General features: G+C 50.5%; 233 protein-coding genes, 2 tRNA genes and 2 pseudogenes (1 of these 237 cut by a window edge). 144 read left to right on the top strand and 93 right to left on the bottom strand.

Translation table 11 applies throughout. The features are described from left to right. The 13 genes from serC to C3D30_RS17020 form a co-directional block, all read left to right on the top strand. Positions 1-1,071 carry the 3' portion of a 3-phosphoserine/phosphohydroxythreonine transaminase gene (gene serC / locus C3D30_RS17080; RefSeq protein ID WP_000057144.1) on the top strand. 18 nt of this gene lie to the left of the window's left edge, so only the last 1,071 of its 1,089 coding nucleotides appear in the window; its start codon lies off the left edge, out of view; its stop codon occupies positions 1,069-1,071. Between the two features lie 70 nt (positions 1,072-1,141). Next, positions 1,142-2,425 (top strand): 3-phosphoshikimate 1-carboxyvinyltransferase, encoded by a 1,284-nt coding sequence (aroA, locus tag C3D30_RS17075; protein ID WP_000445175.1) that lies wholly within the window; start codon positions 1,142-1,144, stop codon positions 2,423-2,425. Between the two features lie 168 nt (positions 2,426-2,593). Then, positions 2,594-3,358, top strand: coding sequence for a metallopeptidase YcaL (gene ycaL / locus C3D30_RS17070; protein WP_001295345.1), 765 nt, complete (start codon positions 2,594-2,596; stop codon positions 3,356-3,358). A gap of 172 nt (positions 3,359-3,530) precedes the next feature. Then, on the top strand, positions 3,531-4,214 hold the full coding sequence (gene cmk / locus C3D30_RS17065; RefSeq protein ID WP_000125014.1) for a (d)CMP kinase: 684 nt from the start codon (positions 3,531-3,533) through the stop codon (positions 4,212-4,214). 110 nt (positions 4,215-4,324) lie between these two features. After that, positions 4,325-5,998, top strand: a complete 1,674-nt coding sequence (gene rpsA / locus C3D30_RS17060) for a 30S ribosomal protein S1 (RefSeq protein WP_000140327.1) — start codon at positions 4,325-4,327, stop codon at positions 5,996-5,998. A gap of 159 nt (positions 5,999-6,157) precedes the next feature. After that, positions 6,158-6,442 carry an integration host factor subunit beta gene (ihfB, locus tag C3D30_RS17055; RefSeq protein ID WP_000167336.1) on the top strand — a complete coding sequence of 95 codons (285 nt, stop codon included), beginning with the start codon at positions 6,158-6,160 and terminating at the stop codon, positions 6,440-6,442. Positions 6,443-6,648: 206 nt separating this feature from the next. Then, on the top strand, positions 6,649-8,913 hold the full coding sequence (locus tag C3D30_RS17050; RefSeq protein WP_105287166.1) for a ComEC family protein: 2,265 nt from the start codon (positions 6,649-6,651) through the stop codon (positions 8,911-8,913). Positions 8,914-8,949: 36 nt separating this feature from the next. Beyond that, the gene (msbA, locus tag C3D30_RS17045) at positions 8,950-10,698 is read left to right on the top strand and encodes a lipid A ABC transporter ATP-binding protein/permease MsbA (protein WP_000551252.1); all 1,749 of its coding nucleotides are present in this window, start codon (positions 8,950-8,952) and stop codon (positions 10,696-10,698) included. Beyond that, the gene (gene lpxK, locus C3D30_RS17040) at positions 10,695-11,681 is read left to right on the top strand and encodes a tetraacyldisaccharide 4'-kinase (RefSeq protein ID WP_016157995.1); all 987 of its coding nucleotides are present in this window, start codon (positions 10,695-10,697) and stop codon (positions 11,679-11,681) included. The genes msbA and lpxK overlap by 4 nt, the downstream gene beginning before the upstream one ends. Before the next feature lie 35 nt (positions 11,682-11,716). After that, positions 11,717-12,949: a crosslink repair DNA glycosylase YcaQ gene (gene ycaQ / locus C3D30_RS17035; protein ID WP_105287165.1), complete on the top strand. Its 1,233-nt coding sequence runs from the start codon at positions 11,717-11,719 to the stop codon at positions 12,947-12,949. A 51-nt stretch (positions 12,950-13,000) separates the two neighbouring features. Continuing rightward, positions 13,001-13,183 (top strand): protein YcaR, encoded by a 183-nt coding sequence (ycaR, locus tag C3D30_RS17030; RefSeq protein WP_000350069.1) that lies wholly within the window; start codon positions 13,001-13,003, stop codon positions 13,181-13,183. Beyond that, positions 13,180-13,926 carry a 3-deoxy-manno-octulosonate cytidylyltransferase gene (kdsB, locus tag C3D30_RS17025; protein ID WP_000011586.1) on the top strand — a complete coding sequence of 249 codons (747 nt, stop codon included), beginning with the start codon at positions 13,180-13,182 and terminating at the stop codon, positions 13,924-13,926. Before ycaR ends, kdsB begins: the two co-directional genes overlap by 4 nt. Before the next feature lie 151 nt (positions 13,927-14,077). After that, positions 14,078-14,971 carry a YcbJ family phosphotransferase gene (locus C3D30_RS17020; protein WP_105287164.1) on the top strand — a complete coding sequence of 298 codons (894 nt, stop codon included), beginning with the start codon at positions 14,078-14,080 and terminating at the stop codon, positions 14,969-14,971. Here the strand turns inward: C3D30_RS17020 and elyC are convergent. Beyond that, the gene (gene elyC / locus C3D30_RS17015) at positions 14,948-15,727 is read right to left on the bottom strand and encodes an envelope biogenesis factor ElyC (RefSeq protein ID WP_000899558.1); all 780 of its coding nucleotides are present in this window, start codon (positions 15,725-15,727) and stop codon (positions 14,948-14,950) included. The two genes, C3D30_RS17020 and elyC, sit on opposite strands and share 24 nt — an antisense overlap. A 135-nt stretch (positions 15,728-15,862) precedes the next feature. Here elyC and cmoM point away from each other — a divergent pair, with 135 nt between their 5' ends. From cmoM to gloC, 7 genes are all read left to right on the top strand, one after another. Continuing rightward, entirely contained in the window at positions 15,863-16,648 is a 786-nt protein-coding gene (gene cmoM, locus C3D30_RS17010; RefSeq protein WP_105284939.1) for a tRNA uridine 5-oxyacetic acid(34) methyltransferase CmoM, read from the top strand. Beyond that, positions 16,645-17,967, top strand: coding sequence for a chromosome partition protein MukF (gene mukF / locus C3D30_RS17005; RefSeq protein ID WP_001288859.1), 1,323 nt, complete (start codon positions 16,645-16,647; stop codon positions 17,965-17,967). Before cmoM ends, mukF begins: the two co-directional genes overlap by 4 nt. Further along, complete coding sequence (gene mukE, locus C3D30_RS17000) at positions 17,948-18,652, top strand: chromosome partition protein MukE (RefSeq protein ID WP_010344468.1); 705 nt, start codon at positions 17,948-17,950, stop codon at positions 18,650-18,652. Before mukF ends, mukE begins: the two co-directional genes overlap by 20 nt. Beyond that, positions 18,652-23,112: a chromosome partition protein MukB gene (mukB, locus tag C3D30_RS16995; RefSeq protein WP_105287163.1), complete on the top strand. Its 4,461-nt coding sequence runs from the start codon at positions 18,652-18,654 to the stop codon at positions 23,110-23,112. The genes mukE and mukB overlap by 1 nt, the downstream gene beginning before the upstream one ends. Positions 23,113-23,367: 255 nt before the next feature. Further along, positions 23,368-25,215, top strand: coding sequence for a L,D-transpeptidase (gene ldtD, locus C3D30_RS16990; protein ID WP_000926043.1), 1,848 nt, complete (start codon positions 23,368-23,370; stop codon positions 25,213-25,215). A 180-nt stretch (positions 25,216-25,395) separates the two neighbouring features. Next, a complete protein-coding gene (gene mepK, locus C3D30_RS16980) occupies positions 25,396-25,944 on the top strand; it encodes a peptidoglycan L,D-endopeptidase MepK (RefSeq protein ID WP_001516120.1) in 549 nt (182 codons plus the stop codon). Between the two features lie 26 nt (positions 25,945-25,970). Next, positions 25,971-26,618, top strand: coding sequence for a hydroxyacylglutathione hydrolase GloC (gene gloC, locus C3D30_RS16975; RefSeq protein ID WP_001109465.1), 648 nt, complete (start codon positions 25,971-25,973; stop codon positions 26,616-26,618). A gap of 221 nt (positions 26,619-26,839) precedes the next feature. Here the strand turns inward: gloC and aspC are convergent, their stop codons facing one another. The 4 genes from aspC to pncB all read right to left on the bottom strand — a co-directional run bounded on the left by aspC (position 26,840) and on the right by pncB (position 32,659). Further along, positions 26,840-28,030: an aspartate transaminase gene (aspC, locus tag C3D30_RS16970; RefSeq protein ID WP_000462677.1), complete on the bottom strand. Its 1,191-nt coding sequence runs from the start codon at positions 28,028-28,030 to the stop codon at positions 26,840-26,842. Positions 28,031-28,214: 184 nt separating this feature from the next. Further along, positions 28,215-29,285 (bottom strand): porin OmpF, encoded by a 1,071-nt coding sequence (gene ompF / locus C3D30_RS16960; RefSeq protein WP_000977931.1) that lies wholly within the window; start codon positions 29,283-29,285, stop codon positions 28,215-28,217. A gap of 602 nt (positions 29,286-29,887) precedes the next feature. Further along, the gene (asnS, locus tag C3D30_RS16955) at positions 29,888-31,288 is read right to left on the bottom strand and encodes an asparagine--tRNA ligase (RefSeq protein WP_000117892.1); all 1,401 of its coding nucleotides are present in this window, start codon (positions 31,286-31,288) and stop codon (positions 29,888-29,890) included. 168 nt (positions 31,289-31,456) lie between these two features. Then, complete coding sequence (gene pncB, locus C3D30_RS16950; protein ID WP_105287162.1) at positions 31,457-32,659, bottom strand: nicotinate phosphoribosyltransferase; 1,203 nt, start codon at positions 32,657-32,659, stop codon at positions 31,457-31,459. A 265-nt stretch (positions 32,660-32,924) separates the two neighbouring features. Here pncB and pepN point away from each other — a divergent pair, with 265 nt between their 5' ends. Then, the gene (gene pepN, locus C3D30_RS16945) at positions 32,925-35,537 is read left to right on the top strand and encodes an aminopeptidase N (protein ID WP_105287161.1); all 2,613 of its coding nucleotides are present in this window, start codon (positions 32,925-32,927) and stop codon (positions 35,535-35,537) included. 198 nt (positions 35,538-35,735) lie between these two features. On the opposite strand, the gene ssuB is transcribed toward pepN, so the two are convergent. Genes ssuB through ssuE form a run of 5 tightly spaced genes read right to left on the bottom strand, consistent with a single transcriptional unit; the run spans position 35,736 to position 39,972 of the window. After that, the gene (gene ssuB, locus C3D30_RS16940) at positions 35,736-36,503 is read right to left on the bottom strand and encodes an aliphatic sulfonates ABC transporter ATP-binding protein (protein WP_001090494.1); all 768 of its coding nucleotides are present in this window, start codon (positions 36,501-36,503) and stop codon (positions 35,736-35,738) included. After that, the gene (gene ssuC, locus C3D30_RS16935; RefSeq protein WP_105287160.1) at positions 36,500-37,291 is read right to left on the bottom strand and encodes an aliphatic sulfonate ABC transporter permease SsuC; all 792 of its coding nucleotides are present in this window, start codon (positions 37,289-37,291) and stop codon (positions 36,500-36,502) included. Before ssuC ends, ssuB begins: the two co-directional genes overlap by 4 nt. A gap of 11 nt (positions 37,292-37,302) precedes the next feature. Next, on the bottom strand, positions 37,303-38,448 hold the full coding sequence (ssuD, locus tag C3D30_RS16930; RefSeq protein WP_021550554.1) for an FMNH2-dependent alkanesulfonate monooxygenase: 1,146 nt from the start codon (positions 38,446-38,448) through the stop codon (positions 37,303-37,305). Further along, positions 38,445-39,404 (bottom strand): aliphatic sulfonate ABC transporter substrate-binding protein SsuA, encoded by a 960-nt coding sequence (gene ssuA / locus C3D30_RS16925; protein WP_001244253.1) that lies wholly within the window; start codon positions 39,402-39,404, stop codon positions 38,445-38,447. Before ssuA ends, ssuD begins: the two co-directional genes overlap by 4 nt. Beyond that, positions 39,397-39,972: an NADPH-dependent FMN reductase gene (ssuE, locus tag C3D30_RS16920; RefSeq protein ID WP_105287159.1), complete on the bottom strand. Its 576-nt coding sequence runs from the start codon at positions 39,970-39,972 to the stop codon at positions 39,397-39,399. Before ssuE ends, ssuA begins: the two co-directional genes overlap by 8 nt. Positions 39,973-40,327: 355 nt before the next feature. On the opposite strand from ssuE, the gene C3D30_RS16910 reads away from it, so the two are divergent. The 9 genes from C3D30_RS16910 (at position 40,328) to zapC (ending at position 48,945) form a co-directional block, all read left to right on the top strand. Further along, a complete protein-coding gene (locus C3D30_RS16910) occupies positions 40,328-40,870 on the top strand; it encodes a fimbrial protein (RefSeq protein ID WP_000750302.1) in 543 nt (180 codons plus the stop codon). An 82-nt stretch (positions 40,871-40,952) separates the two neighbouring features. Beyond that, positions 40,953-41,654, top strand: coding sequence for a fimbrial biogenesis chaperone (locus C3D30_RS16905; RefSeq protein WP_016158009.1), 702 nt, complete (start codon positions 40,953-40,955; stop codon positions 41,652-41,654). Between the two features lie 24 nt (positions 41,655-41,678). Next, positions 41,679-44,279 carry a fimbrial biogenesis usher protein gene (locus C3D30_RS16900; protein WP_016231654.1) on the top strand — a complete coding sequence of 867 codons (2,601 nt, stop codon included), beginning with the start codon at positions 41,679-41,681 and terminating at the stop codon, positions 44,277-44,279. After that, positions 44,270-45,328 (top strand): fimbrial protein, encoded by a 1,059-nt coding sequence (locus tag C3D30_RS16895; protein ID WP_001166723.1) that lies wholly within the window; start codon positions 44,270-44,272, stop codon positions 45,326-45,328. The genes C3D30_RS16900 and C3D30_RS16895 overlap by 10 nt, the downstream gene beginning before the upstream one ends. An 11-nt stretch (positions 45,329-45,339) precedes the next feature. After that, a complete protein-coding gene (locus C3D30_RS16890) occupies positions 45,340-45,882 on the top strand; it encodes a fimbrial protein (RefSeq protein ID WP_016231655.1) in 543 nt (180 codons plus the stop codon). A gap of 7 nt (positions 45,883-45,889) precedes the next feature. Then, positions 45,890-46,405 (top strand): fimbrial protein, encoded by a 516-nt coding sequence (locus C3D30_RS16885; RefSeq protein WP_105287158.1) that lies wholly within the window; start codon positions 45,890-45,892, stop codon positions 46,403-46,405. After that, positions 46,398-47,108, top strand: a complete 711-nt coding sequence (locus tag C3D30_RS16880) for a fimbrial chaperone (protein ID WP_105287157.1) — start codon at positions 46,398-46,400, stop codon at positions 47,106-47,108. The genes C3D30_RS16885 and C3D30_RS16880 overlap by 8 nt, the downstream gene beginning before the upstream one ends. Positions 47,109-47,218: 110 nt before the next feature. Further along, on the top strand, positions 47,219-48,229 hold the full coding sequence (pyrD, locus tag C3D30_RS16875) for a quinone-dependent dihydroorotate dehydrogenase (RefSeq protein WP_105287156.1): 1,011 nt from the start codon (positions 47,219-47,221) through the stop codon (positions 48,227-48,229). A gap of 173 nt (positions 48,230-48,402) precedes the next feature. Further along, positions 48,403-48,945: a cell division protein ZapC gene (zapC, locus tag C3D30_RS16870; protein WP_001220664.1), complete on the top strand. Its 543-nt coding sequence runs from the start codon at positions 48,403-48,405 to the stop codon at positions 48,943-48,945. On the opposite strand, the gene C3D30_RS16865 is transcribed toward zapC, so the two are convergent. Beyond that, on the bottom strand, positions 48,942-50,051 hold the full coding sequence (locus C3D30_RS16865) for a YcbX family protein (protein WP_105287155.1): 1,110 nt from the start codon (positions 50,049-50,051) through the stop codon (positions 48,942-48,944). The two genes, zapC and C3D30_RS16865, sit on opposite strands and share 4 nt — an antisense overlap. Before the next feature lie 97 nt (positions 50,052-50,148). Here C3D30_RS16865 and rlmKL point away from each other — a divergent pair, with 97 nt between their 5' ends. The 6 genes from rlmKL to rmf all read left to right on the top strand — a co-directional run bounded on the left by rlmKL (position 50,149) and on the right by rmf (position 58,246). After that, complete coding sequence (gene rlmKL, locus C3D30_RS16860) at positions 50,149-52,257, top strand: bifunctional 23S rRNA (guanine(2069)-N(7))-methyltransferase RlmK/23S rRNA (guanine(2445)-N(2))-methyltransferase RlmL (protein WP_105287154.1); 2,109 nt, start codon at positions 50,149-50,151, stop codon at positions 52,255-52,257. A gap of 11 nt (positions 52,258-52,268) precedes the next feature. Then, on the top strand, positions 52,269-54,176 hold the full coding sequence (locus C3D30_RS16855; RefSeq protein ID WP_000053105.1) for an ABC transporter ATP-binding protein: 1,908 nt from the start codon (positions 52,269-52,271) through the stop codon (positions 54,174-54,176). A gap of 188 nt (positions 54,177-54,364) precedes the next feature. Further along, entirely contained in the window at positions 54,365-55,618 is a 1,254-nt protein-coding gene (gene pqiA / locus C3D30_RS16850; protein WP_000333155.1) for a membrane integrity-associated transporter subunit PqiA, read from the top strand. A 4-nt stretch (positions 55,619-55,622) separates the two neighbouring features. Beyond that, complete coding sequence (gene pqiB, locus C3D30_RS16845; RefSeq protein WP_000445526.1) at positions 55,623-57,263, top strand: intermembrane transport protein PqiB; 1,641 nt, start codon at positions 55,623-55,625, stop codon at positions 57,261-57,263. Next, the gene (pqiC, locus tag C3D30_RS16840; RefSeq protein WP_000759127.1) at positions 57,260-57,823 is read left to right on the top strand and encodes a membrane integrity-associated transporter subunit PqiC; all 564 of its coding nucleotides are present in this window, start codon (positions 57,260-57,262) and stop codon (positions 57,821-57,823) included. The genes pqiB and pqiC overlap by 4 nt, the downstream gene beginning before the upstream one ends. Before the next feature lie 255 nt (positions 57,824-58,078). Further along, complete coding sequence (rmf, locus tag C3D30_RS16835; RefSeq protein WP_000828648.1) at positions 58,079-58,246, top strand: ribosome modulation factor; 168 nt, start codon at positions 58,079-58,081, stop codon at positions 58,244-58,246. Positions 58,247-58,314: 68 nt separating this feature from the next. Here the strand turns inward: rmf and fabA are convergent, their stop codons facing one another. Together fabA and C3D30_RS16825 are read right to left on the bottom strand one after the other, a co-directional pair. Beyond that, a complete protein-coding gene (gene fabA, locus C3D30_RS16830) occupies positions 58,315-58,833 on the bottom strand; it encodes a bifunctional 3-hydroxydecanoyl-ACP dehydratase/trans-2-decenoyl-ACP isomerase (protein ID WP_000227927.1) in 519 nt (172 codons plus the stop codon). 68 nt (positions 58,834-58,901) lie between these two features. Further along, positions 58,902-60,662, bottom strand: coding sequence for an AAA family ATPase (locus C3D30_RS16825; protein ID WP_105287153.1), 1,761 nt, complete (start codon positions 60,660-60,662; stop codon positions 58,902-58,904). Between the two features lie 185 nt (positions 60,663-60,847). On the opposite strand from C3D30_RS16825, the gene matP reads away from it, so the two are divergent. Next, complete coding sequence (gene matP, locus C3D30_RS16820; RefSeq protein WP_000877169.1) at positions 60,848-61,300, top strand: macrodomain Ter protein MatP; 453 nt, start codon at positions 60,848-60,850, stop codon at positions 61,298-61,300. Positions 61,301-61,375: 75 nt separating this feature from the next. Here the strand turns inward: matP and ompA are convergent, their stop codons facing one another. Next, the gene (gene ompA, locus C3D30_RS16815; protein ID WP_016158018.1) at positions 61,376-62,428 is read right to left on the bottom strand and encodes a porin OmpA; all 1,053 of its coding nucleotides are present in this window, start codon (positions 62,426-62,428) and stop codon (positions 61,376-61,378) included. A gap of 355 nt (positions 62,429-62,783) precedes the next feature. Continuing rightward, positions 62,784-63,293 (bottom strand): SOS-induced cell division inhibitor SulA, encoded by a 510-nt coding sequence (gene sulA, locus C3D30_RS16805; protein ID WP_000288696.1) that lies wholly within the window; start codon positions 63,291-63,293, stop codon positions 62,784-62,786. A gap of 217 nt (positions 63,294-63,510) precedes the next feature. On the opposite strand from sulA, the gene sxy reads away from it, so the two are divergent. Continuing rightward, positions 63,511-64,140: a CRP-S regulon transcriptional coactivator Sxy gene (sxy, locus tag C3D30_RS16800; protein ID WP_000839140.1), complete on the top strand. Its 630-nt coding sequence runs from the start codon at positions 63,511-63,513 to the stop codon at positions 64,138-64,140. Here the strand turns inward: sxy and yccS are convergent. Together yccS and C3D30_RS16790 are read right to left on the bottom strand one after the other, a co-directional pair. Continuing rightward, positions 64,103-66,265: a YccS family putative transporter gene (gene yccS, locus C3D30_RS16795; RefSeq protein ID WP_123058532.1), complete on the bottom strand. Its 2,163-nt coding sequence runs from the start codon at positions 66,263-66,265 to the stop codon at positions 64,103-64,105. The genes sxy and yccS overlap by 38 nt on opposite strands. Before the next feature lie 9 nt (positions 66,266-66,274). Continuing rightward, positions 66,275-66,721, bottom strand: a complete 447-nt coding sequence (locus C3D30_RS16790) for a YccF domain-containing protein (RefSeq protein WP_001261238.1) — start codon at positions 66,719-66,721, stop codon at positions 66,275-66,277. A gap of 122 nt (positions 66,722-66,843) precedes the next feature. Between C3D30_RS16790 and helD the strand changes: the two genes are divergently transcribed. Continuing rightward, positions 66,844-68,898 carry a DNA helicase IV gene (gene helD, locus C3D30_RS16785; protein WP_105287152.1) on the top strand — a complete coding sequence of 685 codons (2,055 nt, stop codon included), beginning with the start codon at positions 66,844-66,846 and terminating at the stop codon, positions 68,896-68,898. Positions 68,899-68,929: 31 nt separating this feature from the next. Here the strand turns inward: helD and mgsA are convergent, their stop codons facing one another. Further along, entirely contained in the window at positions 68,930-69,388 is a 459-nt protein-coding gene (gene mgsA, locus C3D30_RS16780) for a methylglyoxal synthase (protein ID WP_000424179.1), read from the bottom strand. A gap of 95 nt (positions 69,389-69,483) precedes the next feature. Continuing rightward, positions 69,484-70,146 (bottom strand): DUF2057 family protein, encoded by a 663-nt coding sequence (locus tag C3D30_RS16775; RefSeq protein ID WP_000847775.1) that lies wholly within the window; start codon positions 70,144-70,146, stop codon positions 69,484-69,486. Positions 70,147-70,318: 172 nt separating this feature from the next. On the opposite strand from C3D30_RS16775, the gene C3D30_RS16770 reads away from it, so the two are divergent. Further along, the gene (locus C3D30_RS16770; RefSeq protein ID WP_010348869.1) at positions 70,319-70,732 is read left to right on the top strand and encodes a CoA-binding protein; all 414 of its coding nucleotides are present in this window, start codon (positions 70,319-70,321) and stop codon (positions 70,730-70,732) included. A 44-nt stretch (positions 70,733-70,776) separates the two neighbouring features. Here the strand turns inward: C3D30_RS16770 and hspQ are convergent, their stop codons facing one another. Continuing rightward, complete coding sequence (gene hspQ, locus C3D30_RS16765; RefSeq protein WP_001295356.1) at positions 70,777-71,094, bottom strand: heat shock protein HspQ; 318 nt, start codon at positions 71,092-71,094, stop codon at positions 70,777-70,779. Between the two features lie 57 nt (positions 71,095-71,151). Further along, complete coding sequence (gene rlmI / locus C3D30_RS16760; RefSeq protein WP_000116312.1) at positions 71,152-72,342, bottom strand: 23S rRNA (cytosine(1962)-C(5))-methyltransferase RlmI; 1,191 nt, start codon at positions 72,340-72,342, stop codon at positions 71,152-71,154. A gap of 93 nt (positions 72,343-72,435) precedes the next feature. Between rlmI and yccX the strand changes: the two genes are divergently transcribed. Next, positions 72,436-72,714, top strand: a complete 279-nt coding sequence (gene yccX, locus C3D30_RS16755) for an acylphosphatase (protein ID WP_000048236.1) — start codon at positions 72,436-72,438, stop codon at positions 72,712-72,714. On the opposite strand, the gene tusE is transcribed toward yccX, so the two are convergent. From tusE to C3D30_RS16740, 3 genes are all read right to left on the bottom strand, one after another. Beyond that, a complete protein-coding gene (tusE, locus tag C3D30_RS16750) occupies positions 72,711-73,040 on the bottom strand; it encodes a sulfurtransferase TusE (RefSeq protein WP_000904443.1) in 330 nt (109 codons plus the stop codon). The two genes, yccX and tusE, sit on opposite strands and share 4 nt — an antisense overlap. A 91-nt stretch (positions 73,041-73,131) precedes the next feature. Then, positions 73,132-73,791, bottom strand: a complete 660-nt coding sequence (gene yccA / locus C3D30_RS16745; RefSeq protein WP_000375136.1) for an FtsH protease modulator YccA — start codon at positions 73,789-73,791, stop codon at positions 73,132-73,134. Positions 73,792-73,997: 206 nt separating this feature from the next. Beyond that, a tRNA-Ser gene (locus C3D30_RS16740) sits at positions 73,998-74,085 on the bottom strand. Positions 74,086-74,490: 405 nt separating this feature from the next. Between C3D30_RS16740 and hyaA the strand changes: the two genes are divergently transcribed. From hyaA to C3D30_RS16685, 10 genes are all read left to right on the top strand, one after another. Continuing rightward, positions 74,491-75,609: a hydrogenase 1 small subunit gene (gene hyaA / locus C3D30_RS16730; protein WP_010344442.1), complete on the top strand. Its 1,119-nt coding sequence runs from the start codon at positions 74,491-74,493 to the stop codon at positions 75,607-75,609. Further along, a complete protein-coding gene (gene hyaB / locus C3D30_RS16725; protein WP_105287151.1) occupies positions 75,606-77,399 on the top strand; it encodes a Ni/Fe-hydrogenase large subunit in 1,794 nt (597 codons plus the stop codon). Before hyaA ends, hyaB begins: the two co-directional genes overlap by 4 nt. An 18-nt stretch (positions 77,400-77,417) precedes the next feature. Beyond that, positions 77,418-78,128, top strand: a complete 711-nt coding sequence (gene hyaC / locus C3D30_RS16720) for a Ni/Fe-hydrogenase b-type cytochrome subunit (RefSeq protein ID WP_105287150.1) — start codon at positions 77,418-77,420, stop codon at positions 78,126-78,128. After that, entirely contained in the window at positions 78,125-78,712 is a 588-nt protein-coding gene (gene hyaD / locus C3D30_RS16715) for a hydrogenase 1 maturation protease (RefSeq protein ID WP_105284922.1), read from the top strand. The genes hyaC and hyaD overlap by 4 nt, the downstream gene beginning before the upstream one ends. Beyond that, complete coding sequence (hyaE, locus tag C3D30_RS16710; protein WP_105287149.1) at positions 78,709-79,107, top strand: hydrogenase-1 operon protein HyaE; 399 nt, start codon at positions 78,709-78,711, stop codon at positions 79,105-79,107. Before hyaD ends, hyaE begins: the two co-directional genes overlap by 4 nt. Beyond that, on the top strand, positions 79,104-79,961 hold the full coding sequence (locus C3D30_RS16705; protein ID WP_105287148.1) for a hydrogenase expression/formation protein: 858 nt from the start codon (positions 79,104-79,106) through the stop codon (positions 79,959-79,961). Before hyaE ends, C3D30_RS16705 begins: the two co-directional genes overlap by 4 nt. 134 nt (positions 79,962-80,095) lie before the next feature. Next, positions 80,096-81,640, top strand: a complete 1,545-nt coding sequence (appC, locus tag C3D30_RS16700) for a cytochrome bd-II oxidase subunit 1 (protein WP_000263591.1) — start codon at positions 80,096-80,098, stop codon at positions 81,638-81,640. Positions 81,641-81,651: 11 nt separating this feature from the next. Then, a complete protein-coding gene (gene appB / locus C3D30_RS16695; protein ID WP_105287147.1) occupies positions 81,652-82,788 on the top strand; it encodes a cytochrome d ubiquinol oxidase subunit II in 1,137 nt (378 codons plus the stop codon). Positions 82,789-82,801: 13 nt separating this feature from the next. Beyond that, complete coding sequence (cbdX, locus tag C3D30_RS16690; protein ID WP_000270308.1) at positions 82,802-82,894, top strand: cytochrome bd-II oxidase subunit CbdX; 93 nt, start codon at positions 82,802-82,804, stop codon at positions 82,892-82,894. An 87-nt stretch (positions 82,895-82,981) separates the two neighbouring features. Beyond that, positions 82,982-84,292: an AppA family phytase/histidine-type acid phosphatase gene (locus C3D30_RS16685; protein ID WP_024191095.1), complete on the top strand. Its 1,311-nt coding sequence runs from the start codon at positions 82,982-82,984 to the stop codon at positions 84,290-84,292. Here C3D30_RS16685 and cspH read toward each other — a convergent pair. Next, positions 84,280-84,492 (bottom strand): cold shock-like protein CspH, encoded by a 213-nt coding sequence (cspH, locus tag C3D30_RS16680; protein ID WP_000087759.1) that lies wholly within the window; start codon positions 84,490-84,492, stop codon positions 84,280-84,282. The genes C3D30_RS16685 and cspH overlap by 13 nt on opposite strands. 285 nt (positions 84,493-84,777) lie before the next feature. On the opposite strand from cspH, the gene cspG reads away from it, so the two are divergent. The 5 genes and pseudogenes from cspG (at position 84,778) to C3D30_RS16665 (ending at position 85,554) form a co-directional block, all read left to right on the top strand. Continuing rightward, positions 84,778-84,990, top strand: coding sequence for a cold shock protein CspG (cspG, locus tag C3D30_RS16675; RefSeq protein ID WP_000066493.1), 213 nt, complete (start codon positions 84,778-84,780; stop codon positions 84,988-84,990). 10 nt (positions 84,991-85,000) lie between these two features. Next, a complete protein-coding gene (gene ymcF, locus C3D30_RS16670; RefSeq protein ID WP_071524879.1) occupies positions 85,001-85,189 on the top strand; it encodes a cold shock small protein YmcF in 189 nt (62 codons plus the stop codon). Beyond that, a pseudogene (locus C3D30_RS20535) lies at positions 85,164-85,362 on the top strand (protein YmcE). The gene ymcF and the pseudogene C3D30_RS20535 overlap by 26 nt, the downstream one beginning before the upstream one ends. After that, a complete protein-coding gene (locus C3D30_RS20780) occupies positions 85,341-85,391 on the top strand; it encodes a hypothetical protein (RefSeq protein WP_135486412.1) in 51 nt (16 codons plus the stop codon). Before C3D30_RS20535 ends, C3D30_RS20780 begins: the two are co-directional and overlap by 22 nt. After that, positions 85,381-85,554: a GnsA/GnsB family addiction module toxin gene (locus C3D30_RS16665; protein ID WP_001019202.1), complete on the top strand. Its 174-nt coding sequence runs from the start codon at positions 85,381-85,383 to the stop codon at positions 85,552-85,554. Before C3D30_RS20780 ends, C3D30_RS16665 begins: the two co-directional genes overlap by 11 nt. Positions 85,555-85,602: 48 nt before the next feature. On the opposite strand, the gene C3D30_RS16660 is transcribed toward C3D30_RS16665, so the two are convergent. Together C3D30_RS16660 and torS are read right to left on the bottom strand one after the other, a co-directional pair. After that, on the bottom strand, positions 85,603-86,676 hold the full coding sequence (locus tag C3D30_RS16660) for a 4Fe-4S binding protein (RefSeq protein WP_105287146.1): 1,074 nt from the start codon (positions 86,674-86,676) through the stop codon (positions 85,603-85,605). Between the two features lie 71 nt (positions 86,677-86,747). Beyond that, positions 86,748-89,492: a TMAO reductase system sensor histidine kinase/response regulator TorS gene (torS, locus tag C3D30_RS16655; protein WP_105287169.1), complete on the bottom strand. Its 2,745-nt coding sequence runs from the start codon at positions 89,490-89,492 to the stop codon at positions 86,748-86,750. A gap of 81 nt (positions 89,493-89,573) precedes the next feature. Between torS and torT the strand changes: the two genes are divergently transcribed. Further along, positions 89,574-90,602 (top strand): TMAO reductase system periplasmic protein TorT, encoded by a 1,029-nt coding sequence (gene torT / locus C3D30_RS16650; RefSeq protein ID WP_001264945.1) that lies wholly within the window; start codon positions 89,574-89,576, stop codon positions 90,600-90,602. On the opposite strand, the gene torR is transcribed toward torT, so the two are convergent. After that, positions 90,575-91,267, bottom strand: coding sequence for a two-component system response regulator TorR (torR, locus tag C3D30_RS16645; protein WP_001120129.1), 693 nt, complete (start codon positions 91,265-91,267; stop codon positions 90,575-90,577). The genes torT and torR overlap by 28 nt on opposite strands. A 129-nt stretch (positions 91,268-91,396) precedes the next feature. On the opposite strand from torR, the gene torC reads away from it, so the two are divergent. The 3 genes from torC to torD are packed head-to-tail and all read left to right on the top strand — an operon-like array spanning position 91,397 to position 95,711. Continuing rightward, positions 91,397-92,569, top strand: a complete 1,173-nt coding sequence (torC, locus tag C3D30_RS16640) for a pentaheme c-type cytochrome TorC (RefSeq protein ID WP_001230246.1) — start codon at positions 91,397-91,399, stop codon at positions 92,567-92,569. After that, positions 92,569-95,115: a trimethylamine-N-oxide reductase TorA gene (gene torA / locus C3D30_RS16635; protein WP_105287145.1), complete on the top strand. Its 2,547-nt coding sequence runs from the start codon at positions 92,569-92,571 to the stop codon at positions 95,113-95,115. Before torC ends, torA begins: the two co-directional genes overlap by 1 nt. Then, positions 95,112-95,711 (top strand): molecular chaperone TorD, encoded by a 600-nt coding sequence (gene torD, locus C3D30_RS16630; RefSeq protein WP_105287144.1) that lies wholly within the window; start codon positions 95,112-95,114, stop codon positions 95,709-95,711. Before torA ends, torD begins: the two co-directional genes overlap by 4 nt. Before the next feature lie 140 nt (positions 95,712-95,851). Here torD and cbpM read toward each other — a convergent pair whose 3' ends face one another. From cbpM to admX, 5 genes are all read right to left on the bottom strand, one after another. Beyond that, entirely contained in the window at positions 95,852-96,157 is a 306-nt protein-coding gene (cbpM, locus tag C3D30_RS16625) for a chaperone modulator CbpM (RefSeq protein WP_105284912.1), read from the bottom strand. Then, positions 96,157-97,077, bottom strand: a complete 921-nt coding sequence (cbpA, locus tag C3D30_RS16620; RefSeq protein ID WP_105287143.1) for a curved DNA-binding protein — start codon at positions 97,075-97,077, stop codon at positions 96,157-96,159. The genes cbpM and cbpA overlap by 1 nt, the downstream gene beginning before the upstream one ends. A gap of 213 nt (positions 97,078-97,290) precedes the next feature. Next, positions 97,291-97,647: a RidA family protein gene (locus C3D30_RS16615; RefSeq protein WP_024192222.1), complete on the bottom strand. Its 357-nt coding sequence runs from the start codon at positions 97,645-97,647 to the stop codon at positions 97,291-97,293. Beyond that, complete coding sequence (locus C3D30_RS16610) at positions 97,644-98,897, bottom strand: D-amino acid dehydrogenase (RefSeq protein ID WP_000746241.1); 1,254 nt, start codon at positions 98,895-98,897, stop codon at positions 97,644-97,646. The genes C3D30_RS16615 and C3D30_RS16610 overlap by 4 nt, the downstream gene beginning before the upstream one ends. A 50-nt stretch (positions 98,898-98,947) precedes the next feature. Then, a complete protein-coding gene (admX, locus tag C3D30_RS16605) occupies positions 98,948-99,862 on the bottom strand; it encodes an HTH-type transcriptional regulator AdmX (protein ID WP_000776563.1) in 915 nt (304 codons plus the stop codon). A 272-nt stretch (positions 99,863-100,134) separates the two neighbouring features. Here admX and C3D30_RS16600 point away from each other — a divergent pair, with 272 nt between their 5' ends. Continuing rightward, on the top strand, positions 100,135-101,568 hold the full coding sequence (locus tag C3D30_RS16600; protein ID WP_105287142.1) for a gluconate:proton symporter: 1,434 nt from the start codon (positions 100,135-100,137) through the stop codon (positions 101,566-101,568). A gap of 157 nt (positions 101,569-101,725) precedes the next feature. Next, positions 101,726-102,967, top strand: coding sequence for a bifunctional glucose-1-phosphatase/inositol phosphatase (gene agp / locus C3D30_RS16595; protein WP_105284908.1), 1,242 nt, complete (start codon positions 101,726-101,728; stop codon positions 102,965-102,967). Between the two features lie 37 nt (positions 102,968-103,004). On the opposite strand, the gene C3D30_RS16590 is transcribed toward agp, so the two are convergent. Both C3D30_RS16590 and wrbA read right to left on the bottom strand, forming a co-directional pair. After that, positions 103,005-103,232, bottom strand: coding sequence for a YccJ family protein (locus C3D30_RS16590; protein WP_001143120.1), 228 nt, complete (start codon positions 103,230-103,232; stop codon positions 103,005-103,007). Between the two features lie 20 nt (positions 103,233-103,252). After that, a complete protein-coding gene (gene wrbA / locus C3D30_RS16585) occupies positions 103,253-103,849 on the bottom strand; it encodes an NAD(P)H:quinone oxidoreductase (protein WP_001151442.1) in 597 nt (198 codons plus the stop codon). Positions 103,850-104,210: 361 nt separating this feature from the next. Here wrbA and C3D30_RS16575 point away from each other — a divergent pair, with 361 nt between their 5' ends. Together C3D30_RS16575 and rutR are read left to right on the top strand one after the other, a co-directional pair. Further along, complete coding sequence (locus tag C3D30_RS16575) at positions 104,211-104,384, top strand: con-10 family general stress protein (protein ID WP_001273661.1); 174 nt, start codon at positions 104,211-104,213, stop codon at positions 104,382-104,384. 222 nt (positions 104,385-104,606) lie between these two features. Further along, on the top strand, positions 104,607-105,245 hold the full coding sequence (gene rutR / locus C3D30_RS16570) for an HTH-type transcriptional regulator RutR (RefSeq protein ID WP_010352087.1): 639 nt from the start codon (positions 104,607-104,609) through the stop codon (positions 105,243-105,245). Positions 105,246-105,285: 40 nt separating this feature from the next. Here rutR and putA read toward each other — a convergent pair whose 3' ends face one another. Beyond that, complete coding sequence (gene putA, locus C3D30_RS16565) at positions 105,286-109,248, bottom strand: trifunctional transcriptional regulator/proline dehydrogenase/L-glutamate gamma-semialdehyde dehydrogenase (protein WP_105287141.1); 3,963 nt, start codon at positions 109,246-109,248, stop codon at positions 105,286-105,288. Positions 109,249-109,669: 421 nt separating this feature from the next. Here putA and putP point away from each other — a divergent pair, with 421 nt between their 5' ends. From putP to phoH, 5 genes are all read left to right on the top strand, one after another. Next, complete coding sequence (gene putP, locus C3D30_RS16555) at positions 109,670-111,178, top strand: sodium/proline symporter PutP (RefSeq protein WP_001018481.1); 1,509 nt, start codon at positions 109,670-109,672, stop codon at positions 111,176-111,178. Between the two features lie 219 nt (positions 111,179-111,397). Next, positions 111,398-112,213 (top strand): iron uptake transporter permease EfeU, encoded by an 816-nt coding sequence (efeU, locus tag C3D30_RS16550; protein WP_105287140.1) that lies wholly within the window; start codon positions 111,398-111,400, stop codon positions 112,211-112,213. 57 nt (positions 112,214-112,270) lie between these two features. Next, complete coding sequence (efeO, locus tag C3D30_RS16545; protein WP_105287139.1) at positions 112,271-113,398, top strand: iron uptake system protein EfeO; 1,128 nt, start codon at positions 112,271-112,273, stop codon at positions 113,396-113,398. A gap of 5 nt (positions 113,399-113,403) precedes the next feature. Then, complete coding sequence (gene efeB / locus C3D30_RS16540) at positions 113,404-114,675, top strand: iron uptake transporter deferrochelatase/peroxidase subunit (RefSeq protein WP_105287138.1); 1,272 nt, start codon at positions 113,404-113,406, stop codon at positions 114,673-114,675. 741 nt (positions 114,676-115,416) lie between these two features. Next, positions 115,417-116,205 (top strand): phosphate starvation-inducible protein PhoH, encoded by a 789-nt coding sequence (phoH, locus tag C3D30_RS16530; RefSeq protein ID WP_000533536.1) that lies wholly within the window; start codon positions 115,417-115,419, stop codon positions 116,203-116,205. Between the two features lie 284 nt (positions 116,206-116,489). Here phoH and C3D30_RS16525 read toward each other — a convergent pair. Continuing rightward, positions 116,490-116,577: transfer RNA gene (locus C3D30_RS16525), tRNA-Ser, on the bottom strand. Between the two features lie 233 nt (positions 116,578-116,810). Between C3D30_RS16525 and ghrA the strand changes: the two genes are divergently transcribed. The 4 genes from ghrA (at position 116,811) to C3D30_RS16505 (ending at position 119,712) form a co-directional block, all read left to right on the top strand. Continuing rightward, the gene (gene ghrA / locus C3D30_RS16520; RefSeq protein ID WP_000351341.1) at positions 116,811-117,749 is read left to right on the top strand and encodes a glyoxylate/hydroxypyruvate reductase GhrA; all 939 of its coding nucleotides are present in this window, start codon (positions 116,811-116,813) and stop codon (positions 117,747-117,749) included. 54 nt (positions 117,750-117,803) lie between these two features. After that, a complete protein-coding gene (locus C3D30_RS16515; RefSeq protein WP_000283652.1) occupies positions 117,804-118,541 on the top strand; it encodes a phosphatase in 738 nt (245 codons plus the stop codon). Positions 118,542-118,564: 23 nt separating this feature from the next. Beyond that, complete coding sequence (gene ycdY / locus C3D30_RS16510) at positions 118,565-119,119, top strand: molecular chaperone YcdY (protein ID WP_001001895.1); 555 nt, start codon at positions 118,565-118,567, stop codon at positions 119,117-119,119. A gap of 101 nt (positions 119,120-119,220) precedes the next feature. Beyond that, a complete protein-coding gene (locus C3D30_RS16505; RefSeq protein ID WP_105287168.1) occupies positions 119,221-119,712 on the top strand; it encodes a DUF1097 domain-containing protein in 492 nt (163 codons plus the stop codon). A 62-nt stretch (positions 119,713-119,774) separates the two neighbouring features. On the opposite strand, the gene csgG is transcribed toward C3D30_RS16505, so the two are convergent. From csgG to csgD, 4 genes are read right to left on the bottom strand one after another with little or no spacing between them, the layout of a single operon-like run. Continuing rightward, the gene (csgG, locus tag C3D30_RS16500; RefSeq protein ID WP_001189336.1) at positions 119,775-120,608 is read right to left on the bottom strand and encodes a curli production assembly/transport protein CsgG; all 834 of its coding nucleotides are present in this window, start codon (positions 120,606-120,608) and stop codon (positions 119,775-119,777) included. A gap of 26 nt (positions 120,609-120,634) precedes the next feature. Continuing rightward, positions 120,635-121,051, bottom strand: coding sequence for a curli production assembly/transport protein CsgF (gene csgF / locus C3D30_RS16495; RefSeq protein WP_001264079.1), 417 nt, complete (start codon positions 121,049-121,051; stop codon positions 120,635-120,637). A gap of 24 nt (positions 121,052-121,075) precedes the next feature. Continuing rightward, positions 121,076-121,465 carry a curli production assembly/transport protein CsgE gene (gene csgE / locus C3D30_RS16490; RefSeq protein ID WP_000833234.1) on the bottom strand — a complete coding sequence of 130 codons (390 nt, stop codon included), beginning with the start codon at positions 121,463-121,465 and terminating at the stop codon, positions 121,076-121,078. A gap of 4 nt (positions 121,466-121,469) precedes the next feature. Next, on the bottom strand, positions 121,470-122,120 hold the full coding sequence (csgD, locus tag C3D30_RS16485) for a biofilm master transcriptional regulator CsgD (RefSeq protein ID WP_000481491.1): 651 nt from the start codon (positions 122,118-122,120) through the stop codon (positions 121,470-121,472). 756 nt (positions 122,121-122,876) lie between these two features. On the opposite strand from csgD, the gene csgB reads away from it, so the two are divergent. The 6 genes from csgB (at position 122,877) to clsC (ending at position 126,695) form a co-directional block, all read left to right on the top strand. Beyond that, the gene (csgB, locus tag C3D30_RS16475; RefSeq protein WP_010345644.1) at positions 122,877-123,332 is read left to right on the top strand and encodes a curli minor subunit CsgB; all 456 of its coding nucleotides are present in this window, start codon (positions 122,877-122,879) and stop codon (positions 123,330-123,332) included. Between the two features lie 40 nt (positions 123,333-123,372). Continuing rightward, positions 123,373-123,831 carry a curli major subunit CsgA gene (csgA, locus tag C3D30_RS16470; RefSeq protein WP_000771421.1) on the top strand — a complete coding sequence of 153 codons (459 nt, stop codon included), beginning with the start codon at positions 123,373-123,375 and terminating at the stop codon, positions 123,829-123,831. Positions 123,832-123,889: 58 nt separating this feature from the next. Then, positions 123,890-124,222 carry a curli assembly chaperone CsgC gene (csgC, locus tag C3D30_RS16465; protein WP_000992819.1) on the top strand — a complete coding sequence of 111 codons (333 nt, stop codon included), beginning with the start codon at positions 123,890-123,892 and terminating at the stop codon, positions 124,220-124,222. Positions 124,223-124,338: 116 nt separating this feature from the next. After that, positions 124,339-124,644, top strand: a complete 306-nt coding sequence (locus C3D30_RS16460; RefSeq protein WP_000489600.1) for a YmdA family protein — start codon at positions 124,339-124,341, stop codon at positions 124,642-124,644. Between the two features lie 94 nt (positions 124,645-124,738). Further along, positions 124,739-125,272: an O-acetyl-ADP-ribose deacetylase gene (gene ymdB / locus C3D30_RS16455; RefSeq protein ID WP_000842234.1), complete on the top strand. Its 534-nt coding sequence runs from the start codon at positions 124,739-124,741 to the stop codon at positions 125,270-125,272. Next, entirely contained in the window at positions 125,214-126,695 is a 1,482-nt protein-coding gene (gene clsC, locus C3D30_RS16450; RefSeq protein ID WP_016231663.1) for a cardiolipin synthase ClsC, read from the top strand. The genes ymdB and clsC overlap by 59 nt, the downstream gene beginning before the upstream one ends. Before the next feature lie 7 nt (positions 126,696-126,702). Here the strand turns inward: clsC and mdoC are convergent, their stop codons facing one another. Next, positions 126,703-127,860, bottom strand: a complete 1,158-nt coding sequence (mdoC, locus tag C3D30_RS16445) for a glucans biosynthesis protein MdoC (RefSeq protein ID WP_001070366.1) — start codon at positions 127,858-127,860, stop codon at positions 126,703-126,705. A 392-nt stretch (positions 127,861-128,252) separates the two neighbouring features. Between mdoC and mdoG the strand changes: the two genes are divergently transcribed. From mdoG to C3D30_RS16425, 3 genes are all read left to right on the top strand, one after another. After that, positions 128,253-129,788, top strand: a complete 1,536-nt coding sequence (mdoG, locus tag C3D30_RS16435) for a glucans biosynthesis protein MdoG (protein ID WP_077629266.1) — start codon at positions 128,253-128,255, stop codon at positions 129,786-129,788. After that, on the top strand, positions 129,781-132,324 hold the full coding sequence (gene mdoH, locus C3D30_RS16430) for a glucans biosynthesis glucosyltransferase MdoH (RefSeq protein WP_010351277.1): 2,544 nt from the start codon (positions 129,781-129,783) through the stop codon (positions 132,322-132,324). Before mdoG ends, mdoH begins: the two co-directional genes overlap by 8 nt. Positions 132,325-132,472: 148 nt before the next feature. Beyond that, positions 132,473-132,700, top strand: a complete 228-nt coding sequence (locus C3D30_RS16425) for a YceK/YidQ family lipoprotein (RefSeq protein ID WP_001237191.1) — start codon at positions 132,473-132,475, stop codon at positions 132,698-132,700. Here the strand turns inward: C3D30_RS16425 and C3D30_RS16420 are convergent, their stop codons facing one another. The 3 genes from C3D30_RS16420 to lpxL all read right to left on the bottom strand — a co-directional run bounded on the left by C3D30_RS16420 (position 132,701) and on the right by lpxL (position 135,472). After that, a complete protein-coding gene (locus tag C3D30_RS16420; protein ID WP_000180062.1) occupies positions 132,701-133,075 on the bottom strand; it encodes a MysB family protein in 375 nt (124 codons plus the stop codon). Between the two features lie 82 nt (positions 133,076-133,157). Then, positions 133,158-134,384, bottom strand: a complete 1,227-nt coding sequence (gene mdtG / locus C3D30_RS16415) for a multidrug efflux MFS transporter MdtG (protein ID WP_000050574.1) — start codon at positions 134,382-134,384, stop codon at positions 133,158-133,160. A gap of 167 nt (positions 134,385-134,551) precedes the next feature. Beyond that, the gene (lpxL, locus tag C3D30_RS16410; RefSeq protein WP_010351771.1) at positions 134,552-135,472 is read right to left on the bottom strand and encodes a kdo(2)-lipid IV(A) lauroyltransferase; all 921 of its coding nucleotides are present in this window, start codon (positions 135,470-135,472) and stop codon (positions 134,552-134,554) included. Positions 135,473-135,696: 224 nt separating this feature from the next. Here lpxL and trhO point away from each other — a divergent pair, with 224 nt between their 5' ends. Further along, the gene (gene trhO, locus C3D30_RS16405) at positions 135,697-136,749 is read left to right on the top strand and encodes an oxygen-dependent tRNA uridine(34) hydroxylase TrhO (RefSeq protein ID WP_105284902.1); all 1,053 of its coding nucleotides are present in this window, start codon (positions 135,697-135,699) and stop codon (positions 136,747-136,749) included. 41 nt (positions 136,750-136,790) lie between these two features. Here the strand turns inward: trhO and C3D30_RS16400 are convergent, their stop codons facing one another. The 9 genes from C3D30_RS16400 to mdtH form a co-directional block, all read right to left on the bottom strand. Continuing rightward, entirely contained in the window at positions 136,791-137,366 is a 576-nt protein-coding gene (locus C3D30_RS16400) for a YceI family protein (RefSeq protein WP_000749186.1), read from the bottom strand. 1 nt (position 137,367) lies between these two features. Then, a complete protein-coding gene (locus C3D30_RS16395) occupies positions 137,368-137,934 on the bottom strand; it encodes a cytochrome b (RefSeq protein ID WP_001131605.1) in 567 nt (188 codons plus the stop codon). 261 nt (positions 137,935-138,195) lie between these two features. Then, positions 138,196-138,309 (bottom strand): YceO family protein, encoded by a 114-nt coding sequence (locus tag C3D30_RS16390; protein ID WP_001253739.1) that lies wholly within the window; start codon positions 138,307-138,309, stop codon positions 138,196-138,198. Between the two features lie 47 nt (positions 138,310-138,356). Further along, positions 138,357-139,475, bottom strand: coding sequence for an N-methyl-L-tryptophan oxidase (solA, locus tag C3D30_RS16385; RefSeq protein WP_000872756.1), 1,119 nt, complete (start codon positions 139,473-139,475; stop codon positions 138,357-138,359). Positions 139,476-139,589: 114 nt separating this feature from the next. Beyond that, the gene (bssS, locus tag C3D30_RS16380) at positions 139,590-139,844 is read right to left on the bottom strand and encodes a biofilm formation regulator BssS (protein ID WP_000414435.1); all 255 of its coding nucleotides are present in this window, start codon (positions 139,842-139,844) and stop codon (positions 139,590-139,592) included. Positions 139,845-140,120: 276 nt separating this feature from the next. After that, positions 140,121-140,366, bottom strand: a complete 246-nt coding sequence (gene dinI, locus C3D30_RS16375) for a DNA damage-inducible protein I (RefSeq protein ID WP_001217754.1) — start codon at positions 140,364-140,366, stop codon at positions 140,121-140,123. A 73-nt stretch (positions 140,367-140,439) separates the two neighbouring features. Continuing rightward, positions 140,440-141,486, bottom strand: coding sequence for a dihydroorotase (gene pyrC / locus C3D30_RS16370; protein WP_000126575.1), 1,047 nt, complete (start codon positions 141,484-141,486; stop codon positions 140,440-140,442). Between the two features lie 105 nt (positions 141,487-141,591). Further along, a complete protein-coding gene (locus tag C3D30_RS16365) occupies positions 141,592-142,152 on the bottom strand; it encodes a lipoprotein (RefSeq protein WP_010351783.1) in 561 nt (186 codons plus the stop codon). A 171-nt stretch (positions 142,153-142,323) separates the two neighbouring features. Then, positions 142,324-143,532: a multidrug efflux MFS transporter MdtH gene (mdtH, locus tag C3D30_RS16360; RefSeq protein WP_105287136.1), complete on the bottom strand. Its 1,209-nt coding sequence runs from the start codon at positions 143,530-143,532 to the stop codon at positions 142,324-142,326. A gap of 235 nt (positions 143,533-143,767) precedes the next feature. Between mdtH and rimJ the strand changes: the two genes are divergently transcribed. The 4 genes from rimJ (at position 143,768) to murJ (ending at position 147,580) form a co-directional block, all read left to right on the top strand. After that, complete coding sequence (rimJ, locus tag C3D30_RS16355) at positions 143,768-144,352, top strand: ribosomal protein S5-alanine N-acetyltransferase (protein ID WP_000468197.1); 585 nt, start codon at positions 143,768-143,770, stop codon at positions 144,350-144,352. A gap of 10 nt (positions 144,353-144,362) precedes the next feature. Further along, complete coding sequence (locus tag C3D30_RS16350; RefSeq protein WP_105287135.1) at positions 144,363-145,010, top strand: YceH family protein; 648 nt, start codon at positions 144,363-144,365, stop codon at positions 145,008-145,010. Position 145,011: 1 nt separating this feature from the next. Next, positions 145,012-145,935 carry a Gfo/Idh/MocA family protein gene (locus tag C3D30_RS16345; RefSeq protein ID WP_105287134.1) on the top strand — a complete coding sequence of 308 codons (924 nt, stop codon included), beginning with the start codon at positions 145,012-145,014 and terminating at the stop codon, positions 145,933-145,935. 109 nt (positions 145,936-146,044) lie between these two features. Continuing rightward, positions 146,045-147,580 carry a murein biosynthesis integral membrane protein MurJ gene (gene murJ / locus C3D30_RS16340; RefSeq protein ID WP_001050689.1) on the top strand — a complete coding sequence of 512 codons (1,536 nt, stop codon included), beginning with the start codon at positions 146,045-146,047 and terminating at the stop codon, positions 147,578-147,580. 39 nt (positions 147,581-147,619) lie between these two features. Here the strand turns inward: murJ and flgN are convergent, their stop codons facing one another. The 3 genes from flgN to flgA all read right to left on the bottom strand — a co-directional run bounded on the left by flgN (position 147,620) and on the right by flgA (position 149,069). Next, positions 147,620-148,036, bottom strand: coding sequence for a flagella biosynthesis chaperone FlgN (flgN, locus tag C3D30_RS16335; RefSeq protein ID WP_105284895.1), 417 nt, complete (start codon positions 148,034-148,036; stop codon positions 147,620-147,622). Between the two features lie 4 nt (positions 148,037-148,040). Continuing rightward, a complete protein-coding gene (gene flgM, locus C3D30_RS16330) occupies positions 148,041-148,334 on the bottom strand; it encodes a flagellar biosynthesis anti-sigma factor FlgM (protein WP_000020871.1) in 294 nt (97 codons plus the stop codon). A gap of 75 nt (positions 148,335-148,409) precedes the next feature. Continuing rightward, positions 148,410-149,069: a flagellar basal body P-ring formation chaperone FlgA gene (flgA, locus tag C3D30_RS16325; protein ID WP_000880636.1), complete on the bottom strand. Its 660-nt coding sequence runs from the start codon at positions 149,067-149,069 to the stop codon at positions 148,410-148,412. A gap of 153 nt (positions 149,070-149,222) precedes the next feature. Here flgA and flgB point away from each other — a divergent pair, with 153 nt between their 5' ends. From flgB to flgL, 11 genes are all read left to right on the top strand, one after another. After that, complete coding sequence (gene flgB, locus C3D30_RS16320; RefSeq protein WP_000884707.1) at positions 149,223-149,639, top strand: flagellar basal body rod protein FlgB; 417 nt, start codon at positions 149,223-149,225, stop codon at positions 149,637-149,639. Between the two features lie 3 nt (positions 149,640-149,642). Then, complete coding sequence (gene flgC / locus C3D30_RS16315) at positions 149,643-150,047, top strand: flagellar basal body rod protein FlgC (protein WP_001196460.1); 405 nt, start codon at positions 149,643-149,645, stop codon at positions 150,045-150,047. Between the two features lie 11 nt (positions 150,048-150,058). After that, positions 150,059-150,754, top strand: a complete 696-nt coding sequence (flgD, locus tag C3D30_RS16310; protein WP_000020457.1) for a flagellar hook assembly protein FlgD — start codon at positions 150,059-150,061, stop codon at positions 150,752-150,754. 24 nt (positions 150,755-150,778) lie between these two features. Continuing rightward, positions 150,779-151,984, top strand: coding sequence for a flagellar hook protein FlgE (flgE, locus tag C3D30_RS16305; protein ID WP_105287133.1), 1,206 nt, complete (start codon positions 150,779-150,781; stop codon positions 151,982-151,984). 19 nt (positions 151,985-152,003) lie between these two features. Beyond that, positions 152,004-152,759, top strand: a complete 756-nt coding sequence (flgF, locus tag C3D30_RS16300) for a flagellar basal-body rod protein FlgF (RefSeq protein ID WP_105287132.1) — start codon at positions 152,004-152,006, stop codon at positions 152,757-152,759. A gap of 137 nt (positions 152,760-152,896) precedes the next feature. After that, the gene (flgG, locus tag C3D30_RS16295) at positions 152,897-153,679 is read left to right on the top strand and encodes a flagellar basal-body rod protein FlgG (RefSeq protein ID WP_000625837.1); all 783 of its coding nucleotides are present in this window, start codon (positions 152,897-152,899) and stop codon (positions 153,677-153,679) included. A 52-nt stretch (positions 153,680-153,731) separates the two neighbouring features. After that, the gene (gene flgH / locus C3D30_RS16290) at positions 153,732-154,430 is read left to right on the top strand and encodes a flagellar basal body L-ring protein FlgH (RefSeq protein WP_010351791.1); all 699 of its coding nucleotides are present in this window, start codon (positions 153,732-153,734) and stop codon (positions 154,428-154,430) included. Positions 154,431-154,441: 11 nt separating this feature from the next. Then, positions 154,442-155,539, top strand: a complete 1,098-nt coding sequence (gene flgI / locus C3D30_RS16285) for a flagellar basal body P-ring protein FlgI (RefSeq protein WP_000589294.1) — start codon at positions 154,442-154,444, stop codon at positions 155,537-155,539. Next, complete coding sequence (gene flgJ / locus C3D30_RS16280) at positions 155,539-156,480, top strand: flagellar assembly peptidoglycan hydrolase FlgJ (RefSeq protein WP_016158060.1); 942 nt, start codon at positions 155,539-155,541, stop codon at positions 156,478-156,480. The genes flgI and flgJ overlap by 1 nt, the downstream gene beginning before the upstream one ends. A 65-nt stretch (positions 156,481-156,545) precedes the next feature. Continuing rightward, a complete protein-coding gene (flgK, locus tag C3D30_RS16275; protein ID WP_000096515.1) occupies positions 156,546-158,189 on the top strand; it encodes a flagellar hook-associated protein FlgK in 1,644 nt (547 codons plus the stop codon). 12 nt (positions 158,190-158,201) lie between these two features. After that, positions 158,202-159,155 (top strand): flagellar hook-associated protein FlgL, encoded by a 954-nt coding sequence (gene flgL, locus C3D30_RS16270; RefSeq protein WP_001212794.1) that lies wholly within the window; start codon positions 158,202-158,204, stop codon positions 159,153-159,155. A gap of 195 nt (positions 159,156-159,350) precedes the next feature. Here flgL and rne read toward each other — a convergent pair whose 3' ends face one another. Then, the gene (gene rne, locus C3D30_RS16265; RefSeq protein WP_105287131.1) at positions 159,351-162,539 is read right to left on the bottom strand and encodes a ribonuclease E; all 3,189 of its coding nucleotides are present in this window, start codon (positions 162,537-162,539) and stop codon (positions 159,351-159,353) included. Between the two features lie 572 nt (positions 162,540-163,111). Between rne and rluC the strand changes: the two genes are divergently transcribed. Continuing rightward, a complete protein-coding gene (gene rluC, locus C3D30_RS16255) occupies positions 163,112-164,071 on the top strand; it encodes a 23S rRNA pseudouridine(955/2504/2580) synthase RluC (protein WP_024191101.1) in 960 nt (319 codons plus the stop codon). Positions 164,072-164,187: 116 nt separating this feature from the next. Here rluC and yceF read toward each other — a convergent pair whose 3' ends face one another. Next, on the bottom strand, positions 164,188-164,772 hold the full coding sequence (yceF, locus tag C3D30_RS16250; protein ID WP_010352275.1) for a 7-methyl-GTP pyrophosphatase: 585 nt from the start codon (positions 164,770-164,772) through the stop codon (positions 164,188-164,190). A 198-nt stretch (positions 164,773-164,970) separates the two neighbouring features. Here yceF and yceD point away from each other — a divergent pair, with 198 nt between their 5' ends. From yceD to ptsG, 14 genes are all read left to right on the top strand, one after another. Beyond that, a complete protein-coding gene (gene yceD / locus C3D30_RS16245; RefSeq protein WP_001174481.1) occupies positions 164,971-165,492 on the top strand; it encodes a 23S rRNA accumulation protein YceD in 522 nt (173 codons plus the stop codon). A gap of 51 nt (positions 165,493-165,543) precedes the next feature. Further along, complete coding sequence (rpmF, locus tag C3D30_RS16240; protein WP_000290727.1) at positions 165,544-165,717, top strand: 50S ribosomal protein L32; 174 nt, start codon at positions 165,544-165,546, stop codon at positions 165,715-165,717. Positions 165,718-165,797: 80 nt separating this feature from the next. Continuing rightward, positions 165,798-166,868 carry a phosphate acyltransferase PlsX gene (gene plsX, locus C3D30_RS16235; protein WP_000197577.1) on the top strand — a complete coding sequence of 357 codons (1,071 nt, stop codon included), beginning with the start codon at positions 165,798-165,800 and terminating at the stop codon, positions 166,866-166,868. Positions 166,869-166,935: 67 nt separating this feature from the next. Then, positions 166,936-167,889 carry a beta-ketoacyl-ACP synthase III gene (gene fabH / locus C3D30_RS16230; RefSeq protein WP_000288127.1) on the top strand — a complete coding sequence of 318 codons (954 nt, stop codon included), beginning with the start codon at positions 166,936-166,938 and terminating at the stop codon, positions 167,887-167,889. A gap of 15 nt (positions 167,890-167,904) precedes the next feature. After that, positions 167,905-168,834: an ACP S-malonyltransferase gene (fabD, locus tag C3D30_RS16225; protein WP_105284893.1), complete on the top strand. Its 930-nt coding sequence runs from the start codon at positions 167,905-167,907 to the stop codon at positions 168,832-168,834. A gap of 12 nt (positions 168,835-168,846) precedes the next feature. After that, positions 168,847-169,581: a 3-oxoacyl-ACP reductase FabG gene (fabG, locus tag C3D30_RS16220; RefSeq protein WP_001008544.1), complete on the top strand. Its 735-nt coding sequence runs from the start codon at positions 168,847-168,849 to the stop codon at positions 169,579-169,581. Between the two features lie 210 nt (positions 169,582-169,791). Continuing rightward, positions 169,792-170,028, top strand: coding sequence for an acyl carrier protein (gene acpP / locus C3D30_RS16215; RefSeq protein ID WP_000103754.1), 237 nt, complete (start codon positions 169,792-169,794; stop codon positions 170,026-170,028). 88 nt (positions 170,029-170,116) lie between these two features. Further along, positions 170,117-171,358: a beta-ketoacyl-ACP synthase II gene (gene fabF, locus C3D30_RS16210; protein ID WP_000044679.1), complete on the top strand. Its 1,242-nt coding sequence runs from the start codon at positions 170,117-170,119 to the stop codon at positions 171,356-171,358. A 119-nt stretch (positions 171,359-171,477) separates the two neighbouring features. Continuing rightward, a complete protein-coding gene (gene pabC / locus C3D30_RS16205) occupies positions 171,478-172,287 on the top strand; it encodes an aminodeoxychorismate lyase (RefSeq protein WP_105287130.1) in 810 nt (269 codons plus the stop codon). A gap of 2 nt (positions 172,288-172,289) precedes the next feature. Next, the gene (gene yceG, locus C3D30_RS16200; protein ID WP_105287129.1) at positions 172,290-173,312 is read left to right on the top strand and encodes a cell division protein YceG; all 1,023 of its coding nucleotides are present in this window, start codon (positions 172,290-172,292) and stop codon (positions 173,310-173,312) included. Beyond that, the gene (gene tmk / locus C3D30_RS16195) at positions 173,302-173,943 is read left to right on the top strand and encodes a dTMP kinase (protein WP_001257009.1); all 642 of its coding nucleotides are present in this window, start codon (positions 173,302-173,304) and stop codon (positions 173,941-173,943) included. Before yceG ends, tmk begins: the two co-directional genes overlap by 11 nt. After that, positions 173,940-174,944, top strand: a complete 1,005-nt coding sequence (gene holB, locus C3D30_RS16190) for a DNA polymerase III subunit delta' (RefSeq protein ID WP_105287128.1) — start codon at positions 173,940-173,942, stop codon at positions 174,942-174,944. Before tmk ends, holB begins: the two co-directional genes overlap by 4 nt. A gap of 10 nt (positions 174,945-174,954) precedes the next feature. Then, entirely contained in the window at positions 174,955-175,752 is a 798-nt protein-coding gene (locus C3D30_RS16185; RefSeq protein ID WP_000480283.1) for a metal-dependent hydrolase, read from the top strand. A gap of 292 nt (positions 175,753-176,044) precedes the next feature. Then, on the top strand, positions 176,045-177,478 hold the full coding sequence (gene ptsG / locus C3D30_RS16180) for a PTS glucose transporter subunit IIBC (RefSeq protein WP_000475698.1): 1,434 nt from the start codon (positions 176,045-176,047) through the stop codon (positions 177,476-177,478). 59 nt (positions 177,479-177,537) lie between these two features. Here ptsG and fhuE read toward each other — a convergent pair whose 3' ends face one another. After that, on the bottom strand, positions 177,538-179,727 hold the full coding sequence (gene fhuE, locus C3D30_RS16175; protein WP_105287127.1) for a ferric-rhodotorulic acid/ferric-coprogen receptor FhuE: 2,190 nt from the start codon (positions 179,725-179,727) through the stop codon (positions 177,538-177,540). Positions 179,728-180,060: 333 nt separating this feature from the next. Here fhuE and hinT point away from each other — a divergent pair, with 333 nt between their 5' ends. The 8 genes from hinT to C3D30_RS16135 all read left to right on the top strand — a co-directional run bounded on the left by hinT (position 180,061) and on the right by C3D30_RS16135 (position 186,333). Further along, a complete protein-coding gene (hinT, locus tag C3D30_RS16170) occupies positions 180,061-180,420 on the top strand; it encodes a purine nucleoside phosphoramidase (RefSeq protein ID WP_000807125.1) in 360 nt (119 codons plus the stop codon). 2 nt (positions 180,421-180,422) lie between these two features. Next, complete coding sequence (locus tag C3D30_RS16165; RefSeq protein ID WP_001225286.1) at positions 180,423-180,800, top strand: YcfL family putative periplasmic lipoprotein; 378 nt, start codon at positions 180,423-180,425, stop codon at positions 180,798-180,800. A gap of 13 nt (positions 180,801-180,813) precedes the next feature. Beyond that, positions 180,814-181,455, top strand: a complete 642-nt coding sequence (gene lpoB / locus C3D30_RS16160; RefSeq protein ID WP_000164442.1) for a penicillin-binding protein activator LpoB — start codon at positions 180,814-180,816, stop codon at positions 181,453-181,455. Then, positions 181,436-182,260 (top strand): thiamine kinase, encoded by an 825-nt coding sequence (gene thiK, locus C3D30_RS16155; RefSeq protein WP_105287126.1) that lies wholly within the window; start codon positions 181,436-181,438, stop codon positions 182,258-182,260. Before lpoB ends, thiK begins: the two co-directional genes overlap by 20 nt. 10 nt (positions 182,261-182,270) lie before the next feature. Next, positions 182,271-183,296 carry a beta-N-acetylhexosaminidase gene (nagZ, locus tag C3D30_RS16150; RefSeq protein WP_000529325.1) on the top strand — a complete coding sequence of 342 codons (1,026 nt, stop codon included), beginning with the start codon at positions 182,271-182,273 and terminating at the stop codon, positions 183,294-183,296. 22 nt (positions 183,297-183,318) lie between these two features. Further along, the gene (gene ycfP, locus C3D30_RS16145; RefSeq protein ID WP_000587922.1) at positions 183,319-183,861 is read left to right on the top strand and encodes an alpha/beta hydrolase YcfP; all 543 of its coding nucleotides are present in this window, start codon (positions 183,319-183,321) and stop codon (positions 183,859-183,861) included. A gap of 401 nt (positions 183,862-184,262) precedes the next feature. Then, positions 184,263-185,567 (top strand): NADH-quinone dehydrogenase, encoded by a 1,305-nt coding sequence (ndh, locus tag C3D30_RS16140; protein WP_010352391.1) that lies wholly within the window; start codon positions 184,263-184,265, stop codon positions 185,565-185,567. Positions 185,568-185,793: 226 nt separating this feature from the next. Then, positions 185,794-186,333, top strand: a complete 540-nt coding sequence (locus tag C3D30_RS16135; protein WP_105287125.1) for a glycine zipper 2TM domain-containing protein — start codon at positions 185,794-185,796, stop codon at positions 186,331-186,333. A gap of 61 nt (positions 186,334-186,394) precedes the next feature. Here the strand turns inward: C3D30_RS16135 and comR are convergent, their stop codons facing one another. After that, positions 186,395-187,027: a TetR family copper-responsive transcriptional repressor ComR gene (gene comR, locus C3D30_RS16130; protein ID WP_105284887.1), complete on the bottom strand. Its 633-nt coding sequence runs from the start codon at positions 187,025-187,027 to the stop codon at positions 186,395-186,397. Positions 187,028-187,267: 240 nt separating this feature from the next. Here comR and bhsA point away from each other — a divergent pair, with 240 nt between their 5' ends. Then, positions 187,268-187,525 (top strand): multiple stress resistance protein BhsA, encoded by a 258-nt coding sequence (bhsA, locus tag C3D30_RS16125; RefSeq protein WP_000800147.1) that lies wholly within the window; start codon positions 187,268-187,270, stop codon positions 187,523-187,525. A gap of 80 nt (positions 187,526-187,605) precedes the next feature. On the opposite strand, the gene ldtC is transcribed toward bhsA, so the two are convergent. From ldtC to C3D30_RS16110, 3 genes are all read right to left on the bottom strand, one after another. Beyond that, positions 187,606-188,568, bottom strand: coding sequence for a L,D-transpeptidase LdtC (gene ldtC, locus C3D30_RS16120; protein ID WP_105287124.1), 963 nt, complete (start codon positions 188,566-188,568; stop codon positions 187,606-187,608). 143 nt (positions 188,569-188,711) lie between these two features. After that, positions 188,712-192,158 carry a transcription-repair coupling factor gene (mfd, locus tag C3D30_RS16115; protein WP_105287123.1) on the bottom strand — a complete coding sequence of 1,149 codons (3,447 nt, stop codon included), beginning with the start codon at positions 192,156-192,158 and terminating at the stop codon, positions 188,712-188,714. A 127-nt stretch (positions 192,159-192,285) separates the two neighbouring features. Then, the gene (locus C3D30_RS16110) at positions 192,286-193,356 is read right to left on the bottom strand and encodes an acyltransferase family protein (protein ID WP_105287122.1); all 1,071 of its coding nucleotides are present in this window, start codon (positions 193,354-193,356) and stop codon (positions 192,286-192,288) included. Between the two features lie 260 nt (positions 193,357-193,616). Here C3D30_RS16110 and lolC point away from each other — a divergent pair, with 260 nt between their 5' ends. From lolC to cobB, 5 genes are read left to right on the top strand one after another with little or no spacing between them, the layout of a single operon-like run. Beyond that, positions 193,617-194,816 (top strand): lipoprotein-releasing ABC transporter permease subunit LolC, encoded by a 1,200-nt coding sequence (gene lolC, locus C3D30_RS16105; protein ID WP_000284717.1) that lies wholly within the window; start codon positions 193,617-193,619, stop codon positions 194,814-194,816. Next, the gene (gene lolD / locus C3D30_RS16100) at positions 194,809-195,510 is read left to right on the top strand and encodes a lipoprotein-releasing ABC transporter ATP-binding protein LolD (protein WP_001033695.1); all 702 of its coding nucleotides are present in this window, start codon (positions 194,809-194,811) and stop codon (positions 195,508-195,510) included. The genes lolC and lolD overlap by 8 nt, the downstream gene beginning before the upstream one ends. After that, positions 195,510-196,754, top strand: coding sequence for a lipoprotein-releasing ABC transporter permease subunit LolE (gene lolE, locus C3D30_RS16095; protein ID WP_001251372.1), 1,245 nt, complete (start codon positions 195,510-195,512; stop codon positions 196,752-196,754). The genes lolD and lolE overlap by 1 nt, the downstream gene beginning before the upstream one ends. A gap of 28 nt (positions 196,755-196,782) precedes the next feature. Further along, positions 196,783-197,694, top strand: a complete 912-nt coding sequence (gene nagK, locus C3D30_RS16090; RefSeq protein ID WP_000291314.1) for an N-acetylglucosamine kinase — start codon at positions 196,783-196,785, stop codon at positions 197,692-197,694. Positions 197,695-197,709: 15 nt separating this feature from the next. Next, on the top strand, positions 197,710-198,531 hold the full coding sequence (gene cobB, locus C3D30_RS16085) for a Sir2 family NAD+-dependent deacetylase (protein WP_000952723.1): 822 nt from the start codon (positions 197,710-197,712) through the stop codon (positions 198,529-198,531). A gap of 138 nt (positions 198,532-198,669) precedes the next feature. Here cobB and C3D30_RS16080 read toward each other — a convergent pair whose 3' ends face one another. Genes C3D30_RS16080 through potA form a run of 6 tightly spaced genes read right to left on the bottom strand, consistent with a single transcriptional unit; the run spans position 198,670 to position 203,782 of the window. Beyond that, positions 198,670-199,455: a TPM domain-containing protein gene (locus tag C3D30_RS16080; protein WP_105287121.1), complete on the bottom strand. Its 786-nt coding sequence runs from the start codon at positions 199,453-199,455 to the stop codon at positions 198,670-198,672. Further along, a complete protein-coding gene (locus tag C3D30_RS16075) occupies positions 199,452-199,913 on the bottom strand; it encodes a DUF3592 domain-containing protein (protein WP_105287120.1) in 462 nt (153 codons plus the stop codon). Before C3D30_RS16075 ends, C3D30_RS16080 begins: the two co-directional genes overlap by 4 nt. 57 nt (positions 199,914-199,970) lie before the next feature. Further along, the gene (gene potD / locus C3D30_RS16070; protein ID WP_000759337.1) at positions 199,971-201,017 is read right to left on the bottom strand and encodes a spermidine/putrescine ABC transporter substrate-binding protein PotD; all 1,047 of its coding nucleotides are present in this window, start codon (positions 201,015-201,017) and stop codon (positions 199,971-199,973) included. After that, a complete protein-coding gene (potC, locus tag C3D30_RS16065; protein ID WP_105287119.1) occupies positions 201,014-201,808 on the bottom strand; it encodes a spermidine/putrescine ABC transporter permease PotC in 795 nt (264 codons plus the stop codon). The genes potD and potC overlap by 4 nt, the downstream gene beginning before the upstream one ends. Further along, positions 201,805-202,662, bottom strand: a complete 858-nt coding sequence (potB, locus tag C3D30_RS16060) for a spermidine/putrescine ABC transporter permease PotB (RefSeq protein WP_000799415.1) — start codon at positions 202,660-202,662, stop codon at positions 201,805-201,807. Before potB ends, potC begins: the two co-directional genes overlap by 4 nt. Continuing rightward, positions 202,646-203,782 carry a spermidine/putrescine ABC transporter ATP-binding protein PotA gene (gene potA / locus C3D30_RS16055; RefSeq protein ID WP_000531593.1) on the bottom strand — a complete coding sequence of 379 codons (1,137 nt, stop codon included), beginning with the start codon at positions 203,780-203,782 and terminating at the stop codon, positions 202,646-202,648. Before potA ends, potB begins: the two co-directional genes overlap by 17 nt. 249 nt (positions 203,783-204,031) lie before the next feature. Here potA and pepT point away from each other — a divergent pair, with 249 nt between their 5' ends. Then, on the top strand, positions 204,032-205,258 hold the full coding sequence (gene pepT / locus C3D30_RS16045; protein ID WP_000359429.1) for a peptidase T: 1,227 nt from the start codon (positions 204,032-204,034) through the stop codon (positions 205,256-205,258). Between the two features lie 48 nt (positions 205,259-205,306). Here the strand turns inward: pepT and roxA are convergent, their stop codons facing one another. From roxA to rluE, 8 genes are all read right to left on the bottom strand, one after another. Beyond that, positions 205,307-206,428 carry a [50S ribosomal protein L16]-arginine 3-hydroxylase gene (gene roxA / locus C3D30_RS16040; protein ID WP_000456504.1) on the bottom strand — a complete coding sequence of 374 codons (1,122 nt, stop codon included), beginning with the start codon at positions 206,426-206,428 and terminating at the stop codon, positions 205,307-205,309. 75 nt (positions 206,429-206,503) lie between these two features. Beyond that, the gene (gene phoQ, locus C3D30_RS16035; RefSeq protein WP_000735426.1) at positions 206,504-207,964 is read right to left on the bottom strand and encodes a two-component system sensor histidine kinase PhoQ; all 1,461 of its coding nucleotides are present in this window, start codon (positions 207,962-207,964) and stop codon (positions 206,504-206,506) included. After that, entirely contained in the window at positions 207,964-208,635 is a 672-nt protein-coding gene (gene phoP / locus C3D30_RS16030; protein ID WP_001265481.1) for a two-component system response regulator PhoP, read from the bottom strand. The genes phoQ and phoP overlap by 1 nt, the downstream gene beginning before the upstream one ends. 157 nt (positions 208,636-208,792) lie before the next feature. Next, complete coding sequence (gene purB, locus C3D30_RS16025) at positions 208,793-210,163, bottom strand: adenylosuccinate lyase (RefSeq protein WP_105284879.1); 1,371 nt, start codon at positions 210,161-210,163, stop codon at positions 208,793-208,795. Positions 210,164-210,166: 3 nt separating this feature from the next. Then, a complete protein-coding gene (hflD, locus tag C3D30_RS16020) occupies positions 210,167-210,808 on the bottom strand; it encodes a high frequency lysogenization protein HflD (RefSeq protein WP_001297479.1) in 642 nt (213 codons plus the stop codon). 35 nt (positions 210,809-210,843) lie between these two features. After that, entirely contained in the window at positions 210,844-211,950 is a 1,107-nt protein-coding gene (gene mnmA, locus C3D30_RS16015; RefSeq protein WP_105287118.1) for a tRNA 2-thiouridine(34) synthase MnmA, read from the bottom strand. 53 nt (positions 211,951-212,003) lie between these two features. Then, a complete protein-coding gene (gene nudJ, locus C3D30_RS16010) occupies positions 212,004-212,465 on the bottom strand; it encodes a phosphatase NudJ (RefSeq protein WP_016158089.1) in 462 nt (153 codons plus the stop codon). A gap of 9 nt (positions 212,466-212,474) precedes the next feature. Next, positions 212,475-213,128 (bottom strand): 23S rRNA pseudouridine(2457) synthase RluE, encoded by a 654-nt coding sequence (gene rluE, locus C3D30_RS16005; RefSeq protein WP_001248701.1) that lies wholly within the window; start codon positions 213,126-213,128, stop codon positions 212,475-212,477. 171 nt (positions 213,129-213,299) lie between these two features. Between rluE and icd the strand changes: the two genes are divergently transcribed. After that, positions 213,300-214,550, top strand: coding sequence for an NADP-dependent isocitrate dehydrogenase (gene icd, locus C3D30_RS16000; protein ID WP_000444487.1), 1,251 nt, complete (start codon positions 213,300-213,302; stop codon positions 214,548-214,550). Between the two features lie 113 nt (positions 214,551-214,663). On the opposite strand, the gene C3D30_RS15995 is transcribed toward icd, so the two are convergent. The 14 genes from C3D30_RS15995 to C3D30_RS15925 all read right to left on the bottom strand — a co-directional run bounded on the left by C3D30_RS15995 (position 214,664) and on the right by C3D30_RS15925 (position 222,348). Further along, the gene (locus C3D30_RS15995) at positions 214,664-215,806 is read right to left on the bottom strand and encodes a site-specific integrase (RefSeq protein WP_000741339.1); all 1,143 of its coding nucleotides are present in this window, start codon (positions 215,804-215,806) and stop codon (positions 214,664-214,666) included. Then, positions 215,796-216,032 carry an excisionase gene (locus tag C3D30_RS15990; RefSeq protein ID WP_000088652.1) on the bottom strand — a complete coding sequence of 79 codons (237 nt, stop codon included), beginning with the start codon at positions 216,030-216,032 and terminating at the stop codon, positions 215,796-215,798. Before C3D30_RS15990 ends, C3D30_RS15995 begins: the two co-directional genes overlap by 11 nt. 139 nt (positions 216,033-216,171) lie before the next feature. Beyond that, positions 216,172-216,411: a DUF4222 domain-containing protein gene (locus tag C3D30_RS15985; RefSeq protein WP_000488406.1), complete on the bottom strand. Its 240-nt coding sequence runs from the start codon at positions 216,409-216,411 to the stop codon at positions 216,172-216,174. 47 nt (positions 216,412-216,458) lie between these two features. Next, positions 216,459-216,677, bottom strand: coding sequence for a TraR/DksA family transcriptional regulator (locus tag C3D30_RS15980; protein ID WP_000763385.1), 219 nt, complete (start codon positions 216,675-216,677; stop codon positions 216,459-216,461). Positions 216,678-216,775: 98 nt separating this feature from the next. Further along, positions 216,776-216,991, bottom strand: coding sequence for a hypothetical protein (locus C3D30_RS15975; RefSeq protein ID WP_000188870.1), 216 nt, complete (start codon positions 216,989-216,991; stop codon positions 216,776-216,778). A 76-nt stretch (positions 216,992-217,067) separates the two neighbouring features. Next, entirely contained in the window at positions 217,068-217,259 is a 192-nt protein-coding gene (locus tag C3D30_RS15970) for a DUF1382 family protein (protein WP_000548537.1), read from the bottom strand. Beyond that, the gene (locus C3D30_RS15965; RefSeq protein WP_105270523.1) at positions 217,232-217,414 is read right to left on the bottom strand and encodes a DUF1317 domain-containing protein; all 183 of its coding nucleotides are present in this window, start codon (positions 217,412-217,414) and stop codon (positions 217,232-217,234) included. Before C3D30_RS15965 ends, C3D30_RS15970 begins: the two co-directional genes overlap by 28 nt. Continuing rightward, complete coding sequence (locus C3D30_RS15960; protein WP_000186848.1) at positions 217,411-218,091, bottom strand: lambda exonuclease family protein; 681 nt, start codon at positions 218,089-218,091, stop codon at positions 217,411-217,413. Before C3D30_RS15960 ends, C3D30_RS15965 begins: the two co-directional genes overlap by 4 nt. Beyond that, a complete protein-coding gene (bet, locus tag C3D30_RS15955) occupies positions 218,088-218,873 on the bottom strand; it encodes a phage recombination protein Bet (RefSeq protein ID WP_000100847.1) in 786 nt (261 codons plus the stop codon). The genes C3D30_RS15960 and bet overlap by 4 nt, the downstream gene beginning before the upstream one ends. A gap of 5 nt (positions 218,874-218,878) precedes the next feature. Then, entirely contained in the window at positions 218,879-219,175 is a 297-nt protein-coding gene (locus C3D30_RS15950; RefSeq protein WP_020241285.1) for a host-nuclease inhibitor Gam family protein, read from the bottom strand. A 75-nt stretch (positions 219,176-219,250) separates the two neighbouring features. Continuing rightward, entirely contained in the window at positions 219,251-219,457 is a 207-nt protein-coding gene (locus C3D30_RS15940) for a phage encoded cell division inhibitor protein (RefSeq protein ID WP_000233576.1), read from the bottom strand. Between the two features lie 500 nt (positions 219,458-219,957). Continuing rightward, positions 219,958-220,764, bottom strand: a complete 807-nt coding sequence (locus C3D30_RS15935) for a DUF3037 domain-containing protein (RefSeq protein WP_000846934.1) — start codon at positions 220,762-220,764, stop codon at positions 219,958-219,960. Then, positions 220,761-221,582 (bottom strand): hypothetical protein, encoded by an 822-nt coding sequence (locus C3D30_RS15930; protein ID WP_238145712.1) that lies wholly within the window; start codon positions 221,580-221,582, stop codon positions 220,761-220,763. Before C3D30_RS15930 ends, C3D30_RS15935 begins: the two co-directional genes overlap by 4 nt. A 73-nt stretch (positions 221,583-221,655) precedes the next feature. Beyond that, positions 221,656-222,348 carry an XRE family transcriptional regulator gene (locus C3D30_RS15925; protein WP_001295669.1) on the bottom strand — a complete coding sequence of 231 codons (693 nt, stop codon included), beginning with the start codon at positions 222,346-222,348 and terminating at the stop codon, positions 221,656-221,658. 110 nt (positions 222,349-222,458) lie between these two features. On the opposite strand from C3D30_RS15925, the gene C3D30_RS15920 reads away from it, so the two are divergent. From C3D30_RS15920 to C3D30_RS15855, 14 genes and pseudogenes are all read left to right on the top strand, one after another. Then, entirely contained in the window at positions 222,459-222,686 is a 228-nt protein-coding gene (locus tag C3D30_RS15920) for a helix-turn-helix domain-containing protein (RefSeq protein ID WP_000184665.1), read from the top strand. Positions 222,687-222,716: 30 nt separating this feature from the next. Then, positions 222,717-223,256, top strand: coding sequence for a toxin YdaT domain-containing protein (locus C3D30_RS15915; protein WP_001182866.1), 540 nt, complete (start codon positions 222,717-222,719; stop codon positions 223,254-223,256). Continuing rightward, entirely contained in the window at positions 223,253-224,272 is a 1,020-nt protein-coding gene (locus C3D30_RS15910; RefSeq protein ID WP_105287117.1) for a replication protein, read from the top strand. The genes C3D30_RS15915 and C3D30_RS15910 overlap by 4 nt, the downstream gene beginning before the upstream one ends. After that, a complete protein-coding gene (locus tag C3D30_RS15905) occupies positions 224,269-224,970 on the top strand; it encodes a replication protein P (protein WP_000788917.1) in 702 nt (233 codons plus the stop codon). The genes C3D30_RS15910 and C3D30_RS15905 overlap by 4 nt, the downstream gene beginning before the upstream one ends. Then, positions 224,967-225,235, top strand: a pseudogene (locus C3D30_RS20880) (protein ren). The gene C3D30_RS15905 and the pseudogene C3D30_RS20880 overlap by 4 nt, the downstream one beginning before the upstream one ends. 51 nt (positions 225,236-225,286) lie before the next feature. Continuing rightward, positions 225,287-225,781: a type VI secretion system-associated protein TagO gene (locus tag C3D30_RS15895; RefSeq protein WP_001224616.1), complete on the top strand. Its 495-nt coding sequence runs from the start codon at positions 225,287-225,289 to the stop codon at positions 225,779-225,781. Positions 225,782-226,418: 637 nt separating this feature from the next. Beyond that, positions 226,419-226,619 carry a hypothetical protein gene (locus C3D30_RS15890; protein WP_000379696.1) on the top strand — a complete coding sequence of 67 codons (201 nt, stop codon included), beginning with the start codon at positions 226,419-226,421 and terminating at the stop codon, positions 226,617-226,619. Between the two features lie 108 nt (positions 226,620-226,727). Then, positions 226,728-226,829, top strand: coding sequence for a hypothetical protein (locus C3D30_RS15885; RefSeq protein WP_074152891.1), 102 nt, complete (start codon positions 226,728-226,730; stop codon positions 226,827-226,829). Further along, entirely contained in the window at positions 226,826-227,281 is a 456-nt protein-coding gene (gene ybcN, locus C3D30_RS15880) for a DNA base-flipping protein YbcN (protein ID WP_105287116.1), read from the top strand. The genes C3D30_RS15885 and ybcN overlap by 4 nt, the downstream gene beginning before the upstream one ends. Then, the gene (locus C3D30_RS15875) at positions 227,281-227,451 is read left to right on the top strand and encodes a protein NinE from lambdoid prophage DLP12 (RefSeq protein ID WP_000224915.1); all 171 of its coding nucleotides are present in this window, start codon (positions 227,281-227,283) and stop codon (positions 227,449-227,451) included. Before ybcN ends, C3D30_RS15875 begins: the two co-directional genes overlap by 1 nt. After that, complete coding sequence (locus C3D30_RS15870) at positions 227,444-227,734, top strand: DUF1364 domain-containing protein (protein WP_001516219.1); 291 nt, start codon at positions 227,444-227,446, stop codon at positions 227,732-227,734. Before C3D30_RS15875 ends, C3D30_RS15870 begins: the two co-directional genes overlap by 8 nt. Beyond that, positions 227,731-228,093 (top strand): crossover junction endodeoxyribonuclease RusA, encoded by a 363-nt coding sequence (gene rusA, locus C3D30_RS15865; protein WP_001099521.1) that lies wholly within the window; start codon positions 227,731-227,733, stop codon positions 228,091-228,093. The genes C3D30_RS15870 and rusA overlap by 4 nt, the downstream gene beginning before the upstream one ends. Continuing rightward, on the top strand, positions 228,090-228,230 hold the full coding sequence (locus tag C3D30_RS15860) for a YlcG family protein (RefSeq protein ID WP_000971070.1): 141 nt from the start codon (positions 228,090-228,092) through the stop codon (positions 228,228-228,230). Before rusA ends, C3D30_RS15860 begins: the two co-directional genes overlap by 4 nt. An 85-nt stretch (positions 228,231-228,315) precedes the next feature. Continuing rightward, on the top strand, positions 228,316-228,693 hold the full coding sequence (locus C3D30_RS15855) for an antiterminator Q family protein (protein ID WP_001204777.1): 378 nt from the start codon (positions 228,316-228,318) through the stop codon (positions 228,691-228,693). Between the two features lie 155 nt (positions 228,694-228,848). Here the strand turns inward: C3D30_RS15855 and C3D30_RS15850 are convergent, their stop codons facing one another. Continuing rightward, entirely contained in the window at positions 228,849-229,373 is a 525-nt protein-coding gene (locus C3D30_RS15850; RefSeq protein WP_000780582.1) for a lipocalin family protein, read from the bottom strand. Positions 229,374-229,565: 192 nt separating this feature from the next. Between C3D30_RS15850 and C3D30_RS15845 the strand changes: the two genes are divergently transcribed. Then, on the top strand, positions 229,566-230,525 hold the full coding sequence (locus C3D30_RS15845; RefSeq protein WP_000592547.1) for a YbgA family protein: 960 nt from the start codon (positions 229,566-229,568) through the stop codon (positions 230,523-230,525). Positions 230,526-230,686 lie beyond the last annotated feature (161 nt).

The raw sequence follows: 230,686 nt of genomic DNA, 5'->3' as shown, positions 1-230,686 counted from the left end.
TTTAGTTCTGGTCCGGCAATGTTACCGGCAGAGGTGCTTAAACAGGCTCAACAGGAACTGCGCGACTGGAACGGTCTTGGCACGTCGGTGATGGAAGTGAGCCACCGTGGCAAAGAGTTCATTCAGGTTGCAGAGGAAGCCGAGAAGGATTTTCGCGATCTTCTTAACGTCCCCTCCAACTACAAAGTATTATTCTGCCACGGCGGCGGTCGCGGTCAGTTTGCTGCTGTACCTCTGAATATTCTTGGTGATAAAACCACAGCAGATTATGTTGATGCAGGCTACTGGGCGGCAAGCGCCATCAAAGAAGCGAAAAAATACTGCACGCCAAATGTGTTTGACGCCAAAGTGACTGTTGATGGCCTGCGCGCGGTTAAGCCAATGCGTGAATGGCAACTCTCTGATAATGCTGCTTATATGCATTACTGCCCGAATGAAACCATCGACGGTATCGCCATCGACGAAACGCCAGACTTCGGTAAAGATGTGGTGGTCGCTGCCGACTTCTCTTCAACGATTCTTTCCCGTCCGATTGATGTCAGCCGTTACGGCGTGATTTACGCTGGTGCGCAGAAAAATATCGGCCCGGCTGGCCTGACGATCGTTATTGTTCGCGAAGACTTGCTGGGTAAAGCAAATATCGCCTGCCCGTCGATTCTGGATTATTCCATCCTCAACGATAACGACTCCATGTTTAACACACCGCCTACGTTTGCCTGGTACTTATCTGGCCTGGTCTTCAAATGGCTAAAAGCGAACGGTGGTGTGGCTGCAATGGATAATATCAATCAGCAAAAAGCAGAACTGCTGTATGGCGTGATTGATAACAGCGATTTCTACCGTAATGATGTGGCGAAAGCTAACCGTTCGCGGATGAACGTGCCGTTCCAGTTGGCGGACAGTGCGCTCGACAAATTGTTCCTTGAAGAGTCTTTTGCGGCTGGCCTTCATGCGCTGAAAGGTCATCGTGTTGTCGGCGGAATGCGCGCGTCTATTTATAACGCGATGCCGCTGGAAGGTGTTAAAGCTCTGACAGACTTCATGGTTGAGTTCGAACGCCGTCACGGCTAATGCCGAAATTTTGCTTAATCCCCACAGCCAGCCTGTGGGGTTTTTATTTCTGTTGTAGAGAGTTGAGTTCATGGAATCCCTGACGTTACACCCCATCGCCCGTGTCGATGGCACTATTAATCTGCCTGGTTCCAAGAGCGTTTCTAACCGCGCTTTATTGCTGGCGGCATTAGCACACGGCAAAACAGTATTAACCAATCTGCTGGATAGCGATGATGTTCGTCATATGCTGAATGCGTTGCAGGCATTGGGGGTGAGCTATACGCTTTCTGCCGATCGTACGCGCTGCGAAATCATCGGTAACGGCGGTCCATTAGACGCAGAAAATGCGCTGGAGTTGTTCCTTGGTAATGCGGGCACTGCGATGCGCCCGCTGGCGGCAGCACTTTGTCTGGGAAGTAATGATATTGTCCTGACTGGTGAGCCTCGTATGAAAGAGCGCCCGATCGGTCATCTGGTGGATGCGCTGCTCCAGGGCGGGGCGAAAATTACTTACCTGGAACAAGAAAACTACCCACCGCTGCGTTTACAGGGTGGTTTTGTGGGGGGCAACGTAGAAGTTGATGGCTCCGTTTCCAGCCAGTTCCTTACCGCACTGTTAATGACCGCGCCGCTTGCGCCGGAAGATACGGTTATTCGTATTAAAGGTGAACTGGTTTCTAAACCTTATATCGACATCACGCTCAACCTGATGAAGACGTTTGGTGTTGAAATTGAAAATCAGCACTATCAAAAATTTGTCGTAAAAGGCGGGCAGTCTTATCAGTCACCGGGGACTTATTTGGTAGAAGGCGATGCCTCCTCTGCGTCTTACTTCCTTGCCGCAGCAGCGATCAAAGGTGGCACTGTAAAAGTGACCGGCATTGGACGCAACAGTATGCAGGGTGATATTCGCTTTGCTGATGTGCTGGAAAAAATGGGGGCGGCCATTAGCTGGGGCGATGATTATATTTCCTGCACTCGTGGTGAACTGAACGCTATCGATATGGATATGAACCATATTCCCGATGCGGCGATGACTATCGCGACGGCGGCGCTGTTTGCGAAAGGCACCACAACGCTGCGTAATATTTATAACTGGCGCGTTAAAGAGACGGATCGTCTTTTTGCGATGGCGACTGAACTGCGAAAAGTGGGGGCTGAAGTGGAAGAGGGGCATGACTTCATTCGCATTACGCCGCCGGAAAAACTGAACTTTGCCGAGATCGCCACTTATAACGATCACCGCATGGCGATGTGTTTCTCGCTGGTGGCCTTGTCAGATACGCCGGTGACGATTCTTGACCCAAAATGTACGGCCAAAACATTTCCGGATTATTTCGAGCAACTGGCGCGGATTAGCCAGGCAGCCTGAATGAAGAACGGGCAATAAATAGCCAAATCTTTCTTTATCAAAACGTCGGCGCATTGTCGGCGTTTTTTTTCGGACATTGTGAACCATTTTTATTGATGGTAGCGTTAACTGTCAATGTAAGTTGTTGATACATAATATTTATATATGATTAATCAACGGATGATTCACATGAAGAATACTAAATTACTGCTGGCGATTGCGACCTCTGCAGCATTACTGACAGGGTGTCAAAATACCCACGGTATTGATACCAATATGGCTATCAGCTCCGGTTTAAATGCATATAAAGCAGCAACGTTAAGCGATGCCGATGCAAAAGCGATTGCCAATCAGGGCTGTGCCGAAATGGACAGCGGCAATCAAGTCGCAAGTAAATCCAGCAAGTACGGTAAACGTCTGGCAAAAATCGCCAAAGCATTGGGTAACAATATTAACGGCACGCCGGTCAACTATAAGGTTTATATGACCAGCGACGTCAACGCATGGGCGATGGCGAACGGCTGTGTTCGTGTCTACAGTGGCCTGATGGACATGATGAACGACAACGAAATTGAAGGGGTTCTGGGTCATGAACTGGGGCACGTTGCGTTGGGTCACTCGCTGGCTGAAATGAAAGCCTCTTATGCGATCGTTGCCGCACGTGATGCTATTTCCGCCACCAGCGGTGTTGCTTCCCAGCTTTCCCGTTCACAATTAGGTGATATCGCAGAAGGCGCTATCAATGCTAAATACTCCCGCGATAAAGAGTCTGAAGCAGATGATTTCTCCTTTGATCTGCTGAAGAAACGTGGCATCAGCACCCAGGGACTGGTCGGTAGCTTTGAAAAACTGGCTAGCCTGGATGGCGGTCGTACCCAGTCCATGTTTGACTCTCACCCACCATCAACAGAGCGTGCGCAACATATCCGTGATCGTATCGCCTCTGGTAAGTAAATCATTGTCATCTTTCGGGCTGGTCTTCTGCCAGCCCGCTATAATTGCGCAATAAATCCCCATCTGAATACAGACAAAACTGGTTTTTGCACACAACGTTAACGATTTGTGGCGCCGACGCGTATAATGCGCGCGGTTATGTTAACGGTACGCCTGTTTTAAGGAGATAAAGATGACGGCAATTGCCCCGGTTATTACCATTGATGGCCCAAGCGGTGCAGGGAAAGGCACCTTGTGTAAGGCTATGGCGGAAGCGTTGCAATGGCATCTGCTGGACTCGGGTGCAATTTATCGCGTACTGGCGCTGGCGGCATTACATCACCATGTTGATGTGGCGTCAGAAGACGCTCTGGTGCCGCTGGCATCCCACCTGGATGTACGTTTTGTGTCGACCAATGGCAATCTGGAAGTGATCCTCGAAGGGGAAGATGTCAGCGGTGAAATTCGTACTCAGGAAGTGGCGAATGCCGCTTCACAAGTCGCCGCATTTCCTCGTGTTCGTGAAGCATTATTGCGTCGCCAACGTGCGTTTCGTGAATTGCCAGGCCTGATTGCCGATGGTCGCGACATGGGAACAGTTGTATTCCCTGATGCGCCAGTGAAAATTTTCCTTGACGCCTCTTCGGAAGAACGTGCGCATCGCCGAATGCTACAGTTGCAGGAGAAGGGCTTTAGTGTTAACTTTGAACGCCTTTTGGCCGAGATCAAAGAACGCGATGACCGCGATCGTAATCGTGCGGTAGCGCCTCTGGTTCCGGCAGCCGATGCTTTAGTGTTGGATTCCACCACCTTAAGCATTGAGCAAGTAATTGAAAAAGCGTTACACTACGCGCGCCAAAAATTGGCTCTCGCATAAGCGACCGAATTTGCAGTACCCCCGTTGCAATGGAATGACAGCGGGTATGTTAAACAACCCCATCCGGCACGGAGCCAGGTGGACGTTAAATATAAACCTGAAGATTAAACATGACTGAATCTTTTGCTCAACTCTTTGAAGAGTCCTTAAAAGAAATCGAAACCCGCCCGGGTTCTATCGTTCGTGGCGTTGTTGTTGCTATCGACAAAGACGTAGTACTGGTTGACGCTGGTCTGAAATCTGAGTCTGCCATCCCGGCTGAGCAGTTCAAAAACGCCCAGGGCGAGCTGGAAATCCAGGTAGGTGACGAAGTTGACGTTGCTCTGGACGCAGTAGAAGACGGCTTCGGTGAAACTCTGCTGTCCCGTGAGAAAGCTAAACGTCACGAAGCCTGGATCACGCTGGAAAAAGCTTACGAAGATGCTGAAACTGTTACCGGTGTTATCAACGGCAAAGTTAAGGGCGGCTTCACTGTTGAGCTGAACGGTATTCGTGCGTTCCTGCCAGGTTCTCTGGTAGACGTTCGTCCGGTGCGTGACACTCTGCACCTGGAAGGCAAAGAGCTTGAATTCAAAGTAATCAAGCTGGATCAGAAGCGCAACAACGTTGTTGTTTCTCGTCGTGCCGTTATCGAATCCGAAAACAGCGCAGAGCGCGATCAGCTGCTGGAAAACCTGCAGGAAGGCATGGAAGTTAAAGGTATCGTTAAGAACCTCACTGACTACGGTGCATTCGTTGATCTGGGCGGCGTTGACGGCCTGCTGCACATCACTGACATGGCCTGGAAACGCGTTAAGCATCCGAGCGAAATCGTCAACGTGGGCGACGAAATCACTGTTAAAGTGCTGAAGTTCGACCGCGAACGTACCCGTGTATCCCTGGGCCTGAAACAGCTGGGCGAAGATCCGTGGGTAGCTATCGCTAAACGTTATCCGGAAGGTACTAAACTGACTGGTCGCGTGACCAACCTGACCGACTACGGCTGCTTCGTTGAAATCGAAGAAGGCGTTGAAGGCCTGGTACACGTTTCCGAAATGGATTGGACCAACAAAAACATCCACCCGTCTAAAGTTGTTAACGTTGGCGATGTAGTGGAAGTTATGGTTCTGGATATCGACGAAGAACGTCGTCGTATCTCCCTGGGTCTGAAACAGTGCAAAGCTAACCCGTGGCAGCAGTTCGCGGAAACCCACAACAAGGGCGACCGTGTTGAAGGTAAAATCAAGTCTATCACTGACTTCGGTATCTTCATCGGCCTGGACGGCGGCATCGACGGCCTGGTTCACCTGTCTGACATCTCCTGGAACGTTGCAGGCGAAGAAGCAGTTCGTGAATACAAAAAAGGCGACGAAATCGCTGCAGTTGTTCTGCAAGTTGACGCAGAACGTGAACGTATCTCCCTGGGCGTTAAACAGCTCGCAGAAGATCCGTTCAACAACTGGGTTGCTCTGAACAAGAAAGGCGCTATCGTAACTGGTAAAGTAACTGCAGTTGACGCTAAAGGCGCAACCGTAGAACTGGCTGACGGCGTTGAAGGTTACCTGCGTGCTTCTGAAGCATCCCGTGACCGCGTTGAAGACGCTACCCTGGTTCTGAGCGTTGGCGACGAAGTTGAAGCTAAATTCACCGGCGTTGATCGTAAAAACCGCGCAATCAGCCTGTCTGTTCGTGCGAAAGACGAAGCTGACGAGAAAGATGCAATCGCAACTGTTAACAAACAGGAAGATGCAAACTTCTCCAACAACGCAATGGCTGAAGCTTTCAAAGCAGCTAAAGGCGAGTAATTCTCTGACTCTTCGGGATTTTTATTCCGAAGTTTGTTGAGTTTACTTGACAGATTGCAGGTTTCGTCCTGTAATCAAGCACTAAGGGCGGCTACGGCCGCCCTTAATCAATGCAGCAACAGCAGCCGCTTAATTTGCCTTTAAGGAACCGGAGGAATCATGACCAAGTCAGAATTGATAGAAAGACTTGCCACCCAGCAATCGCACATTCCCGCTAAGACGGTTGAAGATGCAGTAAAAGAGATGCTGGAGCATATGGCCTCGACTCTTGCGCAGGGCGAGCGTATTGAAATCCGCGGTTTCGGCAGTTTCTCTTTGCACTACCGCGCACCACGTACCGGACGTAATCCGAAGACTGGCGATAAAGTAGAACTGGAAGGAAAATACGTTCCTCACTTTAAACCAGGAAAAGAACTGCGCGATCGCGCCAATATTTACGGTTAAGTTTTCACTCAAACTTGAACGCGAGAAAAGCACCTGTCGGGTGCTTTTTTCATTTCTGTAATCTGGAACTGGAAGCTGCCTCGCAGCGTTTTGTGTAGTTTTCACATTCCCGTTAAATTCTTCTGAACCTGTCTCGGGGAACGCAAAACTCCCGCCAGACAACCGTTCAACAAAGTTGCACACTTTCCGAAAACAGGGAGGGGTGCATGAAAATAACGACAGTTGGCGTATGCATTATTTGCGGAATTTTTCCGCTGCTGATTTTGCCACAATTGCCTGGGACATTAACCCTTGCGAGTCTGACCGTCTTCGCCTGCGTACTGGCATTTATTCCTGTTAAAGCCGTTCGTTATTTCACGCTGACATTGCTGTTTTTCCTTTGGGGCATATTGGCGGCAAAGCAAATTTTGTGGGCAGGAGAAAACTTAACTGGCGCGACGCAGGATGCAATTGTCGAGATTACTGCTACTGACGGCATAACCACTCATTACGCTCAAATTACCCATCTACAAGGTCGACGTCTTTTCCCTGCGCCAGGCATTGTGCTGTATGGCGAGTATCTGCCACAAGTGGTTTGTGCCGGACAACAATGGTCAATGAAACTCAGAGTTCGTGCGGTTCACGGTCAGCTTAATGATGGTGGCTTTGACAGCCAGCGTTATGCTATTGCCCAGCACCAGCCTCTAACCGGGCGTTTTCTTCAGGCAAGAATCATTGAACCGGGGTGTAGTCTGCGGGCGCAATATCTGGCCTCTTTGCAAACGACCCTGCAACCTTATCTGTGGAAAGCGGTGATTCTTGGCTTAGGTATGGGTGAACGGTTATCTGTGCCCAAAGAAATCAAAGATATTATGCGCAATACTGGTACAGCGCATTTAATGGCGATATCGGGATTGCACATCGCTTTTGCGGCGTTGCTGGCAGCCGGGCTCATTCGCGGTGGGCAAATTTTCCTCCCTGGTCATTGGATCCACTGGCAGATGCCATTAATTGGCGGAATTTTCTGTGCCGCTTTTTATGCCTGGTTGACTGGTATGCAACCTCCGGCACTGCGTACCATCGTGGCGCTTGCAACGTGGGGAATGCTCAAGTTAAGTGGGCGACAATGGAGTGGCTGGGATGTCTGGTTATGCTGCCTTGCGGCAATATTGCTAATGGATCCTGTTGCCATCCTTTCACAAAGTTTGTGGCTCTCTGCTGCAGCGGTGGCGGCGCTGATTTTTTGGTATCAGTGGTTTCCCTGTCCGGTCTGGTCGCTGCCGCCAGTATTGCGCGCTATTGTTTCCTTCATCCATCTGCAACTGGGAATAACGCTTCTGCTCATGCCAGTGCAAATAGTCATATTTCATGGCATTAGTCTGACCTCGTTTATAGCAAATTTGTTCGCTATTCCCTTAGTGACATTTATCACGGTTCCGTTGATTCTCGCCGCGATGATAGTGCATTTAAGCGGACCATTAATCGTGGAACAAGGATTATGGTTTCTGGCCGACAGATCTTTGGCTTTACTTTTCTGGTTGTTAAAGAGCTTGCCAGAAGGATGGGTCAACGTTGCTGAACGTTGGCAATGGCTATCATTTTCTCCCTGGTTATTACTGGTAGGATGGCGACTAAACGCATGGCGAACGTTGCCTGCGCTGTGCGTGGCTGGAGGCATTATGATGTGTTGTCCACTGTGGCAAAAAACACGGTCTGACGAGTGGCAGGTGTATATGCTTGATGTCGGGCAAGGGCTGGCAATGGTGATTGCGCGAAACGGCAAAGCGATTCTCTATGATACGGGCCTCGCCTGGCCAGAAGGTGACAGCGGGCAACAACTGATTGTCCCCTGGCTACGCTGGCATAACCTTGAACCGGAAGGCGTCATTCTGAGTCATGAACATCTGGATCATCGGGGAGGGCTGGACTCGATATTACGTGTCTGGCCGACGTTATGGGTCAGAAGCCCTTTAAACTGGGAACATCATCAGCCCTGTGTGCGCGGTGAAGCGTGGCAGTGGCAAGGATTACGTTTTAGCGCACACTGGCCTTTACAAGGTAGCAACGATAAAGGAAATAACCATTCCTGTGTGGTTAAGGTTGATGACGGAACGTATAGCATTCTTTTAACCGGTGATATTGAAGCACTCGCTGAACAAAAAATGCTAAGTCGTTACTGGCAACACGTGCAGGCAACATTACTTCAGGTGCCCCATCATGGCAGTAATACCTCATCATCATTGCCATTAATTCAGCGTGTGAATGGAAAAGTGGCACTGGCATCGGCATCGCGCTATAACGCATGGCGACTACCCTCCAGCAAAGTTAAAATACGCTATGAACTTCAGGGATATCAATGGGTTGATACCTCGCATCAGGGGCAAATAACCGTCGATTTTTCAGCGCAAGGCTGGCAGGTACGCAGCCTAAGGGAGCAAATTTTACCTCGTTGGTATCATCAGTGGTTTGGCGTGCCAGTGGATAACGGGTAGAATATGCGGCTATTTCAACAAATGCTGGTTTTTTGAATGCATAACGACAAAGATCTCTCTACGTGGCAGACATTCCGCCGACTGTGGCCAACCATTGCGCCTTTTAAAGCGGGTCTGATCGTGGCGGGCATAGCGTTAATTCTCAACGCAGCCAGCGATACCTTCATGTTATCGCTCCTTAAGCCACTTCTCGATGATGGCTTTGGTAAAACCGATCGCTCCGTGCTGATGTGGATGCCGCTGGTGGTTATTGGGCTGATGATTTTACGTGGTATCACCAGTTATATTTCCAGTTACTGCATTTCCTGGGTATCAGGAAAAGTGGTAATGACCATGCGTCGCCGTCTGTTCGGCCACATGATGGGAATGCCGGTGTCATTTTTTGACAAACAGTCAACCGGGACACTGCTTTCACGTATTACTTACGATTCTGAACAGGTTGCTTCGTCGTCTTCCGGCGCGCTGATTACGGTGGTGCGTGAAGGTGCTTCCATTATCGGTCTGTTCGCCATGATGTTCTATTACAGCTGGCAGTTGTCGATCATTTTGATTGTGCTGGCGCCGATCGTCTCGATTGCGATTCGTATCGTATCGAAGCGTTTTCGCAGCATCAGCAAAAACATGCAGAACACAATGGGGCAGGTGACCACCAGTGCTGAACAGATGCTGAAAGGCCACAAAGAAGTATTGATTTTTGGCGGCCAGGAAGTAGAAACGAAGCGTTTTGATAAGGTCAGCAACAAGATGCGTTTGCAGGGAATGAAGATGGTATCTGCCTCTTCCATCTCTGACCCGATCATTCAGCTGATTGCCTCTCTGGCGCTGGCATTTGTTCTCTACGCCGCGAGCTTCCCAAGTGTAATGGATAGCCTGACAGCCGGTACGATCACCGTTGTCTTCTCTTCGATGATTGCACTGATGCGTCCGCTGAAATCGCTGACCAACGTTAACGCCCAATTCCAGCGTGGTATGGCGGCCTGTCAGACGCTGTTTACCATTCTGGATAGTGAACAGGAGAAAGACGAAGGTAAACGCGAGATTGAGCGTGCTACTGGCGACGTCGAATTTCGCAATGTCACCTTTACCTACCCGGGGCGCGAAGTCCCTGCGCTGCGTAATATCAACCTGAAGATCCCAGCAGGGAAAACAGTGGCTCTGGTAGGGCGTTCGGGTTCGGGTAAATCAACTATCGCCAGCCTAATCACGCGTTTCTACGATATTGATGAAGGCGAAATCCTGATGGATGGTCACGATCTGCGCGAGTATACCCTGGCGTCGTTACGTAACCAGGTTGCACTGGTATCGCAGAATGTCCATTTGTTTAACGATACGGTTGCCAACAACATTGCTTACGCACGTACAGACCAGTACAGCCGTGAGCAAATTGAAGAAGCGGCGCGTATGGCTTATGCCATGGACTTTATCAATAAGATGGATAACGGTCTTGATACGGTGATTGGTGAAAACGGCGTGTTGCTCTCTGGCGGTCAGCGCCAGCGTATCGCTATCGCTCGAGCTTTGTTGCGTGACAGCCCTATTCTGATCCTTGATGAAGCCACCTCGGCGCTGGATACAGAATCCGAACGTGCGATTCAGGCGGCGCTTGACGAGCTACAGAAAAACCGTACCTCACTGGTGATTGCTCACCGTTTGTCTACCATTGAAAAGGCAGACGAAATTGTGGTCGTTGAGGATGGTGTCATTGTGGAACGCGGCACGCATAACGATTTGCTTGAGCACCGTGGTGTCTACGCGCAACTTCACAAAATGCAATTTGGTCAATGATCGAAAAAATCTGGTCTGGTGAATCCCCTTTGTGGCGGCTGTTGCTGCCACTCTCCTGGTTGTATGGCCTGGTGAGTGGCGCTATCCGTCTTTGCTATAAACTAAAACTGAAGCGCGCATGGCGTGCCCCAGTGCCTGTTGTGGTAGTCGGTAATCTCACCGCAGGTGGTAACGGGAAAACACCGGTCGTTGTCTGGCTGGTAGAACAACTGCAAAAACGCGGTGTTCGTGTTGGTGTTGTATCCCGGGGCTATGGCGGTAAGGCCGAGTCGTATCCGATGTTATTGTCGGCAGAGACCACCACAGCACAGGCGGGTGATGAACCTGTGTTGATTTATCAGCGTACTGGCGCGCCTGTTGCAGTTTCTCCCGTCCGTTCTGATGCGGTAAAAGCCATTCTTGCGCAACATCCTGATGTGCAGCTCATCGTAACCGACGACGGTCTACAACATTATCGTCTGGCACGAGATGTGGAAATTGTCGTCATTGATGGTGTGCGTCGCTTTGGCAATGGCTGGTGGCTGCCTGCGGGGCCAATGCGTGAGCGAGCCGGGCGTTTAAAATCGGTTGATGCGGTAATCGTCAATGGCGGCGTACCGCGTGATGGTGAAATTCCGATGAATTTAATACCGGGTCAGGCAGTGAATTTGCGTACCGGTGCTCGTTGTGACATTGCACAGCTTGAACATGTGGTGGCAATGGCGGGGATTGGTCATCCGCCGCGCTTTTTTGCCACGCTGAATATGTGTGGTGTGCAACCGGAAAAATGTGTGCCGTTGTCCGATCATCAGTCTTTGAATCATGTGGATGTCAGCGCATTGTTAAGTGCCGGGCAAACACTGGTTATGACTGAAAAAGATGCGGTGAAATGCCGGGGCTTTGCAGAAGAAAATTGGTGGTATTTGCCCGTTGACGCACAGTTTTCGGGCGCTGAGCCAGAGAAACTGCTCGCGCAACTTTCCTCGCTGGCTTCTGGCAACTAATTCGCAGCAGCAGCGTTCAATTGATGGAGCCATGAATGACGCTGCCGTATATCTCTCTTGCTGATGCGCGTAATCTTCATCTCGCTGCGCAAGGCCTGTTAAAAAAATCTCGTCGTCGCGCGTTGCCGCAAGATATTCTGGCAGCTATTTCCCGCATGTCCTTGCTGCAAATCGACACTATCAATATCGTTGCCCGCAGCCCTTATTTGGTGCTTTTTAGTCGTCTGGGTAATTATCCTCCGCAGTGGCTGGACGAGTCGCTGGCGCATGGCGAATTAATGGAATACTGGGCGCATGAAGCCTGCTTTATGCCGCGTAGTGATTTTCATCTCATTCGCCACCGGATGCTGGCGCCAGAAAAAATGGGCTGGAAATATCAAGACGCCTGGATGCGGGAACATGCGAAAGAAATTGAACAGTTACTTCAGTACATTCAGGATAACGGACCCGTACGTTCAGCCGATTTTGCTCATCCCCGCAAAGGGGCAAGCGGTTGGTGGGAGTGGAAGCCGCATAAACGCCATCTGGAAGGGCTGTTTACTGCTGGAAAGGTTATGGTGATTGAAAGGCGTAATTTCCAGCGCATTTATGATTTAACCCATCGCGTCATGCCGCACTGGGATGATAAGTGTGGCCTCGTTTCGCAAACAGAAGCAGAAATCACGATGCTGGATAACAGCGCGCGTAGCCTGGGAATATTTCGCGAACAGTGGCTGACAGATTACTATCGCCTTAAACGCCCGGCGCTGGCTGCCTGGCGTGATGTGCGTGCTGAACAGCGGAAAATTATCCCCGTAAATGTGGAGAGGTTAGGACAACTCTGGCTGCATACTGATTTGTTGCCTCTTCTCGAAACAGCTCTCGCGGGAAAACTCACCGCGACGCATAGCACTGTACTGTCACCCTTTGACCCTGTCGTCTGGGATCGTAAACGTGCAGAGCAACTCTTTGATTTTAGCTACCGGCTGGAATGCTACACGCCGGCACCGAAACGTCAGTATGGCTATTTCGTTCTGCCGTTACTGCATCGTGGACAATTAGTCGGGCGAATGGATGCCAAAATGCATCGCCAGACGGGCGTCCTTGAAGTTATCTCCCTTTGGTTACAGGATGGCATCAAACTGACTGCTTCTCTTCAAAAAGGATTGCGCCAGGCGATTACCGATTTTGCTGGCTGGCAGCAGGCAACGCGAGTGACATTAGGGGGCTGCCCACACGGTCTCTTTAGTGATTGCCGCACAGGCTGGGAAATAGCCCCCTGGGCATAAATGATTATGATAAGATTTATGCATTCATAACCCGATCCATCTGGAGGAACTATGGATCATCGTCTGCTCGAAATCGTTGCCTGCCCGGTTTGCAACGGCAAACTTTGGTATAACCAGGAAAAACAAGAACTGATTTGCAAACTGGATAACCTGGCTTTCCCGCTGCGCGATGGCATCCCTGTGCTGTTGGAAACGGAAGCCCGCGTGCTGACTGCTGATGAGAGTAAATCATGAGTTTTGTGGTGATTATTCCTGCACGCTACGCTTCTACGCGTCTGCCAGGTAAACCGTTGGTCGATATTAACGGTAAGCCGATGATCGTTCATGTTCTTGACCGCGCCCGCGAGTCAGGAGCCGATCGCATCATTGTCGCAACCGATCATCAAGATGTTGCCCGCGCTGTTGAAGCTGCTGGGGGGGAAGTGTGCATGACGCGCGCCGATCATCAGTCAGGCACCGAACGCCTGGCGGAAGTTGTCGAAAAATGCGCGTTCAGCGACGACACGGTGATTGTTAATGTGCAGGGCGATGAGCCAATGATCCCTGCGACAATCATTCGTCAGGTTGCTGATAATCTCGCCCAGCGTGAAGTAGGCATGGCAACCCTTGCTGTACCTATCCACAGTGCGGAAGAAGCCTTTAATCCGAATGCGGTTAAAGTGGTGCTTGACGCTGAAGGTTATGCGCTTTACTTCTCACGTGCCACCATTCCGTGGGATCGTGATCGTTTTGCAAAAGGTCTGGAAACCGTTGGTGATAACTTCCTGCGTCATCTTGGTATTTATGGCTACCGTGCAGGCTTTATCCGTCGTTATGTCAACTGGCAGCCAAGTCCGTTAGAACACATCGAAATGTTAGAGCAGCTTCGCGTACTGTGGTATGGCGAAAAAATCCACGTTGCTGTTGCCCAGGAAGTTCCTGGTACAGGAGTGGATACCCCTGAAGATCTCGAGCGCGTTCGCGCTGAAATGCTCTAAGCTAATTTCACGACACTCCACCTGATTTTGGGGGAGTGTCGTACCGTTACGATTTTCCTCATTTTTCTTTTCAACAATTGATCTCATTCAGGTGACATCTTTTACATTGGCGCTCATTATGAAGGCAGTAGCTTTTATGAGGGTAATCTGAATGGAACAGCTGCGTGCCGAATTAAGCCATTTACTGGGCGAAAAACTCAGTCGTATTGAGTGCGTCAATGAAAAAGCAGATACGGCGTTGTGGGCTTTGTATGACAGCCAGGGAAACCCAATGCCGTTAATGGCGAGAAGCTTTAGTACGCCAGGACAAGCCCGCCAGTTGGCATGGAAAACCACCATGCTGGCACGCAGTGGGACTATTCGTATGCCAACCATCTATGGCGTGATGACACACGAAGAACATCCTGGCCCCGATATCCTGTTACTGGAGCGGATGCGTGGTGTTTCTGTGGAAGCACCCGCGCGTACACCGGAACGTTGGGATCATCTGAAAGAGCAAATTGTTGAAGCTCTGCTGGCCTGGCACCGACAGGACAGTCGCGGTTGCGTCGGTGCAGTCGACAATACTCAGGAAAATTTCTGGCCCTCATGGTATCGGCAACATGTTGAAGTGCTATGGACCACGCTCAATCAGTTCCATAACACCGGTCTAACGATGCAGGATAAGCGTATCCTGTTCCGCACCCGCGAATGTCTTCCGGCATTATTTGAAGGATTTAACGACAATTGTGTGCTGATCCATGGCAATTTCTGTTTGCGCAGCATGTTGAAAGATTCTCGTAGCGATCAATTACTGGCGATGGTAGGGCCGGGCCTCATGCTTTGGGCGCCACGTGAGTATGAGTTGTTCCGGTTGATGGATAACACTCTGGCAGAAGATTTACTCTGGAGTTACCTGCAACGCGCGCCAGTGGCGGAGTCGTTCATCTGGCGGCGTTGGCTGTATGTGTTATGGGATGAAGTTGCGCAACTGGTCAATACCGGACGGTTTAGCCGGCGCAACTTCGATCTGGCATCAAAATCACTCCTTCCCTGGCTCGCCTGACGAACCTTTCAGCCACTGCCAGATGCGACCAAGCGTTTCATAGCCGACTCGGTCGCTATGCATCAACCAGACCGGAGAGGGAATTGCCCGTTCCCACGGATTAAGCGGTGAGTCGATTGCCAGCTGATTCGCCGGGGCTGGCAGCGGATTCAGACCTTCCTGTTGGAAAAAGATCATCGCGCGCGGCAAATGAGACGCAGATGTCACCAGCAGGAAAGGGGCGTCACCAATTGCCTGTTTCACTGCGGCTGCTTCTTCTTCGGTATCTTTTGGCAAATCCAGCGTAATAATTTGTTCGCGCGGTACGCCCAGCGATTGCGCTACTCTGGCACCCACTTCGGCTGTACTCACCGTATTGGTTTTTGCCACGCCTCCCGTGAAGATCAGTTTTGATCCCGGATTCTCGCGCCATAAACGAATACCTTCATTCAGGCGCGGCAAACTATTATTGATTAAATTTGAACTTGGTGCCCACTGCGGGTTCCAGGTATAACCACCTCCGAGCACCACGATATAGTCCACTTTTTGTGCATTATTCCATGTCGGATAAGTACTTTCGATGGGACGCAGCAGGCGGTCGGCTACTGGTTGCAAACTTAATAACAAAAGCGCCAGCCATCCGGCGCTAATAAATATCTTTCCGGTTTTTTGAAAACGGCTAAACCACAGTAGCACCAGACCCACACCGATAATCAACAACATTAGCGGAAGTGGCAGTAGCATACCGCCAATCACTTTTTTCAGTGTAAAAAGCATCCTTTCTGGTTCCTTTTTTAACCATATAGCGAGGGATCGGCAGTGATATTACACCAGACGGGTTCATTCTCGCCGTGGCTGTGACAAAATAGCGCCTTTATCAGAAAACGTCTTAGCCAACCGGTGGAGAAAGCAATGCAGGATCGCAATTTTGATGACATTGCGGAAAAGTTTTCCCGTAACATTTACGGCACCACCAAAGGACAGCTTCGGCAGGCTATTCTGTGGCAGGATCTCGATCGTGTGCTGGTGGATATGGAGCCGCACAAACTGTGCGTACTGGATGCCGGTGGTGGTGAAGGACAGACCGCGATCAAAATGGCCGAACGTGGGCATCAGGTCATTTTATGCGATCTCTCCGCCCAGATGATCGACCGCGCAAAGCAGGCGGCAGAAGCTAAAGGTGTGAGCGACAACATGCAATTTATACATTGCGCCGCTCAGGACGTTGCTTCGCATTTGGAAACGCCCGTTGATCTGATATTGTTCCATGCGGTGCTGGAATGGGTGGCTGACCCCCGCAGCGTATTGCAAACATTGTGGTCAGTGTTGCGCCCAGGCGGCATGTTGTCATTAATGTTCTACAATGCGCACGGCTTGCTGATGCATAACATGGTCGCAGGGAATTTTGATTACGTGCAGGCGGGAATGCCGAAAAAGAAAAAACGGACGCTTTCGCCAGACTATCCACGCGACCCGGCGCAGGTATATCAGTGGCTGGAAGAAGCTGGCTGGCAAATTATGGGTAAAACCGGCGTTCGCGTGTTTCATGATTATCTGCGTGAAAAGCACCAGCAGCGCGACTGCTACGAAGCATTACTTGAATTAGAAACGCGTTATTGCCGCCAGGAACCGTATATCAGCCTGGGGCGTTATATTCATGTCACCGCGCGCAAACCGCAGAGCAAGGATAAAGTATGAGTGAATTTTCCCAGACAGTCCCCGAACTGGTTGCCTGGGCCAGAAAAAATGACTTCTCCATCTCGCTGCCGGTAGACCGACTCTCTTTTCTGCTGGCGGTTGCCACGCTGAATGGCGAGCGTCTGGATGGTGAGATGAGTGAAGGCGAGCTGGTGGATGCATTCCGCCATGTGAGTGATGCGTTTGAGCAAACCAGCGAAACCATCGGCGTGCGCGCCAACAACGCGATCAACGACATGGTGCGTCAACGTCTGCTGAACCGCTTTACCAGTGAGCAGGCGGAAGGGAACGCTATATATCGTCTGACGCCGCTCGGCATCGGCATTACTGACTACTATATCCGTCAGCGCGAGTTTTCTACGCTGCGTCTTTCTATGCAGTTGTCGATCGTTGCAGGCGAACTGAAGCGTGCGGCGGATGCGGCAGAAGAGGGCGGTGATGAGTTTCACTGGCACCGCAATGTCTATGCGCCGCTGAAATATTCTGTAGCAGAAATTTTCGACAGCATCGATCTGACGCAACGTCTGATGGATGAGCAGCAGCAGCAGGTGAAAGATGACATCGCTCAGTTGCTGAATAAAGACTGGCGGGCGGCGATCTCCAGCTGCGAATTGTTGCTTTCAGAAACCTCCGGTACGCTGCGTGAATTGCAGGATACGCTGGAAGCGGCAGGTGACAAATTGCAGGCTAACCTGTTGCGCATTCAGGATGCGACCATGACGCATGACGATCTGCATTTTGTCGATAGTCTGGTGTTCGATCTGCAAAGTAAGCTCGATCGTATTATCAGCTGGGGACAGCAATCTATCGACTTGTGGATTGGCTACGATCGCCACGTACACAAATTTATCCGTACTGCTATCGATATGGATAAAAACCGCGTCTTTGCCCAGCGTTTACGTCAGTCGGTACAAACCTATTTTGATGAGCCGTGGGCGCTGACTTACGCGAATGCCGATCGTCTGCTGGATATGCGTGACGAAGAGATGGCACTGCGCGACGAAGAAGTGACCGGGGAGCTTCCGCCAGATTTAGAGTACGAAGAGTTCAACGAGATCCGCGAACAACTGGCGGCGATCATCGAAGAACAGCTCGCCGTGTACAAAACCAGACAAGTACCGCTGGATCTTGGTCTGGTGGTACGCGAATATCTGGCGCAGTATCCACGTGCGCGTCACTTTGACGTTGCGCGTATTGTTATTGATCAGGCGGTACGCCTCGGCGTAGCGCAAGCAGATTTCACCGGACTGCCTGCGAAATGGCAGCCGATTAATGATTACGGAGCCAAGGTACAGGCGCATGTCATCGACAAATATTGAACAAGTGATGCCGGTTAAGCTGGCGCAGGCGCTGGCGAATCCGTTATTTCCGGCGCTGGATAGCGCCTTACGTTCAGGCCGTCATATTGGCCTCGACGAACTGGATAATCATGCATTCCTGATGGATTTTCAGGAATATCTGGAAGAGTTTTACGCACGTTATAACGTGGAGCTTATTCGCGCGCCGGAAGGTTTTTTCTATTTGCGCCCACGTTCTACCACTATTATCCCGCGCTCCGTATTGTCGGAACTGGACATGATGGTTGGGAAAATCCTCTGTTATCTCTATCTCAGCCCGGAACGGCTGGCGAACGAGGGGATTTTTACTCAGCAGGAATTGTATGATGAACTGCTCACCCTGGCCGATGAAGCGAAACTGCTGAAACTGGTAAACAATCGTTCTACCGGTTCGGACGTGGATCGCCAGAAGTTGCAGGAAAAAGTACGTTCTTCGCTCAACCGTCTGCGCCGCTTAGGCATGGTGTGGTTTATGGGGCACGACAGCAGCAAGTTCCGCATTACTGAATCGGTGTTCCGTTTCGGTGCGGATGTCCGTGCGGGCGACGATCCGCGCGAAGCCCAGCGTCGCCTGATTCGCGATGGTGAAGCTATGTCGCTGGAAAACCACCTGCAACTCAACGACGAAACTGAAGAGAATCAGCCAGATAGCGGAGAGGAAGAATAATGATTGAACGCGGTAAATTTCGCTCACTGACGCTGATTAACTGGAACGGCTTTTTTGCCCGTACCTTTGACCTTGATGAGCTGGTCACGACGCTTTCCGGCGGTAACGGTGCGGGTAAATCCACCACTATGGCGGCGTTCGTTACGGCGCTTATCCCCGACCTGACCTTGTTGCATTTCCGTAACACCACGGAAGCCGGTGCTACCAGCGGTTCGCGAGATAAAGGCCTGCACGGTAAGCTAAAAGCGGGGGTCTGTTATTCGATGCTTGACACCATCAACTCGCGCCACCAGCGCGTGGTGGTTGGTGTGCGTCTACAACAGGTTGCCGGGCGCGATCGTAAAGTTGATATCAAACCGTTTGCCATTCAGGGCTTGCCGATGTCGGTGCAGCCGACGCAACTGGTGACCGAAACCCTGAACGAACGTCAGGCGCGCGTGCTGCCGCTTAACGAGCTGAAAGACAAGCTCGAGGCGATGGAAGGCGTGCAGTTTAAGCAGTTCAACTCCATCACCGATTACCATTCGCTGATGTTCGATCTGGGCATCATCGCGCGCCGTCTGCGTTCTGCTTCTGATCGTAGTAAATTCTATCGTCTGATCGAAGCCTCGCTGTACGGCGGTATTTCCAGCGCCATTACCCGTTCCCTGCGCGACTACCTGCTGCCAGAAAACAGCGGTGTGCGTAAAGCGTTCCAGGACATGGAAGCGGCGCTGCGTGAAAACCGCATGACGCTGGAAGCGATTCGTGTCACCCAGTCTGACCGTGACTTGTTCAAGCATCTGATTAGCGAAGCTACCAACTATGTGGCGGCGGACTACATGCGTCACGCCAACGAGCGCCGTGTCCATCTCGACAAAGCTCTGGAGTTTCGTCGTGAGCTACATACTTCGCGTCAGCAACTGGCGGCGGAGCAGTACAAACACGTCGATATGGCGCGTGAGCTGGCAGAGCACAACGGTGCCGAAGGCGATCTGGAAGCGGATTATCAGGCGGCCAGCGATCACCTGAACCTGGTGCAGACTGCACTGCGTCAGCAGGAAAAGATCGAACGTTACGAAGCGGATCTCGATGAGCTGCAGATCCGTCTGGAAGAGCAAAACGAAGTGGTGGCAGAAGCCATCGAGCGCCAGGAAGAGAACGAAGCGCGTGCGGAAGCCGCCGAACTGGAAGTGGATGAGCTGAAAAGCCAGCTTGCTGACTACCAGCAGGCGCTGGACGTCCAGCAAACGCGCGCGATCCAGTACAACCAGGCGATTGCTGCGCTTAATCGTGCCAAAGAATTGTGTCATCTGCCGGACTTAACCGCCGACAGCGCCGCCGAATGGCTGGAAACCTTCCAGGCGAAAGAGCTGGAAGCGACCGAAACAATGCTCTCTCTTGAGCAGAAAATGAGTATGGCGCAAACTGCGCACAGCCAGTTTGAGCAGGCTTATCAATTGGTAGTAGCAATCAACGGTCCGCTGGCGCGTAACGAAGCGTGGGAGGTCGCCCGCGAATTGCTGCGCGAAGGGGTCGATCAGCGCCACCTGGCAGAACAGGTTCAGCCGCTACGGATGCGCTTAAGCGAACTGGAACAGCGTCTGCGCGAGCAGCAAGAAGCCGAAAGACTGCTGGCAGAATTCTGCAAACGTCAGGGCAAGAATTTCGATATCGACGAACTGGAAGCCCTGCATCAGGAACTGGAAGCGCGCATTGCCTCTCTTTCTGACAGCGTGTCTAACGCCCGTGAAGAGCGCATGGCGCTGCGTCAGGAACAGGAACAACTGCAATCACGCATTCAGAGTCTGATGCAGCGTGCGCCGGTTTGGCTGGCGGCGCAAAACAGCCTCAATCAGTTGAGCGAGCAGTGCGGTGAAGAGTTCACTTCCAGTCAGGACGTCACTGAATACATGCAACAGTTGCTGGAGCGTGAGCGCGAAGCGATTGTTGAACGTGACGAAGTGGGCGCGCGTAAAAACGCCGTTGACGAAGAGATTGAGCGTTTAAGTCAGCCGGGCGGCTCTGAAGATCAGCGCCTGAATGCGCTGGCAGAACGTTTTGGTGGCGTGCTGCTGTCAGAAATTTATGACGACGTTAGCCTTGAAGATGCGCCGTACTTCTCTGCGCTATATGGCCCGTCTCGCCACGCGATCGTTGTGCCGGATCTGTCGCAGATTGCCGAACAACTGGAAGGTTTAACCGATTGCCCGGAAGATCTCTATCTGATCGAAGGTGATCCGCAGTCATTCGATGATAGCGTGTTCAGCGTTGATGAGCTGGAAAAAGCGGTGGTGGTGAAAGTTGCCGACCGTCAGTGGCGTTACTCACGCTTCCCGGAAGTTCCGCTGTTTGGTCGTGCGGCGCGCGAAAGCCGTATTGAAAGTCTTCATGCCGAGCGTGAAGTGCTCTCTGAACGTTTTGCTACGCTCTCCTTTGATGTACAAAAAACCCAGCGCCTGCATCAGGCATTTAGCCGTTTTATCGGCAGCCATCTGGCGGTGGCGTTTGAGTCCGATCCGGAAGCCGAAATCCGCCAACTCAACAGCCGTCGCGTCGAGCTGGAGCGTGCGTTGAGTAATCATGAAAATGATAACCAGCAGCAGCGTATTCAGTTTGAGCAGGCGAAAGAGGGCGTTACGGCGCTAAATCGCATTCTGCCGCGTCTCAACCTGTTGGCTGATGACAGCCTGGCGGATCGCGTCGATGAAATCCGCGAACGTCTGGATGAAGCACAGGAAGCCGCGCGTTTTGTTCAGCAGTTCGGTAATCAACTTGCAAAACTGGAGCCGATGGTTTCGGTGTTGCAGAGCGACCCGGAACAGTTCGAACAGTTAAAAGAAGATTACGCGTACTCCCAGCAAATGCAGCGAGATGCCCGTCAGCAGGCATTTGCCCTGACTGAAGTGGTGCAGCGTCGTGCGCACTTTAGCTACTCCGACTCGGCAGAAATGCTCAGCGGTAACAGCGATCTCAACGAAAAACTGCGTGAGCGTCTGGAGCAGGCGGAAGCGGAACGTACCCGCGCTCGTGAAGCGTTGCGTGGTCACGCAGCGCAGTTGAGCCAGTACAACCAGGTACTGGCCTCGCTGAAAAGTTCTTACGACACCAAAAAAGAGCTGCTTAACGATCTGCAACGCGAATTGCAGGATATCGGGGTGCGTGCCGATAGCGGGGCAGAAGAACGGGCGCGTATTCGCCGTGACGAATTACATGCGCAACTGAGCAATAACCGTTCACGTCGCAACCAACTGGAAAAAGCACTTACCTTCTGCGAAGCGGAGATGGACAACCTGACCCGCAAACTGCGCAAGCTGGAACGTGATTACTTTGAGATGCGCGAGCAGGTGGTGACCGCCAAAGCGGGCTGGTGTGCAGTCATGCGCATGGTGAAAGATAATGGCGTTGAGCGCCGCTTACACCGTCGCGAGCTGGCTTATCTCTCCGCTGATGATTTGCGTTCCATGTCGGATAAGGCGTTAGGTGCGCTGCGTCTGGCGGTAGCGGATAACGAACATCTACGCGACGTGCTGCGTATGTCGGAAGATCCAAAACGTCCGGAACGTAAAATTCAGTTCTTCGTGGCGGTTTACCAGCATCTGCGCGAACGTATTCGTCAGGATATTATTCGTACCGATGATCCGGTGGAAGCTATCGAGCAGATGGAAATCGAACTTAGCCGTCTGACTGAAGAGTTAACTTCCCGCGAACAGAAACTGGCGATCAGTTCCCGCAGCGTGGCGAACATTATTCGCAAAACCATTCAGCGCGAACAGAACCGTATCCGTATGCTCAACCAGGGATTGCAGAACGTGTCGTTCGGTCAGGTGAACAGCGTGCGTCTGAACGTGAACGTGCGTGAAACTCACGCCATGCTGCTGGATGTCCTTTCTGAACAGCATGAACAACATCAGGATCTGTTTAACAGCAACCGTCTGACCTTCTCGGAAGCTCTGGCGAAACTGTATCAGCGCCTTAACCCGCAGATTGATATGGGCCAGCGCACACCGCAGACCATTGGTGAAGAACTGCTGGATTACCGCAACTACCTGGAGATGGAAGTTGAGGTTAACCGTGGTTCCGATGGCTGGCTGCGTGCGGAATCGGGCGCACTATCTACCGGTGAAGCAATTGGTACAGGTATGTCGATTCTGGTTATGGTGGTACAGAGCTGGGAAGATGAATCACGCCGCCTGCGCGGTAAAGACATTTCTCCTTGCCGCCTGTTGTTCCTCGATGAAGCAGCGCGACTGGATGCTCGTTCTATCGCCACGCTGTTTGAATTGTGTGAGCGTTTGCAAATGCAGCTCATCATCGCGGCGCCAGAAAATATTAGCCCGGAGAAAGGCACCACCTACAAACTGGTGCGTAAGGTATTCCAGAATACCGAGCACGTACATGTGGTTGGTTTACGTGGCTTTGCGCCGCAGCTTCCTGAGACGCTTCCAGGAGCTGACGAAGCGTCTTCCCAGGCAAGTTAAGATTAAGGCGGCAGCGATGTCGCCTTTTTTCCGAAAACTCCGTTTCTGCACTAAAAAAATGCCGCATTACGGCGCGCTTTTCTTTAAACTTCTTTACATTAGGTTGTGTAAAAACGTATCGGTGTTTATATACTGAAGGTAAGCCTGATAAGTAACAGGCTTGCTCGTCATACTTTCGTGAGTATTGGCGTTGTACAGGCAAGTAGAGAAAAGCAGCCTGGCTATTCAAAGTATGATAAAAACAGGGGGCAAGGGATGTTGCTTAACATGATGTGTGGTCGTCGGCTTTCGGCAATGAGTTTGTGTCTGGCCGTAACATTCGCTCCACTGTTCAGTGTGCAGGCTGATGAGCCTGAAGTAATCCCTGGCGACAGCCCGGTGGCTGTTAGCGAACAGGGAGATGCACTGCCGCAAGCGCAAGCTACGGCAATTATGGCGGGACTTCAGCCGCTACCAGAGGGTGCGGCGGAAAACGCTCGCACACAAATCGAATCTCAATTACCCGCAGGTTATAAGCCGGTTTATCTTAACCAACTTCAACTGCTGTATGCCGCACGTGATATGCAGCCGATGTGGGAAAACCGTGATGCGGTAAAAGCCTTCCAGCAGCAACTAGCAGAAGTGGCGATTGCTGGTTTTCAGCCGCAGTTTAACAAATGGGTAGAGTTACTGACTGATCCTGGCGTTAACGGTCTGGCACGCGACGTAGTGTTGTCGGATGCAATGCTGGGCTATCTCCATTTCGTTGCTAACATTCCGGTCAAAGGTACGCGCTGGTTGTACAGCAGTAAACCTTATGTGCTCTCTACACCACCGCTCTCGGTCATTAACCAATGGCAGGTGGCGCTAAATAATGGTCAGTTGCCAACGTTTATTGCAGGACTGGCTCCGCAGCATCCGCAATATGCCGCGATGCATGAATCTTTATTGACCTTACTCAGCGATACTAAACCGTGGCCACAACTGACCGGTAAAGCAACGCTGCGTCCTGGCCAGTGGAGTAATGATGTACCAGCACTGCGCGAGATTTTGCAGCGAACGGGAATGCTCGAAGGCGGACCGAAAATTGCGCTCCCTGGCGATGAAACACCCGCTGATGCAGTCGTGAGTCCGTCCGCCGTTGCCGTCGAAACAGCGGAAACTAAGCCGATGGACAGGCAAACTACGGCTCGCAGTAAACCGGCACCAGCCGTGCGCGCCGCCTACGATAATGAGCTGGTGGAAGCCGTTAAACGTTTTCAGGCATGGCAAGGATTGGGGGCAGATGGCGCTATCGGCCCGGCAACGCGGGACTGGTTAAATGTAACGCCAGCTCAGCGTGCAGGTGTGCTGGCACTCAACATCCAGCGTTTACGCTTGCTGCCTGCGGAGCTTTCTACTGGCATCATGGTCAATATACCCGCCTATTCTTTGGTCTATTACCAGAACGGTAATCAGGTGCTGGACTCGCGGGTAATTGTCGGTCGTCCTGACCGAAAAACACCGATGATGAGCAGTGCTTTAAACAATGTGGTGGTGAATCCGCCGTGGAACGTACCGCCGACGCTGGCACGCAAAGATATTTTGCCAAAAGTGCGTAACGATCCGGGTTATCTGGAAAGTCATGGCTATACGGTGATGCGCGGCTGGAACAGCAAAGAAGCGATTGATCCGTGGCAGGTTGACTGGTCAACGATTACTGCGTCGAATTTACCGTTCCGCTTCCAGCAAGCTCCTGGCCCACGAAATTCGCTAGGACGGTATAAATTTAATATGCCGAGTTCAGACGCTATCTACTTGCATGACACGCCTAATCACAATCTGTTCAAGCGTGATACACGCGCGTTAAGCTCAGGGTGTGTGCGGGTGAATAAGGCATCGGATCTGGCAAATATGCTGTTGCAGGATGCAGGCTGGAATGACAAGCGTATTTCCGACGCCCTGAAGCAGGGAGATACCCGTTACGTCAATATCCGTCAGTCGATTCCGGTTAATCTCTACTACCTGACCGCGTTTGTCGGTGCAGACGGTCGTACTCAATATCGTACAGATATTTACAATTATGATCTGCCTGCGCGATCCAGCTCGCAAATTGTATCGAAAGCGGAACAATTAATCAGATAAATGAAGTAGTTCGGGTAAATCAGTTGTCGTAATAATTGGCATGATTGGGGGCTATTCTCGGTAGCCCCCATTACTGCTGGGATTGAGTCATCTTGACGTTAGCTTTATGGACGGTTAAGGTGCCTCTTGTGCGCCAGAAGTGCATATAAACGATAACATTGACCTGTAGACTTGATTATCATGGACAAATTCGACGCTAATCGCCGTAAACTGCTGGCGCTTGGTGGCGTTGCACTTGGTGCCGCCATCTTGCCGACCCCTGCGTTTGCGACACTCTCTACCCCACGTCCGCGTATTTTGACACTCAATAATCTCCATACCGGAGAGTCAATTAAAGCGGAGTTTTTCGATGGCAGAGGCTATATTCAGGAAGAATTGGCAAAACTAAACCATTTTTTCCGCGATTTCCGCGCGAACAAAATAAAGTCCATCGACCCAGGATTATTCGACCAGTTGTATCGCCTGCAAGGGCTGTTAGGCACCCGCAAACCGGTGCAACTCATTTCCGGTTATCGCTCTATTGATACCAACAATGAACTACGCGCGCACAGCCGTGGGGTAGCGAAGAAAAGCTATCACACCAAAGGCCAGGCGATGGATTTCCATATTGAAGGTGTCGCGTTAAGCAATATTCGCAAAGCCGCGTTATCTATGCGTGCAGGTGGTGTAGGATATTACCCACGTAGTAACTTTGTGCATATTGATACCGGGCCAGCACGGCACTGGTAACAATCGCTTAACGAAACAGGGGCAGTATGAATTATCGTATTATTCCGGTCACTGCATTCTCCCAGAATTGCTCATTGATCTGGTGTGAACAAACTCGCCTGGCTGCACTGGTTGATCCTGGCGGCGATGCAGAAAAAATCAAACAGGAAGTTGATGCCAGCGGCCTGACGCTAATGCAGATCCTGCTTACGCATGGTCACCTGGATCATGTTGGCGCGGCGGCGGAACTGGCGCGACATTACGGCGTGCCGGTTCTTGGTCCGGAAAAGGAAGATGAGTTCTGGCTGCAAGGCTTGCCTGCGCAAAGCCGTATGTTTGGCCTGGATGAGTGTCAGCCACTAACACCGGATCGTTGGCTGAACGAAGGCGACACTATCAGCATAGGGAATGTGACTTTACAGGTGTTACATTGCCCTGGGCATACGCCGGGTCATGTGGTCTTCTTTGATAATCAGTCAAAACTGCTCATTTCTGGCGACGTTATTTTCAAAGGTGGAGTGGGGCGCAGTGACTTCCCGCGTGGCGATCACAATCAACTGATTTCTTCAATCAAAGATAAATTGCTGCCACTGGGGGATGACGTGACATTTATTCCGGGTCACGGACCATTATCCACTCTTGGTTATGAGCGCCTGCATAATCCCTTCCTGCGAGATGAAATGCCCGTCTGGTAAAGGCGTATAAAAAAGCCCGCTTTCAATGCGGGCCTGGATTTCTGGCAAAGTGCGCTTTGTTTATGCCGGATGCGGCGCGAGCGCCTTATCCGGCCTACAAAATCGTGCAAATTCAAAATATTGCAGGGGACGCGTAGGCCTGATAAGCGTAGCGCATCAGGTAATGCTGCATTTGTCATCAGTCTCAGCCCGCTTTCAGCGGGCTTTATTGGTTTTAACGCTTACAGCACTGCCACAATCGCTTCGCACAGCGGAGCCATGTTGTCTGGCGTCATCCCGGCTACGTTCACACGACCGGAAGCTACTGCATACACGCCAAACTCTTCACGCAGACGCAGTACCTGTTCTTTAGTCAGACCGCTAAAGGAGAACATGCCATTCTGTTTGATGATAAAGCTGAAGTCGCGGTTTGCACCTTTCTCCTGCAGCGTATTAACGAACAACTGACGCATACGCTGAATGCGCTGGCGCATATCGGTCAGCTCTTGTTCCCAAATAGCACGTAACGCATCATTGCTCAGGATAGTGGCAACAACCGAAGCTCCGTGCGCTGGTGGGTTAGAATAGTTCGCACGAATCGCTGCCTTCATCTGGCTGAACGCGCGATCAACGGTTTCACTGTCAGCAGCAACCAGCGTACATGCGCCTACACGCTCGTTGTACAGACCAAAGTTTTTAGAGTAGGAACTGGCGACGATAAGTTCTTTATGCAGACCAGCGAAAACGCGCAGACCTTCAGCATCTTCTTCCAGACCGCGAGCAAAACCCTGGTAAGCGAAGTCAAACAGCGGTAACCAGCCTTTCTCAACGGAAAGCTGCGCCAGCGTTTGCCATTGCTCCAGTGTAGGATCGATACCGGTTGGGTTATGACAGCAGCCGTGGAACAGAACCACATCGCCAGCCTGGGCCTCGTTCAGACTGTTAATCAGGGCGTCGAAGTCCAGAGTATGTTTTTCTGCGTCGTAATAAGCGTATTCACGTACTTCCAGACCAGCAGAGTTGAATACGCTCTTATGATTTGGCCAGCTTGGGTTACTTACCCACACACGCTTAACACTGGTATTTTTCGCCAGGAAATCGGCAGCCACGCGTAACGCACCAGTACCACCTGGGGTCTGAGCTGTGCGGGCGCGTTTGTCGTTGATCAGGGCGCTACCTTTACCAAACAGTAATTCCTGGGTGCAACGACCAAATTCAGGGATACCGTCAATGCCGAGGTAGTTTTTGGTGGTTTCATTTTCGAGCAGATACTGTTCAGCCTTTTTAACGCTGGTCAGTACCGGAGTTTTGCCCGTCTCATCTTTATAGACACCAATCCCGAGGTTAATTTTGCCAGGACGTTCATCGGCACGAAACAGATCGGCCAGACCCAGAATCGGGTCGGCAGGAGCGGCGGTAATGTTCTCAAACATGACGAGGTTCCATTATGGTTACAGAAGGGAAGTCCGCTATCAGGGTAACGGGAGATTTACAAAATTCCAACTATTACTGATGAAAACGCCGGCTGTTTTTGCAAGACGTGAGATTGCTCTGGAAGGCATAAAAAAAACAGGACCAAAGTCCTGTTTTTTCGGCATTTAACAAAGAGGTCTGCTATTAGAACTGGTAAACGATACCCACAGCAACGGTGTCGTCAGAACCTACGCCCAGTTTGTTGTCAGAATCGATCTGGTTGATGATGTAGTCAACATAGGTGGACATGTTTTTGTTGAAGTAGTAGGTTGCGCCCACTTCAACGTAGTTCACCAGATCAACATCACCGATACCTTCTACGTCTTTCGCTTTAGATTTGGTGTAAGCGATGGACGGACGCAGACCGAAATCGAACTGGTATTGCGCAACTAACAGAACGTCTTGCGTTTTGTTGGCAAAGCCGCCAGTGATCGGCGTAGCGTTACGGGTTTCACCGTAGTTTGCTGCCAGGTAGATGTTGTTCGCATCATACTTCAGGCCAGTAGCCCACTGTTCAGCTTTTTTACCCTGGCCGAGAGGCTGAGCTTCCTGCAGGTTGGTACGGTCAGCGGCACCATAAGCACCAACGATACCAAAGCCTTCGAATTCGTAGCTGATGGAGCCGCCAACGCCGTCGCCGTTAGAACGACGTGCGGTGTCACGTTCGTTTTTACCCAGGTACTGAACAGCGAAATTCAGGCCGTCAACCAGACCAAAGAAGTTGGAGTTACGGTAAGTTGCAACGCCGCCAACACGACCAACGAAGAAGTCATCGCTGTATGCAGTGTCACCACCAAATTCTGGCAACATATCGGTGTAACCCAGTGCATCATAAACAACACCATAGTTACGACCGTAATCGATTGAGCCAGCATCAGCAAATTTCAGACCAGCGAACGCCAGACGGGTTTTGTTGCCATTTTGGGCATCAGAACCCTCAGAGTTGTTACCCTGGAAGTTGTATTCCCACTGACCGTAACCGGTCAGATCGGAATTGATTTGAGTTTCCCCTTTAAAACCAAGACGGGCATAGGTCATATCGCCATTGCCACCGTAACTGTTTTCACCGTTACCCTTGGAAAAATAGTGCAGACCGACAGCTTTACCGTACAGATCTACTTTGTTGCCATCTTTGTTATAGATTTCTGCAGCGTTTGCAGTACCTGCTACTAACAGAGCAGGGACGATCACTGCCAGAATGTTGCGCTTCATCATTATTTATTACCCTCATGGTTTTTTTTATGACACCTGCCACTGCCGTCAATAAGTTTCGTCAATAAATATTTACGGAGCTATTGATGAAAGTTTGGTGTCTTTATGTATCTGCAGGCATCTTTCCATTCAAACTAACGTTTCGCTACCGTGAAAGTGCTACAAAGATAAAGATATAGTTACAAAAAGAAAAAATATGTAACCAAAGGTAAATTTTAAGGAACTTTGTGAACGCCGTCATATTTCCATTGGACTTTAATGATATTTGCAGCGAGTTTGATCTATTTATATGATTTCCTTATATTAAATTTAGCTAAACGGAAATTTTCGCTCTGATGATTTCTCTCAGTGGCTTCGCTAAAACACACGTTCAGACATCCAGAAAGCCAATAAGAGTTATGGAAATTGTGCTATTGGCTAAGAAATAACTAATCCGCAATAAGAATGCGGATTATTTTTTGTTCACAAATGTTACGTGGAAATATTCCGTAACAGGAAGGCTGTTGTGACAGGGTTGCAAATAGATTGATTGACTTAACAAACAGATAACTTGACAGAAGGGAATAGAAAAGAGCCAGCGGGCGCTGGCTCTCGGAAAAACTAAATTAGAAGCTGGCGTTACGCGGGGTACGCGGGAACGGAATCACGTCACGCACGTTTTGCACACCAGTCACGTAGGCGATCAGGCGTTCAAAACCAAGACCGAAACCGGAATGCGGAACAGTACCGTAGCGACGCAGATCGCGATACCACCAGTAATCTTCTTTGTTCAGACCCATCTCCAGCATACGTTCGTCCAGCACGTCCAGACGCTCTTCACGCTGGGAACCACCAATGATCTCACCGATGCCCGGTGCCAGTACGTCCATTGCTGCAACGGTTTTACCGTCTTCGTTAAGACGCATATAGAACGCCTTAATATCTTTCGGATAGTTTTTCACCACGACCGGCGCTTTAAAGTGTTCTTCTGCCAGGTAACGTTCATGCTCGGAAGAGAGATCCACGCCCCAGTAAACCGGGTTTTCAAATTTCTTACCGCAATTTTCAAGGATGGTTACCGCGTCGGTGTAATCAACCTGCGCAAAGTCGGCTTCAATGAAGCGTTCCAGACGGCTGACAGCATCTTTATCTACGCGTTCAGCGAAGAATTTCATGTCGTCAGCACGTTCTTCGAGAACCGCTTTGAAGACATATTTCAGCATGGCTTCAGCCAGACCGGCGATATCGTTCAGGTTAGCAAACGCCACTTCCGGCTCCAGCATCCAGAATTCCGCCAGGTGACGGCTGGTGTTGGAGTTTTCTGCACGGAAAGTCGGGCCAAAGGTATAAATTTTGGACAATGCGCAAGCGTAGGTTTCGCCGTTCAACTGACCAGATACGGTCAGGAAAGACTCTTTACCGAAGAAGTCTTTGTCGAAATCGACTTTGCCCTGATCGTTACGCGGCAGGTTTTCCAGATCCAGCGTTGAAACGCGGAACATTTCGCCAGCGCCTTCGGTATCAGATGCGGTAATCAGTGGTGTTGAAACCCAGAAGAATCCCTGCTCGTTAAAGAAGCGATGCAGCGCCTGTGCCAGCGTGTGGCGAACGCGCGCAACGGCACCAATCAGGTTGGTACGTGGACGCAGGTGAGCGACTTCACGCAGATACTCAATGCTGTGGCGTTTTGCTGCCATCGGGTAAGTGTCTGGATCCTCAACCCAGCCGGCAACTTCAACGTTGCTGGCCTGAATTTCAAATTGTTGCCCCTGGCCCGGCGACGCCACGACTTTACCCGTCACAATGACCGAGCAACCGGTGGTCAGACGCAGGACGTCTTCATTGTAATTGGGCAGAGAATTATTGATGACAGCCTGTACAGGATCAAAGCAGGAACCGTCATAAACGGCGAGGAAGGAGATGCCAGCTTTTGAATCTCGGCGGGTACGCACCCATCCGCGCACGGTGACTTCGCTGTCAACGGCTACGCGGCCCTGGAGTACGTCGGCTACAGGCACAACGCTCATAATATTCTCTCTGTTAATAGTCGGAAAAAATAAACACTTGTCCACCCGTCAATGGGGGGATACCTATGTTACCTGGCATCTGCAATCAGACAAGCAGAATTCGCAGATGGGACAAAAGATTTCGGAATAAAAGGCAAAAAAGGGAGCCGTTATGGCTCCCTGATGATATTAACTGGCTTTTTTAATGTGCGGAAGGTCGAACGCTTTACGCAGCGCACGGACAAACGCTTTGTCATGGCAGATAGTTTTGCCAGGACTGTCAGAAAGTTTCGCCACCGGTTTACCGTTACACTCCACCAGCTTAATCACAATATTCAGTGGTTTGACCTGGGGTATATCGCAGGTCAGGCGCGTACCGATACCAAAGCTTAATTGCACACGGGAAGAGAAGTGGCGATAAAGCTCGACCGCTTTGCGTAAATCCAGATTGTCAGAGAAAACCAGCGTTTTGCTCTGCGGATCAATTCCCAGCTTCTCATAATGTGCAATGGCTTTTTCGCCCCATTCAACCGGGTCGCCGGAATCATGGCGAAGCCCCTGGTAACGACTGGCAAACTCCACGCCGAAATCACGCAGAAAGGCATCCATAGTAATGCAGTCGGTTAACGCAATGCCAAGTTGGTCAGGATATTCTTCCAGCCACGCAGCAAGTGCGGCGCGCTGACTATTGGCAAGATCCGGGCTGATTTGTTGATGCGCCTGGAACCATTCATGCGCTTGCGTTCCCATAGGGGTGAGGGAAAGCAGACGCGCCAGATCGTAATTACTGGTGCCAACGAACCAGGGTTCCTGTTGCAAACGTTTAACGATGGTTTCTTGTACTTCGCGGGAAAAACGGCGGCGAGTGCCGAAATCCATCAGATGGAAGCGCGACATCTCGAGATCGGCGGTTAATGCCGAAAAGTCGACTAATTTGCTTTCCAGCGTATCGAGGGCTTGCGCAACGTCGGCCTGCGGTGAGCGATAGCGATGTATCAGTTCACTGATGACCGCCAGCAGAGGAACTTCCCAGAGGATGACTTCACGCCACGGGCCGCTTAAACGAATATCCAGCTTACCGTTATCGTTGGTGACGGTGACCTGTTCCGGGTTAAAGCGGAACTCGCGTAGCCAGTTGAGATAGTCGGCCTTAAAAAAAGGCAGGGCAGAGAGCCATTGATATTCATCATCCTGCAGGCGCAGGTGCTGCATCGCCTGAACCTGTTCACGAATAGCATCGGCATAAATACCCAGCAGATCGTCACCTCGGCAACGAAACTCCGCCGCGACATGCACATCATAATAGTGATGAAACACGGCTTGCTGCATATGCAACTTATAAGCATCTGTATCCAGCAACGAGTGCAGAACAGGAGAAGCGAATTGTGTCATAGGTGCGCAGTAGCGTCCTCGTACGGGAGCGTTTAGTACAATAAACATCTTCAGGAACTGCTGGAGTATACCTTGTTTCGCAATTTATTGAACCCCGATCACACCATATGCCACCTTTATGGTCGATGGTATTGCGCCCTGTATGTTATAAAAATGTAGCAATAAAAGCGTTTGTACCTGAAAAGATGAAGATTCTGCGTAGCGAGATTTATGCAACAGGAATAGACTGAACACCTGACTCTATAAAAGATGCTAAAGGTTATTTATGACTCAACAGCCACAAGCCAAATACCGTCACGACTATCGTGCGCCGGATTACCAGATTACTGATATTGACTTGACCTTTGACCTGAACGCGCAAAAGACGGTGGTTACCGCGATCAGCCAGGCTGTCCGTCATGGTGCATCAGATGCTCCGCTTCGTCTGGACGGCGAAGACCTTAAACTGGTCTCTATTCATATTAATGATGAGCCGTGGACAGCCTGGAAAAAAGAAGAGGGCTCACTGATCATCAATAATTTACCGGAACGTTTTACGCTCAAGATTGTTAATGAAATTAGCCCGGCCTCCAACACCGCGCTGGAAGGGCTTTATCAGTCAGGCGATGCGCTCTGCACCCAGTGTGAGGCTGAAGGTTTCCGCCATATTACGTACTATCTCGATCGCCCGGACGTGCTGGCGCGTTTTACCACCAAAATTGTTGCCGATAAAACTAAATACCCGTTCCTGCTTTCCAACGGTAACCGCGTTGCGCAAGGCGAACTGGAAAACGGACGTCACTGGGTACAGTGGCAGGATCCGTTCCCGAAACCGAGCTATCTGTTTGCGCTGGTAGCTGGTGACTTCGATGTACTTCGCGACACCTTCACTACCCGCTCCGGTCGCGAAGTGGCGCTGGAGCTGTATGTCGATCGCGGCAATCTTGATCGCGCGCCGTGGGCGATGACCTCGCTGAAAAATTCCATGAAGTGGGATGAAGAACGCTTTGGCCTGGAGTATGACCTCGACATCTATATGATCGTTGCAGTGGATTTCTTCAACATGGGCGCAATGGAGAATAAAGGTCTTAACATCTTTAACTCCAAATATGTGCTGGCGCGTACCGACACCGCAACCGATAAAGATTACCTCGATATTGAACGCGTTATCGGCCATGAATATTTCCATAACTGGACCGGTAACCGTGTGACCTGCCGCGACTGGTTCCAGCTCAGTTTGAAAGAAGGCTTGACCGTTTTCCGCGATCAGGAATTCAGCTCTGACCTTGGTTCCCGCGCGGTAAACCGTATCAATAATGTGCGCACCATGCGCGGATTGCAGTTTGCGGAAGACGCCAGCCCGATGGCTCACCCAATCCGTCCGGATATGGTCATTGAAATGAACAACTTCTACACTCTGACCGTTTACGAAAAGGGCGCAGAAGTGATTCGTATGATCCACACCTTGCTGGGCGAAGAAAACTTCCAGAAAGGGATGCAGCTCTATTTCGAGCGTCATGATGGTAGTGCTGCGACCTGCGATGATTTCGTTCAGGCGATGGAAGATGCGTCAAATGTCGATCTTTCCCATTTCCGTCGCTGGTACAGTCAGTCCGGTACGCCGATTGTGACCGTTAAAGACGACTACAATCCGGAAACCGAGCAGTACACTCTGACCATCAGCCAGCGCACACCAGCCACGCCGGATCAGGCAGAAAAACAGCCACTGCATATTCCGTTTGCTATTGAATTGTATGACAACGAAGGCAAAGTGATTCCGTTGCAGAAGGGTGGCCATCCGGTCAATCCGGTATTGAATGTCACCCAGGCGGAACAGACCTTTGTCTTCGATAACGTCTACTTCCAGCCTGTGCCTGCGCTGCTGTGCGAATTTTCTGCGCCGGTGAAACTGGAATATAAGTGGAGCGACCAGCAACTGACTTTCCTGATGCGCCATGCGCGTAATGATTTCTCTCGCTGGGATGCGGCACAAAGCCTGCTTGCAACCTACATCAAACTGAACGTTGCCCGTCATCAGCAAGGGCAGCCGCTATCTCTGCCGGTGCATGTTGCAGATGCTTTCCGTGCGGTATTGCTCGATGAGAAGATTGACCCGGCGCTGGCGGCAGAAATCCTGACGCTGCCTTCCGTCAATGAAATGGCAGAACTGTTCGATATCATCGACCCGATCGCCATTGCTGAAGTGCGTGAAGCTCTCACCCGTACTCTGGCGACTGAACTGGCGGATGAGTTGCTGGCTATTTATAACGCGAATTACCAGAGTGAGTACCGCGTTGAGCATGAAGATATTGCGAAACGCACTCTGCGTAATGCCTGCCTGCGTTTCCTCGCTTTTGGTGAAACGCATCTGGCTGACGTGCTGGTGAGCAAGCAGTTCCACGAGGCCAACAATATGACCGATGCGTTGGCGGCGCTTTCGGCGGCGGTTGCTGCGCAGTTACCATGTCGTGACGCGCTGATGCAGGAGTACGACGACAAGTGGCATCAGGACGGCCTGGTGATGGATAAATGGTTTATCCTGCAAGCCACCAGTCCGGCGGCGAATGTGCTGGAGACGGTGCGTAGCCTGTTGCAGCATCGCTCATTTACCATGAGCAACCCGAACCGTATTCGTTCGTTGATTGGTGCGTTTGCGGGCAGCAACCCGGCTGCGTTCCATGCCGAAGATGGCAGCGGTTATCAGTTCCTGGTGGAAATGCTCACCGACCTGAACAGCCGTAACCCGCAGGTGGCTTCGCGCCTGATTGAGCCGCTAATTCGCCTGAAACGTTACGATGCCAAACGTCAGGCAAAAATGCGTGCGGCGCTGGAACAGTTGAAAGGGCTGGAAAATCTCTCTGGCGATCTGTACGAGAAAATCACCAAAGCTCTGGCTTGATACAAACATGCCTGATGCGACGCTTGCAGCGTCTTATCAGGCCTACAAACCTGTTGAAATTGCTGGTTTTGTAGGCCGGATAAGGCGTTCACGCCGCATCCGGCAACCGTGCCCAACGGCCTGATGCGACGCTTGACGCGTCTTATCAGGCCTACAAGCCCGTTGAAACTGCTGGTTTTATGCGCCGCATCCGGCATATTAACCATGACGCCGAATCGGTTGTTCAGAATGCCCACGCTGCATCACCCGCTGCAACACTTCCGCTTCCAGCTCCGCTAATCGTACCGACCCTAACCGGCGCGGACGGGGTATATCCACCGTCAAATCCAGACCAATTTTTCCTTCTTCAATTAACAGCACCCGGTCAGCCATCGCCACCGCTTCGCTCACATCATGCGTTACCAGCAAGACGGTAAAACCGTGCTCCTGCCAAAGTGACACAATCAAATCCTGCATCTCCAGTCGCGTTAAGGCGTCCAGTGCCCCGAGCGGTTCATCAAGCAACAATAAACCCGGTCGATGAATCAACGCTCTTGCCAGTGCCACACGCTGTTTTTGCCCGCCAGAAAGTGCGGCAGGCCATTCCCCAGCCCGATTCTCCAATCCTACCGCAGCCAACGCCCGACGCGCGGCATCGCGCCACTGGCCTTTAAGGCCTAACCCGACGTTATCAATCACCGATTTCCACGGCAGTAAACGGGCATCCTGAAACATCATGCGTGTATCGTCCTGAATTTCGGCAAGTGGCGTTGTGCCCGCTAACACATCGCCTGCGGTTGGTGTTTCCAGCCCCGCCAACAGGCGCAGCAGAGTACTTTTACCACCGCCGCTGCGACCGACCACAGCCACAAACTGACCAGCCGGAATATGTAGATCAAGTTGATTCAGAACGATATTTTCTGCGTAATGTTTGCTTACCGCATTGAGCAATAGCGGTGTGCCCTGGTTCAATCGTGCAGTATTCATACCGTGGCCTCCTTCAGATGATAAGCCGGGTTCCAGCGTAGCCAGACGCGCTCTAACAATTGGGCGCTGACGTCAGCAAGTTTGCCGAGCAGGGCGTAAAGAATAATGGCGACTACCACCACGTCCGTTTGCAGAAACTCCCGCGCATTCATCGCCAGATAACCAATGCCGGAATTAGCAGAAATGGTTTCGGCAACAATCAGCGTCAGCCACATCAGACCTAACGCAAAGCGCACACCGACCATAATTGAGGGCAGGGCACCGGGCAGGATCACATGGATAAACAGCGGCACGCCGGATAAGCCATAGCTGTGCGCCATCTCTACCAGCCCGCGATCGATATTACGGATCCCGTGCCAGGTGTTGATATAAATGGGGAATAGCGTGCCAAGCGCCACCAGGAAAATCTTTGCGGACTCATCAATGCCAAACCACAAAATCACCAGTGGGATCAGCGCCAGATGCGGCACGTTGCGCAACATCTGAATTGAGGTATCCAGTAGTCGCTCACCCCAGCGCGACAGACCGCTAATCAGCCCCAGAATCAATCCCAGCGATCCGCCAATGGAAAAACCGATTAGCGCCCGCCAGGAGCTGATCGCCAGATGCTGCCATAATTCGCCGTTGGCTGAGAGCGTCCAGAACGCCGTCACCACCCCTTCCGGCGAGGGCAAAATACGCGTCGACAGCCAGCCAACCGAGGAGGCCAGTTGCCACACCGCCACGATGCCCACCGGTAAAAACCAGGGGGCAACGCGCAATAACCACTTTTTCACTGGCGTTGCCATCATCTTGTTCCTTAGCTTTGCGCGACTTTACGTGGGATAAACTCATTTGCTACTGCTTCGCCTTGCAGGTTCAGCGGCTGCGGTTGGGGAATCTGTGGGATGGCGACATCCAGATGTGGGAACAACAACTCGCCAACCCGATACGCTTCTTCCAGATGTGGATAGCCAGAAAGTACAAAACTGTCGATGCCAAGCGCGGCGTATTCGTTGATTCGCGCAGCGACTGTCGGCCCATCGCCCACCAGCGCCGTCCCGGCACCGCCGCGCACTAAGCCAACGCCCGCCCATAAATTGGGGCTGATCTCCAGGTTGTCGCGCTTGCCGTTATGCAGCGCCGCCATTCGTTGTTGACCTACGGAATCCGTCCGGGCAAACGCTTCTTGTGCTTTGGCAATCGTCTCATCGTCAAGATGGGAGATTAACCGTTCGGCGGCCTGCCAGGCTTCGTCGTTGGTTTCGCGGACAATTACATGCAGACGAATACCGAAACGGATTTTGCGCCCATGTGCGGCAGCTTTTGCCCGCACTTGTTCGATCTTCTCTTTTACCCGCTCCGGCGGCTCGCCCCAGGTAAGATAAAGATCAACCTGTTCGGCAGCCAGATCCTGAGCGACGTCGGACGATCCGCCAAAGTAAAGAGGAGGATACGGCTGTTGGATCGGTGGAAAGAGCAGTTTTGCTCCTCGCACATGAATATGTTTGCCGTTGAAATCGACGGTTTCCCCCTGCAATAACCGCCGCCAGACCTGAGTAAATTCCGCCGAGGCTTCGTAACGCTCGCTATGATCAAGAAACACGCCGTCGCCTGCCAGCTCTTGCGGATCGCTGCCTGTAACCAGGTTAAACAACGCGCGTCCATTAGAGAGGCGATCAAGCGTGGCAGCCTGGCGAGCGGCTACGGTAGGCGATGTCACACTTGGGCGTAGGGCGACGAGGAACTTAAGCCGTTGCGTCACCGGGATCATCGATGCCGCCACCAGCCACGCATCTTCGCAGGAACGGCCTGTTGGGATCAGCACGCCGGTATAGCCAAGACGATCCGCCGCTTGCGCAATCTGTTGCAGATACCCATGATCAACCGGGCGAGACCCTTCTTCCGTTCCCAGATAATGACCGTCACCGTGCGTGGGTAAAAACCAGAATATATTCAGACTCATAATTGTTTTCCTTCCAGTTGAGTGGGTTGCCAGATGCGTTGACGGATATCGACTTTTTTCGGCACCAGACGATTTTCATAAAACAGGTCGGCAGTGTGTTGCTGTAAAGCAGCAACCTCGGCGTTCACGGGTTTGATGGTGGTAGGGGGGCGATGATCCAGATACGAGGCAATCACCGGTGCCGGTAAGCCCATCGTTTTTGCCAGTAAAGAGATACTTTGCTCGCGCTGGCTGCGGGTTAACGCATCAGCTTCGCTAAAGGTTGTCAGTACGCCCTGAATAAATGCGCCGTTTTTTTCCGCATAGGGACGGGCTGCCAGATAAAACGATCCTGTTTGATTGAGATCGGTGCCATCTTTCAGCACCCGCACGCCGCCCTGTAATAACGCGGCAGAGTAGTAAGGATCCCAGATAGCCCAGGCGTCGACGTTACCCTGCTGGAATGCAGCGCGCGCATCGGCGGGCGTCAGATAGGTCGGCTGGATATCAGTGAATTTAAGCCCGGCCTGTTGCAGTGCGCGCAGTAAAAGGTTGTGCGAACTTGAACCTTTCTGAAACGCGACTTTGTGGCCCTTTAGTTCAGCCACAGTTTTGATCGGGCTGTTTTCGGGCACCAGAATCACTTCGGCTTTTGGTTTCGGCGGCTCGACACCGACGTAAACCAAATCAGCACCGGCGGCCTGAGCAAAGATTGGAGGAATGTCCCCCGTACTGCCCAGATCGATACTGCCGACGTTTAACGCCTCCAACATTTGCGGACCAGCGGGAAACTCAACCCACGAGATTTTGGTTTGCGGATAGCGAGTTTCCAGTAACTGGTGGCTTTTTGCCAGCACCATGCTGATGCTGCCTTTCTGATAACCTATCCGTAACGCTTCAGGAGAAGACTCCGCAGCAATCGCGAGCGTAGAGACGCTGAATAATCCCACCAGCACCAGTTTAAAAATATTACGCATGGGCGTTACCTCGCAGAGAGAGAAAGTCAGGAACCTGGACATCACGGCGGTGCAACGCCTGCCAGAAGGTATCGAGCGCGGTATCAAGACGGGATTGCAGATTCGGCGTGAATTGCGGCTTATGTTGGAAATCAAGCACCTGTGAGTCATCGGCAAATACGCCGTGTAGGATCTCCTGGGCTTTTAGTGCGCTTAAAACTGGTTTAAGTGCGTAATCAACCGCCAGCAGGTGAGCCACCGTGCCACCTGTCGCCAGCGGCAACACCACTTTTCCTTGCAGTGCGCGTTCTGGTAGCAGATCGAGAAGCGTTTTCAGTGCGCCGGAATAGGCGGTTTTGTAGACGGGCGTGGCGACAATCAGCCCATCAGCCTCTTGCAACTGATCGGTGAAGGTCTTGAGTGCCGGACTATCGAAACGGGCATAGAGCAAATCTTCCGGGGAGAAGTTTTGCAGATTCCAGTGATAAACCTCGACATCCAGGCCATTCAATTTTTCTCGCGCATATTCCAGCAAAGAACTGGAGCGAGAAGGAAAGCGAGGACTTCCTGCCAGGGTGATGACACGCATATTCTCTCCTTATAACCAATTGTTCTTGTTTTGTTAACATTGATAACAATTCGCTCAGTCTGTCGGAGGGAAAAGCAAATGCCAAATATAATTTTTGTGTATGTTTTTCTAAAAATGAACTAAAGGATGTTATTAAAATATCACTTGTATTTATTTATTGGGCTGTCGTTTTATATTGAATCAATATATTGCCAATGAGTACCATGAAATTATATTCACTAAATCTATAAGTTAAGAAAATGTCATTTATTTGGGTGAATAGACCCGGTTTAAATAGCGGACAATTATTGATATTATTAAATGCGATGTCATTTATAGGCATTATCATATTTACGAAGAAATCAGGATGATAACGATGAAAAAAAGTGTATTGACGGCGTTTATAACTGTGGTATGTACAACTTCCAGCGTTATGGCGGCTGATGATAATGCCATCACGGACGGTACAGTAACGTTTAATGGTAAAGTCATCGCACCTGCCTGCACGCTGGTCGCTGCGACGAAAGATTCAATAGTCACATTGCCAAATGTCAGTGCAACGAAGTTGCAAAGTAATGGCGCAGTCTCTGGTGTAAAAACTGATGTACCAATTGCATTAGAAGACTGTGATGTTACTGTAACTAAAAATGCTGCTTTCACCTTTAGCGGTACGGCTGACGCCACACAGACTACAGCATTCGCCAACCAGGCTTCTACCGATGCAGCGACTAATGTCGCTCTACAAATGTATATGCCGGATGGTACTACAACAGTGACTCCCGGTACGGAAACTGAAAATATTCAGTTAGCGGATTCTGCTGAGCAAACAGTGACCTTTAAAGTTGATTATATCGCTACGGGTAAAGCGACTTCAGGTAATGTTAATGCGGTAACTGATTTCCATATTAACTATTATTAATAGAACTCATTAATTGTTTTATTAATTAGTACCCCTCCAGTGTTCTGGAGGGGATATTCATATTTTTTAAGAGTACCTGTTTATGAAAACTTGCATAACAAAGGGAATTGTGACCGTAAGTTTAACGGTAATATTACTAAACTGTATGTCCGTCTGGGCCGCAGGTAAAGGTGGAGTAGGACTTGCCGCCACGCGTCTGGTTTATTCTGAAAGTGAAGAACAAATTTCACTTGGCGTGCGTAACACCAGTCCTGATGTTTCTTATCTTATTCAGTCATGGGTGATGACGCCGGATAATAAAAAATCAGCAGATTTTATTATTACGCCACCGCTATTTGTGCTGAATCCGGCAAATGAGAATCTGTTACGCATTATGTATATTGGTGCACCGTTAGCAAAAGACAGGGAAAGCCTTTTCTATACCAGTGTGCGTGCCGTTCCTGCCACAACAAAGCGGGAAGAGGGCAATACCCTGAAGATTGCCACGCAAAGTGTTATCAAACTGTTCTGGCGACCAAAAGGTTTACCGTATTCCGTTAGTGAGGCTCCGGCAAAACTGCGTTGCACCTCGTCAGCCGACGTGATTACAGTCAGTAATCCAACGCCTTACTTCATTACCCTTACAAACCTGAAAATAGGTGGGAAAACGGTTAAAAATCAAATGATCTCCCCCGTTGATAAATATCAATTCTCTCTGCCTAAGGGAGCCAAAAACAGCAGCGTAACGTACCAAACAATCAATGACTATGGGGCGGAAACGCCGCAACTCAACTGTAAATCGTAAGTCGTCTTCAGTTAAGAGAGCGAGATGCATAGAACTCAACGACAACACAGCCTGTTAAGCTCTGGTGGAGTGCCATCGTTTATTGGTGGGCTGGTGGTGTTTGTGTCGGCGGCGTTCAATGCACAAGCTGAAACCTGGTTCGATCCTGCCTTTTTCAAAGATGATCCCTCAATGGTGGCCGATTTGTCCCGTTTCGAAAAAGGACAAAAAATAACGCCAGGGGTTTATCGTGTCGATATTGTTCTGAATCAGACAATTGTAGATACGCGCAACGTCAATTTTGTTGAGATAACGCCAGAGAAGGGGATTGCTGCCTGTTTAACGACTGAAAGCCTGGATGCAATGGGCGTGAATACTGACGCGTTTCCGGCTTTTAAACAACTGGACAAACAAGCGTGCGCGCCGTTGACGGAAATTATTCCCGATGCCAGCGTGACCTTTGATGTGAATAAACTCCGTCTGGAAATTTCAGTACCGCAAATCGCCATCAAAAGTAACGCTCGTGGCTACGTTCCCCCTGAACGTTGGGATGAAGGGATCAACGCGCTATTACTGGGATATTCATTTAGCGGTGCTAACAGCATTCACAGCAGTACAAGCAGTGATTCTGGTGACAGCTATTTTCTGAATTTAAACAGTGGCGTGAATTTAGGTTCGTGGAGATTGCGCAACAATTCAACATGGAGTCGTAGTAGCGGACAACCCGCAGAATGGAAGAATCTCAGCAGCTACCTGCAGCGGGCAGTTATTCCATTAAAAGGCGAATTGACCGTGGGTGATGATTATACAGTAGGCGATTTTTTCGATAGCGTCAGCTTTCGTGGCGTGCAACTGGCGTCAGATGACAACATGCTGCCAGACAGTTTGAAAGGCTTTGCGCCAGTGGTGCGTGGTATCGCAAAAAGCAATGCTCAGATAACAATTAAACAAAACGGCTATACCATCTACCAAACCTATGTTTCGCCTGGTGCTTTTGAAATTAGTGATCTCTATTCCACGTCGTCTAGTGGTGATTTGCTGGTTGAAATTAAAGAAGCTGACGGCAGCGTCAATAGTTACAGCGTACCTTTTTCCAGCGTGCCATTGCTCCAGCGTCAGGGGCGAATCAAATACGCGGTGACACTGGCGAAATACAGAACCAATAGCAATGACCAACAAGAAAGTAAATTTGCTCAGGCTACGCTGCAATGGGGTGGGCCGTGGGGAATGACCTGGTATGGCGGTGGGCAATATGCTGAATATTACCGTGCTGCGATGTTTGGCATGGGGTTTAACCTCGGCGATTTCGGGGCAATTTCGTTCGATGCAACCCAGGCGAAGAGTACACTGGCAGATCAAAGTGAACATAAAGGTCAGTCGTATCGTTTCCTGTATGCCAAAACGCTTAACCAGTTTGGCACTAATTTTCAGTTGATGGGCTATCGCTATTCTACTTCCGGTTTCTACACACTTTCCGACACCATGTATAAACACATGGATGGTTACGAATTTAATGACGGTGATGACGAAGACACGCCGATGTGGTCGCGTTATTACAATTTGTATTACACCAAACGCGGCAAACTTCAGCTCAATATCTCCCAGCAATTAGGCGAGTACGGTTCGTTTTATTTAAGCGGCAGTCAGCAGACATACTGGCATACGAATCAACAGGATCGGTTATTACAGTTTGGTTATAACACGCAAATTAAAGATGTTTCCCTGGGACTATCGTGGAACTACAGTAAATCACGTGGCCAGCCTGAAGCCGACCAGGTATTTGCGCTGAATTTTTCCTTACCGTTCAGTTTATTGCTTCCAAAGACTAATGATAGCTATACCGCGAAAAAGAATTACGCCTGGGTGACCTCAAATACCAGCGTCGATAACGAGGGACATATAACGCAAAACCTGGGTTTAACGGAGACATTACTCGACGACGGTAATCTGAGTTATAGCGTGCAACAGGGTTATAACAGCGAAGGAAAAACCGCCAACGGCAGCGCCAGCATGGATTACAAGGGTGCGTTTGGTGATGCCAGAGTGGGATATAACTACAGCGATAATGCCCGACAGCAACAGCTTAATTATGCACTTTCAGGCGGTTTAGTTGCCCATTCGCACGGTATTACGTTGGGTCAATCATTGGGCGAAACAAATGTTTTGATTGCTGCTCCGGGCGCAGAAAATACCCGAGTGGCAAACAGCACTGGCCTGAAAACCGACTGGCGCGGCTATACCGTTGTCCCTTATGCCACTTCTTACCGGGAAAATCGCATTGCGCTCGATGCCGCGTCGTTGAGACGTAATGTGGATATTGAAAATGCAGTGGTAAACGTGGTGCCCACCAAAGGGGCGCTGGTATTGGCGCAATTCAGTGCCCATGTTGGGGCCAGAGTATTAATGAAAACATCAAAGCAGGGTATGCCGCTGCGCTTTGGCGCGATGGCAACACTGGATGGCGTACAGACAAATAGCGGCATTATTGATGATGATGGTTCGCTCTATATGTCAGGTTTACCGGCGAAGGGAACGATAACCGTACGCTGGGGCGAAGCTTCCGATCAGGCTTGCCGAATAAGTTATCAACTAACCGAACAGCAAATTAACTCAGCGATTACGCGTATGGAGGCCATATGCAGATAAATTCTATTTCATTATTACGACTGATTTTTGCTGCCGTGTTAATACTTTGGGGCGCTCAAGCCGCTGCTTATACCGGACAGTGCCATGTTACGCAGGGGAACCCTTATATTGGCGTTAATTTTGGCGTTAAAACTCTCGACGAAGAAGAAAATACAGCAGGAGTGGTCAAAGATAAATTTTATCAGTGGAACGAATCGAATGATTATTATGTTTCCTGTGATTGCGATAAAGACAATGTCAGAAGTGGTCTGTGGGCATTCGCTGCTGATTCACCGTTACCCTATTTAGGCGACAGCTGGTACAAAATCAACGACTATCTGGCGGCTAAGGTATTGCTCCAGGTGAAAGGGAATTCTCCAACTGCAGTACCGTTTGAAAATATTGGTACAGGGTCTGACAACCGATGGCATATTTGCGATCCTGGTGGGCAACGATTAGGTGGCCAGGGAGCAAGCGGCAATAGCGGGAGTTTTTCCCTGAAAATATTACAGCCGTTTGTCGGTTCGGTAACCATTCCGCCGATGGCGCTGGCGCGATTATTCGAATGTTACAACATACCCGCAGGTAATTCCTGTACGGCCACAGGTACACCGGTTCTGGTGTATTACCTGTCAGGTACTATCAATTCTTTGGAATCATGCTCTGTTAACGCCGGAGAGACCATCGAAGTGGATTTGGGGGATGTATTTGCCGCTAACTTTCGGGTTGTGGGTCATAAACCACTGGGAGCCAATACCGCAGGTCTATCGATTCCTGTCAGGTGTAATACCGGAAACTCCGGACTGGTTAACGTTAATTTAAGTCTGACGGCAACCAGCGATCCCAATTATCCCCAGGCGATTAAGACTTCACGTCCCGGTGTCGGTGTTGTAGTCACTGACAGCCAGAACAATATTATTTCCCCAGCAGGAGGAACGCTACCGCTCTCAATTCCTGATGATGCGGACAGTATCGCGCGAATGAATGTTTATCCGGTCAGCACGACGGGCGTACCACCGGAAACCGGGCGCTTTGAAGCCACGGCGACGGTAAGAATAAACTTTGACTGACGCGTGAATACATGAAGAAAAATACAATAATTCAGTATGTTGTCTTGTCGTTGACTCTGCTTAATGCACATGTCGGGACGGCTGGACCTGAGCAGGTCAGTATGCATATTTATGGCAATGTGGTTGATCAGGGCTGCGATGTCTCTACTAAAAGCGCATTACAAAATATCCATATTGGTGATTTTAATATCAGCGATTTTCAGACCGCGAATACCGTAAGCACTGCTGCTGATTTGAATATTGATATTACCGGCTGTGCCGCTGGTATTACTGGCGCGGATGTCCTTTTTAGCGGCGAAGCTGATTCCCTTGCACCGACATTACTCAAATTAACCGACACAGGCGGAAGCGGTGGAATGGCAACGGGGATTGCCGTGCAAATTCTCGATGCACAAACCCAGCAAGAAATCCCGCTCAACCAGGTACAGCCGCTCACCCCCTTAAAAGCAGGGGATAACACACTCAAGTATCAACTGCGTTACAAGTCTACAAAGACGGGAGCAACGGGCGGTAATGCGACTGCTGTCCTGTATTTTGATCTGGTTTACCAGTGAAGGAGTGATGTTGAAACGGATAATCTTGATTCTGTGCTTGCTGGGATTAACGGGAGGCGGCACGGTGTTTGCTCATGATGGCACGGTAAACATCAGTGGATCGTTTCGCCGTAACACGTGCGTACTGGCACAGGATAGCAAGCAAATTAATGTACCGTTAGGTGATGTCTCGCTGACGCGTTTTTCTCATGGGAATTATGGTCCGGAGAAATCTTTCATGATTAATTTGCAGGATTGCGGAACAGATGTCAGCACGGTAGACGTCACCTTTTCAGGAATACCCGACGGAATACAGAGCGAAATGCTGTCCATTGAAAGTGGTACGGATGCAGCCAGTGGGCTGGCTATTGCGATTCTGGATGATGCGAAGATATTGATACCGCTTAATCAGGCGAGCAAAGACTACAGCTTACATAGCGGTAATGTGCCATTAACGTTTTATGCGCAACTGCGACCTGTCGGTGGCGGTGTGCAGTCGGGCAATGTGAGTGCCAGCGCGACATTTGTACTTCATTATGACTAATATCTGGAACAGATTTACGCTGTCTATTTTTGTCGTCTTACTCCTGCTGGTAGCGGGAGAGTTACAGGCGGGGGTTGTGGTTGGGGGAACGCGATTTGTCTTTCCTGCTGACAGAGAATCGATTTCGATTTCACTGACCAATACCAGTCAGGAATCCTGGCTTATCAACAGTAAAATTAATCGCCCTGTACGCTGGGCGGGGGGAGATGCACCTGCCACATCAGCACCATTACTGGCAGCTCCGCCGCTTTTTCTGTTGAAGCCGGGAACCACAGGAACGTTGCGCTTGCTGAAAACTGAAAGCAATTTATTACCTACGAATCGTGAAACGCTATTCGAATTAAGCATTGCCAGCGTGCCTTCTGGCAAAGTGGAAAATCAAAGCGTGAAAGTGGCGATGCGTTCAGTATTTAAACTGTTCTGGCGACCCGAAGGTTTGCAAGGCGATCCGTTGGAGGCTTATCAACAATTACGCTGGTCACGGACTTCGCAGGGGGTGCAACTGATTAACCCCACGCTTTACTACATCAACTTGATTCAGGTTAGCGTAAATGGTCAACCGCTAAGCAACGCGGGGGTTGTGGCTCCTAAAAGTCAGCGTCAGACAAGTTGGTGCCAGTCAGTGGCACAGTGCCAGGTCTCCTGGCGGACGATAAATGATTACGGCGGTTTGAGTGAAAAGAAGGAGCAAAATCTGCCCTAAAACAGGTTCAGAAAACGTTTGCGCTTTTTTTGCCACAGGTCAATTCCCTTTTGATCCGAACTCACACATAATACGCACCCGGTTTGCACACCGGGAATCCAGGAGAGTTCATGTACTACCCCTTCGTTCGTAAAGCCCTTTTCCAGCTCGATCCTGAGCGCGCTCATGAGTTTACTTTTCAGCAATTACGTCGCATTACCGGAACGCCGTTTGAAGCACTTGTTCGACAGAACGTTCCAGCGAAACCGGTTAACTGCATGGGACTGACCTTTAAAAATCCGCTTGGTCTGGCTGCCGGTCTTGATAAAGACGGGGAGTGTATTGACGCTTTAGGCGCAATGGGATTTGGATCGATCGAGATCGGCACTGTCACCCCTCGTCCACAACCAGGAAATGACAAGCCACGTCTCTTCCGCCTGGTGGATGCTGAAGGTTTGATCAACCGTATGGGCTTTAATAACCTCGGCGTTGATAACCTCGTTGAGAACGTTAAAAAAGCACATTATGATGGCGTACTGGGAATTAATATCGGTAAAAATAAAGATACACCGGTTGAGCAAGGCAAAGATGACTATCTGATTTGTATGGAGAAAATCTACGCCTATGCAGGATATATCGCCATCAATATTTCATCACCGAATACCCCAGGATTACGTACTCTGCAATATGGCGAAGCACTGGATGATTTATTAACGGCAATTAAAAATAAGCAAAATGATTTGCGAGCGATGCACCATAAATATGTGCCGATCGCAGTGAAGATCGCGCCGGATCTTTCTGAAGAGGAGTTGATCCAGGTGGCCGATAGTTTGGTACGCCATAATATTGATGGCGTTATTGCGACTAATACCACCCTCGATCGTTCTTTAGTTCAGGGAATGAAAAATTGCGAGCAAACCGGTGGCTTAAGTGGTCGTCCGTTACAATTAAAAAGCACAGAAATTATTCGCCGCTTGTCGCAGGAATTAAATGGTCGTTTACCGATCATTGGTGTTGGTGGTATTGACTCGGTTATCGCTGCCCGTGAGAAGATAGCCGCAGGAGCCTCACTGGTGCAAATTTATTCTGGTTTTATTTTTAAAGGGCCGCCGCTGATTAAAGAAATCGTTACTCATATCTAATTATTTCTTTCACTTTCTCTTTATAAGATAATCAGGGCTTTATTTTCAGCCCTGGTTGTTTTATATTCATTCCTGTTACTTATTTAGACATTTTGTACTTTTCTTGTTGAGGTTATTAAGCAAAGCAACAATGGAATGTGTTGCAGTGAATTTATAGGGTAGAGGAGAGGCATATGCGAATTAAACCAGACGATAACTGGCGTTGGTATTACGATGAAGAGCATGATCGAATGATGCTTGATTTAGCCAATGGTATGCTGTTTCGCTCACGTTTTGCACGTAAAATGTTGACGCCGGATGCTTTTTCTCCTGCGGGATTTTGCGTTGATGACGCCGCGCTCTATTTCACGTTTGAAGAAAAATGCCGCGACCTTAACTTATCAAAAGAACAAAAAGCTGAACTGGTGCTTAATGCACTGGTAGCGATTCGTTATCTCAAACCGCAAATGCCGAAAAGCTGGCATTTTGTTTCTCATGGCGAAATGTGGGCACCAGCGTCGGGTGATGCTGCCTGTGTCTGGTTAAGCGACACCAATGAGCAGGTCAATTTACTGGTTATTGAATCTGGCGAAAATGCCGCACTGTGCCTGCTGGCGCAACCTTGCGTCATTATCGCCGGGCGCGCCATGCAACTGGGTGACGCCATCAAAATTATGAATGACAGGCTGAGACCGCATGTAAGTTATGACAGCGTCAGCCTTGAACAAGCCGTTTAACTTTTCAGTTTCAATGCAGTCTTCGGTACGCAACTACAGCAAAGAATTGTTCCATCGTCGCTCATAGCTGATTTTTTCAGCGGGGTGACTTCGCCTTCGAGAAGCTGAACACGACAACTTCCACATATGCCGGCACGGCAAGAATAGGGAATACGAATCCCTTGATTTTCTAATTGTTCCAGCAGTACCTGTTGGTTATTACCGCGAAATGCCCGCCCCTGCCAGTTGATATCAACATTCGCATTCGGTTGTTGGGGCGCAGGGAAAGTATCGTCCGTTGCGGCCGCACCGTAGACTTTTGCCGGTGCTGTCGCCAGGATTTCCACCTCATCGCCAACACGGATAACACCACTGTTACGGGCAATTAAGTTTTGACCGAAATCGACATCGCCGTTATCCTGGGCTGTACGGAAAGATTGCAGCGTTTTTAATGGTTCGCCAGCCGGATGCTTTTGCCCTTTTTCCGGGCTAACGGTGGTGAAAATACAACGGCTACAAGGTTTCACCACATCGAACACCACATCGCCAATACGAATCACTTTCCAGGTGTCTTCTTCCCACGCGGCTACGCCAGAAATAACCAGATTGGGGCGGAATTGTTCCATTTTGACACTTGCCGGACAGCGTTGTTGGAGATCGCGCAATGAAGCTTCATTGACGAGCAGATACGGATAGCCATCAGCGAATGACAGGGGTACAGTGTTGTGGCGTTTTACGCGCCGCGTCATCTGCGGCCCCACCCAGCGCAATTGCACGTCGCGGGAGAAAAATCCGCTTAACCATTTGTTAATCTCATCTGGCGCAATGCGCGCAGTAAAATGGTTACCCCACACTTCCGTTGGTGCGTCCTGTTTGGCGAAATCGGCAAAGCGGACCCACGCGCTGCTACCATCGGGCGCGGTGAGATGTAAGCCGTCATGCACGGGAGAAGGGGTAAACCGTACCATTTGCGGAAACTGACGAGCGGTAATAAACGTACCGTCAGGTTCTGTCAGCATAAAAATGCGATCGAAGGCCAGCCCGCTGATATCTGCAAGAGCGTGTGTCAGACCGATGCCACGCATGGATTTAACAGGATGAATAAAAAGCCGGGTTAATGTCGCCACGGTGCGGTCCCCAAATGAAAATAAGCCCTCAACTTTATGACATGACGGACTTATTAGCTATAATGCGCAACAATTTTCTTAGAGTAAAAGTGACGATATGAATTCTCTGTTTGCCAGTACGGCCCGTGGGCTGGAAGAGCTGTTAAAAACTGAACTGGAAAACCTGGGGGCCGTTGAATGCCAGGTGGTTCAGGGTGGGGTCCATTTCAAGGGCGACACGCGGCTTGTATACCAGAGCCTGATGTGGAGCCGCCTGGCCTCGCGTATTATGTTGCCGCTGGGCGAGTGTAAGGTTTACAGCGATTTAGACCTCTATCTCGGCGTTCAGGCGATCAACTGGACAGAGATGTTTAATCCTGGCGCGACCTTTGCTGTCCACTTTAGCGGTCTGAATGACACTATCCGCAACAGCCAGTACGGCGCGATGAAAGTTAAAGACGCAATTGTTGATGCTTTCACGCGTAAAAATCTGCCGCGACCAAATGTTGATCGCGATGCGCCGGATATCCGCGTTAATGTCTGGCTACATAAAGAAACCGCCAGTATCGCTCTCGACTTAAGTGGTGATGGTTTGCATCTGCGTGGTTATCGTGACCGTGCCGGTATTGCGCCAATCAAAGAAACACTGGCGGCTGCCATTGTGATGCGATCCGGCTGGCAGCCAGGAACACCACTGCTTGACCCGATGTGTGGTTCCGGTACGTTGCTGATTGAAGCAGCGATGCTGGCGACCGACCGCGCGCCGGGCTTGCACCGTGGGCGTTGGGGCTTTAGCGGCTGGGCGCAGCACGACGAAGCTATCTGGCAGGAAGTGAAAGCGGAAGCGCAAACTCGCGCCCGTAAAGGCCTGGCTGAGTATAGTTCTCATTTTTACGGTTCGGACAGCGACGCACGGGTGATTCAACGTGCGCGCACTAACGCCCGTCTTGCGGGGATTGGCGAACTGATCACTTTTGACGTGAAAGATGTCGCGCAACTGACCAATCCGCTGCCAAAAGGACCGTATGGTACAGTACTGAGCAACCCGCCGTACGGCGAGCGTCTGGACAGCGAACCGGCGCTGATTGCGCTGCATAGTCTGTTGGGTCGAATCATGAAAAACCAGTTCGGTGGCTGGAATCTCTCTTTATTCAGCGCCTCACCGGATTTGTTAAGTTGTCTGCAATTGCGCGCAGACAAACAGTACAAGGCGAAAAATGGCCCGCTGGACTGCGTGCAGAAAAATTACCACGTTGCTGAAAGTACTCCGGACAGCAAACCGGCGATGGTGGCGGAAGATTACGCCAACCGTCTGCGTAAGAACCTGAAGAAATTCGAAAAATGGGCGCGTCAGGAAGGGATTGAATGTTATCGTCTGTATGACGCCGATTTGCCGGAATACAACGTCGCTGTTGACCGCTACGCCGACTGGGTGGTCGTGCAGGAGTACGCGCCGCCGAAGACCATCGATGCGCACAAAGCGCGTCAACGTCTGTTCGATATTATCGCTGCGACCATTTCGGTACTGGGGATTGCGCCAAACAAACTGGTGCTGAAAACCCGTGAACGCCAGAAAGGCAAAAATCAGTATCAGAAACTGGGCGAGAAGGGCGAGTTTCTTGAAGTCACCGAATATAACGCGCACCTGTGGGTGAACCTGACGGATTACCTCGATACGGGTTTGTTCCTCGATCACCGTATCGCCCGTCGTATGCTCGGTCAGATGAGTAAAGGCAAAGATTTCCTCAACCTTTTCTCCTATACCGGTAGCGCCACCGTGCATGCGGGATTAGGCGGTGCACGCAGCACCACCACCGTGGATATGTCGCGTACTTATCTGGAGTGGGCAGAACGCAACCTGCGTCTGAATGGCTTAACCGGTCGTGCGCATCGCCTGATTCAGGCCGATTGCCTGGCGTGGTTGCGTGAAGCTAATGAACAGTTCGATCTGATCTTTATCGATCCGCCAACCTTCTCTAACTCAAAACGAATGGAAGATGCGTTTGATGTTCAGCGCGATCATCTGGCGCTGATGAAAGATTTGAAACGTCTGCTGCGTGCAGGTGGGACGATCATGTTCTCGAACAACAAACGCGGCTTCCGTATGGATCTTGACGGACTGGCAAAACTGGGACTGAAAGCACAAGAAATTACGCAAAAAACGCTCTCCCAGGATTTCGCCCGTAACCGCCAGATCCACAACTGCTGGCTGATTACCGCAGCCTGAAAGGAATAGTAATGTCATTAATCAGTATGCATGGCGCATGGCTGTCGTTCAGCGACGCGCCGCTTCTCGATAACGCAGAACTGCATATCGAAGATAACGAACGTGTTTGTCTGGTGGGCCGCAACGGCGCAGGCAAATCGACGTTAATGAAAATCCTCAACCGTGAACAAGGGCTGGATGACGGTCGCATTATTTACGAGCAAGATTTGATTGTAGCTCGTCTGCAACAGGATCCGCCGCGTAACGTTGAGGGTAGCGTTTATGATTTCGTTGCCGAAGGCATTGAAGAACAAGCGGAATATCTGAAACGCTATCACGATATTTCGCGCCTGGTGATGAACGACCCGAGCGAGAAAAATCTCAACGAACTGGCGAAGGTTCAGGAACAGCTGGATCACCACAACCTGTGGCAGCTGGAAAACCGCATCAACGAAGTGCTGGCGCAACTGGGGTTAGATCCTAACGTTGCGCTGTCGTCACTTTCCGGCGGTTGGTTGCGTAAAGCGGCGTTGGGACGCGCGCTGGTGAGCAATCCGCGCGTGTTACTGCTTGACGAACCGACGAACCACCTGGATATCGAAACCATCGACTGGCTCGAAGGTTTCCTGAAAACCTTTAACGGGACGATTATTTTTATCTCCCACGACCGTTCGTTTATTCGCAATATGGCGACGCGTATTGTTGATCTCGATCGCGGCAAGCTGGTGACCTATCCAGGGAATTACGACCAGTATTTACTGGAAAAAGAAGAAGCCCTGCGCGTGGAAGAGCTGCAAAACGCCGAGTTCGACCGCAAACTGGCGCAGGAAGAGGTGTGGATCCGTCAGGGGATCAAAGCGCGTCGTACCCGTAACGAAGGTCGCGTGCGTGCATTGAAAGCGATGCGTCGTGAACGTAGCCAACGCCGCGAGGTAATGGGTACGGCAAAGATGCAGGTGGAAGAGGCCAGCCGCTCCGGTAAGATCGTTTTCGAAATGGAAGACGTTTGCTACCAGGTTGACGGCAAGCAACTGGTGAAAGATTTTTCTGCCCAGGTTCAACGTGGCGACAAAATTGCCCTGATTGGCCCGAATGGCTGTGGTAAAACCACGCTACTGAAACTGATGCTCGGTCAACTTCAAGCGGACAGCGGGCGTATTCATGTCGGCACCAAACTGGAAGTGGCTTACTTCGACCAACACCGCGCGGAACTCGATCCCGATAAAACGGTAATGGATAACCTGGCAGAAGGTAAGCAAGAGGTGATGGTTAACGGTAAACCACGCCACGTGCTGGGCTATTTGCAGGACTTCCTGTTCCATCCGAAACGAGCGATGACGCCGGTGCGTGCGCTTTCTGGCGGGGAACGTAACCGTCTGCTGCTGGCGCGCTTGTTCCTTAAGCCAAGCAATTTACTGATCCTCGACGAACCGACCAACGACCTTGACGTCGAAACGCTCGAACTGCTTGAAGAGCTAATCGACAGCTACCAGGGGACGGTGTTGTTAGTAAGCCACGATCGTCAGTTTGTCGATAACACCGTTACAGAATGCTGGATCTTCGAAGGCGGCGGCAAAATTGGTCGTTATGTTGGCGGTTATCATGATGCCCGTGGTCAGCAAGAACAGTATGTGGCGCTTAAACAGCCTGTAGTGAAAAAAACCGAAGAAGCGGCAGCGCCAAAAACAGAAACTGTAAAACGCAACACTAGCAAACTAAGCTATAAATTGCAGCGTGAACTGGAACAGCTTCCTCAATTGCTTGAAGATCTGGAATCGAAGCTGGAAGCCTTACAGGCGCAGGTGGCGGATGCCTCCTTCTTCAGCCAGTCTCATGAACATACGCAAAAAGTGCTCGCTGATCTGGCTGCTGCGGAGCAGGAGTTGGAGCAGGCTTTTGAACGCTGGGAGTATCTTGAAGCGTTAAAAAATGGTGGCTGATCGCAAAACAGTTGATTGATATAGAGGCTGATGACAAAGGTAAAATTGCCTGATGCGCTACGCTTATCAGGCATGGGGGAAACTATTTATATTCTCTCAGACCGGTAAAGGCACCTATGCTGCATCCGGCATGAAAAAAGGACACTTTGTCAGCAATCTGTAGAATAGCGCATCATTAAGGAGTACCAATGTGCGAACATCATCATGCCGCGAAGCATATCTTATGCTCGCAGTGTGACATGCTGGTGGCATTACCCCACCTTGAGCATGGTCAGAAAGCGGCATGTCCTCGGTGTGGCACAACGTTAACCGTTGCGTGGGACGCGCCCCGGCAGCGTCCTACCGCCTATGCGTTGGCCGCACTGTTCATGCTGTTGCTGTCCAACTTATTCCCTTTTGTGAATATGAACGTCGCAGGAGTTACCAGTGAAATTACATTACTGGAAATTCCGGGCGTGCTGTTTTCTGAGGACTACGCCAGCCTCGGCACTTTTTTCTTGTTGTTTGTGCAACTGGTTCCTGCATTTTGCCTGATTACCATTCTGCTTCTGGTGAATCGCGCCGAATTACCGGTACGTCTGAAAGAGCAACTGGCACGGGTGCTCTTTCAACTCAAAACCTGGGGAATGGCAGAGATTTTCCTCGCGGGTGTGCTGGTCAGTTTCGTCAAACTGATGGCCTACGGCAGTATTGGTGTGGGCAGCAGTTTTCTCCCCTGGTGTTTATTTTGTGTGCTGCAACTGCGCGCCTTCCAGTGCGTTGATCGTCGCTGGTTGTGGGATGATATTGCGCCGATGCCAGAACTACTTAAGCCGTTAAAACCGGGCATTACGGGTATCCGACAAGGATTGCGCTCTTGCTCTTGCTGTACGGCGATCCTTCCCGCCGATGAAACGGTGTGCCCGCGTTGCGGCACGAAAGGATACGTTCGGCGCAGAAATAGCCTGCAATGGACGCTGGCGCTGCTTGTTACGTCCATCATGCTGTATCTCCCGGCTAATCTATTACCCATCATGGTGACCGATTTATTAGGTTCGAAGATGCCGTCGACGATTCTCGCCGGGGTCATCCTGTTGTGGAGTGAAGGTTCTTACCCTGTTGCTGCGGTTATCTTTTTAGCCAGTATCATGGTGCCAACGTTAAAGATGATCGCCATCGCATGGTTGTGCTGGGATGCCAAAGGGCACGGCAAGCGTGACAGCGAAAGAATGCATTTAATTTATGAAGTTGTTGAGTTTGTAGGCCGCTGGTCGATGATTGACGTTTTCGTGATTGCGGTGCTCTCGGCGCTGGTGCGTATGGGAGGTTTAATGAGTATTTATCCGGCAATGGGTGCGTTAATGTTTGCTTTAGTCGTCATAATGACAATGTTTTCTGCGATGACGTTTGATCCACGCTTGTCGTGGGATCGTCAACCTGAATCAGTGCATGAGGAGTCCTGACAGTATGGAATCTAATAATGGGGAAGCCAAAATCCAGAAAGTGAAGAACTGGTCTCCCGTGTGGATATTTCCTATCGTCACGGCGCTTATAGGGGCGTGGGTTCTTTTTTATCATTACAGTCATCAGGGGCCGGAAGTTACCCTGATCACCGCGAATGCGGAAGGGATTGAGGGCGGCAAGACTACCATTAAAAGCCGTAGTGTTGACGTCGGCGTGGTCGAGAGCGCAACGCTAGCCGATGATTTGACGCACGTTGAAATCAAAGCGCGCCTGAATGCCGGTATGGAGAAGCTGCTGCATAAAGATACCGTCTTCTGGGTGGTAAAACCGCAGATAGGTCGAGAAGGTATTAGTGGCCTGGGCACACTGCTTTCCGGTGTGTATATCGAACTGCAACCGGGGGCGAAAGGCAGCAAACAGGCAAGTTATGATTTGCTCGATTCGCCACCGCTGGCACCGCCTGATGCGAAAGGTATTCGTGTGATTCTTGATAGCAAAAAAGCCGGACAACTCTCGCCGGGAGATCCGGTGCTGTTCCGTGGCTATCGGGTAGGTTCGGTTGAAACCAGCACCTTCGATACGCAAAAACGCAATATCAGCTATCAACTGTTCATCAATGCGCCTTATGACCGGTTGGTGACCGGCAATGTTCGCTTCTGGAAAGATAGTGGCATTGCGGTTGATCTGACGTCAGCGGGAATGCGCGTAGAGATGGGCTCGTTGACAACGCTACTCAGCGGCGGCGTCAGCTTTGACGTGCCGGAAGGTCTGGATTTAGGGCAGCCTGTTGCGCCGAAAACCGCATTCGTTTTGTATGACGACCAGAAGAGCATTCAGGATTCGCTATACACCGATCACATTGACTATCTGATGTTCTTTAAAGATTCGGTACGAGGCTTGCAGCCTGGCGCTCCGGTAGAATTCCGGGGTATTCGCCTGGGTACAGTAAGTAAAGTACCTTTCTTTGCGCCGAATATGCGTCAGACATTTAATGATGATTACCGTATTCCGGTACTTATTCGCATTGAACCGGAACGGCTGAAAATGCAGCTTGGCGAAAATGCGGATGTCGTTAAGCACCTTGGAGAGTTGTTGAAACGTGGTTTACGCGGATCGCTGAAGACCGGAAATCTGGTCACTGGCGCGCTCTATGTTGATCTCGATTTCTATCCAAATACGCCAGCAATAACCGGTATTCGTGAATTTAATGGTTATCAGATTATCCCGACCGTTAGCGGCGGTCTGGCGCAAATCCAGCAACGTCTGATGGAAGCATTAGATAAGATCAACAAGCTGCCGTTGAATCCGATGATTGAGCAGGCGACCAGTACGCTGTCTGAAAGCCAGCGCACGATGAAAAACCTGCAAGCGACGCTGGATAGCATGAACAAGATACTCGCCAGCCAGTCGATGCAGCAGTTGCCCACGGATATGCAGTCAACGTTGCGTGAGCTGAATCGCAGTATGCAGGGCTTCCAGCCTGGCTCCGCAGCCTACAACAAGATGGTGGCGGATATGCAGCGGCTTGATCAGGTGTTGCGTGAACTGCAACCGGTGCTGAAAACGCTTAATGAGAAGAGTAACGCGCTGGTATTTGAAGCGAAGGACAAAAAAGATCCAGAGCCGAAGAGGGCGAAACAATGAAAAAGTGGCTAGTGACGATTGCGGCACTGTGGCTGGCCGGATGCAGCTCCGGCGAGATCAATAAAAACTATTACCAGTTACCTGTTGTGCAGAGCGGTACGCAAAGTACCGCCAGCCAGGGCAATCGCCTGTTATGGGTAGAGCAAGTCGTTGTTCCAGATTATCTGGCGGGGAATGGGGTGGTTTATCAGACCAGTGATGTGAAGTATGTGATTGCCAATAACAACCTGTGGGCCAGCCCGCTGGATCAACAGTTGCGCAACACCCTGGTTGCTAATCTGAGTACGCAGCTCCCCGGTTGGGTGGTTGCCTCCCAGCCTCTGGGAAGCGCCCAGGACACGCTCAACGTAACCGTAACGGAGTTTAACGGTCGCTATGATGGCAAGGTCATTGTCAGTGGCGAGTGGCTGTTGAACCACCAGGGACAATTGATCAAACGACCGTTCCGTCTGGAAGGGGTGCAAAATCAGGATGGCTACGATGAAATGGTCAAAGTGCTGGCCAGTGTCTGGAGTCAGGAAGCCACTGCTATTGCGCAAGAGATAAAGCGTCTACCTTAATTATAAATATTTGTAAATATAACCGTCTCCGGCATGTAGCCTGAGGCGGTTTTTTTGTTTAATCCATCGAGAAAAACTTGTTCCGCTTCACATTTTTTGTACAACCAACATGCCTGTATGGCTCACAAATATGACAGTGGCGTGAATTTTGCGCATTGACGGCAGTTATGATTCGCGGTATTGCTTAACTGTGATTGCACATTTAGTAATCACTGTTTTCTTTTCCACCAGAAACCAGTATGAGGGAAACGAGGCATGAAGAGACAAAAACGAGATCGCCTGGAACGGGCACATCAACGTGGTTATCAGGCCGGCATCGCCGGACGCTCAAAAGAAATGTGTCCCTATCAGACGCTGAATCAAAGGTCACAATGGCTGGGAGGCTGGCGAGAAGCCATGGCGGACAGGGTAGTAATGGCCTGATTCTGTCTCTTTAAAAAGAAACCTCCGCAATGCGGAGGTTTCGCCTTTAATATGTAGCCTGATTTAAATCAGAATGCAGAAGTATCCTGGAACAGACCGACTTTCAGGTCGCTGGCGGTATAGATTAGACGACCATCTACCAGCACTTCGCCGTCTGCCAGACCCATGATCAAGCGACGGTTAACAATGCGTTTAAAGTGAATACGGTAGGTCACTTTTTTCGCGGTAGGTAGAACCTGACCAGTGAACTTCACTTCGCCTACACCCAGTGCGCGGCCTTTACCTTCGCCGCCCAGCCAGCCAAGGTAGAACCCTACCAGCTGCCACATCGCATCCAGACCCAGACATCCCGGCATTACCGGATCGCCGATGAAGTGGCAGCCGAAGAACCATAGGTCTGGATTGATATCCAGTTCTGCTTCGACATAGCCTTTGTCGAAGTTACCGCCAGTCTCGGTCATTTTGACCACTCGATCCATCATCAGCATGTTTGGTGCTGGCAATTGCGGGCCTTTAGCGCCAAACAGTTCTCCGCGACCAGAGGCAAGAAGGTCTTCTTTTGTATAGGATTCGCGTTTATCTACCATGTTCTCTGTAAGCCTTATTTTAGTGAAGCACGCAGGATAGCTAACACGTGTACGCTGAACAAGTCCGATCAGTTCGGAATAAACCAGTTCAGCCAACGTAATGGCCATGGAAAACGGTGACGTCCTTCCTGTTGCGATGCTTGCGCAATACGTTCCTGGATAGTTTGCATCAGCGTTGTCTGGCCTTCGCCATCCCACACAAGATTTAATAATAACGGCAGTGCGTCAGTCACATCGTCTACTGCCCAGATGGTGAATTTGCCTTCCTCTACCGCTTTCACAAGTTCACTGTGAAGACTTAAATGGCGAACGTTAGAGGTAGGGATAATGACACCTTGTTTCCCCGTTAACTCACGTTGCTGGCAAATCGCAAAGAAGCCTTCGATTTTCTCATTCAAACCACCGACCGGTTGGGCGCGACCGAACTGATCGACTGAACCCGTAATAGCGATACTCTGATTCACCGGCACATCGGCAAGGGCGCTTATCAGGGCGCAGAGTTCAGCCATCGAGGCACTATCGCCGTCCACTTCACTGTATGACTGCTCAAAAGTTAGCGATGCTGAGAAAGGGATCTGTTGCTCAAGCTGAAGCTCCGACATCAGGAACGCCTGCATGATCATCATCCCTTTAGCGTGTATATTGCCGCCAAGCTCGGCTTTGCGTTCGATATCGGTAAACTCGCCATCACCTATATGCACAACGCAGCTAATGCGAGAAGGTTCGCCAAAAGCGCGCGGATGGCCCGGAAATTCGATGACCGAAAGGGCGTTAATTTGCCCGATGCGTTCGCCTTCGGTTTCAATCAGGATCTGCTCCTGAAGGATCTCATCCTGCATCCGTTCGGCGAGGAAACCTTCGCGCCATTCACGCTGCTGTAGCATTAAGTTTAGCTGCTCGCCGGAGAAGGTATCGCCATCGCACAAGGAAGCGACTTCTTTACACTGGCGGAGGATCCACTGCGGGCTAAGCGGCAGCGTTTCTTGTTCACCGGTGTAGCGGACGGCTTCGCGGATAAGTACCGGCCAGGCATCAGTTCCCGGCGCAGGCAAGTGGTTATGTCTGGCGGTGAATGTCACCCAGCGACACCACTGGCTTACTGACTCGGCGTCGATAATCTGAAGGGTATCTTCAAATTCACTATAAATAGCCTGCTCAGAGAGTTCTGGCTCCATCTCCTGGAAATCGGCCAATGATTCGCGTTCGCCGACCAGAACGACTTTCAGCTTCAGTGGCATTGCAGGAACGGAGACAGGGAGAGGACGCGACTCATCAAACGCTACCCAGTCAAAATATTCGCGGTTAACGATATTTTTCAGCCGCATCCACAGCAGAGGTTGCGCCAGCAGAGTACGCAAAGAGATGATGAGAATACCGCCATTTGCCTGATGCACCAGGCCTGGCTGCAAGGTAATGTCGCCATTAAACTGGCGCAGGCAGCCAAAGAGTTGTTCTGCTTCTACCCAGTCGGCAGCGACAACCTGCGTTAAAGTCGCAAAATTATCATCTGCGCTAACTGCGTTACGTAAGCGAATGGTGTGGCCGGAAATCTCATAATGACCGCCCACCAGTTGGCCTGCATCGCTTTGTAGCGCACGTGCGGCATCGGCAATAAGATTCAGATACTCAGACTCATTCGGGGCCTTTGCCAGCATAAAAGAGGAGGATGCTCGCGTATGCAGTAGCTGTTCCAGCGCAAATTGCAGTCGCGGTTGAGTATCACTGAATAAAGGATCGTTTTCGTCAATCAAATGTGGCTGTGCAAATACTTCCTGATAGCTTTCGGTATCAGGCACTAAGTCACGCCATGCAAGTTTCGTAATGGTCAAAGTTGATGTTTTTTAGTCTGTTGTCAAAGATGCGATTATACCGTAACCGGCACTTCAGCACACGTGGAAAGCGATGACAAAAGACCTGTCGTGCGCGCGAAAGCTCACAGGATGGAGATTCTTTTCATCACACAGTTAAAAAACTGATATTCTGTAAAGAGTTACACGGTAACATTGAGATCGCTATGAAATATCAACAACTTGAAAATCTGGAAAGCGGTTGGAAATGGAAGTATCTGGTGAAGAAACACCGTGAAGGGGAGTTAATTACCCGTTACGTAGAAGCCAGTGCCGCCCAGGAAGCCGTTGACGTGTTGCTATCGCTGGAAAATGAACCCGTGCTGGTAAATGGCTGGATTGACAAGCATATGAATCCCGAGCTGGTCAATCGCATGAAGCAGACAATTCGGGCCAGACGGAAACGCCATTTTAATGCGGAACATCAGTACACGCGTAAGAAATCAATCGATCTGGAATTTATTGTCTGGCAACGGCTGGCAGGTCTTGCACAGCGGCGCGGTAAAACACTTTCCGAAACGATTGTCCAGCTGATTGAAGATGCGGAAAACAAAGAGAAATATGCAAATAAAATGTCTTCTTTGAAGCAGGATTTGCAGGCCTTACTGGGTAAGGAATAACTTGCCAGGGTTATTTACTTTACTGAAGACGAAAAAAAACCCCGCATGAAGCGGGGTTTTTTACCAGACGAGAACTTAAGCCTGCGGCTGAGTTACAACGTCTTTGATGCCTTTAACTTCGATCTCTACGCGACGATCCGGAGCCAGGCAGTCAATCAGTGCAGCGCGTTGTTTCACGTTGTCACAGGTGTTGCCGGTAACCGGGTTGGATTCGCCCATACCACGTGCGGAGATCTTGTCAGACGGGATACCTTTAGAGATCAGGTAATCAACGACGGACTGAGCACGACGCTCGGACAGACCCTGGTTGTAAGCATCAGAACCGATGCGGTCAGTGTAACCCAGAACAACTACGGAACCGTCTTTCGGATCCAGGTTGCTCAGCTGGCTGTACAGCTGATCCAGAGCAGCCTGACCTTCCGGTTTCAGGGTTGCTTTGTTGAAGTTGAACAGAACGTCAGACTTCAGAGTGAAGTGCTTGGTCTGTACTTCTGGAGCCGGAGCCGGAGCCGGAGCAACTACCGGAGCTGCTTCGCCCTGACCGAAACGGTAGGAAACACCCAGGCTCAGCAGACCGTTGTCCGGACGAGTACCGATGGTGTGTGCGTCACCGATGTTGTTGGTCCACTGGTATTCCAGACGGGTAGCGATTTCAGGAGTGATCGCGTACTCAACACCACCTGCGAATACCGGGGAAACGCCGGTGTCGTGGTCTTTAAAGGATGCGCCACCAGGTACGTTAGCCTTGGTGTCTGCACGCCATACCATACCACCCAGACGAGTGTAGATGTCCAGATCGTCAGTGATTGGGTAACCCAGTTTAGCGGTCAGCTGAACGCCCTGAGCTTTGTATGCGCCATTGATGTTGTCGCCTTTGTACGGCATACGACCTAACCAGTCGTAACCCATTTCAAAGCCAACATACGGGTTAACCTGGTAACCACCAAAAGCACCTGCACCCAGTTGGTTTTCGTGGGTCGGACCATTGTTAGGAATGAAACCAGTGTCATGGTACTGGGACCAGCCCAGTTTAGCACCAGTGTACCAGGTGTTATCTTTCGGAGCGGCCTGCGCTACGGTAGCGAAACCAGCCAGTGCCACTGCAATCGCGATAGCTGTCTTTTTCATTTTTTGCGCCTCGTTATCATCCAAAATACGCCATGAATATCTCCAACGAGATAACACGGTTAAATCCTTCACCGGGGATCTGCTCAATATTAACTCTACCGATATCTTCGGCTTATGCCGAGCACCCCTGGCGATGTAAAGTCTACAACGTAGTTGAAAACTTACAAGTGTGAACTCCGTCAGGCATATGAAAAAAAAGATTTGTATAAGGCGCGTTTAACCTTTTTTGTTAACGACACTTTACAGCATAAAATCGCGGAAACCGCTTCAGACAAGCCTCCGCAGGGAAAGTTAGCCATGAGTGAAATCGTCAGACGGGCGATAAAAAAAGTTCCAGGATTAATCCTAAATTTACTTAATGATACAAATTAGAGTGAATCTTTACCCCGGAAAGTTGTCTCGTGGCGTGAGAGGATGTGCTCACTGGACGCATAATAAACCCCATTGCGTTACCTTCATTAGCGGCATCCACAAGCTCTGCATGTTCTTCTTCTGTCAGATCATCTGTTAACCAACCGATCACCACGCTGTAATTTCCCGTGCGTAAAGCGCGAACCATTGATTCCACTGTATGGCAAGGGGAAAGCTGGTTTATCTGCATCACTTTCGTTAAAGGTAGTCCAGCGGCCTGAACCCATTCACGACTCAGTTTTTGTTTTGGTGTTAACCATAGTTGCCAACGTGATTGCTGGCCGAGTTGCTGCAACAATGGCAAAAGCAGCAGTTGCGTCATCATGGGCTGATCTTCGCGATAGACAACTTCACTAATTAGCCCGGCTGTTGTGTTTTCCGTGGAGACACGCGCAATTTTGTTTGCTGCGGATGAGAACAACGAAGAACGATGTGCATAGCCTGAAGTGTACATAATCAATCCAGCCCTGTGAGTTACTGTATGAATATACAGTACATCCGGTGGCAACAAAGATCAACCCTAATTTCGGAAAGAGCCTCGCAAATTTTGTCGTTGGTGACCTGAAAACTTAAATTAATCTTGCCCCTTGATAATAAGTTGCCTATTTTCGTATTTAACGGATCCGTTAATGTGAATCATTCTTTTATATTATGATTTTAAAAGGAATTTTATGAAAAGCCTCTCTTATAAGCGGATCTATAAGTCACAAGAATACCTGGCTACGCTGGGCACTATTGAATACCGATCATTGTTTGGTAGTTACAGTCTGACCGTTGATGACACGGTATTTGCAATGGTTTCTGATGGCGAGTTGTATCTTCGGGCTTGTGAACAAAGTGCACAATACTGTGTAAAACATCCGCCAGTATGGCTGACATATAAAAAGTGTGGGCGGTTTGTTACCCTCAATTACTACCGGGTCGATGAAAGCCTATGGCGAAATCAACAAAAGCTGGTGCGCCTGTCGAAATATTCTCTGGACGCTGCGCTTAAAGAGAAAAGTACGCGCAATATCCGGCAACGGCTGAAAGATTTACCCAATATGTCTTACCATCTTGAGGCTATTCTTGGGGAAGTGGGGATTAAGGATGTACGGGCGTTACGTATTCTTGGGGCGAAAATGTGTTGGTTGCGACTGCGGCAACAGAACAGTCTGGTGACAGAAAAAATCTTATTTATGCTTGAAGGCGCAATTCTCGGTATTCATGAAGCTGCGCTCCCGGTGGCACGCCGCCAGGAGCTTGCAGAATGGGCAGATTCAATTACGCCGAAACAGGAGTTTCCTGCGGAACTTGAGTAATTCTGCGCTGCAGACGACCAATTTCTGGTAGTAATGCAATCAATAATCCGACTTGCTGTACAACCAGAGGTTCTTTGCTGTCTGCCCGTGGTTCAAGTTGCTGCATCTGTTGTTTCAGGTCAGCTAATGCCTGATTGACGCGTTCTTCATCGGCTGGTTGATGATGTAGCGCGTCATCCACATAGCAGACTGCGTCATCAAGAAACGCCAGAATTTCAGGGTTAGTTAACTGCTCACGGTGTGCGCCGAGGGCAGAAATGTAACTGGTAAACGTATGGTTAAGGCACAGTAACCGGAACGCGTCCTCGCGAATTTGCGGTGTGACATTCGGTTCGCTGGACATATTCGACACCACCGACGCCAGCTCTGCATCACGATTGTGCGCATCGCGACGAGCAATACGATATGCCAGACGGTTATCGCGCCCCTGGTGGTATTGTTCGAGAATAGCATCGAGATAACGGCAGTTAGCATCGGTTGCGCGCTCAAGCATTCGGGGCAGATTACGAAACCGCCAGTCTGGCCAGATGTAACTTACCGCAGCCCATGCAATGGCACATCCGATCAGCGTATCGATTACGCGAGGCAATGCCACTTCAAAACCTTCACCCAGCAAGTTAAAGCACAGTAGCACCAGAAGCGTAATGAACATTGTTGCATGAGCGTATTGCACGTTACGGAAGGCAAAAAAGAGAACACCGGTAATGACCAGCAGCACCAGTTGCCCTTCCAGTGACGGCACAAACCACAGCACAGGAATGCCAATCGCAATACCCACCAGCGTACCAATAATCCTTAACTTCAGGCGGTGGCGCGTGGCGTTATAGTTTGGCTGGCAGACAAATAAACTTGTCAGCAAGATCCAATACCCGTGATGCATCCCGGTTATCTGAATGATGGCGTAGCCGAAGCACAAGACCAGTGACATTCTTACCGCATGACGGAAGAGGGCGGATTCCGGCGTGAAGTGACGGCTAAGACGCAGCCAGATATCGCTCAACCCGTGCGGGCTGTCATCTGCGAGTTCATTTTCGTCATTATTATGGGGCAGCGCCTGAGCCTGTTCTGATTCAATTGTTGCCAGTTGGGCATCAATGGCGCGTAAATTGTTCAGCAAAAATCCCAGTGTTTTGAGTAAATCGGCGGGTGCGCCGTTATCGCGCATTCGCTCCAGCGCAGCATCAATATGCGTAAAAGCGCGATCAAAATGTGGATCGTGTTGATAAGGCTGACGCAGCAAAATACAGCGTGACAGTTGCTGGCAGGCCTGTCCCTGCATTGACATCAGTCGCTGGAAACGGAACAGCACGTCACTGTGGCGAAAATGTTCCCGCAACGTTTGATACTGAATATGGGAAGAGCTGGCACGCTCGTGGATATCCTGCGCCACAAAGTAGTAATGCAATGTGCGACGTGTTCCCCGCTGACCACGATCGCCGCGTAAGCGAGTCAGCAACGAGAGTTTCGTCTGATTCAGTGTCGCCATCAGTTGCCCGTTGGCGAGAGCCAAATCGTACAGCGGTGCCTGGCTTTCATACTCTATATCAGGATCGAACATGCGTGATTTCAGTTCCAGATAACGCGCCAGTTGTTCATAGCAACGCGCCAGATTGTCCTGCAATGGGCGGACAGGGAACAGTAGGTGACCGATAAGCGTCAGGACGTTGTACCAGACGGCACCGGCAAGCAGATACATCGGCTGCTGATACCAGTGCTCATACAGAGACGTTCCCAGCATGGTGTAGATAGCGATCAGCAACGCGCCAAAAGCGATTGTTGCATAGCGTTGACCCAGACCGCCGAGCAAAATGAAACCGCTGGTGGAGAGCGTTAAGCCAATGGCAAACAGCCAGGGCCAGGGAAACAGCAATTCTACCGAGGCCGAGGCGATAAAAAAGCAGAATAGCGTAATGATAAGGTTACGCAGACGCCCAGCCAGTCGGTCGTCGAGATCGGTCAGCGCCGCTGCCACCATCCCCAGGGTCAGCGGAATCGTCAGTTTTACATCACCCAGCCACCACGGAAATGCAGTAGTACCACAAAGCGCAATAAAAATACGCGCGTAATACAGCCAGGCGCTGTTCCAGGTATAGCGTTTGAGCAAAGGACTTAGCATAAAAGCCATAATGTTAGATTATTCAAAACGACGTCGCGCATTGGCTTCACGCGCAGCACGAGCTGTTTCCACAGAAACTACGCGGCGACCGACCGGCCACAGTGCAATAGCGGCAATTTTAAAGTTTGCAATGCCAACTGGAATGCCAATGATGGAAATGCATTGTGCGATACCTGTCGCAATGTGCATCAGGCATAACCACCAGCCAAAGAAAATCAGCCAGAAAATATTCAGTACCGTACCGCCAGTATTCAGCAGCACATTTTTACCTGCCGGATTCAGTTCATCGACATGAATGGCCTCATTGCCATAAGGCACCAGAGACAGTTTGGTGATCTCCCAGCAGGATCGTGTCAGCGGTAAGGTAAAAATCAGCACAATACTGACCAGGGTCGCCAACAGCCAGCCCAGAGTGGTGGCAAATCCGCCAAGCACAAAGTTCAGAATGTTCAAAACGGTACGCATAAAACCTCGCTTTACTGTGGTTTTCAGTAATGGGCGGCAATTGTAACGTTTTTTTGGGCTGGAGCACGTTTTCTCTGACGGTTACACTGATAAGAAATAACATCGTGTGGATCTACAGAGTCATGGAACTGAAAGCGACAACTCTTGGCAAACGTCTGGCACAGCACCCTTACGATCGGGCGGTGATCCTCAATGCCGGGATAAAAGTCTCCGGCGATCGTCACGAATATCTCATTCCTTTCAATCAATTACTGGCGATTCACTGTAAACGCGGTCTGGTATGGGGTGAGCTGGAATTTGTACTTTCTGATGAAAAAGTCGTGCGTCTGCACGGCACCGAATGGGGTGAGACGCAGCGTTTTCACCGTCATCTTGATGCTCTCTGGCGGCGCTGGAGCGAAGAGATGAGCGAAATTGCGGCTGGTGTATTACAGCAGCAATTGGATCTTATTGCCGCGCGCACCAACGATAATAAATGGCTGACGCGGGAGCAAACTTCTGGCGTGCAGCAACAAATCCGCCAGGCTTTGTCGGCGTTGCCGTTGCCGGTCAATCGACTGGAAGAATTCGATAACTGCCGTGAGGCGTGGCGCAAATGTCAGGCCTGGTTGAAAGATATTGAAGGCGCTCGGTTGCAGCATAATCAGGCGTATACCGAAGCCATGCTTAACGAGTATGCGGATTTTTTCCGTCAGGTTGAATCTTCACCACTTAATCCGGCACAGGCTCGGGCAGTCGTTAATGGCGAACATTCCCTGTTAGTGCTGGCAGGCGCAGGAAGCGGTAAAACGTCGGTGCTGGTAGCGCGTGCAGGCTGGTTGCTGGCGCGTGGTGAAGCGTCCCCTGAGCAAATTTTATTGCTGGCGTTTGGTCGCAAAGCCGCTGAAGAGATGGACGAGCGTATTCGCGAACGGCTGCATACCGAAGACATTACCGCACGCACGTTTCATTCACTGGCGCTGCATATTATTCAGCAATGTAGCAAAAAAGTACCCACAGTCAGCAAACTGGAAAATGACACCGCTTCCCGGCATGAACTCTTTATTGCTGAGTGGCGCAAGCAATGCAGCGAGAAGAAAGCGCAGGCGAAGGGCTGGCGGCAATGGCTGACGGAAGAAATGCAGTGGTCAGTGCCAGAAGGTAACTTCTGGGATGATGAAAAATTACAGCGTCGTCTTGCCTCTCGCCTCGATCGCTGGGTAAGTCTGATGCGGATGCACGGCGGTGCACAGGCAGAAATGATTGCCAGCACGCCCGAAGAAATCCGTGATCTGTTCAGCAAACGAATCAAGTTAATGGCTCCGTTGCTGAAAGCCTGGAAAGGTGCGCTGAAAGCAGAAAACGCCGTCGATTTTTCTGGCCTTATTCATCAGGCGATTGCTCTCCTTGAGAAAGGTCGCTTTATCAGCCCGTGGAAACATATTCTGGTTGATGAGTTTCAGGATATCTCGCCGCAGCGCGCAGCGTTGTTAGCGGCATTACGCAAGCAAAACAGTCAGACGACGTTGTTTGCCGTTGGCGATGACTGGCAGGCGATTTATCGCTTCAGCGGTGCACAAATGTCGCTCACCACGGCTTTCCATGAAAACTTTGGTGACGGCGATCGCTGTGATTTAGACACGACTTACCGTTTTAACAGTCGTATCGGTGAGGTGGCTAATCGGTTTATTCAGCAGAACCCGAGCCAGTTGAAAAAGCCGCTAAATAGTTTAATCGCTGGCGATAAAAAGGCCGTCACGTTATTGGATGAGAGCCAGCTTGATGCGTTGCTGGATAAGCTCTCTGGTTACGCTAAACCGGAAGAGCGCATCCTGGTTCTGGCGCGTTACCACCACATGAAGCCCGCCAGCCTGGAAAAAGCGGCAACGCGCTGGCCGAAGTTGCAAATCGATTTTATGACTATTCATGCCAGCAAAGGGCAACAGGCGGATTACGTGATTATTGTTGGCTTGCAGGAGGGGAGTGATGGCTTCCCGGCCGTGGCACGTGAGTCGATTATGGAAGAGGCGCTACTGCCACCGGCCGAGGATTTCCCGGACGCCGAAGAACGACGGTTAATGTACGTTGCGTTGACCCGCGCACGACATCGGGTATGGGCGCTGTTCAACAAAAACAATCCTTCACCCTTTGTGGAAATATTGAAAAATCTGGATGTGCCGGTGGCGAGAAAACCGTAAGAAACAGGTGGCGTTTGCCACCTGTGCAATATTATTTCAGGCGATCCGCGAGATAACGCTGATAATCGGGGATCAGGATATCTACCGCGTCGTTGAAATGCGGCGACTGGATAATGAAATCAGCCGTTGCCACGTTGGTGGCGACCGGAATGTTCCACACCGTCGCCAGACGCAGCAACGCTTTCACATCAGGATCGTGCGGCACGGCATTTAGTGGATCCCAGAAGAAAATCAGCACATCAATTTTCCCTTCCGAAATCAATGCGCCCACCTGCTGGTCACCGCCCATTGGGCCGCTCAACATGGCGTTAACATTCATACCGGTAGCGCGGGAAATTAAGTTACCCGTGGTGCCCGTTGCATAAAGTTCGTGCTGTTCCAGTAATGGTTGATGCCGTTCCACCCAGCTCATGAGCATTTGTTTACAGTGATCGTGTGCCACCAGCGCAATATGTTTCCGCGCTGGTAAAGTGCGAGTCGTCAGTTCCATAATTTACATCCATAGTTAACTTTCCTACAGATTACTGTAAGCACTTATCGCTGCAAGATAAAGACCGAAAAAGCCTGCGCACAGGCACAAAAATCTCAGGAAGATGGTTGTTTTTCCGCCCATTGCAGGAAGTTATTGCGCGTTTGCGGATCTGCCAGTTTAAACCAATACTTCAGCCGTTGTTCAGTGAGCACCTGGGACTGTGGCGGAATAGCATCCAGTTCGGAAACACCAGAAAGCAGTGTACTGTCATCTGCCATCATGGTGGCAAATTGCGGTAGAGAAGCGCGTTTCGCGGATTTGTTATAACGCTCGACCTCGACTTCATAATCAATCGTTTTTGCGGTTGAAGTAATAGCCAGAATATCCAGCTTTACCGGAATCGGCGTCGCATCGCCATCTAACAATTCAAGGCGCGGCGTTGTGTCGAAATGATTGGCTTCCCGTTCATTCTCCAGGCGTGGCAGGCGAAAGTTCACCTGGCTAATGAGCTGGGTATTAAAACTCACCACCAGCGGCGGGGAGATATAAAGCCGTTCTTCACTACTGGAAAGATGGATAGTTTTCTCGACGCGAAACACTAACTGATGCGGTCCATTATCCAGTTCAATGCTGTCCGCACCGCGCAGCAAAGAGCTTGAAACCTTCTTGCCGTCGAGTACCAGAAGATCAATATCGCTGGACAGCCGTAGCGTGGTGGCAAAAACGGATACCGGCAAACATAATGCAATCAAGGTGGTCAAAATGCCGGTTTTCATAGATAGCTCCTGTCTAATGACCGCCTGAATAATAATGTATCAAAATTTTTCTTTAATCATACTTACTAACATATAGACATGTTTTCCGCTTTTGCTCTCATTCATTCGTATTAGCTGCATGGTTGGTATGTTGGGATTGTCGTACACTTTGATAAATAGTCTGGAGGAAATGATGAAAGAGACCGATATTGCAGCCATTTTAACGTCCACTCATACCATTGCGCTGGTAGGGGCAAGTGATAAACCCGACCGTCCAAGTTATCGCGTGATGAAATACTTGCTTGATCAGGGCTATCACGTCATCCCGGTCTCACCTAAAGTCGCCGGTAAAACGCTGCTGGGTCAGCAGGGCTACGGCACGTTGGCAGAAGTTCCGGAAAAAGTCGATATGGTCGATGTTTTCCGTAATTCAGAAGCCGCGTGGGGCGTGGCGCAGGAAGCTATCGCCATTGGGGCAAAAACCTTATGGATGCAGCTAGGAGTGATTAATGAGCAAGCGGCAGTACTGGCACGTGATGCCGGGTTACAGGTAGTTATGGATCGCTGTCCGGCAATTGAGATCCCTCGCCTGGGGCTGGCTAAATAAAAAATACCCGGAAGGTTTTTGCCTTCCGGGTATTTGTATGGGGATTAGTTACGCAGACGCGGCGCCTGGAGTTGTTTGCGGATGGTCTGCGCCAGCTCATCCATAGATGGCTGTTCAGGATGTTCATCCTGCAATTCGCTACTTAGCTGGGCTTCAGCCAGGTAGGTATGAACCGGTAGGCCGTTGTCATCCTCCATCACCACGTGATACCACGGAGCGGCGCGAAGCTCATCGTTCACCGCCAGCTCATCAGGCGACGGTTCAGAGAGCGAATAAACCGGGTCGATATCCACGACCACTCCGAGATAACCTAACAGGGAATGGCGGACCTGCTGGCCGATACCGAATTTGCTGGCAATCATAGTCACCTCCCGGGAAATCTTCACCTTTGATATAAGGGTAAAATTCCACATTTCAAGTTACATGACGCGACAGGCAAACCCTTTCAGATATAGCCCTTCCGGGTAGGTAGCGATCACCGGATGATCGGCTGCCTGACGGAACTGCTCTATAAATTGTATATCACGACCGGCATCTATTGCGGCATCAGCGATGATTTTCTGAAATAAATCGCTGGTCATCAGGCCTGAACAGGAGAAAGTCAGGAGAACACCGCCCTCATTCAGCAACTGAATCGCCAGCATGTTGATGTCTTTATAGCCACGACATGCGCCCATCAACTGGCTTTTGTTCTCAACAAACTTCGGCGGGTCCATTACGATAACGTCAAATTTCTCCCCACGATCGCGATAAGTACGCAGCAATTTAAAGACGTCATCACGCACGAACTCTGCTTTGCTCAGATCCAGTTTGTTCAGCTCAACGTTCTGCCGTGCAATATCCAGTGCTTCCTGGGAGGTATCAACGCTGACAACCTGGCTGCAACCGCCCATTAATGCCGATACCGCGAAACCACCGGTATAGGAGAAACAGTTCAGTACGCGTTTATTTTCAACGTAGCGGCGCGTTGCCAGTCGGCTGTCGCGCTGATCCAGGTAGTAGCCTGTTTTGTGTCCGTGTTGAATGTCCACCAGCAGTTTCATGCCGTGTTCTTCAATCGGCAGCAGGGCTGGTGGCAGTTCGCCAGTGACTGGCCCCTGGGTCAGCTCCATTCCTTCTTTTTTACGTACTGCGACGTCGCTGCGATCGTAAATCGCACATTCCGGGTACAGCGTTTGCAGGGCGCTGATCAATGCCGCCCGCTGATATTCTGCGCCAGCACTCAGCAGTTGCAGCACCAGAAAATTACCGAAACGATCGATAGTTATACCTGGCAGTCCATCAGACTCACCGGCAATTAAACGATAGCTATCGAGGCCATCTTTTTTCGCCAGCCAGTCGCGCCACTTTTGCGCCTGTTGTAAGCGTCGGGTGAAAAAGGCAATGTCGATGGATTCCGAGGGATCGAAAGTCCAGACGCGAGCACGGATTTGCGAAGCCGGCGAATAAGCGCCGCGTGCTAACCATTTTCCCTGATGATCAACAATATCGATGGTTTCACCGAGGCTGGCTTTACCTTCCATACGGGCAACGGCTCCGGAAAAGACCCACGGATGGCGACGAAGTAATGATTTTTCGCGCCCTTTGGCTAACACTAAACGTACACTCATAATTTACTATTCTGTCGATGCAAAGAAATGGGCGCCATTGTCCGGAGTTTTCCATGGATTTGCAACGCAGCTATAAGGATAAGGAGAGCGGTAATGTCGAAAGTATGCATAATTGCCTGGGTCTATGGGCGAGTTCAGGGGGTAGGCTTTCGCTATACCACGCAGTATGAAGCGAAAAAACTGGGATTAACCGGCTATGCCAAAAACCTTGACGATGGCAGCGTGGAAGTGGTCGCGTGTGGTGAAGAAGGACAGGTGGAAAAATTAATGCAGTGGTTAAAGAGTGGCGGCCCGCGTTCTGCGCGTGTGGAACGGGTACTTAGCGAGCCGCATCATCCCTCGGGGGAATTAACTGATTTTCGTATCCGTTAAATACATTTTACTGGTTTTGGCAGGCCAGCAATTTTGGTGGCTTGCTTTGCCGGGCCTTTGGGGAACAGTCGGTATAAATAGCGGCTGTTACCTTTTTCTTCGCCAAACTTATTCGCCATCGCTTTTACCAGCATACGAATCGCTGGAGAAGTATTGAATTCCAGATAGAAATCACGCACAAAACGCACCACTTCCCAGTGTTCTGGCGACAGCGTAATTCCTTCGTTCTCTGCAATCACCACCGCCAGCGGTTCACTCCACTGGCTGCTTTCTTTGAGATAGCCTTCGGTATCCGTTTCTATCTCTTTACCTTCGAAGATCAGCATAATTTTTTACTACCTTAATCAGACTGGCGGCAGTGTAACAAAAAACAAAGCCCCGCATAAAGCGAGGCTCTGTAAGTGGCATAGGGCGAGATTAATCGCGGCTGGCGAAGCCCAGAATGCTCAACAGGCTAACGAAGATGTTGTACAGCGACACATACAGGCTAACCGTGGCACGAATGTAGTTCGTTTCACCGCCATGAATGATGTTGCTGGTTTCAAACAGAATCGCGCCAGAAGAGATCAGAATGAATACCGCACTGATTGCCAGATGCAGAGCAGGTAGCTGCAGGAAGATATTCGCTACCATTCCAATCAATACCACCACAATACCTGCCATCAGCATACCGCCGAGGAAAGACATGTCTTTGCGGGTAGTCAGCACATACGCAGAGCAGCAGAAGAACACTAATGCTGTGCCGCCCAGCGCCATAGCGATTACGTCGCCCATTCCGGCAGACAGGTAAGTGTTCAGAATTGGTCCGAGGATATAACCGAGAAAACCGGTAAAGGCGAACGCGGAGATAATCCCGGTCGGCTTATTCGCCGTTTTATAGGTCAGGAACATTAAACCATACATCCCCACCAGCGTCAGAATCAGACCCGGAGATGGCAGCATCAGAACTGTACTGGCCGTTGCGGTAATCGCCGAAAAGGCCAGCGTCAGGCTCAGCAAGAAATAGGTATTACGCAGCACCTTATGGGTGCTAAGTAGCGATGTACGGTCATGTGAAGAACTAACTATACGATCCATGGAGTCACTCTCTATGACAGGTGTAATTAATAAAGCAGCATAATGATATTGCCGAAAGCTACCCAGAGGTTTTACCCATCTTTACGCATTTGATCTGGAACAGATTTAGCAAAGACAGATTAAGTCATTGGGATGGCATAACGGCATGGCGATTTTGACAGGTAAAAGAAAAAGGGGTTAGCATTTAGCTAACCCCTTATCTTATTTGGCGGAAGCGCAGAGATTCGAACTCTGGAACCCTTTCGGGTCGCCGGTTTTCAAGACCGGTGCCTTCAACCGCTCGGCCACACTTCCGGAATGACGCGAACTATAAACATCCCGATGCGTCGTGTAAACCCCCAATGTGTTTGTTTGCCTGAAAAACAGACAAAATCGTGTTGATTGCGTGAAATAACAGCAATTTGCGCATTCCATCGCCATAAAAATCGCTTCATAACCTTCCTGCGGCAAACCTTAAGGAAAATAAGGTTCATTTTTATCGTTAAAAGATAAATCCACACACTCTGTATTGTTTTGTGCAAAAGTTTCACTACGCTTTATTAACAATACTTTCTGGCGACGTGCGCCAGTGCAGAAGGATGAGCTTTCGTTTTCTGTCTCTCTCGTGAAGCGATGGTTTGCCTTGCTCCAGGGACGTCGCTTGCCGACCAAAAGCGCCCGGCACTCCAGCCGGTGTCGCAAGGAGAAGAGACGTGCTATATGAATAACGAGGAAACCTTTTACCAGGCTATGCGACGTCAGGGGGTTACCCGGCGAAGTTTTCTTAAATATTGCAGTCTGGCTGCCACGTCGCTGGGATTAGGCGCGGGGATGGCACCAAAGATTGCCTGGGCGCTGGAGAATAAACCCCGCATTCCAGTGGTGTGGATCCACGGTCTTGAATGCACCTGCTGTACCGAATCTTTTATCCGTTCTGCTCATCCGCTGGCGAAGGATGTCATTCTTTCCCTTATTTCTCTCGACTACGACGATACTCTGATGGCTGCCGCAGGCACTCAGGCAGAGGAAGTCTTTGAAGACATCATCACGCAATACAACGGCAAATATATCCTCGCAGTAGAAGGTAACCCGCCGCTGGGCGAGCAGGGGATGTTCTGTATCAGTAGCGGTCGACCGTTTATTGAGAAACTCAAACGTGCCGCCGCCGGAGCCAGTGCGATTATCGCCTGGGGAACCTGCGCTTCCTGGGGTTGCGTGCAGGCCGCGCGGCCCAATCCTACGCAGGCAACACCCATCGACAAAGTTATTACCGACAAACCTATTATCAAAGTACCTGGCTGCCCACCGATCCCGGATGTGATGAGCGCCATCATTACCTACATGGTGACGTTTGATCGCCTGCCGGATGTCGACAGAATGGGGCGTCCGCTAATGTTCTATGGTCAGCGAATCCACGATAAATGTTATCGCCGCGCCCACTTTGATGCCGGAGAGTTCGTGCAGAGTTGGGATGATGACGCCGCGCGCAAAGGTTACTGCCTGTACAAAATGGGCTGCAAAGGGCCAACCACTTATAACGCCTGTTCCTCTACCCGCTGGAATGATGGGGTCTCCTTCCCGATTCAGTCTGGTCACGGCTGCCTGGGCTGTTCTGAAAATGGCTTCTGGGATCGCGGTTCGTTTTACAGTCGCGTGGTCGATATTCCGCAAATGGGCACCCACTCCACCGCCGATACCGTCGGTTTAACCGCACTTGGCGTCGTGGCAGCGGCTGTTGGTGTACATGCAGTCGCCAGCGCCGTTGACCAGCGCAGACGTCATAACCAGCAACTTGCAGAAGCCGAACAACAGCCGGGCAACGAGGATAAACAGGCATGAGCACTCAGTACGAAACTCAGGGATATACCATCAATAATGCCGGACGTCGCCTGGTGGTCGATCCGATTACGCGCATCGAAGGTCATATGCGCTGCGAAGTGAATATTAACGATCAGAATGTGATTACCAATGCAGTTTCCTGCGGCACTATGTTTCGCGGGCTGGAGATCATCCTGCAAGGCCGCGATCCGCGCGATGCGTGGGCGTTCGTTGAACGTATCTGCGGCGTCTGCACTGGCGTACATGCTCTGGCTTCGGTCTATGCAATTGAGGATGCCATCGGCATTAAAGTGCCGGACAACGCCAATATCATCCGCAACATTATGCTGGCGACCCTCTGGTGCCACGACCATCTGGTCCACTTCTATCAGCTCGCCGGGATGGACTGGATAGATGTGTTAGATGCGCTGAAAGCCGACCCACGGAAAACGTCAGAACTGGCGCAAAGCCTCTCCTCGTGGCCGAAATCATCCCCTGGCTATTTCTTCGACGTACAAAACCGACTGAAGAAATTTGTTGAAGGCGGGCAGTTGGGGATTTTCCGCAACGGCTACTGGGGGCACCCGCAGTACAAACTGCCGCCGGAAGCCAACCTGATGGGCTTTGCTCATTATCTGGAAGCCCTCGATTTCCAACGGGAGATCGTCAAAATTCACGCCGTTTTTGGTGGTAAAAACCCACATCCGAACTGGATTGTCGGCGGGATGCCGTGCGCCATTAACATTGACGAAAGCGGCGCGGTCGGGGCGGTCAATATGGAACGCCTGAACCTGGTGCAGTCGATTATCACCCGCACGGCGGATTTCATTAACAACGTGATGATCCCCGACGCCTTAGCCATCGGTCAGTTCAACAAACCGTGGAGCGAAATCGGCACTGGTCTTTCTGATAAATGTGTCCTCAGCTACGGCGCATTCCCGGATATTGCCAACGACTTTGGCGAGAAAAGTCTGCTGATGCCTGGCGGCGCGGTGATTAACGGCGACTTCAACAATGTGCTGCCAGTGGATTTGGTTGATCCGCAGCAGGTGCAGGAGTTTGTCGATCACGCCTGGTATCGTTATCCCAACGATCAGGTCGGGCGTCATCCGTTCGATGGCATCACCGACCCGTGGTACAACCCTGGCGATGTCAAAGGCAGCGATACCAACATTCAGCAACTGAATGAACAGGAACGTTACTCGTGGATCAAAGCGCCACGCTGGCGCGGTAACGCGATGGAAGTAGGGCCGCTGGCACGCACATTGATCGCTTATCACAAAGGCGATGCAGCGACCGTTGAGTCGATCGATCGTATGATGTCGGCGCTGAACCTGCCGCTTTCCGGTATCCAGTCAACGTTGGGCCGCATTTTGTGCCGCGCACACGAAGCGCAGTGGGCCGCAGGCAAGTTGCAATATTTCTTCGACAAGCTGATGACCAACCTGAAAAACGGCAATCTTGCCACTGCCTCTACCGAAAAATGGGAGCCTGCGACCTGGCCGAAAGAGTGCCGTGGCGTCGGTTTTACCGAAGCACCGCGCGGGGCGTTAGGTCACTGGGCCGCCATTCGCGATGGCAAGATTGATCTCTACCAGTGCGTGGTGCCGACCACCTGGAACGCCAGCCCGCGCGATCCCAAAGGGCAGATTGGCGCTTATGAAGCGGCGCTGATGAACACCAAAATGGCGATCCCCGAGCAACCGCTGGAGATCCTTCGTACTCTGCACAGCTTTGACCCGTGCCTCGCCTGTTCAACACACGTGCTGGGCGACGACGGTAGCGAGCTTATCTCCGTGCAGGTGCGTTAACAGCGAAGGAGAATCATCATGCAACAGAAAAGCGACAACGTTGTCAGCCATTATGTCTTTGAAGCACCTGTGCGGATATGGCACTGGCTGACGGTGTTATGCATGGCGGTGTTGATGGTCACCGGTTACTTTATCGGCAAGCCGCTGCCTTCGGTCAGCGGCGAGGCGACGTATCTGTTCTATATGGGCTACATCAGGTTAATTCACTTCAGCGCAGGCATGATTTTTACCGTGATATTGCTGATGCGGATTTACTGGGCGTTCGTTGGTAATCGCTATTCACGCGAGCTTTTCATCGTACCGGTATGGCGTAAAAGCTGGTGGCTGGGCGTGTGGTATGAAATCCGCTGGTATCTGTTTCTGGCAAAACGCCCGAGTGCCGATATTGGTCATAACCCCATCGCCCAGGCGGCGATGTTCGGCTATTTCCTGATGTCTGTCTTTATGATCGTCACCGGTTTTGCGCTGTTCAGCGAACACAGTCAGTACGCTATCTTCACACCGTTTCGTTACGTGGTGGAATTTTTCTACTGGACGGGTGGCAACTCGCTGGACATTCACAGCTGGCATCGGTTGGGCATGTGGTTGATTGGCGCTTTTGTGATCGGTCATGTCTATATGGCGCTGCGTGAAGACATTATGTCCGACGACACGGTGATCTCCACGATGGTGAACGGCTACCGCAGCCACAAGTTTTTTAAAGTCAAAAGCAACAAGGAGCGTTCATGAGCGAGCAGCGCGTGGTGGTGATGGGGCTGGGCAACCTGCTGTGGGCCGATGAAGGTTTCGGCGTGCGGGTGGCGGAACGGCTATATGCCCATTATCACTGGCCCGAAAACGTGGAGATTGTCGATGGCGGCACTCAGGGGCTGAATTTGCTGGGCTACGTTGAAAGCGCCAGCCACTTGTTGATCCTCGATGCCATTGATTATGGGCTGGAGCCAGGAACGCTACGGACGTATGCCGGAGAGCGCATTCCGGCATACCTCAGCGCGAAGAAAATGAGTCTGCACCAGAACAGTTTCTCCGAAGTGCTGGCGCTGGCGGATATTCGTGGGCATTTGCCTGCACAAATCGCCCTGGTCGGGCTGCAACCGGCAATGCTCGACGACTACGGCGGCAGCCTGAGCGAGCTGGCGTGTGAACAACTGCCAGCAGCAGAACAGTTGGCGCTGGCGCAACTGGCTGAGTGGGGAATAGTGCCGCATCTGGCAGAGGAATCACGCTGTCTCAACTATGACTGTCTGTCGATGGAAAATTATGAAGGCGTTCGCTTACGCCAGTACCGGATGACGCTGGAGGAGCAGGGATGATCAATGACTCTCCTTTTAATGCGTTGTGGCAGCGTATGCTGGCGCGTGGATGGACACCTGTCACAGAATCCAGCCTTGATGACTGGCTTACGCAAGCGCCAGACGGCGTGGTGTTATTAAGCAGCGATCCGAAACGCACGCCAGAGGTCAGCGATAATCCGGTAATGATTGGCGAATTATTGCGCGAGTTTCCCGATTATACATGGCAGGTAGCGATTGCTGACCTTGAGCAAAGCGAAGCCATCGGCGATCGCTTTGGTGTTTTTCGCTTTCCCGCCACACTGGTGTTTACTGGCGGTAGCTATCGCGGCGTGCTGAATGGTATTCACCCGTGGGCGGAGCTGATAAACCTGATGCGTGGGCTTGTCGAACCGCAACAGGAGCGAGCCTCATGAGTGACACTTTTTTCCATTTGCTGGGGCCAGTAACGCAACCTGACGACGACAGTTTCAGTATGAATCCGCTGCCGATCACCTGCCAGGTGAATGATGAACCGAGCATGGCGGCACTGGAACAGTGTGCACATAGCCCGCAGGTGATTGTGCTGTTAAACGAACTGCAACAACAGCTAAGTCAACGTATCCCCCCTTTGGGCGAGGTGCTGGCAGTCGATCTGTTCAATCTCAACGCTTACGATCGCCACTTTATCAATACGCTTCTCGGGGAAGGGGAAGTGTCAGTTCGCATCCAACATGTTGATGGCAGTGAAAGTGAAATTCAGGAGGCGATCTTCTGCGGATTATGGCGAGTGCGCAGACGTCGCGGCGAACAGTTGCTGGTGGACAAACTGGAGGTGGGCTGCGCGCCGCTGCCGTTGTGGCAGGCGGCAACGCAAAACGTCTTGCCGACAGATTCGCTGTTACCGCCGCCTGTTGATGGCCTGATGAACGGACTGCCGTTGGCTCATGAATTGCTGGCGCATGTGCGTAACCCTGACACGCAGCCGCACAGTATTAACCTGACGCAATTGCCCATCAGCGAGGCTGACCGACTTTTTCTCTCGCGCCTTTGCGGGGCGGGGAATATTCAGATTCGCACTATTGGCTATGGCGAGAGCTATATCAACGCCACCGGGTTACGCCATGTCTGGCATTTACGCTGCACGGACACCCTAAAAGGCCCGCTGCTTGAGAGTTATGAAATCTGCCCTATACCGGAAGTTGTGCTGGCAGCGCCGGAAGATTTGGCGGATTCTGCGCAGCAGTTGGGCGAGGTGTGCCAGTGGCTGGTGGAAAACGAGCAACAGTGAAAACGGCGGCAAATGTCGCTTTCAGTCTTATGAATATCGCAATCAGCGAATACAACCACCTACAAACTGTAAGGGTAAAAAGGGAGATCTACTATTAAAGGGTTATTTCCCTCTCTTCGCCTACAGGAGTTCGCATGTGGGATGTTATTGACTTATCGCGCTGGCAGTTTGCACTGACCGCGCTGTACCACTTTTTATTCGTGCCCCTTACCCTGGGGCTGATTTTTTTGCTGGCTATCATGGAAACCATTTACGTGGTCACCGGCAAAACAGTCTACCGCGATATGACGCGTTTCTGGGGTAAGCTCTTCGGTATCAACTTCGCTCTCGGCGTGGCCACCGGCCTGACGATGGAGTTTCAGTTTGGTACTAACTGGTCATTCTATTCCAACTATGTGGGCGACATTTTTGGCGCACCGCTGGCGATGGAAGCATTAATGGCCTTCTTCCTCGAATCCACCTTTGTCGGGCTGTTCTTCTTCGGCTGGCAACGGCTGAATAAATACCAGCATCTGCTGGTTACCTGGCTGGTGGCATTCGGTTCCAATATCTCCGCATTGTGGATTTTGAATGCCAACGGCTGGATGCAGTTCCCGACCGGCGCGCATTTCGATATCGACACCCTGCGTATGGAGATGACCAGTTTCAGCGATCTGGTTTTTAACCCTGTCAGCCAGGTGAAGTTTGTCCATACGGTGATGGCGGGTTATGTGACCGGGGCGATGTTCATTATGGCGATCAGCGCCTGGTATTTACTGCGCGGACGGGAGCGTGATGTTGCGCTACGTTCGTTTGCCATCGGCTCGGTCTTTGGCACACTGGCGATAATCGGCGCGCTGCAACTTGGAGACAGTTCTGCTTATGAAGTCGCACGCGTTCAGCCGGTAAAACTGGCAGCAATGGAAGGGGAGTGGCAAACCGAACCCGCACCTGCGCCGTTCCATCTTGTTGCCTGGCCGGAACAGGATCAAGAACGTAATGCCTTTGCCATCAAAATTCCCGCACTGTTAGGGATCCTCGCCACTCACTCATTAGATAAGCCCGTTCCGGGGCTGAAAAATTTGATGGCTGAAACCTATCCACGCTTGCAACGCGGACGTATGGCCTGGCTGCTGATGCAGGAGATCTCGCAGGGCAACCGTGAGCCACATGTTCTGCAGGCGTTTCGTAATCTGGAAAGCGATCTCGGTTACGGCATGTTGCTCTCCCGCTATGCGCCGGATATGAATCATGTCACACCTGCGCAGTATCAGGCGGCGATGCGTGGCGCTATTCCACAGGTTGCGCCGGTGTTCTGGAGTTTCCGCATCATGGTGGGCTGCGGTTCGCTGCTGTTACTGGTAATGCTGATTGCGCTCGTTCAGACGCTGCGCGGCAAAATCGACCAGCATCGTTGGGTGCTGAAAATGGCGCTCTGGAGTTTGCCACTGCCGTGGATTGCCATTGAAGCCGGGTGGTTTATGACCGAGTTTGGTCGTCAGCCGTGGGCGATTCAGGACATTTTACCGACATACTCCGCGCACTCCGCATTAACCACGGGCCAACTGGCTTTCTCACTGATCATGATCGTAGGGCTTTATACCCTGTTCTTAATCGCCGAAGTCTACCTGATGCAGAAATATGCCCGTCTGGGGCCGAGCGCGATGCAGAGTGAACAACCGACGCAGCAACAGGGGTAAAGGAGAGAATCATGTTTGATTATGAAACATTGCGCTTCATCTGGTGGCTGCTGATTGGCGTCATCCTGGTGGTCTTTATGATCTCCGATGGATTTGACATGGGGATTGGCTGTCTGCTGCCGCTGGTGGCACGTGATGATGATGAACGTCGGGTATTGATTAACAGCGTTGGCGCGCACTGGGAAGGCAACCAGGTCTGGTTGATTCTTGCGGGCGGGGCATTATTTGCCGCCTGGCCCAGAGTCTATGCAGCGGCGTTTTCTGGCTTTTACGTGGCGATGATTCTGGTGCTGTGCTCGCTGTTCTTTCGCCCGCTGGCTTTTGATTATCGTGGAAAAATCGCCGATGCACGCTGGCGTAAAATGTGGGATGCCGGTCTGGTCATCGGTAGTCTGGTGCCGCCGGTGGTCTTCGGTATCGCGTTCGGCAATTTGTTACTTGGCGTGCCGTTTGTCTTCACGCCGCAATTACGCGTGGAGTACCTCGGTTCTTTCTGGCAATTGCTGACACCGTTCCCATTACTGTGTGGTTTGCTCAGTCTGGGCATGGTGATTTTGCAAGGGGGCGTCTGGTTACAACTAAAAACAGTCGGTGCTATTCACCTGCGTTCGCAACTGGCGACCAAACGCGCTGCGCTGTTGGTCATGCTGTGCTTTTTGCTGGCGGGGTACTGGCTGTGGGTGGGTATTGATGGCTTTGTATTGCTTGCCCAGGATGTTAACGGCCCGTCCAATCCGTTAATGAAACTGGTTGCCGTACTGCCCGGTGCCTGGATGAATAATTTTGCTGAATCGCCGATATTGTGGATCTTCCCGCTGCTGGGTTTTTTCTGCCCGTTACTGACGGTGATGGCGATTTATCGTGGTCGCCCCGGTTGGGGATTTCTGCTGGCATCATTGATGCAATTTGGCGTTATCTTCACGGCAGGTATCACGCTGTTTCCGTTTGTCATGCCTTCGAACATCAGTCCGATCTCCAGCCTGACGCTGTGGGACAGCACCTCCAGTCAGCTGACGTTGAGCATTATGTTAGTAATTGTGCTGATATTTTTGCCTATTGTGTTGCTCTACACTGTATGGAGCTACTACAAAATGTGGGGGCGCATGACAACTGAAACTCTTCGCCGTCACGATAGTGAGCTGTACTAAGGAGGGATGATCAATGTGGTATTTATTGTGGTTCGTCGGAATTTTGTTGATGTGTTCACTCTCCACCGTGGTGTTGGTATGGCTGGAACAGCGTCTGAAAGGTTGATTTGACGCACAACGAACGTAGGCCTGATGAGACGCATCAGCGTCGCATCAGGCAATAATGCGAAACATGAAAAACGGAAACCTGGCGATGAAAGCGATTTTGATCCCCTTTTTTTCTCTTTTGCTTCCGTTAACACCGCTACCTGCATTTGCTCAGGGGGCGCCGGAACTGAAGCTGGAAAGTGTAGTGATTGTCAGCCGTCATGGTGTGCGAGCACCCACCAAATCTACGCAACTCATGCAGGACGTTACTCCAGACACCTGGCCTGGCTGGCCGGTGAAGCTGGGTTGGCTGACACCACGAGGCGGTGAGCTGATCTCTTATCTCGGACATTACCAACGCCAACGCCTGGTGGCTGACGGTTTACTGGCAAAAAATGGTTGCCCGAAAGCTGGGCAGGTCGAGATTATTGCCGATGTCGACGAGCGCACTCGTAAAACAGGTGAAGCCTTTGCTGCCGGGCTGGCTCCCGATTGTGCAATAACCGTACATACTCAGTCAGACACTTCCCGTCCCGATCCGTTATTTAATCCCCTGAAAACCGGTGTTTGCCAATTGGATAAAGTGAACGTGACTGAGGCGATTCTCAGCAGGGCAGGCGGCTCTCTCGTTGATTTTACCGATCATCGGCAAACGGCATTTCACGAACTGGAGCGGGTACTCAATTTTCCGCAATCAAGTCTGTGCCTCAAACGAGAGAAACAAGACGAAAGCTGTTCGTTCACGCAGGCATTACCCTCTGAACTCAAGGTGAGTGCTGATAACGTCTCATTAACAGGTGCGGTAAGCCTCGCATCCATGCTGACGGAGATCTTTCTCCTGCAACAAGCACAGGGAATGCCGGAGCCTGGCTGGGGACGAATCACTGATTCACATCAGTGGAACACCTTGTTAAGTCTGCATAATGCGCAGTTTTATTTGCTGCAACGTACCCCTGACGTGGCTCGTAGCCGTGCCACACCGCTGTTGGATTTAGTTCTGACGGCGCTGACGCCAAACAACCCGCAAAAATCGATCTATGGAATTACGCTACCGACTTCACTGTTGTTTATTGCCGGGCACGATACCAACCTGGCGAATCTCGGCGGCGCACTGAAGCTTAACTGGACGCTGCCGGGCCAACCGGATAACACCCCGCCGGGTGGTGAACTGGTATTTGAACGCTGGCGGCGGCTAAGTGATAACAGTCAATGGATTCAGGTTTCGCTGGTATTCCAGACCTTGCAGCAGATGCGTGATAAAACGCCGCTATCGCTAAAAACGCCGCCTGGAGAGGTAAAACTGACACTGGCAGAATGTGAGGAGAGAAACGCGCAGGGCATGTGTTCACTGGCGGATTTTACGCAAATAGTGAATGAAGCGCGCATTCCGGCATGTAGTTTACATCAGGATAAATAAACATTTGCCGCTGTTGGTCCACGCAGGCCATTAATGCGGCAAAATTCTACGCGTAATCCTGGGATGAGCACTTCTGCGTCGCGGGGACTGAATGCGGAAATATGAACCTGGACTTCTTTACGACCGTCGGAGGGGATGATGAATCCTTTGCCGCTTTTGCGATCAAAGGTTTTGACAATTCCTGTCATTTTACGGGACAAACAAATTCCTTACTAAAAATACTGCGCTGCACTATACGGGGTTAATAAAATAAAGCCAGCGATATTTAAGACCGCCGGACGGCTAAAATAAAATTTGCTTAATCATATTTATCATGCGTTAATAGCTGCGTCGGTTTGAAAGACAGACAGCATACAAAGTAGTTTACTAAAGCAGTTCTCATTATCAGGCATTATCCCCTTCTTTTGAGTCTCTCTCCTGAACACTAAGTAGTTTCTGTAATAAAGCCCTGTTTGCCGAAAGGCCCAAAATGAAGGAAGTAAAATATGTCTAATAAAATGACTGGTTTAGTAAAATGGTTTAACGCAGATAAAGGTTTTGGCTTTATCACTCCTGATGATGGCAGCAAGGACGTTTTCGTTCATTTCACCGCCATCCAGAGCAATGAATTCCGCACGCTGAATGAAAATCAGAAAGTCGAATTTTCTATTGAGCAGGGGCAGCGTGGTCCCTCGGCAGCGAACGTTGTTACGCTCTAAGGTTGCCGTTATTACTCAACATCTCCATTTCCGCTGTCCATGTTGTCATGGTTCACAGTACCGCACATCGGCATTCGATGTGACGGAGCGAAACCCTTTGGGCGCTAAGTGTATTTTCTGTAAATCGACGATGATCACCTTTGATAACGTTGCCTTGCAAATACGCACTGACCATGCGCCGCTGGATTTCACAAAATAATATCAGGCTCCCTCGCGGAGCCTTTTTTATATCTTCTGTTTGCACTTATCCCTGTACGCATATTGAGCGATAACCTACTGATTATTGAATCTTTCATGCAGATGGCTTATAACATTTCTAACCTGACCAGGGGATCGGAACCAACACCTTGCTGGCGTGTTGCTGTCTTTTAAGACCAGAAGAGGTTAACAGTGAATATTGAAGAGCTAAAAAAACAAGCCGAAACGGAAATCTCCGAGTTTATTGCGCAAAAAATCGCCGAATTGAATAAGAACACAGGGAAAGAAGTCTCTGAAATTCGCTTTACTGCGCGGGAGAAAATGACCGGGCTTGAAGGTTATGACGTCAAAATCAAAATAATGTGATTTTGTGAACATCACCCCGCACGAGGTGATGTTCCGCTTGTTGCTATTTTAATGACCAATCATTGGTGCTTGCGGAATTAAGCGTCGATACAATTCTTCTGGCACCGGGCTTTGCCATACGCCCGCATACATCGCATAACCAATCACCGCAAACATAATCCCCAGAACCAGTAGCGTCATTAACCAGCCAGACAACGCAAAGGCTTTTTTATTTGCCGCAGGTTTTTGCAGCGAAAAAGTTAATGTTGAAGCGACCGGACATGACTCGACACAGGTCATACAGCCGGTACATTCCACCGTTCTAACCTGGATTAATTTATCGACAGGTATCCGTGACGGACAATTATTTGCGCATTTGCCGCAGTCGATACAACTTTCGGCATTGCGACGAATCTTAAACGGCGAAAATAATGAAACCAGTCCCATCAGCGCACCATACGGGCAGAGATAACGACACCAGGCATGGCGAATAAACAGGCTGGCAATCAGTAAAACGATCACGCTGATTAACGTCGCTGTTCCCATATGGCGAAAGAAATCGAGCATTTTAACGTCCATCACCACGCTGTAGGGCGATAGCATAAAATAGTGAATCGCCTGAGCGGGCATCAATAACGCGATATAGAGAAAAAAACTCAACAGCAAATATTTCACTGCGCGCAGAGGAATATCCAGCCAGCGGGGAAGGGCAAATTGCCGACCAAACAGTTTTTTCCCGAGATCGCCGATTAATTCAGAAAGCGTACCAACCGGGCATAGCCATGAACAAAAGGCTTTTTTCAGCAACAGACTGATGATGATAAAAGCGACCAGCAACAGCATCGCAGCGGCATGGACGGAAGGTAATTGACCTGTCTCAAGGCTGTATTTCAGATTCATCAGACCGGCAATCGGTAGCCAGCCTTCGATGCCTCCCGGCCTGGCGACAAATGCCGTATTACCTGCTGTTTCGTAATAGCGCACCCAGTACCAGAAGGTGACGGCAATATAAATATTGATTGCTAACAGTAATAATTGCGTCGCTTTACGCCAGGTGGTGGCATTGCGCCAGTCATTCCACGGTAATTTGCCGCCCGTCGTGCCTGGCCGCCGCTGCCAGCGGGTTCTTTTTTTCTCTGTCATGATTTTGCCAGCCCGTTAAGTTGCATACTAAATGCCACTATTCTAAATATTCTTAACTGGCTGATATTGATTCAAATCGCGTTCAGGTCTTTCTTATTCAACCACGTTTCCAGAGCGGCAACACTGCGTGTAATTTCTTCGTGTGGGAGGGGCGCAGATAATGGCTGCTGCTCCAGTTGCGCGCATAGCTGGCTGGCGCTACGCATTCCCAGACTCGCGCAGCTGCTTTTTAGCTGGTGCGCGGCACGTTTGATTTTTTCGCAGTCCTGCCTGGCGCGGGCTGCGTCTATTTCATCGAGAAGTGGCAGGGCATGTTGTGTAAATAATGCCAGCCATTCGCGAATCTTCTCCGTCCCCATTAACTGAGCATCTTCATGGAGTTGCGATACATCCAGCGATTGATCGTTATTGGTTTGCAGTTGGAGATAGTGCGCCAGTAACTGACCGAGCACTTCACGCGGCACCGGTTTAGGGATTATCCCGCGAAAGAGCGAACTGGTTCGCTGGCGTAGCGTTTCGTCGATGACATGGGCGCTAAAGCCAATCAAAACCAGCGACGGATATTGCTGTGCCAGTTGTCGGGCAAGGGTAATTCCATCGATATCCGGCAGATCAAAATCCACCAGTGCGGCAGCAAACGGTTCGCTATTTTGCAACGTCTCTATTGCCTGCGCGGCATTTCCCACGGCAACGACCTGCGCACCACTGGTGTTCAGCATCTCAACGGTAATTCGCTGGGTTAGCGGGTTATCTTCAATTAACAGCAAACGTACACCATCCAGACGTACAGCCTGATTGACTGTTTTGCACACGGGTGCAGTGGCAACGCGTAACGGCAAGCGTAAACAAAAACAGCTTCCAACCTCCGGCGTGCTGGTGGCGCTCAGTTCGCCACCCATCGCCTGGGCCAGACTGCTACTGATAGTCAGCCCCAGCCCGGTGCCGCCGCGTTTGCCGCTCACCTGAACGAATGGTTGGAAGATTTCTGTCAGTTTCGCGGGATCAATACCGCAGCCGCTGTCTTCCACTTCGACCAGCCATTGCTTGCCATCAGTGCGACTGCGCAGGATAATCTGCCCCTTGTCAGTGAAACGCAGGGCGTTGCTCAACAGGTTGGTAATAACCTGGCGAATACGTCGCGGATCGCCCATTAACGCGGTCGGTATATCATCGGCAATTTCCATTGCCAGTCGAATCGGACGACCTTTCACCCGTCCGCTCATTAATTGCAGGGTACTTTCCAGCAGCGGGCGTGGTTCAAAGGGTTCATCGCTGACCGAAACATTCTTGCCGCCTGCTTCGATAGCCGAATAATCGAGAATATCGTTAAGGATGGTCAGCAGCGATTCGCCAGAGTCGGTAATTGCCCGCAAATCATCACGCTGGGCGTTAAGTGCGGGGTTATCTGCCAGCAGTTGCGCGGTGCCGAGAATACCGTACAGCGGTGTGCGGATCTCATGACTCATCGCCGCCAGAAATGCCGATTTTGCCTGGCTGGCTTTTTCTGCTTCCGCCCGTGCCTGTCGGTGTTCTACTACCAGCTCCTGCAATTCGGCCGTGCGTGCTTTGACCTGCGCCGCCAGTTGTTCGCGGTGGCGATTAAGCGCATGAACACTGCTGCGAAACGCATCCATCAGCCGCCCAATGGTATCCAGTTCCCGCACGCCAGCGGTTTCCGGGAAAGGGGAGTCGATATCGCCGTCCAGCAAGCGTTGCAGCGCCTGCGTTTGTTCGGCTAGTGGGCGAGTGACTGAACGATAAACCACACGCCAGAGGATCAGAATCAGTGCGCAAAGTGAAACTATTCCCAGCAATAACAGGCTGTATTGCCCGCGTGTACTGGCTTTTTCCAGATGCGCCAGTCCGTGCTGATTACGCAGCTCAATGGTGTCGACCAGCTGACTGACTTCGCTACTAAACTGCGCGAACTGGGCGATGTTATTTTGGGTGAGAGTTTGCAGGCGATTGCTGATTTCATTGTCCTGCTGATAAAGCACCAGTAAATCGCTATAACGGCGAACGGTAGATAACGTAGTTGCGACCTGCGCACGAACCCCCGGATCTTCAACACGTATTTGCCGACGTTGCAGAATTTTCACTGCATTATTGAGCTGATTTTCCAGCATTGACGAATTTTTCTGGATCTGCTCCAGCCCCAGATTCATCACCATTTGCTGTACCCGCAGGGCGCTAAGGCGCAGTTCATTCATCTGGTTAACATACTCAAGATCGATATCAATCAGCCTGTCGAGTGCGCTTTCTGCGGCCTGACGCTGATGTTGTTCGATCAAATCGTAAATCCCGGCCTGGGTAGCTCCGGCGGAGGTTGCAGCGTTATTCGCCTGACCTTGCGCCAGGCGTGTGATTTCATCGGCGGCGGCGACAATCTGCTGACTGAGTTGCTGTTGTTGCTGGCGCAGTTGCAAACGCTGCCCCACCAGCTCCCCTTGTTGACGTAACGAACGGGAGATCTCCTGCTCCTGTTGTTCAATCGCGGAGGTGTCAAAACCTTGTTCCCGTAACGCTTGCAGCAATGCGTTAATCTTCAGGCTTTGTGCGGTGAGCATTCGCCCCTGAGCCTGCCACATCTTTTCGTTATCGGCACTGGTCAGGTTCTGCGCGGCGAAAAGTTCCCAGGCGCTGGCTTCGCTCAACTGGCGCGCCATATTCATGGTAGGAATCAATGCCTGAGTATTGGCTTTTTCCACCTCGCTGACAAAACGCAGGTTGTACCATCCCACCAGGGTACTGGTCAGGGTTAACAGCGCCATCAGGGCAAAGCCCATCCAGAGTCTTCGGGTCAGGGTTAAATTCACGGCCGGTGCACTAAGGTGAAAAAGGTTGAGTCGCAAAGCGGAATGCATCTAGCATAAAGCCTTATTATTGATGAGGCTATCATGCGCGTACTGCTATTTTTACTTCTTTCTCTTTTCATGTTGTCGGCATTTTCGGCTGATAACCTGTTGCGCTGGCATGATGCGCAGCATTTCATGGTGCAAGCCTCTATGCCGCTTAAAGCCAAACGCGCATGGAAACTGTGTGCGCTTTACCCCAGCCTGAAAGATTCATACTGGTTATCGTTGAACTATGGAATGCAGGAGGCCGCTCGCCGCTACGGTGTGGATTTAAAAGTGCTGGAGGCAGGCGGTTACAGTCAGTTAGCTACCCAGCAGGCGCAAATCGACCAGTGTAAACAATGGGGCGCAGAGGCAATTTTGCTCGGCAGCAGTACAACGTCATTTCCCGATCTGCAAAAGCTGGTAGCAAGTCTGCCAGTGATCGAACTGGTGAATGCCATTGACGGCTCACAGATAAAAAGCCGCGTTGGCGTGCCCTGGTTTCAGATGGGTTATCAGCCAGGGCGATATCTGGTGCAATGGAGCCACGGAAAACCACTGAACGTACTGTTGATGCCTGGCCCCGATAACGCAGGGGGCAGTAAGGAGATGGTCGAGGGATTCCGCACAGCCATTACCGGAAGTCCGGTACGTATTGTTGATATTGCGCTAGGTGACAACGATATTGAAATCCAGCGCAACCTGTTGCAGGAGATGCTGGAGCGCCATCCAGAAATCGACGTCGTTGCCGGAACGGCCATTGCGGCAGAGGCGGCAATGGGCGAAGGGCGCAACCTGAAAACGCCGCTTACCGTGGTGTCGTTTTATCTTTCACATCAGGTGTATCGCGGGCTGAAGCGGGGAAGAGTGATTATGGCTGCCAGCGATCAAATGGTCTGGCAGGGGGAACTGGCGGTCGAGCAGGCTATCAGGCAATTACAGGGACAATCGGTGTCTGATAATGTCAGCCCACCGATTTTAGTTCTGACGCCGAAAAATGCTGACCGTGAACATATCCGCCGCTCGCTGTCGCCAGGGGGATTTCGTCCGGTCTATTTTTATCAGCACACATCAGCGGCTAAGAAATAACCTTCGCCATGTTGCGTCACCAGTAAATCCGCGCTGAGTTTATGGCGTAAACGACGAATTAACACATCGACGGTGCGCAGGTCAGGGTTTTCCACCCGACGCGCAGAGAGCATACGCAGCAGACGTTCACGGCTGAGAATTTCGCCGGGATTGGTCACAAACGCCACCAGCATTTCATACTCTGCGCGGGTCAGTTTAATCGGCTCGCCATCCCGCTCCAGCGTATGGCGCGACACATTCAGGCAATAACCGGCAAAGCGATAGCAGTTGTCCTGAGTGTGCGGTTGCGCCTGTCGCGCGAGGTCGATTCGCCAGAGCAAATTTTTCACTCGTACCACCAGTTCGCGCAGTTCCAGCGGTTTGGTGACGTAATCGTCTGCGCCCATTTCCAGCCCAACAATACGGTCAATCCGATCGCTGCGTCCGGTCACCAGAATAATCCCCACCGTTGAGCGTTCTCGCAGGGCGCGGGTTAACATCAGGCCATTTTCATCGGGCAAATTGATATCCAGCAGAATCAAATCCACTGGCTGATTCTGCATAATTTCCCGCAGTCCGGCACCGCTCGCCGTAACGGAAACGGTATACCCCTCCTGAGTGAAGTAGGTTTGTAATCGCGCCTGGGTAACCGGCTCATCTTCAACAATAACAATATGATGTGGCATCAGAGGGTTTTACTCATTCTGTTCATATCTGTTCATATTCTGCCGTAAGCCGTTCATCCTGACCAGTGCCGCTGTTCATATTTGCTCATTAAGATCGCTTCACTAAACCATAATTTTACAGGGGCTATTATGCGGAAACTCTGGAACGCGCTACGCCGACCCAGTGCTCGTTGGTCGGTACTGGCGCTGGTCGCTACTGGGATTGTGATTGGCATTGCGCTGATTGTATTGCCACACGTTGGGATCAAAGTCACCAGCACAACCGAATTTTGTGTCAGTTGCCACAGTATGCAACCGGTGTATGAAGAATATAAACAGTCGGTGCATTTCCAGAACGCCTCCGGCGTGCGAGCTGAATGCCATGACTGTCATATCCCGCCGGATATTCCAGGCATGGTGAAGCGCAAACTGGAAGCGAGCAACGACATTTACCAGACCTTTATTGCCCACTCCATTGATACACCTGAGAAATTTGAAGCCAAACGCGCGGAACTTGCCGAGCGTGAATGGGCGCGAATGAAAGAAAACAACTCGGCAACCTGCCGCTCCTGCCATAACTACGACGCGATGGATCATGCGAAGCAGCATCCTGAAGCGGCACGTCAGATGAAGGTGGCAGCGAAAGATAATCAATCCTGTATCGACTGTCATAAAGGTATTGCCCACCAGTTACCGGATATGAGTAGTGGCTTCCGTAAGCAGTTCGATGAGCTGCGCGCCAGTGCTAATGATAGTGGTGACACGCTGTACTCCATTGATATTAAGCCGATTTATGCGGCGAAAGGCGATAAAGAAGCGTCTGGTTCTCTGCTGCCTGCTTCGGCAGTGAAAGTCATTAAACGTGACGGCGACTGGCTGCAAATTGAAATCACTGGCTGGACGGAAAGTGCAGGACGTCAGCGTGTACTCACCCAATTCCCAGGTAAACGCATCTTTGTTGCCTCGATTCGTGGTGATGTGCAGCAGCAGGTGAAAACGCTGGAGAAAACCACCGTTGCCGACACCAATACCGAGTGGAGCAAGTTGCAGGCCACTGCGTGGATGAAGAAAGGCGACATGGTGAACGATATCAAACCGATCTGGGCTTATGCGGATTCGCTGTACAACGGCACCTGTAATCAATGCCACGGCGCACCAGAAATCTCCCACTTTGACGCTAATGGTTGGATTGGCACGCTCAACGGCATGATTGGCTTTACCAGTCTAGATAAACGTGAAGAACGCACCTTGCTGAAATATCTGCAAATGAATGCGTCTGACACCGCAGGTAAGGCTCACGGCGATAAGAAGGAAGAAAAATAATGAACAATAACGATCTCTTTCAGGCATCACGTCGACGTTTTCTGGCACAACTCGGCGGCTTAACTGTCGTCGGGATGCTGGGGCCGTCACTGTTAACGCCGCGCCGTGCGAATGCGGCGCAAGCAGCTACTGAGGCTGTCACCTCGAAAGAGGGCATTCTGACTGGATCGCACTGGGGAGCTATCCGCGCGACGGTGAAGGATGGTCGCTTTGTGGCGGCAAAACCGTTCGAACTGGATAAATATCCGTCGAAAATGATCGCCGGGTTGCCGGATCACGTACACAACGCGGCGCGTATTCGTTACCCGATGGTACGCGTGGACTGGCTGCGTAAGCGCCATCTGAGCGATACCTCCCAGCGCGGCGATAACCGCTTTGTGCGCGTGAGCTGGGATGAAGCCCTCGACATGTTCTATGAAGAACTGGAACGCGTACAGAAAACTCACGGGCCGAGTGCCTTGCTGACCGCCAGTGGTTGGCAATCGACGGGGATGTTCCATAACGCTTCGGGGATGCTGGCGAAAGCTATTGCCTTACATGGTAATAGCGTTGGTACGGGCGGAGATTACTCCACCGGTGCTGCGCAGGTGATCCTGCCGCGCGTGGTTGGCTCAATGGAAGTGTATGAACAGCAGACCTCCTGGCCGCTGGTATTGCAAAACAGCAAAACCATTGTGCTGTGGGGTTCCGATTTGCTGAAAAACCAGCAAGCGAACTGGTGGTGCCCGGATCACGATGTTTATGAATATTACGAGCAGCTAAAAGCGAAAGTTGCCGCAGGTGAAATTGAGGTCATCAGCATCGATCCGGTTGTGACGTCAACTCACGAGTATCTGGGGCGCGAGCATGTAAAACACATTGCGGTTAACCCGCAAACTGACGTGCCGCTGCAACTGGCGCTGGCGCATACGTTATACAGCGAAAACCTGTACGACAAAAATTTCCTCGCTAACTACTGTGTGGGTTTTGAGCAGTTCCTGCCGTATCTGCTGGGCGAGAAAGACGGTCAGCCGAAAGATGCCGCATGGGCTGAAAAACTGACCGGCATTGATGCCGAAACCATTCGTGGGCTGGCGCGGCAGATGGCGGCGAACAGAACGCAAATTATTGCTGGCTGGTGCGTGCAGCGTATGCAGCACGGTGAACAGTGGGCGTGGATGATTGTCGTTCTGGCGGCGATGCTGGGGCAAATTGGCCTGCCAGGTGGTGGCTTTGGTTTTGGCTGGCACTATAACGGCGCAGGCACGCCGGGGCGTAAAGGCGTTATTCTGAGTGGTTTCTCCGGCTCTACGTCGATTCCGCCTGTTCACGACAACAGTGACTACAAAGGCTACAGCAGCACCATTCCGATTGCCCGTTTTATCGATGCGATCCTCGAACCGGGGAAAGTGATCAACTGGAACGGTAAATCGGTAAAACTGCCGCCGCTGAAAATGTGTATTTTTGCCGGAACTAACCCGTTCCATCGCCATCAGCAGATCAACCGCATTATTGAAGGCTGGCGCAAGCTGGAAACGGTTATCGCCATAGATAACCAGTGGACCTCAACCTGCCGCTTTGCCGACATCGTGCTGCCTGCGACCACGCAGTTTGAGCGTAACGATCTCGACCAGTACGGCAACCACTCCAACCGTGGCATTATCGCCATGAAACAGGTCGTGCCGCCGCAGTTCGAGGTGCGCAACGACTTTGATATTTTCCGCGAGCTGTGCCGCCGCTTTAATCGCGAAGAAGCCTTTACCGAAGGGCTGGACGAAATGGGCTGGCTGAAACGCATCTGGCAGGAAGGTGTACAACAAGGCAAAGGGCGCGGCGTTCATCTGCCAGCGTTTGATGACTTCTGGAATAACAAAGAGTACGTCGAGTTTGACCATCCGCAGATGTTTGTTCGCCACCAGGCATTCCGCGAAGATCCGGATCTCGAACCGCTGGGCACGCCGAGTGGCCTGATTGAGATCTACTCGAAAACCATCGCCGATATGAACTACGACGATTGTCAGGGGCATCCGATGTGGTTTGAGAAAATCGAACGCTCCCACGGTGGGCCTGGCTCGCAAAAGTATCCGTTGCATCTGCAATCTGTGCATCCGGATTTCCGACTTCACTCGCAGTTATGTGAGTCGGAAACGCTGCGTCAGCAATATACGGTAGCGGGTAAAGAGCCAGTGTTCATTAACCCGCAGGATGCCAGCGCGCGCGGTATTCGTAACGGTGATGTGGTACGCGTGTTTAACGCTCGCGGTCAGGTGTTGGCAGGAGCAGTAGTTTCTGACCGCTATGCGCCCGGCGTGGCGCGAATTCACGAAGGGGCATGGTACGATCCAGATAAAGGTGGCGAGCCTGGTGCGCTGTGCAAATACGGTAACCCCAACGTGTTGACCATCGACATCGGTACTTCGCAGCTGGCGCAGGCGACCAGTGCGCACACTACGCTGGTGGAAATTGAGAAGTACAACGGAACAGTGGAGCAGGTGACGGCGTTTAACGGCCCCGTGGAGATGGTGGCGCAGTGCGAATATGTTCCCGCGTCGCAGGTGAAATCATGACCACGCTGACAGCACAACAGATTGCCTGTGTTTACGCCTGGCTGGCGCAGTTGTTCTCCCGTGAACTGGACGATGAACAACTGACGCAAATCGCCAGTGCGCAGATGTCTGAATGGTTTTCTTTGCTGAAAAGCGAACCGCCATTAGCTGTGGCGGTGAACGAACTGGAAGCTAAAATCGCCGCATTGACGGTTCGTGACGACGCCCGTCTGGAACTCGCCGCTGACTTTTGCGGACTGTTTCTGATGACTGACAAACAAGCGGCGCTGCCTTATGCATCGGCCTACAAACAGGACGAGCAAGAGATTAAACGCTTGTTAGTTGAGGCGAGGATGGAAACCAGTGGCAATTTCAACGAACCGTCAGATCATCTGGCGATCTATCTGGAGTTGTTAAGTCATCTGCATTTTTCACTGGGAGAGGGGACTGTTCCTGCGCGAAGAATCGACTGTTTGCGGCAAAAAACGCTAATGGCACTGTGGCAATGGTTACCCGAGTTTGCTGCGCGTTGCCATCAGTATGATAGCTTTGGTTTTTACGCGGCACTAAGCCAGTTGTTGCTTGCGATAACCAATAGAGATAATGCCGATTTGTAAGCCTGATAAGACGTGTTAAGCGTCGCATCAGGCATTATGGCAGAGCCGCCGGATGCGGCGTGAACGCCTATCCGGCCTACGGGAACAGTGCCCATCGTAGGCCTGATACGACGCGTTAAGCGTCGCATCAGGCAACAAACTCACGGATGAGCCACAAACCGGGAAAGCCGCTGGCGCAGCAGGCGGTTTTCCTGCCTCAGGTGCGCAATATCATCCATTAACGTCAGTGCCACCGCGATCCCCGGCCAGTCCAGCGCCAGTTCCTGACGCAGACGTACCGCGCGTTGCACCACAATGGCGGCATGGTCGTCAAATACCCAGGTTGTTTCCTGGATCTCACGCGGTTCAACCACCCCCAAACCGACAATTTCATTCAACTCCTCTTCAGAGATGCCGGTATGCAGGCAAAATTCGGTAATGGTAAAAGTCACCGTAACATTAGCCATCATGCTTTCCCCCAATCTTTACGTGGATCAAAAGACGACTGGGCGTCTGCCAGTTGTTGCCACAGCGCGGTAGTGTTCTCATCCGGTTTCGGTGGCATGACGATTTTCAGCACTGCATACAGGTCGCCGGTCTGTTTTTTGCTGACCAGACCTTTGCCTTTAACGCGTAATCGTTGCCCGGCCTGACTGCCTGGCGGGATAGTCAGCAAAATGCTTTCTTTCAGTGTTGGTACTGTGACTTTTGTACCCAGTGCCGCTTCCCACGGGCTAACCGGCACCACAATTTCCAGATCCTGACCGACAATATCAAACAACGGATGCGGCGCAATATGAATCACCAGCCACAGGTCGCCATTTGGACCACCGTTTTCGCCCGGCGTCCCCTGGCCTTTCAGACGGATGCGTTGACCATTGCCGATGCCCGCCGGGATCTTCACATTCAGCGTTTTCGGGATTTCCTGTTCGATCATGCCAAAGGCGTTATAAACCGGCAGGTTATAGCTGATGGTACGCTTATGCTCAGTAAGCGTTTCTTCGAGGAATACCGCCACTTCGATTTCAATATCGTGGCCGCGTGTGGCGGGGCGTTGACGGCTCTGGCGGGCATGCTGACCGAAAATTGACGAGAAGATATCGTCAAAATCTTCGGCGTTAAAACTCTGACCGTCGCCATGCTGGAACTGACGGCTAAATTGCGGATCGTTGCGATGTTGCCACATCTGATCATACTCAGCGCGACGTTGTTCATCACTTAACACTTCCCAGGCTTCAGCGACCTCTTTGAAGCGGGCTTCGGCATCCGGTTCTTTGCTGACATCAGGATGGTATTTGCGGGCCAGTCGACGATAGGCGGTCTTGATTGTCTTGAGATCGTCCGTCGGTTTCACGCCCATGATGGCGTAATAATCCTTTAATTCCATAGCGTTATCTCGCGTAAATCAATACAGACAAAGGGAAACCCCTGACAAGGTATCAGTGTTAAGTGTAGGGGAAATCAGAAAAAATCGTAGGCCAGAGACAACAACATAACTAAAAATGATATTTTCAGCCTGAATGTTGGCAGGTAAAAGAGGGGACGTTTAACCATCAGGGATGCCCCATGACGACCTTGCCAGGGGGCAGAAAATGGGGACTTATCCCGCTTTTACCGCAGTGACCATCACTTCAACCAGAATCTCCGGGCGGGCCATCTCCGCTTGTACGGCAGCACGTGCCGGGCTATATCCTTCTGGCATCCAGCTAACCCATACGTCGTTGAACTCGGCAAAATCGCGGCTGATATCTTTTAACCATATCTGAGCGGACAAGAGATGAAATTTATCACTGCCAGCTTCAGCAAGTAATGCGTCGATTTTCTCCAGCACTTCGCGCGTTTGTTGCGCGATGGACGGAGTATTGCTCTTCGGTGTCTGACCGGAGAGAAAAACAAGATTGCCATATTCCACGCTGGCGGCAAGACGCGGTTGTGGGTTATTACGTTTGATATTCAAGCTGATTGGCTCCATGTCAGTCCATCAAGTGAAATTGCAGGATCTTCGCCCGACAGCAGAGCGCCTAACACCACGGCACTACCCGCCGCCAGCGTAAAGCCCAGACTGCCCTGACCAAGATTCATCCATAGATTTTGATACTTCGCCCGTCCTAATAGTGGCGGACCCGCAGGGGTGGATGGACGCATACCCGTCCATAATTCGGCCTCATCGATACCTTGCAGTTGCGGAAAACTGGCAGCTACGATCTGTTTTAAGGCGCCAATGCGTTCAGAGCGCAGTTCAGTACCGTCATAGCCAATATCGACCATGGCGGCGATGCGCAACCGGTCACCGAGCCGGGCATAGACAATTTTATGACCATAGTCGGTGACACTGATTTGTGGTGCGATCCCCATTTTTTGTGGGAAGGGGAGCGTCAGACTGTAGCCTTTCAGACCACAGAGCGGTACGTGAGTCCCGGTTCCGGCAAGCAAATGCGTGCTGCCATTACCGGCGGCAACGACATAATCATCCGCAACCAGCGTTCCAGTGCGGGTGGTAATAGACTCAATGCGCTCACCTTTTTTATTCAACTGCAAAACTTCGCAATCGGTCTGTAGCGAAAAATTCGCACTGGCATTAAGTTTGGCAAGTAATGCCTGACAGAACTTATAGCAGTCCGCCGTTTCATCGCCGGGGGAGTAAATACCACCGCACAGGGAATGACCAATATGTTTTAGTGCTGGTTCAAGATGAACACACTCTTCGCGTGATAAAGCCTGTTGAAATTGCGGATCAATGCCTTTTGCTGCTTTGGCTAAATCTTGCTGGCGGCGATGAATAATCAGTTTGCCAGAACGGCGCCAGTGAAAATCATCAAGATTATCCTCCAGCAGCCACTCTTCCATGACCTGACGACTTAACAGTGATAAGCGTAAAATATGGTCGCCATTGAGTTTATTTGTCCGGCTATTACAGGACATTAAAAACGCCAGCAACCAGCGCCACTGGCTAAATGACATGCGCAAACGCATATTCAGAGGGGAGTCACTTTTCCCCATCCACTTAAGCCCCTGCATCGGTACGCCTTTATCCGCCAGAGGGGCCACGTAGCGATAGCTGAGTTGCCCGCCATTAGCGAAACTGGTGGCGACGCCTGCCTGACTGTTACGTTCTAACAATTGCACCTGATGGCCCTGTTTTACCAGAACCCATGCTGTCGCCAGACCAATTACCCCGCCGCCAATAACTACAATGCGTTTTTTCATCACCTGAGATATCCACCGCTAATAAATGCGTTGGGGATATGTCAAAACATTTAGGCCTGAGGAGCAATTGACTTTTTATTTTCAGGGTATAACTCAAGGTTAATGGCTCGCAGTTGCTGACGTAATTGCTGACAGAGGAAATCGACAAATTTTTGTGTAATAGGACTAAGCGAAACATCGGCACGGCGTAGTAAGCAAAGATCAATTTTTATTGGTGGTTCGATGGAGTGAATTGTCTCTGCCGGGAGGTTATGACGGGCAGAGAAAATATCGGTAATACTGCATCCCATTCCTCGTTTTACAAATTCAGTCGCCATGTAATATGTCTGGACATTCAGGCGCGTCGTCAAAAAATCACGCCGTTTGGCTATTGCATCGGAAAGGGAATAGGGGCCGGGAGAAATCCAGCGTTGTTGGTCAATCTTGTCTATTTCTACCGCGCCCTGTCGATAGTCCCGGTCGATATAAACCAGCGGAACTTCGGCTATCAGCGTCGTCATAATCTCCCCCTGTTGAATCGGCTGTAGCGTCAGAGCCAGATCAATCTCACGCAGATCAAGTTTTTTAACCAACGTTTCGGTGTGCTCTGTCGTCAGTGTCATTACCAGATTCGCATTCTGCTGGTAAAACGCGGTGACTATTTCTGGCACCAGACTTAACCCCAGACTTGGCAGGCATCCCAGGGCTATTTTGGCTCGCGGATCTCGCGTCAGGTTATCGGCCAGCAGTCGCAGGTTATCGAGTTCGTGATAAATCGACTGCGCTTTTTCAAAAAGTGTGATCGCTTCGCTGGTTGGAAGAAGCTTGCCACGAACTCGCTGAAAGAGCTGAAAACCGAGTTTTTGTTCAGCGTTTTTTAACGCTTTACTGGCGGCCGGCTGGGAAATATTCAGCGATTCCGCAGCCCGGGAAAGTGTCCCGCATGTCATCACGGCATAGAAGATTTCCAGGTGGCGCAGTTTCATTAAGAGTTAACCCAGAGTTATAGACGATAGATAAAAAGTCATTTCATGGTAACACCAAGTTAACATAAATTTAATCTGTAACGCCTGTTCTGGTAACAATGCGTTATTTGCCCACCTAAAGGGGTTAATTACGAACTCAGAATAATACCTGTAGTACCCGGACAAACCCTCAGTGCATTTTGCTAACAATAATAACGAGGGGGGATATTTTCTGAGCTGTCCAAATACATCGGCTGATATTGATGGTCGATTCGATGGGGTTAAGGAGTTATATGAGTGACTCAATGCTCGCTGGTGGTTCGCTAACCAGACAAAATATCACCAAAAAGAATGTCATTATTGGTTTACTGTTGGTTGTTTTTTTACTGACAGCGTTCTGGTGTCAGGGGCGTCCAGGTAATGAACTCGGACTGCTTGGTTTTACACCGCTGGTAGCGTTAGCGGTGCTCTCGTTGATAGGCGTCGATATTGTTCTGGCAGTTATTTCATCGATTATTATTGCGATGATAATGACCTCCACCGGCTTACCAGAAATGGGCACCATGCTGGCAAAATCGACGGGATCGTTTATCGCCACTGTAGGTCTGATCATCATGCTTGGTGCCGGTGTCGGGGAAGTGGCAACACGTACCGGAGCCGCCGTTGAACTGGTCAAATTTGTGGTACATCGTATCGGGCTTTCCAGCCAGACGCGGGTCAAATTTGGCATCGTTGTATCTTCCATTCTCATCTGTGGCGCGCTGGGCACTATGGCAGGCGGCAATGCCATTATTGTTGCGGTGATTATTCCTGTGGCGGCGGCAGTACGGCTGACGCCTCCCACGGTGGCTGCACTGATGATGACGGCAGGCTCAGTGGGATTGTTTACCGGGCCATTTACCCCCAGTACCGTGACGATTTTACAACTCGGCGGCCTGACTTATCCGCAATACCTGATGTACGTTGGATTACCAATGAGCGCCGTGACGTTATTCGCTGGCTGGATCATGGCCGGGCGAATTCAGAAGATGACGGAAGGAAAATTACACTACGAGGTGGATCTCTCTGAGAAAACTCAGGAAGAAGAGGAACCCGCCCGCGTTCGCCGTCGCAAGCTCAGCGCGCTGGCATTTGCCGCAACCATTATTGTTATGGCGGTTGTCGGTGTAGTGATAAAAGCAGGTTTTAGTTTTGCCATTATCGTGATGTTACTGGTGGCTTTGTTCACTGGACTGGTGGGAGGATTAAGCCCTGCCGGGATACTGCAGGCGCTGTATAAGGGGTGTGGCAGACTGGTGTGGATGTTTCTGCTCTACTGGCTGTATAACCCGATTCTGGAACTTATGGATAGCCTGCAGGCGTATCAGGGATTGCTCGAATACACCCAACCACTGTTAACCGGGATATCTCCGGCATGGCTTTGCTTCTGTATTTTTGCCTTTAACATTATCGGTCATGTGCCAGGCGCCGCTGTTGCTCAGATGACCTTTACGCACAAAATATTTGGTCCAATGTTGATGGCTGCGGGAGTGCCGCCACAGGGGACAACGGCGGTATTGTTAGCCTCATCGCAAGTGGACTGGTTTGGGCCTTTCCCTTCATCGGATATGTTTGGTCAAATGGGGCTGGCACAATCAACTCACCTGAAATATATGCTTTATAACGGTTGGACCATTGTCATTGCCAATATCATTCTTTTTGCCGTGCTGTTTCAGGTATTAGTTTAACGATACAAACCAGGCGATAGCGCAGCGACTGTCCGCTATCGCCTGGTGCTCTGCAAGTTTCCCGCCTCGTTATCTGCTAATTTGCGAACCTGTTCCCGGAAAAAAGTCATATTTCTGTCACACTCTTTAATCATTGATAACAAAAGAGGTGTGAGGAATGAAAAAAACGCTAATCGCCGCAGCCGTGGCAGGGATGGCTTTGCTTTCTTCAAATGCTCAGGCACAGGCTGTACCGGAAGGCTATCAGCTACAGCAAGTGCTGATGATGAGTCGCCATAACTTACGTGCGCCGCTGGCAAATAATGGCAGCGTGCTTGAGCAGTCGACGCCGAATAAATGGCCGGAATGGGATGTTCCCGGCGGGCAGCTCACCACTAAAGGTGGCGTGCTGGAAGTGTATATGGGTCATTACATGCGTGAGTGGCTGGCAGAGCAGGGGATGGTAAAGTCGGGTGAATGCCCGCCGCCGGACACCGTTTATGCTTACGCAAACAGCCTGCAACGTACCGTCGCTACCGCGCAGTTCTTTATTACCGGCGCATTCCCTGGATGTGATATTCCTGTTCATCACCAGGAAAAAATGGGCACCATGGACCCAACCTTTAACCCGGTAATCACCGATGATTCCGCCGCATTCAGTGAGCAGGCGGTGGCGGCAATGGAGAAAGAGTTCAGCAAACTACAACTGATGGACAGCTATCAGCTACTGGAAAAAATCGTTAACTATAAAGACTCTCCAGCCTGTAAAGAGAAGCAGCAATGTTCGCTGGTGGATGGCAAAAATACTTTCAGTGCGAAGTATCAACAAGAGCCGGGCGTTTCCGGGCCATTGAAAGTAGGCAACTCGCTGGTAGATGCGTTTACGTTGCAATACTACGAAGGTTTCCCGATGGATCAGGTGGCGTGGGGGGAAATTAAATCTGACCAACAGTGGAAGGTGTTGTCGAAGCTGAAAAACGGCTACCAGGACAGCCTGTTTACCTCACCGGAAGTAGCGCGCAATGTTGCGAAACCACTGGTCAGTTATATCGACAAAGCCCTGGTCACCGATCGCGCCAGCGCACCGAAAATCACTGTGTTGGTAGGGCATGACTCTAATATTGCCTCGCTGCTCACCGCGCTGGATTTTAAACCCTATCAGTTGCATGACCAGAACGAACGCACGCCAATTGGCGGCAAAATCGTTTTCCAGCGTTGGCATGACAGCAAAGCCAATCGTGATTTGATGAAGATCGAGTATGTATACCAGAGCGCGGAACAGTTACGTAATGCCGATGCGTTAACGTTGCAGGCTCCGGCTCAGCGGGTGACGCTGGAATTAAGCGGTTGCCCGATAGATGCTAATGGTTTTTGTCCGATGGATAAGTTTGATAGCGTGTTGAATGAAGCGGTGAAATAACAGAAAACTCCCCCGTCAGCTGCGGGGGAGTCACTGGTTAAACGTTTTTACGTTCGATGGTCTGTTCGCCCCAAAAAAGCGAATCTTTATCGGTTTTGGCAAAGGCTTTGACTAACACTTCGTCGCTACCTTCTTCCCAAATTTTTTCCGCCATTTTCTCATCGTACCCGGCGACTTCAAAAATGGCCTCGGCTATTTCCGGCGACGTATTGCGCAGAGATGCCCATTCACCCACGTGATGAGCTTTCGCTTCTTGAGTTGGCATGTGTATCCTCCTGTTGAAGATTAGCCATTAAGTTTGACTGCCAAACCAGCAACATATTCCCCCTGGTAACGTGCGATAGACAACTCTTCCTGACTGGGCTGGCGCGAACCGTCACCGCCTGCAATGGTGGTCGCGCCATAAGGCGTTCCGCCGCGAACCTGCGAGACGTCAAATAACTCTTGTGCTGCGTAGCCAATAGGGACAATCACCATGCCGTGATGTGCAAGGGTCGTCCAGGTTGAAGTGATAGTTTGTTCCTGACCGCCGCCGGTGCCGGTCGAACTAAAGACGCTTGCCAGTTTGCCGTACAGAGCGCCGGAAGCCCACAGGCCGCCAGTCTGATCCAGGAAAGTACGCATCTGGCCTGACATATTGCCAAAACGGGTTGGTGTACCAAAAATAATCGCGTCGTAATCGGCCAGTTCTTGCGGGGTTGCAACGGGCGCAGTTTGCGTTTTACCGCCTGCTTTTTCGAATAATTGCGGCTGCATGGTTTCCGGTACACGCTTAACGACAACTTCTGCGCCATCGACTTTGCTTGCGCCTTCGGCGACAGCTCGTGCCATCGTTTCGATATGTCCGTACATGGAATAATAAAGCACCAGAACTTTAGCCATTTCTAACCACTCCTCGTGTTATCTCTATTCCGTAGCGATTCGCTACCACTCATTTAAAGATAAGACGTCCTATTCAGAGTGCAAATTTCACAACCACTTATTTGATTTATAACAATTTTCACAAGCATGTAATTTTGTCGCAAAATGATACATTTTTATCCCATAGCGTTTTTTTAATCATAAGAGCGGCTTATGGCTGATTACCGGAAATGATATCTATTCTCGCTAAGAAGCTGTTGCAGGATATTACCAAACGCAGGCTTACCCGCGTCAGTTCACTAAGCTTAGTCCCACGTAGCGAAAATATGGCACCCGCCATACGCCGCGTTAATCCTGGGCACTATGATGACGGAGGTCAGTAATGGCAAACCATCGAGGCGGTTCCGGCAATTTTGCAGAAGACCGCGAAAGAGCATCAGAAGCAGGTAAAAAAGGTGGACAGCACAGCGGGGGGAATTTCAAAAATGACCCGCAGCGCGCATCTGAAGCAGGAAAAAAAGGGGGCAAAAGCAGTCACGGCAAAAGCAACAACTAACCGGGCTACTCCATGACGAATGCGTTTTGTCTGACGCACGTCATTACGCCACTGCCGCCGGTAATTCCGGCGGTTTTTTCGTTCTGGTACTCTCCTTAATATCCTCACGTTAATACCTTTCTCGCTCATTCCACCATTATTCATTTGTACCGTGAATGTTGATGGTCGAGGCATCGTGCTGATTTTGCTATCCTGTTGCCAGTCTACAAGAGGGGTGAGTGCATGACGCAAGGTGCAGTGAAAACAACGGGTAAACGTTCGCGCGCAGTGAGCGCGAAGAAAAAAGCGATTCTTGGTGCGGCACTGGACACTTTTTCACAATTCGGTTTTCACGGCACAAGGCTGGAGCAGATCGCAGAGTTGGCGGGCGTGTCAAAAACCAATCTGCTGTATTACTTCCCGTCGAAAGAGGCGCTGTATATTGCCGTGCTGCGGCAGATTCTCGATATCTGGCTGGCACCGTTAAAAGCGTTTCGTGAAGATTTTTCCCCGCTGGCGGCGATCAAAGAGTACATCCGTCTGAAGCTGGAAGTCTCACGCGATTATCCGCAGGCTTCGCGCCTGTTCTGTATGGAGATGCTGGCGGGCGCGCCGCTGTTAATGGATGAGCTGACGGGGGATTTGAAGGCGTTAATTGATGAGAAATCGGCGCTGATTGCCGGTTGGGTCAAAAGCGGAAAACTCGCGCCGATTGACCCGCAGCATCTGATTTTTATGATTTGGGCTTCCACCCAACATTATGCCGATTTCGCTCCCCAGGTGGAGGCGGTGACAGGCGCCACGTTGCGCGATGAGGTGTTTTTCAATCAAACGGTTGAAAACGTGCAGCGGATTATTATTGAAGGGATTCGACCACGTTAATAATTGCCGGAGGAGGTTACAACCTCCTCCGGCAAGTTCTTTAACCGATCGTCATTAAACTGGCGTTACCGCCGGCGGCAGCGGTATTCACACTCAGCGAACGTTCGATATACAGCCGTTCCAGCAGGATATTGCTTTCGCCACGGGCAAAACCCTGCACCGAAACAATCGCACCGTCACGCGCGGCAACCGCTTCACACAGTGCACGAAGCTGATCCGAATCACCGTGGAAGATCACCGCATCAAATGGTTGAGCGGTAATATTTTCCGCTTTAGCCAGTTGAATACGTTCGCTGACTGCCGATGGTAATGCCTTCACTAACTGACGATGGAGCGCGTCATCCGTCCACAGCACCTGGCTGCCCACCGCCAGCACGGCGGCAAGCTGAGTTAATGCATCCTGTTCATCATCCGCAATACATAACACGCGCTTACGCGGCAGCAGCGTCCAGGTGTTGCGTTCACCCGTCGGCCCTGGCAGCAATCGCTGTGTTCCTGCCTGCGCCAGCTCGCCATATTGAGTACATAACGCTTGCAATTCTGGACGATTTGCTGCCCATTCCCGTAGTGCATTCAGTGGCTGGATCAATGCGGCTTTCAACTGCGCATCGACCGGATACTCTGCATCCTGACGCGCGAGCGTCACTGCCAGCGCACTTTCCGGGCGATTCGCCAGCAGACGGTAGAGATAGAGCGGACCGCCTGCTTTCGGCCCAGTACCGGACAACCCTTCGCCGCCGAACGGCTGCACACCCACCACTGCGCCCACCATATTACGGTTAACATACAGGTTACCAACATGGGCCGAGCCAGTGACCTGGGCAATGGTTTCATCAATACGCGTATGGACACCGAGCGTCAGACCATAACCGGAAGCGTTAATCTGCTCGATCAGCTCCGGCAATTGATTACGGTTGTAGCGCACCACATGCAGCACCGGACCAAAGACCTCTTTTTGCAATTCGGCAAAGTCATCCAGTTCGATCAGCGTCGGGGCGACAAAGGTGCCGCTTTGCCATTCACGGGCATCTTCGCTGTTTTCCCGCACCGCCTGGAACACCGGACGGCCTTTGCTACGCATGGTCTGAATATGACGCTCAATATTGGCTTTCGCTTCGCTATCAATCACCGGACCGATATCGGTGGTCAGGCGACCCGGATTACCCATCCGGCATTCGGCCATTGCGCCGCGCAGCATTTTCAACGTGTGGTCGGCAATCTCATCTTGCAGGCACAGCACGCGCAGTGCCGAACAACGCTGACCTGCACTGTCGAACGCCGAGGCCAGCACATCTATTACGACTTGTTCGGTCAGTGCTGAAGAATCGACAATCATCGCGTTCATGCCGCCGGTTTCAGCGATGAGCGGAATAGGGCGACCCTGAGCGTCCAGGCGGCTGGCGATATTGCGTTGCAGTAACGTAGCGACTTCGGTTGATCCGGTAAACATCACCCCGCGCACGCGATCATCACCCGTCAGTTGCGCGCCCACGGTTTCACCCCGACCTGGTAGCAACTGCACCACGCCTGGCGGTACACCCGCTTCCAGCAAAATGGCGATCCCTTGCGCGGCAATCAGCGGCGTTTGTTCTGCCGGTTTTGCCAGCACGCTGTTACCTGCCGCCAGTGCGGCGGCGATCTGCCCGGTGAAAATAGCCAGCGGGAAGTTCCACGGACTGATACACACCACAGGCCCTAATGGACGGTGGGTTTCGTTAGCGAAATCATCCCGCACCTGTCCGGCGTAGTAGTGGAGAAAATCGACCGCTTCGCGCACTTCGGCGATGGCGTTACTGAAGGTTTTCCCGGCTTCACGCACCAGAATACCAATCAGTTGCTGCATCTGGCTTTCCATTAGCACGGCAGCGCGATGCAATATCGCCGCACGTTCAGCCGGAGGAGTGGCAAACCAGATTGGCGCATTATTAACCGCATTTTCCAGTGCCTGTTCCACTTCACGCGGCGTGGCTTCACGCACATAGCCCACAATATCTTTCGGTTCCGCAGGGTTAATAACGGGTGACATCTCACCTGCCGCTACCGGCTGTTCCAGCATTGGCAAGGCCTGCCATTTTTGTAGTGCACTGTTGAGCAGGGCAGAGGAGAGCGATGCCAGACGGTGTTCGTTGGCAAGATCTAACCCTGCCGAGTTGTCGCGCCCCTGACCGTAAAGATCGCGCGGTAGCGGAATTTTCGGATGCGGTAATCCTGTTTGCCCTTCCTGTTGCGCCAATTTTTCTACAGCAGTGACCGGATCTGCAACCAGTTCATCCAGCGGCAAAGAGGTATCGGCAATACGGTTTACAAACGATGTATTGGCACCGTTTTCCAGCAGGCGACGTACCAGATACGCCAGAAGCGTTTCATGCGTACCGACCGGCGCGTAAATACGACACGGGCGGTTAAGTTTGCCGTCGGCAACTTTCCCGGTGACCTGCTCATACAGTGGCTCGCCCATGCCGTGCAGGCACTGGAACTCGTACTGACCAGGATAATAGTTCTGCCCTGCCAGTTGATAAATCGCCGCCAGCGTATGGGCGTTGTGCGTCGCGAACTGCGGATAAATTAAATTCGGCACCGCCAGCAGCTTTTTAGCACAGGCGAGATAAGAAACGTCGGTATACACCTTGCGGGTATAAACCGGATAACCTTCAAGGCCGTCCATCTGCGCACGCTTGATTTCGCTGTCCCAGTACGCGCCTTTCACCAGGCGAATCATCAGACGGCGACGGCTGCGGGTGGCGAGATCAATCAGGTAATCGATCACCAACGGGCAGCGTTTCTGATAAGCCTGAATAACAAAACCGATGCCGTTCCAGCCTGCCAGTTCCGGCTCGAAACAGAGTTTTTCCAGCAAATCGAGGGAGATCTCCAGACGATCTGCCTCTTCGGCATCGATGTTAATACCAATATCGTACTGACGCGCCAGTAGGGTTAATGATTTCAGACGCGGGTAAAGCTCGTCCATTACCCGGTCATACTGGGCGCGGCTGTAACGCGGATGCAGCGCCGACAGCTTGATTGAAATGCCTGGCCCTTCATAGATGCCACGACCGTTGGATGCTTTGCCAATGGCGTGAATCGCCTGCTGATAGGACACCATATACGCCTGCGCATCTGCGGCGGTCAGCGCGGCTTCGCCGAGCATATCGTAAGAGTAACGGAAACCTTTCTCTTCCAGCTTGCGGGCATTGGCTAATGCTTCCGCGATGGTTTCGCCAGTGACGAACTGCTCGCCCATCAGGCGCATCGCCATATCCACACCTTTGCGGATCAGCGGTTCACCGCTCTTACCGATAATGCGGTTCAGCGAGCGGGAGAGGCTGGCTTCGTTATGGGTAGAAACCAGTTTGCCGGTAAACAGTAGCCCCCAGGTGGCGGCATTAACAAACAAAGACGGGCTACGACCAATGTGTGACTGCCAGTTACCGTTGCTGATTTTGTCGCGAATTAACGCATCACGGGTGGCTTTATCGGGAATACGTAGCAACGCTTCCGCCAGACACATCAGCGCCACGCCTTCCTGCGATGACAGCGAAAACTCCTGCAATAATCCCTGAACCATGCCTGCGCGACCACTGGCGTTTTTTTGATTACGCAGTTTATCTGCCAGTTGATATGCCAGTTTGTGCGCCTGTTCCGCAATCGGCTGCGGCAGGCGAGCTTGTTCCAGCAGCATAGAAACCGCTTCGGTTTCCGGGCGGCGATAGGCAGCGGTGATGGCAGCACGGGAAACTGACTGCGGCAAAATTTGCTCGGCAAAGTCGAGGAATGGCTGGTGTGGTTCCTCTGCCGGAGTCGGTGCTTCATCGCTCTCATTGGCAGCGCCAGAAAGCAGCGCAGGCAGCTCCGGCAGGGTATCGCTGTTCTCCAGCTGTTCAAGATAAGAAAAAATCGCCTGCTTAATTAACCAGTGTGGCGTGCGATCGATACGTGTCGCGGCTGACTTAATACGCTCGCGCGTCGCGTCGTCCAGCTTAACCCCCATGGTGGTGGTTCCCATGCCATTACTCCTGTTGTTCTGAAAGGTGCAACTTAACGTTATTGTGAAATATCCATTATGTTGCAACTTTGTGCAACCATGTTAAATGTGACTTACGTAGCAAGCTTAAAAATGAATGAAATGTTAATAAAAGAAATCGATATGACAGGGAATAAAAAAATAACGCAGACTTTTTCTCTGCGGCAGTTAACATTTTTGAAAGGTGCAACCGCAAAAAATGTGAGGGAGTGCAACCTGATGAAAAATAGTATCGCTGGGCACTAAAATTTAATGTAAATGATGTGTTAAATCGATTGTGAATAACCAACGCTTCCGGCAGGATACGGTCGCCCTGGTAAACATAAACTCTGTTACCCCGTTCCGGTGGCAGATATAACGGCAAGTTTCGACATTGCCGATAATAATTTTTTGGAGACTTTAGATGGCTATTAGCACACCGATGTTGGTGACATTTTGTGTCTATATCTTTGGCATGATATTGATTGGGTTTATCGCCTGGCGATCAACTAAAAACTTTGACGACTATATTCTGGGCGGTCGCAGCCTTGGGCCGTTTGTAACGGCATTATCGGCGGGTGCGTCGGATATGAGCGGCTGGCTGTTAATGGGATTGCCGGGCGCAGTGTTTCTTTCCGGGATTTCCGAAAGCTGGATCGCTATTGGCCTGACATTAGGCGCGTGGATTAACTGGAAGCTGGTGGCCGGGCGGTTGCGTGTGCATACCGAATACAACAATAACGCCTTAACCCTGCCGGATTATTTCACCGGGCGCTTTGAAGATAAAAGCCGTATTTTGCGCATTATCTCCGCGCTGGTTATTTTGCTGTTCTTCACCATTTATTGCGCTTCGGGCATTGTGGCAGGCGCGCGTCTGTTTGAAAGCACCTTTGGCATGAGCTACGAAACGGCTCTGTGGGCAGGTGCAGCGGCGACCATCCTTTATACCTTTATTGGCGGCTTCCTCGCGGTGAGCTGGACCGATACCGTACAGGCCAGCCTGATGATTTTTGCCCTGATCCTGACGCCGGTTATTGTAATCATTAGCGTTGGTGGGTTTGGCGACTCGCTGGAAGTGATCAAACAAAAGAGCATTGAAAACGTTGATATGCTTAAAGGACTGAATTTTGTCGCCATTATCTCGCTGATGGGCTGGGGGCTGGGTTACTTCGGGCAGCCGCATATTCTGGCGCGTTTTATGGCGGCGGATTCTCACCACAGCATCGTCCATGCGCGTCGTATCAGTATGACCTGGATGATCCTCTGCCTCGCTGGGGCGGTGGCTGTCGGCTTCTTTGGGATTGCTTACTTTAATGATCATCCTGCGGTAGCAGGTGCGGTAAACCAGAACGCTGAACGCGTGTTTATCGAACTGGCGCAAATTCTGTTTAATCCGTGGATTGCCGGGATCCTGCTGTCGGCGATTCTGGCGGCGGTGATGTCAACCTTAAGCTGCCAACTGCTGGTGTGCTCCAGTGCGATTACCGAAGATCTGTACAAAGCATTCCTGCGTAAACATGCCAGCCAGAAAGAACTGGTGTGGGTAGGGCGTGTTATGGTGCTGGTGGTGGCGCTGGTGGCCATTGCGTTGGCAGCGAACCCGGAAAACCGCGTGCTGGGGCTGGTGAGCTACGCGTGGGCAGGCTTTGGCGCGGCGTTTGGTCCGGTGGTGCTGTTCTCGGTGATGTGGTCACGCATGACGCGCAACGGCGCGCTGGCGGGGATGATCATCGGTGCGCTGACGGTTATCGTCTGGAAACAGTTCGGCTGGCTGGGTCTGTACGAAATTATTCCGGGCTTTATCTTCGGCAGCATTGGGATTGTGGTGTTTAGTTTGCTGGGTAAAGCGCCGTCAGCGGCGATGCAAAAACGCTTTGCCGAAGCAGATGCGCACTATCATTCGGCGCCGCCGTCACGGTTGCAGGAAGGTTAAGGGAAGGCGTTTTACCGAAAATTCCACGTCATAATGGGAAGCAGACAGAGGGCAATCAGTGATTGCCCTCTGTGTTTTCTCTCAAAATATTTTTACATTTCCTCATCATTATCACTACATTCCGCTTGTGTTTTTCTTCACCGTAATGATAATCGCTATCACTGCGATTTACTTTTCTTTGCATAGATTGACTCAGAAAAACGTTTAAGGGTGGGTGGCATGTTTGTTCCGTTTCTCATTATGTTGCGCGAAGGACTTGAAGCCGCGCTGATTGTCAGTTTGATTGCCAGCTATCTTAAGCGTACCCAGCGAGGCCGATGGATTGGCGTGTTGCTTGCCGCTGCGTTGTGCCTGGGTTTGGGTATCTTCATTAATGAAACCACCGGCGAATTCCCGCAAAAAGAGCAGGAGCTGTTTGAAGGGATCGTGGCGGTGATCGCCGTGGTGATCCTCACCTGGATGGTTTTCTGGATGCGCAAGGTGTCGCGCAACGTCAAAGTGCAACTGGAGCAGGCGGTCGATAGCGCATTGCAGCGCGGGAATCATCACGGCTGGGCGCTGGTGATGATGGTCTTTTTTGCCGTTGCACGGGAAGGGCTGGAGTCGGTCTTTTTCCTGCTGGCGGCATTTCAGCAAGATGTCGGGATCTGGCCGCCGCTCGGTGCAATGCTTGGCCTCGCCACGGCCGTGGTGCTTGGTTTCCTGCTCTACTGGGGCGGTATTCGCCTCAATCTTGGCGCATTTTTCAAATGGACCAGCCTGTTTATTCTCTTCGTCGCCGCAGGGCTGGCAGCAGGTGCCATTCGCGCATTTCATGAAGCCGGATTGTGGAACCACTTTCAGGAAATCGCCTTCGATATGAGCGCGGTGCTCTCAACTCACTCGCTGTTCGGCACGCTGATGGAAGGTATTTTTGGTTATCAGGAAGCGCCTAGCGTCAGCGAAGTCGCCGTCTGGTTTATTTATCTCATCCCGGCGCTGGTGGCGTTTGCTCTGCCGCCACGTGCAGGAACGACAGCGTCTCGCTCCGCGTAACAAATACGACGCAAACTCTTGCTTAGTTACAACATACTTTAAAGGGATAGTCTCGTCATGACCATTAACTTCCGCCGTAGCGCACTGCAATTAAGCGTGGCTGCGCTGTTCTCTTCTGCTTTTATGGCAAATGCCGCTGATGTGCCGCAGGTCAAAGTGACCGTGACGGATAAGCAGTGCGAACCAATGACTATTACGGTTAACGCCGGGAAAACGCAGTTTATCATTCAGAACCACAGTCAGAAGGCGCTGGAGTGGGAGATCCTCAAAGGCGTGATGGTGGTGGAAGAGCGGGAAAATATCGCCCCTGGTTTTAGCCAAAAAATGACGGCGAATTTACAGCCTGGTGAATACGATATGACCTGCGGTCTGCTGACTAACCCGAAAGGGAAGTTGATCGTCAAAGGCGAGGCGACGGCGGATGCGGCGCAAAGTGATGCACTGTTAAGCCTCGGCGGTGCAATTACCGCATATAAGACGTATGTCATGGCGGAAACCACGCAGCTGGTGACCGACACTAAAGCCTTTACCGACGCCATTAAAGCGGGCGATATCGAAAAAGCGAAAGCACTGTATGCGCCGACGCGCCAGCACTATGAGCGCATTGAACCGATCGCTGAACTGTTCTCCGATCTGGATGGCAGCATTGACGCCCGTGAGGATGATTACGAGCAAAAAGCCGCCGACCCGAAATTCACCGGTTTCCACCGTCTGGAAAAAGCCTTGTTTGGCGACAACACCACCAAAGGAATGGATCAGTACGCTGACCAGCTTTATACCGATGTGGTCGATTTGCATAAACGCATCAGTGAACTGGCTTTCCCACCTTCAAAAGTGGTCGGCGGCGCAGCCGGACTGATTGAGGAAGTGGCAGCCAGCAAAATCAGTGGTGAAGAAGATCGTTACAGCCACACCGATCTGTGGGACTTCCAGGCCAACGTTGAAGGCTCGCAGAAAATTGTCGATCTGCTGCGTCCACAATTGCAAAAAGCTAACCCGGAACTGTTAGCAAAAGTCGATACCAACTTCAAAAAGGTCGATACCATTCTGGCGAAATACCGTACCAAAGACGGTTTTGAAACTTACGACAAGCTGACCGATGCTGACCGTAATGCACTAAAAGGCTCGATTACCGCGCTGGCGGAAGATCTGGCGCAACTTCGCGGTGTGCTGGGGCTGGACTAAGCGTTATGCAGTATGAAGATGAAAACGGCGTGAATGAACCGTCACGCCGACGTTTACTGAAAGGGATTGGCGCGCTGGCGCTGGCGGGGAGTTGCCCGGTCGCTCATGCAAAAAAAACGCAAAGTGCGCCGGGTACGCTTTCGTCGGATGCGCGCAATGAGAAACAGCCGTTTTATGGCGAACATCAGGCGGGGATTGTGACGCCACAGCAGGCCGCAATGATGCTGGTGGCGTTTGATGTACTTGCCAGTGATAAAGCCGATCTTGAGCGGTTGTTTCGCTTGTTGACTCAGCGTTTTGCTTTTCTGACTCAGGGCGGAACGGCACCAGAAACGCCAAATCCGCGCCTGCCGCCACTCGATTCCGGCATTCTCGGCGGCTACATTGCGCCTGATAATCTCACCATCACGTTGTCTGTTGGTCACTCGTTGTTTGATGAGCGGTTTGGCCTTGCGCCACAGATGCCGAAAAAGTTGCAGAAGATGACGCGTTTCCCCAACGACTCGCTTGATGCAGCGTTATGTCATGGAGATGTGTTGCTACAGATTTGCGCCAATACCCAGGACACGGTGATCCACGCGCTGCGCGATATCATTAAACACACGCCGGATTTGCTCAGCGTGCGCTGGAAGCGGGAAGGGTTTATTTCCGATCATGCGGCGCGTAGTAAAGGCAAAGAGACGCCGATTAATTTGCTGGGCTTTAAAGACGGCACTGCTAATCCCGACAGCCATAATGCGAAGTTGATGCAAAAAGTGGTGTGGGTCACGGCAGATCAGCAGGAACCTGCCTGGGCTATCGGTGGTAGCTACCAGGTGGTGCGGTTGATTCAGTTTCGGGTGGAATTTTGGGACAGAACGCCACTGAAAGAACAGCAGACGATTTTTGGGCGTGATAAGCAAACCGGTGCTCCGCTGGGAATGCAGCACGAGCATGATGTGCCCGATTACGCCAGCGATCCTGAAGGGAAGGTGATAGCACTGGATAGCCATATCCGGCTGGCGAATCCACGCACACCAGAGAGTGAGTCCAGCCTGATGTTGCGCCGTGGCTACAGTTATTCACTGGGCGTCACCAACTCCGGGCAACTGGATATGGGGCTACTGTTCGTTTGCTACCAACACGATCTGGAAAAGGGCTTCCTGACAGTACAAAAAAGGCTGAACGGCGAGGCGCTGGAGGAATACGTTAAACCTATCGGTGGCGGTTATTTCTTTGCGTTGCCAGGGGTGAAGGACGCGAACGATTATCTCGGAAGCGCATTATTGCGGGTTTAATGTTTTTAGGCGGATAGGCGTTTACGCCGCATCCGACGTTCGTGCGCTGATGCCTGATGTGATGCTGGCGCATCTCATCAGGCCTACAATCGGTGTAGGATCGGTAGGCAGGATAAGGCGTTACGCCGCATCCGACGTTCGTGCGCTGGTGCCTGATGCGATGCTGGCGCATCTTATCAGTTCTACAATCGGTGCCGGATCGGTAGGCAGGATAAGGCGTTTACGCCGCATCCGGCAAGCGCAAGGCACATTTTACCAGCACCGCGAATCCTGCTGAAAGCACACAGCTTTTTCCATCACTGTCATCACTCTGTCATCTTTCCAGTAGAAACTAATGTCATTAAAATGGTGTTTTATGGTTAAATATAAGTAAATTTATTGTTGCAATAAAGGCAAAAACTGTTGTACTTATTAAGTAACAGCGGTAGTTCCCGGCAGTGATAGTCAGTCACTATGGAGATCGCGGATGGTAACGTCCTGTACTGGACAATGTTTTGTTAAGCAACGCTTCACCACTCGCGGAGAGTTCTCCTCCGGTAGTCATCTCGTCACTCTGTATTTTTACCCACTTCCTTTCTTTATTCGTGTTACCGACGCCTTTAACGGTGCGCGTAGCCGTTTTCGGTGTTATCTCCAAAAGCAAACTATGGCTTACAAGGAAGCCAACCCTCTGATGTTCGTGCGCATAATCGCGCTGCCAACGGCGCGTGTGATGAATACAAACAACTCAAGGTGCTCTCCATGGGAAGACAAAAAGCAGTGATCAAAGCTCGTCGCGAGGCAAAACGTGTGCTGAGACGGGATTCGCGCAGCCATAAACAGCGTGAAGAAGAATCGGTCACCTCGCTTGTGCAGATGAGCGGCGTAGAAGCCATTGGCATGGCTCGCGACAGTCGCGATACCTCGCCAATCCTCGCGCGAAATGAAGCGCAATTGCACTATCTGAAGGCTATTGAGAGTAAGCAACTGATATTCGCCACGGGCGAAGCCGGGTGTGGTAAAACCTGGATCAGTGCGGCAAAAGCGGCAGAAGCCCTGATACATAAGGATGTCGACAGAATTATCGTCACCCGTCCGGTTCTGCAAGCTGATGAAGATCTTGGCTTCTTACCTGGAGATATCGCAGAAAAGTTTGCTCCTTATTTTCGTCCGGTCTACGACGTGCTGGTTCGGCGGTTGGGCGCTTCCTTTATGCAATACTGCCTGCGACCGGAGATAGGGAAGGTCGAAATCGCGCCGTTCGCCTATATGCGTGGACGTACCTTTGAAAATGCAGTCGTCATCCTTGATGAGGCGCAGAATGTGACTGCCGCGCAAATGAAAATGTTTTTAACCCGCCTCGGGGAAAACGTGACGGTTATTGTTAACGGAGATATTACACAGTGCGATTTACCTCGCGGTGTGCGCTCCGGATTAAGTGACGCGCTGGAACGTTTCGAAGAAGATGAAATGGTCGGGATTGTCCGATTCGGTAAAGAGGATTGCGTACGTTCGGCACTTTGCCAACGTACGCTACATGCCTATAGTTGAGATTTTTAATGGTACAGAGCCCTGGCGTGGAGTGCACCCCAAAAGTTGGACACTCAGCTGAGTAAGGTGCAGTCCACTTTCATACGAGCTCTTCTCAAAATATGGCGGTGAGGGGGGGATTGACTCGCTTCACTCGCCCTGCGGGCAGCCCACTCACTGCGTTCGCGGACTGTCCAACTGGCTGTCGCCAGTTGACGAACCCCGGTCGGGGTTTCTCATCCCCCCGGTGTTGTGCAATATGCGAAAAAAAAGCCCGTACTTACGTACGGGCTCTTCTTAAAAGATGGCGGTGAGGGGGGGATTCGAACCCCCGATACGTTGCCGTATACACACTTTCCAGGCGTGCTCCTTCAGCCACTCGGACACCTCACCAAATTGTCGTTCCTGTCTTGCTGGAACGGGCGCTAATTTAGGGAAATCACGGCCTGAGGTCAACAAACTTTTTAAAAAAATAGCGCGTTTATTCAAACTTCAATCAATCTGCAACTTTAATAAGCAAAGTTTGCTTTTTTTACCACCAGCAGTGGATTTGTTATGCTGAGGAGCTTTGTAGATCATAATGATAAGCGCGGGTAAATTCCGCAAAACCGCTTTCGGGAGTCAGTATGGATATCATTTTTTATCATCCTGTGTTCGATACCGCCTGGTGGATTGATGCGCTGGGTAAAGCTATTCCTCAGGCCAGAGTCAGAGCATGGAAAACCGGTGATAATCATCCTGCGGATTATGCTTTGGTCTGGCATCCACCTGTTGAAATGCTGGCAGGTCGTGATCTTAAGGCCGTGTTCGCGTTGGGTGCCGGCGTTGATTCGATTTTGAGTAAATTACAGACGTACCCTGAAATGCTGAAACCGTCTATTCCACTTTTTCGCCTGGAAGATACGGGGATGGGCGAGCAAATGCAGGAATATGCTGTCAGTCAGGTGCTCCATTGGTTCAGACGTTTTGACGATTATCGAGCGCAGCAAAATGCTTCGCTTTGGCAACCTCTGCCTGAGTATCAACGGGAAGATTTTACTATCGGCATCCTGGGGGCTGGCGTATTGGGCAGTAAAGTCGCACAGAGCTTGCAGATCTGGCGTTTTCCGCTGCGTTGCTGGAGTCGTAGCCATAAAAGCTGGCCCGGCGTACAAAGTTTTGCCGGAACTGAAGAGTTAGGCAAATTTTTGAGCCAATGCCGTGTATTAATTAATTTATTACCGAATACGCCTGAAACCGTCGGCATCATTAATCAACAATTATTAGAAAAATTACCGGATGGCGCATATCTCCTCAACCTGGCGCGTGGCGTTCATGTGGTGGAAGATGACCTGCTCGCGGCGCTGGATAGCGGTAAAGTTAAAGCGGCGATGCTGGATGTTTTTAATCGTGAACCTTTACCGCCGGAAAGCCCGCTCTGGCAACATCCACGCGTGACAATAACACCACATGTCGCAGCCATTACCCGACCCGTTGAAGCAGTGGAGTACATTGCACACGCCATTACACAACTCGAAAAAGGGAAGACGGTCAGCGGACAAGTCGACCGTGTACGAGGCTACTAATAAACCATACGGATTCCTGCTATCCTTGGCGGGAATTGAATACAGGAGAGAGTTATGTATCCCGTCGACCTTCATATGCATACCGTTGCCAGTACACATGCATATAGCACATTAAGTGATTACATTGCCCAGGCCAAACAGAAAGGCATTAAACTTTTTGCGATCACCGATCATGGCCCTGATATGGAAGATGCACCGCATCACTGGCACTTTATTAATATGCGTATCTGGCCGCGAGTCGTCGATGGGGTGGGGATCCTGCGTGGCATCGAAGCCAATATCAAAAATATTGATGGTGAAATTGATTGCAGCGGCAAAATGTTTGACTCGCTGGATCTGATTATTGCTGGTTTTCATGAACCGGTTTTTGCGCCGCATGATGAAGCTACGAATACTCAGGCCATGATTGCCGCGATGGCGAGTGGGCATGTGCACGTGGTTAGCCATCCCGGAAATCCACGATATCCAATTGATTTTAAAGCTGTTGCTGAAGCTGCTGCTAAGTATCAGGTGGCGCTGGAAATCAATAACTCCTCATTCTTACATTCGCGTAAGGGCAGTGAAGATAACTGCCGTGCGGTTGCCGCTGCGGTGCGCGATGCCGGAGGTTGGGTCGCGTTAGGATCGGATTCTCATACCGCTTTTACCATGGGCGATTTTGAAGAATGCCGCAAGATCCTCGACGCAGTGGATTTTCCGGAAGAGAGAATATTGAATGTTTCGCCACGCCGTTTGCTGAATTTCCTTGAATCTCGCGGTATGGCGCCGATTGCGGAATTTGCTGATCTTTAATTGCTATTAACGGAAATAAATTAATGAACGAGTTTTCTATCCTGTGTCGTGTGCTGGGTTCGCTCTATTACCGTCAACCGCAGGATCCTTTACTGGTTCCGCTGTTTACCTTAATTCGTGAAGGGAAACTGGCGGCGAACTGGCCGCTGGAACAGGATGAATTGCTGGCGCGTTTGCAGAAAAGCTGTGATATGGCGCAAGTTTCTGCCGATTACAATGCATTATTCGTCGGTGATGAATGCGCAGTTTCACCTTATCGCAGCACCTGGGTTGAGGGAGCCACAGAAGCGGAAATCCGTACTTTCCTTTCTGAACGCGGGATGCCGTTAGCGGATACGCCAGCCGATCACATCGGTACTTTGCTGCTGGCCGCTTCCTGGCTGGAAGATCAGTCAACAGAGGATGAAAGCGAAGCTCTGGAAACACTGTTTAGCGAGTACTTGTTGCCCTGGTGCGGCGCATTTCTCGGAAAAGTAGAGGCTCATGCGACTACACCGTTCTGGCGCACCATGGCACCACTGACCCGCGATGCAATCAGCGCAATGTGGGATGAACTTGAGGAAGAATCAGAGGAGTAAATGTGATCGGAATCACTCATTACTGCAATCTATATATAGCTGTTGCATAAAATGTGTGCTCGATCTCATTCATAGTCGCGTTTTCTGCTATTATGCGCGGCATGAACATACTTCTCTCTATTGCAATCACAACAGGCATTCTCTCCGGTATCTGGGGCTGGGTGGCTGTTTCCCTTGGCTTACTTAGCTGGGCAGGTTTCCTGGGCTGCACGGCCTACTTTGCCTGTCCGCAAGGTGGGCTAAAAGGGCTGGCTATTTCCGCTGCAACACTGCTTAGCGGCGTGGTGTGGGCGATGGTTATTATTTACGGCAGTTCTCTGGCACCACATCTGGAAATTCTCGGTTATGTCATAACCGGTATTGTCGCTTTTCTGATGTGTATTCAGGCGAAACAGGTGTTGTTGTCGTTTGTTCCGGGGACGTTTATTGGTGCATGTGCGACGTTTGCCGGGCAAGGGAACTGGAAGCTGGTGCTACCTTCGCTGGCGCTTGGGCTGGTGTTTGGTTACGCAATGAAAAACAGCGGTCTTTGGCTGGCGGCGCGCAGTGCTAAGTCCGCTCACCGTGAGCAACAAGTCAAAAATAAAGCGTGAGGAGCACTCACGCTTTATATTGAATCATCAAGGGCCGGAATTAACTCCGGCTTTTTTATGTATCAGGATTCCGGTGGTACTGATAAGTGACGGTATTTCACCAGAATGTCATTCTGCCGCTCTGATTTATTCTGCAAATCCCACAAGCCACGGTCGATGCCGTCGTTAATCAGGAAGATAACGCCTGTTTCGATGGCGGACATTAGACAGAGCATAACCGGTTCGTTAGAGGTATAACCCACTTCCCCTTCCAGTAACCGCTGGTAGTCAATAAAGCGGAAGACACCCGCCTGGACTTCATACGAAAGGATCGTCTTACTGGTGTTCACCGAAGAGAGGATCTCACCGGTACTTACATTGACGACGCGCAGGTTCACTGCAATCTGATCAAGTTGGTATTGCGTATCTGCACCAATACCAAAATATCTCGCCCCAACACCGCCCGATTTGACGTTACTTTCATAACCAATAATAGAGCCTTCAACCATGATATTGGCTGCGGTCAACGATTGAAGCGGGATTCGGTTGTTTACCGCGACAGTGCCGTTTTCCTGTGCCGCACGAATAATCTTGCGTTCGTTGAGCAGGTTTTGTAGGCCCTGACGTTCCAGCGGTATAAACCAGCGAGAATCTTTCAATGCCGTGACCAGCATCGCGGTGGCGCTTTGCGGAACAGCAGTGGAGAAGTTACTCGCCGGGTAGGGTTTAAATTGCCCGGTTTCGTCCTGAATGTTGTATACCGAAACAAAGATCTTACCTGTTGGCGCTGGCAGGTGGGTCAAATCTTTGTAGCTCTGGGCACGAGGCATTAATGTCGGTCTGGCGGCTTCTTTAGGTGGGGCGGTTAAGCATCCGCTCAGCAACATGACGGCAACCAAAACAAATAAGCGCTGCATGATTATTTTCCTTATGAAGCTGGGGCTTAAAAATCGGTTGAGTTATTTTGTAAACCCGAAACCTGGATGGTCGAGGTTTGTCCTGTCTTGCGATCCGTCACATTCAACTGCAATTGACCATCGCGGTTGGCAATATCAACAATATATTCATTGGTCACCATTCTTCCTGGCTGACCCGTATTAATATTTGTCAGCAACCCACCTAAAATTTGGGACTGGATGGCTTGAGTAAAGTTATCTAACGCTGATGGCGTTTCAATACCAAAGTCATCGTCATAGCTCGGATCTTTATACGAGTTCTGCGCCTGGGCACTATTTAATAAAAAAGCACCGTTATTCGGGTTACCACCAAAGTTTGGATTGCGGAACTGGAAAGTCATATTTCCTGCCCAACTTAATGGTGAAATAAGCATGAGTAGAACTACTGCATGTTTGACACGCATTGCAGCCTCCGAACAAATTTTTATTTAAAATTCATCATGCGCCAAATCGCCCGTACTCAATAACGCCTGATTTATCTGGCGACGATTTAGTGCTTCTTCAGTTTGAATCAGTGCAAAGACAACAGTTTTCTCGAAGTCTCTTTTCAATGGGAATAAAAATGTCTGGAAAATAACGTCCTGATTCACCGTTATTGTGATCCAGCTTCCCCATCGTGCACTGGGTCTTTCATTAATTGTTAAGTTACCGGTGTAGTCACTTTCCCATTTATCACTAAAGGCACGGTAAAAATCATGGCCAATAGAGGAAACGGTATGGTCAGTTAACAATCCCGGTACTTCTACTTCAACGGCGTGAACATTTCCCGCAGCGAAGAGAAGTTCTACTGCTACAATCCAGCATAAATAACGTTTCATGGCTTTATCGCCTGAGGTTATCGTTTGCCCATGAGACCGCTTGTGTTCGGTTTTTAACTGCTATCTTTTTGAAAAGATTATAAAGATGCGTTTTTACCGTGTTTTCGCTGATGAACAGCGAACGAGCAATCTCGTTATTGGAGGCGCCGATACGCAGCTTATTAAGGATCTCTTTTTCCCTATGAGTAAGGAGGGCTGATTCCGTGCTGTTATAACGATAGTTACCGGAATGTGTAATCAAGTAACTGGCAAGCTTTTGCGTAAAGTAGCATTCACCACGTAAGACGCCTTGCAACCCATTGACTACGCGTTCTTGATCCTCCATGGCGTAAAAAACACCATTGATATGCGGCCAGTTTTCAATGTCGCGGTACGGGTAATCATCTGGAGTATTTAACAACAGCGTTTTAATGTTGTTGTGTTTTCTGCTTAATGTATCCTGCCAGTAATGAATGAGCTTTTTATCTGCTTCCATCATATCCAACAGAATAATGCAGCCAGAAGATATATCGTCCAGAGAACGTTGAATATTATGCAGTTTTCCTGTGATTGCCAGCGATTGTTTTAAATGCTGCAATAACGCGGTCGCCTGCAAAGAAGGTTTAGTGATCAACAGTAATGTATGACCATGAATACTATGGACTTCATTAAACATGATGAAACCCCGCTTTTTTTATTAATCGCACACCTGACAGCTGCCTTTATAAAATAGAGGCACCAGAAGTACTGACAGATGTTGCACTGCTGTGTGTAGTAATAAATCAACCCTAAATGGGTAAAATATAAAACTAATGGATTACATCTGATTTCAATCTAGCCATTACAAATCTTAAATCAAGTGTTAAACGTGTAACAAAATGTAATCTGGAATTTTAAAATGTTAACAAGGTGTGGTTATGGAGTTTAGAGTTGATAGAAAAGTTGTACATATTGCTTTTATTGCACAATTTTAAAAAGTCATACAAATGAAGCTAAGTCTATAATTATGCATATAAAAATTATTTCCACATAGTTCTTTTGTCGTGTGAAAATTTCTTACTTTCGCTGATGTTGCCCTTGGACAAATTTTTGCCGTAAAAAGACGATGTTTGTCACGGCTTGTCAAACAGACATATCGACGTAATCTTCGCGAACCATGAAGGAAGGCTGACTGTTGATTTTTTGCTGTCAAAAAACGGTACTTTAAAAGAAAACAAAATAATTTTTGCGTAAATAACAGCGTATTTGCGGGAGTTTTAATACTTTGGTATGAACAAAAAAAGCAAAATACAACGCGCGGGTGAGTTATTAAAAATATTTCCGCAGACATACTTTCCATCGTAACGCAGCGTTAACAAAAAACGGTTTGCGTTAACAACCAAGTTGAAATGATTTAATTTCTTAAATGTACGACCAGGTCCAGGGTGACAACATGAAAAACAAATTGTTATTTGTGATGTTAACAATACTGGGTGCGCCTGGGATTGCAGCCGCAGCAGGTTATGATTTAGCTAATTCAGAATATAACTTAGCGGTAAATGAATTGAGTAAGTCTTCATTTAATCAGGCAGCCATAGTTGGTCAAGCTGGTACTAATAATAGTGCACAGTTACGGCAGGGAGGCTCAAAACTTTTGTCGGTTGTTTCGCAAGAAGGTAATAGCAACCGGGCAAAGATTGACCAGACAGGAGATTATAACCTTGCATATATTGATCAGGCGGGCAATGCCAACGATGCCAGTATTTCGCAAGGCGCATATGGTAATACTGCAATGATTATCCAGAAAGGTTCTGGTAATAAAGCAAATATTACGCAGCATGGTACTCAAAAAACGGCAATTGTAGTGCAGAGACAGTCGCAAATGGCTATTCGCGTGACACAACGTTAATTTCCATTCGACTTTTAAATCAATCCGATGGGGGTTTTACATGAAACTTTTAAAAGTAGCAGCAATTGCAGCAATCGTATTCTCCGGTAGCGCTCTGGCAGGTTCTATTCCTCAGTACGGCGGTGGCGGCGGTAACCACGGTGGTGGTGGCAATAACAGCGGCCCGAATTCAGAGCTGAATATTTACCAGTACGGTGGCGGTAACTCTGCTGTTGCATTGCAGGCTGATGCCCGCAACTCTGATCTGACTATTACCCAGCACGGCGGCGGTAACGGTGCAGACGTTGGACAAGGTTCTGATGACAGCTCAATTGAACTGACCCAGCGTGGCTTCGGTAACAGCGCCACTCTTGATCAGTGGAACGGTAAAAACTCTGAAATGACTGTTAAACAGTTCGGTGGTGGCAACGGTGCAGCAGTTGACCAGACTGCATCTAACTCCAGCGTCAACGTAACTCAGGTTGGCTTTGGTAACAACGCGACCGCTCATCAGTACTAATACAGAATTTGTATGACAGAAACAGGGCGTAAGCCCTGTTTTTTTTCGGGAGAATAGTATGAACGCGTTATTACTTCTCGCGGCGCTTTCCAGCCAGATAACCTTTAATACAACTCAGCAAGGTGACATGTACACCATTATTCCTGAAGTTACTCTGACGCAATCATGCTTGTGCCGGGTTCAGATATTGTCACTACGCGAAGGCAGTTCGGGACAAAGTCAGACGAAGCAAGAAAAGACCCTTTCATTACCCGCTAATCAACCCATTGCCTTGACGAAGTTGAGTTTAAATATTTCCCCGGACGATCGGGTGAAAATAGTTGTTACGGTTTCTGATGGACAGTCACTTCATTTATCACAACAATGGCCGCCCTCTTCAGGAAAGTCTTAATGTATTGATAGTTGAGCATAAAACGAGCCGGAAGAGAACGGTCTGATGCGAATCGACCAACCTGAAAGCATGGATAACCCCCTCAAGGATGATTAATCATTGAGGAAACAGAATAGATGTTCAGACCGTTGTTAAACTCCCTTATGCTCGGCAGCCTGGTTTTTCCTTTCTTTGCAACAGCGGAAAACAATGCGCAAGGTGGCGTGATTCATTTTTATGGTCAAATTGTGGAACCCGCGTGTGACGTGATGCAAACGCCAGTTGAAATGACTTGTATGCAAAATGGTCCAGTACAGAGCAAAACGTATTCCAGCAAAGAGCTAATGAGTGGCAAAGTTAAAAATGCGCAAATTGCCTCAGTAAAAGTGCAGTATCTTGATGAGCAGAAAAAGCTGGCTGTGATGAACATCGAATATAACTAAGTTTCTGAACTACTCACGCTACTGACAAGAAAAATGCGATTTACCTAAAAACACTGCTGTACACTTAAGAAACAAGAGGGTGTAAGGAGGCGTTATGAAATCGCGTATTCATGTTGTGCAGGGTGATATTACTAAACTAGCCGTTGATGTTATTGTTAATGCGGCTAATCCGTCACTAATGGGGGGCGGCGGCGTTGATGGCGCTATTCATCGCGCAGCCGGCCCGGCGTTGCTGGATGCCTGTTTGAAAGTTCGCCAGCAACAGGGCGATTGCCCCACAGGACATGCAGTGATTACTCTTGCGGGCGATCTCCCTGCCAAAGCTGTTGTGCATACCGTTGGGCCTGTCTGGCGCGGTGGCGAACAAAACGAAGACCAGTTATTGCAGGATGCCTATCTCAATAGTCTACGACTGGTAGCGGCAAACGGCTATGCGACAGTGGCTTTTCCTGCCATCAGTACCGGCGTTTATGGCTACCCGCGTGCTGCAGCGGCTGAAATCGCAGTAAAAACCGTTTCAGAATTTATTACCCGTCACGCTTTGCCTGAGCAGGTATACTTTGTCTGTTATGATGCAGAAAATGCCCATCTCTACGAAAGACTCCTTACCCAACAAGGAGATGAATGATTTGCCCCGGCTGGCGAGCGCGGTGCTGCCGCTGTGCTCGCAACATCCTGGGCAGTGCGGCATTTTCCCCCTGGATAAAAGTCTGGATGCGTTCGCTGCACGATATCGTCTGGCAGAAATGGCGGAGCATACTCTGGATGTTCAGTATTACATCTGGCAGGACGATATGTCGGGGCGATTGCTATTTTCGGCTCTGTTAGCCGCAGCGAAGCGTGGCGTTCGCGTCCGTTTGTTGCTGGATGACAATAATACTCCCGGTCTTGATGATATTTTACGCTTGCTCGATAGTCACCCGCGTATTGAAGTTCGACTTTTTAATCCTTTCTCTTTCCGCCTGTTACGTCCGCTTGGTTATATCACCGATTTTTCCCGCCTCAATCGTCGTATGCACAATAAAAGTTTTACCATTGATGGTGTGGTGACGCTGGTGGGCGGGCGCAACGTTGGCGATGCCTATTTCGGCGCGGGAGAAGAGCCACTTTTTTCAGATTTAGATGTCCTGGCAATAGGGCCGGTTGTTGAGGACGTTGCCGATGATTTTGCCCGCTATTGGTATTGCAAATCAGTTTCACCGTTGCAGCAGGTGCTGGATGTTCCCGACGGCGAAATGGCTGACCGTATTGAGCTACCTGCGTCCTGGTACAACGACACTGAGACACATCGCTATTTGCGCCAAATGGAGTTAAGTCCATTTATAAATCAACTGGTTGACGGAACGTTGCCGCTTATCTGGGCAAGAACGCGTTTATTAAGTGATGATCCGGCAAAAGGGGAGGGCAAAGCAAAACGGCATTCCCTGTTACCGCAGCGCCTGTTCGATATCATGGGCTCACCCAGCGAACGTATTGATATTATCTCTTCCTATTTTGTGCCAACGCGCGCGGGAGTGGCGCAGCTTTTACGAATGGTGAGAAAAGGAGTCAGGATAGCCATCTTAACCAATTCACTTGCCGCTAACGATGTCGCTGTCGTTCATGCCGGGTATGCCCGCTGGCGCAAAAAGTTACTCCGCTATGGCGTGGAATTGTATGAACTGAAGCCGACGCGGGAACAGAGCGGCACGTTGCACGATCGCGGTATAACCGGTAATTCCGGCGCAAGCCTTCATGCCAAGACATTCAGTGTCGATGGCAAAATAGTGTTTATTGGCTCATTCAATTTCGATCCGCGTTCAACATTACTCAATACTGAAATGGGCTTCGTGATAGAGAGCGAAACGCTGGCACAATTAATCGATAAACGCTTTATTCAGAGCCAGTATGATGCGGCCTGGCAGCTCCGTCTGGATCGGTGGGGACGAATCAACTGGGTCGATCGCCATGGGAAGGAGGAAATTATCCTCAAAAAAGAACCCGCCACCAGTTTCTGGAAGCGGGTTATGGTCAGATTAGCGTCAATATTGCCCGTTGAATGGTTATTGTAAGTATGGTTTAGCGAGCTGGCGCTTTGTCATTCTCGCGTTTTACGATCGGTTTGCCGGAGAACAAAAACTTCAACAACGGAATGCGTAAATGAATTTCGTACAGAATTATCGCAATCCCTACCACAAATATCAGACCGCAGAGGAAACCCAGCAGATTTGATGTGATGTGCGGAGTGATGTAAGCACCGAAAAAGAGCGTTAATGGGTGATGAACCAGATAAATAAATAGCGATGCGTTTACAAAATAGGTTACCCGCGCCGACTGAAAATTAAGCAAACGGTGGCCGAAGGAGAAGACCACATTCACCATCCACAGGCCGAGCACCATCGTGATCACTGACTCGGTTTCATACATCCAGGCATCGCCGCTGCCGTAGCGTTGATTGAGCAAATAAGCAACAAATGCCAGTGCTGCTGCGAGAGTGCATCCACGAGACGGTGTGGTAAACAAGGCCTTAAGATTAGGGAAAATGAAAGCCAGCGCACCGAGAATAAAGAACGGCATATAAAACAGCGTCTGCATGAAAATAAAATTGAACATGCCATCGCTTAATATGGGTGGATAAACGATAAATAACGTTCTTCTTATTGCTGCATAGCCAATTCCCAGACAGAAAAATAGTATCGATAGCTTAACCATCGAGAAATTTTTATTCGTTTTATCTGAATTTTCTAAATTATTTCTTATTCGTTTAAATATCCATACGCAAAGTGTCGTCATAACGACCAACACCAGTAAAAACCACAGGTGCGAAATTAACTCCCAGGCCAGCGTATTATATTTGTCATACAATGATAGCCCAGGCCAGCTTTCCGCTTTGCCTTTGACATATTGCAGCATAATGAATTGCGGCAAGGTGAGCAGGGGAATAGCCGTTAACATCGGGATTCCTACGCGTTCAACGCGCACTTTCCACCATTTTTTCAACGGGTAGCGCAAAAACAGCATGTAGGAAAAATATCCGGAAATAACGAAAAATACCTGCATACGGAAGGCGTGGATGAAATCGTTAAAAAGCGTCAGCCACCATGACGGTTCTGCGCTATTCACATGCCAGGTGTGGCTTGAATAGATTAAAGAAATATGAAAAGGGATCCCTAACAACATCAACCATGCGCGGATGGAGTCGAGGAAATATTCACGCTGCGCGGGTACTGGATTCATATATGGTTAACTAATCTCGGATTTTTCGTCTTATCCCCGCCGGGTAATGCCTTTAGGCTTTTGCCGTAACGACACTGACCTGCTGCATGAGGTGCAGGCTTCAAATGTGTTTTTGCGCGGCATAGCCGCAATCACTAACCAAAATGGAAGCGCCTGTAAGACGGTTGATAAATAAATTTGCCGGCAAACCCTACACGAACTCGCTCCTTCTGTCTTTAGGAGAAGCACGGAAAGTGAAAACGGTTGCAATCAGGTGCTTAATCCATGAACCGGCACGCTGAATAATACCGGGATTCTGTTGTCGGAATGGCTGGTTATCCATTAAAATAGATCGGATCGATATAAGCACACAAAGGGGGAAGTGCTTACTTATTATGAAACATAAACTACAAATGATGAAAATGCGTTGGTTGAGTGCTGCAGTAATGTTAACCCTGTATACATCATCAAGCTGGGCCTTCAGCATTGACGATGTCGCAAAGCAAGCTCAATCCTTAGCCGGGAAAGGCTATGAGGCGCCTAAAAGTAACTTGCCCTCCGTTTTCCGCGACATGAAATACGCGGACTATCAACAGATCCAGTTTAATCATGACAAAGCATACTGGAACAATCTGAAGACCCCATTCAAGCTCGAGTTCTACCATCAGGGTATGTACTTCGACACACCGGTCAAAATAAATGAAGTCACTGCAACGGCAGTAAAAAGAATCAAATACAGCCCGGATTATTTCACTTTCGGCGAAGTTCAGCATGACAAAGACACGGTAAAAGACCTCGGTTTCGCCGGTTTTAAAGTGCTTTACCCGATCAACAGCAAAGATAAAAATGATGAAATCGTCAGTATGCTCGGGGCCAGCTATTTTCGCGTGATTGGCGCAGGTCAGGTTTACGGTCTTTCTGCCCGAGGCCTGGCAATTGATACCGCGTTGCCATCAGGTGAAGAATTCCCACGCTTTAAGGAGTTCTGGATCGAGCGTCCAAAACCGACCGACAAGCGTTTAACGATTTATGCGTTGCTTGATTCGCCGCGTGCGACAGGCGCTTATAAGTTTGTTGTTATGCCGGGACGTGACACGGTTGTTGATGTGCAATCGAAAATCTACCTGCGCGATAAAGTCGGCAAACTGGGGGTTGCACCGTTAACCAGTATGTTCCTGTTTGGGCCGAACCAGCCATCTCCGGCGAATAATTATCGTCCGGAATTGCACGACTCCAACGGTCTGTCTATCCATGCTGGTAACGGTGAGTGGATCTGGCGTCCGCTAAACAACCCGAAACATCTGGCGATCAGCAGCTTCTCGATGGAAAACCCGCAAGGCTTCGGCCTGTTGCAGCGTGGCCGCGATTTCTCCCGCTTTGAAGATCTCGACGATCGTTACGATCTTCGTCCAAGCGCGTGGGTGACACCGAAAGGGGAGTGGGGCAAAGGCAGCGTTGAGCTGGTGGAAATTCCAACCAACGATGAAACCAACGATAACATCGTCGCTTACTGGACGCCGGATCAGTTACCGGAACCAGGTAAAGAGATGAACTTTAAATACACCATTACTTTCAGCCGTGATGAAGACAAACTTCACGCGCCTGATAACGCCTGGGTGCAGCAGACGCGTCGTTCAACGGGGGATGTGAAACAGTCGAACCTGATTCGCCAGCCTGACGGCACTATCGCCTTTGTGGTCGATTTTACCGGCGCAGAGATGAAAAAACTGCCAGAGGATACCCCGGTCACAGCACAAACCAGCATTGGCGATAATGGTGAGATTGTTGAAAGCACGGTGCGTTATAACCCGGTCACCAAAGGCTGGCGTCTGGTAATGCGCGTGAAAGTGAAAGATGCCAAGAAAACCACTGAAATGCGTGCTGCCCTGGTGAATGCCGATCAAACGTTGAGTGAAACCTGGAGCTACCAGTTACCTGCCAATGAATAAGACAACCGAGTACATTGACGCAATGCCCATCTCCGCAAGTGAGAAAGCGGCATTGCCGAAGACTGATATCCGCGCCGTTCATCAGGCGCTGGATGCTGAACACCGAACCTATGCGCGAGAGGATGACTCCCCGCAAGGGTCGGTAAAAGCACGTCTGGAACAAGCCTGGCCAGATTCACTCGCTGATGGACAGTTAATTCAAGACGACGAAGGGCGCGATCAGCTTAAGGCAATGCCGAAAGCAAAACGTTCTTCTATGTTCCCCGATCCGTGGCGTACTAACCCGGTTGGGCGTTTCTGGGATCGTCTGCGTGGGCGCGATGTAACGCCGCGCTATCTGGCGCGGTTGACCAAAGAAGAGCAGGAGAGCGAGCAAAAGTGGCGTACCGTCGGCACCATCCGTCGTTACATCCTGCTTCTCCTCACTCTGGCGCAAACCGTCGTCGCTACCTGGTATATGAAGACCATCCTGCCTTATCAGGGGTGGGCGCTGATTAATCCAGTTGATATGGTCGATCAGGATCTGTGGGTTTCCTTTATGCAGCTTCTGCCTTACATGCTGCAAACCGGTATTCTGATCCTCTTCGCTGTTCTTTTCTGCTGGGTGTCTGCTGGTTTCTGGACGGCGTTGATGGGCTTCCTGCAACTGCTTATTGGTCGCGATAAATACAGTATTTCCGCTTCAACCGTTGGCGATGAACCGTTAAATCCGGAGCATCGCACAGCATTGATCATGCCTATCTGTAACGAAGACGTGAATCGCGTTTTTGCAGGTCTGCGTGCAACGTGGGAATCAGTGAAAGCGACCGGTAATGCCAAACATTTTGATGTTTATATCCTGAGTGACAGCTACAACCCGGACATCTGCGTGGCAGAACAAAAAGCCTGGATGGAGCTGATCGCCGAAGTGCAGGGTGAGGGCCAGATTTTCTATCGCCGCCGTCGCCGTCGCGTGAAGCGTAAAAGCGGTAACATTGACGATTTCTGCCGTCGCTGGGGTAGCCAGTACAGCTACATGGTGGTGTTGGATGCGGACTCGGTGATGACCGGTGATTGTTTGTGCGGTCTGGTGCGCCTGATGGAAGCCAACCCGAACGCCGGGATTATCCAGTCGTCGCCGAAAGCGTCTGGTATGGATACGCTGTATGCACGTTGCCAACAGTTTGCGACCCGTGTCTATGGGCCATTGTTCACTGCTGGTTTGCATTTCTGGCAGCTCGGCGAGTCACACTACTGGGGGCATAACGCGATTATCCGCGTGAAACCGTTTATCGAGCACTGTGCGCTGGCGCCGCTGCCTGGCGAAGGATCATTTGCGGGTTCAATTCTTTCGCACGACTTCGTGGAAGCCGCACTGATGCGCCGTGCAGGCTGGGGGGTATGGATTGCTTACGATCTCCCTGGCTCTTATGAAGAGCTGCCGCCTAACCTGCTTGACGAGTTAAAACGTGACCGCCGCTGGTGCCATGGTAACCTGATGAACTTCCGTTTGTTCCTGGTTAAAGGGATGCACCCGGTTCACCGTGCGGTGTTCCTGACGGGCGTGATGTCTTATCTTTCCGCACCGCTGTGGTTTATGTTCCTCGCGCTCTCTACCGCATTGCAGGTTGTACACGCACTGACCGAACCGCAATACTTCCTGCAACCACGGCAGTTATTCCCGGTCTGGCCACAGTGGCGTCCTGAACTGGCGATTGCGCTGTTTGCCTCGACGATGGTGCTGCTGTTCCTGCCGAAGTTGTTGAGTATTTTGCTTATCTGGTGCAAAGGAACTAAAGAGTATGGCGGCTTCTGGCGAGTTACGTTATCGCTGCTGTTAGAAGTGCTGTTCTCCGTGTTGTTGGCGCCGGTGCGTATGCTGTTCCATACGGTATTCGTGGTTAGCGCCTTCCTCGGCTGGGAAGTGGTGTGGAATTCCCCGCAACGTGATGACGACTCTACCTCCTGGGGCGAAGCGTTTAAACGCCACGGCTCACAGTTGCTGCTGGGGTTAGTGTGGGCGGTCGGTATGGCGTGGCTGGATCTGCGTTTCCTGTTCTGGCTGGCACCGATTGTCTTCTCGCTGATTCTGTCACCGTTTGTTTCGGTGATCTCCAGCCGTACAACCGTTGGGCTGCGCACGAAACGCTGGAAACTGTTCCTGATCCCGGAAGAGTATTCACCGCCTCAGGTACTGATCGATACCGATCGTTTCCTTGAGATGAACCGTCAACGTTCTCTCGACGATGGCTTTATGCATGCAGTGTTTAATCCGTCGTTTAACGCTCTGGCAACGGCAATGGCCACCGCGCGTCACCGCGCCAGTAAGGTGCTGGAAATCGCCCGTGACCGCCACGTTGAACAGGCGCTGAACGAGACGCCAGAGAAGCTGAATCGCGATCGTCGTCTGGTGCTGCTAAGCGATCCGGTGACGATGGCTCGTTTGCATTTCCGCGTCTGGAATTCCCCGGAGAGATATTCTTCATGGGTGAGTTACTACGAAGGGATAAAGTTGAATCCACTGGCATTGCGTAAACCGGATACGGCTTCGCAATAAAAGCGTAGATGCCTGCAATATATTGAATTTGCAAGGCTTCGTAGGCCGGATAGGGGCGTTCACGCCGCATCCGGCAAAACAACAAGCACTTTGTCAGCAATAAAAATACCGGCGTAATGCCGGTATTTTTTTACAGAAGAGGGTTCAAATGCGCTTAATTGTAGTAGGCATCATGGTTGCTTTGCTGAGTGGTTGTGGCAGCATCATTAGCCGCACCATACCGGGACAGGGGCATGGCAACCAATATTATCCCGGCGTGCAATGGGATGTACGTGACTCCGCATGGCGCTATGTCACGATCCTTGATCTCCCATTCTCTTTAGTCTTTGATACCTTACTGTTACCGATCGACATTCATCACGGAGCATATGAGTAATTAACGCTCATCCCACTCATCGGCTGCTGCGCGTCCTTCTTCGGTATCCAGCGGTGGCTCAAGCTGGAATTCACCTTCGTCCCATTCATGCAGAGTATTTTCTTCCTGCCATTCCTGGCGGATTTCAATCTCATCATAGTCGCCATCAAAGATGCTTTGTGCGGCTTCTCCACTAAACATGGGCAGGCATTCACCTTCTTCGCCTTCATCGGCGAGAAACTCAACCTGCCACATAATGTCGCCATCTTGCAGAATATATTTCTGGACATTGAACTGTTGCACATTCGCTTCTTCGGCGTCGATGCCGGGGTTGTCAGCAAGAAATTCTTCGCGTGCGGCATCAATGGCTTCTTCAAGCGTTGCGTACATAGTCATCACGACTCTCCCTTTGATTTGCTGAGGTGTTCAGGGAAAGAATAGCTGATTCTCCGCTTTTGCAAGTATGAAAGGCGAAAAATCAGTTCGATACCTGGGGGAGTCGGCGACGGCGCAGGCTGTTCCACGAATAGACCGCGTTAAACAAAACGACTCCGGCGGTAACCAGAAATACAGCACGAAAGCCGTAGTGTGCTGAAATAGCTGCGCCCATCAACGGCCCCGTAACGTTGCCAATATCGCGAAACGACTGGTTGTAGCTGAAAATGCGCCCGGCGATTTGGTTGGTCGAATTATAAACCAGCAACGTTTGTACGGCGGGGAGCAGAGCGCCGTCTGCGGCGCCGAGCAAAAAGCGTAAAATCCCCAGTTGCAGTGGTGTCTGGACATAAGACATTGGGATCAACAGCAGCACAGAAAAGATCAGCGCAGTTATCAGGATCTTTTCTGGCCCGATACGATCGCCAAGTTTACCGAGTCGTGGAGCACTTAGCAGTGCAGCCACGCCGGGCACGGAGGCGATCATGCCGCTAATAAAGGCGATATTACTGACATTTCCTGCCAGTTCGCGGACATACAGCGTCAGGATTGGCGCGATAGATCCAGTAGCAATCTGGATAATTAATGTTGTGACAAACAGGCTAAGTACCAGTTTCGGATTTTTAAGCGATGTTACGACTTCCCGCATGTGCAGCATCTCTTTTTTGCTGACGGGCTGGAATTTTTCTCTGATACAAAACAGGGTGACGAAAAAGCAGAGTATGAGCACACTGGCGGTAATAAAGAATACCGGACGTAAGCCGTAGTTATCAGCGAGTAAGCCACCAGCCATCGGGCCGAGCAACGCGCCGCTAACGCCGCCGGTGGAGAGCGTGCCCAGCGCCCAGCCGCTTTTATTACGCGGTACTTGTGTGGCGATAAGAGCATTGGCGTTGGGGACAAACCCGCCAAGCAAACCAAGCAGCGCCCGCAGGATCAGAAACTGCCAGATATTTTGCGCCAGCCCCATCAGCACCATCACGATGCCCATGCCGAGAGCAGAACGCAATAACATGATTTTTCTGCCTTTGCGGTCGGCAAGCCCGCCCCAGAAAGGGGAGGCGATGGCGGAGAATAAAAAGGTAATACTGAAGACAATTCCCGACCACATATTCAGCGCGCTGTGGCCAGTGACGCCAAGTTGCTCAACGTAGAGGGGTAAGAATGGCATCACCAGACTGAAGGCGGCACCGGTAAGAAAACAACCTAGCCAGGCAACGATCAGGTTTCGTTTCCAGTTTATGGGGGTGTCATTTTCACAGAGTGACATAGCAATCCGCTGTTGGTGCGCCAGGCGCGGTGAATAAAAGGAGAAAAAGTAAGCACACTAATTATGCGCCTGACTTATAGGTGACGCAATGTACAGAGCTTTTATCGCTAAATCAGGGGGGGCAGCGGTAATGCCGGATGCAGTTCGAAACATCCGGCAAGGGAGATTTAATAGCGTGAAGGTACGCCTTCCGGGCGCGTTTTAAAGCGACGATGCAGCCACATGTACTGTTCCGGTGCCATCATGATGCATTTCTCGACCACTTTATTCATCCACGCTGCGGTGACTTCGGCGTTATCCAGAGGTGGTGAACACTCTGGCGGCAGCATGATCAACTGATAGCCTTTGCCGTCTGGCTTACGACGCGGAACAAACGGCACCAGGCACGCACCAGACATTCTCGCCAGCATCCAGGTGCCACTGGTGGTCGCCGCCTGCTCAACAGCAAACAGCGGCACGAAAACGCTCGAGCGCGGACCGTAATCGTGATCCGGCGCATACCAGACCACTTCGCCTTTCTTTAGTGCCCGGATCATGCCTTTTAAATCTTTGCGATCAAGCATCGATTTATTCGAACGCAGGCGCCCCCAGGTTTGCAGCCAGTCGAGCAACGGATTATCGTTTGGGCGATAGACGCCGATACCCGGTTCCTGCATACCAAATTGCCTTGCGCCCAGCTCCAGCGTCAGAAAATGGATGCCGACCAACAGAATGCCGCGCTTTTGCGCCTGCACGTCACGGATATGTTCCATGCCAATCACTTCCGTCCAGCGGGCAATTCGACGATCCGACCAGAACCACGCCATGCCGGTTTCCATCAACCCCATACCAACGGATTCGAAATTCTTCACCATCATTTCATGGCGTTCTTGTTCGCTCATCTCCGGAAAGCACAGTTCCAGGTTGCGATATACAATTTTGGCGCGACGTTTCATAACATGTAACGCCAGTCGTCCTGCCGCAATGCCAAGGCGGTAGATAATCGGGTAGGGTAACTGAACGACTAACCAAAGTACGCCAATACCCAACCAGGTTAACCAATAACGCGGATGAAGCAGTGCGGTGGAGAACTTGGGTAGATTCGTCATATCAATCCTGTCTTTCAACCTATACGGGCAATTGTATGTATTGTCGCATTTTTTCGTCCGCAACCAAAATTTGTGACCGAAGACTGGGCGAAATTACCGCGTATGTAAATCATTAATAATTTTTAATGCGCAAATGTAGCGTAAAATGTATGGATGTTAATTGTCGATAATTGCTATATCATGCTGCGGATTTTTACTTTCCCACCCCGCAGGAACCGTACACCATGCCAGTGTTACACAACCGCATTTCTAATGACGCGCTGAAAGCCAAAATGCTGGCCGAGAGCGAACCACGCACCACCATTTCGTTCTATAAATATTTCCACATTACCGATCCCAAAACGACCCGTGATGCTTTATATCAGCTATTTACCGCGTTGAATGTCTTTGGACGGGTCTATCTGGCGCATGAAGGGATCAACGCACAAATCAGCGTACCGGCGAGCAACGTAGAGACATTTCGCGCACAGCTTTATGCTTTTGATCCTGCTTTAAACGGTTTACGTCTGAATATTGCGCTGGATGATGACGGGAAATCCTTCTGGGTGCTGCGCATGAAGGTTCGCGACCGAATTGTTGCCGATGGTATTGACGATCCTCAATTTGATGCCAGTAACGTGGGGGAATACCTGCAAGCAGCGGAAGTGAACGCCATGCTTGATGATCCCGATGCGCTGTTTATCGACATGCGCAACCACTATGAATATGAAGTGGGGCATTTTGAAAACGCGCTGGAAATTCCGGCAGATACCTTTCGCGAACAACTGCCAAAAGCGGTTGAGATGATGCAGGCGCATAAAGATAAAAAGATCGTGATGTACTGCACCGGTGGTATTCGTTGCGAAAAGGCCAGTGCCTGGATGAAACATAACGGATTCAATAAAGTCTGGCATATTGAAGGCGGGATTATTGAATACGCTCGTAAGGCGCGTGAACAAGGTTTGCCTGTCCGCTTTGTTGGTAAAAATTTTGTTTTTGACGAGCGGATGGGCGAGCGGATCTCTGACGAAATTATTGCGCATTGTCATCAGTGTGGCACACCTTGTGACAGCCATACCAATTGTAGAAATGATGGCTGTCATCTGTTGTTTATCCAGTGTCCGGCGTGTGCCGAGAAATTCAAGGGCTGTTGTAGTGAGATTTGCTGTGAAGAAAGTGCATTACCGCCAGAAGAACAGCGCCGCCGTCGTGCTGGGCGAGAAAATGGCAATAAGATCTTTAATAAATCGCGTGGACGCCTGAACACGACGCTGATCATTCCTGATCCAACAGAATAAACATTCGTGCCGGATGTGCGTCATCCGGCAACATCTATGCATTACTTCTGCTGTACACCTTCCACCGAAATAATCAGATCAACCTCCTGCGAAGCTGGACCTAAATCAGTCTTAATGTTGAAGTCTTTCAGCTTAATTTTGCCTTCTGCCTCGAAGCCCGCACGTTTACCGCCCCACGGATCGTCACCCTGACCAATCAATTTTGCTTCCAGCGTTACTGGTTTGGTTACGCCATTTAGTGTCAGATCACCCGTAATATCCAGTTCATCACCGTCTTTCTTCACGCTGGTAGAAGTGAACGTCGCCTGCGGATATTTTGCGGTATTGAGGAAATCTGCGCTGCGAAGATGCTTATCGCGCTCGGCGTGATTGGTATCGACGCTGGTGGTGTTAATTGTCACATTCACTTTATCAGCAGCTGGGTTCTTTTCATCAAAGGTAAAAGTACCGTCGAAATCTTTAAAGGTGCCATATAACCAGCTATAGCCAAGGTGCTGGATGCGGAAATTGACAAAGGCGTGCTGACCTTCTTTGTCAATTTTGTAATCGGCGGCGACAGCTGAACCGGCAGAGAACATCAGGGAAGCAAAGGTTAAAGCAAGCAGGCTTTTTTTCATTTTATACTCCATAGTCAGATGACGATTTTCCCAGCATACGCTTCAGGGTGTCGTCTTTATCGATGAAATGATGCTTCAGGGCCATAAATCCGTGCATAACGGACAGTACGACGACGCTCCACGCGAGCCAAAAATGCAGGGCACCGGCAAGGTCAGCCTGTGCGCCAGCATCGGCAAGGGTCGCGGGGATGTCAAACCAGCCAAAAACGCTGATCGGTTTGCCATCGGCGGTCGAGATGAGATAGCCGCTGATGCCAATGGCGAAGAGCAAAAAGTACAGCGTGAGATGTCCAATTTGTGCGCCGAGACGCGTCATGGGCGAATAACTTTGCAATGGACCAGGCGGTGGGGATATAACGCGCCACAGAATGCGTATAACCAGCCCCATCATTAACAGAATACCGACGCTTTTATGCAGCTCTGGTGCTTTGTGATACCAGCCATCGTAATAACTGAGCGTTACCATCCATAGTCCTAAAGCAAACATGCCGTAGATAATGATTGCACTCAGCCAATGAAAGGCCATCGATATAACACCATAGCGTTTGGGGGTATTTGTAAGGGGCATAAATGCATCCGAAACTTATTTGCGAAAGAATGAAAATGGCGCGTTGGAGAATGAATTGCAACTGAAAAATAACAATTCGAATGATATTTATTTTTATTTCAATAATTTTGATTTAATAATGAAAGAATCTTCATAAGTTTAGTGGTTTCAGGATGAGGTATGTCAGGGGAATGCTACCAGGACAGAAATAAAGTTATTCAATTTTTCACGCCAAATGAAAGAGAGATTAAGGTTTTGTCAATTTATGTCAGTGGGGTGCGGTTAAAAATAAAACACGTAGATCAGATCCATAATTGCCAATAATCCCCAGAGAAAAAGATATAGCATGAGATGCTCGCGGATATTATTAATGAGATAGTTCACCAGCCGACGCATTAAAAAATCCTGTAAAAACGGCCTCATTTTTGAGGCCGTGATGATGATTATTTGAAGCGGGCAAGTCTGAATGGCGTCAAATCAAAATCGCTATTTATGCCTTGCGCAAAATCGGCGGCTATTTCCCCTAATACCGATGCAAATTTAAATCCGTGTCCACTCAGACCGGTAATCAGCAGCGTATTATCGTGACCGGGCAGGGTGTCGATAATAAAATCTTCATCAGGTGAATTATCGTAGGTGCAGGAAGCGCCGTACAGGCAGCAACCAATGCCCGGCAGTATGCTACGTAAGAAGGGAAAGGCTTCAGAACCGTCACTGGCGATTTCAGCAAACGGAACGCGTTCATCTGCTGAATGAATCACCTGTCCACCATTGTGTTTGCCAATTTTCAGGGCGTCATTTTCGGCGGGAAAGCCGTAATATTGATCGCCATTGGGCAGTTCTCCGGTAAAGGCCGGAAATTTATTTTTCATACTATAACGACCATCGGCCTGATACCAGGCGAACACTTTGCGTACTGGCTGGACAGGGAGTTCTGGCAGCAGGTCTTTTACCCAGGTTCCCGCGCAGACGATCGCTTTTTTCGCCTGATACTCGCCGTCAGCTGTTGTAATGGTTACGCCGTTGTCATCATGGTGAATAGCGGTAACCGGGCAATTAAACAGTTGAGCACAGCCAGCTTCATTCGCCAGTTTGATCCAGGTTTTAATCGCCAGTTCGCTGTGCAGAAAGCCAGAATCAGCCTCAAACAAGCCGATGTAATTGTCAGGAACGCGTATTTCAGGCCAGCGAGCCATAATGGCCTGCGCATCCAGTTTTTCGACGTTGAGTTGCCATTGTTCCGCGCTGTGGGCGACATTGGCGAGGAATTCGGAGTCGGCAGGGCCGAGGTTGATGACGCCAGAGCGCACAAAAACGGGGTCTTCTTCGTTGTAACGGGTGAGTTCATCCCACAGGGTTTGCGCGCGAAGCACCAACGGAACATACTTTTCGCCTTCACCATAAGCATGGCGAATTAATCGTGTATCACCGTGGTGGCTGCCGTGTTGGTGCGGCGGCATATGGGCGTCGGTCATCAGCACTTTCAAACCGGCCCGAGTGGCATAATACCCGGCTGCAGCACCTACGGAACCGCTGCCAATAATGATGAGATCGTATTTCATTTTTTTCTCTCTGCTCTCATGGTTTAAGCAGAGTAATTAAGTGAATGCAGATATACAACCCAGAAATAGTAAAGGCACCAATCTGGTGCCTTTTGGGTGGATGGTCATGTCAAGTTAATGACGACGATACTCATTTACATGGAAATCACCAGATTCAATTTTGGCTATTCCTGCTTCTAATATCGAAATAAATTGTCTGGCAACATCAGTAGTTAACCAGAGTGTCTGACCAACTTCAGTCCCTTCCTGCTCGGACTTATTTGGGGTCTGGTAGTGCAAACGCAACATCAGAGCATCATAGCTATCAACGGTGCTGATGTCCCACCCTACGAGCGGATGAGTCTGAATGACTTCATTGTTTTTTTCCATCATGGCCCCCTAATTCGTGTTACTAGACAACGTTATTCGAGGTTCAATGCATTTTTATCTGAAGCAACTTCAGTATACCAATAAGTAAGGGTATCCACAGAATTTTTAAAGGGGGAAAGAGATATTTTTTTGTTTTTAAGATTTATATGAACAATAAAACAGCATGTCATTCATATTTTTTTAGCATATCGTGCAATTATTTTGAGGAAGTGTAGAAATTTTGTGCTGAAAATAAAAAAGCCGGGGCGACCCGGCAAAAACAAACATTACTGTATATTATTCGCTAACGAACCAGTCATCTGCGCTTTCCCATGTTTCTTGCAGAATTTCGCTAATGCGCTGTTTATCTTCTTTTGTTGCGCCAATAACCGATAAATTATTGGCTGCGGCATAACGAACAGAAACATGACCTTCGTTATCAGGAAACGCATATTGAATACGGCGGGAAAGTTCACCGGCCAGGGCGTCAATGGCTCCGGCAGGTAATGGAGAAGTTTTTGCTATGGTGACTTCAATTCTCATAATAGCCCCCTGTTTTACATACTGGTTATTTATACAGGTAAAATAACCTAATGACAACAGGGAACTACGTTTTTTATTGTTTAACTGTCCAGCGTACCGTTTCTCCGGCCAGGAATGGCACCAACGTGTCGTCAGTCAGAGCGATGCTTTCAGCCACTTTCTGCTCTTCGCGTACCAGTTCAATAAACGATTCGTTGACCGGTAAACCATAGAACTGCGGGCCGTTTAAAGAACAGAACGCTTCAAAGTGCTGTAACGCATTCATTTCTTCAAAGACAGTGGCGTAACTGCCCAGCGCCGTTGGTGCATTAAAACAGCCGGCACAACCGCAACTACTCTCTTTGCGATGACGCGCATGTGGCGCGGAGTCAGTCCCAAGGAAAACGCGACTAAAGCCACTGGCGACCAGTTCACGCAGCGCCTGTTGATGCACATTACGTTTGAGAATGGGCAGGCAGTACAGGTGCGGACGTACACCACCAACCAGCATGTGGTTACGGTTAAACATCAAATGTTGAGGGGTAATGGTAGCAGCCAGTAGTTCATTACCATCACGAACATATTCAGCGGCATCTTTAGTCGTGATGTGCTCAAAAACCACTTTCAGCCCAGCCAGGCGTTGGCGTAGCGGTTCCATAACAGTTTCAATAAAGCGAGCTTCACGGTCAAAAATGTCAATGTCGGCGTGTGTCACTTCTCCGTGTACCAGCAGTGGCATACCCATTTTTTCCATTCGCTCCAGTACGGGCATGATAGCGTCAACCGACGTCACGCCGTGGCTGGAGTTGGTGGTCGCGTTTGCCGGGTAAAGTTTTGCAGCGGTGAACACGCCTTCGTTAAACCCTCGCTCCAGTTCGTCTGCATCCAGTGAATCAGTTAAGTAGCAGGTCATCAGCGGGGTGAAGTCGTGCCCGGCAGGGACGGCGTCAAGAATACGTTGACGATAAGCCACGGCAGCCTCAACGGTCGTCACGGGCGGTGCCAGATTGGGCATAACGATGGCCCGACCATAGGTTTGGCTGGTATACGGCACGACAGTTTTTAACATGTCGCCATCGCGGAGGTGAAGGTGCCAGTCGTCTGGGCGGCGGATCTTTAATACCTGGGATGGTGCAGTCATTAATCTCTATGCTCCGGCTGAAGGGATGTTTTTGCCGGACACAAAGGATAAGCGGAAACGTTTTCCTTTGCACGAAAAATAAAGGGCGCGAATGCGCCCTCGTGTTTAATCAGTAAACGGAATGACAATTTCGCCAGGTTTCACCTCAATACCTTTCGCCAGTTTTTTCGCCATTGCTTCACCTTTGCTGCCATCTTCGCGCAGAATGTAAGCCGGTTGCTGGTTAAAGTAGTTGCGTAATGCCTGATTCAAATAGGGGAGCAACGTTTGCATCACTGTCTGCATTTTTTCCGGTTGTACCGTCGCATCGACCACTTCCATTTCCTTCAGGAAGATAGCGCCTTTTTCTTTATCGAAAACCGGCAGTGCTTTCAGTTTTAGTTTCATGGTCGCTTTCTGGCTGCCGAACAGGGAGTTCATATCCAGATTTGCATCCCCGGTTAAGGTTATCTTATTCGGCTCTTCGCGACCAATTTGGCTGGTCAGGTTTGTCAGAACAATATGGGCGTCAGCTACGCCGGGCAAACCGATATCTTTCGAGAAATTATTATGTTTCTCAAGCGACTGGTTAATTTCTTGTTCGCTAATCGTGTACTGGGTGAGTTGATTACAGCCAACGAGCAGGCCGCTGACGAGCAATGCAGCGGCAAATAAAAACTTGTTCATGGTAGTCCTCGACATGAAATCTGCGTCAATATCCTGACACAACGCAGCATGTGCCACCAGCGTTAAACTCGCCAGCAGAAAAAACTGAATTCTGCGGCGGCAGGTAATAACAAGCTGTTAAGGCGCGTCAGGTTGACAGGACGAGCAATGGTAACAGAACGCATCGCGTTTTCAGGCATCGCGTTCCAGCAACCGACGCGCAGCGCGCTTCTGGCTAAATTGCCAACCCAGAGCAAGAAAGGTGATTATGCCAATAATGCCCAACATCATCCACGGTAGCTCTGGTTGTTGTGCCGACTTACCCAGATCAAACAGCCAACCGCCGCCGATATAACCGATAGCGCCGCCAATCGCCAGACCCAGACGACTAAACCCCATATAGCTGCCGCGCGCTCGCGCATCCGCCAGCGAGGCGCTTAAGGTTTCACGCGCAGGTTCGGCAATGATCGACCCGATATAAAACAGACAAATCAGGGTGAAGAGTTGTTGCAGACTGCTGACCATTCCAACTGGCATCATGCTTAACGACATGACTAACAGCCCAGCCATCAACCGATGTTCCAGACGAAAACGCTTTTCGCTCCAGCGAGCGATAGGGTAGAGCAAGGTTAAGGAGAGACATGCTTCAATGGCATACATCCATTTAACGGCAGAGGGTGCGCCAGCGACGTCGTTGACCATAATCGGCAGCATCAGCATCACCTGAACGGCCAGCATATAGTAGCCCGCCAGCGTCAGGACGTAAGTGACAAAACGTTTATCACGCATCACGCGAGCCATGCCTTCGCGGACTGGCGTGCGCACGGTAGAGAGTTTCCACGCCGGTAACAACCAGGCATTAAACGCTGCACACAGCACAAACAGAATCGCCCCCGTGGCGCAGACCAGGCGGAAATCATATTGCAACAGCCAGCTCCCCAACAATGCGCCAATGACCGCACCGGCACTGTCCTGCATCATTAACAACGAGAAAAAGCGGCCACGCTGCTGCGGGCGAATCAATTTGACCACCAGCGCCGAACGCGGCGGATCGAAAAGAGTGCCGCCAAGACCTGAGAGAAGGCAGGAAAACCACAGTAGCAAGGGCTCCTGAGCGATGCCCATGGTGGCGAATCCGGCTGCGCGCATCAGCATACCGGTGACAATCATCGGTTTAGCGCCAAAGCGGTCGGCAATTGCGCCGCCAAAAATACCCAACCCCTGCTGAATGAACTGACGCAGACCGAGGGCAATACCGACCATCACGGCGGCCCAGCCCATTTGATCAACGAAGCGGATGGAGATCAGCGGAAAGACAACAAAGAACCCCAGCACGACCAGCATATTATCGATGAGCAGGAAATATTTACCCAGGTTCCTCGCCTGCGACACGCGCGACATTTCCCCTCCCGGGAAATAAAAGATGAGCACTTTCTATTCTGCATGGTCGCTAATACTTTTCCCACAATTCCCGGGACAATATTTTTTTATCGAAAGCCCTCTTTGATAGAGAGTTTTTATCAAATATGTGAATAATGCAGGAAATGGCATTTGGGACTTTTCACAGGCTCTGGTTGCGCAGGTATAGTAATACTTACAGCGTATTAAAGACGTTACGGGAAGGAGTAGGTATAGAATGTTTGGCTATCGCAGTAACGTGCCAAAAGTGCGCTTAACCACAGACCGACTGGTCGTGCGTCTGGTGCATGATCGTGATGCCTGGCGGCTGGCGGACTATTACGCAGAGAATCGCCATTTCCTCAAGCCCTGGGAGCCAGTGCGCGACGAAAGCCACTGTTATCCTTCAGGCTGGCAGGCCAGGTTAAGCATGATTAATGAATTTCATAAACAAGGTTCTGCATTCTATTTTGGGTTGTTCGACCCGGATGAGAAAGAGATTATTGGCGTTGCCAATTTTTCTAATGTGGTGCGAGGATCTTTTCATGCCTGCTATCTCGGTTATTCGATTGGGCAAAAATGGCAGGGCAAAGGGCTAATGTTTGAAGCCCTGACCGCCGCCATTCGTTATATGCAGCGCACCCAACATATTCATCGCATTATGGCCAACTATATGCCGCACAATAAACGCAGCGGTGATTTACTGGCGCGACTGGGTTTTGAAAAAGAAGGCTATGCGAAAGACTATCTGTTGATTGATGGACAATGGCGCGATCACGTACTGACGGCATTAACCACCCCAGACTGGACGCCCGGCCGCTAAGGAGAATCTCATGAAATATCAACTTACTGCACTGGAAGCCCGCGTGATTGGCTGCTTGCTGGAAAAACAGGTGACAACGCCGGAGCAATATCCGCTTTCTGTAAATGGTGTAGTAACGGCCTGTAATCAGAAAACGAACCGTGAACCGGTAATGAATCTGAGTGAATCAGAGGTGCAGGAGCAGCTGGATAATCTGGTCAAACGTCATTATTTACGCACGGTGAGCGGTTTTGGTAATCGGGTCACCAAATATGAGCAACGCTTTTGTAATTCAGAATTTGGCGATCTAAAACTGAGCGCCGCAGAAGTGGCGTTGATAACCACTTTGCTGTTACGCGGTGCCCAGACGCCAGGCGAATTGCGCAGCCGCGCGGCGCGGATGTATGAATTTAGCGATATGGCGGAAGTGGAGTCCACGCTGGAACAACTGGCTAATCGTGAAGACGGTCCTTTTGTGGTTCGCCTGGCTCGCGAACCGGGTAAACGTGAAAGCCGCTATATGCATCTTTTCAGCGGTGAGGTTGAGGATCAGCCGGTGTTAACGGAGCCGTCGAACGCGGTTGACGGCGATTTACAGGCTCGTGTCGAAGCACTGGAAATCGAAGTGTCAGAACTGAAACAGCGTCTTGATTCATTGCTGGCCCATCTGGGAGATTAAAGTGAAAAAATTACGTATCGGCGTAGTGGGATTAGGCGGCATCGCGCAAAAAGCGTGGTTACCGGTGCTGGCGGCAGCATCAGACTGGACGTTACAAGGCGCGTGGTCGCCAACGCGTGAGAAAGCTCTGCCAGTTTGTGAAAGCTGGCGCATTCCCTACGCTGATTCGTTATCCAGCCTCGCCGTCAGTTGCGATGCTGTTTTCGTGCATTCAAGCACTGCCAGCCACTTTGAGGTTGTCAGTGCGCTGTTAAATGCGGGGGTGCATGTTTGTGTCGATAAACCGCTGGCGGAAAATCTGCGTGATGCCGAGCGGCTGGTGGAACTGGCAGCACGGAAAAAACTCACCCTGATGGTCGGTTTTAACCGCCGTTTCGCACCGCTCTACTGTGAGTTAAAAACGCAACTCGCTACGGCGGCCTCGCTAAGAATGGATAAGCATCGTAGCAATAGTGTCGGGCCGCACGATCTTTATTTCACGTTGCTGGATGATTATCTGCATGTGGTGGATACCGCGCTGTGGTTGTCTGGCGGCAAAGCCTCCCTGGATGGCGGCACGTTACTGACTAACGACGCTGGCGAAATGCTGTTTGCCGAGCACCATTTTTCTGCGGGTTCTTTGCAGATTACTACCAGTATGCATCGCCGTGCCGGAAGTCAGCGTGAAGCCGTGCAGGCCGTGACTGACGGTGCGCTCATCGACATTACGGATATGCGTGAATGGCGTGAGGAGCGCGGGCAGGGGGTATTGCATAAACCGATTCCAGGCTGGCAGAGTACCCTTGAGCAGCGTGGATTTGTTGGTTGCGCACGTCACTTCATTGAATGCGTGCAAAATCAGACAGTTCCGCAAACCGCCGGTGAACAGGCTGTGCTGGCGCAGCGCATCGTTGACAAGATCTGGCGCGACGCGATGAGTGAATAAACCCTGTAACATCTGGCGGTAGCAATTCACCATAATCCAGGTAGACTATTCGCCTCTTTCAGCGCCTGCCTTGCAGGCGTTTTGCCCGTGGGTCTGGATTAGAACACCGATGAATTTATTAAAATCGCTGGCCGCCGTCAGCTCGATGACCATGTTTTCGCGTGTGCTTGGCTTCGCACGTGACGCAATTGTCGCCAGAATCTTTGGCGCAGGGATGGCAACCGACGCCTTTTTTGTCGCTTTTAAACTGCCTAACTTGTTGCGCCGTATTTTTGCTGAAGGGGCATTTTCCCAGGCATTTGTACCAATTCTGGCGGAATATAAAAGCAAGCAGGGTGAAGACGCCACGCGGGTCTTTGTCTCTTATGTTTCTGGTCTGCTGACTCTCGCGCTGGCGGTTGTGACGGTTGCCGGGATGCTCGCCGCGCCGTGGGTAATCATGGTGACCGCGCCGGGCTTTGCTGATACTGCCGACAAATTTGCCCTGACCACCCAGCTATTACAGATTACTTTTCCCTATATTTTGCTGATCTCCCTGGCATCGCTGGTGGGGGCGATTCTGAATACCTGGAACCGTTTTTCGATTCCGGCATTTGCCCCGACGTTACTTAACATCAGCATGATTGGTTTTGCGCTGTTTGCCGCGCCGTACTTTAACCCGCCGGTGCTGGCGCTGGCGTGGGCTGTAACGGTGGGCGGGATCCTGCAACTGGTTTATCAGCTACCGCACCTCAAGAAGATAGGCATGTTGGTTTTGCCACGCATTAACTTCCACGATGCGGGTGCGATGCGCGTGGTGAAACAGATGGGACCGGCGATTCTTGGCGTCTCTGTCAGTCAGATCTCCTTGATCATCAACACCATTTTTGCTTCGTTTTTGGCATCCGGTTCAGTCTCCTGGATGTATTATGCTGACCGTTTAATGGAGTTCCCGTCCGGCGTACTGGGCGTGGCGCTGGGGACCATTTTGCTACCGTCACTGTCGAAAAGTTTTGCCAGCGGCAATCACGATGAATACAACCGCTTGATGGACTGGGGGCTGCGTCTTTGTTTCTTGCTGGCGCTGCCAAGCGCGGTGGCGCTGGGTATCCTTTCCGGGCCGTTGACCGTTTCACTGTTTCAATACGGTAAATTTACCGCCTTTGATGCGCTGATGACCCAGCGGGCGTTAATTGCTTACTCGGTGGGTTTGATTGGCCTGATTGTGGTGAAAGTGCTGGCTCCGGGCTTTTATTCCCGACAGGACATTAAAACACCGGTAAAAATAGCCATCGTCACGCTGATCCTGACGCAATTGATGAACCTGGCGTTTATCGGCCCTTTGAAACATGCCGGATTGTCGCTTTCCATTGGTCTGGCGGCTTGTCTGAATGCTTCGTTGCTGTACTGGCAGTTGCGTAAGCAGAAAATCTTCACCCCGCAGCCCGGCTGGACTGCGTTTCTGCTGCGTTTGTTGGTAGCCGTATTGGTGATGTCTGGCGTGCTGTTAGGCATGTTACACATCATGCCAGAGTGGTCATTGGGCACTATGCCCTGGCGCTTACTACGCTTGATGGCGGTTGTTGTCGCGGGGATCGCGGCATACTTTGCCGCGCTGGCGGTGCTGGGCTTCAAAGTTAAAGAGTTTGCCCGTCGGACGGTGTAATAATGCGTTCCGGCCTGCATTGCAGGCCGGAGAAAATCTTCAGATAGATATCTTTTTACTGCCGCGATAGGACGTTGAGGTTTGACCGTTAGCCCCGTACAGCGTCGGTTCCTGATGCGGTTTCAGCATCTCCAGCGCCTGTTGATTGCGCTCAATCTGTCCTTCCAGTAACCAGCCGTTATGTTGATTTAACTGGCGCAGTTTCTGCGTTTTCACGGTAATTTCCCGCCAACGCTGCGCGATATCGTCGCTGTTTGCAGTATCCAGTGTTTGCCGACGTAACTGCTCAAGGTAATCCAGCGTTGCCAGCAGTGAGCTTTTTTGTTCTGTAATCCATTGCAACTGGCTGCCGTTGATCTGCCCCATAGAGAGATGTTGTTGCTCTTGATCCATCACCATTTTAAGCTCGTTAAGCACTGCGGACATCTGGTCGAGGATCTCTGCAAGACGCGTCATAAGCCTATTTACTCAGTAAGTCTTGTTGTACTTCGCTGATCAGTGCGTCGGCAATTTTGCCGATATCCATTTTTAGCTCGCCGTTACGAATCGCCTGTCTCAACGCTTCTACGCGTTCAAGATTGATATCACTGCTGCCTGGCTGCATCAATTTTGCCTGCGCATCGCTTAACGTGACGCTGGTGCTGGTGGCTGCGGTCGTTTTAGTCGAGCGGGTATTGGCTACCGGCGCGTCAGTGTTTTCGCGTGGCTGAACGGTGCTTACGGGCTTCAGAGGTGAAGTGCGGTCAATACTCATGGTTTATTCCTCATTGAGGGCGCTTTTATCATTTGTTGCTTATTTATCGGCAATAGTCGGTCAATCTTTAATAGCTTACAGGTTTATAAGAATATTCCCATCAGCATCCACCACGCCACTGACCACCTGACCCGACACCATGCGGACACGAGCATTTTGCGCGACGGCGGCATTGTTCAGTGCCTGACCTTCAGCATTGGCACTGAATCCCTCGCCGCTGGCAATCACATTGACGCGTTGACCGGCTTTGACTCGCCAGGCCTGGCGCAGCATGGTTAGCTGTACAGGCTGCTCGGGCGCCAGATCGCGCAGGCTGACGGCATCAACAAGTTGATTGACATCCAGCACAGTACGCGGCGGTAAGGTATCCAGCCGTCCGCGCTTTAGTTTGACACTGCCAGATTCCAACTTTCCTCCCCGCACAACGGGCATCGCAGCAACCACATAATTTCCCGTGGCCTGCACATTAACCTGCAAATATCGTTTGTCGTTGCCGCAGCGCGCCAGCACATTCACATTGCCCCACAGGCGAGAATTGCTGGTCATCGACAGCAACGGCTGTTCACACGGAGGCAGTAAATGGGGCGCAGTACGAATAGAGACCCGGACTTCATCACTCAACCCTGCCAGTTGTGCGGCAAAAAAGGTTTGCAATTGTGATGTGAGATCGCCAGCCGCACTCAGCGGACTGAACAGTATCGCGATGATCGCCATACAACGCTTCATTGCCAGCATTTTCGCCTCCAGCCATTTCTACGGGCCAAATTGTACCCGCGCGCTGTGACCATCAACGGCATAAATAGCGACCCATTTTGCGTTTATTCCGCCGATAACGCGCGCGTAAAGCCTTTAAGCTGACGGCAGAATTTTGATACCTGCGGAGGAGATATGCTCGACAAGCTCGATGCCGCCTTACGTTTTCAACAAGAGGCGCTCAATCTGCGCGCCCAGCGTCAGGAAGTGCTGGCGGCAAACATCGCCAATGCCGATACCCCTGGTTATCAGGCGCGCGATATAGATTTTGCCAGCGAACTTAAAAAAGTGATGCAGCGTGGACGGGATGAAACCAGCGTGGTCGCCCTGACTATGACCTCAACGCAACACATTCCGGCGCAGGCGCTGACGCCTCCTACCGCAGAACTGCAATACCGTATTCCGGACCAGCCTTCGCTGGACGGTAATACCGTCGATATGGATCGCGAACGTACCCAGTTTGCCGATAACAGCCTGCAATACCAGATGAGCCTTAGTGCGTTGAGCGGGCAAATCAAAGGCATGATGAATGTTTTACAGAGCGGAAATTAACGGATGGCACTGCTGAATATTTTTGATATCGCCGGATCGGCGTTAACTGCTCAGTCCCAGCGTCTGAACGTGGCGGCCAGTAATCTGGCGAATGCCGACAGTGTGACTGGCCCAGACGGACAACCTTATCGGGCAAAACAGGTGGTGTTCCAGGTGAATGCCGCGCCAGGCGCAGCAACGGGCGGCGTAAAGGTTGCCGATGTTATTGAAAGTCAGGCTCCGGACAAACTGGTTTATGAGCCGGGTAATCCTCTGGCGGACGCGAAGGGCTACGTGAAAATGCCAAACGTTGATGTTGTCGGGGAGATGGTTAACACCATGTCGGCGTCGCGCAGCTATCAGGCCAACGTGGAAGTGCTCAACACGGTGAAAAGCATGATGCTGAAAACCCTCACGCTCGGTCAATAAAGGAGAAAGCCATGTCCATTGCGGTAACCACCACCGATCCGACAAATACCGGCGTCAGCACTACCAGCAGTAGTTCGATCACGGGCAGCAACGCCGCAGATTTACAAAGCAGTTTTCTGACTTTGCTGGTGGCACAGCTGAAAAACCAGGATCCGACCAATCCAATGGAAAACAACGAGCTGACGTCGCAACTGGCGCAAATCAGCACGGTCAGCGGGATTGAAAAACTCAATACAACGCTCGGTTCGATTTCCGGGCAGATAGACAACAGTCAGTCGCTACAGGCCAGTAACCTGATTGGTCATGGTGTGATGATCCCCGGCACCACCATTCTTGCCGGAACCGGCAGTGAAGAAGGCGCGGTAACCACGACCACACCGTTCGGTGTTGAACTGCAACAGGCGGCAGATAAAGTCACTGCCACTATCACTGATAAAAACGGCGCGGTTGTGCGCACTATTGATATCGGTGAACTGACCGCCGGCGTCCACAGTTTCACCTGGGACGGCACGTTAACTGACGGCACAACCGCTCCAAATGGTTCTTATAACGTGGCGATTAGCGCCAGTAACGGTGGTTCGCAGTTAGTGGCTCAACCGTTGCAGTTTGCTCTGGTGCAGGGCGTGATTCGCGGCAACAACGGGAACACACTGGATCTTGGCACTTACGGCACCACCACGCTCGACGAAGTACGGCAGATAATCTAAGCCTTCACATTTCAGGAGTCAGTCATGGCCTTTTCTCAAGCGGTAAGCGGATTAAACGCTGCCGCCACCAACCTCGATGTCATTGGCAACAATATCGCCAACTCCGCCACCTATGGCTTTAAATCCGGCACGGCTTCATTTGCTGATATGTTCGCGGGTTCTAAAGTGGGACTGGGGGTAAAAGTTGCCGGCATCACCCAGGATTTTACCGATGGCACGACCACCAATACCGGACGTGGTCTTGACGTTGCTATCAGCCAGAACGGTTTTTTTCGCCTGGTAGACAGCAACGGCTCGGTGTTTTACAGCCGTAACGGGCAATTCAAACTCGATGAAAACCGCAACCTGGTGAATATGCAAGGTTTGCAATTGACGGGCTATCCGGCAACCGGCACGCCACCGACCATTCAGCAAGGGGCGAATCCGACCAATATTTCGATTCCAAATACCCTGATGGCGGCAAAAAACACCACCACGGCGTCGATGCAGATCAACCTGAACTCCAGTGATCCGCTTCCGTCTGTGACTACCTTCGATGCCAGTAATGCGGATAGCTATAACAAAAAAGGCTCGGTGACTGTTTTCGATAGTCAGGGCAATGCTCACGACATGAGCGTCTTTTTTGTGAAGACCGGGGATAATAACTGGGATGTTTACACCCAGGACAGTAGTGATCCAACAGGCACAGCGAACCACGCAACGACGCTAGCGTTTAATGCCAATGGCATATTGACTTCGGGGGGGACAGCAAACATTACCACTGGCGCAATTAACGGCGCAGATCCTGCCTCATTCTCGTTAAGTTTCCTCAATTCTATGCAGCAAAACACCGGCGCGAACAACATTGTGGCAACCACCCAGGATGGCTACAAACCTGGCGATTTGGTGAGCTATCAAATCAACGATGACGGCACGGTAGTCGGTAACTATTCCAACGAACAAACCCAGTTGCTGGGGCAGATTGTACTGGCGAACTTCGCTAACAACGAAGGTCTGGCATCCGAAGGCGATAACGTCTGGTCTGCGACACAATCTTCTGGCGTGGCGCTGCTGGGCACTGCCGGAACGGGTAATTTTGGCAGTCTGACCAACGGCGCGCTGGAAGCGTCCAACGTCGATCTCAGCAAAGAACTGGTCAATATGATTGTCGCCCAGCGTAACTATCAGTCTAACGCCCAGACCATCAAAACCCAGGATCAGATCCTTAACACGCTGGTTAACTTACGCTAATCGCTGACGGGATAGCTCAATGGATCACGCAATCTATACCGCAATGGGAGCCGCCAGCCAGACGCTGAATCAACAGGCGGTAACCGCCAGTAATCTGGCCAATGCCTCTACGCCCGGTTTTCGCGCGCAGTTAAACGCCTTGCGCGCAGTGCCGGTGGAAGGGCTTTCTCTGCCCACGCGCACGTTGGTAACGGCGTCAACGCCGGATGCAGACATGACACCCGGCAAGATGGATTACACCTCGCGCCCGCTGGACGTTGCATTACAGCAGGACGGCTGGCTGGCTGTGCAGACTACTGACGGCAGCGAAGGGTATACGCGTAATGGCAGCATTCAGGTTGATCCCACCGGGCAACTGACGATTCAGGGGCATCCGGTGATTGGCGAAGCGGGGCCAATTGCTGTGCCGGAAGGGGCAGAAATCACTATTGCCGCCGATGGCACTATTTCGGCGCTGAATCCCGGCGATCCGGCAAATACAGTCGCGCCAGTGGGTCGTCTGAAACTGGTGAAAGCCACGGGCAGTGAAGTACTGCGTGGTGATGACGGTATTTTTCGTATAAGTGCGGAAAGCCAGGCAACGCGTGGCACGGTGCTGCAGACGGACCCGACGTTGCGCGTGATGTCGGGCGTACTGGAAGGCAGTAACGTCAATACCGTTGCGGCAATGAGCGACATGATTGCCAGCGCGCGGCGTTTTGAAATGCAGATGAAGGTGATCAGCAGCGTCGATGATAACGCAGGCCGTGCCAACCAACTGCTGTCGATGAGTTAATTGAACGATTGATGACATTGCAATAAAAGCGCGCGGACTGTTCCCTCGCCCCTTTGGGGAGAGGGTTAGGGAGAGGGGAAATTCGCACCGCCGCGTGCTTTTGCTCTGCTTGTCAGCAATCCACCACAGGACATTTTATGATCAGTTCATTATGGATCGCTAAAACGGGTCTCGACGCCCAGCAAACCAATATGGACGTTATTGCCAACAACCTGGCAAACGTCAGCACCAACGGTTTTAAGCGCCAGCGGGCGGTGTTTGAAGATCTGCTTTATCAAACTATTCGCCAGCCTGGCGCACAGTCTTCCGAACAAACTACCTTACCATCCGGGTTGCAAATTGGCACCGGTGTGCGTCCGGTCGCCACTGAGCGTTTACACAGTCAGGGCAATCTGTCGCAAACCAATAACAGCAAAGATGTTGCCATCAAAGGGCAGGGTTTTTTCCAGGTCATGCTGCCGGATGGTTCATCAGCCTATACCCGTGACGGCTCTTTCCAGGTGGATCAGAACGGGCAACTGGTGACGGCCGGTGGCTTTCAGGTGCAGCCAGCAATCACCATTCCGGCGAATGCGTTAAGTATCACCATTGGTCGTGATGGCGTGGTAAGCGTTACCCAGCAAGGTCAGGCCGCTCCGGTTCAGGTTGGGCAACTCAATCTCACTACCTTTATGAACGACACCGGGCTGGAGAGTATTGGTGAAAACCTCTACACCGAAACGCAATCCTCCGGCGCGCCGAATGAAAGCACGCCAGGCCTGAACGGCGCGGGACTGCTGTATCAAGGGTATGTTGAAACGTCTAACGTCAACGTGGCGGAAGAACTGGTCAATATGATTCAGGTGCAACGCGCTTACGAAATCAACAGTAAAGCGGTATCCACCACCGATCAGATGCTGCAAAAACTGACGCAACTCTAAGGCATAACCGGTGGCAGGTTCACCGGTTTACTGATTTTTGAAGATGATAGCCATGCAAAAAAACGCTGTGCACACTTACGCCATTTCCAGCTTGTTGGTGCTTTCACTATCCGGCTGTGCCTGGATACCATCCACGCCGCTGGTACAGGGGGCGACCAGTGCACAGCCGGTTCCCGGACCGACGCCCGTTGCCAACGGTTCTATTTTTCAGTCTGCCCAGCCGATTAACTATGGCTATCAACCGCTGTTTGAAGATCGCCGGCCGCGCAATATTGGTGACACGCTGACCATTGTGTTGCAGGAGAACGTCAGCGCCAGCAAGAGTTCCTCCGCTAATGCCAGCCGCGATGGCAAAACCAGCTTCGGTTTTGATACCGTGCCACGCTATTTGCAGGGACTGTTTGGTAACGCCCGCGCCGATGTCGATGCCTCTGGCGGCAATAGTTTCAACGGCAAAGGCGGTGCTAATGCCAGCAATACCTTTAGCGGCACATTAACAGTGACGGTCGATCAGGTACTGGTCAACGGTAACCTGCATGTAGTGGGCGAAAAACAGATCGCCATTAATCAGGGCACCGAATTTATTCGCTTCTCCGGCGTGGTCAATCCACGCACCATCAGCGGCAGCAATACCGTACCGTCTACTCAGGTGGCGGATGCGCGCATTGAGTACGTGGGTAACGGCTACATTAACGAAGCGCAAAATATGGGCTGGTTGCAGCGTTTCTTCCTTAACCTGTCGCCAATGTAAGTGAGGCTGTGGTGATTAAATTTCTCTCTGCGTTCATTCTTCTGCTGGTTGCGACGGTGGCGCAGGCCGACCGTATTCGCGATCTCACCAGCGTTCAGGGCGTACGGCAAAACTCGCTGATCGGTTATGGCCTGGTCGTTGGCCTGGATGGTACGGGCGACCAGACGACCCAGACGCCGTTTACCACTCAAACGCTTAATAACATGCTCTCGCAGTTGGGTATTACCGTTCCGACTGGCACTAATATGCAACTCAAAAACGTGGCTGCGGTAATGGTGACGGCGTCGCTTCCGCCATTTGGTCGCCAGGGGCAAACCATTGACGTGGTGGTTTCTTCTATGGGGAACGCCAAAAGTTTGCGTGGCGGCACGTTGTTGATGACCCCGCTTAAGGGCGTTGATAGCCAGGTGTATGCGCTGGCGCAGGGCAACATTCTGGTTGGCGGCGCGGGCGCATCGGCGGGAGGCAGCAGTGTCCAGGTTAACCAACTGAACGGCGGACGGATCACTAATGGTGCGATTATTGAGCGCGAATTGCCCAGCCAGTTTGGCGCTGGCAATACCCTCAATTTGCAGCTCAATGAGGAAGATTTCACCATGGCGCAGGAAATTGCCGATACCATCAACCGCACACGTGGATACGGTAACGCTACGGCGTTAGATGCGCGAACCATTCAGGTGCGCGTGCCGAGTGGCAACAGTTCCCAGGTGCGTTTCCTTGCTGATATCCAGAATATGCAGGTTAATGTCATTCCGCAGGACGCCAAAGTGATTATTAACTCGCGTACTGGTTCAGTGGTGATGAACCGTGAAGTGACGCTGGACAGTTGCGCGGTAGCGCAGGGGAATCTCTCGGTTACGGTAAATCGTCAGGCTAATGTGAGCCAACCAGACACACCGTTTGGTGGCGGGCAGACCGTGGTAACGCCACAAACCCAGATCGACTTACGCCAGAGCGGTGGTTCGCTGCAAAGCGTACGTTCCAGCGCCAGCCTCAATAACGTGGTGCGCGCGCTCAATGCGCTGGGCGCTACGCCGATGGATCTGATGTCCATACTGCAATCAATGCAAAGCGCGGGATGTCTGCGGGCAAAACTGGAAATCATCTGATGATTAGCGACAGCAAACTACTGGCGAGTGCCGCCTGGGATGCGCAATCGCTTAACGATCTGAAAGCGAAAGCGGGCGAAGATCCTGCGGCAAATATTCGCCCGGTTGCCCGCCAGGTGGAAGGGATGTTCGTGCAGATGATGCTGAAAAGTATGCGTGAAGCCCTACCGAAAGAGGGTCTGTTCAGCAGCGAGCACACTCGCCTCTATACCAGTATGTATGACCAGCAGATTGCCCAACAGATGACGGCGGGAAAAGGTCTGGGACTGGCGGAGATGATGGTTAAACAGATGACGCCAGAACAACCACTGCCAGATGAAGCGACACCAGCGGCACCGATGAAATTCCCGCTCGAAACCGTGGTGCGTTATCAAAATCAGACACTCACGCAGCTGGTGCAAAAAGCCGTGCCACGCAACTACGATGATTCACTGCCTGGTGACAGTAAAGCATTCCTCGCCCAACTCTCATTGCCCGCACAACTGGCAAGCCAGCAAAGCGGTGTGCCACATCATCTGATCCTCGCCCAGGCTGCGCTGGAATCAGGCTGGGGTCAACGGCAAATTCGTCGTGAAAATGGTGAACCAAGCTATAACCTGTTTGGCGTCAAAGCCTCCGGCAACTGGAAAGGACCGGTGACTGAAATTACCACCACCGAATATGAAAACGGCGAAGCGAAAAAAGTGAAGGCGAAGTTTCGGGTTTACAGCTCTTATCTTGAAGCATTGTCGGATTATGTTGGACTGTTAACGCGTAATCCGCGTTACGCTGCCGTGACGACCGCCGCAAGCGCCGAGCAGGGGGCGCAGGCATTACAGGACGCGGGCTATGCTACCGATCCTCACTATGCCCGCAAACTCACCAATATGATTCAACAGATGAAATCGGTAAGCGACAAGGTGAGTAAAACCTACAACATGAGTATCGATAATCTGTTCTGAACAACTCAAGTCCGGCGGGTGTCTGCCGATAATGCTCTGTAATTGAAAGCTTATAAGGAACCTCCATGTCCAGCTTGATCAATAACGCCATGAGCGGACTTAACGCGGCTCAGGCGGCGTTAAATACGGCGAGTAATAATATTTCCAGCTATAACGTTGCCGGATATACCCGTCAAACGACCATTATGGCGCAGGCCAATAGCACTCTGGGTGCAGGCGGCTGGGTTGGCAATGGCGTCTACGTTTCTGGCGTGCAGCGTGAGTACGACGCCTTTATTACCAACCAGTTACGTGCGGCGCAGACCCAGAGTAGCGGCCTGACTTCCCGCTATGAACAGATGTCGAAAATCGACAATATGCTCTCTGGTAGCACCACGTCGCTGGCAACACAGATGCAGGACTTCTTCACCAGTCTGCAAACGCTGGTCAGCAACGCGGAAGATCCAGCAGCACGTCAGGCGATGATTGGTAAATCAGAAGGGCTGGTGAATCAGTTTAAAACCACCGATCAGTATCTGCGCGACCAGGACAAACAGGTCAATATCGCGATAGGTGCAAGTGTTGACCAGATCAACAATTACGCTAAACAAATCGCCAGCCTGAACGATCAAATCTCACGCCTGACAGGTGTGGGGGCAGGGGCGTCACCCAACGATCTCCTGGATCAACGCGATCAACTGGTGAGTGAATTAAACCAGATTGTTGGTGTAGAAGTCAGCGTTCAGGATGGCGGCACTTATAACATCACGATGGCCAATGGTTACTCGCTGGTACAAGGTAGCACGGCGCGCCAGCTTGCGGCAGTACCGTCCAGCGCCGATCCTTCTCGTACCACTGTCGCTTATGTTGATGGGACAGCAGGCAATATTGAGATCCCGGAGAAGTTACTGAATACCGGGTCGCTGGGCGGCATTCTGACATTCCGTTCTCAGGATCTTGACCAGACGCGCAATACGCTCGGGCAACTGGCGCTGGCATTTGCCGAGGCTTTCAATACCCAACATAACAAGGGATTTGATGCCAATGGTAAGGAAGGGCAGGATTTCTTTGCCGTCGGGAAGCCGGCTGTACTGGAGAATACTAAAAACCAGGGTAACAGCGCGATTAGCGCCACCGTGACCGATGGCTCCGCCGTGCTGGCGACAGATTACAAAATCTCCTTTAGCAACGATCAGTGGCAGGTCACCCGCCTTGCCAGCAATACCACTTTTACGGTGACGCCTGATGCTGACGGTAAAGTCACGTTTGATGGTCTGGAGTTGACGTTTACTGGCACACCAGACGCTAACGACAGCTTTACGCTGAAACCGGTAAGCGATGCCATCGTCAACATGGATGTTTTAATCACCGATGAAGCAGAAATCGCCATGGCGAGTGATAAAACGGCTGGTGAGAGCGACAACCGCAATGGTCAGGCGCTGCTGGATTTGCAAAGCAACAGTAAAACGGTGGGCGGGGCGAAATCCTTTAACGACGCCTATGCCTCGTTGGTCAGCGACATCGGTAATAAAACCGCTACCTTGAAAACCAGCAGTACTACGCAGGGTAATGTGGTGACGCAGCTTTCTAATCAGCAGCAATCTATTTCCGGCGTCAACCTCGACGAAGAGTACGGCAACCTGCAACGTTTTCAACAGTATTACCTGGCGAATGCGCAGGTTTTGCAGACGGCGAACGCCATTTTTGATGCGCTGATTAACATTCGCTAAGGGAGAGAAAAAATGCGTTTCAGTACTCAAATGATGTACCAGCAGAATATGCGCGGTATCACCAGTTCTCAGGCTGAATGGATGAAGTATGGCGAACAGATGTCGACGGGTAAGCGAGTCGTTAACCCTTCAGATGATCCCATTGCTGCATCACAAGCCGTAGTGCTCTCACAAGCGCAGGCGCAAAACAGCCAGTACACGCTGGCGCGTACTTTTGCCACTCAAAAAGTGTCACTGGAAGAGAGTGTGCTTAGCCAGGTGACCACTGCTATCCAGAATGCTCAGGAGAAAATTGTCTATGCCAGCAACGGCACCTTGAGTGACGATGACCGGGCATCGCTGGCAACGGATATTCAGGGGCTACGTGACCAGTTGTTGAATCTGGCGAATACCACTGACGGTAACGGGCGCTACATTTTTGCGGGTTATAAAACAGAAACCGCGCCGTTTAGCGAAGAGAAAGGTAAATATGTCGGCGGAACAGAAAGTATTAAGCAACAGGTCGATGCTTCGCGTTCGATGGTGATAGGGCATACCGGCGACAAAATTTTTAATAGCATTACCAGTAATGCTGTAGCGGAACCAGACGGTAGCGATTCTGAAACCAATCTTTTTGCCATGCTGGATAGCGCCATTGCGGCGCTTAAAACACCGATTGCGGATAGTGAAGCGGATAAAGAAACCTCCGCTGCGGCGTTAGATAAAACCAACCGTGGCCTGAAAAACTCGCTGAATAATGTGCTCACCGTACGCGCGGAATTAGGCACACAGCTGAACGAGCTGGAGTCGCTTGATTCTTTAGGTAGCGATCGCGCTTTAGGCCAAACGCAGCAGATGAGTGATTTGGTTGATGTGGACTGGAACGCGACTATTTCATCTTACATCATGCAGCAAACGGCGTTGCAGGCGTCGTACAAAGCGTTTACTGATATGCAGGGGTTATCACTTTTCCAGCTCAACAAATAAGCACTTTTTCAAACATATCATGAAACTGGGTATGTTTTGTCTGCCTGCTCTGGGATCGCCGGGGCGGGCATTTTTTTTGCCTGATTTGAGTAGTTGGCTAGCAAGAATGCCATTTGATGAATTTGAATCTGTTGATTCAAAGATGAAATAAAAAGCCCCAGCGGTTGCCAGGGCTTGATTACTTTGAGCTAATGATTACTCAACAGGTTGCGGACGCGCAGGAGCGGCAGAGGCATGATGCGTTGCCGTATGACCACCTGCGGCACCTTTACCTTCGAAGGCAAAAGTAGGGCGTTGCCAGTCACTGTGACGCGGTGCTTCCGGAACATATTCCGGAGCCGGAGCGCGTGTCATCGGCGCGGTAGCGTGGTTATGTTCAGCTGCGACCTCAGGTTCAACAGCGGCTACCGTTTCAACTTCTGCTGCGACTTCAGCGACCACAGGTGCGGCAGGTTGAGCGACAACTTCAGGTTCGGCAACCACAACCTCGGCAGTTTCAGCCACTTCTTCAATATCTGCCGTCTCTTCCTGTGGTTCAACCACTGGCTCCGCATGTTCTGCAACGTCCTGTGCTACAGCAACATCAGCCTCGGCAATCACCTGTGGCTGTTCAGTTACCGCTGCGGCAATCACTTCAGGATGCGTCGTTTCAACCACTTCCGGTTGCGCTTGTGCAACCTGAACTGGTGCTTCTACGGTTTCGGTCACTTCTTCAATAACCGGCGCAGTAACGACGGGTTCGACGGCGGCGGCGACAGGAACTTCAGTCACCATCGGCTGCATCTGTACTTCTTCCTGTTCGCGTTGCTCTTCAACCTGTACATCTTGCGGACGTACTACCGGATAGCGAATCCAGACTTTGCCAGAGGCCAGTTCAGGAGACGCACACGCTACGGTTAATGGCATTGGTGACTGAACCGGATAACGCTCATCACGATAGCGGCGACGACGCTGACCACTCACGCGCAGGTGGCGCGGCGAGCGGCGAGAACGACGCGGCATACCACCGTTGTCACGGTTATCGGCATTGTTCTCTTCTTGTTGTTGTTCCGGCGCAGTTTGTGCAACGACTGGCAATGGTACTTTCACCAGTTCAGTACGCTGGGCAGGCGCTTCCGGCATAACAGGTTCGGCGGCGACGGTTTCTTCAACCACCGGTGCGGCTACTACTTCTTCCGCAACGCTTTGCTCGTAACGCACTTTCTGATTTAGCTGGCGCTGTTTACGACGCGGCTGAACCGGACGTACACGCTCCTCCTGTTCGGTTTCCTGAACAGATTGCTCTTCAACATTCAGTGCCTTCGCTTCTTGTTGTACCTGACGTTTATCATCGTTGCGGCGACGACTACGCTCACGACGCGGTGCTTGTTGCTCGTCGGTGGTACGCGCTTTTTCTGTTACATCAGTCTGCTGACGGCTCTCTCGAGTTTCGGCAGTCTGCTGTTGCGCCTGGCGACGATTACGACGGTTCTCTTCGCGATTATCGCTACCCTCTGTACGTTCGCTACGGGTGTCGCGGCGTTCATTACGGTCACGGCGATTATTCTGACGAGGCTTACGGCGATCCTGTTGACGTTCCGGTTTCGCTTCTGCTTTCGGTGCAGGCTGCTCGGTTGGTTTGGTTTCTTCACCACCGCTGAACAGCGATTTCAGGGCGCTGAATAGACGGCTTAACAGGCCTGGTTGGGCAGGAGCCGCAGGCGTAGTCGGCGCTGCTTTAGGCGCCGGAGCTGCTGCAGGTGCTACAGGTTCAGCCGGGGCTGGAGCAGGTGGCACATCCGGCATGGCAAAAGTTGCCAGTGCAGGTTGTTCCGGACGTTTACGCTCCGCAAACTCTTCTTCTGACGGCAGCGCCATTGCTTCTTCATGCAGCTTCGGCAGCATGTAGCTTAAGGTCGGCGTCTCTTCCCCTTTACGCACGCGCAGTACGTGGTAGTGCGGAGTTTCCATCTGATCGTTTGGTACAATCACACAGCGCACGCCGTCCTGACGGGTTTCAATTGCATTTACCGCAGAACGTTTTTCGTTCAGCAGGTAAGAGGCAATAGGGACAGGAACAATAGCGTGGACTTCCTGAGTGTTCTCTTTCAGGGCTTCTTCTTCAATCAGACGCAGAATAGAGAGCGACAGGGATTCATTATCACGCACGGTGCCAGTACCAGAGCAACGCGGGCAGACGTGATGGCTGGATTCACCCAGCGACGGGCTCAGGCGCTGACGGGACATCTCCAGCAGGCCAAAGCGAGAGATATGACTGATTTGAATACGCGCACGATCCTGACGTACTGCTTCACGCAGACGGTTTTCTACTGCACGCTGGTGGCGTACTGGCGTCATGTCGATGAAGTCGATAACAATCAGACCGCCGAGGTCACGCAGGCGTAGCTGACGAGCAATTTCATCGGCAGCTTCCAGGTTGGTGTTAAACGCGGTTTCTTCGATATCGCCGCCGCGAGTTGCACGAGCGGAGTTGATGTCGATGGCGGTTAACGCTTCGGTGCTGTCGATAACAATGGAGCCACCAGACGGCAGACGGACTTCACGCTGGAAAGCGGACTCGATCTGCGATTCGATCTGGTAGTGGCTGAACAGTGGAATTTCACCCGTGTACAGTTTGATTTTGCTGCTGAAATCCGGGCGACCTAATGCAGCGATATGCTGACGCGCCAGTTCGAGTACTTTCGGGTTATCGATAAGGATTTCGCCGATGTCCTGGCGTAAGTAATCGCGGAATGCGCGAACGATAACATTGCTCTCCTGATGGATCAGGAACGGAGCAGGGCGACTTTCAGCGGCTTTTTTGATTGCTTCCCAGTGTTTCAGACGGAAGCTTAAATCCCATTGCAGCGCCTCAGCAGATTTGCCGACGCCTGCGGTGCGCACGATAAGCCCCATGCCTTCAGGCAGTTCGAGGCTCGCCAGTGCTTCTTTTAATTCGGTACGGTCGTCGCCTTCAATACGGCGAGAAATGCCACCCGCGCGCGGGTTGTTCGGCATCAGAACCAGATAGCTACCCGCCAGACTGATAAAGGTGGTTAATGCCGCGCCTTTGTTGCCGCGCTCTTCTTTATCGATCTGAACAATGACTTCCTGACCTTCACGCAACACATCTTTAATGTTGGGACGACCATGAGCACTGTAGTTAGCAGGGAAATATTCGCGGGCAATTTCTTTTAGTGGGAGGAAACCATGACGTTCAGCGCCGTAATCAACAAAAGCAGCTTCCAGACTCGGTTCAATGCGGGTGATTTTACCTTTGTAGATGTTCGCCTTTTTCTGTTCATGCCCTGGACTTTCGATATCCAGATCATACAGACGCTGCCCATCTACAAGGGCAACGCGCAACTCTTCCTGCTGAGTTGCGTTGATTAACATTCTTTTCATCGTAACTTACTCATTATTCTTACATTGACGACTAAGCTGCGGGCAAAGTAACGCCTTTCCGGGTGTGAACCGATGGCCTCGTGTCTAGTCGCGTCGCCAACCTCACGGTTATCGTCAGCTCAAAGAGGCGCAGAGTGTCGGTTGCCCGTTTTTCATGCGGAAAAACAGCGCAATTATCAGAGAAACAGACTGGGTATTACTCTCCAGAAATATTTCCATCTACCGGTAAGGACTGCAACCCGCAGCCCGCTAACTGCCTGAAAGATCAATACGTCTTACGCCATTGCTGCGTTGATGATCGGTCGGGCAAAATGGGGTATTCCGTAAAATTTCTTGTTTTAACAAGGTTGGACACGGAAACGTTCTCATTATTCCACTGCAAGCCTTGTTATAGCAAGATGACTTTTACCATTTATCACCCACTTACTCACAGTTTTTTCACTTCTTGCTGGCGATTGGTTTAATAACCATCAATTAAGTGATTGCACTGGGAAGTAATAAGGTGCAGAACTAAATATAAGCATAGAAAAATGAGTGGCGCGAATCCTGTTGGCTATTTAGAATCGCCCACCATGAAAACAGAGACTCCATCCGTAAAAATCGTTGCTATTACCGCTGATGAAGCGGGGCAACGTATCGACAACTTTTTGCGCACCCAATTGAAAGGCGTACCAAAAAGTATGATTTACCGTATTTTGCGTAAAGGCGAAGTGCGGGTGAACAAAAAACGTATTAAGCCTGAATATAAACTCGAAGCTGGTGATGAAGTGCGTATTCCACCGGTTCGCGTTGCCGAACGGGAAGAAGAGGCTGTTTCGCCGCATCTGCAAAAAGTGGCGGCGCTGGCGGACGTCATCTTATATGAAGATGATCATATCCTGGTGCTCAATAAACCCTCAGGTACGGCGGTGCATGGCGGCAGTGGTTTGAGTTTCGGCGTTATTGAAGGGCTGAGGGCGTTGCGCCCGGAAGCGCGGTTCCTTGAACTGGTGCATCGACTCGACCGGGACACTTCAGGTGTATTGCTGGTAGCGAAAAAACGTTCGGCGTTACGTTCTCTGCATGAGCAATTACGTGAAAAAGGGATGCAAAAAGATTATCTGGCGCTGGTGCGCGGTCAGTGGCAGTCACACGTGAAGAGTGTCCAGGCTCCGCTGCTGAAGAATATTCTGCAAAGCGGCGAACGTATTGTGCGTGTGAGCCAGGAAGGTAAACCGTCAGAAACACGCTTCAAAGTGGAAGAACGCTATGCGTTTGCCACGCTGGTTCGTTGCAGTCCGGTTACCGGACGTACACACCAGATCCGTGTGCATACTCAATACGCTGGTCATCCGATTGCGTTTGATGATCGTTACGGCGATCGTGAGTTTGATCAACAGCTCACTGAGACCGGAACGGGGCTGAAGCGTTTGTTCCTGCACGCGGCAGCGTTGAAGTTTACCCATCCGGGAACGGGTGAGGTGATGCGTATCGAAGCGCCGATGGATGATGGTCTGAAGCGTTGTTTGCAGAAACTGCGTAATGCGCGTTAATACAAACATATAAGCCAGATATAATGGGTGGTAGACCTGATAAGGTGTTTACGTCGCGTCAGGCTGCCAGAACCGATTGCCGGATGCGGCGTAAATGCTTTATCCGGCAGACAAAACTACCCCATCAGCGGGTTTTTCCCTTCCCGACGTAACATCTGACAGAGCGCGATGAGCGGTAAACCAACCAGCGTATTAGGGTCACGTCCTTCTAAACGTTCGAATAGCGTAATGCCAAACCCTTCACTCTTAAAACTGCCAGCGCAGTGCAGGGGATGTTCTTTACGCACGTAATTATCAATCTCCGCCTCGCTTAAGTGGCGGAAATGAACGTCAAAAGGTTCCACTTCCGTTTGCAGATGCCCGCTCGCCGAATTAAACAGCGCCAGCCCAGTATAGAAGGTGACAATATTGCCGCTGGCTTTGCGTAATTGCAGACGCGCATTTTCTTCCGTTAACGGTTTACCGGTGATTTCGCCATCAAGAACACACACCTGGTCTGAACCGATAATTAAATGAGAGGGATAACGTGATGCTAAGGATTGCGCTTTTTCTTGCGCCAGCCGGAGCACCAGCTGGCGCGGCGATTCATCGCTATGCGGGGTTTCGTCGACCTCCGGAGCGGCACATTCGAAAGAGATTTGTAGTTTTTCAAGTAAGGCGCGGCGCCAGGGCGAAGTGGAGGCTAAAATAAGTTTAGACATATTTTTTTCCATCAGATATAGCGTATTGATGATAGCCATTTTAAACTATGCGCTTCGTTTTGCAGGTTGATGTTCGTTATCAGCACTGAACGAAAATAAAGCAGTAACCCGCAATGTGTGCGAATTATTGGCAAAAGGCAACCACAGGCTGCCTTTTTCTTTGACTCTATGACGTTACAAAGTTAATATGCGCGCCCTATGCAAAAGGTAAAATTACCCCTGACTCTCGATCCGGTTCGTACGGCTCAAAAACGCCTTGATTACCAGGGTATCTATACTCCTGATCAGGTTGAGCGCGTCGCCGAATCCGTAGTCAGTGTGGACAGTGATGTGGAATGCTCCATGTCGTTCGCTATCGATAACCAACGTCTCGCAGTGTTAAACGGCGATGCGAAGGTGACGGTAACGCTCGAGTGTCAGCGTTGCGGGAAGCCGTTTACTCATCAGGTCTACACAACGTATTGTTTTAGTCCTGTGCGTTCAGACGAACAGGCTGAAGCACTGCCGGAAGCGTATGAACCGATTGAGGTTAACGAATTCGGTGAAATCGATCTGCTTGCAATGGTTGAAGATGAAATCATCCTCGCCTTGCCGGTAGTTCCGGTGCATGATTCTGAACACTGTGAAGTGTCCGAAGCGGACATGGTCTTTGGTGAACTGCCTGAAGAAGCGCAAAAGCCAAACCCATTTGCCGTATTAGCCAGCTTAAAGCGTAAGTAATTGGTGCTCCCCGTTGGATCGGGGATAAACCGTAATTGAGGAGTAAGGTCCATGGCCGTACAACAGAATAAACCAACCCGTTCCAAACGTGGCATGCGTCGTTCCCATGACGCGCTGACCGCAGTCACCAGCCTGTCTGTAGACAAAACTTCTGGTGAAAAACACCTGCGTCACCACATCACTGCCGACGGTTACTACCGTGGCCGCAAGGTCATCGCTAAGTAATCACGCATCTGCGTGATGAAGCTTAGTGAGGATTTTCCCCAGGCAACTGGGGAAAGACCAAACCGGGCGGCGACGATACCTTGACACGTCTAACCCTGGCGTTAGATGTCATGGGGGGCGATTTTGGCCCTTCTGTGACAGTGCCTGCAGCTTTGCAGGCACTGAACTCTAATTCGCAACTCACTCTTCTTTTAGTCGGTAACCCCGACGCCATCACGCCATTACTTGCTAAAGCTGATTTTGAACAACGTTCGCGTTTGCAGATTATTCCTGCGCAGTCAGTTATCGCCAGTGATGCCCGGCCTTCGCAGGCTATCCGCGCCAGTCGCGGTAGCTCAATGCGCGTGGCGCTGGAGCTGGTGAAAGAAGGTCGAGCGCAAGCCTGTGTCAGTGCTGGCAATACCGGGGCGCTGATGGGGCTGGCTAAATTATTACTCAAGCCCCTGGAGGGGATTGAGCGCCCGGCGTTGGTGACGGTGTTACCGCATCAACAAAAGGGCAAAACGGTGGTTCTCGATTTAGGAGCCAACGTCGATTGTGACAGCACAATGTTGGTGCAATTTGCCATTATGGGCTCAGTTTTGGCTGAAGAGGTGGTGGAAATTCCAAATCCTCGCGTGGCGTTGCTCAATATTGGTGAAGAAGAAGTAAAGGGTCTCGACAGTATTCGGGATGCCTCAGCAGTGCTTAAAACAATCCCTTCTATCAACTATATCGGCTATCTTGAAGCCAATGAGTTATTAACTGGCAAGACAGATGTGTTGGTCTGTGACGGCTTTACAGGAAATGTCACATTAAAGACGATGGAAGGTGTTGTCAGGATGTTCCTTTCTCTGCTGAAATCTCAGGGAGAAGGGAAAAAACGGTCGTGGTGGCTACTGTTATTAAAGCGTTGGCTACAAAAGAGCCTGACGAGGCGATTCAGTCACCTCAACCCCGACCAGTATAACGGCGCCTGTCTGTTAGGATTGCGCGGCACGGTGATAAAAAGTCATGGTGCAGCCAATCAGCGAGCTTTTGCGGTCGCGATTGAACAGGCAGTGCAGGCGGTGCAGCGACAAGTTCCTCAGCGAATTGCCGCTCGCCTGGAATCTGTATACCCAGCTGGTTTTGAGCTGTTGGACGGTGGCAAAAGCGGATCTCTGCGGTAGCAGGACGCTGCCAGCGAACTCGCAGTTTGCAAGTGACGGTATATAACCGAAAAGTGACTGAGCGTACATGTATACGAAGATTATTGGTACTGGCAGCTATCTGCCCGAACAAGTGCGGACAAACGCCGATCTGGAAAAAATGGTGGATACCTCTGACGAGTGGATTGTCACTCGTACTGGCATCCGCGAACGCCACATTGCCGCGCCAAACGAAACCGTTTCTACCATGGGCTTCGAAGCGGCGACGCGTGCAATTGAAATGGCGGGCATTGATAAAGACCAGATTGGCCTGATCGTTGTGGCAACAACTTCTGCCACGCACGCCTTCCCGAGCGCAGCATGTCAGATTCAAAGCATGTTGGGCATCAAAGGTTGCCCGGCGTTTGACGTTGCTGCAGCCTGTGCAGGTTTCACCTACGCGCTGAGCGTAGCCGATCAATATGTGAAATCTGGTGCGGTGAAGTATGCTCTGGTCGTCGGTTCCGATGTACTGGCGCGCACCTGCGATCCAACAGATCGCGGGACCATTATCATTTTTGGCGACGGCGCGGGCGCTGCGGTGCTTGCTGCCTCTGAAGAGCCTGGAATTATCTCCACGCATCTTCATGCCGATGGCAGCTATGGTGAATTGCTGACATTGCCTAACGCCGATCGTGTGAATCCAGAAAATTCAATTCATCTGACCATGGCGGGCAACGAAGTCTTCAAGGTTGCGGTAACCGAGTTGGCGCACATCGTTGATGAGACGCTGGCGGCAAATAACCTTGATCGTTCCCAACTGGACTGGCTGGTTCCGCATCAGGCGAACTTGCGTATTATCAGCGCGACGGCGAAAAAACTCGGCATGTCGATGGACAATGTCGTCGTGACGCTGGATCGACACGGTAATACCTCTGCCGCTTCTGTGCCTTGTGCACTTGATGAAGCTGTACGCGACGGGCGTATTAAGCCTGGACAGCTGGTTCTGCTTGAAGCCTTTGGCGGTGGGTTCACCTGGGGCTCCGCGCTGGTTCGTTTCTAGGATAAGGATTTAAAGATGACGCAATTTGCATTTGTGTTCCCTGGACAGGGCTCTCAAACCGTTGGAATGCTGGCTGATATGGCGGCGAGCTATCCCATTGTCGAAGAAACGTTTGCTGAAGCCTCTGCGGCGCTGGGCTACGACCTGTGGGCGCTGACCCAGCAGGGGCCTGCCGAAGAACTGAATAAAACCTGGCAAACCCAGCCTGCGCTGTTGACTGCATCTGTTGCGTTGTACCGTGTGTGGCAGCAGCAGGGCGGTAAAACACCGGCGATGATGGCCGGTCACAGCCTGGGTGAATACTCCGCGCTGGTTTGCGCTGGTGTGATTGATTTTGCTGATGCAGTGCGTCTGGTTGAGATGCGCGGCAAGTTCATGCAGGAAGCTGTACCGGAAGGGACAGGCGCAATGGCGGCAATCATCGGTCTTGATGATGCGTCTATTGCTAAAGCTTGCGAAGAAGCTGCAGAAGGTCAGGTGGTTTCTCCGGTAAACTTTAACTCTCCGGGGCAGGTCGTTATTGCCGGTCATAAAGAAGCGGTTGAGCGTGCAGGTGCTGCCTGTAAAGCTGCGGGCGCAAAACGTGCGTTGCCGTTGCCAGTGAGCGTACCGTCTCACTGTGCGCTGATGAAACCGGCTGCCGATAAACTGGCTGTTGAATTGGCGAAAATCACCTTCAATACCCCAACCGTCCCGGTTGTGAATAACGTTGATGTGAAATGCGAAACTAATGGCGATGCTATCCGTGATGCGCTGGTACGTCAGCTGTATAATCCGGTTCAATGGACGAAATCTGTTGAATACATGGCAGCGCAAGGCGTTGAACATCTTTATGAAGTGGGACCAGGCAAAGTGCTTACTGGCCTGACAAAACGCATTGTCGACACCCTGACCGCCTCGGCGCTGAACGAACCTTCAGCGATGGCAGCGGCGCTCGAGCTTTAAAAGAGGAAAAACATGAATTTTGAAGGAAAAATCGCACTGGTAACCGGTGCAAGCCGTGGGATTGGTCGCGCAATTGCGGAAACGCTCGCAGCTCGTGGCGCGAAAGTTATCGGTACTGCGACCAGTGAAAGCGGTGCTCAGGCGATCAGCGATTATTTAGGTGATAACGGTAAAGGTCTGATGTTGAATGTGACCGACCCGGCATCTATCGAATCTGTTCTGGAAAAAATTCGCGCAGAATTTGGTGAAGTCGATATCCTGGTCAATAATGCCGGTATCACTCGTGATAACCTGTTAATGCGAATGAAAGATGATGAGTGGAATGATATTATCGAAACCAACCTTTCATCTGTTTTCCGTCTGTCAAAAGCGGTAATGCGCGCTATGATGAAAAAGCGTCATGGTCGTATTATCACTATCGGTTCTGTGGTTGGTACCATGGGAAATGGCGGTCAGGCCAACTACGCTGCGGCGAAAGCGGGCTTGATCGGCTTCAGTAAATCCCTGGCGCGCGAAGTTGCGTCACGTGGTATTACTGTAAACGTTGTTGCTCCGGGCTTTATTGAAACGGACATGACACGTGCGCTGAGCGATGACCAGCGTGCGGGTATCCTGGCGCAGGTTCCTGCGGGTCGCCTCGGCGGCGCACAGGAAATCGCCAACGCGGTTGCATTCCTGGCATCCGACGAAGCAGCTTACATCACGGGTGAAACTTTGCATGTGAACGGCGGGATGTACATGGTCTGACCGCGATTTGCACAAAATGCTCATGTTGCGCGCAGTCTGCGTGGTTATGAGTAATAATTAGTGCAAAATGATTTGCGTTGTTGGGGGGTATGGCCTCAAAATAACGTAAAATCGTGGTAAGACCTGCCGGGATTTAGTTGCAAATTTTTCAACATTTTATACACTACGAAAACCATCGCGAAAGCGAGTTTTGATAGGAAATTTAAGAGTATGAGCACTATCGAAGAACGCGTTAAGAAAATTATCGGCGAACAGCTGGGCGTTAAGCAGGAAGAAGTTACCAACAATGCTTCTTTCGTTGAAGACCTGGGCGCGGATTCTCTTGACACCGTTGAGCTGGTAATGGCTCTGGAAGAAGAGTTTGATACTGAGATTCCGGACGAAGAAGCTGAGAAAATCACCACCGTTCAGGCTGCCATTGATTACATCAACGGCCACCAGGCGTAAGTGAACATCTCCAGGCGGTCGTTCGACCGCCTGAGTTTTATCTTTTTGTCCCACTAGAATCATTTTTTTCCCTCCCTGGAGGACAAACGTGTCTAAGCGTCGTGTAGTTGTGACCGGACTGGGCATGTTGTCTCCTGTCGGCAATACCGTAGAGTCTACCTGGAAAGCTCTGCTTGCCGGTCAGAGTGGCATCAGCCTAATCGACCATTTCGATACTAGCGCCTATGCAACGAAATTTGCTGGCTTAGTAAAGGATTTTAACTGTGAGGACATTATCTCGCGCAAAGAACAGCGCAAGATGGATGCCTTCATTCAATATGGAATTGTCGCTGGCGTTCAGGCCATGCAGGATTCTGGCCTTGAAATAACGGAAGAGAACGCAACCCGCATTGGTGCCGCAATTGGCTCCGGGATTGGCGGCCTCGGACTGATCGAAGAAAACCACACATCTTTGATGAACGGTGGTCCACGTAAGATCAGCCCATTCTTCGTTCCGTCAACGATTGTGAACATGGTGGCAGGTCACCTGACTATCATGTATGGCCTGCGTGGCCCAAGCATCTCTATCGCGACCGCCTGTACTTCCGGCGTGCACAACATTGGTCATGCTGCGCGTATTATCGCGTATGGCGATGCTGACGTGATGGTTGCAGGTGGCGCAGAGAAAGCCAGTACGCCGCTGGGCGTTGGCGGTTTCGGCGCGGCACGTGCATTATCTACCCGCAATGATAACCCGCAAGCGGCTAGCCGCCCGTGGGATAAAGAGCGTGATGGTTTCGTACTGGGCGATGGTGCCGGTATGCTGGTGCTCGAAGAGTACGAACACGCGAAAAAACGCGGTGCGAAAATTTACGCTGAACTCGTCGGCTTTGGTATGAGCAGCGATGCCTATCATATGACGTCGCCGCCGGAAAATGGCGCAGGCGCAGCTCTGGCAATGGCAAATGCTCTGCGTGATGCAGGTATTGAAGCGAGCCAGATTGGCTACGTTAACGCGCACGGTACTTCAACGCCTGCTGGCGATAAAGCCGAAGCGCAGGCAGTGAAAACCATCTTCGGTGAAGCTGCAAGCCGTGTGCTGGTAAGCTCCACGAAATCCATGACCGGTCACCTGTTAGGTGCGGCGGGTGCGGTAGAGTCTATCTACTCCATCCTGGCGCTGCGCGATCAGGCTGTTCCGCCGACCATCAACCTGGATAACCCGGATGAAGGTTGCGATCTGGATTTCGTACCGCACGAAGCGCGTCAGGTCAGCGGAATGGAGTATACCCTGTGTAACTCCTTCGGCTTCGGTGGCACTAATGGTTCTTTGATCTTTAAAAAGATCTAAGTTGCTATTTCCCACCTGTATAAAAGGTCCGCTTGCGGGCCTTTTTTCTTAGGTTTTATTCAGACTTGTTCCGCAGTGAACATGCTGCCACACTAATAATCCTCTGATAAGGAGCCGGTATGTTCTTAATTAACGGTCATAAACAGGATTCGCTGGCAGCAAGCGATCGGGCAACGCAATTTGGCGATGGTTGTTTCACCACAGCCAGAATTATCGACGGTGAAGTCAGTTTGTTATCCGCGCATATACAGCGACTACAGGAAGCCACTCAGCGGTTAATGATCGCCTGTGATTTCTGGCCGCAGCTTGAGCAAGAGATGAAAACGCTGGCAGCAGAACAGCAGAACGGTGTGCTGAAAGTGGTGATCAGTCGCGGCAGCGGTGGGCGAGGATACAGCACATTGAACAGTGGACCGGCAACGCGGATTCTCTCCGTTGCGGCTTACCCTGCACATTATGACCGCTTACGCAAAGAGGGTATTACTCTGGCGCTAAGTCCAGTACGCCTTGGACGCAATCCTTATCTCGCAGGTATTAAACATCTTAATCGGCTTGAGCAAGTGCTAATTCGCTCTCATCTTGAGCAGACAAACGCCGATGAGGCGCTGGTTCTTGACAGCGAAGGGTGGGTTACGGAATGCTGTGCGGCTAATTTGTTCTGGCGCAAGAGCAACGTAGTTTATACGCCGCGCCTGGATCAGGCTGGTGTCAACGGTATTATGCGACAATTCTGCATCCGTTTACTGGCACAATCCTCTTATCAGCTTGTCGAAGTACAAGCCTCGCTGGAGGAGGTGATGCAGGCAGATGAGATGGTGGTTTGTAATGCGTTGATGCCAGTGATTCCCGTGCGTGCCTGTGGCGAAGCCTCCTTTTCGTCAACAACGCTATATGAATATTTAGCCCCACTTTGTGAGCACCCGAATTAGTCATGAAAAAAGTGTTATTGATTGTTTTGTTATTGCTGGTGGTACTGGGTATCGCCGCTGGTGTGGGCGTCTGGAAGGTTCGCCACCTCGCCGACAGCAAATTACTTATTAAAGAAGAGACGATATTTACTCTGAAACCGGGGACCGGACGTCTGGCGCTCGGTGAACAGCTTTATGCCGATAAGATCATCAATCGCCCACGGGTATTTCAATGGCTGCTGCGTATCGAGCCGGATCTTTCTCATTTCAAAGCCGGGACTTACCGCTTTACACCGCAGATGACTGTGCGTGAGATGCTGAAATTGCTGGAAAGCGGTAAAGAAGCACAGTTTCCACTACGCCTGGTGGAGGGGATGCGTCTGAGCGATTACCTCAAGCAATTGCGTGAGGCCCCGTATATCAAGCATACGCTGAGCGACGATAAGTACGCCACCGTAGCGCAGGCACTTGAACTGGAAAACCCGGAGTGGATTGAAGGTTGGTTCTGGCCAGACACCTGGATGTATACCGCCAATACCACCGATATTGCGTTACTCAAGCGAGCGCACAAGAAAATGGTGAAAGCGGTCGATAGCGCCTGGGAAGGGCGTGCGGACGGTCTACCTTATAAAGATAAAAACCAGCTGGTGACGATGGCATCAATTATCGAAAAAGAAACCGCCGTTGCCAGTGAACGCGATCAGGTTGCCTCGGTATTTATCAACCGTTTACGCATTGGTATGCGCCTGCAGACCGACCCAACCGTGATTTACGGGATGGGAGAGCGTTATAATGGCAAACTTTCTCGTGCAGACCTGGAAACGCCGACAGCGTATAACACCTATACCATTACCGGTTTGCCGCCAGGTGCGATAGCTACGCCGGGGGCGGATTCGCTGAAGGCTGCTGCGCATCCGGCAAAAACGCCGTATCTCTATTTTGTGGCCGATGGTAAAGGTGGTCACACGTTTAATACCAATCTTGCCAGTCATAACAAGTCTGTGCAGGATTATCTGAAAGTGCTTAAGGAAAAAAATGCGCAGTAAGTATATCGTCATTGAAGGGCTGGAAGGCGCAGGCAAAACCACCGCACGCAACGTGGTGGTTGAGACGCTTGAGCAACTGGGTATCCGCGACATGGTTTTCACTCGGGAACCCGGCGGTACGCAACTTGCCGAAAAGTTAAGAAGCCTGGTGCTGGATATCAAATCGGTAGGCGATGAAGTTATTACCGATAAAGCCGAAGTGCTGATGTTTTATGCCGCGCGTGTACAACTGGTAGAAACCGTCATCAAACCGGCACTGGCAAACGGCACATGGGTGATTGGTGATCGCCACGATCTCTCCACTCAGGCGTATCAGGGCGGCGGACGTGGTATTGACCAACATATGCTGGCAACACTGCGTGATGCTGTTCTCGGGGATTTTCGCCCCGACTTAACGCTCTATCTCGATGTTACCCCAGAAGTCGGCCTAAAGCGCGCGCGTGCGCGCGGCGAGCTGGATCGCATTGAGCAAGAGTCTTTTGATTTCTTTAATCGCACCCGCGCTCGCTACCTGGAACTGGCTGCACAAGATAAAAGCATTCACACTATTGATGCAACACAATCGCTGGAAGATGTCATGGACGCGATTCGCACCACCGTGACTCACTGGGTTAAGGAGCAGGGCGAATGAGATGGTATCCATGGTTACGACCTGATTTCGAAAAACTGGTAGCCAGCTATCAGGCCGGAAGGGGTCACCATGCGCTACTGATTCAGGCATTACCTGGCATGGGCGATGATGCCTTAATCTACGCTCTGAGCCGTTATTTACTTTGCCAACAACCGCAGGGCCACAAAAGCTGTGGTCATTGTCGCGGATGCCAGTTGATGCAGGCGGGGACGCACCCCGATTATTACACTCTTGCTCCCGAAAAAGGGAAGAATGCTCTGGGCATTGATGCCGTGCGTGAAGTCACCGAAAAGCTTAATGAACACGCACGATTAGGCGGTGCGAAAGTTGTCTGGGTCACCGATGCTGCCTTGCTGACCGATGCCGCTGCCAATGCTTTGCTGAAAACACTGGAAGAGCCTCCAGCGGAAACCTGGTTTTTCCTCGCTACACGAGAACTTGAACGCTTACTGGCAACACTGCGCAGCCGTTGTCGCTTGCATTATCTTGCACCGCCGCCGGAACAGTACGCAGTGAGCTGGCTTGCGCGTGAAGTGACAATGTCACAAGAGGCTATGCTAACCGCATTGCGCCTGAGCGCCGGTTCGCCTGGCGCGGCATTGGGGCTGTTTCAAGGGGATATCTGGCAGGCACGTGAGACACTTTGTCAGGCGTTGGCAAACAGCGTGCAATCTGGCGACTGGTATTCGATGTTGCCGGCACTTAACCACGAACAAGCTCCGGCGCGTCTGCACTGGTTGGCAACTTTGTTGATGGATGCGCTCAAACGCCATTATGGCGCTTCACAAGTCACCAATGTTGATGTTCCTGGCGTTGTCGCCGCGCTGGCAAACCAGCTTTCTCCCTCTCGCCTGCAGGCTATACTGGGGGATGTTTGCCAAAGTCGTGAGCAGTTAATTTCTGTCACAGGCGTAAACCGCGAGCTTGTCATTACCGATCTTTTACTGCGTATTGAGCATTACCTGCAACCGGACGTTGTGTTACCGGTTCCTCATCTTTAAGAGAGACATTATGTTTTTAGTCGACTCACACTGCCATCTCGATGGTTTGAATTATGAATCTTTACACAAGGACGTGGATGACGTTCTGGCGAAAGCCGCCGCGCGCGATGTGAAATTTTGTCTGGCGGTCGCCACGACATTGCCCGGTTACCTGCATATGCGGGATCTGGTTGGCGAACGTGACAACGTCGTTTTTTCTTGCGGTGTGCATCCGCTAAACCAGAATGATCCCTACGATGTGGAAGATTTACGCCGTCTGGCAGCAGAAGAGGGCGTTGTTGCGCTGGGTGAAACCGGGCTGGATTATTATTACACGCCGGAAACAAAAGTCCGTCAGCAAGAATCCTTCATTCATCATATCCAGATTGGTCGCGAACTGAACAAGCCGGTTATCGTCCATACGCGTGACGCCCGCGCCGATACGCTGGCTATTCTGCGTGAAGAAAAAGTGACGGATTGTGGTGGCGTACTACACTGTTTTACAGAGGACAAAGAAACGGCGGGCAAGTTACTGGATCTCGGATTTTACATCTCCTTTTCCGGCATTGTGACCTTCCGTAATGCGGAACAACTGCGCGATGCCGCGCGTTATGTCCCGCTGGATCGGCTACTGGTGGAAACTGACTCGCCTTACCTGGCGCCAGTGCCACATCGAGGAAAAGAGAATCAACCTGCGATGGTTCGTGACGTTGCAGAATACATGGCTGTGTTGAAAGGTGTTGCCGTTGAAGAACTGGCGCAGGTAACCACCGATAACTTCGCCCGTCTGTTTCACATCGACGCTTCCCGCCTGCAGTCCATCAGTTGAATGAATTTTTTTTAAGCTCGTAATTAATGGTTAAAACGAGTAAAGTTCACCGCCGCAAATTGGGCGGTGGCTAACCATGTTTGAAACATCTTGACATATGTTTTGTCAAAATGTGCAACTTCGCTAAAGACCTGAAGTTGAAACGTGATAGCCGTCAAACAAATCGACACTGAATTATTTTACTCTGTGTAATAAATAAAGGGCGCTTAGATGCCCTGTACACGGCAAGGTTCTCCCCCCTTGCCACGCGTGAGAACGTAAAAAGCACCCATACTCAGGAGCACTCTCAATTATGTTTAAGAATGCATTTGCTAACCTGCAAAAGGTCGGTAAATCGCTGATGCTGCCGGTATCCGTACTGCCTATCGCAGGTATTCTGCTGGGCGTCGGTTCCGCGAATTTCAGCTGGCTGCCAGCCGTTGTATCGCATGTTATGGCAGAAGCAGGCGGTTCCGTCTTTGCAAACATGCCACTTATTTTTGCGATCGGTGTCGCCCTTGGCTTTACCAATAACGATGGCGTATCCGCTCTTGCCGCAGTAGTTGCCTATGGCATCATGGTAAAAACCATGGCTGTGGTCGCGCCGCTGGTACTGCATTTACCTGCTGAAGAAATTGCCGCTAAACATCTGGCGGATACTGGCGTACTTGGGGGGATCATCTCCGGTGCGATTGCAGCGTACATGTTTAACCGTTTCTACCGTATTAAGCTGCCTGAGTATCTTGGCTTCTTTGCCGGTAAACGCTTTGTACCGATCATTTCTGGTCTGGCTGCCATCTTTACTGGCGTTGTGCTGTCCTTCATTTGGCCGCCGATTGGTTCCGCAATCCAGACCTTCTCCCAGTGGGCTGCTTACCAGAACCCGGTAGTTGCATTTGGTATTTACGGCTTCATCGAACGTTGTCTGGTGCCGTTTGGTCTGCACCACATCTGGAACGTACCTTTCCAGATGCAGATTGGTGAATACACCAACGCAGCAGGTCAGGTCTTCCACGGCGATATTCCGCGTTATATGGCGGGTGACCCGACTGCGGGTAAACTGTCTGGCGGCTTCCTGTTTAAAATGTACGGTCTGCCGGCTGCTGCGATTGCTATCTGGCACTCTGCTAAACCAGAAAACCGCGCTAAAGTTGGCGGTATCATGATCTCCGCTGCGTTGACCTCGTTCCTGACCGGTATCACCGAGCCGATCGAGTTCTCCTTCATGTTCGTTGCGCCGATCCTGTACATCATCCACGCTATTCTGGCTGGTCTGGCATTCCCAATCTGTATTCTGCTGGGAATGCGCGACGGTACGTCGTTCTCGCACGGCCTGATCGACTTCATCGTACTGTCTGGTAACAGCAGCAAACTGTGGCTGTTCCCGATTGTCGGTATTGGTTATGCGATTGTTTACTACACCATCTTCCGTGTGCTGATTAAAGCTCTGGATCTGAAAACGCCGGGCCGCGAAGACGCAACTGAAGATGCGAAAGCAACCGGTACTAGCGAAATGGCTCCGGCTCTGGTTGCCGCATTTGGTGGTAAAGAAAACATCACTAACCTCGACGCATGTATTACTCGTCTGCGCGTCAGCGTTGCTGATGTGTCCAAAGTGGATCAGGCTGGCCTGAAGAAACTGGGCGCAGCGGGCGTAGTGGTTGCTGGTTCTGGTGTTCAGGCGATTTTCGGTACTAAATCCGATAACCTGAAAACCGAGATGGATGAGTACATCCGCAACAACTAATCAGTAGAATGTTGGGGAGACTAAGGCAGCCGAATGGCTGCCTTTTTTACAGGTGTTAATCAGAATTGATACGTGCCGGTAATACTGAAATTACGTGGTGCGCCGTAGACGATAGAACCTTCCACATTGGTATCGTAGGTTTTGTCGAACAGGTTATTGACGTTCCCCTGCAACGAGAAGTTTTTCGTCACCTGGTAGCGGGTGAACAGATCCACCAGCGCGTAGCTACCTTGCTCGGCGCGGAAGGTGCCATACGGTGTCACGGTGTCGGTATACACCCGATTTTGCCAGTTAACGCCGCCGCCGACCGTCAACTCTGGCATGACAGGCAACCGATAGCTGGTAAACATTTTAACCGTGGTACGTGGCAGATTCGGATTAACGGCATTCCCCTCGTTATCTTCCGCCACATAGCGCGTTGCGCCAAACGTCAGCTGCCAGTTGTCGGTAATTGCGCCGTTAAGTTCAAATTCCACGCCTTTACTTACTGTCCCATCCACCGCTTTATAGGCGGTTTCGCCGTTACTGCCGGGGATAGGCATTCCGGTGGACTGGGCGACATTATCCTGCTCAATACGGAAGATGGCTAACGTGGTGGTCAGACGGCTATTCATCCAGTCTGATTTTAGACCCAGTTCGTAGTTGTTACCGGTGATTGGCGCCAGATATTTGCCCGAACTGTCGCGATCATTTTGCGGCTGGAAAATAGAGGTATAGCTGGCATAGGTCGACCAGTTGTCATTGATGTCAAACACCAGACCCGCATAAGGCGTAGTGTGGTTTTTCTCCATGCTGTAAGTCAGCGTATCAACCCGCCAGTTGGTATAACGTGCGCCGAGGATAAGATGCAGCGGATCGGCAAGGGTGACACGAGTGGCGGCATATAACGATTTCATATGTGTGGTATCGTCCTGCGCCAGGCTTTGCGGCGCCCAGTTAGTCTGCGGGAAGTTACCGTTGAAGTTGTAGAAACTGCCAATTTCATTGGGGAAAACGTTAGCCCAGGAGCTGAAATAGCGGTTGTTTTGTTTACTGTAGCTACCGCCGAGCATCAGATTGTGCTGGTGACCAAATAATTCATAACTACCGTCAGCGAACAGATCCAGCGCGTCAACTTTACGTTTGCCACTGTTCCAGCCAGTGCCGCCAACATAATCAAATCCGGGGCCATAGCTGCCATATGGTCCCACCAGCGTTCCATCTGCTTTATTTACGTAGGCATCGACATACATCATTTTGCTGTCAAATTCGACTTCGGAATGGGTAGCATTCAGCGTCGCCTGCCAGGTATCGGCAAATCGCTGCTTCAGTGACAGAAAGACTTTGTTGATCTCTTTGTCGTTATACGCCCAGTCAGGCGCGGTGCTGCGGGCGCGATCGTAACTGTTGCTGCTGCCATCGGTATTCCAGCGTGGCAGGCCGCCCCAGGTCGGGCTGTTAACATCAATACGTTGATATTCATAACCGGCAGAAAATGTGGTCAGCTCGCCCAAATCAGCATCCACAATGCCGGAGAAGAAAGTTTTTTCGCTATTGTAGCGATCCAGCCATAAATCGTTGTTCTGATAGCCGCCAACAATTCGTGCGCGGACTTTACCATCTTCCGTGAGCGGACTTTGTAAATCCGCCACATAACGTTCTTTGTTCCAGCTACCGTATTCCGCCGAGACATCGCCTTTAAATTCACGGCTGGTGGCGTGTTTGCGGACCATATTAATCGCCGCAGAAGGATTGCCGGTGCCGGTCATTAGCCCGGTCGCGCCACGCACCACTTCTACACGCTCGAACAGCGCCATATCCGTGAGTGCGTCGCCCAGATTCCAGCGCGATTCAAAATAGGTGGGGAGGCCATCGACCATATAGTTATCGATCTGGAATCCACGCGAATAATAGAGGGTGCGGTCGGAGTCGGCCTGGCTTTTGCTTATCCCCAGAGTGTTTTCCATCACTTCGCCCAGCGTTTGCAGTTGCTGATCTTCCATTCGCTGCTGGCTGACAATAGTGACCGACTGTGGAATATCACGTTGAGTCATCTGCATTTTAGTACCTACAGAGGTAGACGTTACGCTGTAATCATTTTCGTCATCAACTGGAGCATTGGCAGCCCCTTCAACAATCACTGTTTCTTCGGCGGTTGGCACGGCCAGTGTAGCGGAAGGAAATAAAGCCAGAGCAATGCAGGCTGTGAGCAGCGACAGCGTGGCTGCGGCTTGATGCTGATTATCCCTGTTAAATTGTGTCGAAAGCATCTGAAATCTCTTGATTTATGTTGTAGTCAGGCTCATTCCAGAGGAGGGCGATGAGCAGTAATATTTAGCGCGCTAATAATTTTTCATGGTAATGCAAATGAGAAATATACGCATTCATATTTAACGTGTAAACCAAAGAGAAAGTGTGTTTTCGGTTCATTCGCAGGTATAAAGGGGAATAATGGCGATGTATGCGGCAGTAAAACGGTTTTTTGCTTAATAAATCGTGGGTTAAGGTTGAAAGAGCGGGTTTAACTCGACCATACTCTATACTCGCAGTGTGGCGCGGCGTAGCATGGCGCAACGCATGACTATTTGAAAAAGGAAAATGTCGTGGCAGAAGAAACTATTTTCAGCAAAATTATTCGTCGTGAGATCCCCTCCGATATCGTCTACCAGGATGATCTGGTAACGGCGTTTCGCGATATTTCGCCGCAAGCGCCAACGCATATTTTAATCATTCCTAATATCCTGATTCCTACCGTAAACGACGTCTCTGCCGAGCATGAGCAGGCGCTGGGACGCATGATCACTGTAGCGGCAAAAATTGCTGAGCAAGAAGGCATTGCCGAAGATGGCTATCGTCTGATCATGAACACCAACCGCCATGGCGGGCAAGAGGTGTACCACATCCATATGCACTTGCTGGGTGGCCGTCCTCTGGGCCCAATGCTGGCGCATAAAGGTCTGTAACGATGAGAAAAGGATGCTTTGGGCTTGTGTCTCTGGCCCTGTTATTGCTGGTGGGGTGTCGTTCACATCCGGAGATTCCGGTGAATGAAGAACAATCTCTGGTGATTGAGTCATCTCTTCTGGCTGCGGGCATCAGTGCAGAAAAGCCCGTACTTTCAATGTCTGATATTCAGCCTTCTGCATCCTCGACGCTTTATAACGAAAGGCAAGAACCCGTTACCGTTCATTATCGTTTTTACTGGTATGACGCCAGAGGACTGGAGATGCATCCTCTGGAAACGCCCCGCAGCGTTACCATTCCCGCACGTTCGGCGGTAACTCTGTACGGCAGCGCCAATTATCTGGGGGCGCACAAAGTCAGACTTTATCTATATTTGTAAGGGGTGAATCTTGATGACAAAAATGAGTCGCTACGCCTTAATCACCGCGCTGGCGATGTTTCTCGCCGGGTGTGTGGGGCAACGAGAACCTGCACCGGTAGAAGAGGTGAAACCTGCGCCGGAGCAACCTGCCGAGCCGCAACAGCCTGTACCAACCGTGCCATCGGTGCCGACGATCCCGCAGCAGCCAGGGCCAATTGAGCACGAAGATCAAACCGCACCGCCTGCGCCGCATATTCGTCATTATGACTGGAACGGTGCAATGCAGCCGATGGTCAGTAAAATGCTTGGGGCTGATGGTGTGACCGCAGGCAGCGTTCTGCTGGTTGATAGCGTTAACAACCGTACTAACGGCTCGCTGAATGCCGGAGAAGCGACCGAAACGCTACGTAATGCGCTGGCCAATAACGGTAAATTTACACTCGTTTCTGCCCAACAGCTTTCAATGGCCAAGCAGCAGTTAGGTTTGTCGCCGCAGGACAGTTTAGGCACTCGCAGTAAAGCGATTGGCATTGCCCGTAACGTCGGCGCTCATTATGTGCTGTACTCCAGTGCCTCTGGTAACGTCAACGCACCGACCCTGCAAATGCAACTCATGCTGGTGCAGACGGGTGAAATTATCTGGTCAGGTAAAGGTGCCGTTCAGCAACAATAATCCCATCACGCGCGACGAATTATTGTCGCGCTATTTCCCGCAGTACCATCCCGTCGCGACGTTTAATCATGGACTTAGCGGCGGGAGTTTTCTCATTGAACATCAGGATCTGCGTTTCGTTGTGCGTCAGACTCACGATCCTGATGCACCGCAGTCCGTGTTCCTGCGCCAGTATCGGGCGTTATCACGATTACCGGCATACCTTGCACCGAAGCCACATCTCTATCTCCGTGGCTGGATGGTGGTTGACTATTTGCCCGGCGAGGTAAAAACGCAATTGCCGGATACCGACGAACTGGCAGGCTTGCTGTATTATCTGCATCAACAACCGCGCTTTGGCTGGCGAATAACCCTGCTGCCGTTACTGGAAAGGTACTGGCAGCGAAGCGATCCTGCGCGACGGACAGCGGGTTGGCTGCGACTATTAAAACGTCTGCGCAAAATACGGGAACCACAGCCATTACGCTTAAGCCCATTGCATATGGATGTTCATGCCGGAAACTTAGTGCATAGTGCTTCTGGGTTAAAACTCATTGACTGGGAGTATGCTGGTGATGGCGATATCGCGCTGGAACTGGCGGCGGTGTGGGTGGAAAATACTGAGCAGCACCGGCAATTGGTCAATGACTATGCCGCGCGGGCGAAGATTAATCCGGCGCAATTATGGCGTCAGGTCAGGCGCTGGTTTCCCTGGTTGCTGATGCTCAAAGCAGGGTGGTTTGAGTACCGCTGGCAACAAAGCGGCGATCAACAATTTATCAGGCTTGCCGATGACACCTGGCGGCAGCTATCAATAAAACAATAAGGAGAGCAGTGTGGGTCCAGTAATGTTGGATGTTGAAGGTTACGAACTGGACGCGGAAGAGCGTGAAATACTGGCGCATCCGCTGGTGGGTGGGCTGATTCTCTTTACGCGTAACTATCATGATCCTGCCCAGTTACGCGAACTGGTGCGCCAAATTCGCACAGCTTCGCGCAATCATCTGGTGGTGGCGGTGGATCAGGAAGGTGGGCGCGTGCAGCGTTTTCGTGAAGGTTTTACCCGCTTGCCTGCGGCGCAATCATTCGCTGCGCTGTTGGGAATGGAAGAAGGCGGCAAACTGGCACAAGAGGCAGGCTGGTTGATGGCCAGTGAAATGATCGCCATGGATATTGATATCAGCTTTGCACCCGTGCTGGATGTAGGGCACATTAGCGCGGCGATTGGCGAGCGTTCTTACCATGCCGATCCCGAAAAAGCCCTCGCAATTGCCAGCCGGTTTATTGATGGTATGCATGAAGCCGGAATGAAAACCACCGGTAAACACTTTCCAGGCCACGGTGCAGTAACGGCTGACTCACACAAAGAGACGCCGTGCGACCCACGTCCGCAAGCGGAAATTCGCGCCAAAGATATGTCGGTATTCAGCACCTTAATCCGTGAAAATAAACTCGATGCCATTATGCCTGCACATGTGATCTACAGCGATGTTGATCCGCGTCCGGCGAGCGGTTCTCCCTACTGGCTGAAAACAGTTTTACGCCAGGAACTGGGGTTTGACGGCGTGATTTTCTCAGACGATTTATCGATGGAAGGTGCCGCGATTATGGGCAGTTATGCCGAACGTGGGCAGGCATCACTGGATGCGGGTTGCGATATGATCCTGGTCTGCAATAATCGTAAGGGAGCCGTCAGCGTGTTAGATAATCTGTCACCGATCAAGGCAGAGCGTGTTACACGTTTGTATCATAAAGGTTCATTTTCGCGACAGGAGCTGATGGACTCGACTCGCTGGAAAGAGATCAGCGCCCGTCTGAATCAGTTACATGAACGCTGGCAGGAAGAGAAAGCAGGTCACTAACCCTGGCTTATGTGAGGAAGCGATGATTATCTATTTACACGGTTTTGACTCTAACAGTCCGGGTAACCACGAGAAAGTTTTACAATTGCAGTTTATTGACCCGGATGTACGCTTGATAAGCTACAGCACTCTGCATCCGAAACACGATATGCAGCATCTGCTCAAAGAAGTAGACAAAATGCTGCAACTGAATGTTGACGAGCGCCCGCTAATTTGCGGTGTCGGGCTGGGCGGTTACTGGGCAGAACGGATTGGTTTTCTCTGCGATATCCGCCAGGTGATCTTCAACCCCAATTTGTTCCCTTACGAGAACATGGAAGGGAAGATTGATCGCCCGGAAGAGTACACCGATATCGCGACTAAATGTGTGACCAATTTCCGTGAGAAGAATCGCGATCGTTGTCTGGTGATTTTGTCGCGTAACGATGAGGCGCTTAACAGTCAGCGGACATCTGAAGAGTTGCATCATTATTACGAGATTGTCTGGGACGAAGAGCAGACGCACAAATTCAAAAATATCTCCCCGCATTTGCAGCGCATTAAGGCGTTCAAAACCCTCGGTTAAAAGCTATCGTCGGTCGCATCAGGTAACCTTGCTGGTATCTGATGCGCCCCGGATTCTGTAGGTTGGATGAAGCGTCCACGCCGCATCCGACAGCCGTGCACCAATGCCTGATGCGATGCTGCGCATTGTATCTGGCCTACCAAATGCCCTCCATATACGCCTCACTCTCCCGATTCCGCTTAAATAATAAACAATAATCTCTGTTTTTTGATCTCACCCGGTAAATCCGCCTATCTTTTCAGCAACAAAACTTGATTCATATCAATTTTGGTATGACCAATGCACCATTCATGTTATTCTCAATAGCGAAGAGCATTTTTATCACTGTAACCTGCTGTTAATTAAGGGCTATGCATATAACCATTAATTAACAATTGGTTAATAAATTTAAGGGGGTCACGTTGACTACGCCATTGAAAAAGATTGTGATTGTCGGCGGCGGTGCTGGTGGGCTGGAAATGGCGACACAGCTTGGACATAAGCTGGGACGTAAGAAAAAAGCCAAAATTACGCTGGTAGATCGCAATCACAGCCACCTGTGGAAACCGCTGCTGCACGAAGTAGCGACTGGCTCGCTCGATGAAGGCGTCGATGCACTGAGTTACCTGGCTCATGCGCGTAATCATGGTTTTCAGTTCCAGTTGGGTTCTGTGGTTGATATCGATAGAGAAGCGAAAACAATCACCATTGCTGAACTGCGCGACGAAAAAGGCGAACTGCTGGTGCCGGAACGCAAAATCGCTTATGACACGCTGGTGATGGCGCTGGGCAGCACCTCTAACGATTTCAATACGCCGGGTGTAAAAGAGAACTGTATTTTCCTCGATAACCCGCATCAGGCGCGTCGTTTCCATCAGGAGATGCTGAATCTGTTTCTGAAATACTCCGCCAACCTTGGCGCGAATGGCAAAGTGAATATTGCGATTGTTGGCGGCGGCGCGACTGGCGTAGAACTCTCCGCTGAATTGCACAACGCCGTCAAGCAACTGCACAGCTACGGTTACAAAGGCCTGACCAACGAAGCGTTGAACGTAACGCTGGTAGAAGCGGGCGAGCGTATTTTGCCTGCGCTGCCGCCACGTATCTCTGCTGCCGCCCACAATGAGTTAACTAAACTGGGCGTTCGCGTGCTGACGCAAACCATGGTCACCAGCGCCGATAAAGGTGGTCTGCACACTAAAGATGGCGAATATATTGAGGCTGATCTGATGGTGTGGGCTGCCGGGATCAAAGCGCCAGATTTCCTGAAAGATATTGGCGGTCTCGAAACCAACCGTATCAACCAGCTGGTGGTGGAACCGACGCTGCAAACCACGCGCGATCCAGACATTTACGCTATTGGCGACTGTGCGTCATGCCCGCGTCCGGAAGGGGGTTTTGTCCCGCCGCGCGCTCAGGCCGCACACCAGATGGCTACCTGCGCAATGAACAATATTCTGGCGCAGATGAATGGCAAACCGCTGAAAAATTATCAGTATAAAGATCACGGTTCGCTGGTATCGCTGTCGAACTTCTCCACCGTCGGTAGCCTGATGGGTAACCTGACGCGCGGCTCAATGATGATTGAAGGGCGTATTGCGCGCTTTGTGTATATCTCGCTGTATCGGATGCATCAGATTGCGCTGCATGGCTACTTCAAAACTGGACTAATGATGTTGGTAGGTAGTATCAACCGCGTTATCCGTCCGCGTTTGAAACTGCATTAATCAACTTGTACTGGCGGATGCGGCGTAAACGCCTTATCCGCCCAGGATAAATGGTACGAGCGGCAGGCCTGATAAGACGCGTTAAGCGTCGCATCAGGCATTCCCTCAGACTCCTCCGAATCCTTAAGTATTTCCTGCTATCCCTGCGCTTTTCATCTTCTGTCTGATGGTTGTTTCACCCCTTCGATTGCATGATTGACATAACTGCAAAGAAGGAGGTGTTCCCGTGAATAAATCAATGTTGGCGGGTATCGGGATTGGTGTCGCGGCTGCGCTGGGCGTAGCGGCAGTGGCCAGCCTGAACGTGTTTGAACGTGGCCCGCAATACGCTCAGATTGTTTCTGCAATCCCAATCAAGGAAACAGTTAAAACACCGCGCCAGGAGTGCCGCAATGTCACAGTGACCCATCGCCGGCCGGTGCAGGATGAAAATCGCATCGCTGGTTCAGTTCTGGGCGCTGTGGCTGGTGGGGTGATAGGGCATCAGTTTGGCGGTGGTCGCGGTAAGGATGTTGCTACAGTCGTTGGGGCGCTTGGTGGTGGATATGCTGGTAACCAGATCCAGGGCTCTCTCCAGGAACGTGATACTTACACCACCACCCAACAGCGTTGTAAAACGGTGTATGACAAGTCAGAAAAAATGCTCGGTTATGATGTGACCTATAAGATTGGCGATCAGCAGGGCAAAATCCGCATGGACCGCGATCCGGGTACACAAATCCAATTAGATAACAACGGGCAACTGATTCTGAATAACAAAGTATAACAAGGCTGTACTCTGCAATTTAGCCCCTCATTCGCTCAGGCTGAGGGGCTTTTTTTGCGTTTTATTTCACCAGTTCGGGCCATAAACGCAAAGTGGTTTGGGCAATCTGCATCAGTTTTTCCAGCGATGCGCCTTCGCGGGCGCTGATCGACATCCCCTGAATAATACAATTAAGGAATTCCGCCAGATGCGTCACGTCACAGTGGGTCGGGATTTCCCCGCGCGCCTGTCGTTGACATAAAAACTGCTGCAAAGTGCGCTCTTGCATCGCATGGCGTGATTTCAACGTATTGGCGATATCTCCTGAATCCGGGGAGAGCGTGGTGCAGTTGTTGATCATAAAGCAGCCAGCAGGGGTATCTTTGCTGGTAAAGCAGTTGGCGATGGCAGCGAAATAGTCAGTCAGCGCAGACACCACGCTTTTCTCTTCACAAAACAGTTGTGCTTCGTGCTTTGCGGCAAAACGGTCGATATAGCGATCCAGTACGGCGCGGAATAATCCCTCTTTATTGGTGAACTCCGCGTATAGCGTTGGCGCTTTGGCTCCGGTCGCTTCGACGAGATCGGCAAGAGAAGTCGCTTCATAACCGTGCTGCCAGAACAACTTCATGGCCTTATCAAGCGCGGCTTCCCTGTCGAACACTTTTGGGCGACCACGGCTTTTTTTTACACAATGTGTTGAGTCAGTTGCCATGATGCCGTTGTACCTTTTAGCTGTGAATGAATGGTTATTATAAAAATAATCACTTCCGTTCACCAGTCCAGAAGTCAGAAAAATAATTGTTCTCTATTTAACTGAAATTTAAAGAATTTTCATTTAATTAATGAATGTTATAAAAAACATCTTGTATGTGATCCAGATCACATCTATCATTTAGTTATCGATCGTTAAGTAATTGCTTGCGACGCCATTCATCTGCATAAGGTCACTATTATGAAAAACGTAAAAACCCTCATCGCTGCGGCGATTTTAAGCTCCATGTCATTTGCCAGCTTTGCGGCTGTTGAAGTTCAGGCAACACCAGAAGGTCAACAAAAAGTGGGTACTATCAGTGCTAACGCGGGGACAAATCTGGGATCGCTGGAAGAACAACTGGCACAAAAAGCGGATGAGATGGGCGCAAAATCTTTCCGTATTACTTCAGTAACCGGTCCGAATACCCTCCACGGAACGGCAGTAATTTATAAATAAGCATTAACCCTCATTAATGCCTGTTATTGCTGCTTTTTCCCCGCAACACCCTGTGCTGCGGGGATTTTTTTGTCCGCGATTTACAGCGTTTGTTGATTCACTTGATGACGACGCACATCAACCGGCATTCCGGAACGCACGTCCATTACGTGCTGCATCACTTCGGCGTCAGTTTGCGCAGCATTTTTAAATGCCTGCATCGCACTGTTGAGCGTAATCGGCAACAATTGCGGATCGTCATCTATCTTCTCTGACAGCGGCTGATGCACTTCCACCAGACGTGCGCCGTTTGGTTCGGCGGAGACTTTAATCGGCGTATTGATAATATTCACTTTGGTGCCGGGGCTGACCTGGCTGAAAAGTGTTTTGATATCGTCATCGCGCAAACGGATGCAGCCAGAGCTTACCCGCATACCAATACCGAAATCGGCGTTCGTACCGTGAAGCAAATAGACACCGCCATAGGCCGCCAGACGAATCGCATGATGGCCCATCGGGTTATCCGGTCCTGCCGGAACGACTGGTGGAAGCTCAATCCCCTGGGCTTTATAACGGGCGCGGATGTTTGCCGTCGGCGTCCAGGTTGGGTTTGCACGCTTGTCCGAAACGGTAGTCACCATTGTCGGCGTCAGTGTGTCACCCCCCAACTGACCAATGCCGATGGGGTACACGGTCACCGAATTTTTGCCCGGTGGGTAGTAATAGAGACGCAACTCCGCAATGTTGATCACAATGCCTTCACGCGGCGCGTCTGGAAGTAGGGTTTGCAACGGGATCGTTAACACGCTACCCGCGCGCGGTACGTAAGGATCAACGCCGGGGTTAGCCTGTAACAGAGCGAGAAAGCCGACGTTATATTTTTTGGCGATGGCTTCCAGAGAACCACCGTCATTTTCCACCACATGAAATTTGTTTTCACCAACCAGACGACTGCCCGCTGGTGGCAGCGGCCAGGTGTTGGCTTTTGCCGGTAGCGCCAGCGCCACGGCAGCGGCGAACGTAAAAAACGTTAGCCAGCGAGAAAAACGCGTTTTGATCATCACCAAAAATCCATAATAAATATAAGGTTATTGTAATAAACAGATAAGCCTGAATTATGGATGGTGACAGTGTCGGATAGTGCAGGGAAGTGCAAAGAATTTGTAAATGTTGCAGATGGGGGCGCAGAAACGCCCCCGATTTACCATTAAGCGATCGCGTTCTCTTCCAGTTCACGCATAAACTGGCGTACCCATTCGATACGCGTTTTCCGCTCGCTCAAATCCTGAATAAACTTCAGGCGCGTCGGACCATCAAGGCGGTAATGCTGCGGCTGTTTTTGCAGCAAACCAATCAACCAGGCCGGATTAACGTGATTCTTCTCGGCAAATTCGATCACGCCGCCTTTCTCATTCCCTTCCAGCTTCCTGATCCCCAGTTTCTGCGCTTGCTGGCGCAGACGGGCAATATCCAGCAGGGTACGCGCCGGATCTGGCAGCAGACCGAAGCGATCGATAAGCTCGACTTTGATCTCTTCCAGTTCGCTTTCCGTTTTGGCGCTGGCAATACGTTTATAGAACGACAGACGGGTATTTACATCAGGAATGAAGTCATCCGGCAACAGCGACGGCATCCGCAGTTCGACTTCCGTTTGCTGGCTGGTGAGATCTTCCAGCGACGGCTCGCGTCCGGCTTTCAGTGCATCGACGGCGTTTTCCAGCAACTCCATATACAGCGAGAAACCGATAGTTTCCATCGAACCACTTTGTTCTTCGCCGAGCAGTTCACCGGCGCCGCGAATCTCCAGATCGTGCGTTGCCAGCGCAAAGCCCGCGCCAAGGTCTTCCAGAGACGCAATCGCTTCGAGACGTTTTTGTGCATCGGTAGTCATCGCTTTCGGATGCGGCGTCAGCAGCCATGCATATGCCTGATGATGCGAACGTCCGACGCGGCCACGCAACTGGTGTAGTTGCGCCAGACCGAAGTGATCTGCTCGTTCAATAATAATGGTGTTGGCGGTAGGGATGTCGATCCCGGTTTCGATAATTGTGGTACAAACCAGCACGTTAAAACGCTGATGATGGAAATCATTCATCACCCGTTCCAGTTCGCGTTCGCGCATCTGCCCGTGACCGATGGCAATCCGCGCTTCTGGCACCAGTTCCGCCAGCCGTTCGGCGGCTTTCTGGATGTTTTCCACATCATTGTAGAGATAATAAACCTGTCCCCCGCGCAGAATTTCACGCAGGACAGCCTCTCTGACCACCAGACTGTCGTACTCACGGACAAACGTTTTAACTGCCAGACGACGGGCGGGCGGCGTGGCAATAATCGACAGATCGCGCATTCCGCTCATCGCCATGTTCAGCGTACGTGGGATCGGCGTTGCGGTAAGCGTCAGAATATCAACGTTCGCGCGCATCGCTTTAATGCGCTCTTTATGACGCACCCCGAAGCGGTGCTCTTCATCGACAATCAGCAGGCCTAAATCTTTAAACTTGACGTCACTTTGCAGCAGTTTGTGCGTACCGATCAGAATATCGATTTTCCCTTCCGCCACTTCCGTAAGGATTTGCGTCTGCTCTTTGGCACTGCGGAAACGGGAGATCATTTCGATGCGTACCGGCCAGTTGGCGAAACGGTCGCGGAAATTGTCGTAATGCTGCTGTGCGAGAAGAGTCGTTGGCACCAGTACCGCTACCTGCTTGTGGTTCTCTACTGCCAGGAAAGCGGCGCGCATCGCCACTTCTGTTTTACCAAAGCCAACATCGCCGCACACCAGACGATCCATTGCCAGCGGCTGACACATGTCGCTAAGCACCGCATTAATCGCTTGCGCCTGATCCGGCGTGGTTTCGAACGGGAAGCTGTCGCAGAACAATTGATATTGCTCGCGATCGTGTTTAAACGCGAAGCCCTCTTTGGCGGCACGCTGGGCGTAGATATCCAGTAATTCCGCCGCCACATCACGCACTTTTTCCGCCGCTTTCTGCCGCGCCCGCGACCAGGCATCGCCGCCAAGTTTATGCAGCGGGGCATTTTCTTCCGCGCCACCGGCGTAACGGCTAATCAGATGCAGCGACGACACCGGAACATACAGTTTGGCGTCGTTGGCGTAAGTGAGCATCAGGTACTCGCCGGTAATGCCGCCAGCCTCCAGCGTGGTCATTCCGGCATAGCGCCCGACGCCGTGCTCCAGATGCACCACCGGCTGACCAATGTGCAGCTCCGCGAGGTTACGGATCAGTGTATCGGGGTTGATGGCGCGGCGAGAATCCTGACGACGACGGGCAACGCGTTCACCGAGCAGATCGCTTTCGCAAATCAGCGCCAGATTACGTACCGTATCAACAAAACCATGTTCGGCAGCGCCAATCATCAGATAACGCCCACGGTCGCTGGCCTCATCGAGACGCATAATACGTTGTGGAGCTATTTTAATACGGGCGAGCAGTTCACCGAGTGCTTCACGGCGACCTTCACTTTCTACCGAGAACACCACCGGGCCGTCGAAAGATTCAAGAAATTTACGCAGCGCATCCAGCGGGGCTTTTTGCTGCGCCTGAACGGCAAGGTCTGGCAGTTTCTGAAAGCCTAAATTGGCATTCGCTGCTTTTGTCGGTAAATGTTCATTTTTTAGCTGTACACGCGGCCAGTTTTTCAGCTCTGAGAACAGTTCATCGACCCGCAGCCAGAGCGATTGTGGCGGCAGCAGTGGACGCATCGGATCGACGCCGCGATTCTCAAAACGCGCCAGCGTGTCAGCCTGGAAACGTTCGGCACTGTTTTCCAGATCGCCAGTATTCACCAGCAATGTATTGGCAGGGAAATAACTGAACAGTGGCGGCAACGGTTCGCTGAAGAATAGCGGTTGCCAGTACTCGATCCCGGCAGGCAATGTGCCTTTGCTCACTTGTTGATAAATATGTTCTGGATCGCGTTTTACTTCGAAAGAATCACGCCACTGACTGCGGAACAGTTCAATTGCCGCTTTATCGGTCGGAAATTCGTGCGCGGGTAGCAGGTTGATAGCTTCAACTTCCTCCAGCGTGCGTTGGCTATCGACATCAAATACTCGCAGGCTGTCGATTTCATCATCAAAGAAATCAAGACGATAAGGTAGCTCACTACCCATCGGGAAGAGATCCAGCAATGCGCCGCGCGTGGCGTATTCACCGTGCTCCATCACCTGATCAACATGGCGATAACCGGCGCTGTCCAGTTGGGTACGCAATGCATCTCGTGACAGGCGCTGACCTTTTTTCATCACCAGCGCATGACCGTGGAGAAAACTGTGCGGGCAAACGCGCTGCATAAGCGTATTCACCGGAACAATCAGTACGCCACGTTGCATCGTTGGTAACTGGTAAAGGGTGGAAAGACGCGAGGAGATAATATCCTGATGAGGCGAAAAACTGTCGTAAGGGAGGGTTTCCCAGTCCGCCAGATTCATCACCATCTGGTCGGTGAACTGGCTGATTTCATCATGCAAACGTAGAGCATTTTGCATATCAGGTGCAATGAGCACCACCGGTCCGGTGTGACGTTCGGCAATTTCCGCTACCAGCGTCGCGCAGGCAGCGCCGGTTAACTCGCCCAGCAGACGCTGTTCACCCGCTTTGACGGGCAGCGTATAACGATATTGTTCAGGCATAACGGTTGTCAGATTCTCGTTAGGATATGCCTCAACATATGGGGACATATCTCTGATAAGCAATGCTGTTCATTATCCGGAATCGACATGGTTTAGCAAATTGAATCGCCCCGGCTGGGGCGATGGCTTAGCGAGAATAACTGGTTGCAGGCAGAGAAGGCGGGGAGAACAACAGGTCGCTGAATGCGCGTTGTGAAAATTTTCGTACCAGCAAGCCAGCCAGTGTACAAATCAACAAACTGACAAAGGGATAAACCAGCAGGAGCGCCAGTTCGAGTTGCGGCGACCAGCACGCCGCGTTCATTTGCGGAATCAGACTTAAGCTGAATATCTCTACCAGAATGCGATGGGTGGTGTAGATGGCAATGGTGTTGGAACCAATCACATTCAGCAGGCTGGAGGAGCGCATACCGAAACGCTGCTCGTACTGATAAAACAGCTTCATGATCACCACAATCGACACCAGCGACAACAGCAACGAAATATTAAACAACCAGGCACTGACCGCCAGAACGGCCAGCAGCGAAGACATCAGCAGATGGCGGCGCAACGGTACTTCTTTAACACAGGTCATTAATGTTGCGCCAAACCATGCGCCAAGGCTGTAATAAGGCAAATTGCGGATCACACTGTTCATTCCCCACCACGGCGTGGGAACGAAATTAACAGCCACACTCATCAGTACAAACAGGGCGAATAACGGCAGAGCCTGGCGATTAAAAATTTTACATATCACGAAATAGACAATTAAAGCGTACAGATACCACAAGCTGGTGCTGGCGGTGAGCATCCCGTGCAGGAATTCACCGGTGGAATCGGCATAAGCGGCATTGGAGGCATTGCTTAAATCGCGCTCAGGTGCCAGCCACTGATTCAGTGCGCTTAGCGCCAGCCACTGCACCACGCCCCAAAGCGCCAGCACCCAGAAGATGCTCCTGATGCGTTTATCGAGACAATTTCCCCACGGCACACTGTCGATATAGCGGCGAATCAAATAGCCGGAGATAAAGAAAAAAACCGGCATACGGAAGGGCGCAAGGTAAAGATTGAAATAGATCCAGCATTTACTCAGTACTTCCGATAACGGATGCTGAAAAGTGATCAGATGCGGGTAAAAGGTGATTACCGAGTGATAAACCACCACCAGACAGATGCATAACCCTTTGATCTGGTTAATCCATAGTTCTTTTTGTTTCATCAGAACAACACGCTCTTTTATTTAACATGCTGTTGATCCTGCGGGGCGAGTCGCGTGGTGTAATGCGTATCTGTCTGTATTTGGTTATTTTTCAGATAAAGATCAGGCCACAAGGCCGATGAGAAAATGAGACCCTTTAGCCGATTGATTTACTGATGCTTTTCAGATTAGCCCTGATGATCACTTACAGTTCAGGCGTTTACCCATCCTGCTTTCGCTTATATACTCGTGTCTTTGCTAACAGCAACCAGACGGATTTCATGTACCAACCTGTCGCTCTATTTATTGGCCTGCGTTACATGCGTGGGCGTGCAGCGGATCGCTTCGGTCGTTTCGTCTCCTGGCTTTCTACCATTGGCATTACCCTCGGGGTGATGGCACTGGTCACGGTATTGTCAGTGATGAACGGCTTTGAGCGCGAACTGCAAAACAACATCCTTGGCCTGATGCCACAGGCGATCCTCTCTTCGGAGCAGGGCTCTCTTAACCCGCAGAAACTCCCGGAAACGGCAGTCAAACTGGACGGAGTAAATCGCGTCGCGCCTATCACTACTGGTGATGTGGTGCTGCAAAGCGCACGCAGCGTGGCGGTAGGCGTCATGCTGGGTATCGATCCGGCGCAAAAAGATCCGCTAACCCCGTATCTGGTCAATGTGAAACAAGCCGACCTCGAGCCGGGGAAATATAATGTCATCCTCGGTGAACAGCTTGCTTCACAGTTGGGCGTTAATCGCGGTGATCAAATCCGCGTGATGGTGCCTTCTGCCAGCCAGTTCACGCCGATGGGGCGTATTCCAAGTCAGCGCCTGTTCAATGTGATTGGTACTTTTGCCGCTAACAGTGAAGTCGACGGCTATGAAATGCTGGTGAATATTGAGGATGCCTCGCGTCTGATGCGTTATCCGGCAGGCAATATCACCGGCTGGCGTCTGTGGCTGGATGAGCCGCTGAAAGTGGACTCGTTAAGCCAGCAAAAACTGCCAGAAGGCAGTAAATGGCAGGACTGGCGCGACCGTAAAGGTGAGCTGTTCCAGGCCGTGCGCATGGAAAAAAATATGATGGGCTTGCTGCTGAGCCTGATTGTCGCCGTTGCGGCGTTTAACATTATTACCTCGCTGGGGCTGATGGTGATGGAGAAGCAGGGCGAAGTGGCAATCCTGCAAACGCAAGGTTTAACTCCGCGACAAATCATGATGGTCTTTATGGTACAGGGTGCCAGCGCCGGAATTATTGGTGCGATCCTGGGCGCGGCGCTTGGTGCGCTGCTTGCCAGCCAGTTGAATAATCTGATGCCGATAATCGGCGTCCTGCTTGATGGCGCGGCGCTGCCGGTCGCTATCGAACCTTTACAGGTCATTATTATTGCGCTGGTGGCGATGGCTATCGCGCTGCTTTCTACGCTTTACCCTTCCTGGCGCGCTGCCGCCACTCAACCCGCTGAGGCTTTACGTTATGAATAAGATCCTGTTGCAATGCGACAACCTGTGCAAACGCTATCAGGAAGGCAGTGTGCAAACCGACGTGCTGCACAATGTCAGTTTCAGCGTGGGCGAAGGCGAAATGATGGCTATCGTCGGTAGCTCTGGTTCTGGCAAAAGCACCTTGCTGCACTTGCTGGGTGGGCTGGATACGCCAACTTCCGGCGATGTGATTTTTAACGGTCAGCCGATGAGCAAACTATCGTCGGCGGCGAAAGCAGAACTGCGTAACCAGAAGCTGGGCTTTATTTATCAGTTTCACCACCTGCTGCCGGATTTTACCGCGCTGGAAAACGTGGCTATGCCGCTGCTGATTGGCAAGAAAAAGCCCGCTGAAATCAACAGTCGAGCGTTGGAAATGTTAAAAGCGGTGGGGCTGGAGCATCGCGCGAATCACCGTCCATCCGAACTTTCTGGCGGCGAACGTCAGCGTGTGGCGATTGCCCGTGCGCTGGTTAATAACCCGCGTCTGGTACTGGCGGATGAACCTACCGGTAACCTTGACGCACGTAACGCCGACAGCATCTTCCAGTTGCTTGGGGAGTTGAATCGCTTGCAGGGCACCGCTTTCCTGGTGGTTACTCACGACCTGCAACTGGCGAAACGTATGAGCCGCCAACTGGAAATGCGTGATGGTCGTCTGACGGCGGAACTGAGCCTGATGGGGGCGGAGTAATGGCGATGCCTTTATCGTTATTAATTGGTCTGCGTTTTAGTCGCGGACGGCGGCGTGGCGGCATGGTGTCGCTGATCTCCGTCATTTCTACCATTGGCATTGCACTTGGCGTGGCGGTATTGATCGTCGGCTTAAGCGCGATGAACGGCTTTGAGCGTGAACTGAATAACCGCATTCTGGCGGTAGTACCGCATGGCGAAATTGAAGCGGTGGATCAGCCGTGGACTAACTGGCAGGAAGCACTGAATAACGTGCAAAAAGTGCCAGGTATTGCCGCCGCTGCGCCGTATATCAACTTCACGGGGCTGGTGGAAAGCGGTGCGAATCTGCGCGCGCTTCAGGTAAAAGGGGTTGATCCGCAACAGGAACAGCGCCTAAGTGCGCTGCCCTCGTTTGTCCAGGGCGATGCCTGGAACAATTTTAAAGCCGGTGAGCAGCAGATTATTATCGGCAAAGGCGTAGCGGATGCGTTAAAAGTGAAGCAGGGCGATTGGGTGTCGATCATGATCCCAAATTCGAATCCTGAGCATAAACTGATGCAACCAAAACGAGTGCGCTTGCAAATTGCCGGAATTTTGCAGCTGAGCGGTCAACTCGATCACAGTTTTGCCATGATCCCGCTGGCGGATGCCCAACAATATCTTGATATGGGTTCCAGTGTGTCAGGTATTGCCCTTAAAATGACGGATGTTTTTAACGCCAACAAACTGGTGCGTGACGCGGGCGAAGTGACCAATAGCTATGTTTATATCAAGAGCTGGATCGGCACTTACGGCTATATGTATCGTGATATCCAGATGATCCGCGCCATTATGTATCTGGCGATGGTACTGGTGATTGGTGTGGCCTGTTTTAACATCGTCTCCACTTTAGTGATGGCGGTAAAAGACAAGAGTGGCGATATCGCAGTATTAAGAACGCTGGGCGCGAAAGACGGTTTAATTCGCGCCATTTTTGTCTGGTATGGATTGCTGGCTGGGTTGTTCGGCAGCTTGTGTGGTGTGATTATCGGCGTGGTGGTTTCGCTGCAACTCACTCCGATTATCGAGTGGATTGAAGATCTGATCGGCCATCAGTTCCTCTCCAGTGACATTTATTTTATTGACTTCCTGCCATCGGAATTGCACTGGCTGGACGTCTTCTACGTACTGGTCACAGCATTGTTGCTGAGTCTTTTGGCAAGTTGGTATCCGGCGCGGCGCGCCAGTAATATTGACCCTGCGCGAGTCCTTAGCGGCCAGTAAAGGCAGTACATTAAAACAAGGAGCGGCAATGTATTACGGGTTTGATATTGGTGGAACAAAAATTGCGCTAGGTGTGTTTGATAGCAGTCGGCAGTTGCAGTGGGAAAAGCGGGTGCCGACGCCGCGTGACAGCTATGACGCATTTTTGGATGCAGTGTGCGAGCTGGTAGCCGAAGCTGACCAGCGTTTTGGCTGTAAAGGTTCTGTCGGCATCGGTATTCCGGGAATGCCAGAAACAGAAGATGGCACGCTGTATGCTGCCAATGTCCCCGCCGCCAGTGGTAAACCGCTGCGTGCCGACCTGAGCGCACGTCTTGAGCGCGATGTGCGACTTGATAATGACGCTAACTGTTTTGCCCTTTCTGAAGCCTGGGATGATGAATTTACCCAATATCCGCTGGTGATGGGGTTAATTCTCGGCACCGGCGTTGGCGGTGGACTGGTATTCAACGGTAAGGCGGTGACGGGTAAGAGCTACATTACCGGCGAGTTTGGTCATATGCGTCTGCCGGTCGATGCGTTAACCATGATGGGGCTGGATTTCCCATTACGCCGCTGTGGCTGTGGTCAGCATGGCTGCATTGAAAATTATCTGTCTGGTCGCGGTTTTGCGTGGCTGTATCAACACTATTATCATCAACCGTTGCAGGCTCCCGAAATTATTGCGCTTTATGATCAAGGCGATGAGCAGGCAAGGGCGCACGTTGAGCGTTATCTGGATCTATTAGCGGTTTGTCTGGGAAACATCCTGACCATTATTGACCCTGATCTGGTGGTCATTGGCGGTGGTTTATCCAATTTCCCGGCAATCACAACGCAACTGGCGGACAGGCTGCCTCGTCATCTCTTACCTGTAGCTCGTGTTCCGCGCATTGAACGCGCGCGCCACGGTGATGCAGGCGGAATGCGTGGAGCTGCGTTCCTACATCTAACCGATTAAACAACAGAGGTTGCTATGCTGTCGCGTCGGGGTCATCGGTTAAGTCGTTTTCGTAAAAATAAACGCCGCCTGCATGAGCGTTTACGTCAGCGTATTTTTTTCAGAGATAAAGTGGTGTCGGAAGCAATGGAAAAACCAAGAGTACTCGTACTGACAGGGGCTGGTATTTCTGCGGAATCAGGTATTCGTACCTTTCGCGCCGCAGATGGCCTGTGGGAAGAGCATCGTGTTGAAGATGTTGCGACGCCAGAGGGCTTTGATCGCGACCCGGAACTGGTGCAAGCGTTTTATAATGCTCGTCGCCGACAGTTACAGCAGCCAGAAATACAGCCTAACGCCGCGCATCTTGCGCTGGCTAAACTGCAAGATGCCCTCGGCGACCGCTTTTTGCTGGTGACGCAGAATATCGATAACCTGCATGAACGCGCAGGCAATACCAATGTGATTCATATGCATGGAGAATTGCTGAAAGTACGTTGTTCGCAAAGTGGACAGGTTCTCGACTGGACTGGCGATGTTACGCCAGAAGATAAATGTCATTGCTGCCAGTTCCCGGCTCCGCTGCGCCCGCACGTGGTGTGGTTTGGTGAAATGCCGCTCGGCATGGATGAAATTTATATGGCACTGGCGATGGCGGATATTTTCATTGCCATTGGCACATCCGGGCATGTTTATCCGGCGGCTGGGTTTGTTCATGAAGCAAAATTGCATGGCGCGCACACCGTGGAACTCAATCTTGAGCCGAGCCAGGTTGGTAACGAATTTGCCGAGAAATATTACGGTCCGGCAAGCCAGGTAGTGCCAGAGTTTGTTGAGAAGTTGCTGAAGGGCTTATAAAGCAGGAAGCATTGCCTGATGCGCTACGCTTATCAGGCCTACGATGGGGCGCAATTAATTGAATTTGCGGGTTTTGTAGGCCGGATAAGGCGTTCGCGCCGCATCCGGCATAATACACGCGCACTTTACCGGCCTCTTTTAACTTTTACTCGTCCATAACAGTGCTGCAAAAAACGTACAGACTCCAATCAGCCCCGCCCAGAGCGGCGATATTTTAACAATCACAAAGCTATTATCGATATACAGGCATAAAGCCTGATAGCCCATATTGGCGACAGTCATGGCCACTGCAAATTTTAAGGCATAATAAAAGCGCGACGTGTAGTTAAAAATTGCAGCAAAGATGATGAATGCAACTGCCCAGGCAAAAAGACCTAATGTCGAGGTGCTGCCTGGCGGATCATTCTCATGCTTTTGTTCGGGATGCGGATAATATGTCAGTGGTGGCGTCGGTTGTTTTAATATCTGTGCTTGCAAAATATCCAGGGCATTATTGATTCCCTGATACCAGAGGTCCGCATGTAAATAAGCCAGCGTGTGATTTTCTACCAGAAGGCCAAGATGTTTATCGTCCATGCTGCTTTCAACCTGGCCGTTGGTTATCACAATTAACCGTGGCTCGCGGGTAGTAAAGATTAACAGAACACTCCCTTTTACATCAGTCAATGAAGATGACGCATACGCCAGCATCGCTTTGCCATTTTGCCTGAGACTGGCTTCATTAATGCCAGGAACAACCACGATAAATGGCGCGATCCCGGTTTGTTGGTGGAAGTGTTCTGCTTTACGCGCGATCTCTTCAGCATCTGGTACAGTACCTGTAACATCCGTAAAAAGTGTCTTCATTATTGGAATTAAGGGCTTACTGGTTACCGTCAGAGGCAGAAATATCAGTAAACTGAGCAGTATCATGAATTTTTTCATGGGCGGGACTTCCGTTTCCTGCGTGATTTTTTAGAGGAGGGGACCATGATTATCAGACCGATACCACCGAAAATAATGCCTGCTATGCCAACAAAGCCCCATTCAAAAAAATTAACCCAGGGATTGTTTATTTCGGCTTCTTCTGGATGCCCTGGCGGATAATAGACATTGACTCTGTCACCTTCGCTATCTTCATAAAAATCACTACCAATACTCGAATTAAAAATTAGCGTGTAATCTGGTGTAGGGCGAAAGGCAACCACTGGATACCAGGAACCATTATCACCGACGTCGTTTGAATGATTGTTGTACCAGACGGCATCAACAATGACTCCTTCGGTATGCATCGCATTTTTGGTATAGGTGAACTGGTTGTAAAATATAACAACAGAAATAACGAGCAGTACCAAACCAATACCGACGAAAGAGCGGGATAAAACGTTACTGTCCTGACTCATTAGCCACATCCTTGCTAAATAAAAAACGGGCGGTAATACCACCGCCCGTTTGCTGAATTAACGTCCTGCTTTCAGCTTCTGATAATACTCTTCATAAATGCTGCTGGCTGCGCCAACGTCATTCTGCCATTCACCATTTTTAATGGTTTCAGCATCCGGGTAGAGCGTTTTATCGTTCGCCACTTCCGGGCTTAACAGCTTACGCGCCGCAAGGTTTGGCGTTGGATAACCGATAGTTTCGGCAACCTGTTTTGCCACATCCGGGCGCAGCAGGAAGTTGATCAATTTCAGCGCGCCTTCTTTGTTTTTGGCATTTGCCGGGATCGCCAGGCTGTCCATCCAGAAAATGCCGCCTTCTTTCGGCCATACCACGTCAATTGGCGTACCCGCCTGGCGCGCAACGAAAGCAGAGCCGTTCCAGATCATGCCGAGGTTAACTTCGCCTTCCATGTACGGGTTAGCCGGGTTATCGGAGTTAAACGCTGCGACGTTTGGCATCAGTTTTTTCAGCTCGTTATACGCAGCTTCAATCTCTTTCGGGTCGGTAGTGTTACCGGAGTAGCCCAGCTTACGCAGCGCCATCTGGAATACTTCACGGGCATCATCGGTCAGCAGCAGGCTGCCTTTGTACTCAGGCTTCCACAGATCGGCCCAGCTGGTAACGGATTTCGGATCCACCGCATCACCGTTAACGCCAATCGCCGTCGCACCCCAGATATACGGAATGGAGTAGTCGTTATTCGGGTCAAACGGCTTGTTGAGCATGTCTGGATCGAGGTTGCTGAAGTTGCTTAACTTCGACTTGTCGATCTTCTGGATCATCCCTTCTTTACGCATTTTATCGACGTAATAGGTTGAAGGAACCACCAGGTCATAGGCACCGTCTTTGTACGTTTTCAGTTTTGCGTACATGGTTTCATTTGACTCGTAAGTCGAATAGATAACCTTAATACCGGTTTCTTTGGTGAACTGTTCAAGCAGTCCTGGCGGCACGTACTCGGTCCAGTTGTAGAAATACAGCGTGTTGTTGTCATCGGCGTGAGCGGCGCTCATGCCCAGTACCAGAGCACCCGCCGCGAGCAGGTGGCGTGACCATTTTTTCATTTAACGTCCCCTGTGTTACCTTTCGTTTTATCACGAGCAATAAGCTGGCTGGCAATAACCATCACCAGCGACAGCACCAGTAATATGGTTGCCAGCGCGTTAACTTCTGGCGATACGCCGACTTTGACCATCGAATAAATTTTTAACGGCAGAATTTCATAGCTCGGTCCGGTGACAAACGACGAAACTACCACATCGTCCATCGACAGGGTAAAGCTTAGCACCCAGCCCGCCGCCACAGCCGGCATTGCCAGTGGCAAAATGATTTTCCGTAGAATGGTAAATTCGCTGGCGCCGAGATCTTTCGCCGCTTCCAGCATCCGCACATCAAAACCTTTCAGGCGCGAATACACTGTCACCACCACAAATGGCAGGCAGAAGGTGATATGCGAGAAGAATAGCGACCAGAAGCCAAGCTGAATACCCAACAGCATAAACAGCACCAGCAGAGAAATCGCCATCACGATATCTGGCGACATCATCACCACAAACAGCATTCCGCTAACGAACGGCTTACCGCGAAAGCGATAACGGTACAGCGCAACCGCCGTCAGTGAACCGATAAGCGTAGCAAACGTCGCCGAGAATACCGCCATCGTCAGTGAATGTTGCGCCGCCTGTAACAAGCTGTCGTTGTTCATCAGCAGGCTATACCATTTGGTGGTAAAACCCTGCCAGTTAATGCCAAAGCGCGAGCTGTTAAAGGAGTTCACAATCAAAATAATGATTGGGATATACAGGTACGCGTAGATAGCGGTCATAAAACCGCCGCGAAGCAGTCGACCGATCATTCGAGTTCCACCTTCTTATTCAGCAAACGAGAAGCGCGCCAGTAAACCAGCAACATCAGACCCATTACGATAGTCAGCGTAATGCTGGTGGCAGCACCAAACGGCCAGTCACGAATATTAAGGAACTGTACCTTGATGACGTTACCGATCAGTAGGTTTTTCGCACCGCCCATCAGGTCGGATACATAGAACAAGCCCATGGCTGGCAGCATCACCAGCAGACATCCGGCAATAATTCCTGGCATCGTCAGCGGAATAATAATACGGATAAAAGTCTGCAGTTTGCTGGCACCGAGATCGCGTGCCGCTTCCAGTAAAGGTTTATCCAGTTTTTCAATACTGGAATAGAGTGGCATCACCATAAACGGTAGCAGAATGTAAACCAGACCGATAATCACCGCGCTGGGGGTGAACATGATGCGAATTGGGGTATCAATAACGCCCAGCCACAGCAGGAACTCGTTGAGATAGCCTTTGGTGCTGAGGAAAATTTTTAGCCCGTAGATTCGAATCAGTGAGTTGGTCCAGAACGGAACAATCAGCAGAAACAGCAGCAGCGGTCGCACTTTATGCGGCAATTTTGCCAGAAACCAGGCAAACGGGTAGCCCAGTACCAGGCAGGCGAGAGTGGCGATCAGCGCCATATTCAGCGAGTGCACGAGCACTTCAAAATAGAGCGGATCGAGCAGACGTGTGTAATTATCCAGCGTAAAGACCATTTTGACGAAACTGGCGTCGTCGCGGGTCAAAAAGCTGGTGCCAATGATCATCAGGTTGGGCAGAAAGACAAACAACACAAGCCAACCGACAATAGTGACAATCACTACATTCTGGAACTTACTTGTGTTCTTCATCAGCCAGTACGACCTCCCAGCTTTCTACCCAATTAATGGCCATTTTCTGGTCGAGAGAGTGGTCAAAGTCAGGATCGTCTTCATTAAAGAATTCGCTGACCATCACCATCTTGCCATTTTCCAGTTCGACAACTGACTCCAGCGTCATGCCTTTGTAGTTGCGTTCGCGAACGTAACCAATCAGCCCTTCGACGTGGTTATCGTCGTTGATTTCGTCAACGCGTAAGTCTTCCGGGCGTAGCAGAACATGCAGTTTTTGCCCCGGCTCAACGGCGAAGTTAACGTAAATATTACACTCGCGGCCTTCAACGTTGGCGCGTACGCGTTGCTCGTCGAGACGTTCGATCACCGTGGCGTTAAACATATTGATTTCGCCAATGAACCCGGCAACGAACAGGTTTTTTGGCTCTTCGTAGATTTCACGTGGTGTGCCGTCTTGTTCAATGCGACCATCGCGCATCACCACAATCCGGTCAGACATAGTGAGAGCCTCTTCCTGGTCGTGGGTAACGAAGACGAAAGTAATGCCAAGTTTTCGCTGTAACGCTTTTAACTCGTTCTGCATCTGTTTGCGCAGTTTGTAATCCAGCGCGGAAAGCGATTCATCAAGCAACAACAGACGAGGCTTGTTAACCACCGCGCGGGCAATGGCCACGCGTTGCTGCTGACCGCCAGAGAGTTGATGCGGTTTGCGTTGAGCGAAGGTTTCCAGTTGTACCATCCGCAGGGCTTCCATCACGCGAGGCGTAATTTCAGCAGCGGGGGTTTTTTGCATACGCAAGCCAAAGGCCACATTTTCGAATACGGTCATGTGGGGGAATAACGCGTAGCTTTGGAAAACGGTGTTCACATAGCGGTTTTCCGCCGGAACGTGGGTGATGTCCTCGTTATCCAGCATGATGCGCCCGGAATCAACAGTTTCCAGACCCGCAATCAGGCGAAGAACGGTTGTTTTACCGCAGCCAGAAGGGCCAAGCAGCGTGAGGAACTCGCCATTGTTGATAGTCAGATCAAGCTGGGGAATGACTTCTTTACCATCAAAGCATTTGCGAATTCCCGCCAATTGCACCAGCGGTGAAAGCGAACTCGGTTGTTTATTCAATTTTTTACTCTGTCCCATGTAAACGCAACGGATGGCTTACCGATGCGGGGTTTGTGGTTAACCACCTTGGTGACTCTTAATGAGGGCGGTAATTCTACGGCAAACCATCGGAATCGCCAATCCTTGTTGTGAATTACTGGCTTAGCTTTATATTGATTAAGGTAATGTTGATAAATATTCCCGCTTGCAGGGGTAAAAGTGACCTGACGCAATATTTGTCTTTTCTTGCTTCTTAATAATGTTGTCACGAAAAGTGAGGGTGACTACATGGATAAACTACTTGAGCGTTTTTTGAACTACGTGTCTCTGGATACCCAATCAAAAGCGGGAGTGAGACAGGTTCCCAGCACGGAAGGTCAGTGGAAGTTATTGCATCTGTTGAAAGATCAGCTCGAAGAGATGGGGCTTATCAATGTGACCTTAAGTGAGAAAGGAACGCTAATGGCGACGTTACCGGCTAACGTTCCTGGCGATATCCCGGCGATTGGTTTTATTTCTCATGTGGATACCTCTCCGGATTGCAGCGGTAAAAATGTAAATCCGCAAATTGTTGAAAACTATCGTGGTGGTGACATTGCGCTGGGTATCGGCGATGAAGTTTTATCACCGGTTATGTTCCCGGTTCTGCATCAGCTTCTGGGTCAGACGCTGATTACCACCGATGGTAAAACCTTGTTAGGTGCCGATGACAAAGCAGGTATTGCAGAAATCATGACCGCGCTGGCGGTACTGCAACAGAAAAACATTCCGCATGGTGATATTCGCGTCGCCTTTACGCCAGATGAAGAAGTGGGGAAAGGGGCGAAACACTTTGATGTTGACGCCTTTGATGCCCGTTGGGCTTACACCGTCGATGGCGGTGGCGTAGGCGAACTTGAGTTTGAAAACTTCAACGCCGCATCGGTGAATATCAAAATTGTCGGTAACAACGTTCACCCAGGCTCGGCAAAAGGCGTGATGGTTAACGCGCTATCGCTGGCCGCACGTATTCATGCAGAAGTTCCGGCGGATGAAAGCCCGGAAACTACCGAAGGTTATGAAGGTTTTTATCACCTGACGAGCATGAAAGGCACCGTTGAGCGTGCCGATATGCACTACATCATTCGTGATTTCGACCGTAAACAGTTTGAAGCACGCAAACGTAAAATGATGGAAATTGCCAAGAAAGTGGGCAAAGGGCTGCACCCTGACTGCTACATTGAACTGGTGATTGAAGACAGTTACTACAACATGCGCGAGAAAATTGTGGATCATCCGCATATTCTCGATATCGCCCAGCAGGCGATGCGTGATTGTGATATTGAACCGGATCTGAAACCGATCCGTGGCGGCACCGACGGTGCGCAGTTGTCGTTTATGGGATTACCGTGCCCGAACCTGTTCACTGGTGGTTACAACTATCATGGTAAACATGAATTTGTGACCCTGGAAGGAATGGAAAAAGCGGTGCAGGTGATCGTGCGTATTGCCGAGTTAACGGCGCAACGGAAGTAAGCGAAAAGGGATGCGGCATGTGATGCCGCATCCGGCTTACATTCAAACTTACCCTTCGAAGAACCAATACCCGCTATTGACCAGCGCCGCGAGCATCGCGAGGAATGACGGATCTTCCAGCGCATCGCCAAAATTCTCGGCGGTCAGCACAATATTGCTGGCGAGCGCATCCAGCGCCGGACGGTGCGGAGAATCGATCTTTTCACCATTGGCGTATACATCATCACCAATGCGCAATACGCGCAGACCACCCAGACGAACCAGTACATCACCTTGTTTCAGCGCATCGTAGATTTCATCCGGTTGATAAGGCGGCTCTGGCGGCGCGATATCCAGTTCATGACGTGACTGGGAAATAAACTCGCCAAACCACTGTTTAAAGTGTTCCGGCTGGTTGATCAATTCGAGCATCATCTCACGCAGTTTATCCATCTCCTGCGGCAGAACATCAGCCGGATGGGCGCGAGGAGGGATATCCGGATCGCTGTAATAATTACCGCCCAGCTCACGTTGCAGCACATAATCGGCAAAACCGCTGATCAGCTCCCGCGTATTGGGCGCACGAAAACCGACAGAGTAGTTCATCGCATTTTCCAGCGCGTAGCCTTCGTGCGGGAATCCCGGTGGAATATAAAGAATATCGCCCGGCTCCAGTTCTTCGTCGATAATTGCTTCAAACGGATCGACCTGTAACAGATCCGGGTGCGGACAATGCTGTTTCATTTGCAGCTTTTCGCCGACCCGCCAGCGACGACGACCGGTGCCCTGGATAATAAACACGTCGTACTGATCGAGATGCGGGCCGACGCCACCACCAGGTACGGAAAATGAGATCATCAGATCGTCAATGCGCCAGTCCGGTAATTCACGGAACGGACGCATCAGCGCGGCGGTTGGTTCATGCCAGTGATTCACTGCCTGCACCAGCAATGACCAGTTGGTCTCACCGAGATGATCGTAGCTTTCGAACGGGCCGTGGCTGACCTGCCATTTGCCATCCTGGTGACTGACCAGTCGACTGTCGACTTCGCTTTCCATCGCCAGACCCGCCAACTCGTCTGGAGAGATTGGGTCAATAAAATTATTAAAGCCGCGTTTTAACACTACCGGACGTTTCTGCCAGTGGCGTTCAAGAAAATCGGGCCAGTTAAGGGTAAGTTGGTATTCCATGTTAAGCGTCCATAGGCGGGTATCTGCAACCGATTATAACGGATGCTTAACGTAATGCGTGAAGAAAGGGCATATTTATTCACTCTTTGGCGCAGAATGCTGGCGACCAAAAATCACTTCCATTCGTGCACCGCCGAGCATACTCTCTCCGGCGATGATTTTTCCGTCGTATTGTTCGGTAATTTCACGTGCGACTGCCAGACCAACACCTTGTCCTGGACGCAAGGTATCAACCCGTTGACCACGGTCGAAGACCACTTCACGCTTGCTTTTCGGGATACCGGGGCCATCATCCTCGACCACAATATAGAGATGATCATCGGTTTGTCTGGCTGAAATTTCGACAAACTCAAGACAGTATTTACAGGCGTTATCCAGTACGTTGCCCATCACTTCGACAAAATCATTCTGCTCACCCACAAAGCTGATTTCTGGCGAGATATCGAGGGAAATATTAACCCCTTTACGCTGATAAACTTTGTTCAGTGCTGAGGTGAGATTGTCCAGCAGTGGGGCGACAGGATGCAACTCGCGGCTAAGTAATGTACCACCGCGCATACTGGCGCGATGCAGGTAGTAGCCAATTTGCTGCGAGATGCGGCTGATTTGTTCCAGCATTACCGGCTCTGCTTCGCTGACGCTCATCTTCTCACTACGCATGGAACGTAGCGTACTTTGCAGCACCGCCAGCGGTGTTTTCAGACTGTGTGTCAGGTCGGTGAGCGTGGTGCGGTATTTGTCGTAACGTTCACGCTCACTTTTTAACAGTCGGTTCAGGTTACGTACCAGGCTGGTAAGTTCCCTCGTGGTGGTGGGGTTGAGCAGTTCCCGGTTGTGCTCCTCCAGTTCGCGGACTTCTTTTGCCAGGGCTTCGATAGGGCGTAAACTCCACCATGCGGCGACCCATAACAGAGGGATCACTAACAGCAGGTTGGCTGAAAGCACATAGACAAACCAGCTCCACACCATATAGGAACTTTTAAGCTCTACAGGGATGGTATCAACCACCACAATGGTTAACTTCGGCATCTGCGGCGTTGCCGGATAGATGTTTACTGCCACCGAGTGAGTCATCTCAGCGTCGTCGTCATCCTCCCGTACTTCCTGTAACTGTTGCTGTATAGAATGATCTTCACTCAGCAAGATGCTGGTATCGTTAACATCCGCTTCTATTTCATGGAAGCCATTAGATTTCAGCCAGTCAGGCTGGATCATTTTCATCAGCCAGGGAACGTCACGCTGCGCCCATAAAAGCTGCCCGTTCTCATCATAGATCAGTGTCATAGTAGGACTTTGCTTGTCGATATTTTCGGGCAATTCGACATGCAATTTGTTGTTTTCCCACTTCGCGAGGGTATAGAACAGGTTGCTCTCGCCACGTAACAGCCGAAAAGTGGTTTTATCGAAACTGACGCTATAACCGATCAGCGCGACCATCCCGTAGGCAAGCGAAAGCACCAGCACTACCGCTGCTGTTGCCAACAGAAAACGTACCCGTAGCGAGAGTGGGGAAAAAAGACGCAGTAATTTTTTCATCAGCGCAATTCGAACAGATAGCCCTGGCCGCGAACGGTGGTAATCACTTCTTGCGGATATTGCGCCTGAATTTTCTTACGCAGTCGGCCCATTAATACATCAATGGTATGGCTTTCCCGCAATTCGGCATCCGGGTAGAGCTGTAACATCAGCGAATCTTTGCTGACCACTTTGCCGTTATTACGGATTAGCGTTTCCATAATGGTGTATTCAAACGCGGTCAGTTTGATCACTTCGTCGTTAATGGATAATTCACGGCGGGAGAGATCAACCTGAAACGGTGGCAGTGAAATAACCTGCGAAGCCAGACCGCTATTACGCCGCATCAACGCCTGCATACGCGCCATCACCTCTTCAATATGAAACGGTTTGGTCACGTAATCATCAGCACCGGCACTTAAAACTTCGACTTTGTCCTGCCAGCTTTCACGGGCGGTTAATACCAGAATCGGTAGTGAAACATCATTGCTACGCCAGCGGCGGATCAGCGACAGGCCATCTTCATCAGGTAAGCCAAGATCGACAATGGCAATATCCGGTAAATGTTCATTGAGATAATAATCTGCTTCTTTGGCATCTTCTGCGTCATCGACCTGATGACCAGCGTCCTGAATCTGAACTTTAAGATGGTGACGTAACAACGCATTGTCTTCGACAACCAGTACGCGCATTTTTATTCTCCCTGTCTTAATTATTAAAATAGTGTAACGCGATTATGTGTTTATGGGAGTAAACATTAATTAAACCAGCGGGTAGGGGAGGTAATACAGGAAAAGATTAGCTTAAGAAGCAGGCCGGACAGCATCGCCATCCGGCCTTGACAGGGGATTATTTCAGCTCATCAACCATCGTGATGGCACGACCAATATAATTAGCCGGCGTCATCGCTTTCAGGCGCGCTTTCTCTTCTTCTGGCAACGCCAGACCGTCGATAAACTGCTTCATACCTTCGGCGTCAACGCGCTTACCGCGAGTCAGCTCTTTCAGCTTCTCATACGGTTTTTCAATGCCATAGCGACGCATGACTGTCTGGATCGGCTCAGCCAGCACTTCCCAGTTGTGATCCAGTTCATCCAGCAGATGGTCACGGTTCACTTCCAGTTTGCTCACGCCTTTGAGGGTAGACTGGTAAGCAATCAGTGCATAACCAATACCCACACCGAGGTTACGCAGCACGGTAGAATCAGTCAGGTCGCGCTGCCAGCGGGAAACCGGCAGTTTGCTTGCCAGGTGCTGCAATACCGCGTTGGAAAGCCCCAGGTTACCTTCGGAGTTTTCGAAGTCGATCGGGTTAACCTTGTGCGGCATGGTGGAAGAACCAATCTCACCAGCGATAGTTTTCTGTTTGAAGTGGTTAAGAGCGATATAACCCCAGACGTCACGGTCAAAGTCGATCAGGATGGTATTAAAACGCGCAACACAATCAAACAGTTCGGCGATGTAGTCGTGTGGCTCAATCTGGGTTGTGTACGGGTTCCACTGAATACCCAGCGAGGTGACGAACTCTTCGCTGAACTGATGCCAGTCAACTTCCGGGTAAGCGGCGATGTGGGCGTTATAGTTACCGACCGCACCGTTGATTTTGCCGAGGATCTCCACCTGGTTAAGCTGGCGGTACTGGCGTTCCATACGGTAGGCAACGTTTGCCATCTCTTTACCGATGGTTGACGGCGTGGCTGGCTGACCATGGGTACGGGACAGCAGCGGGATATCGCGATACTGAACGGCGAGATCTTTAATGCCATCAATCAGTTGACGCCAGTATGGCAGGATCACTTCATCACGCGCGGTTTTCAGCATTAATGCGTGGGAGAGATTATTGATATCTTCCGAAGTACAGGCAAAGTGAATGAATTCAGATACCGCGTGCAGTTCTGGGATATCTGCCACTTTTTCTTTCAGGAAATACTCAACCGCTTTAACGTCGTGGTTAGTGGTACGCTCGATGGTTTTGATGCGTGCAGCATCTTCTTCGCTGAAATTAGCGACGATTGCATCAAGGTAACCGATTGCGTCGGCAGCAAAAGCAGGAACTTCCTTGATCGCTGCGTGCGCGGCCAGTTTTTGCAGCCAACGTACTTCAACTTGTACACGGAATTTCAGCAAACCGTATTCGCTGAAAATCCCGCGCAGCGCGCTGACTTTATCGCCGTAGCGTCCATCGACAGGGGAAACGGCGGTCAGTGAGGATAATTCCATAGATCACAACTCCGGGGTTAAATGAGCAAGAATTTGTTTTGCCTGAGTGGTCAGGCGATTACGAGAAAACATCAGTTGCAGACGTCCACCGCCGACCTGGTGCCAGAGCACGGCGGCGCGAATGCCTGCCAGCAGGGTAGCGCGAACTTTCGCCTGCACCTGCGGGCTTTGCAATACAGCAGGGGAACCGGTGACCTGAATGCGCGGGCCAAGCGGGCTGATAACATCAACATAGATGGCAGCCATCGCGCTCATCAGCGTTTCGGACTGTAAATCGAAGTGTTCGAGCTGGCGTTGCAGGCCGTTAATCCGGTTACCCAGAGTGTCGAGCGCACCTTTGGCAGATGAAAGTTTACGCTCAAGCACCATCAGGCTAAGGGTGTAGCGGGTTAACTCAGCGTTCAAGCCCTGACGGCTGCTGGCATTGAGCACGCCGAGCAGGGTTTCCAGCCCGACGCGCAGGTTGGCTTCGCTACCGCCAAAAACCGCCAGCGTGGAGCTGGGGTTCATATCAATAATGCTGTTGAGTGAAACGTGTAGCGCATCGGCATCACAATGCCCCTGGTGAGCGAGTTGTTGCACCAGGCGAGCCGACTGACAAATACCGGCCAGGGCGAGGGTGATGTCATAGTAATTCTTTGCCACGTTCACTGCTTCCTTGTTTTAAGTAAAGAAAAAAATCAGACCGGCAGCGGCAGACGCTGCTCAATGATACCGCCACCGAGGCACACTTCACCGTTGTAGAAGACGGCAGACTGACCCGGCGTAACAGCGGCAACCGGCCCATCGAAAATCACTTCAATGCGATCGTCGTCCAGCGCCTTGACGGTGCACGGGATGTCGGTCTGGCGATAGCGGGTTTTCACCGTGCAACGCATAGTGCCGGTGAAGGGTTCACGATCGACCCAGTGCAACTGCTGGGCAATCAGCCCGACAGACATCAGACGTGGATGTTCATGACCCTGTGCGACAACCAGAATGTTGTTCTCGACGTCTTTATCGACGACGTACCACGGTTCTTCGGTGCCGTCTTTGGTGCCACCGATACCCAGACCTTTACGCTGACCGAGGGTGTGATACATCAGTCCCTGGTGTTCGCCAATTTCATCGCCATCAACGGTAATGATTTTGCCCGGTTGCGCCGGGAGATAACGACCCAGGAACTCGCGGAATTTACGTTCGCCAATAAAGCAGATGCCGGTAGAGTCTTTTTTCTTCGCGGTGACCAGACCAAGATCTTCTGCAATCTTACGCACCTGCGGTTTTTCCAGTTCGCCGACCGGGAACAGGCTTTGCGCAATCTGCTCATGGCTGAGCGTATAAAGGAAGTAGCTCTGGTCTTTATTGCTGTCCAGACCACGCAGCAGGCGGCTCTTGCCATCGACATCTGCCCGACGCACGTAATGGCCGGTAGCGATATAATCGGCACCTAAATCTTCGGCGGCAAATTCGAGGAAGGCTTTAAATTTGATCTCTTTGTTGCACAGAATATCCGGATTCGGCGTGCGACCGGCTTTATATTCGGCAAGGAACAGTTCAAAGACGTTGTCCCAGTACTCGGCAGCAAAGTTGACGGTGTGCAGTTCAATGCCGAGCTTGTCGCAGACAGCCTGGGCATCAGCCAGATCCGCTGCCGCCGTGCAATATTCCTCACCGTCATCTTCTTCCCAGTTCTTCATAAACAGGCCTTCGACCTGATATCCCTGTTGTTGCAACAGCCAGGCAGAAACGGAGGAATCGACACCGCCGGACATGCCGACGATTACTTTTTTTGCGGTTTCAGACATTGGATTACTCACGACATTGAACTTCAAGGCGGCGTATTCTATCACGCAGCCTTTTAGATGACACCCTTTGTAAAAGGCCAGTTAAAATCGCCAATCATCTCCAGCGGATAGCGTTGCCCGCTTTGATAACAACGAATACTTTCCGCCACCAGCGGCGAGCGCAGATTTGACGCCTGTAAAATTTCTTCGGCGCTGACCCAACGGCAGTAGTCGATATCGCTGTCATGAGGCTGGGTTGGGCATATTTGCTCAAGCTCAATGGCAAACAGGAAACGCAAAAACGGCGTTTTATCTGGCGCAATCCACTGATGCATACGAATAAAGTGTTGCGGTTGCGCGCTGATGCCGGTTTCTTCCCACAGCTCACGGGCGGCGGCTTCCACTAAGGTTTCATCTGCTTCCAGATGCCCGGCGGGTTGGTTCCATAACGCTTTACCATTAATCGTCTCTTCAACGACTAAAAATTTACCTTCTGCGTGCACCACGCAGGCAACGGTAACGTGCGGTTTAAACATTTTGCGTCCTTAATCTGTCGCTTCTCGCCATTCGCCATTGGCAAGATTATCCAAAGAGTAATCACCCATCGCATAGCGAATCAGTCGCAGCGTGGGGAAACCAACATGGGCGGTCATGCGGCGCACCTGGCGATTACGTCCTTCATATAAGGTGATCTTCAGCCAGCTGGTGGGAATACTTTTGCGTTCACGAATTGGCGGATTACGCGGCCATAACCACTCCGGTTCTTCAACCAGGTCCACACCTGCGGGCAGGGTAGGGCCATCATTTAAGGTTACGCCATTGCGCAAGGCTTCAAGTGCATCTTGTGTGGGAATGCCTTCCACCTGCACATAGTAGATTTTTCCGGTGCGTTTACCCGGCTGGGTTAAACGCGCCTGTAACGCGCCATTATTGGTCAGTACCAGTAACCCTTCGCTATCGCGGTCAAGACGACCTGCCGCATAAACGCCCTGAACCGGGATGAATTCTTTTAATGTTTTACGCCCGGCTTCATCGGTGAACTGCGGAAGAACATCATAGGGTTTATTGAACAGGATCACGCGCGTGGGCTGGTTTTCAGGTTTACGCCTGGTAGAACGTTGCGAGCTGAATCGCTTAACCTGGTGATTTCTAAAAGAAGTTTTTTGCATGGTATTTTCAGAGATTATGAATTGCCGCATTATAGCCTAATAACGCGCATCTTTCATGACGGCAAACAATAGGGTAGTATTGACAAGCTAATTACAAATCATTAACAAAAAATTGCTCTAAAGCATCCGTATCGCAGGACGCAAACGCATATGCAACGTGGTGGCAGACGAGCAAACCAGTAGCGCTCGAAGGAGAGGTGAATGGAAAGTAAAGTAGTTGTTCCGGCACAAGGCAAGAAGATCACCCTGCAAAACGGCAAACTCAACGTTCCTGAAAATCCGATTATCCCTTACATTGAAGGTGATGGAATCGGTGTAGATGTAACCCCAGCCATGCTGAAAGTGGTCGACGCTGCAGTCGAGAAAGCCTATAAAGGCGAGCGTAAAATCTCCTGGATGGAAATTTACACCGGTGAAAAATCCACACAGGTTTATGGTCAGGATGTCTGGCTGCCTGCTGAAACCCTTGATCTGATTCGTGAATATCGTGTTGCCATTAAAGGCCCGCTGACCACTCCGGTTGGTGGCGGTATTCGTTCTCTGAACGTTGCCCTGCGCCAGGAACTGGATCTCTACATCTGCCTGCGTCCGGTACGTTACTATCAGGGCACCCCAAGCCCGGTTAAACACCCTGAACTGACCGATATGGTTATCTTCCGTGAAAACTCGGAAGACATTTATGCGGGTATCGAATGGAAAGCTGACTCTGCCGACGCCGAGAAAGTGATCAAATTCCTGCGTGAAGAGATGGGCGTGAAGAAAATTCGCTTCCCGGAACATTGCGGTATCGGTATTAAGCCATGTTCGGAAGAAGGCACCAAACGTCTGGTTCGTGCAGCGATCGAATACGCAATTGCTAACGACCGTGACTCTGTGACCCTGGTGCACAAAGGCAACATCATGAAGTTCACCGAAGGTGCGTTTAAAGACTGGGGCTACCAGCTGGCGCGTGAAGAGTTTGGCGGTGAACTGATCGACGGCGGCCCGTGGCTGAAAGTTAAAAACCCGAACACCGGCAAAGAGATCGTCATTAAAGACGTGATTGCTGATGCATTCCTGCAACAGATCCTGCTGCGTCCGGCTGAATACGACGTTATCGCCTGTATGAACCTGAACGGTGATTACATTTCTGACGCTCTGGCAGCACAGGTTGGTGGTATTGGTATCGCACCTGGCGCAAACATCGGTGACGAATGCGCACTGTTTGAAGCCACCCACGGTACTGCGCCGAAATACGCCGGTCAGGACAAAGTTAACCCAGGCTCTATCATCCTCTCCGCTGAGATGATGCTGCGCCATATGGGTTGGACTGAAGCCGCAGACCTGATTGTTAAAGGTATGGAAGGCGCAATCAACGCCAAGACCGTAACCTATGACTTCGAACGTCTGATGGAAGGCGCTAAACTGTTGAAATGTTCAGAGTTTGGTGACGCGATCATCAAGAACATGTAATCTCTACATGTGTTAAATATTGAAACGGGCGTGTTATACGCCCGTTGTTTTATGAAGATGTAAAATCTTCCCCAAAACTTTCCCCAAAACCCTTCCCCAAAACTGGCTATTTTCTATGCTGTTTTAATATCTACGATAACCCAGTCTTTACCACGATCATCATTGTATCGGTCGGTCATTTTTCTGGATTTATGACCTAACAACTTTTGCGTATCCAGACCCTGTTCCCGATATAACCGTTCTGACAGAGATCGCTGCTCATGAAATGTGGGCGCAGTTCCTTGCTCCCATTTTATGCCACATTTTTCCCGGGCCTTTTTAAAAGCCGTTGTCAGAGTATTTGCAGAAACCTGGTCTCCTCTGTTTGCTTGAGAGGTAGTGTGACGGTAATGGACCAGATATTTACTAACAACAGCATCCCTGCACTGAGATATAACTTCACGAAGGGTAATATTCAGAGCATCGCATTTCAGGTTAAGCGGAATAGCAAGTTTTGAACCGGTTTTTTCCTGAGTAATGTGCAACATGTCGTCCCATATATCAGAGAATTTCAAATTGCAGATATCGCCTAAACGTTGTCCAGTAACAAGAGCAAGTAGCATGCCGCATTTTAAATAGGGCTGCCGTCTGCTTACGCTTTCAAATATTGCCTGCCATTCGGGCAGTGACAATCTTTGGCGGTTTACTCGATTTCGCGGTTGTTTTGTTGCCTGCGCTGGGTTAAATCCTGGCGGAACATGTCCTGCGTGTTGTGCTTCTTTGAAGACGTCGATCAACACCATTCTCACGACTTGCGCCATCCTGTTATGACCTTCAGCCTTTACAGCATCAATTATTTCGGCAATATCAAGTGCGGTAATATCCTTGAGGTGTTGCATTCCACAATGCTCACGGAAAAGACGAATGGGTTTGCCTTTTTGCCGATAGGAGTTGGGTCTTAGTTCATTATGTTGCAGCCTGTCCTCCTGGATAGAAATATATTTATCAAGCCATTCTGTCACCGTAATGTCTGAGCGCCTGCCTTTCATTCTTTCCAGACGCTCATTGACGCTTAATATTTGTCTGGTACGTTGTTCAGCAATAATGGTATTTGCTTCAGTAGCAACTTGTTTTGCTTCATTCTCATCAGTTCCTAAGCTATGAAAACGACCGGATAGTGGATGTTTGTATTGCCAATATACCTTTCCGGTTCGCTTATCTAATTTGCAATATAAATTAGGTATAGAGATTTTGTGAGATCGGGGTCTAGCAGCCATCAGCGATTATCCGTTGGAGTTTTGGGTTTGCGTTTATTAGGAGTTGCGGTTCTGCAAGCGTTCCTACAAAACGGGAATTTCGGTCAATCATCCAGTAGCGACCAACTTTTATAGCGGGTGGGGCCATCATTTTCCCTTGCGCGTATTTTTTCAGAACTCGCTCACTTGGTGCTAAGTCCCCAAATTCTTCTTTAGCCCAGTCCTGTAAAGTGATTAGTCGAGACATTTGTCCTCCTCTTAGCTGCTGAGGGAGTTTGTGACCGATATATCTGACATGATATTAAGCTCATGGCAGGTACATCTCTTGACTGGTCATAGAGATAAATTTAATGCTGAGAAATGCAGTATTGAATTTATCAATTTTTCTATTTCCTGCGTATGGCACGTAACTTCTTAATGTGTTCTGCCGTTTCGATCTCTTCTGCTATCCGATCTGCATCAGCTTTATTCACAGGTTCAAAGTCATGATTAAAGCGGAACATGCTGGCGATACATGTTCTGCCTTTTCGGATGTAGTGAACTTTGTTGTGGGTAGAACGCAGGATTTTGCAGGGAGTGCCGTGGTGGTCGACGTACCAGGTGTTAGGAAAAATGATTCTGAACATTTTTACACCTCAGTTGGACGATGTTGAAATTTGCTGCTTTGAGGCCATCACAGTCCCCATTGTTTGTTCTTAAGTTCGATCTCCTCCTGGCAACTTGCACAAGTCCGACAACCCTGAACAGCCAGGCGTCTTCGCTCATCTATCGGATCGCCACATTCACAACAATGAGTTGCGGATACAGTCTGATAGTTCAGACGACGCATTTTTATTGCTGTATTGCGCTGTAATTCTTCGATTTCTGATGCTGAATCAATGATGTCTGCCATCTTTCATTAATCCCTGAATTGTTGGTTAATACGCTTGAGGGTGAATGCGAACAATAAAAAAGGAGCCTGTAGCTCCCTGATGATTTTGCTTTTCATGTTCACCGTTCCTTAAAGACGCCGTTTAACATGCCGATCGCCAGGCTTAAATGAGTCGGTGTGAATCCCATCAGCGTTACCGTTTCGCGGTGCTTCTTCAGTACGCTACGGCAAATGTCATCGACGTTTTTATCCGGAAACTGCTGTCTGGCTTTTTTGATTTCAGAATTAGCCTGACGGGCAATACTGCGAAGGGCGTTTTCTTGCTGAGGTGTCATTGAACAAGTCCCATGTCGGCAAGCATAAGCACACAGAATATGAAGCCCGCTGCCAGAAAAATGCATTCAGTGGTTGTCATACCTGGTCTCTCTCATCTGCTTCTGCTTTCGCCACCATCATTTCCAGCTTTTGTGAAAGGGATGTGGCTAACGTATGAAATTCTTCGTCTGTTTCTACTGGTATTGGCACAAACCTGACTCCAATTTGAGCGAGGCTATGTGCCATCTCGATACTCGTTCTTAACTCAACGGGAGATGCTTTGTGCATACAGCCCCTCGTTTATTATTTATCGCCTCAGCCAGCCGCTGTGCTTTCAGTGGATTTCTGATAACAGAAAGGCCGGGAAATACCCAGCCTCGCTTTGTAATGGAGTAGACGAAAGTGATCGCGCCTACCCGGATATTATCGTGAGGATGCGTCATCGCCATTGCTCCCCAAATACAAAACCAATTTCAGCCAGTGCCTCGTCCATTTTTTCGATGAACTCCGGCACCATCTCGTCAAAACTCGCCATGTACTTTTCATCCCGCTCAACCACGACATAATGCAGTCCTTCACGCTTCATACGCGGGTCATAGTTTGCAAAGTACCAGGCATCTTTTCGTGTCACCCACATGCTGTACTGCACCTGGGCCATGTAAGCCGACTTTATGGCCTCGAAACCACCGAGCCGGAACTTCATGAAATCCCGGGAGGTAAACGGGCATTTCAGCTCAAGGCCATTGCCGTCACTGCATAAACCATCGGGAGAGCAGGCGGTGCGCATACTTTCGTCGCGATAGATGATCGGGGATTCAGTAACATTCACGCCGGAAGTGAATTCAAACAGGGTTCTGGCGTCGTTCTCGTACTGTTTTCCCCAGGCCAGCGCCTTAGCATTAACTTCCGGAGCCACACCGGTGCAAACCTCAGCCAGCAGGGTGTGGAAGTAGGACATTTTCATGTCAGGCCACTTCTTTCCTGAGCGGGGCTTTGCTATCACGTTGTGAACTTCTGAAGCGGTGATGACGCCGAGCCGTAATTTGTGCCATGCATCATCCCCCTGTTCGACAGCTCTCACGTCGATCCCGGTACGCTGCAGGATAATGTCCGGTGTCATGCTGCCACCTTCTGCTCAGTGGCTTTCTGTTTCAGGAATCCAAGAGCTTTCACTGCTTCGGCCTGTGTCAGTTCTGACGATGCGCGAATGTCGCGGCGAAATATCTGGGAACAGAGCGGCAATAAGTCGTCATCCCATGTTTTATCCAGGGCAATCAGTAGAGTGTTAATCTCCTGCATGGTTTCATCGTTAACCGGAGTGATGTCGCGTTCCGGCTGACGTTCTGCAGTGTATGCGGTATTTTCGACAATGCGCTCGGCTTCATCCTTGTCATAGATACCAGCAAATCCGAAGGCCAGACGGGCACACTGAATCATGGCTTTATGACGTAACATCCGTTTGGGATGCGACTGCCACGGCCCCGTGATTTCTCTGCCTTCGCGGGTTTTGAATGGTTCGCGGCGGCATTCATCCATCCACTCGGTAACGCAGATCGGATGATTACGGTCCTTGCGATAAATCCGGCATGTGCAGGATTCATTGTCCTGCTCAAAGTCCATGCCATCAAACTGCTGGTTTTCATTGATGATACGGGACCAGCCATCAACGCCCACCACCGGAACGATGCCGTTCTGCTTGTCAGGGAAGGCGTAAATTTCTTTCGTCCACGGATTAAGGCCGTACTGGTTGGCGACGATCAACAATGCGATGAACTGCGCATCGCTGGCATCACCTTTAAATGCCGTCTGGCGAAGAGTGGTGATCAGTTCCTGTGGGTCGACAGAATCCATGCCGACACGTTCAGCCAGCTTCCCTGCCAGCGTTGCGAGTGCTGTACTCATCCGTTTTATACCTCTGAATCAATATCAACCTGGTGGTGAGCAATGGTTTCAACCATGTACCGGATGTGTTCTGCCATGCGCTCCTGAAACTCAACATCGTCATCAAACGCACGGGTAATGGCTTTTTTGCTGGCCCCGTGGCGTTGCAAATGATCGATGCATAGCGATTCAAACAGGTGCTGGGGCAGGCCTTTTTCCATGTCGTCTGCCAGTTCTGCCTCTTTCTCTTCACGAGCGAGCTGCTGGTAGTGACGCGCCCAGCTCTGAGCCTCAAGACGATCCTGAATGTAATAAGCGTTCATGGCTGAACTCCTGAAAATGGCTGTGAAAATATCGCCCGCGAAATGCCGGGCTGATTAGGAAAACAGGAAAGGGGATTAGTGATTCAGGCCGTTACCGCGTCCGTCGAGAAAAACTTCCACGAGCAAATCACGGGTATAAGTGCGCTCGATGCCGCGATGCAGATAAAGCCGTCCGCGTAAATTAGCTGATGCAGTCCAGGTACCATCTTTGTGTTTGACCAGCATTCCTGGCATGACCGCACCTCGATTAACGGTCTGCGTTCCGTAATGTTGATGAACCATAAAAACTCCTGCCCGTAAGCTGGGCTGCTGAACATATAGAGACTTCTGCGCGTATTCAGGCGGTGGATGGCCGCCGGTTGTCATAACTAAGCCGCCTCGTTGAAGCGACTAAGGTATGAAATGTTGAGTTAATTTCAGCTGGTCACACCGACGTTCACGCGTCCGCTTCACCCCTCGCACTCCCCGGAGCCTGCTGAAATTCAAGCTGCGGATCTAAGCGGTCATCGCAACGGTGAATCAGGTGGTTGCCGTATCGTTGTGTTGTTGCGATATGGTGATAATAGCTATTGCTATTGGTGATATCAATACTTATTGCTATTGACTAATGTGTTTTGATATTAAATGTTTGATAGCAAAAAGAATTAATTTTGTGACTTGCATCGCATAGCGATAACTGAAGCAGGGGTGTGGTGGTTTTTTGAGCGGTGTGTGATGAGGGGAGGGGACAAAAGAAAACCCGGCACGGTGGCCGGGTTATTAATTAAATTAGTCAGTTTTTTCTACTGTAACATAGAGGCAGCATTCAGCATCTTTTCGTAATATGAACGCATGTCTTCTTTGCTATATGCGTTGATAAGATTATCAGCGTGTTTTTCCAGTAGATTTAGCTGCTGTTTTGCTGACTTTTCTTGTGCTGTCGTTTCAGCGGCAAAAATTACAAATGAATCAATATTTGAATTGTATAATTCGTAGGCTTTAGTAATTGTTAAAACACTTATCGCAGCTTCACCCATTTGTTTTTTTATATTTTCAGAACGAAAATCTAATGTTTCTGTAAGATGGTATTTGCCATTTTTTAACAAAAAATCTGCAACTAACCCTTCTTCATTACTAATTGGATAATTAGCTACGATTTTATGTTGGGAAAGATCTTCAAAATACTTACTGAAAATTCCATGTTGTATAAAGGTGGATTTTAATTCAGAAAAAACCTTTTTTTTCAACTGTTTATGTGGCTGTTTTTGTGGGTTTACTAACCGATTCATTAGATCAGTAACTTTAGCTTCGTAATCTTCGTTGGCTTGAAGAGTGAACATGCCAAATGACGATAACGATAATGCTCCCTTAAAAAGACAAGGAAGAAGTTCAGCATTGTTGATTTTTTGTGACAAATCAAAAAGCGAGGTCGAAAGATCCTCTAAGTAATCTAAGGTAAGATCTTTGTCAATCGCTTTAAGTTTTGAAACTGAATTGAGCATACGTACGTCTATGTCAGAGTCATGGTAAACGATCAAACCAACGTTAATCGTTTCACCTTTCTCTAAGTTCGGTGTAACTCTGATTAAGCTGTATTTGAAAGTTTTCAAGATGTTATCTCCAGTCTTATGGCATTTAGCCTATCGATTCGCTCCTCGCTGTCCCACCACTTCAAAAAATACTCCTTATGCATTGGTGGCATCCATGCTTCAGGCATAGAGTTAAGTATATCAGATATAGCCTCAACTCCAATTTTTTCAATTTTGTCAAGGACAGATAATGCGCACTTTCTCAGATCATCAGTGTCGCCAATGAATTGTTTAGCAATCGTCCAGTTTGTTGTTGTACTGGAGTCTGTTGGTAGTATATGAGGGGTATTTCGTGGCCAGCCTATAACAAAAGAGCTTAGACTAAAATCGAATGTTTTAACTATAACATTGCCTCGGGTGTTTTCCATGTATAAGTAGTTGTTGAGGTGTCTGTCAATGTTATATACAAACTGATCAAATGCATAAATTGCCCAGAGTTGCTTCTTTAAGGATTCAGAAGCATTTGAGAGCAAATTTATCCATTGAGGACTATTGAGACCAGATTTCCAGGCTGAAAACTCTATGCGAGAGCCAAAAACATACTCCCCATTAGCAATACACTTGAGAATTTTGCACACAGGTGTAGCGATGCCGCATTTTTCAGCTAAATTTGTGCAAAACCATTCCGCTGCCGGTACTTGAGTTGGGTTTTGTACAGGAAAAGGTGGGGTGGAGCGCATGCTTTTAACTGCATATTCCATTTCATCAGTGGCAATAGCGAAACCAGAAAGGTGTGCTGTGCCTAAGCTTGAAGGTGTATATTCATGAAATTCTAATTCAAACAAACTTCCTTGCTCTGGTTTCACTTCATCAGTGTTTGGCTCTTGTTCTTTCGTCATCAACTTTTTTCCCCAAATCGAAGACATGCGGACCTCTTAAATTTGAACAACATCATAATGATTAGCTAATCCGCTACCCATGCTTCCTATACGTCTGCGGCATGCTCCCAATAACCTTACCGAAGATGAACACCCGGTTCATCTCGTCTTTCTCGATCGGGTCCCACGGTGAGTAGCTCTTGTTATCAGAGATAACCAGCAGCTTATCCTTCATCATTTGCAGACGCTTTACATGGGCTGTGTCGTCGTACAGAAACGCATAGATACCATCACCGTCGAAAGATTTAACCGTGATATCAACGAACAGCAGATCACCTGGTTCGATCGTTCCTGACATGCTGTCACCACGCACGTTAATGATGCGGATATTTTCCGCCTTCCTGCCATCGAACATGTGACGAGCATCGTCAAACGAGTACTCAACCGAGCGTAGAACTTCTACAAACTCACGGTTGATTACACCCGGCCCGGCACTGACTTCTATATCAAGAACGTCAATTTTGAAGTATTTGGAATGGCTGACAGCAGGCTTCCCTGATTGTTGACCGTCATTTCTCATCGGGCCTATGCCTGATGAGAGCCATTCTGTTCGAACACCCAATGCATTAGCTATTTCAACAATTTTTGTTGAGCCGCGCGCGTTGCCGCTTGTCAGTCTCCAGATTGTGGGTTGAGCTACGCCAGACGCCTTTGCAAGAGCGCCTTGAGACATTCCAGATTGTTCCATCGCTAGGTTTAAGCGATCAGCAAGAGTTTCTTTTTTCATAAGTTTTAATTTATACGCTTGCGTATTGATGGTCAAAACACGTTTTGCTATTGCTTGGATTAATACGCATTGCTATTATTCATTCATTGCAATACCAATAGGAATTGATAATGACAAATCAAACCATTCAACTCGCAATCAGTATTACAGGTAGTCAAAAACGACTGGCAGATCTATGCGGTGTAGCCCAACCCACTGTTTGGCGTTGGCTACACGGTGGCGGAATTGATGCCCGCTATGTAATGAAAATTGTCTCAGCCACTGGTGGAAAGATTAAACCAGCAGATATTCGTCCCGACCTCGCACCATTGTTTAACGCGAGTAATTCTGCCGCCTAAACTGCGGCGTTAACTGATAAGGCAATGACTATGCAACCACTTACATACCAACAGACTAGCGGATTTATCCCGACTGCGGTGATAAATCGTTCTCAAATAAAACAGGTGCCAGGCCACGAAAAAATCCGTGATGCCATCCGCGCCTGGTCGGCTGTAGATAATCAGGATGTCGTTGCCGCACTCATTGTGAATGAGTATCGAGCACAGGGCGGCGGCACTATCGATTTTCCTGATGATGTCAGTCGTGCACGCCAGAAGCTGTTCCGCTTTCTCGATAACAAATTCGATTCTGAAAAATACCGAAATAACGTGCGTGAACTGACTCCAGCAATTCTGGCAGTACTACCGCTGAAATATCGCGGCCACCTGGTTGAGCAGGATAGCTTCATGGCTCGGCTGGCTGAAATGGAAAAGGAACTCAGTGAGGCAAAACAGGCTGTCATTCTCAACGCACCACGCCACCAGAAACTGAAGGAGATGAGTGAAGGCATTGTGTCGATGTTTCGTGTGGACCCGGATTTGGCTGGTCCACTGATGGCGATGGTCACCACCATGCTGGGGGCAATATGACAGGTTCAGAAATGGCGAAAGCCGGTCTGCGCGAACAGAACCGACTTTCAGGTGCAAATCGTAACACACTCATTGCGGGAGGAATTATGGCAAACACTGCTGAGATATTCAATTTTCCAGTGCCGGATGTGGCACAAAAGGAGCCGCGCGTGGCAGATCTCGATGATGGTTATACGCGCATTGCAAATGAGTTGCTGGAAGCTGTGATGCTGGCCGGATTAACACAGCACCAGCTTCTGGTCTTCCTGGCTGTCATGCGCAAAACATATGGCTTTAATAAAAAACTGGATTGGGTGAGCAACGAGCAACTTTCCGAATTGACCGGGATATTGCCGCACAAGTGTTCTGCTGCAAAAAGCGTTCTGGTAAAGCGTGGGATTCTTATTCAGAGCGGGCGGAATATCGGCATTAATAATGTGGTCAGTGAATGGTCAACATTACCCGAATCAGGTAAGAAAAATAAAGTTTACCTGAAAGAGGTAAATTTACCTGAATCAGGTAAGAAAAGTTTACCCAAATCAGGTAAAGGCGTTTACCCGAATCAGGTAAACACAAAAGACAAACTAACAAAAGACAATATAAAACCTTTTTCGTCCGAGAATTCTGGCGAATCCTCTGACCAACCAGAAAACGATCTTCCTGTGGAGAAACCAGATGCTGCAATTCAGAGCGGCAGCAGGTGGGGGACAGCAGAAGACCTGACCGCCGCAGAGTGGATGTTTGACATGGTGAAGACCATCGCGCCATCAGCCAGAAAACCGAATTTTGCAGGGTGGGCTAACGATATCCGCCTGATGCGTGAACGTGACGGACGTAACCACCGCGACATGTGCGTGCTGTTCCGCTGGGCATGCCAGGACAACTTCTGGTCCGGTAACGTGCTAAGTCCGGCCAAACTCCGCGACAAGTGGACCCAACTCGAAATCAACCGTAACAAGCAACAGGCTGGCGTGACAGCCGGAAAATCAAAACTCGACCTGACAAACACTGACTGGATTTATGGGGTGGATTTATGAAAAACATCGCCGCACAGATGGTTAACTTTGACCGTGAGCAGATGCGCCGGATCGCCAACAACATGCCGGAACAGTACGACGAAAAGCCGCAGGTACAGCAGGTAGCGCGGATCATCAACGGTGTGTTCAGCCAGTTACTGGCAACTTTCCCGGCGAGCCTGGCTAACCGGGACCAGAACGAACTGAACGAAATCCGCCGCCAGTGGGTTCTGGCTTTCCGGGAAAACGGGATCACCACAATGGAACAGGTTAACGCAGGAATGCGCGTAGCCCGTCGGCAGAATCGACCATTCCTGCCATCACCCGGGCAGTTTGTCGCCTGGTGCCGGGAAGAAGCATCCGTTACCGCCGGACTGCCAAACGCCAGCGAGCTGGTTGATATGGTTTACGAGTATTGCCGGAAGCGTGGCCTGTATCCGGACGCAGAGTCTTATCCATGGAAATCAAACGCGCACTACTGGTTGGTTACCAACCTGTACCAGAACATGCGGGCCAATGCGCTGACTGACGCGGAATTACGGCGTAAAGCTGCCGATGAGCTGACCTGTATGACCGCGCGAATTAACCGTGGTGAGGCGATACCTGAACCAGTAAAACAACTTCCTGTCATGGGCGGTAGGCCTCTAAATCGTGCACAGGCTCTGGCGAAGATCGCAGAAATCAAAGCGAAGTTCGGACTGAAAGGAGCAACTGTATGACGGGCAAAGAGGCAATTATTCATTATCTGGAGACGCACAAGAGCTTCTGTGCGCCGGACGTTGCTGCGACAACAGGTGTGACATTAACCAGCATAAATCAGGCTGCGGCAAAAATGGCGCGGGCAGGAATCCTGGTCATTGATGGTAAGGTCTGGCGAACGTTTGTTTAACGGTTAGCTACTCAGGATGATAGGGCGGGGCAAGTGAGTATGAAGCGGATTTTCAGGAATGCCATCAGAGTTTGGAAATAAAGTGGGTTTTCTAGTGGCAAGAGACTTGATAATATTTAGTTCTTTAAATCCAAGGAGATAGGGTTATGAGAAAATTTATTATAGCCTTTGTCATAAGTGCCTCGTTTACTGCAAATGCTGGTGTAGAGAAGTTAGGGCCGTGGATAACAAAGTCTGAGATAAATAAAATGACTGACCAGACTGACTTTGTGGCTCTTAATTTATCACCAGATTCATATAACAAAGCAGGTACTGATCGTGCAACTTCACTGGTGTTGCGTTGTAGTGATAACAAAACAGATGCCTATTTATCATTCAATGATTATATGGGTTCGGACAACCCAAGAATTACAGTGCGGTTAGATGGCGGAAAGCCGGTCAAGAGTGCTTGGGGAGGTGGGGAAGGCGGTGATTCTGCATTTGCTCCACAACCAATACAATTTATAAAGACCTTGGCTAAGCATAAAAAAGCTATTTTTGGGTTTGAACCTTATGGATCAACTATGCAAGTAGTTGAGTTTGACTTGTCTGAGATTGATAAGGTTGTGGAAAAAATTTCACAGTCTTGCAATTGGAAATGACAAAAAAATTTCATATGAACCCAGTTGGCGCTGGGTTTTTTATTTCAGTAGCCAATAATGCATTCAAAATCTCTTACTTGAGAAACGGCCTATTTGAGATTTCAGTCGTGGCAGGATGATCAGTTGATTCGAGTATTGACGCATTTGCGTTCGGAGCGATTACAGTAGATTGTAAATAATAATGAGAAACACATAGCCACATAGCCACCCCGTGGTATTGAAACCATATAATGTTGGATTTGAAAACAGATCTTTTCCCATGTATTAATAACTACATCCCCGCGAGTGATTCAAAAAGGAGGGCCCAATTTTGTCCGAGTTTTTGTATTCCCCCGCATGCCGCTGCGGAGCACTACATCTGAGTGTCTGACTAGGGGATAAAATTAGACTGGATAGTGAGAAGAAAGTGGCGCGCTAGGCTGTGCCGAGTGCTACCAGTACACCTTGGGGGTGTGCAGCTTTCGCCGAGACTGTAGTGGGTATCGGTTAATGCACGAAAAACCGAGAGGTCAGACAACCAATTTGCCGTAGGATTGTTTCCGGTGCGATACCGGTCTACTAACTGAAAGCAATGCGAAAAAGCATAAACTCGGTCCTTCAGTCGCCCTACACACTATTTACTAAGAAGGGCTGAAGCATGGATACAATTATTACATGGATGGGAGATCGTCTGTTGGGGGGGACACAAAAATCCGATCTGCAGCAGATGGCGATCACTGGATTAACTTCCGCGATTTGTTCAACAATTTTGTACACTGAAAAATTAAAACATGGTGAGCCTATTAACCCAAACGAAGAAGAAAAACTTTATAGGCTTTGGTATGAAGGAAACGCTTGAAAGAATAAAGCACAATTAAAACCTTTGATTTGCGATAATCAACTTGCCATAATTAAGTAATCGGAGCCTGAACAACTCCGGTGACTTCTGCGCTAAACGGGGACGTTTATGCGCACATACAATCCAAACTATCTTCTCCTTTCACAGATGCAGAAATGCACCTGCAATTCTTTGCATCCAGCGTTTGACCTCTGCGGAGGTGAAGCGTGAACCTCCCACAAGACGGCATCAAATTGCATCGTGGTAACTTCACTGCTATCGGTCAGCAGATCCAGCCTTATCTGGAGGACGGCAAATGCTTTCGCATGGTGCTTAAACCGTGGCGCGAGAGACGCAGTCTTTCCCAGAATGCACTCAGCCACATGTGGTACAGCGAAATCAGTGAATACCTCATCAGCAAGGGTAAAACGTTCGCCACTCCAGCTTGGGTAAAAGATGCTCTCAAACACACATATCTCGGTTATGAAACCAAAGACCTGGTTGATGTCGTAACCGGTGAGATCACCATTATCCAGTCGTTACGCCATACCTCCGATCTTGATACCGGAGAGATGTATGTCTTCCTGTGTAAGGTTGAAGCCTGGGCGATGAATATTGGTTGCCACCTGACTATTCCACAGAGCTGCGAGTTCCAGCTGCTGCGCGACAAGCAGGAGGCGTAATGGCTACACCGCTTATTCGTGTCATGAACGGACACATCTACAGAGTACCAAATCGTCGTAAGCGTAAACCTGAGCTGAAGCCATCCGAAATACCAACACTGCTCGGATATACCGCCAGCTTGGTTGATAAAAAATGGTTGCGACTGGCAGCAAGGAGGAGTCATGGCTGATTTGAGAAAAGCAGCGCGTGGTCGGGAATGCCAGGTAAGAATCCCTGGCGTATGTAATGGCAACCCTGAAACGTCTGTACTGGCACATATCCGGCTGGCTGGATTGTGCGGCACCGGTATTAAACCGCCAGACCTGATTGCCACCATTGCATGTTCTGCCTGTCACGATGAGATCGACCGTCGCACGAATTTTGTTAACGCTGGATATGCAAAAGAATGCGCGCTGGAAGGTATGGCGAGAACGCAGGTTATCTGGCTGAAAGAGGGGGTAATTAAGGCGTGAATACTTACCACATCACACTACCCTGGCCGCCGAGCAATAACCGCTACTACCGCCATAATCGCGGGCGCACACACATCAGCGCAGAAGGGCAGGCATACCGCGATAACGTCACCCGAATCATTAAAAACGCAATGCTGGATATCGGCCTGGCTATGCCAGTGAAAATCCGTATTGAGTGCCACATGCCGGATCGCCGTCGCCGTGACCTGGATAATCTGCAAAAAGCCGCTTTTGACGCACTCACCAAAGCAGGTTTCTGGCTGGATGATGCTCAGGTCGTTGATTACCGCGTTGTGAAGATGCCTGTTACCAAAGGTGGGAGGCTGGAACTGACCATCACCGAAATGGGGAATGAATGATGTTTGAGTTTTATATGGCAGAACTTCTTCGCCACCGCTGGGGGCGTCTGCGCTTATATCGTTTCCCCGGTTCTGTTTTGACCGATTACCGAATACTGAAGAATTACGCCAAAACCCTGACAGGAGCAGGAGTATGAAGTCAGAGATAACAATCAACTAATACTGTTTTGTTGATTTTTGCTTGTAATTGGCGTTCTGGTCTGATTTTTGTGGAGTAAGTTGATGCGTGATATTCAGATGGTTCTTGAGCGTTGGGGAGCGTGGGCGGCTAATAATCATGAAGATGTGACCTGGTCGTCCATTGCCGCCGGTTTTAAGGGATTAATTCCTTCAAAAGTAAAATCTCGCCCACAATGTTGTGACGATGACGCGATGATCATTTGCGGGTGCATGGCCCGTCTGAAAAAGAACAACAGCGATTTGCATGATTTATTGGTGGACTATTATGTCGGCGGCATGACTTTTATGGCGCTTGCACGTAAGCATGGGCGATCTGATTGTTGGGTTGGCAGGATGCTCCAGAAAGCTGAGGGCGTAGTGGAGGGTATGCTGATGGTGTTGGATCTCCGATTGGAGATGGATGCTGATTGTTCGAAATAATTAAAGGAAAAGTTGCTGTCTGATTGTCATTAGTCTAACATTTTAAATGTTGGAATCGCAACGTAGTTATTATCATATAACAGCTTGTTTCCTGATTTAGCCAGCCTCCCCAAAGGCTGGTTTTTTTCTAATAAGTATCATTTCGGGTAGGGATTTTATTGTTTAACCCATAATAATTCATTGACATTGAATCCCAACTTTTGAGCGGTTCGCACATAGTCTGCTTTTACTTTATCTGGAATAGTTGAGGTCCTTGCCAGAATCCATAGGTATTCTCTGTTCGGACCACTGACAAGAGCATACTTATACTCATCATCCAGTTTGATTACATTATAGCCACCATAGAAGGGGCCAAAAAACGAAACCTTCAACGCTGCAGTTTTAGTATCTCCAGTAAAGTATGCTTTACCTTCGCTCTCGCTCCATTTATTTTTCGTTGGATCGTATCCACGGTTAAGTACACGAATCCCTCCGTCGTTCCGTTTTCCATAAGTAGCGCTGACCTGTTCCAGACCACGTTCGAACCGGTTCTCGAGGCGAGCTATTTCATACCATTTTCCGAGGTAGCGGTTGGCGTCAAAATTTGTAATCGGCTGCACACCTTTAGGTGGTGTCGGGGCCTTACATGCTATAAGAGTGAAAGAGAGCGCAATGCCAGTCAACACAGGCCATAACTTCATAATAAATCCTGTACTTTTGATAGTTGAGAGTAAGTATGAAAGATAGATGATTACGACCGATCACTTAAAGAACTTTCATACTATATTAGGAATAGTCCATAACAGAAAAATTGTCAGTGATGACGCCAGAAAGGCAATTTATTCCGTGCACTACACAGTTTATGTGTTAATGAATTAGTCAAGGGGGAGGATATGATAAAAAAACCTGTGATTGGAATCAGCGGTTGTTTGGCCGGTTCTGCTGTTCGTTTTGATGGTGGTCACAAAAGAGCTGACTTTTTAATGGACAAATTAGTGGAATGGGTAACATTCAGACCAGTATGTCCGGAAATGGCTATAGGGCTGCCAGTTCCGCGTCCTGCTCTACGTCTTGTGCGCTCGACGCAAGGAAATATACGGATGTGTTTCAGCCACGACCAGAATGAGGATGTGACAGAGAGAATGACAGAGTTTAGTCGTTCTTATATGGACAAATTAAAGGATGTATCGGGGTTTGTGGTTTGTGCTAAATCTCCCAGCTGTGGCATGGAGCGCGTGCGTGTCTATGATGAAAATGGTAATCGAGGTCGTAAAGATGGAGTGGGACTATTTACGAGCACTTTGATGGAAAAGTTTTCCTGGCTACCGGTTGAAGAGGATGGGCGATTACATGATCCAGTGCTTCGTGAGAATTTTGTTGAAAGAGTTTTTGCTTTGCATGAGCTCAATCACCTTTACAAGGAGAAATTATCAAGAAGAGAGTTATTGGCTTTTCATAGTCGTTATAAGCTTCAGTTGTTGGCGCATAGTCAGACAGGCTATAAAGATATGGGACCATTTGTGGCTGCAATACACGAGTGGGCGGATCTTGAATCATACTTTGAGGTGTATCGTGATAAGCTGATGGCGATTCTCAGAAAACCTGCATCACGTAAAAATCACACGAATGTGCTGATGCATATACAGGGGTATTTTAGTAACTACTTAAGTACACGCCAGCGTAAAGAGTTGAGCGAGGTTATACTTAACTATCGTTCTGGCACATTACCTCTTCTTGCGCCGTTGACTCTGCTGAAGCATTATCTGGGTGAGTATCCTAATGATTACTTGCTTACACAGAATTACTTCGATCCCTATCCGGACGAACTGGCTCTAAGACTGATGGTAAATTAATTGTATGCGATATCATCCAAAAGGATGAGTTCCTGCATACAGGATATTTACAATCGTAAAAACTACACTATGATACCCAGAGTGTCAGTTTGTATAAAAACTCTGTTTACGCTGAAGAAACCATTGAGATGCAACTTAAATTTGGTAAACATGCCAGTCAA

Source organism: Escherichia sp. MOD1-EC5433 (assembly GCF_002966005.1).
GTDB classification, from domain to species: domain Bacteria; phylum Pseudomonadota; class Gammaproteobacteria; order Enterobacterales; family Enterobacteriaceae; genus Escherichia; species Escherichia ruysiae.
This window is presented reverse-complemented; position numbering and strand designations above follow the sequence as displayed.

Coding starts and splice junctions, on each gene's coding strand:
- fabH (WP_000288127.1), top strand. CDS start 166,936: ATGTATACGAAGATTATTGGTACTGGCAGCTATCTGCCCGAACAAGTG.
- efeB (WP_105287138.1), top strand. CDS start 113,404: ATGCAGTATGAAGATGAAAACGGCGTGAATGAACCGTCACGCCGACGT.
- ssuC (WP_105287160.1), bottom strand. CDS start 37,291: ATGGCAACGCCAGTGAAAAAGTGGTTATTGCGCGTTGCCCCCTGGTTT.
- C3D30_RS15860 (WP_000971070.1), top strand. CDS start 228,090: ATGATGTTTGAGTTTTATATGGCAGAACTTCTTCGCCACCGCTGGGGG.
- efeO (WP_105287139.1), top strand. CDS start 112,271: ATGACCATTAACTTCCGCCGTAGCGCACTGCAATTAAGCGTGGCTGCG.
- C3D30_RS16790 (WP_001261238.1), bottom strand. CDS start 66,721: ATGCGTACCGTTTTGAACATTCTGAACTTTGTGCTTGGCGGATTTGCC.
- flgK (WP_000096515.1), top strand. CDS start 156,546: ATGTCCAGCTTGATCAATAACGCCATGAGCGGACTTAACGCGGCTCAG.
- nagK (WP_000291314.1), top strand. CDS start 196,783: ATGTATTACGGGTTTGATATTGGTGGAACAAAAATTGCGCTAGGTGTG.
- C3D30_RS15910 (WP_105287117.1), top strand. CDS start 223,253: ATGACAGGTTCAGAAATGGCGAAAGCCGGTCTGCGCGAACAGAACCGA.
- ssuB (WP_001090494.1), bottom strand. CDS start 36,503: ATGAATACTGCACGATTGAACCAGGGCACACCGCTATTGCTCAATGCG.
- C3D30_RS15890 (WP_000379696.1), top strand. CDS start 226,419: ATGGATACAATTATTACATGGATGGGAGATCGTCTGTTGGGGGGGACA.
- pqiB (WP_000445526.1), top strand. CDS start 55,623: ATGGAATCTAATAATGGGGAAGCCAAAATCCAGAAAGTGAAGAACTGG.
- flgH (WP_010351791.1), top strand. CDS start 153,732: ATGCAAAAAAACGCTGTGCACACTTACGCCATTTCCAGCTTGTTGGTG.
- asnS (WP_000117892.1), bottom strand. CDS start 31,288: ATGAGCGTTGTGCCTGTAGCCGACGTACTCCAGGGCCGCGTAGCCGTT.
- roxA (WP_000456504.1), bottom strand. CDS start 206,428: ATGGAATACCAACTTACCCTTAACTGGCCCGATTTTCTTGAACGCCAC.
- murJ (WP_001050689.1), top strand. CDS start 146,045: ATGAATTTATTAAAATCGCTGGCCGCCGTCAGCTCGATGACCATGTTT.
- C3D30_RS15930 (WP_238145712.1), bottom strand. CDS start 221,582: ATGACGAAAGAACAAGAGCCAAACACTGATGAAGTGAAACCAGAGCAA.
- flgA (WP_000880636.1), bottom strand. CDS start 149,069: ATGCTGGCAATGAAGCGTTGTATGGCGATCATCGCGATACTGTTCAGT.
- C3D30_RS16910 (WP_000750302.1), top strand. CDS start 40,328: ATGAAAAAAAGTGTATTGACGGCGTTTATAACTGTGGTATGTACAACT.
- C3D30_RS15960 (WP_000186848.1), bottom strand. CDS start 218,091: ATGACACCGGACATTATCCTGCAGCGTACCGGGATCGACGTGAGAGCT.
- ymdB (WP_000842234.1), top strand. CDS start 124,739: ATGAAATCGCGTATTCATGTTGTGCAGGGTGATATTACTAAACTAGCC.
- purB (WP_105284879.1), bottom strand. CDS start 210,163: ATGGAATTATCCTCACTGACCGCCGTTTCCCCTGTCGATGGACGCTAC.
- rmf (WP_000828648.1), top strand. CDS start 58,079: ATGAAGAGACAAAAACGAGATCGCCTGGAACGGGCACATCAACGTGGT.
- mdoC (WP_001070366.1), bottom strand. CDS start 127,860: ATGAATCCAGTACCCGCGCAGCGTGAATATTTCCTCGACTCCATCCGC.
- csgC (WP_000992819.1), top strand. CDS start 123,890: ATGAACGCGTTATTACTTCTCGCGGCGCTTTCCAGCCAGATAACCTTT.
- acpP (WP_000103754.1), top strand. CDS start 169,792: ATGAGCACTATCGAAGAACGCGTTAAGAAAATTATCGGCGAACAGCTG.
- C3D30_RS15925 (WP_001295669.1), bottom strand. CDS start 222,348: ATGAAAAAAGAAACTCTTGCTGATCGCTTAAACCTAGCGATGGAACAA.
- flgM (WP_000020871.1), bottom strand. CDS start 148,334: ATGAGTATTGACCGCACTTCACCTCTGAAGCCCGTAAGCACCGTTCAG.
- C3D30_RS15975 (WP_000188870.1), bottom strand. CDS start 216,991: ATGACACCTCAGCAAGAAAACGCCCTTCGCAGTATTGCCCGTCAGGCT.
- C3D30_RS17020 (WP_105287164.1), top strand. CDS start 14,078: ATGGAACAGCTGCGTGCCGAATTAAGCCATTTACTGGGCGAAAAACTC.
- bet (WP_000100847.1), bottom strand. CDS start 218,873: ATGAGTACAGCACTCGCAACGCTGGCAGGGAAGCTGGCTGAACGTGTC.
- C3D30_RS15965 (WP_105270523.1), bottom strand. CDS start 217,414: ATGACGCATCCTCACGATAATATCCGGGTAGGCGCGATCACTTTCGTC.
- icd (WP_000444487.1), top strand. CDS start 213,300: ATGGAAAGTAAAGTAGTTGTTCCGGCACAAGGCAAGAAGATCACCCTG.
- C3D30_RS16855 (WP_000053105.1), top strand. CDS start 52,269: ATGTCATTAATCAGTATGCATGGCGCATGGCTGTCGTTCAGCGACGCG.
- C3D30_RS15940 (WP_000233576.1), bottom strand. CDS start 219,457: ATGGTTCATCAACATTACGGAACGCAGACCGTTAATCGAGGTGCGGTC.
- putA (WP_105287141.1), bottom strand. CDS start 109,248: ATGGGAACCACCACCATGGGGGTTAAGCTGGACGACGCGACGCGCGAG.
- C3D30_RS16365 (WP_010351783.1), bottom strand. CDS start 142,152: ATGAACAAGTTTTTATTTGCCGCTGCATTGCTCGTCAGCGGCCTGCTC.
- mdoH (WP_010351277.1), top strand. CDS start 129,781: ATGAATAAGACAACCGAGTACATTGACGCAATGCCCATCTCCGCAAGT.
- torR (WP_001120129.1), bottom strand. CDS start 91,267: ATGCCACATCATATTGTTATTGTTGAAGATGAGCCGGTTACCCAGGCG.
- torA (WP_105287145.1), top strand. CDS start 92,569: ATGAACAATAACGATCTCTTTCAGGCATCACGTCGACGTTTTCTGGCA.
- C3D30_RS16900 (WP_016231654.1), top strand. CDS start 41,679: ATGCATAGAACTCAACGACAACACAGCCTGTTAAGCTCTGGTGGAGTG.
- trhO (WP_105284902.1), top strand. CDS start 135,697: ATGCCAGTGTTACACAACCGCATTTCTAATGACGCGCTGAAAGCCAAA.
- C3D30_RS16685 (WP_024191095.1), top strand. CDS start 82,982: ATGAAAGCGATTTTGATCCCCTTTTTTTCTCTTTTGCTTCCGTTAACA.
- cmoM (WP_105284939.1), top strand. CDS start 15,863: ATGCAGGATCGCAATTTTGATGACATTGCGGAAAAGTTTTCCCGTAAC.
- ldtD (WP_000926043.1), top strand. CDS start 23,368: ATGTTGCTTAACATGATGTGTGGTCGTCGGCTTTCGGCAATGAGTTTG.
- mnmA (WP_105287118.1), bottom strand. CDS start 211,950: ATGTCTGAAACCGCAAAAAAAGTAATCGTCGGCATGTCCGGCGGTGTC.
- elyC (WP_000899558.1), bottom strand. CDS start 15,727: ATGCTTTTTACACTGAAAAAAGTGATTGGCGGTATGCTACTGCCACTT.
- pepT (WP_000359429.1), top strand. CDS start 204,032: ATGGATAAACTACTTGAGCGTTTTTTGAACTACGTGTCTCTGGATACC.
- ycaQ (WP_105287165.1), top strand. CDS start 11,717: ATGACGCTGCCGTATATCTCTCTTGCTGATGCGCGTAATCTTCATCTC.
- ompA (WP_016158018.1), bottom strand. CDS start 62,428: ATGAAAAAGACAGCTATCGCGATTGCAGTGGCACTGGCTGGTTTCGCT.
- C3D30_RS15980 (WP_000763385.1), bottom strand. CDS start 216,677: ATGGCAGACATCATTGATTCAGCATCAGAAATCGAAGAATTACAGCGC.
- mgsA (WP_000424179.1), bottom strand. CDS start 69,388: ATGGAACTGACGACTCGCACTTTACCAGCGCGGAAACATATTGCGCTG.
- kdsB (WP_000011586.1), top strand. CDS start 13,180: ATGAGTTTTGTGGTGATTATTCCTGCACGCTACGCTTCTACGCGTCTG.
- zapC (WP_001220664.1), top strand. CDS start 48,403: ATGCGAATTAAACCAGACGATAACTGGCGTTGGTATTACGATGAAGAG.
- lolE (WP_001251372.1), top strand. CDS start 195,510: ATGGCGATGCCTTTATCGTTATTAATTGGTCTGCGTTTTAGTCGCGGA.
- pyrD (WP_105287156.1), top strand. CDS start 47,219: ATGTACTACCCCTTCGTTCGTAAAGCCCTTTTCCAGCTCGATCCTGAG.
- C3D30_RS15915 (WP_001182866.1), top strand. CDS start 222,717: ATGCAACCACTTACATACCAACAGACTAGCGGATTTATCCCGACTGCG.
- C3D30_RS16350 (WP_105287135.1), top strand. CDS start 144,363: ATGAAATATCAACTTACTGCACTGGAAGCCCGCGTGATTGGCTGCTTG.
- C3D30_RS16895 (WP_001166723.1), top strand. CDS start 44,270: ATGCAGATAAATTCTATTTCATTATTACGACTGATTTTTGCTGCCGTG.
- C3D30_RS16905 (WP_016158009.1), top strand. CDS start 40,953: ATGAAAACTTGCATAACAAAGGGAATTGTGACCGTAAGTTTAACGGTA.
- C3D30_RS16110 (WP_105287122.1), bottom strand. CDS start 193,356: ATGAAACAAAAAGAACTATGGATTAACCAGATCAAAGGGTTATGCATC.
- fabA (WP_000227927.1), bottom strand. CDS start 58,833: ATGGTAGATAAACGCGAATCCTATACAAAAGAAGACCTTCTTGCCTCT.
- pyrC (WP_000126575.1), bottom strand. CDS start 141,486: ATGACTGCACCATCCCAGGTATTAAAGATCCGCCGCCCAGACGACTGG.
- csgG (WP_001189336.1), bottom strand. CDS start 120,608: ATGCAGCGCTTATTTGTTTTGGTTGCCGTCATGTTGCTGAGCGGATGC.
- flgB (WP_000884707.1), top strand. CDS start 149,223: ATGCTCGACAAGCTCGATGCCGCCTTACGTTTTCAACAAGAGGCGCTC.
- C3D30_RS16705 (WP_105287148.1), top strand. CDS start 79,104: ATGAGTGACACTTTTTTCCATTTGCTGGGGCCAGTAACGCAACCTGAC.
- C3D30_RS16770 (WP_010348869.1), top strand. CDS start 70,319: ATGAAAGAGACCGATATTGCAGCCATTTTAACGTCCACTCATACCATT.
- appB (WP_105287147.1), top strand. CDS start 81,652: ATGTTTGATTATGAAACATTGCGCTTCATCTGGTGGCTGCTGATTGGC.
- clsC (WP_016231663.1), top strand. CDS start 125,214: ATGATGCAGAAAATGCCCATCTCTACGAAAGACTCCTTACCCAACAAG.
- C3D30_RS16400 (WP_000749186.1), bottom strand. CDS start 137,366: ATGAAAAAAAGCCTGCTTGCTTTAACCTTTGCTTCCCTGATGTTCTCT.
- matP (WP_000877169.1), top strand. CDS start 60,848: ATGAAATATCAACAACTTGAAAATCTGGAAAGCGGTTGGAAATGGAAG.
- mepK (WP_001516120.1), top strand. CDS start 25,396: ATGGACAAATTCGACGCTAATCGCCGTAAACTGCTGGCGCTTGGTGGC.
- C3D30_RS16590 (WP_001143120.1), bottom strand. CDS start 103,232: ATGCCAACTCAAGAAGCGAAAGCTCATCACGTGGGTGAATGGGCATCT.
- cspG (WP_000066493.1), top strand. CDS start 84,778: ATGTCTAATAAAATGACTGGTTTAGTAAAATGGTTTAACGCAGATAAA.
- ihfB (WP_000167336.1), top strand. CDS start 6,158: ATGACCAAGTCAGAATTGATAGAAAGACTTGCCACCCAGCAATCGCAC.
- csgA (WP_000771421.1), top strand. CDS start 123,373: ATGAAACTTTTAAAAGTAGCAGCAATTGCAGCAATCGTATTCTCCGGT.
- cbpM (WP_105284912.1), bottom strand. CDS start 96,157: ATGGCTAATGTTACGGTGACTTTTACCATTACCGAATTTTGCCTGCAT.
- phoQ (WP_000735426.1), bottom strand. CDS start 207,964: ATGAAAAAATTACTGCGTCTTTTTTCCCCACTCTCGCTACGGGTACGT.
- C3D30_RS16880 (WP_105287157.1), top strand. CDS start 46,398: ATGACTAATATCTGGAACAGATTTACGCTGTCTATTTTTGTCGTCTTA.
- C3D30_RS15990 (WP_000088652.1), bottom strand. CDS start 216,032: ATGTCTCGACTAATCACTTTACAGGACTGGGCTAAAGAAGAATTTGGG.
- ssuA (WP_001244253.1), bottom strand. CDS start 39,404: ATGCGTAATATTTTTAAACTGGTGCTGGTGGGATTATTCAGCGTCTCT.
- pncB (WP_105287162.1), bottom strand. CDS start 32,659: ATGACACAATTCGCTTCTCCTGTTCTGCACTCGTTGCTGGATACAGAT.
- cbdX (WP_000270308.1), top strand. CDS start 82,802: ATGTGGTATTTATTGTGGTTCGTCGGAATTTTGTTGATGTGTTCACTC.
- hyaB (WP_105287151.1), top strand. CDS start 75,606: ATGAGCACTCAGTACGAAACTCAGGGATATACCATCAATAATGCCGGA.
- C3D30_RS16420 (WP_000180062.1), bottom strand. CDS start 133,075: ATGACTATGTACGCAACGCTTGAAGAAGCCATTGATGCCGCACGCGAA.
- gloC (WP_001109465.1), top strand. CDS start 25,971: ATGAATTATCGTATTATTCCGGTCACTGCATTCTCCCAGAATTGCTCA.
- potD (WP_000759337.1), bottom strand. CDS start 201,017: ATGAAAAAATGGTCACGCCACCTGCTCGCGGCGGGTGCTCTGGTACTG.
- sulA (WP_000288696.1), bottom strand. CDS start 63,293: ATGTACACTTCAGGCTATGCACATCGTTCTTCGTTGTTCTCATCCGCA.
- mdtG (WP_000050574.1), bottom strand. CDS start 134,384: ATGTCACTCTGTGAAAATGACACCCCCATAAACTGGAAACGAAACCTG.
- hyaE (WP_105287149.1), top strand. CDS start 78,709: ATGATCAATGACTCTCCTTTTAATGCGTTGTGGCAGCGTATGCTGGCG.
- rne (WP_105287131.1), bottom strand. CDS start 162,539: ATGAAAAGAATGTTAATCAACGCAACTCAGCAGGAAGAGTTGCGCGTT.
- ycfP (WP_000587922.1), top strand. CDS start 183,319: ATGATTATCTATTTACACGGTTTTGACTCTAACAGTCCGGGTAACCAC.
- ssuD (WP_021550554.1), bottom strand. CDS start 38,448: ATGAGTCTGAATATATTCTGGTTTTTACCCACGCACGGTGACGGTCAT.
- holB (WP_105287128.1), top strand. CDS start 173,940: ATGAGATGGTATCCATGGTTACGACCTGATTTCGAAAAACTGGTAGCC.
- C3D30_RS16575 (WP_001273661.1), top strand. CDS start 104,211: ATGGCAAACCATCGAGGCGGTTCCGGCAATTTTGCAGAAGACCGCGAA.
- ycdY (WP_001001895.1), top strand. CDS start 118,565: ATGAACGAGTTTTCTATCCTGTGTCGTGTGCTGGGTTCGCTCTATTAC.
- ghrA (WP_000351341.1), top strand. CDS start 116,811: ATGGATATCATTTTTTATCATCCTGTGTTCGATACCGCCTGGTGGATT.
- C3D30_RS15885 (WP_074152891.1), top strand. CDS start 226,728: ATGCGCACATACAATCCAAACTATCTTCTCCTTTCACAGATGCAGAAA.
- rutR (WP_010352087.1), top strand. CDS start 104,607: ATGACGCAAGGTGCAGTGAAAACAACGGGTAAACGTTCGCGCGCAGTG.
- torD (WP_105287144.1), top strand. CDS start 95,112: ATGACCACGCTGACAGCACAACAGATTGCCTGTGTTTACGCCTGGCTG.
- C3D30_RS15870 (WP_001516219.1), top strand. CDS start 227,444: ATGGCTGATTTGAGAAAAGCAGCGCGTGGTCGGGAATGCCAGGTAAGA.
- flgE (WP_105287133.1), top strand. CDS start 150,779: ATGGCCTTTTCTCAAGCGGTAAGCGGATTAAACGCTGCCGCCACCAAC.
- appC (WP_000263591.1), top strand. CDS start 80,096: ATGTGGGATGTTATTGACTTATCGCGCTGGCAGTTTGCACTGACCGCG.
- tmk (WP_001257009.1), top strand. CDS start 173,302: ATGCGCAGTAAGTATATCGTCATTGAAGGGCTGGAAGGCGCAGGCAAA.
- potC (WP_105287119.1), bottom strand. CDS start 201,808: ATGATCGGTCGACTGCTTCGCGGCGGTTTTATGACCGCTATCTACGCG.
- C3D30_RS16425 (WP_001237191.1), top strand. CDS start 132,473: ATGCGCTTAATTGTAGTAGGCATCATGGTTGCTTTGCTGAGTGGTTGT.
- rpsA (WP_000140327.1), top strand. CDS start 4,325: ATGACTGAATCTTTTGCTCAACTCTTTGAAGAGTCCTTAAAAGAAATC.
- yccX (WP_000048236.1), top strand. CDS start 72,436: ATGTCGAAAGTATGCATAATTGCCTGGGTCTATGGGCGAGTTCAGGGG.
- C3D30_RS15845 (WP_000592547.1), top strand. CDS start 229,566: ATGATAAAAAAACCTGTGATTGGAATCAGCGGTTGTTTGGCCGGTTCT.
- C3D30_RS15950 (WP_020241285.1), bottom strand. CDS start 219,175: ATGAACGCTTATTACATTCAGGATCGTCTTGAGGCTCAGAGCTGGGCG.
- C3D30_RS16505 (WP_105287168.1), top strand. CDS start 119,221: ATGAACATACTTCTCTCTATTGCAATCACAACAGGCATTCTCTCCGGT.
- mfd (WP_105287123.1), bottom strand. CDS start 192,158: ATGCCTGAACAATATCGTTATACGCTGCCCGTCAAAGCGGGTGAACAG.
- ptsG (WP_000475698.1), top strand. CDS start 176,045: ATGTTTAAGAATGCATTTGCTAACCTGCAAAAGGTCGGTAAATCGCTG.
- C3D30_RS16185 (WP_000480283.1), top strand. CDS start 174,955: ATGTTTTTAGTCGACTCACACTGCCATCTCGATGGTTTGAATTATGAA.
- C3D30_RS16075 (WP_105287120.1), bottom strand. CDS start 199,913: ATGAGTCAGGACAGTAACGTTTTATCCCGCTCTTTCGTCGGTATTGGT.
- csgE (WP_000833234.1), bottom strand. CDS start 121,465: ATGAAACGTTATTTATGCTGGATTGTAGCAGTAGAACTTCTCTTCGCT.
- msbA (WP_000551252.1), top strand. CDS start 8,950: ATGCATAACGACAAAGATCTCTCTACGTGGCAGACATTCCGCCGACTG.
- mukB (WP_105287163.1), top strand. CDS start 18,652: ATGATTGAACGCGGTAAATTTCGCTCACTGACGCTGATTAACTGGAAC.
- rimJ (WP_000468197.1), top strand. CDS start 143,768: ATGTTTGGCTATCGCAGTAACGTGCCAAAAGTGCGCTTAACCACAGAC.
- C3D30_RS16080 (WP_105287121.1), bottom strand. CDS start 199,455: ATGAAAAAATTCATGATACTGCTCAGTTTACTGATATTTCTGCCTCTG.
- C3D30_RS16600 (WP_105287142.1), top strand. CDS start 100,135: ATGAGTGACTCAATGCTCGCTGGTGGTTCGCTAACCAGACAAAATATC.
- hyaA (WP_010344442.1), top strand. CDS start 74,491: ATGAATAACGAGGAAACCTTTTACCAGGCTATGCGACGTCAGGGGGTT.
- admX (WP_000776563.1), bottom strand. CDS start 99,862: ATGAAACTGCGCCACCTGGAAATCTTCTATGCCGTGATGACATGCGGG.
- agp (WP_105284908.1), top strand. CDS start 101,726: ATGAAAAAAACGCTAATCGCCGCAGCCGTGGCAGGGATGGCTTTGCTT.
- C3D30_RS16395 (WP_001131605.1), bottom strand. CDS start 137,934: ATGCCCCTTACAAATACCCCCAAACGCTATGGTGTTATATCGATGGCC.
- C3D30_RS16610 (WP_000746241.1), bottom strand. CDS start 98,897: ATGAAAAAACGCATTGTAGTTATTGGCGGCGGGGTAATTGGTCTGGCG.
- C3D30_RS15875 (WP_000224915.1), top strand. CDS start 227,281: ATGGCTACACCGCTTATTCGTGTCATGAACGGACACATCTACAGAGTA.
- C3D30_RS15895 (WP_001224616.1), top strand. CDS start 225,287: ATGAGAAAATTTATTATAGCCTTTGTCATAAGTGCCTCGTTTACTGCA.
- C3D30_RS15995 (WP_000741339.1), bottom strand. CDS start 215,806: ATGGCTGCTAGACCCCGATCTCACAAAATCTCTATACCTAATTTATAT.
- mdtH (WP_105287136.1), bottom strand. CDS start 143,532: ATGTCGCGCGTGTCGCAGGCGAGGAACCTGGGTAAATATTTCCTGCTC.
- nudJ (WP_016158089.1), bottom strand. CDS start 212,465: ATGTTTAAACCGCACGTTACCGTTGCCTGCGTGGTGCACGCAGAAGGT.
- C3D30_RS15920 (WP_000184665.1), top strand. CDS start 222,459: ATGACAAATCAAACCATTCAACTCGCAATCAGTATTACAGGTAGTCAA.
- yceF (WP_010352275.1), bottom strand. CDS start 164,772: ATGTCTAAACTTATTTTAGCCTCCACTTCGCCCTGGCGCCGCGCCTTA.
- C3D30_RS15985 (WP_000488406.1), bottom strand. CDS start 216,411: ATGTTCAGAATCATTTTTCCTAACACCTGGTACGTCGACCACCACGGC.
- dinI (WP_001217754.1), bottom strand. CDS start 140,366: ATGAGAATTGAAGTCACCATAGCAAAAACTTCTCCATTACCTGCCGGA.
- C3D30_RS16165 (WP_001225286.1), top strand. CDS start 180,423: ATGAGAAAAGGATGCTTTGGGCTTGTGTCTCTGGCCCTGTTATTGCTG.
- rlmKL (WP_105287154.1), top strand. CDS start 50,149: ATGAATTCTCTGTTTGCCAGTACGGCCCGTGGGCTGGAAGAGCTGTTA.
- hyaC (WP_105287150.1), top strand. CDS start 77,418: ATGCAACAGAAAAGCGACAACGTTGTCAGCCATTATGTCTTTGAAGCA.
- tusE (WP_000904443.1), bottom strand. CDS start 73,040: ATGCTGATCTTCGAAGGTAAAGAGATAGAAACGGATACCGAAGGCTAT.
- flgD (WP_000020457.1), top strand. CDS start 150,059: ATGTCCATTGCGGTAACCACCACCGATCCGACAAATACCGGCGTCAGC.
- potB (WP_000799415.1), bottom strand. CDS start 202,662: ATGAAGAACACAAGTAAGTTCCAGAATGTAGTGATTGTCACTATTGTC.
- C3D30_RS17050 (WP_105287166.1), top strand. CDS start 6,649: ATGAAAATAACGACAGTTGGCGTATGCATTATTTGCGGAATTTTTCCG.
- torT (WP_001264945.1), top strand. CDS start 89,574: ATGCGCGTACTGCTATTTTTACTTCTTTCTCTTTTCATGTTGTCGGCA.
- flgN (WP_105284895.1), bottom strand. CDS start 148,036: ATGACGCGTCTTGCAGAGATCCTCGACCAGATGTCCGCAGTGCTTAAC.
- wrbA (WP_001151442.1), bottom strand. CDS start 103,849: ATGGCTAAAGTTCTGGTGCTTTATTATTCCATGTACGGACATATCGAA.
- pabC (WP_105287130.1), top strand. CDS start 171,478: ATGTTCTTAATTAACGGTCATAAACAGGATTCGCTGGCAGCAAGCGAT.
- csgF (WP_001264079.1), bottom strand. CDS start 121,051: ATGCGTGTCAAACATGCAGTAGTTCTACTCATGCTTATTTCACCATTA.
- ycaL (WP_001295345.1), top strand. CDS start 2,594: ATGAAGAATACTAAATTACTGCTGGCGATTGCGACCTCTGCAGCATTA.
- mukF (WP_001288859.1), top strand. CDS start 16,645: ATGAGTGAATTTTCCCAGACAGTCCCCGAACTGGTTGCCTGGGCCAGA.
- ycaR (WP_000350069.1), top strand. CDS start 13,001: ATGGATCATCGTCTGCTCGAAATCGTTGCCTGCCCGGTTTGCAACGGC.
- fabD (WP_105284893.1), top strand. CDS start 167,905: ATGACGCAATTTGCATTTGTGTTCCCTGGACAGGGCTCTCAAACCGTT.
- flgC (WP_001196460.1), top strand. CDS start 149,643: ATGGCACTGCTGAATATTTTTGATATCGCCGGATCGGCGTTAACTGCT.
- C3D30_RS16390 (WP_001253739.1), bottom strand. CDS start 138,309: ATGCGTCGGCTGGTGAACTATCTCATTAATAATATCCGCGAGCATCTC.
- C3D30_RS16660 (WP_105287146.1), bottom strand. CDS start 86,676: ATGACAGAGAAAAAAAGAACCCGCTGGCAGCGGCGGCCAGGCACGACG.
- csgB (WP_010345644.1), top strand. CDS start 122,877: ATGAAAAACAAATTGTTATTTGTGATGTTAACAATACTGGGTGCGCCT.
- rluE (WP_001248701.1), bottom strand. CDS start 213,128: ATGCGGCAATTCATAATCTCTGAAAATACCATGCAAAAAACTTCTTTT.
- efeU (WP_105287140.1), top strand. CDS start 111,398: ATGTTTGTTCCGTTTCTCATTATGTTGCGCGAAGGACTTGAAGCCGCG.
- flgG (WP_000625837.1), top strand. CDS start 152,897: ATGATCAGTTCATTATGGATCGCTAAAACGGGTCTCGACGCCCAGCAA.
- flgL (WP_001212794.1), top strand. CDS start 158,202: ATGCGTTTCAGTACTCAAATGATGTACCAGCAGAATATGCGCGGTATC.
- C3D30_RS15905 (WP_000788917.1), top strand. CDS start 224,269: ATGAAAAACATCGCCGCACAGATGGTTAACTTTGACCGTGAGCAGATG.
- flgJ (WP_016158060.1), top strand. CDS start 155,539: ATGATTAGCGACAGCAAACTACTGGCGAGTGCCGCCTGGGATGCGCAA.
- helD (WP_105287152.1), top strand. CDS start 66,844: ATGGAACTGAAAGCGACAACTCTTGGCAAACGTCTGGCACAGCACCCT.
- rlmI (WP_000116312.1), bottom strand. CDS start 72,342: ATGAGTGTACGTTTAGTGTTAGCCAAAGGGCGCGAAAAATCATTACTT.
- C3D30_RS15855 (WP_001204777.1), top strand. CDS start 228,316: ATGCGTGATATTCAGATGGTTCTTGAGCGTTGGGGAGCGTGGGCGGCT.
- flgF (WP_105287132.1), top strand. CDS start 152,004: ATGGATCACGCAATCTATACCGCAATGGGAGCCGCCAGCCAGACGCTG.
- ssuE (WP_105287159.1), bottom strand. CDS start 39,972: ATGCGTGTCATCACCCTGGCAGGAAGTCCTCGCTTTCCTTCTCGCTCC.
- cbpA (WP_105287143.1), bottom strand. CDS start 97,077: ATGGAATTAAAGGATTATTACGCCATCATGGGCGTGAAACCGACGGAC.
- pepN (WP_105287161.1), top strand. CDS start 32,925: ATGACTCAACAGCCACAAGCCAAATACCGTCACGACTATCGTGCGCCG.
- fabG (WP_001008544.1), top strand. CDS start 168,847: ATGAATTTTGAAGGAAAAATCGCACTGGTAACCGGTGCAAGCCGTGGG.
- rluC (WP_024191101.1), top strand. CDS start 163,112: ATGAAAACAGAGACTCCATCCGTAAAAATCGTTGCTATTACCGCTGAT.
- bhsA (WP_000800147.1), top strand. CDS start 187,268: ATGAAAAACGTAAAAACCCTCATCGCTGCGGCGATTTTAAGCTCCATG.
- lolC (WP_000284717.1), top strand. CDS start 193,617: ATGTACCAACCTGTCGCTCTATTTATTGGCCTGCGTTACATGCGTGGG.
- ompF (WP_000977931.1), bottom strand. CDS start 29,285: ATGATGAAGCGCAACATTCTGGCAGTGATCGTCCCTGCTCTGTTAGTA.
- yceD (WP_001174481.1), top strand. CDS start 164,971: ATGCAAAAGGTAAAATTACCCCTGACTCTCGATCCGGTTCGTACGGCT.
- phoH (WP_000533536.1), top strand. CDS start 115,417: ATGGGAAGACAAAAAGCAGTGATCAAAGCTCGTCGCGAGGCAAAACGT.
- cmk (WP_000125014.1), top strand. CDS start 3,531: ATGACGGCAATTGCCCCGGTTATTACCATTGATGGCCCAAGCGGTGCA.
- solA (WP_000872756.1), bottom strand. CDS start 139,475: ATGAAATACGATCTCATCATTATTGGCAGCGGTTCCGTAGGTGCTGCA.
- pqiA (WP_000333155.1), top strand. CDS start 54,365: ATGTGCGAACATCATCATGCCGCGAAGCATATCTTATGCTCGCAGTGT.
- putP (WP_001018481.1), top strand. CDS start 109,670: ATGGCTATTAGCACACCGATGTTGGTGACATTTTGTGTCTATATCTTT.
- lpxK (WP_016157995.1), top strand. CDS start 10,695: ATGATCGAAAAAATCTGGTCTGGTGAATCCCCTTTGTGGCGGCTGTTG.
- csgD (WP_000481491.1), bottom strand. CDS start 122,120: ATGTTTAATGAAGTCCATAGTATTCATGGTCATACATTACTGTTGATC.
- C3D30_RS15850 (WP_000780582.1), bottom strand. CDS start 229,373: ATGAAGTTATGGCCTGTGTTGACTGGCATTGCGCTCTCTTTCACTCTT.
- yccS (WP_123058532.1), bottom strand. CDS start 66,265: ATGGCTTTTATGCTAAGTCCTTTGCTCAAACGCTATACCTGGAACAGC.
- aroA (WP_000445175.1), top strand. CDS start 1,142: ATGGAATCCCTGACGTTACACCCCATCGCCCGTGTCGATGGCACTATT.
- C3D30_RS16885 (WP_105287158.1), top strand. CDS start 45,890: ATGTTGAAACGGATAATCTTGATTCTGTGCTTGCTGGGATTAACGGGA.
- lpxL (WP_010351771.1), bottom strand. CDS start 135,472: ATGACGAATCTACCCAAGTTCTCCACCGCACTGCTTCATCCGCGTTAT.
- cobB (WP_000952723.1), top strand. CDS start 197,710: ATGCTGTCGCGTCGGGGTCATCGGTTAAGTCGTTTTCGTAAAAATAAA.
- C3D30_RS16515 (WP_000283652.1), top strand. CDS start 117,804: ATGTATCCCGTCGACCTTCATATGCATACCGTTGCCAGTACACATGCA.
- C3D30_RS16460 (WP_000489600.1), top strand. CDS start 124,339: ATGTTCAGACCGTTGTTAAACTCCCTTATGCTCGGCAGCCTGGTTTTT.
- yceG (WP_105287129.1), top strand. CDS start 172,290: ATGAAAAAAGTGTTATTGATTGTTTTGTTATTGCTGGTGGTACTGGGT.
- hyaD (WP_105284922.1), top strand. CDS start 78,125: ATGAGCGAGCAGCGCGTGGTGGTGATGGGGCTGGGCAACCTGCTGTGG.
- sxy (WP_000839140.1), top strand. CDS start 63,511: ATGAAAAGCCTCTCTTATAAGCGGATCTATAAGTCACAAGAATACCTG.
- C3D30_RS15970 (WP_000548537.1), bottom strand. CDS start 217,259: ATGCACAAAGCATCTCCCGTTGAGTTAAGAACGAGTATCGAGATGGCA.
- torC (WP_001230246.1), top strand. CDS start 91,397: ATGCGGAAACTCTGGAACGCGCTACGCCGACCCAGTGCTCGTTGGTCG.
- mdoG (WP_077629266.1), top strand. CDS start 128,253: ATGATGAAAATGCGTTGGTTGAGTGCTGCAGTAATGTTAACCCTGTAT.
- mukE (WP_010344468.1), top strand. CDS start 17,948: ATGTCATCGACAAATATTGAACAAGTGATGCCGGTTAAGCTGGCGCAG.
- pqiC (WP_000759127.1), top strand. CDS start 57,260: ATGAAAAAGTGGCTAGTGACGATTGCGGCACTGTGGCTGGCCGGATGC.
- C3D30_RS16775 (WP_000847775.1), bottom strand. CDS start 70,146: ATGAAAACCGGCATTTTGACCACCTTGATTGCATTATGTTTGCCGGTA.
- fhuE (WP_105287127.1), bottom strand. CDS start 179,727: ATGCTTTCGACACAATTTAACAGGGATAATCAGCATCAAGCCGCAGCC.
- bssS (WP_000414435.1), bottom strand. CDS start 139,844: ATGGAAAAAAACAATGAAGTCATTCAGACTCATCCGCTCGTAGGGTGG.
- rpmF (WP_000290727.1), top strand. CDS start 165,544: ATGGCCGTACAACAGAATAAACCAACCCGTTCCAAACGTGGCATGCGT.
- lpoB (WP_000164442.1), top strand. CDS start 180,814: ATGACAAAAATGAGTCGCTACGCCTTAATCACCGCGCTGGCGATGTTT.
- comR (WP_105284887.1), bottom strand. CDS start 187,027: ATGGCAACTGACTCAACACATTGTGTAAAAAAAAGCCGTGGTCGCCCA.
- hspQ (WP_001295356.1), bottom strand. CDS start 71,094: ATGATTGCCAGCAAATTCGGTATCGGCCAGCAGGTCCGCCATTCCCTG.
- phoP (WP_001265481.1), bottom strand. CDS start 208,635: ATGCGCGTACTGGTTGTCGAAGACAATGCGTTGTTACGTCACCATCTT.
- aspC (WP_000462677.1), bottom strand. CDS start 28,030: ATGTTTGAGAACATTACCGCCGCTCCTGCCGACCCGATTCTGGGTCTG.
- potA (WP_000531593.1), bottom strand. CDS start 203,782: ATGGGACAGAGTAAAAAATTGAATAAACAACCGAGTTCGCTTTCACCG.
- C3D30_RS16890 (WP_016231655.1), top strand. CDS start 45,340: ATGAAGAAAAATACAATAATTCAGTATGTTGTCTTGTCGTTGACTCTG.
- lolD (WP_001033695.1), top strand. CDS start 194,809: ATGAATAAGATCCTGTTGCAATGCGACAACCTGTGCAAACGCTATCAG.
- yccA (WP_000375136.1), bottom strand. CDS start 73,791: ATGGATCGTATAGTTAGTTCTTCACATGACCGTACATCGCTACTTAGC.